190 protein-coding genes, 9 tRNA genes and 2 pseudogenes (2 of these 201 cut by a window edge) are annotated in these 230686 nt (G+C 50.6%); 80 read left to right on the top strand and 121 right to left on the bottom strand.

What is annotated here, in order from left to right; genetic code table 11:
- Together MNO13_RS04985 and cobO are read left to right on the top strand one after the other, a co-directional pair.
- Positions 1-305: the end of a class I fumarate hydratase gene (locus tag MNO13_RS04985; RefSeq protein WP_064544033.1), read on the top strand. Its footprint begins 1348 nt before the window's first position; the window shows 305 of its 1653 coding nt (coding positions 1349-1653); its start codon lies off the left edge, out of view; its stop codon occupies positions 303-305.
- 9 nt (positions 306-314) lie between these two features.
- Positions 315-917 (top strand): cob(I)yrinic acid a,c-diamide adenosyltransferase, encoded by a 603-nt coding sequence (gene cobO / locus MNO13_RS04980; RefSeq protein ID WP_121815040.1) that lies wholly within the window; start codon positions 315-317, stop codon positions 915-917.
- A gap of 37 nt (positions 918-954) precedes the next feature.
- Here the strand turns inward: cobO and MNO13_RS04975 are convergent, their stop codons facing one another.
- Together MNO13_RS04975 and MNO13_RS04970 are read right to left on the bottom strand one after the other, a co-directional pair.
- The gene (locus MNO13_RS04975; RefSeq protein WP_064544029.1) at positions 955-1860 is read right to left on the bottom strand and encodes a LysR family transcriptional regulator; all 906 of its coding nucleotides are present in this window, start codon (positions 1858-1860) and stop codon (positions 955-957) included.
- 551 nt (positions 1861-2411) lie between these two features.
- A complete protein-coding gene (locus tag MNO13_RS04970) occupies positions 2412-2858 on the bottom strand; it encodes a DUF3828 domain-containing protein (RefSeq protein ID WP_064544027.1) in 447 nt (148 codons plus the stop codon).
- A 236-nt stretch (positions 2859-3094) separates the two neighbouring features.
- Between MNO13_RS04970 and MNO13_RS04965 the strand changes: the two genes are divergently transcribed.
- Positions 3095-3955 (top strand): PA4780 family RIO1-like protein kinase, encoded by an 861-nt coding sequence (locus MNO13_RS04965; protein ID WP_064544026.1) that lies wholly within the window; start codon positions 3095-3097, stop codon positions 3953-3955.
- 360 nt (positions 3956-4315) lie between these two features.
- Here MNO13_RS04965 and MNO13_RS04960 read toward each other — a convergent pair whose 3' ends face one another.
- The 6 genes from MNO13_RS04960 to MNO13_RS04935 all read right to left on the bottom strand — a co-directional run bounded on the left by MNO13_RS04960 (position 4316) and on the right by MNO13_RS04935 (position 10910).
- Positions 4316-4564 (bottom strand): DUF4282 domain-containing protein, encoded by a 249-nt coding sequence (locus tag MNO13_RS04960; protein ID WP_064544024.1) that lies wholly within the window; start codon positions 4562-4564, stop codon positions 4316-4318.
- 178 nt (positions 4565-4742) lie between these two features.
- A complete protein-coding gene (locus tag MNO13_RS04955) occupies positions 4743-6473 on the bottom strand; it encodes an acetyl/propionyl/methylcrotonyl-CoA carboxylase subunit alpha (RefSeq protein WP_241939594.1) in 1731 nt (576 codons plus the stop codon).
- Complete coding sequence (locus tag MNO13_RS04950; RefSeq protein WP_241939593.1) at positions 6454-8061, bottom strand: 5-oxoprolinase subunit B/C family protein; 1608 nt, start codon at positions 8059-8061, stop codon at positions 6454-6456. The genes MNO13_RS04955 and MNO13_RS04950 overlap by 20 nt, the downstream gene beginning before the upstream one ends.
- Position 8062: 1 nt before the next feature.
- A complete protein-coding gene (locus MNO13_RS04945; protein WP_232887281.1) occupies positions 8063-8875 on the bottom strand; it encodes a putative hydro-lyase in 813 nt (270 codons plus the stop codon).
- A gap of 12 nt (positions 8876-8887) precedes the next feature.
- Positions 8888-9658 (bottom strand): LamB/YcsF family protein, encoded by a 771-nt coding sequence (locus MNO13_RS04940; protein WP_064544016.1) that lies wholly within the window; start codon positions 9656-9658, stop codon positions 8888-8890.
- A 10-nt stretch (positions 9659-9668) separates the two neighbouring features.
- The gene (locus MNO13_RS04935; protein WP_064544015.1) at positions 9669-10910 is read right to left on the bottom strand and encodes an NRAMP family divalent metal transporter; all 1242 of its coding nucleotides are present in this window, start codon (positions 10908-10910) and stop codon (positions 9669-9671) included.
- A 356-nt stretch (positions 10911-11266) separates the two neighbouring features.
- Between MNO13_RS04935 and MNO13_RS04930 the strand changes: the two genes are divergently transcribed.
- The 5 genes from MNO13_RS04930 (at position 11267) to alaE (ending at position 14068) form a co-directional block, all read left to right on the top strand.
- Positions 11267-11929, top strand: coding sequence for a GntR family transcriptional regulator (locus tag MNO13_RS04930; protein WP_064544012.1), 663 nt, complete (start codon positions 11267-11269; stop codon positions 11927-11929).
- Between the two features lie 79 nt (positions 11930-12008).
- A complete protein-coding gene (locus MNO13_RS04925) occupies positions 12009-12311 on the top strand; it encodes an ArsR/SmtB family transcription factor (RefSeq protein WP_064544010.1) in 303 nt (100 codons plus the stop codon).
- 8 nt (positions 12312-12319) lie between these two features.
- Positions 12320-12844, top strand: a complete 525-nt coding sequence (locus MNO13_RS04920; protein WP_064544008.1) for a rhodanese family protein — start codon at positions 12320-12322, stop codon at positions 12842-12844.
- Positions 12845-13053: 209 nt separating this feature from the next.
- Complete coding sequence (locus MNO13_RS04915; protein ID WP_064544059.1) at positions 13054-13233, top strand: hypothetical protein; 180 nt, start codon at positions 13054-13056, stop codon at positions 13231-13233.
- Between the two features lie 379 nt (positions 13234-13612).
- On the top strand, positions 13613-14068 hold the full coding sequence (alaE, locus tag MNO13_RS04910) for an L-alanine exporter AlaE (RefSeq protein WP_064544006.1): 456 nt from the start codon (positions 13613-13615) through the stop codon (positions 14066-14068).
- Positions 14069-14109: 41 nt separating this feature from the next.
- Here the strand turns inward: alaE and MNO13_RS04905 are convergent, their stop codons facing one another.
- Complete coding sequence (locus MNO13_RS04905; RefSeq protein ID WP_064544004.1) at positions 14110-14451, bottom strand: DUF2002 family protein; 342 nt, start codon at positions 14449-14451, stop codon at positions 14110-14112.
- Between the two features lie 160 nt (positions 14452-14611).
- Between MNO13_RS04905 and MNO13_RS04900 the strand changes: the two genes are divergently transcribed.
- The gene (locus MNO13_RS04900; RefSeq protein ID WP_034457412.1) at positions 14612-14938 is read left to right on the top strand and encodes an ElaB/YgaM/YqjD family protein; all 327 of its coding nucleotides are present in this window, start codon (positions 14612-14614) and stop codon (positions 14936-14938) included.
- Between the two features lie 408 nt (positions 14939-15346).
- Here MNO13_RS04900 and pdxR read toward each other — a convergent pair whose 3' ends face one another.
- The gene (pdxR, locus tag MNO13_RS04895) at positions 15347-16678 is read right to left on the bottom strand and encodes a MocR-like pyridoxine biosynthesis transcription factor PdxR (RefSeq protein WP_241940043.1); all 1332 of its coding nucleotides are present in this window, start codon (positions 16676-16678) and stop codon (positions 15347-15349) included.
- Positions 16679-16810: 132 nt separating this feature from the next.
- On the opposite strand from pdxR, the gene MNO13_RS04890 reads away from it, so the two are divergent.
- From MNO13_RS04890 to leuA, 15 genes are all read left to right on the top strand, one after another.
- Positions 16811-17242, top strand: coding sequence for a carboxymuconolactone decarboxylase family protein (locus MNO13_RS04890; RefSeq protein ID WP_121815031.1), 432 nt, complete (start codon positions 16811-16813; stop codon positions 17240-17242).
- 158 nt (positions 17243-17400) lie between these two features.
- Positions 17401-17637: a glutaredoxin-like protein NrdH gene (nrdH, locus tag MNO13_RS04885; RefSeq protein WP_241939592.1), complete on the top strand. Its 237-nt coding sequence runs from the start codon at positions 17401-17403 to the stop codon at positions 17635-17637.
- Complete coding sequence (gene nrdI, locus MNO13_RS04880; protein WP_237932603.1) at positions 17634-18044, top strand: class Ib ribonucleoside-diphosphate reductase assembly flavoprotein NrdI; 411 nt, start codon at positions 17634-17636, stop codon at positions 18042-18044. The genes nrdH and nrdI overlap by 4 nt, the downstream gene beginning before the upstream one ends.
- Positions 18017-20164: a class 1b ribonucleoside-diphosphate reductase subunit alpha gene (gene nrdE / locus MNO13_RS04875; protein WP_241939591.1), complete on the top strand. Its 2148-nt coding sequence runs from the start codon at positions 18017-18019 to the stop codon at positions 20162-20164. Before nrdI ends, nrdE begins: the two co-directional genes overlap by 28 nt.
- 9 nt (positions 20165-20173) lie before the next feature.
- Complete coding sequence (nrdF, locus tag MNO13_RS04870; RefSeq protein WP_241939590.1) at positions 20174-21136, top strand: class 1b ribonucleoside-diphosphate reductase subunit beta; 963 nt, start codon at positions 20174-20176, stop codon at positions 21134-21136.
- A gap of 342 nt (positions 21137-21478) precedes the next feature.
- The gene (gene proV / locus MNO13_RS04865; RefSeq protein WP_064543991.1) at positions 21479-22678 is read left to right on the top strand and encodes a glycine betaine/L-proline ABC transporter ATP-binding protein ProV; all 1200 of its coding nucleotides are present in this window, start codon (positions 21479-21481) and stop codon (positions 22676-22678) included.
- Positions 22675-23754, top strand: a complete 1080-nt coding sequence (proW, locus tag MNO13_RS04860) for a glycine betaine/L-proline ABC transporter permease ProW (protein ID WP_064543989.1) — start codon at positions 22675-22677, stop codon at positions 23752-23754. The genes proV and proW overlap by 4 nt, the downstream gene beginning before the upstream one ends.
- Before the next feature lie 54 nt (positions 23755-23808).
- Positions 23809-24801: a glycine betaine/L-proline ABC transporter substrate-binding protein ProX gene (gene proX, locus MNO13_RS04855; protein WP_064543987.1), complete on the top strand. Its 993-nt coding sequence runs from the start codon at positions 23809-23811 to the stop codon at positions 24799-24801.
- Between the two features lie 940 nt (positions 24802-25741).
- On the top strand, positions 25742-26917 hold the full coding sequence (locus MNO13_RS04850) for an MFS transporter (RefSeq protein ID WP_064543984.1): 1176 nt from the start codon (positions 25742-25744) through the stop codon (positions 26915-26917).
- Between the two features lie 124 nt (positions 26918-27041).
- Positions 27042-27782: an AzlC family ABC transporter permease gene (locus MNO13_RS04845; RefSeq protein ID WP_064543982.1), complete on the top strand. Its 741-nt coding sequence runs from the start codon at positions 27042-27044 to the stop codon at positions 27780-27782.
- On the top strand, positions 27779-28120 hold the full coding sequence (gene ygaH / locus MNO13_RS04840) for an L-valine transporter subunit YgaH (RefSeq protein ID WP_064543980.1): 342 nt from the start codon (positions 27779-27781) through the stop codon (positions 28118-28120). Before MNO13_RS04845 ends, ygaH begins: the two co-directional genes overlap by 4 nt.
- An 84-nt stretch (positions 28121-28204) precedes the next feature.
- Positions 28205-28735: a transcriptional repressor MprA gene (gene mprA, locus MNO13_RS04835; RefSeq protein ID WP_064543978.1), complete on the top strand. Its 531-nt coding sequence runs from the start codon at positions 28205-28207 to the stop codon at positions 28733-28735.
- A 134-nt stretch (positions 28736-28869) separates the two neighbouring features.
- A complete protein-coding gene (emrA, locus tag MNO13_RS04830; RefSeq protein ID WP_064543976.1) occupies positions 28870-30042 on the top strand; it encodes a multidrug efflux MFS transporter periplasmic adaptor subunit EmrA in 1173 nt (390 codons plus the stop codon).
- A 15-nt stretch (positions 30043-30057) separates the two neighbouring features.
- Positions 30058-31596 (top strand): multidrug efflux MFS transporter permease subunit EmrB, encoded by a 1539-nt coding sequence (emrB, locus tag MNO13_RS04825; protein WP_064543974.1) that lies wholly within the window; start codon positions 30058-30060, stop codon positions 31594-31596.
- 143 nt (positions 31597-31739) lie between these two features.
- Positions 31740-33410: a 2-isopropylmalate synthase gene (leuA, locus tag MNO13_RS04820; protein ID WP_241939589.1), complete on the top strand. Its 1671-nt coding sequence runs from the start codon at positions 31740-31742 to the stop codon at positions 33408-33410.
- On the opposite strand, the gene MNO13_RS04815 is transcribed toward leuA, so the two are convergent.
- From MNO13_RS04815 to mltB, 19 genes are all read right to left on the bottom strand, one after another.
- A complete protein-coding gene (locus MNO13_RS04815) occupies positions 33407-34162 on the bottom strand; it encodes an AraC family transcriptional regulator (protein ID WP_237931486.1) in 756 nt (251 codons plus the stop codon). The two genes, leuA and MNO13_RS04815, sit on opposite strands and share 4 nt — an antisense overlap.
- Positions 34163-34249: 87 nt before the next feature.
- A complete protein-coding gene (luxS, locus tag MNO13_RS04810) occupies positions 34250-34765 on the bottom strand; it encodes an S-ribosylhomocysteine lyase (RefSeq protein ID WP_064543968.1) in 516 nt (171 codons plus the stop codon).
- A gap of 154 nt (positions 34766-34919) precedes the next feature.
- On the bottom strand, positions 34920-36476 hold the full coding sequence (gene gshA / locus MNO13_RS04805) for a glutamate--cysteine ligase (RefSeq protein WP_064543966.1): 1557 nt from the start codon (positions 36474-36476) through the stop codon (positions 34920-34922).
- 79 nt (positions 36477-36555) lie between these two features.
- Complete coding sequence (locus tag MNO13_RS04800) at positions 36556-36984, bottom strand: YqaA family protein (RefSeq protein WP_241939588.1); 429 nt, start codon at positions 36982-36984, stop codon at positions 36556-36558.
- On the bottom strand, positions 36981-37547 hold the full coding sequence (gene yqaB, locus MNO13_RS04795) for a fructose-1-phosphate/6-phosphogluconate phosphatase (protein WP_064543962.1): 567 nt from the start codon (positions 37545-37547) through the stop codon (positions 36981-36983). The genes MNO13_RS04800 and yqaB overlap by 4 nt, the downstream gene beginning before the upstream one ends.
- A 162-nt stretch (positions 37548-37709) precedes the next feature.
- Positions 37710-37786 (bottom strand) — tRNA-Arg (locus MNO13_RS04790).
- A 195-nt stretch (positions 37787-37981) separates the two neighbouring features.
- A tRNA-Arg gene (locus MNO13_RS04785) sits at positions 37982-38058 on the bottom strand.
- A gap of 61 nt (positions 38059-38119) precedes the next feature.
- Positions 38120-38196: transfer RNA gene (locus MNO13_RS04780), tRNA-Arg, on the bottom strand.
- A 196-nt stretch (positions 38197-38392) separates the two neighbouring features.
- Positions 38393-38469 (bottom strand) — tRNA-Arg (locus MNO13_RS04775).
- Between the two features lie 4 nt (positions 38470-38473).
- Positions 38474-38566, bottom strand: a tRNA-Ser gene (locus MNO13_RS04770).
- 325 nt (positions 38567-38891) lie between these two features.
- Positions 38892-39077 (bottom strand): carbon storage regulator CsrA, encoded by a 186-nt coding sequence (gene csrA, locus MNO13_RS04765; RefSeq protein ID WP_013574027.1) that lies wholly within the window; start codon positions 39075-39077, stop codon positions 38892-38894.
- A 250-nt stretch (positions 39078-39327) separates the two neighbouring features.
- Positions 39328-41955 carry an alanine--tRNA ligase gene (alaS, locus tag MNO13_RS04760; RefSeq protein WP_121815025.1) on the bottom strand — a complete coding sequence of 876 codons (2628 nt, stop codon included), beginning with the start codon at positions 41953-41955 and terminating at the stop codon, positions 39328-39330.
- A gap of 160 nt (positions 41956-42115) precedes the next feature.
- Positions 42116-42622: a regulatory protein RecX gene (locus MNO13_RS04755; RefSeq protein ID WP_064543958.1), complete on the bottom strand. Its 507-nt coding sequence runs from the start codon at positions 42620-42622 to the stop codon at positions 42116-42118.
- A 77-nt stretch (positions 42623-42699) separates the two neighbouring features.
- Positions 42700-43764, bottom strand: coding sequence for a recombinase RecA (gene recA / locus MNO13_RS04750; protein ID WP_064543956.1), 1065 nt, complete (start codon positions 43762-43764; stop codon positions 42700-42702).
- Between the two features lie 83 nt (positions 43765-43847).
- On the bottom strand, positions 43848-44357 hold the full coding sequence (gene pncC, locus MNO13_RS04745; RefSeq protein WP_064543954.1) for a nicotinamide-nucleotide amidase: 510 nt from the start codon (positions 44355-44357) through the stop codon (positions 43848-43850).
- A gap of 128 nt (positions 44358-44485) precedes the next feature.
- Positions 44486-45364 carry a metal ABC transporter substrate-binding protein gene (locus MNO13_RS04740; protein ID WP_064543952.1) on the bottom strand — a complete coding sequence of 293 codons (879 nt, stop codon included), beginning with the start codon at positions 45362-45364 and terminating at the stop codon, positions 44486-44488.
- Positions 45361-46245, bottom strand: coding sequence for a metal ABC transporter permease (locus MNO13_RS04735; protein WP_121815024.1), 885 nt, complete (start codon positions 46243-46245; stop codon positions 45361-45363). Before MNO13_RS04735 ends, MNO13_RS04740 begins: the two co-directional genes overlap by 4 nt.
- The gene (locus tag MNO13_RS04730; RefSeq protein WP_133522885.1) at positions 46242-46937 is read right to left on the bottom strand and encodes a metal ABC transporter ATP-binding protein; all 696 of its coding nucleotides are present in this window, start codon (positions 46935-46937) and stop codon (positions 46242-46244) included. Before MNO13_RS04730 ends, MNO13_RS04735 begins: the two co-directional genes overlap by 4 nt.
- A 256-nt stretch (positions 46938-47193) precedes the next feature.
- Positions 47194-48267 carry a lytic murein transglycosylase B gene (gene mltB / locus MNO13_RS04725; RefSeq protein WP_064544056.1) on the bottom strand — a complete coding sequence of 358 codons (1074 nt, stop codon included), beginning with the start codon at positions 48265-48267 and terminating at the stop codon, positions 47194-47196.
- Positions 48268-48517: 250 nt separating this feature from the next.
- On the opposite strand from mltB, the gene srlA reads away from it, so the two are divergent.
- From srlA to mutS, 8 genes are all read left to right on the top strand, one after another.
- On the top strand, positions 48518-49066 hold the full coding sequence (gene srlA, locus MNO13_RS04720; protein WP_064543944.1) for a PTS glucitol/sorbitol transporter subunit IIC: 549 nt from the start codon (positions 48518-48520) through the stop codon (positions 49064-49066).
- A gap of 9 nt (positions 49067-49075) precedes the next feature.
- Positions 49076-50041 (top strand): PTS glucitol/sorbitol transporter subunit IIB, encoded by a 966-nt coding sequence (srlE, locus tag MNO13_RS04715; protein WP_064543941.1) that lies wholly within the window; start codon positions 49076-49078, stop codon positions 50039-50041.
- A gap of 8 nt (positions 50042-50049) precedes the next feature.
- Entirely contained in the window at positions 50050-50412 is a 363-nt protein-coding gene (gene srlB, locus MNO13_RS04710) for a PTS glucitol/sorbitol transporter subunit IIA (RefSeq protein WP_064543939.1), read from the top strand.
- A gap of 20 nt (positions 50413-50432) precedes the next feature.
- Positions 50433-51212, top strand: a complete 780-nt coding sequence (gene srlD, locus MNO13_RS04705) for a sorbitol-6-phosphate dehydrogenase (RefSeq protein ID WP_064543937.1) — start codon at positions 50433-50435, stop codon at positions 51210-51212.
- A 63-nt stretch (positions 51213-51275) separates the two neighbouring features.
- Entirely contained in the window at positions 51276-51635 is a 360-nt protein-coding gene (gene gutM / locus MNO13_RS04700; RefSeq protein ID WP_064543935.1) for a transcriptional regulator GutM, read from the top strand.
- A 68-nt stretch (positions 51636-51703) separates the two neighbouring features.
- Positions 51704-52477, top strand: a complete 774-nt coding sequence (srlR, locus tag MNO13_RS04695; RefSeq protein WP_064543934.1) for a glucitol operon DNA-binding transcriptional repressor SrlR — start codon at positions 51704-51706, stop codon at positions 52475-52477.
- Positions 52470-53435, top strand: coding sequence for an arabinose-5-phosphate isomerase GutQ (gene gutQ / locus MNO13_RS04690; RefSeq protein WP_133522882.1), 966 nt, complete (start codon positions 52470-52472; stop codon positions 53433-53435). Before srlR ends, gutQ begins: the two co-directional genes overlap by 8 nt.
- 147 nt (positions 53436-53582) lie before the next feature.
- Positions 53583-56144 carry a DNA mismatch repair protein MutS gene (mutS, locus tag MNO13_RS04685; protein WP_241939587.1) on the top strand — a complete coding sequence of 854 codons (2562 nt, stop codon included), beginning with the start codon at positions 53583-53585 and terminating at the stop codon, positions 56142-56144.
- Between the two features lie 156 nt (positions 56145-56300).
- Here the strand turns inward: mutS and rpoS are convergent, their stop codons facing one another.
- From rpoS to surE, 4 genes are all read right to left on the bottom strand, one after another.
- Positions 56301-57293 carry an RNA polymerase sigma factor RpoS gene (gene rpoS / locus MNO13_RS04680; RefSeq protein WP_064543919.1) on the bottom strand — a complete coding sequence of 331 codons (993 nt, stop codon included), beginning with the start codon at positions 57291-57293 and terminating at the stop codon, positions 56301-56303.
- Positions 57294-57473: 180 nt separating this feature from the next.
- A complete protein-coding gene (gene nlpD / locus MNO13_RS04675) occupies positions 57474-58604 on the bottom strand; it encodes a murein hydrolase activator NlpD (RefSeq protein ID WP_232886947.1) in 1131 nt (376 codons plus the stop codon).
- A gap of 202 nt (positions 58605-58806) precedes the next feature.
- Entirely contained in the window at positions 58807-59433 is a 627-nt protein-coding gene (locus MNO13_RS04670; protein WP_064543915.1) for a protein-L-isoaspartate(D-aspartate) O-methyltransferase, read from the bottom strand.
- Positions 59427-60188, bottom strand: coding sequence for a 5'/3'-nucleotidase SurE (surE, locus tag MNO13_RS04665; RefSeq protein WP_064543913.1), 762 nt, complete (start codon positions 60186-60188; stop codon positions 59427-59429). The genes MNO13_RS04670 and surE overlap by 7 nt, the downstream gene beginning before the upstream one ends.
- 763 nt (positions 60189-60951) lie before the next feature.
- Here surE and MNO13_RS04660 point away from each other — a divergent pair.
- Positions 60952-61845 carry a LysR family transcriptional regulator gene (locus MNO13_RS04660; RefSeq protein ID WP_121815019.1) on the top strand — a complete coding sequence of 298 codons (894 nt, stop codon included), beginning with the start codon at positions 60952-60954 and terminating at the stop codon, positions 61843-61845.
- 39 nt (positions 61846-61884) lie between these two features.
- Here MNO13_RS04660 and MNO13_RS04655 read toward each other — a convergent pair whose 3' ends face one another.
- The 12 genes from MNO13_RS04655 to cysD form a co-directional block, all read right to left on the bottom strand.
- The gene (locus tag MNO13_RS04655) at positions 61885-62919 is read right to left on the bottom strand and encodes a fimbrial protein (RefSeq protein WP_232886984.1); all 1035 of its coding nucleotides are present in this window, start codon (positions 62917-62919) and stop codon (positions 61885-61887) included.
- Between the two features lie 35 nt (positions 62920-62954).
- Positions 62955-65468: a fimbria/pilus outer membrane usher protein gene (locus MNO13_RS04650; RefSeq protein ID WP_121815017.1), complete on the bottom strand. Its 2514-nt coding sequence runs from the start codon at positions 65466-65468 to the stop codon at positions 62955-62957.
- A 41-nt stretch (positions 65469-65509) separates the two neighbouring features.
- Entirely contained in the window at positions 65510-66202 is a 693-nt protein-coding gene (locus tag MNO13_RS04645; RefSeq protein ID WP_232886948.1) for a fimbrial biogenesis chaperone, read from the bottom strand.
- 50 nt (positions 66203-66252) lie between these two features.
- On the bottom strand, positions 66253-66771 hold the full coding sequence (locus MNO13_RS04640) for a fimbrial protein (protein ID WP_241939586.1): 519 nt from the start codon (positions 66769-66771) through the stop codon (positions 66253-66255).
- A gap of 553 nt (positions 66772-67324) precedes the next feature.
- Positions 67325-68374: a tRNA pseudouridine(13) synthase TruD gene (gene truD, locus MNO13_RS04635; RefSeq protein WP_241940042.1), complete on the bottom strand. Its 1050-nt coding sequence runs from the start codon at positions 68372-68374 to the stop codon at positions 67325-67327.
- Positions 68371-68850, bottom strand: coding sequence for a 2-C-methyl-D-erythritol 2,4-cyclodiphosphate synthase (gene ispF, locus MNO13_RS04630; RefSeq protein WP_064543903.1), 480 nt, complete (start codon positions 68848-68850; stop codon positions 68371-68373). The genes truD and ispF overlap by 4 nt, the downstream gene beginning before the upstream one ends.
- Entirely contained in the window at positions 68850-69560 is a 711-nt protein-coding gene (ispD, locus tag MNO13_RS04625; protein ID WP_064543901.1) for a 2-C-methyl-D-erythritol 4-phosphate cytidylyltransferase, read from the bottom strand. Before ispD ends, ispF begins: the two co-directional genes overlap by 1 nt.
- A gap of 17 nt (positions 69561-69577) precedes the next feature.
- Complete coding sequence (gene ftsB, locus MNO13_RS04620; RefSeq protein WP_064543899.1) at positions 69578-69895, bottom strand: cell division protein FtsB; 318 nt, start codon at positions 69893-69895, stop codon at positions 69578-69580.
- A gap of 222 nt (positions 69896-70117) precedes the next feature.
- Positions 70118-70447: a DUF3561 family protein gene (locus MNO13_RS04615; protein WP_064543923.1), complete on the bottom strand. Its 330-nt coding sequence runs from the start codon at positions 70445-70447 to the stop codon at positions 70118-70120.
- Positions 70448-70498: 51 nt separating this feature from the next.
- Entirely contained in the window at positions 70499-71104 is a 606-nt protein-coding gene (gene cysC / locus MNO13_RS04610; protein ID WP_064543897.1) for an adenylyl-sulfate kinase, read from the bottom strand.
- On the bottom strand, positions 71104-72531 hold the full coding sequence (cysN, locus tag MNO13_RS04605; RefSeq protein WP_064543894.1) for a sulfate adenylyltransferase subunit CysN: 1428 nt from the start codon (positions 72529-72531) through the stop codon (positions 71104-71106). The genes cysC and cysN overlap by 1 nt, the downstream gene beginning before the upstream one ends.
- Before the next feature lie 11 nt (positions 72532-72542).
- Complete coding sequence (gene cysD, locus MNO13_RS04600; protein WP_241939585.1) at positions 72543-73451, bottom strand: sulfate adenylyltransferase subunit CysD; 909 nt, start codon at positions 73449-73451, stop codon at positions 72543-72545.
- Positions 73452-73719: 268 nt separating this feature from the next.
- Here cysD and MNO13_RS04595 point away from each other — a divergent pair, with 268 nt between their 5' ends.
- Positions 73720-74760 carry an aminopeptidase gene (locus MNO13_RS04595; RefSeq protein WP_064543891.1) on the top strand — a complete coding sequence of 347 codons (1041 nt, stop codon included), beginning with the start codon at positions 73720-73722 and terminating at the stop codon, positions 74758-74760.
- 70 nt (positions 74761-74830) lie between these two features.
- Here the strand turns inward: MNO13_RS04595 and cysH are convergent, their stop codons facing one another.
- From cysH to cysJ, 3 genes are all read right to left on the bottom strand, one after another.
- Entirely contained in the window at positions 74831-75562 is a 732-nt protein-coding gene (gene cysH, locus MNO13_RS04590; RefSeq protein WP_133523161.1) for a phosphoadenosine phosphosulfate reductase, read from the bottom strand.
- A 138-nt stretch (positions 75563-75700) separates the two neighbouring features.
- Positions 75701-77413, bottom strand: a complete 1713-nt coding sequence (cysI, locus tag MNO13_RS04585; protein ID WP_241939584.1) for an assimilatory sulfite reductase (NADPH) hemoprotein subunit — start codon at positions 77411-77413, stop codon at positions 75701-75703.
- Positions 77413-79218: an NADPH-dependent assimilatory sulfite reductase flavoprotein subunit gene (gene cysJ / locus MNO13_RS04580; protein WP_241939583.1), complete on the bottom strand. Its 1806-nt coding sequence runs from the start codon at positions 79216-79218 to the stop codon at positions 77413-77415. Before cysJ ends, cysI begins: the two co-directional genes overlap by 1 nt.
- Before the next feature lie 309 nt (positions 79219-79527).
- Here cysJ and queD point away from each other — a divergent pair, with 309 nt between their 5' ends.
- Positions 79528-79890 carry a 6-carboxytetrahydropterin synthase QueD gene (gene queD, locus MNO13_RS04575; protein WP_202914405.1) on the top strand — a complete coding sequence of 121 codons (363 nt, stop codon included), beginning with the start codon at positions 79528-79530 and terminating at the stop codon, positions 79888-79890.
- Between the two features lie 184 nt (positions 79891-80074).
- Here the strand turns inward: queD and queE are convergent, their stop codons facing one another.
- The 3 genes from queE to MNO13_RS04560 all read right to left on the bottom strand — a co-directional run bounded on the left by queE (position 80075) and on the right by MNO13_RS04560 (position 83112).
- The gene (gene queE / locus MNO13_RS04570; RefSeq protein ID WP_064543880.1) at positions 80075-80746 is read right to left on the bottom strand and encodes a 7-carboxy-7-deazaguanine synthase QueE; all 672 of its coding nucleotides are present in this window, start codon (positions 80744-80746) and stop codon (positions 80075-80077) included.
- 111 nt (positions 80747-80857) lie between these two features.
- The gene (locus tag MNO13_RS04565; protein WP_241939582.1) at positions 80858-81559 is read right to left on the bottom strand and encodes an N-acetylmannosamine-6-phosphate 2-epimerase; all 702 of its coding nucleotides are present in this window, start codon (positions 81557-81559) and stop codon (positions 80858-80860) included.
- On the bottom strand, positions 81556-83112 hold the full coding sequence (locus MNO13_RS04560; protein WP_064543876.1) for a maltose/glucose-specific PTS transporter subunit IIC: 1557 nt from the start codon (positions 83110-83112) through the stop codon (positions 81556-81558). The genes MNO13_RS04565 and MNO13_RS04560 overlap by 4 nt, the downstream gene beginning before the upstream one ends.
- A 177-nt stretch (positions 83113-83289) precedes the next feature.
- Here MNO13_RS04560 and MNO13_RS04555 point away from each other — a divergent pair, with 177 nt between their 5' ends.
- Both MNO13_RS04555 and MNO13_RS04550 read left to right on the top strand, forming a co-directional pair.
- On the top strand, positions 83290-84117 hold the full coding sequence (locus tag MNO13_RS04555) for a MurR/RpiR family transcriptional regulator (RefSeq protein ID WP_064543921.1): 828 nt from the start codon (positions 83290-83292) through the stop codon (positions 84115-84117).
- 97 nt (positions 84118-84214) lie between these two features.
- A pseudogene (locus MNO13_RS04550) lies at positions 84215-84427 on the top strand (M20/M25/M40 family metallo-hydrolase); the annotation flags it as partial.
- Positions 84428-84475: 48 nt separating this feature from the next.
- On the opposite strand, the gene adhP reads toward MNO13_RS04550, so the two are convergent.
- The 6 genes from adhP to rlmD all read right to left on the bottom strand — a co-directional run bounded on the left by adhP (position 84476) and on the right by rlmD (position 93419).
- A complete protein-coding gene (gene adhP / locus MNO13_RS04545) occupies positions 84476-85492 on the bottom strand; it encodes an alcohol dehydrogenase AdhP (RefSeq protein ID WP_064543872.1) in 1017 nt (338 codons plus the stop codon).
- Between the two features lie 170 nt (positions 85493-85662).
- A complete protein-coding gene (gene eno, locus MNO13_RS04540; RefSeq protein ID WP_064543870.1) occupies positions 85663-86967 on the bottom strand; it encodes a phosphopyruvate hydratase in 1305 nt (434 codons plus the stop codon).
- Between the two features lie 84 nt (positions 86968-87051).
- Positions 87052-88692 (bottom strand): glutamine hydrolyzing CTP synthase, encoded by a 1641-nt coding sequence (gene pyrG, locus MNO13_RS04535; RefSeq protein WP_064543868.1) that lies wholly within the window; start codon positions 88690-88692, stop codon positions 87052-87054.
- Between the two features lie 225 nt (positions 88693-88917).
- Positions 88918-89709, bottom strand: coding sequence for a nucleoside triphosphate pyrophosphohydrolase (mazG, locus tag MNO13_RS04530; protein WP_241939581.1), 792 nt, complete (start codon positions 89707-89709; stop codon positions 88918-88920).
- 114 nt (positions 89710-89823) lie between these two features.
- Positions 89824-92052, bottom strand: coding sequence for a GTP diphosphokinase (relA, locus tag MNO13_RS04525; RefSeq protein WP_064543865.1), 2229 nt, complete (start codon positions 92050-92052; stop codon positions 89824-89826).
- 53 nt (positions 92053-92105) lie between these two features.
- A complete protein-coding gene (gene rlmD, locus MNO13_RS04520) occupies positions 92106-93419 on the bottom strand; it encodes a 23S rRNA (uracil(1939)-C(5))-methyltransferase RlmD (RefSeq protein WP_121815008.1) in 1314 nt (437 codons plus the stop codon).
- 60 nt (positions 93420-93479) lie between these two features.
- Here rlmD and barA point away from each other — a divergent pair, with 60 nt between their 5' ends.
- Positions 93480-96239, top strand: a complete 2760-nt coding sequence (barA, locus tag MNO13_RS04515; RefSeq protein WP_064543863.1) for a two-component sensor histidine kinase BarA — start codon at positions 93480-93482, stop codon at positions 96237-96239.
- 51 nt (positions 96240-96290) lie between these two features.
- Here the strand turns inward: barA and MNO13_RS04510 are convergent, their stop codons facing one another.
- From MNO13_RS04510 to MNO13_RS04480, 7 genes are all read right to left on the bottom strand, one after another.
- Positions 96291-97436 carry a glycerate kinase gene (locus MNO13_RS04510; protein ID WP_064543862.1) on the bottom strand — a complete coding sequence of 382 codons (1146 nt, stop codon included), beginning with the start codon at positions 97434-97436 and terminating at the stop codon, positions 96291-96293.
- A 72-nt stretch (positions 97437-97508) separates the two neighbouring features.
- Positions 97509-98843 carry a glucarate dehydratase gene (gudD, locus tag MNO13_RS04505; RefSeq protein WP_064543861.1) on the bottom strand — a complete coding sequence of 445 codons (1335 nt, stop codon included), beginning with the start codon at positions 98841-98843 and terminating at the stop codon, positions 97509-97511.
- A 1-nt stretch (position 98844) separates the two neighbouring features.
- Positions 98845-100212, bottom strand: a complete 1368-nt coding sequence (locus tag MNO13_RS04500) for a glucarate dehydratase family protein (RefSeq protein ID WP_241939580.1) — start codon at positions 100210-100212, stop codon at positions 98845-98847.
- Positions 100209-101570: an MFS transporter gene (locus MNO13_RS04495; RefSeq protein WP_232886953.1), complete on the bottom strand. Its 1362-nt coding sequence runs from the start codon at positions 101568-101570 to the stop codon at positions 100209-100211. Before MNO13_RS04495 ends, MNO13_RS04500 begins: the two co-directional genes overlap by 4 nt.
- A 337-nt stretch (positions 101571-101907) precedes the next feature.
- Entirely contained in the window at positions 101908-102357 is a 450-nt protein-coding gene (locus MNO13_RS04490) for a flavodoxin (protein WP_064543857.1), read from the bottom strand.
- Positions 102358-102384: 27 nt separating this feature from the next.
- Positions 102385-103155 carry a tRNA pseudouridine(65) synthase TruC gene (truC, locus tag MNO13_RS04485; protein ID WP_241939579.1) on the bottom strand — a complete coding sequence of 257 codons (771 nt, stop codon included), beginning with the start codon at positions 103153-103155 and terminating at the stop codon, positions 102385-102387.
- Positions 103155-103484, bottom strand: coding sequence for a YqcC family protein (locus MNO13_RS04480; protein WP_121815004.1), 330 nt, complete (start codon positions 103482-103484; stop codon positions 103155-103157). The genes truC and MNO13_RS04480 overlap by 1 nt, the downstream gene beginning before the upstream one ends.
- A 113-nt stretch (positions 103485-103597) precedes the next feature.
- Between MNO13_RS04480 and MNO13_RS04475 the strand changes: the two are divergent.
- A pseudogene (locus tag MNO13_RS04475) lies at positions 103598-104834 on the top strand (IS3 family transposase).
- 626 nt (positions 104835-105460) lie between these two features.
- On the opposite strand, the gene syd reads toward MNO13_RS04475, so the two are convergent.
- Positions 105461-106009, bottom strand: a complete 549-nt coding sequence (gene syd, locus MNO13_RS04470) for a SecY-interacting protein (RefSeq protein ID WP_064543852.1) — start codon at positions 106007-106009, stop codon at positions 105461-105463.
- Between the two features lie 67 nt (positions 106010-106076).
- Between syd and queF the strand changes: the two genes are divergently transcribed.
- From queF to MNO13_RS04450, 4 genes are all read left to right on the top strand, one after another.
- The gene (queF, locus tag MNO13_RS04465) at positions 106077-106919 is read left to right on the top strand and encodes an NADPH-dependent 7-cyano-7-deazaguanine reductase QueF (protein WP_121815003.1); all 843 of its coding nucleotides are present in this window, start codon (positions 106077-106079) and stop codon (positions 106917-106919) included.
- A 115-nt stretch (positions 106920-107034) separates the two neighbouring features.
- Positions 107035-108399 (top strand): nucleotide 5'-monophosphate nucleosidase PpnN, encoded by a 1365-nt coding sequence (gene ppnN, locus MNO13_RS04460; protein ID WP_121815002.1) that lies wholly within the window; start codon positions 107035-107037, stop codon positions 108397-108399.
- A gap of 486 nt (positions 108400-108885) precedes the next feature.
- Positions 108886-110184, top strand: coding sequence for an HAAAP family serine/threonine permease (locus MNO13_RS04455; RefSeq protein WP_064543846.1), 1299 nt, complete (start codon positions 108886-108888; stop codon positions 110182-110184).
- Positions 110185-110253: 69 nt separating this feature from the next.
- Positions 110254-111618: an L-serine ammonia-lyase gene (locus MNO13_RS04450; protein WP_064543842.1), complete on the top strand. Its 1365-nt coding sequence runs from the start codon at positions 110254-110256 to the stop codon at positions 111616-111618.
- A 485-nt stretch (positions 111619-112103) separates the two neighbouring features.
- Here MNO13_RS04450 and kduI read toward each other — a convergent pair whose 3' ends face one another.
- The gene (gene kduI, locus MNO13_RS04445) at positions 112104-112940 is read right to left on the bottom strand and encodes a 5-dehydro-4-deoxy-D-glucuronate isomerase (RefSeq protein WP_232886954.1); all 837 of its coding nucleotides are present in this window, start codon (positions 112938-112940) and stop codon (positions 112104-112106) included.
- Positions 112941-113350: 410 nt separating this feature from the next.
- Between kduI and kdgT the strand changes: the two genes are divergently transcribed.
- Positions 113351-114343 (top strand): 2-keto-3-deoxygluconate transporter, encoded by a 993-nt coding sequence (gene kdgT, locus MNO13_RS04440; protein WP_064543839.1) that lies wholly within the window; start codon positions 113351-113353, stop codon positions 114341-114343.
- A 53-nt stretch (positions 114344-114396) separates the two neighbouring features.
- Here kdgT and MNO13_RS04435 read toward each other — a convergent pair whose 3' ends face one another.
- Positions 114397-115581 (bottom strand): aminotransferase-like domain-containing protein, encoded by a 1185-nt coding sequence (locus MNO13_RS04435; RefSeq protein ID WP_064543837.1) that lies wholly within the window; start codon positions 115579-115581, stop codon positions 114397-114399.
- A 220-nt stretch (positions 115582-115801) separates the two neighbouring features.
- Here MNO13_RS04435 and xni point away from each other — a divergent pair, with 220 nt between their 5' ends.
- A complete protein-coding gene (gene xni / locus MNO13_RS04430) occupies positions 115802-116572 on the top strand; it encodes a flap endonuclease Xni (RefSeq protein ID WP_064543844.1) in 771 nt (256 codons plus the stop codon).
- A 78-nt stretch (positions 116573-116650) separates the two neighbouring features.
- On the opposite strand, the gene rlmM is transcribed toward xni, so the two are convergent.
- The 4 genes from rlmM to MNO13_RS04410 form a co-directional block, all read right to left on the bottom strand.
- On the bottom strand, positions 116651-117751 hold the full coding sequence (gene rlmM / locus MNO13_RS04425; protein WP_064543835.1) for a 23S rRNA (cytidine(2498)-2'-O)-methyltransferase RlmM: 1101 nt from the start codon (positions 117749-117751) through the stop codon (positions 116651-116653).
- Positions 117744-118139, bottom strand: a complete 396-nt coding sequence (locus MNO13_RS04420; RefSeq protein ID WP_064543833.1) for a DUF423 domain-containing protein — start codon at positions 118137-118139, stop codon at positions 117744-117746. Before MNO13_RS04420 ends, rlmM begins: the two co-directional genes overlap by 8 nt.
- 49 nt (positions 118140-118188) lie before the next feature.
- Positions 118189-119106 (bottom strand): glycine cleavage system transcriptional regulator GcvA, encoded by a 918-nt coding sequence (gene gcvA / locus MNO13_RS04415; protein ID WP_064543831.1) that lies wholly within the window; start codon positions 119104-119106, stop codon positions 118189-118191.
- Positions 119107-119494: 388 nt separating this feature from the next.
- The gene (locus MNO13_RS04410) at positions 119495-119722 is read right to left on the bottom strand and encodes a YgdI/YgdR family lipoprotein (protein WP_064543829.1); all 228 of its coding nucleotides are present in this window, start codon (positions 119720-119722) and stop codon (positions 119495-119497) included.
- A 194-nt stretch (positions 119723-119916) separates the two neighbouring features.
- Between MNO13_RS04410 and csdA the strand changes: the two genes are divergently transcribed.
- Positions 119917-121122: a cysteine desulfurase CsdA gene (csdA, locus tag MNO13_RS04405; RefSeq protein ID WP_241939578.1), complete on the top strand. Its 1206-nt coding sequence runs from the start codon at positions 119917-119919 to the stop codon at positions 121120-121122.
- Positions 121123-121563: a cysteine desulfurase sulfur acceptor subunit CsdE gene (csdE, locus tag MNO13_RS04400; RefSeq protein WP_241939577.1), complete on the top strand. Its 441-nt coding sequence runs from the start codon at positions 121123-121125 to the stop codon at positions 121561-121563.
- On the opposite strand, the gene tcdA is transcribed toward csdE, so the two are convergent.
- Entirely contained in the window at positions 121554-122363 is an 810-nt protein-coding gene (gene tcdA, locus MNO13_RS04395; protein ID WP_064543823.1) for a tRNA cyclic N6-threonylcarbamoyladenosine(37) synthase TcdA, read from the bottom strand. The genes csdE and tcdA overlap by 10 nt on opposite strands.
- An 83-nt stretch (positions 122364-122446) precedes the next feature.
- Complete coding sequence (gene mltA, locus MNO13_RS04390) at positions 122447-123547, bottom strand: murein transglycosylase A (protein ID WP_064543821.1); 1101 nt, start codon at positions 123545-123547, stop codon at positions 122447-122449.
- Positions 123548-123755: 208 nt separating this feature from the next.
- On the opposite strand from mltA, the gene MNO13_RS04385 reads away from it, so the two are divergent.
- From MNO13_RS04385 to MNO13_RS04375, 3 genes are all read left to right on the top strand, one after another.
- Positions 123756-123832, top strand: a tRNA-Met gene (locus MNO13_RS04385).
- Positions 123833-123894: 62 nt separating this feature from the next.
- Positions 123895-123971: transfer RNA gene (locus MNO13_RS04380), tRNA-Met, on the top strand.
- Between the two features lie 62 nt (positions 123972-124033).
- A tRNA-Met gene (locus MNO13_RS04375) sits at positions 124034-124110 on the top strand.
- Positions 124111-124230: 120 nt separating this feature from the next.
- On the opposite strand, the gene amiC is transcribed toward MNO13_RS04375, so the two are convergent.
- Positions 124231-125487 carry an N-acetylmuramoyl-L-alanine amidase AmiC gene (amiC, locus tag MNO13_RS04370; protein ID WP_064543819.1) on the bottom strand — a complete coding sequence of 419 codons (1257 nt, stop codon included), beginning with the start codon at positions 125485-125487 and terminating at the stop codon, positions 124231-124233.
- 234 nt (positions 125488-125721) lie between these two features.
- On the opposite strand from amiC, the gene argA reads away from it, so the two are divergent.
- On the top strand, positions 125722-127053 hold the full coding sequence (gene argA, locus MNO13_RS04365; RefSeq protein WP_064543818.1) for an amino-acid N-acetyltransferase: 1332 nt from the start codon (positions 125722-125724) through the stop codon (positions 127051-127053).
- A gap of 155 nt (positions 127054-127208) precedes the next feature.
- On the opposite strand, the gene recD is transcribed toward argA, so the two are convergent.
- From recD to rppH, 12 genes are all read right to left on the bottom strand, one after another.
- Positions 127209-129044, bottom strand: a complete 1836-nt coding sequence (gene recD / locus MNO13_RS04360) for an exodeoxyribonuclease V subunit alpha (protein ID WP_241939576.1) — start codon at positions 129042-129044, stop codon at positions 127209-127211.
- Positions 129041-132601: an exodeoxyribonuclease V subunit beta gene (recB, locus tag MNO13_RS04355; RefSeq protein ID WP_241939575.1), complete on the bottom strand. Its 3561-nt coding sequence runs from the start codon at positions 132599-132601 to the stop codon at positions 129041-129043. Before recB ends, recD begins: the two co-directional genes overlap by 4 nt.
- 167 nt (positions 132602-132768) lie before the next feature.
- Positions 132769-135654 carry a pitrilysin gene (ptrA, locus tag MNO13_RS04350; protein ID WP_064543812.1) on the bottom strand — a complete coding sequence of 962 codons (2886 nt, stop codon included), beginning with the start codon at positions 135652-135654 and terminating at the stop codon, positions 132769-132771.
- A gap of 210 nt (positions 135655-135864) precedes the next feature.
- On the bottom strand, positions 135865-139239 hold the full coding sequence (gene recC, locus MNO13_RS04345; RefSeq protein WP_241939574.1) for an exodeoxyribonuclease V subunit gamma: 3375 nt from the start codon (positions 139237-139239) through the stop codon (positions 135865-135867).
- 7 nt (positions 139240-139246) lie between these two features.
- On the bottom strand, positions 139247-139588 hold the full coding sequence (locus tag MNO13_RS04340) for a prepilin-type N-terminal cleavage/methylation domain-containing protein (RefSeq protein ID WP_064543808.1): 342 nt from the start codon (positions 139586-139588) through the stop codon (positions 139247-139249).
- Positions 139570-140004, bottom strand: coding sequence for a YgdB family protein (locus MNO13_RS04335; RefSeq protein WP_133523170.1), 435 nt, complete (start codon positions 140002-140004; stop codon positions 139570-139572). The genes MNO13_RS04340 and MNO13_RS04335 overlap by 19 nt, the downstream gene beginning before the upstream one ends.
- On the bottom strand, positions 140001-140561 hold the full coding sequence (locus tag MNO13_RS04330) for a prepilin peptidase-dependent protein (RefSeq protein WP_064543805.1): 561 nt from the start codon (positions 140559-140561) through the stop codon (positions 140001-140003). Before MNO13_RS04330 ends, MNO13_RS04335 begins: the two co-directional genes overlap by 4 nt.
- On the bottom strand, positions 140552-141025 hold the full coding sequence (locus tag MNO13_RS04325) for a prepilin peptidase-dependent protein (protein ID WP_241939573.1): 474 nt from the start codon (positions 141023-141025) through the stop codon (positions 140552-140554). Before MNO13_RS04325 ends, MNO13_RS04330 begins: the two co-directional genes overlap by 10 nt.
- A gap of 184 nt (positions 141026-141209) precedes the next feature.
- Entirely contained in the window at positions 141210-142004 is a 795-nt protein-coding gene (gene thyA, locus MNO13_RS04320; RefSeq protein ID WP_064543801.1) for a thymidylate synthase, read from the bottom strand.
- Between the two features lie 6 nt (positions 142005-142010).
- Positions 142011-142886: a prolipoprotein diacylglyceryl transferase gene (gene lgt / locus MNO13_RS04315; protein ID WP_064543799.1), complete on the bottom strand. Its 876-nt coding sequence runs from the start codon at positions 142884-142886 to the stop codon at positions 142011-142013.
- A 172-nt stretch (positions 142887-143058) separates the two neighbouring features.
- Positions 143059-145305, bottom strand: coding sequence for a phosphoenolpyruvate--protein phosphotransferase (gene ptsP, locus MNO13_RS04310; protein WP_064543797.1), 2247 nt, complete (start codon positions 145303-145305; stop codon positions 143059-143061).
- Between the two features lie 12 nt (positions 145306-145317).
- Positions 145318-145848, bottom strand: coding sequence for an RNA pyrophosphohydrolase (gene rppH / locus MNO13_RS04305; RefSeq protein ID WP_034457550.1), 531 nt, complete (start codon positions 145846-145848; stop codon positions 145318-145320).
- Between the two features lie 686 nt (positions 145849-146534).
- Here rppH and mutH point away from each other — a divergent pair.
- From mutH to MNO13_RS04290, 3 genes are all read left to right on the top strand, one after another.
- On the top strand, positions 146535-147221 hold the full coding sequence (gene mutH, locus MNO13_RS04300; RefSeq protein ID WP_064543791.1) for a DNA mismatch repair endonuclease MutH: 687 nt from the start codon (positions 146535-146537) through the stop codon (positions 147219-147221).
- Positions 147222-147353: 132 nt separating this feature from the next.
- The gene (locus MNO13_RS04295) at positions 147354-147572 is read left to right on the top strand and encodes a YgdI/YgdR family lipoprotein (protein ID WP_064543789.1); all 219 of its coding nucleotides are present in this window, start codon (positions 147354-147356) and stop codon (positions 147570-147572) included.
- A 155-nt stretch (positions 147573-147727) separates the two neighbouring features.
- Positions 147728-148768, top strand: coding sequence for an NADP(H)-dependent aldo-keto reductase (locus MNO13_RS04290; protein WP_064543788.1), 1041 nt, complete (start codon positions 147728-147730; stop codon positions 148766-148768).
- Between the two features lie 772 nt (positions 148769-149540).
- On the opposite strand, the gene lplT is transcribed toward MNO13_RS04290, so the two are convergent.
- Both lplT and aas read right to left on the bottom strand, forming a co-directional pair.
- A complete protein-coding gene (gene lplT / locus MNO13_RS04285; RefSeq protein ID WP_064543772.1) occupies positions 149541-150737 on the bottom strand; it encodes a lysophospholipid transporter LplT in 1197 nt (398 codons plus the stop codon).
- Positions 150730-152889 carry a bifunctional acyl-ACP--phospholipid O-acyltransferase/long-chain-fatty-acid--ACP ligase gene (gene aas, locus MNO13_RS04280; protein ID WP_064543770.1) on the bottom strand — a complete coding sequence of 720 codons (2160 nt, stop codon included), beginning with the start codon at positions 152887-152889 and terminating at the stop codon, positions 150730-150732. Before aas ends, lplT begins: the two co-directional genes overlap by 8 nt.
- A 56-nt stretch (positions 152890-152945) precedes the next feature.
- On the opposite strand from aas, the gene MNO13_RS04275 reads away from it, so the two are divergent.
- On the top strand, positions 152946-153341 hold the full coding sequence (locus MNO13_RS04275) for a hypothetical protein (protein WP_064543768.1): 396 nt from the start codon (positions 152946-152948) through the stop codon (positions 153339-153341).
- 239 nt (positions 153342-153580) lie between these two features.
- Complete coding sequence (gene galR / locus MNO13_RS04270; protein WP_064543766.1) at positions 153581-154588, top strand: HTH-type transcriptional regulator GalR; 1008 nt, start codon at positions 153581-153583, stop codon at positions 154586-154588.
- Between the two features lie 5 nt (positions 154589-154593).
- On the opposite strand, the gene MNO13_RS04265 is transcribed toward galR, so the two are convergent.
- The 5 genes from MNO13_RS04265 to MNO13_RS04245 form a co-directional block, all read right to left on the bottom strand.
- Positions 154594-155016 (bottom strand): lysozyme inhibitor LprI family protein, encoded by a 423-nt coding sequence (locus MNO13_RS04265; protein ID WP_064543764.1) that lies wholly within the window; start codon positions 155014-155016, stop codon positions 154594-154596.
- Positions 155017-155179: 163 nt separating this feature from the next.
- Positions 155180-155629 (bottom strand): GNAT family N-acetyltransferase, encoded by a 450-nt coding sequence (locus MNO13_RS04260; RefSeq protein ID WP_241939572.1) that lies wholly within the window; start codon positions 155627-155629, stop codon positions 155180-155182.
- Positions 155626-156399 carry a GntR family transcriptional regulator gene (locus tag MNO13_RS04255; protein WP_064543761.1) on the bottom strand — a complete coding sequence of 258 codons (774 nt, stop codon included), beginning with the start codon at positions 156397-156399 and terminating at the stop codon, positions 155626-155628. Before MNO13_RS04255 ends, MNO13_RS04260 begins: the two co-directional genes overlap by 4 nt.
- A gap of 89 nt (positions 156400-156488) precedes the next feature.
- Positions 156489-157916 (bottom strand): glycoside hydrolase family 1 protein, encoded by a 1428-nt coding sequence (locus MNO13_RS04250; RefSeq protein ID WP_241939571.1) that lies wholly within the window; start codon positions 157914-157916, stop codon positions 156489-156491.
- 7 nt (positions 157917-157923) lie between these two features.
- Positions 157924-159261: a PTS sugar transporter subunit IIC gene (locus MNO13_RS04245; protein ID WP_064543759.1), complete on the bottom strand. Its 1338-nt coding sequence runs from the start codon at positions 159259-159261 to the stop codon at positions 157924-157926.
- Between the two features lie 414 nt (positions 159262-159675).
- Between MNO13_RS04245 and MNO13_RS04240 the strand changes: the two genes are divergently transcribed.
- The gene (locus tag MNO13_RS04240; protein WP_241939570.1) at positions 159676-160698 is read left to right on the top strand and encodes a LacI family DNA-binding transcriptional regulator; all 1023 of its coding nucleotides are present in this window, start codon (positions 159676-159678) and stop codon (positions 160696-160698) included.
- Here MNO13_RS04240 and lysA read toward each other — a convergent pair.
- Entirely contained in the window at positions 160684-161946 is a 1263-nt protein-coding gene (gene lysA / locus MNO13_RS04235) for a diaminopimelate decarboxylase (RefSeq protein WP_064543756.1), read from the bottom strand. The genes MNO13_RS04240 and lysA overlap by 15 nt on opposite strands.
- A 233-nt stretch (positions 161947-162179) precedes the next feature.
- On the opposite strand from lysA, the gene MNO13_RS04230 reads away from it, so the two are divergent.
- Positions 162180-163103: a LysR family transcriptional regulator gene (locus MNO13_RS04230; protein WP_064543786.1), complete on the top strand. Its 924-nt coding sequence runs from the start codon at positions 162180-162182 to the stop codon at positions 163101-163103.
- A gap of 1 nt (position 163104) precedes the next feature.
- Here the strand turns inward: MNO13_RS04230 and MNO13_RS04225 are convergent, their stop codons facing one another.
- Together MNO13_RS04225 and MNO13_RS04220 are read right to left on the bottom strand one after the other, a co-directional pair.
- Positions 163105-164271, bottom strand: coding sequence for an MFS transporter (locus tag MNO13_RS04225; RefSeq protein ID WP_064543754.1), 1167 nt, complete (start codon positions 164269-164271; stop codon positions 163105-163107).
- A gap of 204 nt (positions 164272-164475) precedes the next feature.
- Positions 164476-165174 (bottom strand): aspartate/glutamate racemase, encoded by a 699-nt coding sequence (locus MNO13_RS04220; protein ID WP_241939569.1) that lies wholly within the window; start codon positions 165172-165174, stop codon positions 164476-164478.
- A 166-nt stretch (positions 165175-165340) separates the two neighbouring features.
- Between MNO13_RS04220 and MNO13_RS04215 the strand changes: the two genes are divergently transcribed.
- Positions 165341-165664, top strand: a complete 324-nt coding sequence (locus tag MNO13_RS04215) for a cupin domain-containing protein (RefSeq protein WP_064543749.1) — start codon at positions 165341-165343, stop codon at positions 165662-165664.
- Between the two features lie 63 nt (positions 165665-165727).
- Here MNO13_RS04215 and wzz(fepE) read toward each other — a convergent pair whose 3' ends face one another.
- A complete protein-coding gene (gene wzz(fepE) / locus MNO13_RS04210; protein WP_133522173.1) occupies positions 165728-166843 on the bottom strand; it encodes an LPS O-antigen length regulator Wzz(fepE) in 1116 nt (371 codons plus the stop codon).
- A 699-nt stretch (positions 166844-167542) separates the two neighbouring features.
- On the opposite strand from wzz(fepE), the gene MNO13_RS04205 reads away from it, so the two are divergent.
- The 5 genes from MNO13_RS04205 (at position 167543) to MNO13_RS04185 (ending at position 173000) form a co-directional block, all read left to right on the top strand.
- Positions 167543-168433: a carbohydrate ABC transporter permease gene (locus tag MNO13_RS04205; RefSeq protein WP_064543746.1), complete on the top strand. Its 891-nt coding sequence runs from the start codon at positions 167543-167545 to the stop codon at positions 168431-168433.
- Positions 168426-169340, top strand: coding sequence for a carbohydrate ABC transporter permease (locus MNO13_RS04200; protein WP_232886965.1), 915 nt, complete (start codon positions 168426-168428; stop codon positions 169338-169340). Before MNO13_RS04205 ends, MNO13_RS04200 begins: the two co-directional genes overlap by 8 nt.
- A gap of 13 nt (positions 169341-169353) precedes the next feature.
- Complete coding sequence (locus tag MNO13_RS04195; RefSeq protein ID WP_064543742.1) at positions 169354-170481, top strand: ABC transporter ATP-binding protein; 1128 nt, start codon at positions 169354-169356, stop codon at positions 170479-170481.
- Between the two features lie 15 nt (positions 170482-170496).
- Complete coding sequence (locus MNO13_RS04190) at positions 170497-171786, top strand: ABC transporter substrate-binding protein (RefSeq protein ID WP_064543740.1); 1290 nt, start codon at positions 170497-170499, stop codon at positions 171784-171786.
- An 83-nt stretch (positions 171787-171869) separates the two neighbouring features.
- Positions 171870-173000, top strand: a complete 1131-nt coding sequence (locus MNO13_RS04185) for an oligogalacturonate lyase family protein (protein ID WP_133522174.1) — start codon at positions 171870-171872, stop codon at positions 172998-173000.
- A 142-nt stretch (positions 173001-173142) separates the two neighbouring features.
- On the opposite strand, the gene kduD is transcribed toward MNO13_RS04185, so the two are convergent.
- Positions 173143-173904, bottom strand: coding sequence for a 2-dehydro-3-deoxy-D-gluconate 5-dehydrogenase KduD (gene kduD / locus MNO13_RS04180; RefSeq protein ID WP_064543736.1), 762 nt, complete (start codon positions 173902-173904; stop codon positions 173143-173145).
- Positions 173905-174283: 379 nt separating this feature from the next.
- Between kduD and MNO13_RS04175 the strand changes: the two genes are divergently transcribed.
- Positions 174284-175459, top strand: coding sequence for an oligogalacturonate lyase family protein (locus MNO13_RS04175; protein ID WP_241939568.1), 1176 nt, complete (start codon positions 174284-174286; stop codon positions 175457-175459).
- Between the two features lie 37 nt (positions 175460-175496).
- On the opposite strand, the gene MNO13_RS04170 is transcribed toward MNO13_RS04175, so the two are convergent.
- From MNO13_RS04170 to MNO13_RS04155, 4 genes are all read right to left on the bottom strand, one after another.
- Entirely contained in the window at positions 175497-175994 is a 498-nt protein-coding gene (locus tag MNO13_RS04170; protein WP_241939567.1) for a hypothetical protein, read from the bottom strand.
- A gap of 60 nt (positions 175995-176054) precedes the next feature.
- Positions 176055-176738, bottom strand: a complete 684-nt coding sequence (locus tag MNO13_RS04165; protein WP_064543729.1) for a porin — start codon at positions 176736-176738, stop codon at positions 176055-176057.
- Between the two features lie 424 nt (positions 176739-177162).
- Entirely contained in the window at positions 177163-178344 is a 1182-nt protein-coding gene (locus MNO13_RS04160; RefSeq protein ID WP_064543728.1) for an acetyl-CoA C-acetyltransferase, read from the bottom strand.
- Between the two features lie 22 nt (positions 178345-178366).
- Entirely contained in the window at positions 178367-179404 is a 1038-nt protein-coding gene (locus tag MNO13_RS04155) for a sensor domain-containing diguanylate cyclase (RefSeq protein ID WP_064543725.1), read from the bottom strand.
- A gap of 237 nt (positions 179405-179641) precedes the next feature.
- Between MNO13_RS04155 and MNO13_RS04150 the strand changes: the two genes are divergently transcribed.
- Positions 179642-180478: a cycloisomerase gene (locus MNO13_RS04150; protein ID WP_121814977.1), complete on the top strand. Its 837-nt coding sequence runs from the start codon at positions 179642-179644 to the stop codon at positions 180476-180478.
- Between the two features lie 64 nt (positions 180479-180542).
- On the opposite strand, the gene MNO13_RS04145 is transcribed toward MNO13_RS04150, so the two are convergent.
- The 9 genes from MNO13_RS04145 to MNO13_RS04105 form a co-directional block, all read right to left on the bottom strand.
- On the bottom strand, positions 180543-180899 hold the full coding sequence (locus MNO13_RS04145; protein WP_241939566.1) for a hypothetical protein: 357 nt from the start codon (positions 180897-180899) through the stop codon (positions 180543-180545).
- A complete protein-coding gene (locus tag MNO13_RS04140; RefSeq protein WP_064543718.1) occupies positions 180883-181407 on the bottom strand; it encodes a chemotaxis protein CheW in 525 nt (174 codons plus the stop codon). The genes MNO13_RS04145 and MNO13_RS04140 overlap by 17 nt, the downstream gene beginning before the upstream one ends.
- Entirely contained in the window at positions 181404-183092 is a 1689-nt protein-coding gene (locus MNO13_RS04135; RefSeq protein WP_241939565.1) for a diguanylate cyclase, read from the bottom strand. The genes MNO13_RS04140 and MNO13_RS04135 overlap by 4 nt, the downstream gene beginning before the upstream one ends.
- A gap of 11 nt (positions 183093-183103) precedes the next feature.
- Entirely contained in the window at positions 183104-183466 is a 363-nt protein-coding gene (locus MNO13_RS04130; protein WP_121814974.1) for a response regulator, read from the bottom strand.
- An 11-nt stretch (positions 183467-183477) separates the two neighbouring features.
- Positions 183478-185622 (bottom strand): hybrid sensor histidine kinase/response regulator, encoded by a 2145-nt coding sequence (locus tag MNO13_RS04125; protein WP_121814973.1) that lies wholly within the window; start codon positions 185620-185622, stop codon positions 183478-183480.
- An 8-nt stretch (positions 185623-185630) separates the two neighbouring features.
- The gene (locus MNO13_RS04120; RefSeq protein ID WP_241939564.1) at positions 185631-187043 is read right to left on the bottom strand and encodes a CheR family methyltransferase; all 1413 of its coding nucleotides are present in this window, start codon (positions 187041-187043) and stop codon (positions 185631-185633) included.
- Positions 187040-188098, bottom strand: a complete 1059-nt coding sequence (locus MNO13_RS04115; RefSeq protein WP_121814971.1) for a chemotaxis protein CheB — start codon at positions 188096-188098, stop codon at positions 187040-187042. Before MNO13_RS04115 ends, MNO13_RS04120 begins: the two co-directional genes overlap by 4 nt.
- The gene (locus MNO13_RS04110; protein WP_121814970.1) at positions 188085-190184 is read right to left on the bottom strand and encodes a methyl-accepting chemotaxis protein; all 2100 of its coding nucleotides are present in this window, start codon (positions 190182-190184) and stop codon (positions 188085-188087) included. The genes MNO13_RS04115 and MNO13_RS04110 overlap by 14 nt, the downstream gene beginning before the upstream one ends.
- 181 nt (positions 190185-190365) lie before the next feature.
- Positions 190366-192501: an EAL domain-containing protein gene (locus tag MNO13_RS04105; protein WP_238392782.1), complete on the bottom strand. Its 2136-nt coding sequence runs from the start codon at positions 192499-192501 to the stop codon at positions 190366-190368.
- 1004 nt (positions 192502-193505) lie between these two features.
- On the opposite strand from MNO13_RS04105, the gene MNO13_RS04100 reads away from it, so the two are divergent.
- Genes MNO13_RS04100 through lapD form a run of 5 tightly spaced genes read left to right on the top strand, consistent with a single transcriptional unit; the run spans position 193506 to position 200087 of the window.
- Positions 193506-195701: a putative bifunctional diguanylate cyclase/phosphodiesterase gene (locus MNO13_RS04100; RefSeq protein WP_064543703.1), complete on the top strand. Its 2196-nt coding sequence runs from the start codon at positions 193506-193508 to the stop codon at positions 195699-195701.
- Positions 195691-196596, top strand: coding sequence for an amino acid ABC transporter substrate-binding protein (locus MNO13_RS04095; RefSeq protein WP_241939563.1), 906 nt, complete (start codon positions 195691-195693; stop codon positions 196594-196596). Before MNO13_RS04100 ends, MNO13_RS04095 begins: the two co-directional genes overlap by 11 nt.
- A gap of 1 nt (position 196597) precedes the next feature.
- Entirely contained in the window at positions 196598-197446 is an 849-nt protein-coding gene (locus tag MNO13_RS04090) for an amino acid ABC transporter substrate-binding protein (protein ID WP_064543700.1), read from the top strand.
- 16 nt (positions 197447-197462) lie between these two features.
- Positions 197463-198140 carry a cysteine protease LapG gene (gene lapG, locus MNO13_RS04085; protein WP_133522181.1) on the top strand — a complete coding sequence of 226 codons (678 nt, stop codon included), beginning with the start codon at positions 197463-197465 and terminating at the stop codon, positions 198138-198140.
- Between the two features lie 9 nt (positions 198141-198149).
- A complete protein-coding gene (gene lapD, locus MNO13_RS04080) occupies positions 198150-200087 on the top strand; it encodes a cyclic di-GMP receptor LapD (RefSeq protein WP_241939562.1) in 1938 nt (645 codons plus the stop codon).
- Between the two features lie 574 nt (positions 200088-200661).
- On the opposite strand, the gene MNO13_RS04075 is transcribed toward lapD, so the two are convergent.
- On the bottom strand, positions 200662-200880 hold the full coding sequence (locus MNO13_RS04075) for a hypothetical protein (RefSeq protein WP_064543693.1): 219 nt from the start codon (positions 200878-200880) through the stop codon (positions 200662-200664).
- A gap of 58 nt (positions 200881-200938) precedes the next feature.
- Entirely contained in the window at positions 200939-209395 is an 8457-nt protein-coding gene (locus MNO13_RS04070; protein ID WP_241939561.1) for a retention module-containing protein, read from the bottom strand.
- A 525-nt stretch (positions 209396-209920) separates the two neighbouring features.
- Here MNO13_RS04070 and MNO13_RS04065 point away from each other — a divergent pair.
- From MNO13_RS04065 to MNO13_RS04055, 3 genes are all read left to right on the top strand, one after another.
- Entirely contained in the window at positions 209921-211264 is a 1344-nt protein-coding gene (locus MNO13_RS04065; protein ID WP_064543689.1) for a TolC family outer membrane protein, read from the top strand.
- 282 nt (positions 211265-211546) lie between these two features.
- Positions 211547-213718, top strand: a complete 2172-nt coding sequence (locus MNO13_RS04060; protein WP_241939560.1) for a type I secretion system permease/ATPase — start codon at positions 211547-211549, stop codon at positions 213716-213718.
- Positions 213705-215078 carry an HlyD family type I secretion periplasmic adaptor subunit gene (locus tag MNO13_RS04055; protein ID WP_241939559.1) on the top strand — a complete coding sequence of 458 codons (1374 nt, stop codon included), beginning with the start codon at positions 213705-213707 and terminating at the stop codon, positions 215076-215078. The genes MNO13_RS04060 and MNO13_RS04055 overlap by 14 nt, the downstream gene beginning before the upstream one ends.
- A 74-nt stretch (positions 215079-215152) precedes the next feature.
- Here MNO13_RS04055 and MNO13_RS04050 read toward each other — a convergent pair whose 3' ends face one another.
- Positions 215153-215761: a helix-turn-helix domain-containing protein gene (locus MNO13_RS04050; RefSeq protein ID WP_064543683.1), complete on the bottom strand. Its 609-nt coding sequence runs from the start codon at positions 215759-215761 to the stop codon at positions 215153-215155.
- Between the two features lie 627 nt (positions 215762-216388).
- On the opposite strand from MNO13_RS04050, the gene MNO13_RS04045 reads away from it, so the two are divergent.
- The 4 genes from MNO13_RS04045 (at position 216389) to MNO13_RS04030 (ending at position 221511) form a co-directional block, all read left to right on the top strand.
- On the top strand, positions 216389-217174 hold the full coding sequence (locus MNO13_RS04045; RefSeq protein WP_121814961.1) for a winged helix-turn-helix domain-containing protein: 786 nt from the start codon (positions 216389-216391) through the stop codon (positions 217172-217174).
- On the top strand, positions 217171-217689 hold the full coding sequence (locus tag MNO13_RS04040) for a hypothetical protein (RefSeq protein WP_064543679.1): 519 nt from the start codon (positions 217171-217173) through the stop codon (positions 217687-217689). The genes MNO13_RS04045 and MNO13_RS04040 overlap by 4 nt, the downstream gene beginning before the upstream one ends.
- Before the next feature lie 148 nt (positions 217690-217837).
- Complete coding sequence (locus tag MNO13_RS04035; RefSeq protein ID WP_083963269.1) at positions 217838-219130, top strand: sensor domain-containing diguanylate cyclase; 1293 nt, start codon at positions 217838-217840, stop codon at positions 219128-219130.
- Between the two features lie 125 nt (positions 219131-219255).
- Positions 219256-221511: a sensor domain-containing phosphodiesterase gene (locus MNO13_RS04030; protein ID WP_121814959.1), complete on the top strand. Its 2256-nt coding sequence runs from the start codon at positions 219256-219258 to the stop codon at positions 221509-221511.
- A 4-nt stretch (positions 221512-221515) separates the two neighbouring features.
- On the opposite strand, the gene MNO13_RS04025 is transcribed toward MNO13_RS04030, so the two are convergent.
- The gene (locus MNO13_RS04025) at positions 221516-222412 is read right to left on the bottom strand and encodes a LysR family transcriptional regulator (RefSeq protein ID WP_121814958.1); all 897 of its coding nucleotides are present in this window, start codon (positions 222410-222412) and stop codon (positions 221516-221518) included.
- 106 nt (positions 222413-222518) lie between these two features.
- On the opposite strand from MNO13_RS04025, the gene MNO13_RS04020 reads away from it, so the two are divergent.
- A complete protein-coding gene (locus tag MNO13_RS04020; RefSeq protein WP_241939558.1) occupies positions 222519-223898 on the top strand; it encodes an MFS transporter in 1380 nt (459 codons plus the stop codon).
- A 2-nt stretch (positions 223899-223900) separates the two neighbouring features.
- Positions 223901-224266, top strand: a complete 366-nt coding sequence (locus MNO13_RS04015; RefSeq protein WP_133522188.1) for a DUF4440 domain-containing protein — start codon at positions 223901-223903, stop codon at positions 224264-224266.
- Positions 224267-224321: 55 nt separating this feature from the next.
- Here MNO13_RS04015 and MNO13_RS04010 read toward each other — a convergent pair.
- From MNO13_RS04010 to dsbC, 6 genes are all read right to left on the bottom strand, one after another.
- Positions 224322-224395: transfer RNA gene (locus MNO13_RS04010), tRNA-Gly, on the bottom strand.
- Positions 224396-224873: 478 nt separating this feature from the next.
- Positions 224874-225638 carry an amidase activator ActS gene (gene actS, locus MNO13_RS04005; RefSeq protein WP_064543669.1) on the bottom strand — a complete coding sequence of 255 codons (765 nt, stop codon included), beginning with the start codon at positions 225636-225638 and terminating at the stop codon, positions 224874-224876.
- Positions 225639-225768: 130 nt separating this feature from the next.
- Positions 225769-227283 carry a lysine--tRNA ligase gene (gene lysS, locus MNO13_RS04000; protein ID WP_064543668.1) on the bottom strand — a complete coding sequence of 505 codons (1515 nt, stop codon included), beginning with the start codon at positions 227281-227283 and terminating at the stop codon, positions 225769-225771.
- Between the two features lie 9 nt (positions 227284-227292).
- Positions 227293-228391 (bottom strand): peptide chain release factor 2 gene (gene prfB / locus MNO13_RS03995; protein ID WP_133522190.1). Its coding sequence is split into 2 segments (ribosomal slippage): positions 227293-228315 and positions 228317-228391, totalling 1098 coding nucleotides; the frame shifts between segments, so codons are not numbered across the junction.
- Positions 228392-228500: 109 nt separating this feature from the next.
- Complete coding sequence (gene recJ / locus MNO13_RS03990; protein WP_241939557.1) at positions 228501-230234, bottom strand: single-stranded-DNA-specific exonuclease RecJ; 1734 nt, start codon at positions 230232-230234, stop codon at positions 228501-228503.
- A 7-nt stretch (positions 230235-230241) separates the two neighbouring features.
- Positions 230242-230686: the 3' portion of a bifunctional protein-disulfide isomerase/oxidoreductase DsbC gene (gene dsbC / locus MNO13_RS03985; protein WP_241939556.1), read on the bottom strand. Its footprint extends 272 nt past the window's final position; only the last 445 of its 717 coding nucleotides appear in the window; its start codon lies off the right edge, out of view; its stop codon occupies positions 230242-230244.

The following is a 230686-nucleotide window of genomic DNA, read 5'->3' as shown; positions in this document are numbered from 1 at the left end:
TCCAGGCAGCAGGTGGCAGCCTGGTCATGCTTTCGAAAGGTAACCGCAGCCAGCAAGTGACCGATGCCTGCCTCAAACATGGTGGTTTTAACCTCGGGAGTATCGGTGGCGCGGCGGCATTACTGGCGCAGCAATATGTGAAAAGCCTGCGCTGCCTTGAGTACCCTGAACTGGGCATGGAAGCGGTGTGGATGATGGAAGTGAAAAACCTGCCGGCTTTTGTTCTGGTCGACGATAAAGGCAATAACTTCTTTGAACAGTTTGAGCAAAAGCAAAGTTGCGCATCTTGCCCTGCAAAGCATTAAGGAGCGTTTATGGAAACGCGAACCAATACTGAACGCCATCGTCAGCGCCAGCAAAAGATCAAAGAGCGGGTAGATAGCCGTGTGGCGGCGGCAACCGAAAGGAAAGGTATCCTGATTGTTTTTACCGGCAACGGAAAAGGAAAATCGACCGCAGCCTTTGGGACAGTGACGCGCGCTATCGGCCATGGCAAAACCGTCGGGGTCGCGCAATTCATTAAAGGCCAGTGGGATAATGGTGAATACAACACGCTGCATCAGCACAATGTTGAATTCCACATTATGGGCACCGGTTTTACCTGGGAAACCCAGAATAGAGAAGAAGATATCCAGGCTGCTCTCGCGGTCTGGCAGGAAAGTAAGCGCATGCTCGCCGATGCGCGTTACGACCTGGTGGTACTCGATGAACTCACCTATATGCTGGCTTATCACTACCTGGATATTCAGGAGGTTATTTCATCGATAGTGAATCGCCCCGCCCATCAAAGTGTGGTGGTGACCGGGCGCGGTTGTCACAGCCAGTTGCTGGATATTGCTGATACCGTCAGTGAAATCCGACCGGTAAAACATGCCTTTGATAGCGGGATTCAGGCTCAATCTGGTATTGACTGGTAAGGTATGCCGCCTGGTGAAAACCGGGCGGCATCATCAATCAGGCTGGCTCAGATATCAGTGATTTTTCCAGTAACCAGGCGCGAAGAATCTGCAAATGTCGGGACTCAGCTTTTTCTGCCCGCCATGTCAAAATGAAGCGGTTCCCGGTACGAATAGGAACATCACAAGGAATGACCATTTCACCGCTGTCCAGATCGCGCTGAATAGCAAAACGAGGTAATAATGCGGTTCCCAGATTTGAGCGTACCGCCGCAATCAACATCGAGAGCAAGTCAAAGCGCGGGCCTTTGTTCACCAGCGGGCTGTTAACATCCGACAGCGCAAACCACTCTTGCCAACCGGTGGTGCGGGTACTTTGATGCAACAAAGGAAATTCATTCAGCAAGTCATCGACAGCGAATTTTTGATCAGGTCGGGATAACAGGCTTCTGCTACAAACGGGCAAAATCTCCTCTTCAAATAAATATTCCATTCCAGACCATGGTGTACAAAAATCTTCGCGCATAATAGCGGCGTCATAATCATTGTTTAGAAAATCGCCGATATTAGCCAGTGAATGAATATTGACCGTAATATCGGGATTTAATTTATTGAACTCGCGTAAATTGGGAATCAACCAATGAGTGCTTAATGTCGGATTGACGGCTAACTCAATAGCCTGAACCGCAGGTTGCCAGGCCATTATCGAATGAGTATCACGCTCAAGTTTATTTAGCGTTTCTTTAACAATGTTCAGATAGTGCTTACCTGCCGCATTTAAATGAATACGTTTTTTTGCATGGTCAAATAATGCAGTATGCAGAAAATCCTCCAACGCGTTTACTTGTCTGAACACAGCGCTCTGTGTCAAAGCCAACTCTTCTGCTGCCCGAGTATAACTTTCGTGACGTGCCACCACTTCAAACGTCACCAGCAATTCGGTCTTCGGTATTTTTCCTCTCATCGTGCCTTCCATTTGCAGTGAACTAAAATAGTTTAGGGATGAAATTATCTTTCTCAACCCCATAAGGACTGACGCAAGATAATTCTCATCTCATTGCTGTTTTTTTCATCTTTTGCTTCAGCCTGGCCGTATAACCTTTATATCCGGTTAATATGTTAATAGCATGTTTATTATTCTTGAGAATAAAGGTGAAGTGAGTCATTATTTTACCAGACCCATATCGGTGACTCTGTGTTCATTTGTTTTATTTCTAAACGAAATAAAAACGCGCCACAGAGCTTCTATAAAGCTTTCCATTTTTAATAAAACCTTTTTCCAAAAAAATATCTGAGGATTATTGATAAACACAGGTGTATTAGTATAAAGGTTCTTTTGCTGGATTAATGAGCGCCATGTTAAAGAAGGCAAAAATCACGTTGAAAAGTGTGGAAAAAAAGACAAACCTATTCCCTGGTCGGATAAGCGCAGCACCGTCCGAAAAACAGGCTAAAATGGTGGATGACGCTATCGCTTATCCACCCTACAACACCACTTTAGTGACCTTTTTCCCGCTACTTCACGTTTTCATTTCTCAGTATGGTCTGGCCTGCAACAGACTGGATTTTCCAGGTTCCGGCTTCCTTTACCATGCAGTCAATAACGGTGTGTTGCTGTTTTTTGCCGTAGGAAACATAAATGTTGAAGCAAACGGGGTCATAGTCACTGGATACTACGGTGACGTTCGTCGGCCAGTCTTCGCCAAAATCCTGGGCGCGAATAAAAAAGTCGGCGTCGTAAAATTCAGCTTCGTTACCGATGGCTGAACGTAGTTTTTCCAGCGTGCTTTTAGTCACATATTTATCAATATCATGGCCATCGGTAAGAGGATTTTTATTCTGACTGATTTGTTGCAGGTACCATTGGTTGAATTCCTGTGCCAGTTTAATAGGCTGGTCGTAATCGCTGGCGGCGAGCGTTGAAGTGGAGACCAACAGCATGAAAGCGGTTAAAATTTTCATTCTGAGTACCTTTAATCAAACTTTGGTGTCGTTCGGGAAAGCATAGCTTCACCCGACATCGCTGGGGTAAACGGTGGATGTCGCTCGCGCTTATCCGCCCTACAATTGCAGACAAGCAAATGAATACAGACAGTTACGTTAACTTTCCGTTTCCGTGGCAAATATTGTCCACTTTTTCTGCTATCGCCGTCTGTGTTATTGATACGAAAAATGGCTGAAATAAGGTATAAAGCCGCATGAAAATCCCAAACAGACTCCAACCGCTGGTTGATGATGGCCTGATCGACGATGTACTTCAGCGCCTGAAAAGTGGCAAAGAAGCCGACGTCTACACCGTTTTATGCGGTGACAAGATCCAATGCGCCAAAGTGTACAAAGAAGCTATGCAGCGTAGCTTTAAGCAAGCTGTGCAGTATCAGGAAGGGCGCAAAGTCCGCAATTCTCGCAACACCCGTGCCATGCAGAAAGGCTCAAAGTTCGGACGCAAGCAACAAGAAGAAACCTGGCAAATGGCTGAGGTGGAAGCGTTGTTCCGCCTGGCAAACGCCGGGGTGCGCGTGCCGCAGCCATATATGTGTATTGATGGCGTGTTATTGATGGAACTGGTCACCGATGCTGAAGGTTTGGTGGCTCCACGTCTGAGCGATGTGGCGATGAGCGAAGAAAGTGCGCTGGCTGATTTCGAAACCATGATCCGCAATATCGTACGCATGTTGTGTGCGGGCCTGGTGCATGGCGATTTATCGGAGTTTAACGTACTGCAAGACGCGCAAGGGCCGGTGATTATCGACTTGCCACAAGCGGTGGACGCCGCAGCAAACAACCATGCTGAATCCATGTTTGAACGTGATGTGAATAACATCACCGAATATTACGGCCAGTTCGCCCCGCAATTACTGCAAACACGCTATGCGAAAGAGATCTGGGCGTTATATGAAGACGGAAAATTAACCCCAGAAACACCGCTAACGGGGCTATTCGTCGAAGAAGCTCATGATGTGGATATGGGTTCACTGATTGATGAAATTATTGCTGCGGAGGATGAGTTTTACGACCGTCAACGCGCAGCCAAAGAGCGCGACCAGCAATACGAATAATCACCTTATACCCTAAATAATTCGAGTTGCAGGTAGGCGGCAAGGGAGCTACAAATCTGTCTGGAACAGATTTGAACAGCGCTTGCGCTGGCCCGAAGGGTGAGCCTCATGGACTAGGCTCATAATCCCCTGGAGCTTACTTGAGTAAGTGACTGGGGTTTGTCAGTGCAGCCAACAACGCTGCAACTTGAAGTATGACGGGTATAGAAAATTAAAGGCCCGCATAGCGAAAGTTATGTGGGCTTTTTTTTCGCCAAAAGTAAAATGCCTGTAACCCAATATTTTATTGATTCCAATTTCAAAAAATTGAATATCACAGGCAGTAGTAAGCTCATTAATTAATAAGCCAACACAAGGGCATTACTTTGTTTCAGGCAAGTTTTCAGCAATGCGCTTCAGGTATTCGTTATTTTTGAAGGCGATCATGATCAATTCGAAACCGACGCGCACAGCTAAAATACCAAACACCAGTCCAAAGATACCAGCCAGTGCCTGCCCTAGAAAAATCGTTGTAGCAGCAGAGATAACGATTGAAATGATGCTTAACCAGTACAGTACAACCAGAAGTTTTGGAGTGATCAAAGTGTCAAAAAAGAAGATATTTTTCATGTTATTCCATTATGTGTTCTAAAAACTGTGGGTATATTTCAGTCCATCTGAAACGTGTCCAGTATATTCTTACGCTGGACTACCACCAACACATATCAATAACAAATACTCTGAAAAGCATGATACCTATAAATATTAGTAGGGTAATTCAGGCGGGCTGTTCACCCGCCGTAAGATTCTAACTAATATCACCGAGTGAGCGCCCAGCTTCGACTAAATCCCCCGTTGTCGCCTGCTGTTTCAGGGTTCCACTGCGATGTGCGACGACCTGAACTTCCATTTTCATCGCTTCCATTACCGCAATCACTTCCCCTTGCTGCACCGTTTTGCCCTCTTCTGCCAGCCAACTATGGAGCACACCGGAGATCGGTGCTTCAACTGCCGCGTCGTTTACCGGCTCGTTCACTGGCGGGTGCGCTTTACCTGGCTGAGACAATGCCGCACCGCTAAACAGGCTCGCAGGTAAGCCCAGTTGCACGCGACGGCCATCAAGTTCAATCCAGGTGCGGGTTAAAGTTTCATTGGCCTTGGGCGTCTGACGCGGTGCAAATTCAATGCGCCCGGCAAAATCAGTTTCAATCCAGCGAGTATGCACCTTGAAGCCTTCGGTGAAATCAGCGTCATCCATCACCGCACGGTGGAATGGCAACACTGATGCTACACCGTCGATTTCAAACTCACGCAGGGCGCGACGTGCACGGGCAATGGCCTGTTCACGGCTGCTGCCCGTGACAATGAGTTTTGCCATCAGCGAGTCATAATTGCCTGGGACGGTTGAACCCGCATTAACGCCAGTGTCGAGGCGAATACCAGGCCCGCCTGGTGCGCGGAATACCGTGATATTGCCAGGTGTCGGTAAATAGCCTTTGCCAGCATCTTCAGCGTTAATTCGGAATTCGAACGAGTGCCCACGCGGGGCTGGGGTTTCCAGAATACTGAGCGGTAAACCTTCCGCGATACGCAGTTGTTCCACGACAATATCAAGGCCAGTAGTTTCTTCGGTGACCGGGTGCTCTACCTGCAAACGGGTGTTCACTTCGAGGAACGAAAGCGTACCGTCGCGGCTTAATAAAAACTCCACGGTACCAGCGCCAACGTAGCCCGCATGGGCGCAAATATCGTGGGCGGCGCTGTGGATTTGCAAGCGCTGGGCATCGCTAATAAACGGTGCGGGCGCTTCTTCCACCAGTTTCTGGTTACGGCGCTGGAGCGAGCAATCACGCGTGCCAAGCACCACCACATTGCCGTGTTTATCCGCGATAACTTGAGCTTCAATATGGCGTGGACGGTCGAGATATTGTTCGACATAACATTCTGCACGGCCAAATGCCGTCAACGCTTCGCGTGTTGCGGAATGATAAAGTTCAGCCACTTCTTCCAGTTTCCAGGCCACTTTCAGGCCGCGCCCACCACCGCCAAAGGCAGCTTTAATCGCTACCGGCAAACCGTGCGTGGCAGCAAAATCGAGCACTTCTCCCGCGCCATTCACCGGATCTGTAGTGCCTTTGACCAGCGGAGCTCCCACTTCCATGGCGATTTTACGCGCCTGCACTTTATCGCCGAGTTTCTCGATGGTGTCCGGCTGCGGGCCAATCCAGATAAGCCCCGCCTCCTGTACGGCGCGAGCAAACTCGGCACGTTCAGACAAAAAACCGTAGCCAGGATGCACCATTGTTGCACCGCTGCGCTTTGCAACCTCCACCAGCGCTGCAATGTTTAGGTAGGTGTCTGCTGAACTAGTACCGGGTAGCGCCCAGGCTTCATCAGCCATTTGCACGTGTAGCGCGTTAGCATCCGGGTCAGCGTACACCGCCACCGCCTGCGCACCGTAATCACGGCAGGCATGAATGATGCGAACGGCAATCTCGCCACGGTTGGCGATCAGAACTTTATGCGGCGAGGTGGTCACGGGCATTACTCCCTGTTATTTCGATAAACGGTTGGATAATGTTAAAGCGAATGGCAGCGCCGGGCGGAATTTGCCCTGCCAAATCAAGATGATATTCTGCCACCGCAGCAATCACCGGATAGCCACCGGTCAAGGGGTGGTCGTGCAAAAACAGCACCGGTTGCCCGCTGGCAGGAACCTGAATCGAGCCGCTACAAGTGCCTTCACTCGGCAGCTCCTGGTGCTGGCGGCGCTCCAGTTGTTGCTCACCTGCGAGGCGCAAACCGATGCGGTTAGACTGTGGCGTGACCAGCCAGTCCTGCGCGGTTAAACGAGCGAGTGCATCGGCGGTGAACCAGTCGGTGCGCGGGCCTGCGACAATATCCAGCGTCACTGTTTCACCCACCGCAGGAAGGGCAGATTGTGGAAGTTCATCCAGCAAAACGGCGTTGCAGTGCCGATGTGCGCCAGTCTGTAAAATGTCACCAATGCTAATCACGGCTGGCCCTAACTGCGCCAGGCTGTCACGCGCGGCACTGCCAAGAATTTCTTCGACCACAAACCCGCTGCGCACCGCCAGATAACTGCGTAACCCGCGAACTGGCGTACCAACGTGAATTTCATCTCCGGCGGTTAAATTGAGTGGGCAATAACTTTCCACGCGATAACACTCGCCGTCCGCCGTTTTCAGGGTCAACGGGCATGGCGCACCGGTCAGAGTAATCACCACATCGCCATTTGCCCGGGCGCGGAAACCACCGTGCGTGATTTCGAGGCAAGGTGAATCACTCGGGTTGCCAACAATACGATTTGCGGTGTGCAGCGCTGTTTTATCCATCGCGCCGGATTCCGATAAACCCAGCGCCGCTTTGCCGCTGCGGCCATTGTCCTGCCACAAGGTTTGCAGGCCTGTCGCCAGCACGGTCAGCGTTGGTGCGTCACTCGCGGGGGCAATTTGTGGCGCAACAACGGCAGGCAGAGAAACCATTTTCTTACCTGCGGCGCCATCCACAAACTGCACCTGGCTACCCGGCAACAGCAGTGCGGGCTGCGCGCGCGTTAAGTCCCACATTTGCAGGTCAGTCTGGCCGATAAGCTGCCAACCGCCGGGGCTAGCTTGTGGATAGATACCGCTAAATTCCCCAGCCAGCGCCACGGAACCTGCGGGAATGCGGGTGCGAGGTGTGCTGCGACGCGGTGTTTGCCAGCCGTCAGTGTCAGACACCATATAGGCAAAACCTGGCGCAAAGCCGGTAAACGCCACGTTCCACAGTGATTCCTGATGGCGGCGGATGACTTCCTGCACCGCGATGCCCATCAGTTCCGCTACTGCGGGAAGATCTTCGCCGTTGTAGTGCACAGGGATAGTCACCTGTTGACCGTAGCTGGCTTCCTTGTGCTGCAAAGAACACTTCGAGATTTTGCCAGCAAGTTGCGCCATGCTGGTTTGCATCGGCTGATAGCGGATCAACAAGGTTCGAGCTGCCGGAATGATCTCCTCGATCCCCTTTTCCGGCGCGGCGCTGAGCGCATCGAACAACGCCAGTGTTTCATCAAGCGTATCCAGTTCGACCAGGAAGCTACTTAAGTTAACGGCTAAAAATCTCACTTCACGCTCCCTGCCAGGCGGCATCCGGTACATCAGTAATAAACATGTGTCCTGGCGCGTGACTGAGGGCAAATGGCACTCCCGATTTCATCACCGCAGCTTGCGGAGTCACGCCGCATGCCCAGAACACCGGGATTTCACCTGCTTCGATACGCACAGCATCACCAAAATCTGGACGTGAAATATCGCTAATACCCAACAGATGCGGCTCGCCGATGTGAACCGGCGCACCGTGCACTGCGGGAAAACGGCCGCTGATCATCACGGCGTCTGCCACCCTGTCTGCCGGGATCGGGCGCATGGAAACCACCAGTTCGCCCTGTAAACGCCCTGCGGGGCGGCAAAGGCGGTTAGTTTTGTACATCGGCACGTTGCAGTTATCGGTAATGTGGCGTACTTCAATACCCGCTTCACGCAGTGGCGTTTCAAAGGTAAAGCTGCAACCAATTAAGAAGGTGACCAGGTCAGGGTGCTTTTCCCAGACAGCGCGCGCGTCGGTGATTTCATCCGCCAGCTTACCCTGCTCCCAGACACGGTAACGCGGAATGTCGGTGCGCAAATCGGCACCTTCCGCCAGCACGGTCTGATGCCCGCCCGCTTCTATCACATCCAGCACCGGGCAGCTTTGTGGGTTGCGCTGGGCATAGAGCAGGAAATCAAACGCCCAGTCACGCGGCAGGCAAATCATGTTCGCCTGGGTCATGCCTGGCGCCATTCCGGCGGTAGGTTTATCAAAACCGTGACGAATCGCCTGGCGCGCTTCTCGTGCGGCGGCAATAGCCTGTTGGCTGGCTTTCATTAACTTATTCTGCATAGCTGCCGCTCCTTACGCCTGAGGAATAAACGAGCGGATAGCAATGCCCTGCGCTTCCAGCAAGGTGCGGATCTGGCTCGCCATAGCAATCGCGCCTGGGCTGTCGCCATGCACACATATAGAGTCGGCCTGAATCGGCGTGAATTTCCCTTCAATGGATTCAACACCACCTTCGGTAATCAGTTGCAGCATTCGTTGCGCCACAAGCTGTGCATCGTGCAATACCGATCCCGCTTCGCGGCGCGAAACCAGCGTGCCGTCGGCGTGGTAAGCACGGTCTGCAAACGCTTCGGCGATGGTTTTCAACCCTTTTTGCTGCGCCAGTTGCAGCACCGGAGAACCCGCCAGCCCAACCAGCGGCAACTGCGGGTCAACCGCCAGAATGCCGTCGATCACCGCCAGCGCCTGGCGTTCGTGATAAGCAATGGTGTTGTACAGCGCACCGTGCGGTTTGACGTAGCGCACTTGAGTGCCCGCAGCGCGTGCCAGCCCTTGCAGTGCGCCAATCTGGTAAATCACGTCGGCGGTGAGTTCGTCGCTGGCGATGTCCATGTTACGGCGGCCAAAGCCGACTAAATCCGGATAGGCAACATGCGCGCCGACCGTTACGCCCTGAGTTTTTGCCGCTTTCAGCGTTTCAAGGATGCCTGCCGGGGAACCGGCGTGGAAACCACAGGCGACGTTAGCGCTACTCACCACCTTGAGGATGGCGGCGTCGTCACCCATGCTCCACTGCCCGAAGCTTTCGCCTAAATCGCTATTGAGATCAATGGTCTTTAACATCTGCTTTTCCTCAAACAACTTTCAGGAAATCGAAAATAGCGCCAACGGAGAGTGCGCCCATGTACCAGGTCAGCACGCAGGTCACCAGACCCGTCCACAGCAACCAGCGCGGGTAGACATAACCCGACATTAAATCAGCACGTTTCCAGCCGACGTAGACAAAAATCGTTAGGCCGATTGGCAAGATAAGCCCGTTGAAACCGCCCGCAAACACCAGCAATGCAGCCGGAGCTGTCCCCAGCAACACGTACACCACTAATGAGACAGCAATAAATATAATGGTCGCGATATTGCGCTGGCGTTCAGTCATTTTCTTATTAAAAACAGTCATAAAGCTGACTGAAGTGTAAGCCGCGCCAATCACGCTGGTGAGTGCCGCTGCCCAGAAGATAAAACCAAAGATGCGCACACCAAAGCTACCCACAGCGTGCTGGAAGGCTTGAGAAGCCGGGTTCGCCACCTGGCTGGAAATGTCTAACGTTACGCCGCTGGCGACTACGCCCAATACGGCGAGGAACAACACGTAACGCATCAACCCGACCACCAGAATCCCTTTGGTCGCCGCCGAAGAAACCGCTTCAATATTCTCGACACCGGTCATGCCTTTATCTAACAGGCGATGCGCACCCGCATACGAGATATATCCGCCCACGGTGCCGCCGACGATGGTGGTGATCATGGCGAAGTTCATGGTGTCCGGAAACACGCTCTGGCGCAGCGCTTCGCCGACCGGCGGGGAAGAGACAAACGCGACATACAGCGTCAGGCCAATCATCACCAGGCCGAGGACAATAATCAGGCGGTCAATTGCGCTGCTGGCGCGCTGCGAGGAGAAGATGTAGATCGCCAGCAGTGCGCTGAGCAGCCCACCCCATTTTGGTGATATACCAAACATGGCATTCAGGCCCAGACCCGCACCGGCAATGTTACCGACGTTAAAGACCAGCCCACCGAATATCACCAGCACCGCCAGTAAGTAACCACTGCCAGGTAGCGCTTCATTAGCGACGTCAGAGGCGCGCATCCGCGTAACAGTCACCACGCGCCAGATATTCTGTTGCACCACAAAATCGATGACGATCGAGGCCAGAATACCAAAGGCAAATGCCGCGCCCATGGTGGCGGTAAAGGTCGCCGTTTGCGTGATAAAACCAGGGCCAATCGCCGAGGTCGCCATCAGGAATATTGCCGCCAGCAGCGAGGAACGACGCTTCTGGACAAAGGATTTATTTTCGAGTTCTTGCGCTGCCATCTGACTCTCTCCGTTATTAGAATTATGACCCTGTCTGTTAAGCAATAAACAGACCATCGTTGAGGTAAAAGCAGAGATTGTTAATCAACTATTAAATTATTGTTGAACAATAAGCTAGTGAGTGTTGATTAATTAGACAAACAGAATCGAAAACCGGATGATAAAAAACCGACGCCGATCACTTTTTCCCGATCGGCGGCGTAAAGAAAGTGAGGGATTGCACCAGTGGAGTGCATAGAAATGCAGTTATGCGCTTTTATAGTGCATGAAATTCAAATAATCCCGCAGTCTCAATGCCTTGCCGCTACCAGGCTAATATGTGAAGATTGCCGCTCACCAGGTTACCGCAGAACAACATGAAGAAAGATGCCGCCACTCAAATGCTGAGCGAGAAAATCGCCGAGACTATCCGCCAGAAGATTATCGTTGGCGAACTCGCGTCCGGCGCGCGCCTTTCGGAAGCAGCCCTCAGCGAACAACTGGATATTTCGCGCAATACGCTGCGTGAAGTGTTCCGCATGCTGACCCAGGAAGGGTTGCTGCGTTACGAGCCTAATCGCGGGGTTTGTGTGGCAGTGCCGGATATGGCGGCAATTCTCGATATTTACCGTATTCGTCGGCTGATTGAGTGCGACGCCCTCACCCATGCCTATCCGCTGCATCCAGCCGTTGCCAAAATGGAAGCCGCTGTGCAAGAAGCGCGGGAGTACCGCCAGACCAGCGAATGGCGGCAGGTGGGGACGGCAAATATGAAATTCCACACGGCGATTGTCGAATTGGCGGACAGCGAGCGCCTGACGCGCCTGTACCGCAATATCTCCGCAGAACTCCGGCTAGTATTCGGGCATCTTAACGATCCCGAAATTCTCTATGCCCCTTATATTGAGAAGAATGCCCACATCCTTGCGCTGCTGGTTGATGACCAAAATGAAAAAGCCGCCCGTACGCTCGCGGAGTACCTTGAGCTATCCGAGCGCACGGTACTGGCGGCCTGGGCCAGGCATCAACAATCATCCTGATCAATGGCTAACAATCACGTGCATTTTCCCATCCTTTAGTTTAGCATTTGCTTAATTAAGTAAGTGCTAAACTAAAACTATGAATCCCGAACTGCTAAAACTCCAGGCCAGCGCGAGCGATGCCGCAAAGCTACTCAAAGCAATGAGTAACGCCAATCGGCTGCTGATCCTCTGCATGTTGCTCGATTCCCCCGGCACCGGAGCAGGCGAGCTGGCTACGGCGACTGGGCTAAGTCCATCTGCCACTTCTCAGCATCTTGCCCGTATGCGCAATGAAGGGCTTATCGACAGTACCCGCGAGGCGCAGCGCATTCTTTATTTCATTAAAAGTGATGCCATTCGGGAGATCATTGGCACGCTTAAAGCCATTTATTGTCCGTGAGGAACAGCATGACTATCCAGACTATTTCCCCAAGCGATGCCAAAGCGCTGCTCACCAAAGGTGCGGCGTTGATTGATATCCGCGAGCGTGATGAATATGCGCGTGAGAATATTGCCGAGGCACATTTACTGTCGCTTTCTGCCATCGAAAATGGCGATAGACTTGGCCCGTTTGACCCTTTCGATACGGTAATTTTTTATTGCCAGTCCGGCATGCGCACCACGCAAAATGCCCAGAAACTGGTTGATGCCGTGGCCCCCGCAAAAGTGCTGCTGCTGGAAGGGGGATTAACGGCCTGGAAGAAAGATGGCCAGCAAATTCTCGAAGATAAATCACAGCCGTTGCCGTTAATGCGCCAGGTGCAAATTGCCGCCGGAAGCCTGGTTCTTGCGGGTGTGATTCTGGGGTTTGTTGTTCACCCAGGGTTCTATTTACTATCGGGGTTTGTCGGTGCGGGTTTGCTGTTTGCGGGTATCAGCGGTTTTTGCGGCATGGCGCGCTTGCTGGCAGTAATGCCCTGGAATAAGCACTGAGTGAGTTCGGCTTTTTGTCCCGTTATTTTGGGCTATGGTTAACGGTATATACCCGTTAGCATTCGAGTTGCAGCCAGGCGGCCAGGGAGCTTATCCCGATGAGCTTACTTAAGTAAGTGATTTGGGTAAGTGAGTGCAGCCAACACCCCTGCAGCTTGAAGGATGACGGGTATACGTAATTCATTTCTCTCAATTGAATGAGGTTAATTATGTTCAAGGCAGGCGATTTGGTGCAACCCAAGAAAGGTGGCCCGAAGTATGAAGTGCTGGATGTTCAGGGCGATACTTTGTTCTGTACCCCGAGGAATATTTTGAGCGGCGAAAAGGTCACGCTAAAAGCAGAAGACGTGGTTTTGTATAAAGAAGACGACGATTTTGGCGTTTGCTAATGCCGCTATGATCAGGCGGGCTACAGTTCACCCGCCTGAAACCACATAATTACCCCGCCCCACTCATCGTTATATAAACAACCCCACAACAAAAATTCAGGCTTTGAATAGCCCGAAAAACCGCTGCGACTGACGAAAAATTAACCCAATGATTTTTAAATGAAAATTAATAACGAAGCGACAAAATCATGAAACCCTGCCTTTTATGTGCCATTTAGCGGATTTTATTGACAAAACGCGATTAAATAAAAATTAATCACTAATTGTACGATTTCAACCAGCGATATAATCTAGTCAAATCAAAATAAGCCACGCATTAGCACTGCCATAATGTCGACCTGGTAGTGTATATATCTAATTTTCATTAGGAGCTGGAAGAATGTTTTCTCCTGAGTCACGCCTGCGTCATGCAGTCGCAGATACTTTTGCGATGGTAGTGTATTGCTCGGTTGTGAACATGATGATAGAGATTTTTCTCTCCGGCATGAGCTTTGAGCAGTCGCTCTCATCAAGGCTGGTCGCCATCCCGGTGAATATCCTGATTGCCTGGCCCTACGGTTTATATCGCGATGCTTTCATGCGTTTGACTAAACGTTATAGCAAAGCTAACTGGGCGAAAAATCTTGCTGATGTGCTGGCTTATGTGACTTTCCAGTCACCGGTTTACGTCGCCATTTTGTGGTCGGTCGGTGCTGACTGGACCCAGATAGCTGCAGCAGTCAGCTCTAACATTGTGGTGTCGATGTTTATGGGTGCCGCGTATGGCTACTTTTTGGATTATTGCCGTCGCTTATTCCGCATCAGCGGTTACCGGAATGCAAAAGCTGGGGCTTGAGGTTAGCGTTGCGCCGTGACGCGCAACAACACCGGTTTCGATTAATGCTCGCCAAACAAACCAGACAAATAACGTTCCAGCGCAATGCGTGAACTAAAACCGTGCGGAATGCCGTAATGCTGATGAGTTTCGCCAGCAAGGTAGAGTGGAAAATGCTGGTAGTGATCGCAAGTTTTAACGTCCGTGGCAGGGTCTGCCAGTGTCTGGCTTCGTTCTTTTAAGGTTGGGTGAATAATCAACGCAGTTCGCCCCATACGCGCTTCGCGATTCACATAAACGTAATTTTCACCACGGCGATATCCGTATGTTTTTGGTGTGACAACATCCATGGTAAAACCGGCTTTTTCAAGAACGCGGGCCACCTCATCGGGTCGTAAATACATAATTTTTCCTCATCATCTTCTATTGCAGCGCAACCTTACAATATCCAGCATTACTAGCGCTTTCAGATTAGTCCATAAAGACCGCGAAAGCGCGTGACCTGTCTCATGACTAAAAATTATGGTCTACACTGAGAAGTACATCGCAACAAGGGAGAAACTAATGTTTAACCGTGTAAATCGAAATGATGTAGACGAAGGTGTTGATGATATTAACCGTGACGTGAACCAGCTGGCCGACACGCTGGAAGAGGTTCTTAAATCGTTCGGTAGCGATGTTAAAGAAGAAGGGGAAGCCGCCCGCAAAAAAGCGGAATCTCTGCTCAAAGAGACACGAGCTCGCCTTCATGGTCGCACCCGTGTGAAACAAGCCGCCTGTGATGCGGTAGGTTGTGCCGATACTTATGTGCGCGACAAACCATGGCAAAGCGTGGGTATTAGCGCCGCCGTAGGTATTTTCATCGGGGCTTTATTAGCGTCCCGTCGTTAGCCACAAAAGTGTAGTGATAACAAATATGCGTCTGACCCCGGTTCTGCCGGGGTCTTTACTTTCTTGTGGGGTGGTAAGCCAGTTATGTCGGATGACGCTAACGCTTATCCGACCTACGGTTCGATTTTGACTTTGTAGGGTGGATAAGCGTTAGCGTCATCCACCATTTACGCCAGTTGTATCGGATGACCCTGCGCTTATCCGACCTATGGTTCGATTTTGACTTTGTAGGGTGGATAAGCGTTAGCGTCATCCACCATTTACGCCAGTTGTATCGGATGACCCTGCGCTTATCCGACCTATGGTTCGATTTTGACTTTGTAGGGTGGATAAGCGTTAGCGTCATCCACCATTTACGCCAGTTGTATCGGATGACGCTGCACTTATCCGACCTGGGAAGAGGTGCAGTCAGAAAATCGCGTCACGAAGTTGTTGCGCCACTTTGAGTGCCATCGCCATTGATGTGAGATTGGTAAAACTCATCAGAATTCCCCCTTCCCCTTTTGACACCATCCGCCAGTCACTTAATGCCTGCACCGCCAGCCCGGCTTCGCGAGCTTTCGCCACAAGCGCACGATCATCGCCGCCGACACGCATCACCAGTTGAATGCCTCCGGCCTGTGGAACCACATCAAAACCTTGCTGTTGCAGTGCCTGTTCCAGCCATACTCGCCGTTCGCTGTAGCACAGACGCATTTTTTTCAGATGACGCCAGAAATGGCCTTCGCGGAGAAAATCGGCAATGGTTTGCTGAATCAACAACGGCGCGGTGCAGGGTAAGTAATGAGTATGTTGTGAAAACGCCTCGACTTGCTGTTGCGGCACCACCAGCCAGGCGACGCGCAGCGCGGGAAATAGCGATTTGCTGAACGTCCCCGCGTAGATCACCCGTTGTGGGCCATCGAGGCTTTTTATCGGTGGCAGTGGTTTGCCATGGTAGCGGAATTCGCTGTCGTAATCGTCTTCAATCACCCAGCTTTGATTCGCTGCTGCCCAGTCCAGCAACTGATGGCGGCGTGCCAGTGACAACGCCACGCCAAGTGGGCTTTGGTGAGCGGGAGTAACCAGCGCAAAACGAGCTTCAGGGAAATGACCTAACCCGTAATCAATCTGCATCCCTTCGTTATCGACGGGGACGGGATGTAGCGCCATTCCTGCTTCAGCAAAAACCGGGCGCACATAGCGATAACCGGGGTCTTCCAGCCATATTCCGTCGCCAGGTTTTGCCAGGGTATGCACCACCAGACGCATGGCGGCCTGAAATCCGGCGGTGATAAATACCTGCTCCGGCTGGCAGTCAATACTGCGCGAAAATCGCAAATAATCGGCAATAGCCTGGCGCAGTGTCGATTCGCCGTTAGCCTCTGGCAGCATCAGGTCATAGCGGGTTTGCAGGCGCAGACGCCGCCCCATCATCCGCGCCCAGAGTGCGCGCGGGAATCCATCAAGGGCTGGTAACCCCATCTGAAACGGACGTGGCGCACCTTGCGGCTGGCTCGAGGTATTGGCAACGTTATTTGCCCCCGAAGTGGCTGAAGGGCTGACGAAGGTTCCCGCCTGGCCGCGCCTTTCCAGCCAACCTTGTGCCACCAGTTCGCCATAGGCGTTTTCCACTGTCGCCCGCGCCACGCCAAGTTCAAGTGCCATAGTACGGCTCGACGGCAAACGGCTTCCGGCCACCAGCTCACCATCACTGATTGCCTGTTTGAGTTGCCTGGCAATTTGTTGATAACGCGGGATGGCGTGGTGAGCGCTGACCACCAGTTGATTCGATTTTGCCATTATGGCCTGCTTTATTAGTTAGTTTATGGCTCTCTTTAGTAGTCCATCATAGTGCTAAATTGCTTTCACACCAACATGAGGAACAACACCATGACAGAATTACGCCAACCCTATTTTGACCTTTCCCCTGCTGTGTTTAAGCCGATGCTGCAAGCGCTGAAAGGTCTGGAGTCCAGCTCGCTGGGTTCAACACTGATTGAGCTGGTTTTCCTGCGTGTCTCGCAGATTAACGGTTGTGCTTATTGCCTGGAGATGCACTCAAAAGCCCTGCGCAAAGATGGCGTGGACCAGACCAAACTGGATGCGCTGGCGGGCTGGAAAGTGAGCCATCACTTCAGCGACAAAGAGCGTGCGGCGCTGGCCTGGGCTGAAGCGGTGACCATGATTACCGAAGGTGGTGCGGAAGATGCGGTGTACCAGCCGCTGCTGCAATTCTTTACTGCACAAGAGATTAGCGATCTGACTTTTGCCGCGAGCCTGATGAATGCGTTTAACCGCCTGGCGATCGGTATGCGTATGTAGTTTTTGAGTTTTCCCCTCACCCCGGCCCTCTCCCAAAGGAGAGGGTGAAAACCACGCCACTCCCTCCCTCTTATCGAAAATACTATATCTTGTATGGTTGATAATTTCCTCACCCACATCTAGTATTCATATTCTCAACACCAGAGAGAATAAGAATCATGCGCATTACCATATACACCCGAAATGACTGTGTCCAATGCCACGCCACCAAACGTGCTATCGAAAGCCGCGGGTTCTCTTTTGAGCTGATTAACCTCGATTTAAACCCAGAAGCGGCGGACGATTTACGCACGCTGGGTTATCGCCAGTTGCCAGTTGTTATCACCGAACAGGAAAGCTGGAGCGGGTTTAGGCCTGATATGATCAACCGCCTGCGCAGCCAGGCCCACGCATGAGCAACCTCGTCTACTTCTCCAGCACCTCGGAAAACACCCTGCGTTTTGTCGAACGCCTCGGGCTGCCCGCCGTGCGCATTCCGCTGGATTTCAAGCAGCGACTGGAAGTGACGGAACCGTACATTTTGATCGTGCCGAGCTATGGCGGCGGCGGGATTGCCGGAGCCGTTCCCGCTCAGGTGATCCGTTTTTTAAACAACCCGATTAATCGGTCGTTGTTGCGCGGTGTGATTGCCAGCGGCAACCGCAACTTCGGCGAAGGATTTTGCCGGGCAGGTGACGTGATCGCCCAAAAATGCCAGGTGCCGTATCTCTATCGTTTTGAGCTACTGGGCACCGGGCAAGACATTGAAAACGTGCGTAAGGGAGTCAAAGAATTTTGGCAACGACAGAAGCTATCAGCGTAATGGCAGCGGAAAGCGCGGATTATCACGCGCTCAATGCCATGTTGAATCTTTATGATTCCGAAGGGCGCATCCAGTTTGAGAAAGATAAACTGGCGGTCGAGCAATTCCATCAACAGCATGTGCTGCCCCGCTCGCGCCAGTTTTCTGGCCAGCAAGCGCGTCTGGACGGGCTGGTGGCGGAAGGCTATTACGACAACGCGGTGCTGCAACGTTATCAGCGCCGTTTTGTGGTGGAATTGTTTGAGAAAGCGCATCGCAGCGGTTTCCAGTTCCAGACCTTTTTGGGTGCCTGGAAGTATTACACCAGCTACACGCTGAAATCTTATGACGGCAAAGAGTATCTGGAACATTTCCCGGACCGCGTGTGTATGGTGGCGCTGACGCTGGCGCAAGGTGATGAAAAACTGGCAGTTCAGCTGATGGATGAAATGCTCAGTGGCCGCTTCCAGCCTGCAACACCGACGTTTTTGAACTGCGGGAAGATGCAGCGCGGCGAACTAGTTTCCTGCTTCCTGCTGCGTATCGAAGATAATATGGAGTCGATTGGCCGCGCGGTGAATTCGGCGTTGCAGCTTTCAAAACGCGGCGGCGGTGTGGCATTTCTGCTGTCGAATTTACGCGAAGTCGGCGCGCCGATTAAACGCATTGAAAACCAGTCGTCCGGGGTGATCCCGGTAATGAAGATGCTGGAAGATGCGTTTTCTTATGCCAACCAACTCGGTGCGCGCCAGGGCGCGGGCGCGGTTTATCTGCACGCCCATCATCCCGATATTTTGCGTTTCCTCGATACCAAACGCGAAAATGCTGATGAAAAGATCCGCATCAAATCGCTCTCACTTGGCGTGGTGATCCCGGATGTCACCTTCCAGTTAGCGAAAGACAACCAGCCGATGGCGCTGTTTTCGCCTTACGATGTCGAGCGTATTTACGGCAAGCCGTTTGGCGATATTGCGGTCAGCGATTTGTACCTTGAAATGCTGGCAGACGAACGCATCCGCAAGACCTTTATTAACGCGCGCGATTTCTTCCAGACACTGGCCGAAATCCAGTTTGAGTCCGGTTATCCGTACATCATGTTTGAAGATACGGTCAACCGCGCCAACCCGATTGCCGGGCGCATTAATATGAGCAACCTGTGTTCAGAAATTTTGCAGGTGAATAGCGCGTCGAGCTATGACGAAAACCTCGATTACCAGAATGTGGGCCACGATATTTCCTGCAATCTCGGTTCACTGAATATCGCGCATGCGATGGATTCCGCAGATTTTGCTCAGACTATAGAAACCGCCATTCGTGGGCTGACGGCGGTTTCCGATATGAGCCACATTCGCTCGGTGCCGTCGATTGAAGCGGGCAACTCCGCCTCCCATGCAATTGGCCTCGGGCAGATGAATCTGCACGGTTATCTGGCACGCGAAAGCATTGCTTATGGCTCTGCGGAAGGGTTGGATTTCACTAACATCTATTTTTACACCGTCACCTGGCATGCCATTCGCGCCTCGAATTTGCTGGCACGGGAACGCAAACAGCGTTTTGCAGGTTTTGAACAATCACGCTATGCGAGCGGTGAATATTTCCAGCAATATCTGCAAGAAAACTGGCAGCCGAAAACCCAAAAAGTTCGCGAGTTATTTGCCAACGCCGGTATCACCATCCCCACTCGCAGGCAGTGGCAGCAGTTGCGTGATGATGTGATGGAGTTCGGCCTGTATAACCAGAATTTGCAGGCCATTCCACCAACGGGTTCTATTTCGTATATCAACCACGCAACGTCGAGTATTCACCCGATTGTTTCGCGTATTGAGATCCGCAAAGAAGGCAAAACCGGGCGCGTTTATTATCCGGCCCCGTTTATGACCAATGAGAATCTCGAGTATTACCAGGATGCCTACGATATTGGCCCGGAAAAGATAATCGACACCTACGCGCAAGCCACACGCCACGTTGATCAAGGTTTGTCGCTGACGCTATTTTTCCGCGATACCGCCACCACCCGCGATATTAATAAAGCGCAGATTTATGCCTGGAAAAAAGGCATTAAAACGCTGTATTACATTCGCTTGCGTCAGATGGCACTGGAAGGCACCGAAGTCCAGGGCTGCGTGTCCTGCGCTTTATAAGGAGAGAAGATGACTCAGTTAAACCGCGCGCGCGCCATCAACTGGAATATTATCGAGGATGAGAAAGATCTCGAGGTATGGAACCGCCTGACCAGTAATTTTTGGCTGCCGGAAAAAGTCCCGCTGTCGAACGATATTCCGGCGTGGCAATCACTTAGCAACGATGAACAGCAGCTGACGATCCGCGTATTTACTGGGTTGACGTTGTTGGACACCATTCAGAATACCATTGGCGCACCCGTATTAATGGCTGACGCAATAACACCCCATGAAGAAGCGGTGTTGTCGAACGTGAGTTTTATGGAAGCGGTGCATGCTCGTTCTTATAGTTCGATTTTCTCGACACTTTGCCAGAGCAAAGATGTTGATGCCGCTTATGCGTGGAGTGAAGCCAATGAACCACTCCAGCGCAAAGCGCAAATTATCCTCGCGCATTATCATGCCGATGACCCGTTGAAGAAGAAAATCGCCAGCGTATTTTTGGAGTCGTTCTTATTTTATTCAGGCTTTTATTTGCCGATGTATTGGTCAAGCCGTGGCAAGTTGACCAACACCGCAGACCTGATTCGTCTGATCATTCGTGACGAGGCGGTGCATGGCTATTACATCGGTTATAAATTTCAGAAAAATCTTGTGCAGCAAAGCGCTGAACGACAGAGCGAATTGCAGAATTTCGCCTTCGAGTTGCTGATGGATCTTTACGATAATGAAGTGGCGTATACCGATGCGTTGTATGGCGATGTCGGCTGGCAGGAAGAGGTCAAAGCGTTCCTTTGCTATAACGCCAATAAAGCACTGATGAACCTCGGCTATAATGCGCTGTTCCCGCCTGAAATGGCCGCAGTGAACCCTGCGATTCTGGCAGCGCTTTCTCCCAACGCCGACGAAAACCATGACTTCTTCTCAGGCTCGGGTTCGTCGTATGTGATGGGGAAAGCGGTGGAGACTCAGGACGAAGATTGGGACTTCTAATTAAGAAAAATAGATTAATCCACAGCGGATAATCGAACACATAACCCACCAAATTTTGCGTTTATTTATGGCGGATAGAGTGATGCTTATCCGCCATGGATATTATTGTGAACCTCGTCTCATTCAGGCTAATTTCGCCTCCGGTTACAAAAAATATCATCTTTTTCATATTTGCCCTCAGCCCTTTACTCATGGGAAATGCCGACCACATGCGCCGTGCGGATATTGGATATATCGGAAATGGAGGGTTGTCTCAGATTCTAAGTATGTTAGGGTATATGCAGTGAATATTTCCATCAGGAATTGTGTATAAATATATAAATACAGGAATAACTTTATTGCATGGCAATTAAACTTGAAGTGAAGAATTTATATAAAGTATTTGGTGAGCATCCACAGCGCGCATTCAAATATATAGAAAAAGGTATTTCAAAAGCAGAATTACTGGAGAAAACAGGGCTGTCGCTTGGCGTAAAAGACGCCAGTCTGGCCATTGAAGAAGGCGAGATTTTTGTCATCATGGGGTTATCGGGTTCCGGTAAATCCACCATGGTTCGCCTTCTCAATCGCCTGATTGAACCAACCCGTGGACAGGTACTGATTGACGGCGTAGACATTGCCAAAATATCAGAAGCGGAACTCCGTGAAGTACGTAAAAATAAGATTTCCATGGTATTCCAGTCCTTTGCTTTGATGCCTCATATGACGGTGTTAAATAACGCTGGATTCGGCATGGAATTAGCCGGTATTGCGTTGAAAGAACGTCAGGAAAAAGCGCTTGATGCACTGCGTCAGGTTGGGCTGGAAAATTATGCCCACGCTTATCCCGATGAGCTTTCTGGCGGTATGCGTCAGCGTGTGGGTTTGGCTCGTGCTTTGGCGATTAATCCCGATATATTATTGATGGATGAAGCCTTCTCTGCCCTCGATCCTTTAATTCGTACTGAAATGCAGGACGAGTTAATTAAATTGCAGGCGAAACATCAGCGTACCATCGTATTTATTTCCCACGATCTGGATGAAGCGATGCGTATTGGCGACCGAATTGCCATTATGCAGGGTGGTGAAGTGGTGCAAGTCGGTACGCCGGATGAAATTCTCAATAATCCGGCGAATGATTATGTGCGCACCTTCTTCCGTGGCGTAGATATTAGCCAGGTATTTAGCGCTAAGGATATTGCCCGTCGTAGCCCGGCCGGCCTGTTGCGTAAAACTGCCGGTTTCGGCCCAAGATCCGCGCTGAAATTGCTGCAAGATGAAGACCGTGAATTTGGTTATGTCATTGAACGCGGGCAAAAATTCCTCGGTATTGTTTCCACTGATTCACTGAAAGCCGCGTTAGCTGCGGGCCAGGGTCTGGACAATGCTTACCTCGAATCTCCAGCGGCCGTTTCCGCAGAGACTTCACTGAGTGATCTACTCACCCATGTCGGCCAGGCACCGTGCGCGGTTCCGGTTGTTGGGGAAGAGAGTCAGTACGTGGGCATTATCTCGAAAGGGGTTCTGCTGCAGGCGTTAGATCGTGAGGGGGTAAGTCAATGAGTGCAGAAAATCCGTGGGATACCGGCAGTGCGGCTGCCGACGCAACAACCAATCAGGCCGCAGCGACCGCCGATGCGTGGGGAAGCCAGGCGGCCTCAACACCCGCAGCCAGTAGCAGTGCAGACTGGCTGAATTCAGCGCCTGCCCCGCAGCCTGAACATTTTAATATTTTAGATCCCTTTCATAAGACGCTGATCCCGCTCGATAGCTGGGTGACGCACGGCATCGATTGGGTGGTTACGCACTTCCGTCCGCTGTTCCAGGGCATTCGCGTGCCGGTGGATTATATACTGAGCGGCTTCCAGCATTTCTTGCTGGGGATGCCCGCCCCGGTTGCCATCGTTCTGTTTGCGCTGATTGCGTGGCAGATGTCGAGCCTCGGGATGGGGATCGCGACGCTGGTTTCACTGGTGGCGATTGGCGCGATTGGCGCGTGGTCGCAAGCAATGGTGACGCTGGCGCTGGTTCTGACCGCCCTGCTGTTCTGCATGATTATTGGTTTACCGCTCGGTATTTGGCTTGCCAGAAGCGAACGGGCCGCGAAGATTATCCGTCCGTTATTAGATGCCATGCAGACTACACCAGCGTTTGTTTACCTGGTGCCAATTGTGATGCTGTTCGGTATCGGTAACGTGCCGGGTGTGGTGGTGACGATTATCTTTGCCCTGCCACCGATTGTGCGCCTGACGATTCTGGGAATTAAGCAGGTTCCGGAAGATTTGATTGAAGCCTCTCGTTCGTTTGGCGCAAGCCCACGTCAGATGCTGTTCAAAGTTCAGTTACCGCTGGCGATGCCAACCATTATGGCGGGCGTCAACCAGACGCTGATGCTGGCACTTTCGATGGTGGTTATCGCGTCAATGATTGCCGTCGGCGGTCTTGGTCAGATGGTGCTGCGCGGTATTGGTCGCCTTGATATGGGTCTGGCGACCGTTGGCGGCGTCGGCATTGTAATTCTGGCCATTATTCTCGACCGTTTAACTCAGTCCATTGGCCGCGATTCACGCAGCCGTGGCAACCGCCGCTGGTTTAACACCGGCCCAATTGGTCTTTTGACCCGTCCCTTCATCAAATAAACATGATGGCGGCATGCGTGCCGCCTCACGCCCCATCACCGATAAGGAAGCATGATGCGACACACAACTATTTTAGCCGCAACACTCGCCACTCTGATGACCACCAGCGCTTTTGCCGCTGATTTGCCGGGAAAAGGCATTACGGTTCAACCTGCGCAAAGCACTATCTCAGAAGAATCATTCCAGACTTTGCTGGTGAGCCGCGCCCTGGAAAAATTGGGCTATACGGTGAATAAACCGAGTGAAGTGGATTACAACGTGGCCTACACCTCCATGGCCGCAGGCGATACCACATTTATCGCCACTAACTGGAAGCCGTTGCACGACGATATGTACGACGCTGCTGGCGGCGATAAGAAGTTTTATCGTGAAGGTACTTACGTTCAGGGTGCCGCTCAGGGTTATCTGATAGATAAGAAAACGGCCGAGCAATATAAGATAACCAATATCGAGCAGCTAAAAGATCCTAAGATTGCCAAACTGTTTGATACCAACGGCGACGGTAAAGCCGATTTAACTGGCTGCACACCTGGTTGGGGCTGCGAAGCGGTTATCAATCACCAGATTGGCGCTTTCGGCCTGACGAATACCGTGGAACATAACCAGGGTAACTATTCGGCGATGATTGCCGATACCATTACGCGTCACAAAGAAGGCAAGCCGGTTATCTACTACACCTGGACGCCATATTGGGTGAGTGATGTGATGGTTCCGGGCAAAGATGTGGTGTGGCTGCAAGTGCCGTTCTCTTCTATGCCAGGCAAACAGAAAGACGTGGATACCAAACTGCCGAATGGCGCGAACTATGGTTTCCCGGTAAATACCATGCACATTGTGGCGAACAAAGCCTGGGCTGAGAAAAACCCGCAGGCGGCGAAGCTGTTTAGTCTGATGAAGCTGCCACTGGCGGATATCAACGCCGAGAATGCAATGATGCACAACGGTAAAGCGTCAGAAGCGGATATTCAGGGTCACGTCGATGGCTGGATTAAAGCACACCAGGCCGAGTTTGATGGCTGGGTGAATGAGGCTTTGGCGACGAAGTAAGTTTTTGCCCTCACCCTAACCCTCTCCCACGGGTGTCTCTTATACACACTCACCCTGGCAATCTTGTCAGGGTGAGATCTGTAAGCCTCGCTGATTTTCCGTTCACCCGTATGTTCAGTTATCTCTTAATTCCCGAAAACGGTGAACGTATCAAGGTGTTAACGCCAACACCTTGATAATCCAGGCGCGCGGCAAATCAATCGCCGCTAAAGCGGTAAACACCGTTTTTCACCCAACATTCGGGCGTTCGCGATTCGTTTATTCGGCACATCCCTGTGCCGAACCACTTCGTGGCCAACGCAAGCGTTGTTCAAAAATGTTCCTGACATTCTTAGTCCGACGATCACTCTCTCACGTAGTTCCCGACCACGTGACCCCGACTGAAGGGTAAAAAACGGCGCGATTGAAGCCGGGAACAAGGTCAAAACCGCTCTGGCTTTTGACCTTGAATTTCGGGTCCGGCTTAAATCGCCTCCATTTTGACTCCAGGTGGCAGGGTCCAGCCGTCGGGAACGGCTGGAGGGCGCGATCGTCGGGAACGAATCGCAACCGACCCTGACACGGAGGCAAAATGGAGGTTTACCGCTTGCGGCGATTTATTTGCCGGGAGTCAGGGTTCTTAGGGTGACGACGGTGGTCACCCTAAGACGTTCACCGGTTCCGTGGCGACATAAATACACTTTCGCCTGGTGAACGGAACCGTCTCCGAATCGGCAGGAACCGTCCCTCAAAGAGGTGACTAAAAGCCAGCTCCCACGGGAGAGGGTATAGTCCGGCGCTCTCCCTCTCCTTCTCACACTGATGCCAGTTTTCCCCTTCTCCAGGGGGACAAGGTCGGGATGAGGGCGTCCCAATCAAAAACAAAGCGCACAATCCGACCCCTGCCTACCTTATTTTTAGCTATTATTCCCGCTCCATCATCACAAGCTGAAAAATAACAATGAAAACATCCACTCAAGGACTGAGCCCCGCTCTGATTGTCCTGATGTCTCTCGCCACGGGTTTGGCCGTTGCCAGTAACTATTATGCGCAACCCCTGCTCGACACTATCGCGACGGCATTTTCCCTTTCAATTAATCAGGCCGGGTTTATCGTTACCGCAGCGCAGCTAGGCTATGCCGTAGGGCTGCTGTTCCTGGTGCCGTTGGGCGATATGTTTGAACGCCGTGGGTTGATTGTGTTTATGACGCTGCTCGCCGCGGGTGGGATGGTGATTGTCGCCCTCAGCCAGACGCTGTGGATGATGATTCTTGGCACCGCACTCACTGGCTTGTTCTCGGTGGTCGCCCAGATTCTTGTGCCATTGGCAGCAACGCTTGCGGAGCCGGAAAAGCGCGGCAAAGTGGTCGGCACCATTATGAGCGGGCTGCTGCTGGGGATTTTGCTGGCACGTACTGTAGCCGGGTTACTGGCAGGCATTGGCGGCTGGCGCACCGTTTACTGGGTTGCAAGTGTATTAATGGTGGTGATGGCGCTGGCTTTGTGGCGTGGTTTACCAAAAGTGAAATCCGACACCCATCTGAATTATCCGCAATTGTTGTCGTCGGTATTCGGCTTGTTTATCAAAACTCCGCTGCTGCGGACCCGCGCTTTGCTCGGCTGCCTGACCTTTGCCAACTTCAGTATTCTCTGGACGTCGATGGCGTTTCTGCTGGCGTCACCGCCCTTTAATTTCTCGGAAAGCGTGATTGGTTTGTTTGGCCTCGCGGGTGCTGCGGGTGCTTTGGGTGCGCGTCCCGCTGGCGGGTTTGCGGACAAAGGCAAAGCCCATCTCACCACAACTATTGGGCTGGTGCTGTTGTTAGTGTCCTGGATTGCAACCGCGATGGGGCAGTATTCCGTTATCGCGTTGATCATCGGGATTCTGGTGCTGGATTTAACCGTTCAGGGCGTACATATCACTAACCAGACGGTTATCTACCGCATGATGCCGGATGCGCGAAATCGTCTGACCGCCGGTTATATGACCAGCTACTTTATTGGCGGGGCCGCAGGTTCGCTGATCTCCGCCAGTGCTTATCAACATGCCGGATGGAATGGCGTGTGCGTGGCCGGTGCGATTGTCGCCCTACTAAATTTAGTAGTGTGGTGGCGTGGTTATCACCGCCAACCGTGATGTCACTATTCCTTTACAACCGCCAGAAATAATTTGGGGTATTAAGGGTCGTACCAGTCTGTTAAGGTTATCCCCGTTTATTAATTCGAGTGACTTTAACGTAAGAAACTTATAAATATTTAATATGGATAGTCCTGCAACAGTTCCATTAGATAATAATCACAGCGATGCCACCTGGGTTGAAGGGCTGAAAGACAGTTTACCGATTGTCATCAGTTATATTCCGGTCGCGTTTGCGTTTGGGCTTAATGCCACGAAGCTGGGATTTACGCCACTCGAAAGCTTGTTTTTCTCCTGCATTATTTATGCCGGGGCCAGCCAGTTTGTGATAACTGCGTTACTGGCTGCGGGTAGTTCTCTGTGGGTCGCCGCCTTAACGGTGATGGCAATGGATGTGCGCCACGTGTTGTATGGCCCTTCCCTGCGTCAGCGCATCACCCGCCAGTTGAGTAAACCTAAAACCGCGATTTGGGCCTTCGGCCTGACCGACGAAGTTTTTGCCGCCGCCACCGCCAAACTGGTGCGTGATAACCGGCGCTGGAGCGAAAACTGGATGATCGGTATCGCCTTTAGTTCATGGTTTTCTTGGGTTTTAGGCACCGCGCTGGGAGCATGGTCTGGTAATGGTTTACTGGACCACCTGCCCGCTGTTGAAGCGGCTTTAGGGTTTATGTTGCCCGCCCTGTTCATGAGTTTCATGCTGGCGTCGTTCCAGCGTAAACAATCATGGACGGTTACCGCTTCGCTTGCTGGCGCATTGTTGGGCGTGACGCTGGTTTCTATTCCGGTGGCGATTCTTGCAGGGATTGTCTGTGGCTGTATGGCTGCATTAGTACAGGCGTTTTATCAAGGTGAACACGGATGAGTACACAAGTACTTTTGCTGGGTTTGCTGGTCGGCCTTGCCAACTATCTGTTTCGTTATTTGCCTCTGCGTATCCGGGCAAATACCACTCGTCCGGCCAAACGCGGCGCCACTGGCATACTGCTCGACAGTATCGGAATCGCATCGATTTGTGCGTTGCTGGTGGTTTCGAGTGTTCCGGAGATTATGCAGAACGCGCAACGTCTGGTCCCGACGCTTGTCGGTTTTATTATTCTCGGGCTGAGTTTTTATAAAACTCGCAGCATCATTGTCCCGACATTATTAAGTGCTCTGGGTTATGGATTAACCTGGAAACTCATGATGGTGATATCAGTCTGACCAATAAAAACGTATCAACAATACATTTACTTTATTTGTCACCATCGTTATTATATCGACCGAAACTAATGAGGTTATGCCAAAATGGATAGTTCGTTTACGCCCATTGAACAAATGCTAAAATTTCGCGCCAAACGCTATGAGGAATTCCCGTACCAGGAAGTCCTGCTGACGCGCCTTTGCATGCACATGCAAGGCAAGCTTTTGGAAAACCGCAATAAAATGCTGAAAGCTCAGGGGATTAACGAGACGCTGTTTATGGCGTTAATTACTCTTGAATCGCAGGAAAACCACAGCATCCAGCCTTCTGAATTGAGCTGTGCTTTGGGGTCTTCCCGTACTAACGCGACTCGTATTGCCGATGAACTGGAAAAGCGTGGCTGGATTGAACGCCGTGAAAGCGATAACGATCGCCGCTGCCTGCATCTGCATTTAACCGAAAAAGGTCAGGAGTTCCTGCGTCAGGTGTTACCACCGCAGCACCACTGCTTACATGAGCTGTGGTCCACGCTGAGTGGTTCGGAAAAAGAGCAGTTGGAACAGATCACCCGCAAACTGCTGACCCGCCTTGATGAAATGGACGAAAACCAGACTGTACTTGAAGCCGTGCGCTAAGTGCCGTCATCGCGTTAAATCGTAGTATCCCAAAAAAGATGAATACTGACAGGCCAGCAACTTACCTTGCTGGCCTGTTGGGTCTAACAGGTCGGCTCAGCCGATCACTATAATAAAAAAGTGTGGAGATAAGCATGAGCGCACATGCGGAGACTCAAACCTCGCAGCAGCCGGGTAACAAGAAAGGCAAACGTAAAGGTGCCTTACTTGTGTTGACCTTGCTGTTTGTCATTATTGCTGTGGCATATGGGATTTACTGGTTCTTAGTATTACGTCACTACGAAAACACGGATGATGCGTATGTGGCCGGTAATCAGGTGCAGATAATGTCCCAGGTTTCCGGAAGCGTAACTAAAGTTTGGGCAGATAATACCGACTTCGTTAAACAGGGCGATGTTCTGGTGACGCTGGACCAGGCTGACGCTGAGCAAGCCTTTGAACAAGCACAAACCGTGCTGGCTTCAAGCGTGCGCCAGACTCGTCAGTTAATGATTAACAGTAAGCAATATCAGGCCAATATTGAGCTGCAAAAGACTTCTCTGGCACAAGCTCAAAGCGACCTGAATCGCCGCGTGCCGCTGGGGAATGCAAACCTGATTGGCCGTGAAGAGTTGCAACACGCCCGAGATGCCGTCGCATCGGCTCAAGCGCAACTGGATGTTGCCATTCAACAATATAATGCCAATCAGGCCATGATCCTCGGAACCAAACTCGAAGAACAGCCAAGTGTTAAACAAGCGGCTGCGGAGTTACGTAACGCCTGGATGGCACTGCAACGGACTAAGATTGTCAGCCCAATGACCGGCTATGTTTCACGCCGTGTGGTGCAAGTTGGCGCACAGATTAGCCCGACCACACCGCTGATGGCTATCGTGCCAGCGAGTGGTTTGTGGGTTGATGCAAACTTCAAAGAAACGCAGCTTGCGCATATGCGTATTGGCCAACCGGCGACGGTCGTCAGTGATATTTACGGCGACAAAGTTGAGTACACCGGTAAAGTTGTTGGCCTGGATATGGGTACCGGCAGCGCGTTCTCTCTGCTTCCTGCACAAAACGCCACCGGTAACTGGATTAAAGTGGTTCAGCGTTTGCCGGTTCGTATTGAACTGGATGCCAAACAGCTTGAACAACATCCGCTGCGTATCGGTTTGTCGACGCTGGTGACGGTGGATACCAGTAACCGCGATGGCAGTATGCTGGCAAACACCACTCGTCACTCTCCGGTGTATGAAAGCAATGCGCGCGAGCTGAATCTTGCGCCTGCCAACGAGCTTATCAATAACATCATCCAGGCCAATGCGGGTTAACAAAGCGGAGGTTGTATGGCACAACAAAAACCGCTAGAAGGGGCACCGCTGGTCATCATGACCATCGCCTTGTCATTGGCGACCTTTATGCAGGTGCTGGACTCGACCATCGCCAACGTGGCCATTCCGACCATTGCCGGTAACCTTGGCTCGTCACTGAGCCAGGGAACCTGGGTTATCACTTCATTTGGGGTGGCAAACGCCATCTCAATTCCTATCACCGGGTGGCTTGCTAAGCGCTTTGGTGAAGTGAAGTTGTTTATGTGGTCGACGATTCTCTTCGTGTTGGCTTCATGGGCTTGCGGCGTGTCCAAAAGTCTGGAGATGCTGATCTTCTTCCGCGTTATCCAGGGGATCGTTGCCGGGCCGTTGATTCCGCTGTCGCAAAGTCTGCTGCTCAATAACTACCCGCCTGCTAAGCGAAGTATCGCGCTGGCGCTGTGGTCGATGACGGTCATCGTGGCACCGATTTGTGGGCCAATCCTCGGTGGTTTTATCAGTGATAACTACCACTGGGGTTGGATCTTCTTTATCAACGTGCCTATCGGCGCGCTGGTCGTTCTGCTGACGATGCAAACCTTGCGTGGGCGTGAAACCAAAACCGAGCAGCGCCGTATTGATGCCATCGGCCTTGCGCTGTTGGTGGTGGGCATTGGTAGCCTGCAAATCATGCTCGACCGCGGTAAAGAGCTGGATTGGTTTAACTCAACGGAAGTGGTCGTTCTGACAATCGTCGCGGTGGTGACGATAAGTTTCTTGATTGTCTGGGAGCTAACGGACGACAACCCGATAGTCGACTTGTCGTTGTTTAAGTCGCGAAACTTCACCATTGGTTGCTTGTGTATCAGTCTCGCCTACATGCTCTACTTCGGCGCAATTGTGTTACTGCCGCAGCTGTTGCAGGAGGTATATGGCTACACGGCAACCTGGGCGGGTCTGGCATCGGCACCGGTCGGGCTTCTTCCTGTATTGCTGTCGCCGATTATCGGGCGTTTTGCTCATAAGCTCGATATGCGGCGCCTGGTGACGTTCAGCTTTATTATGTACGCCGTCTGTTTCTACTGGCGTGCATATACCTTCGAGCCGGGAATGGATTTCGGCGCGTCGGCCTGGCCGCAGTTTATTCAGGGCTTTGCCGTGGCGTGCTTCTTTATGCCACTGACGACAATCACGCTTTCCGGGCTGCCGCCTGAACGTATGGCCGCAGCGTCGAGTCTGTCGAACTTTACCCGAACCCTTGCCGGTTCGATTGGTACGTCGATAACCACGACGCTGTGGACTAACCGCGAAGCGCTACATCACGCGCAGTTAACGGAGTCCGTTTCACCGTTTAACCCGAATGCGCAGGAGATGTATTCAAAACTGGAAAATCTGGGGATGTCGCCGCAACAAGCCTCTGGCTATATTGCGCAGCAGATTACCAATCAGGGGCTGATTATCTCAGCCAATGAGATTTTCTGGGTTTCTGCAGGAATATTTATTCTGTTACTGGGTCTAATCTGGTTTGCCAGACCACCGTTTGGTGCCGGCGGTGGCGGCGGTGGAGCGCACTAAGTCAGAAACACAAAAGGGGCCAATTGGCCCCTTTTCTCTGTCTGTCGTCTGGCGGTTTTGCAGCACAGGTTGTCAGTTTTGCGCCAGTAAGCCCAGCCTAAAGTCGTCAGGATAAAGACTGACCCACGCCGAGGAAAACCGACATGCTGTACGACCCATCGCAAAAATACCAGCCCCATCCCCCGATTCACCTACCTGACCGCCAATGGCCAAACAAACAGCTCACGCATGCCCCACGCTGGCTTTCCACCGACCTGCGCGACGGTAATCAGGCGCTGGCTGACCCCATGGACGGCCTGCGCAAACTGCGCTTCTGGGAACTGTTGCTCCAATGCGGTTTTAAGGAAATTGAAGTGGCTTTTCCGTCAGCATCAGAAACGGACTTCCAGTTTGTTCGCCAGCTAATTGAAGAACGGCGGATACCGCACGACGTCACAATCCAGGTGCTGACCCAGGCACGTACCGATTTGATTGAACGCACTTTTGCCGCTCTTGAGGGTGCCAGTCGCGCGACACTGCATCTCTATAACGCCACTGCCCCACTTTTCCGCCGCCTGGTATTCCGTCAGAGCAAAGAGGAGATCATCCAATTGGCCGTCAGTGCGACGCGCCAGATTCGGGCATTGTGCGAGGCAAACCCGCAAACACAGTGGAGTTATGAATACTCCCCGGAAACCTTCTGCTTCACCGAATCTGATTTCGCGCTGCAAATCTGCGAGGCGGTGGCGGATGTTTGGGAGCCCTGCTGCGAAAGGCCGATGATTATCAACTTACCTGCAACCGTCGAAGTGAATACCCCGAACGTCTATGCCGACCAAATTGAGTACTTCTGTCGCCATTTCTCGCGGCGTAACGCGGTGTGTATCAGCGTTCATCCTCACAATGACCGGGGAAGCGGTGTGGCCAGTGCTGAACTGGCGATACTTGCGGGAGCTGACCGTGTAGAGGGCTGTTTGTTCGGCAACGGCGAACGCACCGGTAACGTCTGTCTGGTAACAATGGCTATGAATCTATACAGCCAGGGGATCTCACCGCAGCTCGATTTCAGCGACATAAAGCATGTTGTCGAAGAGGTGGAGCAATGCAATCAGTTACCGGTACACCCTCGCCATCCCTATGGCGGAAAGTTGGCATTTACAGCCTTTTCAGGCTCGCATCAGGATGCTATCAAAAAGGGTTTCACGGCCCGGCAGCAATCCTCTTCTCCGCTTTGGGAGATGCCGTATCTTCCTGTAGACCCGAACGATATTGGCTGTAGTTACGAGGCGGTGATCCGCGTTAACAGCCAGTCTGGTAAAAGCGGCGCGGCGTGGATACTGGAACAAAACCACGGGCTGGTATTACCACGTGGGTTGCAACAGGACTTCAGCCGCCACGTTCAGGAACAGACCGACCGGGACGGTAACGAAATGACTCTTAACGCCCTCTGGCAGTTGTTCCGCAAGTTGTACGGGCCGCATCAACTCGCTGATCGGCAACTACTGGAATACCGCAGTGAAAGTCAGACAGAAGGAGGTCTTTCACTGCAGGCGCGCGTCCAGACACCAGAAGGAATATTGACGTTGCAGGGCAAAGGTAACGGGCTACTTTCTGCCACCGCTGATGCTCTAAAATCGCAGTTCAAGGTCGCTTTTTCTATCGAGGACTACCATGAGCATACACTTGGAAGACATAGCGAGAGCCGATCAGCTGCCTATATACGCTGTACTTTTGCCAATGGTGAAAGTCGCTGGGGAGTCGGTATCGACAATGATGTTGCGCGGGCTTCGCTACAGGCTTTGCTTAACGCCTTGCCGATAAAATCTTCGAACTAGAAGTATTCACTTGGGGATACGCCCAGAGTCCGTCGGAACATGGCGCTGAATGCACTGTGGCTTTCATAGCCAAGATCCAGCGCCACCCGCAGAACCGATTGCCCTTGAGCCAGGCGATTTAGTGCTTCCATTAGCCGTGCGCGTCGTACCCATTCGCTGAACGCCATACCAGTTTGCTCGCGAAAATGGCGCAGTAAGGTTCGTTCACTCATGTTGAGCTGGGCGGCAGCCACTGTGGTGGTCCATGATTTACCTGGTTCAGCCTGAACCTGACGGCATAGCGCCTGAATCGTGGGTGCCTGCGGTTCCGGCAGATTAAAAGGCATCACTGTCATCACGCGGATTTCATCGAGGATCAGCTCGTAGATTCTCTCCTCCCTGCTCCCGGCTTCGTACCGTCCTGGTAGATCCAGCGAGCTTATGATCAACTCACGCAGTAAATTAGAAACCTGCACAACCTGACAGACCGAGGGTAAATCCGCGCGAGCAAAAGGATCGATAAACAACGTTCTGGCCGCGACTTGTCCTGTGACCTGAAGCCGATGACGTGTTCCCGCCGGGAGCCATACACCACGACTGGGCGGCACAACCCAATACCCTTGTTCCGTTTCTATCCGCACCACGCCACTTAAAGTATGCAGCAGTTGTGCGCAGTCATGGCTATGCCAGGGCTCCGTCGCGCCATGTGGATAATCATGAGCAAAGGGAACAAGCGGACGCGTCGCGAAGTTGAACTGGAGAGTGGTAGACATAGCGTTATTTATGAGCGAAAAGATAAAGGTAGCATAGCGCAGGAATACAAAAAGGAGCCGATGAGCTCCTTTTTATGAGGCTTCTGACTAGATGTGCAGCTCTTTAAGTTTCTCTTTTGGCAGAGCCAACTCTTCGTTGCTGTTCACGCTCACACCATGCTCAAGAATATGGCGCGCGATGTCCTGTGCTTCTTGCAACGAGTGCATGTGGTAAGTCCCACACTGATAAACGTTCAGCTCTGGGATCTGGTTTTGCTCTTTCACTTTCAGAACATCTTCCATTGCCGCTTTCCACGCGTCAGCAACTCGAGACTCTTCTGGCACACCAATCAGGCTCATGTAGAAACCTGTGCGGCAACCCATAGGTGAAATATCGATGATCTCTACGCCGTTCCCATTCAGGTGATCACGCATAAATCCTGCAAACAGGTGTTCAAGTGTATGAATCCCTTTTTCTGGCATCACTTCCTTGTTCGGGATGCAGAAACGCAGATCAAATACAGTGATTGTATCGCCATGAGGCGTGTGCATTGTTTTGGCCACACGCACTGCTGGCGCGCCCATGCGGGTATGGTCGACTGTGAAGCTATCCAACAACGGCATCTGATCACCTCCGATAGTGATTTAATTTAAAAATAAAATGAACCATTCTTTCCTGGACGACTCTGAGTATATGAAAGACGCGCATTTATTATCATCATCCCTGATTCAGAGATGTATATTTTGGCCACATTGATTGTGGCCTTTTTCTTTTGTACTACGCGTGTTTTGCGAGCCACACGTCGAACGGTTCGGTATCTTTAGCTTCAATTTCCCGCTGACGTTGCCACGAAGCGTCATGCTCCTTCTGCAATACATCTTCGGTCAAAATCTCTAGCGGCTCCTGGATCAGCATCTGACGATATTGCTCAGCCAATGCCAGCCCCGTTCCGCCAATGCCATTATCAATCATAGACCGCAGAATTCGTGCTGAGTACGTTAATTCAGGATTATCGAAACAGGCGACCAGTTGGTCACACACGTCCTGGTATTCCGTATTGCCAGCGATACCATCCAGCGTTTCCGCGACACGCCGTAAATCAGCAAACAGGTCTTTGCCCACTTTTGGCAACGGATGCTGTGCAGTTTCACAACCCATACCCAACGTCAGGCCTGGTTTGCGCCCTTCCAGAATCACGCGATTCCAGTTTTTACGGGTGCAAAGCAATTCATCACTGCTCATTTCAGGCGCGTCAGCCAGCACACACCAAATCATAAACAGGTCGAGGAAGCGAACTTGCTGCTCATCAACCCCGATCGGAGAGAACGGGTTAATATCCAGTGAACGCACTTCGATATATTCAATCCCACCGCGCATCAGAGCGTCAGAAGGCGACTCACCCTCCGCTGTGACACGTTTAGGGCGAATCGGTGCGTAGAGTTCATTTTCGATTTGCAGCACGTTGGTGTTGATTTGAAGGCGTTTACCGTCCTTCTCAACTCCCATCTTCGCGTACTCTTCCGAAGGCGTTTTAATGGCACGTTTTAATCCGGCGACGTAAGTTTCCAGATCGTTAAACGTAATGCCAAGATTGCTCTGAGATTTGTTGGTGTAACCGAGGTCGCTCAAACGCAGTGACGTCGCGTATGGCAGGTAATTCATGCCACACTCGGTTTTTTCAAATGGCAGCGAGCTTTCTTTCCCTTGCAGGAAAGACGAGCAAATCGCCGGCGATGCACCGAATAAATACGGGATCACCCAACCGAAACGGTAGTAGTTGCGAATCAGGCGGAAGTATCCGGCGGAAATCGCTTCTTTGCCGCTCTGGGCATCTTCTACGCCCAACCGCGCCTGCCAAAATTCAAACGGCAACGAAAAGTTGTAGTGAACGCCGGAGATAGTCTGCATCAACGCACCGTAACGGTTTTTCAATCCTTCACGGTAGAGCGTTTTAAAACGCCCGTTGTTGGATGAACCATACTGCGCCAGTTCGATATTCTGACCGTCGTCGATATAGCACGGCATGCTCAGAGGCCACATGCGTTCCTCACCCAAATGACGGGCGACATGGCGATGAATATCACGCATGAAGGTCAGCATATGGTCGATGTCACCATCAACCGGAGTGATAAACTCCAGCAGCGCTTCCGCGAAATCGGTGGTGATCCATTTATGGGTAAACGCTGAACCTAGACTTTCCGGGTGGCCGGTTGTTGCCAACTGACCATCTGGCGTGACGCGCAGCGTTTCACGCTCAAGACCACGACGAAGACCTTTTACTGCCTGAGGATGCTGTTCCAGCCAGGCCAGCGCCTGTGATACGTTCGGGATCAAATTGACCTCCCGCCTGTAGAATTCATTTTTATTAAGCATAATTGTTTTAAATGGTGATGATAATTATCAGATCACCCAATTAGTGCCACCACGCCATGCCTTGTACCGTTGCAGCCGCGACAACGAGATAGCGAAGCGCTTTACCAAGGCATAAGAAAAAGATTACCGGTCCCCAGCTCATTCGTAATAAGCCAGCCAACAGGCACAGTAGATCGCCAATTAAAGGCATCCAGCTGAGTAATAACGTTGCCGGACCAAAACGCACCAACCAGGCAGTTGCCTTTCCTTGCCAGAGCGATTGTTCCCGCAACGGGAAAAAACGTCCAAGAATAACGTTAGTTAAGCCGCCAAGGCTATTACCCATTGTTGCTATTAAAATGAGTAACCAGGTTGGCCCAGAACCTGCAACTAATAACGCCACCAGAACAGCTTCTGAGCTTCCTGGTAACAATGTTGCGCTAAGAAAACTGCTGGTAAACAGTGAAACAAATGACAGTGTTTCACTCACAGCAAACGGACATCCACGCCATCCATACCAGCGGCACGTGCTGCTTCCAGGCCAAAATCTGCATCTTCAAACACCACACATTTATGCGCAGCAACACCCATTAATTTGGCGCACAGCAAAAAAGTGTCGGGAGCAGGTTTATGGTTTTTAACGTGATCTGCCGCGACAACAGCGGAGAAATACTGACGTAAGCCCAAATGATTAAGCAGCGCTTCGGCAATATCGCTTTCACTACCGGTACCTACAGCCATAGGACGACGCCCATGCCAGGATTTAACGACATCAATGAGAGGAAGCGGGCGCACAGTATCAAGAAGCATAGCCCTTACGGCCTGCGTCTTTTCCTGCGCCAGACGATGAGGATCAAGATCTGCACGATTGAGTTCGATAATCGCCTGCGCGATACGCCAGGTTGGGGAGCCATTCAACGCAACCATAGCTTGCTCATCAAACTGCATGCCATAGCCCGCTAGCGTCTCACGCCACGCCTTACGATGTGTTGGTTCGGTATCGAGGATGGTTCCGTCCATATCGAAAATCAGGCCGTCGTAACGTTCGTACATCTCATCCCTCACATCACTCAATATTGAGGCGTTACTTTAGCGTAAACCAATAATATTGTCGCTTATTTGTAATTGAGATAGTACAGAAGGTGACTAATGGGTTTGTGTGGTGTTACTGGGAGTTTGTTTTTGAAATTCAGAAGGTAAAACTTGGGGGGAATATGGTGCACCCAGGAAGATTCGAACTTCCGACCGCTCGGTTCGTAGCCGAGTACTCTATCCAGCTGAGCTATGGGTGCATCGGGTTACTACTTTACTACTGATTCAATGTCACTGAACTTGCCGTAACATCGAAGAAGATGGTGCACCCAGGAAGATTACTCGCCAGGGCTCGCCCTAAAGGGCCGTTGCTAAAGCAACGTTATCTTCCCTTGTGCTTGCTGAGAAATCAAATTTCTCTGAAGCGATACCATTGCTGATATTTAGGAAAAATATGGTGCACCCAGGAAGATTCGAACTTCCGACCGCTCGGTTCGTAGCCGAGTACTCTATCCAGCTGAGCTATGGGTGCATCGGGTTACTGCTTTACTACTGATTCAATGTTACTTAACTTGCCGTAACATCGAAGAAGATGGTGCACCCAGGAAGATTCGAACTTCCGACCGCTCGGTTCGTAGCCGAGTACTCTATCCAGCTGAGCTATGGGTGCACAGGATTACTTCTTTTACTGCTGACTTAATGCTGTTTGTTGTTCTAAACAACATCAACAAGATGGTGCATCCGGAGCGTTACTCGCGGTGCTTGCCCTGACGGGCCGTTGCTTTAGCAACGTTTTTCTCCCTGTTGTTCGCTAAGAAATTAACTTTCTTTGCAACACTACCGGTGCAAAATGGTAGTAGGAAGAATGGTGCACCCAGGAAGATTCGAACTTCCGACCGCTCGGTTCGTAGCCGAGTACTCTATCCAGCTGAGCTATGGGTGCAAAATGGCGGTGAGGCGGGGATTCGAACCCCGGATGCAGCTTTTGACCGCATACTCCCTTAGCAGGGGAGCGCCTTCAGCCTCTCGGCCACCTCACCACACGCCTCTTTCGAGGTGTACCGTTGAACTTGTTTCTGCTCATCGGCACTGCGTGGCGCACATATTACTTTCCCGCACTTATAAGTCAAACAATTTTTCCCAACTCAGTTTCAATTGCACACTTCGCGCACAATTAGGGTGAATTCACGGCAAAAAGAGTGTTTTATCAACTAACAAGATGGGGTTTATAGAGGTACGAAAGCATTCGGGATAAGTAAGAAATTGTGGGCATGACAGAAGAAACAGGAGGGATTGCGAGATAAAGCGAAGAAAATAGTGCTCTAAAGGAAGCGTCTCGCTAGCAGATAGCGAGACGCAGTAACTTTAGTAACTCGTTTGTTGCGATTTTTCAGCCTGGATACGTTGGTAGATCTCTTCGCGGTGTACAGAAACTTCCTTCGGGGCGTTAACACCAATACGAACCTGGTTACCTTTTACCCCAAGTACTGTCACGGTCACCTCATCCCCAATCATGAGGGTCTCACCAACTCGACGAGTTAGAATCAGCATTCTTTGCTCCTTGAAAGATTAAAAGAGTCGGGTCTCTCTGTATCCCGGCGTTCTCCATCATATACGACAAAAAGTAAGTAGTGACAAACACATAAAGTGTCACTCACCACGACATTACATTCTGTTATGAATAAGTCTAGCCGATATACGCAACTTTAACCTGACTTTATCATTATTGAGTATGTGCAAATTTAAGAAGACGCTATAACCTAAATGAGTTATAGCGTCTGTCTGCACTTTATTTTTTTACTTAGAGCTTAGCCGAGACCCAAGCTTCAACACCGGCCAGAGCACCCGGCAATGCGGCTGCATCTGTGCCACCAGCCTGAGCCATATCTGGACGACCGCCCCCTTTGCCACCAACTTGCTGAGCGATAACTCCAATCAGTTCTCCCGCCTTCACACGGTCAGTGACATCTTTAGAGACACCAGTAATCAGAGAAACCTTACCTTCTGATACCGTCGCCAGAACGATAATTGCCGAACCAAGCTGATTTTTCAGATCATCAACCATAGTACGCAGCATCTTCGGTTCAACGTTGGCAAGTTCACTCACGAGGAGTTTCACGCCTTTTACATCGACGGCTTTGCTGGAAAGGTTTGCACTCTCCTGCACTGCCTGCTGTTCTTTCAATTGCTGTAGTTCTTTTTCAAGCTGGCGGGTACGCTCCAGTACCGAACGCACTTTCTCGTTCAGATTCTGGCTATCGCCTTTGAGCAACTGAGCAATATCATTGAGCTGTTCGCTTTGTGCATGCAGATTAGCCAGCGCACCTTCGCCAGTAACAGCTTCAATACGGCGCACACCCGCAGCAGTACCAGACTCAGCCACGATACGGAACAAACCAATATCGCCAGTGCGGCTGGCGTGAATACCGCCACACAGTTCGGTCGAGAAATCACCCATGCTCAGCACACGCACGTGGTCATCATACTTCTCACCAAACAACGCCATTGCACCTTTAGCCTTAGCAGCTTCCAGATCCATGACGTTAGTTTCGATTGGCAGGTTACGACGAATTTGTCCGTTAACGATATCTTCTACTGCGCGAACTTCAGCCGGTTTCATTGCTTCGAAATGGGAGAAGTCGAAACGCAGGCCTTTATCGTTAACCAGTGAACCTTTTTGCGCGACATGCGTGCCAAGTACCTGGCGCAATGCAGCATGCAACAAGTGAGTTGCAGAGTGGTTCAGACGAATGCGTGAACGACGCACTTCATCAACTTCAGCTTTTACACTGTCGCCCACTTTCACCACACCAGAGACTAATTTGCCAAGATGACCGATAGCCTGGCCATACTTCTGCGTATCGTTAACGGCAAAGTCCACACCGTTACCTTTGATTGTGCCTTTATCACCAACCTGGCCACCAGACTCTGCATAGAATGGTGTTTCGTTGAGCACCACAACCGCTTCCTGGCCCGCAGTCACTTGTTCAACGGCTTTACCGTCAACAAACAACGCAGTGACTTTCGCGGTTAAATCCGTGTGATCATAACCTTTGAAAGCAGTGGCAGAATCTACGCGGATCATGCTGTTATAGTCAGCGCCAAAACCGCTGGACTCACGTGCGCGACGGCGTTGTTCTTCCATCGCCGCTTCAAAACCAGCTTCGTCAACTTTCAGATTACGTTCGCGGCAAACATCCGCAGTCAGGTCAACCGGGAAGCCATAGGTGTCGTACAGACGGAAAGCGGTTTCACCATCCAGCGTATCGCCCTTCAGTTTCGCCAGTTCTTCATCCAACAGCGTTAAGCCACGTTCCAGGGTACGGGCAAACTGCTCTTCTTCGGTTTTCAGAACTTGTTCAACCAATGCTTGCTGACGTTGCAGCTCTTCACCCGCTGCCCCCATCACTTCAACCAATGGGCCAACCAGTTTGTAGAAGAAGGTTTCTTTAGCGCCCAGCATGTTGCCGTGGCGGATTGCACGACGAACGATACGGCGCAGCACATAGCCACGGCCTTCATTGGATGGCGTAACACCATCAGCAACCAGGAACGCACAAGAACGAATATGGTCAGCGATAACACGCAGTGATTTGCTGTTCAGATCGGTTGCACCAGTAACTTCGGCAACAGACTTAATCAGCTGGCTGAACAAATCAATTTCGTAGTTGGAGTTAACGTGCTGAAGAACAGCGGCAATACGCTCCAGCCCCATACCCGTATCAACAGACGGCTTCGGCAATGGCAACATAGTGCCATCTTGCTGACGGTTGAACTGCATGAACACAAGGTTCCAGATTTCGATATAACGGTCGCCATCTTCTTCAGCGCTACCCGGAGGGCCGCCCCAAATGTGGTCGCCGTGGTCAAAGAAGATTTCGGTGCATGGGCCGCATGGGCCGGTGTCACCCATCTGCCAGAAGTTGTCAGATGCGTAAGCTGCACCTTTGTTATCGCCAATGCGAATAATACGTTCGCGCGGAACGCCAACTTCTTTTTCCCAGATTTCAAACGCTTCGTCGTCAGTCTCGTAAACCGTTACCCACAGACGATCTTTTGGCAGGTTAAACCACTGTTCGCCGGTCAATAATTCCCAGGCGAAGTTGATGGCATCATTTTTGAAGTAGTCACCAAAGCTGAAGTTACCCAGCATTTCAAAGAAAGTGTGGTGACGAGCGGTGTAACCGACGTTCTCCAGGTCATTGTGTTTACCACCAGCGCGGACACAACGTTGCGACGTTGTGGCACGGGAATAGTTACGTTTGTCGAGACCAAGGAATACATCCTTGAACTGGTTCATCCCGGCATTGGTAAACAGCAAAGTAGGGTCGTTATTCGGAACCAGGGAGCTGCTCGCTACAACCTGGTGGCCTTTACTATGGAAAAAATCGAGAAACGCCTGACGGATCTCAGCGGTGCTCTTGCTCATAATTATCCTGAAATCAAGCTAACGAGGAGTTGCAAACCTGACATAGCCAATTTTGATACTTTGGCCTTGACCTGTTTACCTGGAAAAAGTGGGAATAAGATAAGTTTTCTGATGAGGGAAGTAAAATCCCGTGTATGCCTAATCTGCAAAATTTCGGTATTTATCTTGAATAAACGGCCTGGATGTCTTCCATAAAGAAACCACGATACTGAAGATAGCGCTGCACTTTGGCCCGCTCTTTCCATTCCGTAGGAAGTTGCTCACCGAATTTTCGCTCGGCAATGTCTCGCGCCATCTCTTGCCAGTCTATTTCGCAATTTTCCATGGCGGCTTCGCTCAGTTCACGCGCGATACCTTTACCCTGCAATTCCTGACGGATACGTTGCGGGCCATAACCTTTGCGGCTGCGGCTTGCGATAAAACGCGAAGCGAACTGAGCATCGTCCAGCCAGCGGTGTTCATAACACCAGGCAATAACTTTTTCGATATCTTCAGGAGTAAACGGGTCTTCTTCCGCTCTTGGTTTTCCGGGAAACGTGGGTTGTGCAGCAAGTTTACGGCGGAGTTCTTGTTCGCTGTGATCGCGCATCGCCAGGATACGAGTGGCTTTGTCTAATAAGCGGGACCAGGCGCTGCGGCGAGTAGAAGGAGTAATAGGTTCAGGCATGACGGATAACCTGTATAGAAGAAAAGTGCAGTAAAGCAGATAAAGACAAGGGCTGCCGTGGCAGCCCTTACTAGTATTTAGAAGTCTTCTTTGGTTTCAGCAACGTCTTTGTCATGGTCATCAACAACAAAGTCTGGTGTGCCATCTTGATTATTCAGCAGCATATCACGCAGTTTCTTCTCGATTTCAACAGCCATTGGCTTGTTTTCTTTCAGGAAATTACTGGAGTTTGATTTACCCTGGCCAATCTTCTCACCGTTGTAGCTGTACCAGGCACCTGCTTTTTCAATCAGCTTGTGCTTCACGCCTAAATCAACCAGTTCGCCGTAGAAGTTAATGCCTTCGCCGTACATGATCTGGAATTCAGCTTGCTTAAATGGTGCAGCAATTTTGTTTTTGACCACTTTAACGCGGGTTTCACTACCCACTACGTTATCGCCATCTTTTACCGCGCCAATACGGCGGATATCCAGACGGACAGATGCGTAGAACTTCAGGGCGTTACCACCGGTTGTGGTTTCCGGGTTACCGAACATCACACCAATTTTCATACGGATCTGGTTGATGAAGATAAGCAATGTGTTGGACTGCTTAAGGTTACCCGCCAGTTTACGCATTGCCTGGCTCATCATACGTGCCGCAAGGCCCATATGAGAGTCACCGATTTCGCCTTCAATTTCAGCTTTCGGTGTCAGAGCAGCAACGGAGTCAACCACGAGGACGTCAACAGCACCGGAACGTGCTAATGCGTCACAGATTTCCAGAGCTTGTTCGCCGGTATCAGGCTGGGAACACAGCAGGTTGTCGATATCAACGCCCAATTTCTTAGCGTAAATCGGGTCCAGAGCGTGCTCGGCATCGATAAACGCACACGTTTTACCTTCACGTTGAGCGGCGGCGATAACTTGCAAAGTCAGCGTCGTTTTACCAGAAGATTCTGGTCCGTAGATTTCAACGATACGCCCCATTGGTAAGCCACCGGCTCCCAGAGCAATATCCAGTGAAAGTGAACCGGTAGAGATCGTTTCCACATCCATGGTACGGTCTTCACCCAGACGCATGATGGAGCCTTTACCAAATTGTTTTTCAATTTGGCCAAGTGCTGCCGCTAACGCCTTCTGTTTGTTTTCGTCGATAGCCATTTTTACTCCTGTCATGCAGGGTGATACACAAGTGCGCCACGCTGCTTACTATGCTGTTTTGTTGTGCCAATTATACTGTATGGTCATACAGTATCAAGCTTATTTTTGAGAAATTCTTCCCACAGGGTTTGCACTGCATATTCCGTGGCCTGGCGGCGAACGGCATCACGGTCACCTTCAAAAAGCTGATGGCGAGCGACAGTGCCTTCAAGCTTTGAGCTGAAGCCAAACCACACGGTGCCGACAGGTTTTTCCTCGCTGCCACCATTTGGTCCGGCGATACCACTGACAGCAATCGCGTAGTCCGCAGCGGCGGCATATAACGCCCCCTGAGCCATTTCACGCACCACGGCTTCACTGACTGCGCCGTGGGTTTCCAGCGTCCCGCTATCCACACCAATCATTTGATGTTTAGCTTCGTTACTGTAGGTAACAAAGCCACGTTCAAACCAGGCGGAACTGCCTGAAACATCAGTAATCACCTTGGCAATCCAGCCACCGGTGCAAGATTCCGCCGTCGTGATGGTGGCACCAAGCTGCCCAAGCGCTTCGCCCAACTGGTGGCTTAATTGGCGCAATGTTTTCTCTGTCATATTGGCTCCGATTGTAGACATATCGCAGGGTCACACGATAGCACTTAACCGCGCTTTCAGAGGATTACATTCAATAACGCGAGGCACTTCCAGAGAAAAGAACGGCCAGCGAATGCTGGCCGGATAAATCATTTCATACTGTTAGCGATGGCTTCCACATTATGCTTAAAAGCCATCTCATAAGTGCTGGCAGGACCGTCGGCATCAGACAATGCTTCAGGATAAAGTTCACCGCCCGGTTGTGCACCACTCGCGGCGGCAATTTGTTTTACCAGACGGGGGTCAGTCTGGTTCTCAATGAAGTATGTTTTGATGTGCTGGTTTTTGAGCTGTTTGATTAGCCCAGCGACATCACTGGCATTCGCTTCAGCTTCAGTCGAGAAGCCAACAGGCGCGAGGAAAGCCACCCCATACTCTGCGCCAAAATAGCCAAAGGCATCATGGCTGGTCAGCACTTTACGGTGCGATTTAGGAATCGATTCAAAGCGTGTTTTGGCCCAGCTATCCAGCAGTTTCAGGCGCGTAACGTACTCGCTGCCGCTTTCATTGATTGCCGCCGCATCTTGTGGGTCTGCCGCCATCAGCGCCTTCATAATATTCTGTGCGTAGACCGCGCCATTCTCAGCACTGTTCCAGGCATGCGGGTCAGTAATTTGTTTACCGTCTTCGACCATGCTGCGGCTGGAAATACCTTCAGAAGCAACAATGACTTTGCCTTTATAACCTGATGCGCTCACCAGACGGTCCATCCACCCTTCCATTCCCAGCCCGCTGACAATAACCACGTCAGCTTTGCTTAGCGCGACGCTGTCTTGCGGCGAGGGTTCAAAACTATGCGGATCACCGTTTGGCCCGACCAGGCTTTTTACCGTGACATGTTCACCGCCGACTTGTTTCGCCATATCAGCCAGCACCGTGAAACTGGCGACCACATTGAGGTTTTTCGCCAGCGCCGCCTGGCTGGAACAAGCCAGCACCAATGACATCATCATCCCAAAACGTTTCATTTAATCCCCTTGCTTGTTGTTATCCAGCCTCTACAAAGGCTCCGAGCCAGTCCGCTGCGCGAACCGAAAAGTATTGAGATAAAGAAGCCAACGCTTGCCGTCAGAACAATCGCCGGTCCAGCAGGCAGTGCGGCGGCAAAAGACCATGCCAGCCCAATCCATGCCGATAACAAACCGCAGACCACCGCAATAAACATCGCCCCAGGTAGCGTTTTCGCCCAGCAGCGCGCCGAAACCGCTGGCAGCATCATTAGCCCGACGGACATCAGCGTGCCGAGGATTTGAAATCCGGCGACCAGGTTAAGCACCAGCAGCGCAAGAAAAACACCATGAATAAGATGAGGTGCCTGGCGGTTATTGACCTGCAAGAAGCTGCGGTCAAAGGTTTCCATCACCAGCCCGCGATATAAACCCGCCAGGATAAGTAACGTTACGCTGGCAATCACGCCAACGAAGATTGTTGCCTGATTATCGACGGCCAGTATTGAGCCAAATAAAAGGTGCAGCAGGTCAACACTGGAGCCGCGAAGCGAAATGAGTGTGACGCCTAACGCCAGCGAGCCGAGGTAAAAACCTGCAAAACTAGCATCCTCTTTAAGTTGGGTTCGTGAGCTCACCAGGCCGGAAATTAATGCCACCAGCACCCCCGCAACAAAGCCGCCAATCCCCATGGCAACCAGCGACATACCTGCCAGCAAATAGCCCACCGCAACGCCCGGCAGGATGGCATGAGAAAGTGCATCCCCCACCAGGCTCATACGCCTTAGCAGCAAGAAAATCCCCAACGGAGCGGTGCTCAGTGATAAAGCCAGGCACGCAACGAGCGCGCGGCGCATAAAACCGTAATCAATAAACGGTTCCAAGAAGAAGTGATAAATCATGCGGATAACGCCAGATTATTACTGACTTGCGAATAACGAGGTAACACTTCAGCAGCGTCCCCCCAATGGAAATGATCTTGTGTAAGCAATAAAACCTGTGGGAAATGCCGGCTAACACGTTGGTTATCATGCAGCACAGCCAGTACCGTTTGGCCCGCCTGATTCATTTGGCAGATTAACGACATCAGGAAATCGCTGGTTTGCGAATCGACCCCGGTAAAAGGCTCATCGAGCAGCACCAGCGGCGCGTTTTGCACCAGTAAGCGAGCAAACAGCATTCTCTGAAACTGGCCGCCAGAAAGCATTTCGATAGGCTGATGGCGGTAAGCGCTCAAGCCAACTCGTTCGATGGCATCGGCTATCCGCAGGCGGTGTTGACGCTTCAATGCGGAAAACAGGCTGCGGGCAGGCCACGCCCCCATACACACCACATCGTAAACCGTGACAGGAAACTGTCTTTCCATTTCAGCCAGTTGCGGCAACCACGCAATGCGCGGAGCACACCCATCGGTAAACTGCAGTTGCCCCGATACCGGTGCCTGTAACTTCAATAATGTTTTAAGGAGGGTCGATTTCCCGGTGCCGTTGGCACCAATAATGGCGGTCATGCTGCCTTGCACAATATGGCCGGTAAGTGCAGGTGCCACCGCCCTTCCCTGATAACCCAATACCACTTGATTCAACGAGATCATGGCAGTGCAATCGCCCAGCGAATAGCCAGCCATAAACCGGCGAGCAGCATTAAGACTGCACAAAACCGGGCTGATGCCGCCACGGTGAAAAGTGTCCGTAAAGGATTCATTGCAGGAAAAAGCCTTCAATTTGATTTGTTATAACATAACATAAAATAAATTGATGACGATGTAAATTCCTGATCGACGATCGGGAAAAACCTTCATGGGAAGTGCTGGAGAAAGAACCCCGCCTCAGAACAAGGCGGGGTAAAGATTACTGAACGCGAGCCTGCGCAACAGCCAGGCCTAACTGCCATACCGCCATCGCGTAATGCGTGCTGTGGTTGTAACGGGTGATGGTGTAGAAGTTTGGCAGACCGTACCAGTACTGGTAACGATCGCCCATATCCAGGCGCAGTAAACTGGCTTCCTGGTGGTTACCCAGAGAAGCCGTTGGGCTCAGGCCGGATTGCGCCAGCGCGGAAACGGAATACTTGGTCTTAAAGCCGTTGGCTAACCCCGGTACCTGGCCGTTAGCAGGCACCGCCACCAAATCCCCTTTCACCCAGCCGTGGCCTTTGAAATAGTTTGCTACACTGCCAATCGCATCTTCGGGATCCCACAAATTCACATGACCGTCGCCGTTGAAATCAACCGCGTACTCTTTGAACGACGAAGGCATAAACTGGCCGTAACCCATCGCCCCGGCAAATGAACCTTTCAGTGCCAGCGGGTCATCACCTTCGTTACGCGCCATCAACAGGAAGGTTTCCAGTTCGCCAGAGAAGTATTGCGCACGGCGTGGATAAGCAAAGGATAAGGTCGCCAGCGCATCGATGATGCGTGTTTTACCCATCACGCGGCCCCAGCGAGTTTCCACGCCGATAATCCCAACAATAATTTCTGGTGGCACGCCGTAAACCTGGAAAGCGCGTTTCAGCGCACTATCGTATTGATTCCAGAAAGCCACACCATTTTGCACGTTATCTGGGGTGATAAATTTGCCGCGATAACGCAACCACGCCCCATTTGGGCCCGGAGGTGGTGCAGTAGTAGGTGCCTGCTGGTCCATTAAACGCAGCACGTAATCCAACCGTTTGGCCTGAGATAACACTTCATGCAATTGCTGGCGGTCAAAGCCATGCTCACTCACCATTTTATTGATGAATTTTTCGGCTTCAGGATTGTTGGCAAAATCCCCCGTCTGCATAAACACATCATGCTGCGGTTGCAGCAAGAACCCCCCTGAAGGTGCGCCAGCTTGCTGAGGCGAAGTTTCAGTTTTTGGTTTACTGCTACAGGCAGCAAGCAAAACGATAAGTGGAAGTAACGCGACGGAGTAACGCATGTGAGGGATATCCATATGACTGACGACGAATGTGTATTCCTTATGGTAAATCAAAATCAATAATCAGGGATCCCCCTTTCTAACTCCTTTCAGTTCACCATTAAACTTTCCATTTAAAATTAAATTACCTTTCAAATTAACAGATTTATGCTTCACAATGAGATCTAAATAACATACATGAAGGTTTCAAAGTGATTATTATGAGCTGCCACTGACCGCAGAGTGAGCATTTACCCTTCAGGAGATAACAATGATCGACATGATTACCCATGGAGCTGAATGGTTTATTGGCCTGTTTCAAAAAGGGGGAGAAGTTTTTACCGGCATGGTGACCGGTATTCTTCCGCTGCTAATAAGCCTGCTGGTGATAATGAACGCGTTAATTAATTTCATCGGCCAGCATCGCATCGAACGAATGGCGCAGCGCTGCGCCGGAAACCCGGTTTCCCGCTACCTGTTATTGCCTTGCATCGGTACGTTTGTGTTCTGCAACCCGATGACGCTAAGCCTGGGGCGCTTTATGCCGGAGAAATACAAACCGAGCTATTACGCCGCCGCTTCATACAGTTGCCACTCAATGAATGGCCTTTTCCCTCACATCAATCCAGGCGAGCTATTTGTGTACCTGGGGATCGCCAGCGGGCTGACCACACTTGGTTTGCCGCTGGGTCCACTCGCGGTGAGCTACCTGCTTGTCGGTCTGATCACTAACTTCTTCCGTGGCTGGATAACCGACCTCACGACCTCGATCTTCGAGAAGAAAATGGGTATCGAACTGGAACGCCAGGTGCGACTTTAAGGAAAAATCATGACGCAACTTATTCGTATTGAGAAAGGCCAGGGCGGCTGGGGCGGCCCGCTGATTCTGCCGGTCGAACCCGGAAAAAAAATCGTCTACATCACCGCAGGGACTCGCCCGGCGATTATCGACAAACTCAGTGAAATGACGGGCTGGCAAGCGGTAGACGGCTTTAAAGAAGGCGAGCCGCCGGAAGCAGAAATCGCTGTGGCGGTGATCGACTGTGGCGGAACATTGCGCTGCGGGTTGTACCCGAAACGCCGCATCCCGACCATTAATATCCATGCCACCGGCAAGTCCGGGCCAATGGCGCAGTACATCGTTGAAGATATTTACGTTTCCGGTGTGCGCGAAGAAAACATTAGCTGGCAAGCAGATGAAACGCAGTCCGTCGCGAAAACGCCGGTTCGTGAGTACGACACCAGTAAGAAAATAACGGAACAAAGCGATGGATTGCTGGCAAAAGTCGGCATGGGCATGGGCTCTGCCGTAGCGGTGCTGTTTCAGGCCGGGCGCGACACCATAGATACCGTGTTAAAAACCATCCTGCCGTTTATGGCGTTTGTCTCGGCGCTTATCGGCATCATCATGGCTTCAGGATTAGGCGACTGGATTGCTCACGGCCTGGCTCCGCTGGCCAACAATCCCGTCGGACTGATAACCCTGGCGCTGATTTGTTCATTCCCGCTGCTCTCACCTTTCCTCGGCCCTGGGGCGGTTATCGCACAGGTTATCGGGGTGCTGATTGGCGTACAAATTGGCCTCGGTCACATTCCACCACATCTGGCGCTCCCCGCGCTGTTTGCCATCAATGCGCAAGCAGCCTGTGACTTCATCCCGGTGGGCCTCTCTCTGGCTGAAGCCCGACAAGACACGGTGCGCGTCGGCGTGCCATCGGTATTAGTCGGCCGCTTTTTAACGGGCGCGCCAACCGTGCTCATCGCCTGGCTCGTGTCCGGCTTTATCTATCAATAGGGTGGATTATGCGAACTATTTATCAAACGACTATCACGTATATCGGCCAGTCCGCCCGCGAAGCGCTGGATGACAACATGCTGATCACTTTTAGCGAAGGCGCGCCAGCAGATATTCAGGACTTCTGTTTTATTCACTGCCACGGCGCATTGAGCGGCACGCTTGAACCCGGTATCGGTTTTGAACTGAACGGGCAGCATTACGATGTCACCGCAGTTGGCGACGTCGCTCAACAAAATTTACAGGAACTGGGGCATATCACCCTGCGTTTCGACGGTGAAGCGCAGGCGGAATACCCGGGTACCGTCCATGTTAACGGGCCACTACCTCACAACATTGAAACGGGCTGCCAGTTGAAGTTTTTAGTCTAAGCACATTAAAGGAGTAGAGCATGAACCAAGTTGCCGTTGTCATTGGGGGAGGACAAACCCTCGGAGCGTTTCTCGCCCATGGGCTTGCGAAGGAAGGTTATAAAATTGCCGTGGTAGATATCCAAAGCGAAAAAGCGGCCCGCGTCGCCCAGGAAATTAACGACCAGTACGGTGCTGGCATGGCCTGGGGATTTGGCGCTGATGCCACCAGCGAACAGAGCGTAACCGCGCTCGCCAACGGAGTAGACGAGATTTTCGGCCAGGTGAATTTGCTGGTCTATAGCGCCGGAATTGCCAAAGCGGCATTTATTGGTGATTTCGCGTTGGGCGATTTTGACCGTTCGTTGCAGGTCAATCTGGTGGGATATTTTCTGTGCGCCAAAGCGTTTTCAGCCTTGATGATCCGCGACGGCGTACATGGCCGCATCATCCAAATTAACTCTAAATCCGGGAAAGTGGGCAGCAAACATAATTCCGGCTACAGCGCGGCAAAGTTCGGCGGCGTAGGGCTGACACAATCACTGGCACTGGATTTAGCAGAGTACGGCATTACCGTGCATGCCTTGATGCTGGGCAACCTGTTGAAATCGCCAATGTTTCAATCATTACTCCCGCAATATGCCGAGAAACTGGGCATTGCGGCGGATGAAGTCGAGCAATATTACATCGACAAAGTCCCGCTCAAGCGTGGCTGCGACTATCAGGATGTGCTGAATACGCTGCTGTTTTATGCCAGTGATAAAGCATCGTACTGCACCGGGCAATCAATCAACATTACCGGCGGGCAGGTGATGTTTTAAACCCACGGGTGGATAGCCGTATGACTGCAAACGCGCTATTCACCTCCCTAACGAGAGAAATCTATGATTAACGCACTCATCGCAATCGCTGTAATCGCCTGGCTGAGCCAACTGGTTTTGGGTGGCTGGCAAATACGCCATTTCAATCGTGCATTCGACCAGTTATGCCAGAAAGGAGCCGTAGGTATCGGGCGTTCTGGCGGGCGTTTTAAGCCTCGGGTGGTCATTGCACTGGCATTCGATGAACAACAAAACATCTGTGACAGTTTGATGATGAAAGGCATCACTATTTTTGCCAGACCCTTACCGTTGTCACAACTACATGGGATAAATCGAAAGGAATTGCAACCTGATGTGATCTTCCCCCATGATCAAAACTGTCAGAATGCTCTATCATTAGCGATTAAAGTGAAACATGGATAATTTCGTTTCGAACGCTTATTGCTTGCGAAATTATCAAACTAAAATTTAGCGCAAGGTAATAAGAGCTTATGAAACCACGCCATCGGCAGGCCGCAATCCTGGAGTATCTGCAAAAACAAGGGAAAAGTTCCGTTGACGATCTCGCTCAATATTTTGCCACCACCGGTACCACGATCCGTAAAGATCTGGTGCTGCTGGAAAACGCAGGCACGGTTATCCGTACCTATGGCGGCGTAGTACTGAACAAGGACGAACCGGATCCCCCCATTGACCACAAGACCTTAATCAACACCCATAAAAAACAACAAATCGCGGATGTGGCAGTAACATTCATCCATGATGGTGATTCGATTATTCTTGATGCCGGCAGCACGGTGCTGCAAATGGTTCCGTTATTACAGCGCTTTAATAACATCACCGTCATGACCAACAGCCTGCATATTGTTAATGCGCTTTCAGAACTGGATAACGAGCAAACTATCCTGATGCCTGGCGGCACCTTCCGCAAAAAATCAGCCTCTTTCCATGGCCAACTGGCCGAAACCGCTTTTGAACAATTCAGCTTCGATAAACTTTTTATGGGCACCGATGGCATCGATCTGAATGCCGGTGTTACCACATTTAATGAGGTTTACACCGTCAGTAAAGCGATGTGCAACGCAGCGCGTCAGGTGATTTTAATGGCTGACTCCTCAAAATTTGGTCGCAAAAGCCCGAACATTGTTTGTGGGCTGGACAGTGTCCACACCATTATTACCGACAGCGGCATCAGCGAGGAGTTTTTGACGGCTTTGCAGGAAAAGGGAATCAACGTGATTATCACAGAGGAAAAACATGACTGAACGAATGATACTCATCGCGCGAGAAACACTGGAGTTAGAACTGTACGAAGCCAGCCGTTTATCTGACAGACTGGGCGAACAATTTGTTAACGCAGCTCGTGCGGTGCTTGCCTGCGAAGGTAAAGTGATTGTCTCAGGTATGGGTAAATCCGGGCATATTGGTAAAAAAATAGCCGCCACGCTTGCCAGCACCGGTACTCCCGCTTTCTTCGTTCATCCTGCTGAAGCTCTTCATGGCGATTTAGGGATGATCGAGAGCCGCGATATCATGCTGTTTATCTCCTATTCTGGCACCGCCAAAGAACTGGACTTAATCATCCCGCGCCTCCAGGAAAAAGCTGTCACCTTAATTGCTATAACAGGTAAATCAGACTCTCCACTCGCCAAAGCTGCACTTGCAATACTCGACATCTCCGTTGAACGCGAAGCCTGCCCTATGCGCCTCGCCCCAACGTCAAGCGCGGTTAATACACTAATGATGGGTGATGCACTTGCCATGGCGGTCATGCAGGAACGCGGTTTTAATGAAGAAGATTTCGCCCGCTCTCACCCTGCGGGGGCTTTAGGGGCACGCTTGTTAAACCGGGTACATCACCTGATGCGCACTGGAAAACAGCTCCCGGTCATCGCTGACATCGCAACGGTCATGGACGCCTTACTCGAACTGAGCCGCACCGGTCTTGGCCTGGTATGCGTGACCAACACACATCAACAGGTTGTGGGGGTATTCACCGATGGCGATCTACGCCGTTGGCTGGTGGGCGGCGGTCAACTTGAAGCTGTCATTTGCGATGCAATGACCACTCACTGCTCCGTACTACAGACTGAAACACGTGCAACTGAAGCTAAAGAAATGCTCATGAAAAAACGCATTAGCGCGGCACCCGTAGTCGATGAAAACGGTCAACTGGTCGGCGCGATTAACCTGCACGATTTCCACCAGGCTGGGATTTTATAAATACGAGTTTTCGATCCGCCTCGTAACCTTTTCGATAAGATGTTAACCCCCACCCCCATTGTGATACGCTTTGCCCCATTCTCGATCCTGGATATGACACTCAGGATCGTTTCTTCATTTTATCGTGAAGTTGGTTAATAAAATCAAATGACTACTACGGAAAACCTCGACAGCCACACCCCGATGATGCAGCAGTACCTGCGCCTGAAAGCGCAGCATCCTGAGATCCTGTTGTTCTATCGCATGGGTGACTTTTACGAGCTTTTTTATGACGATGCGAAACGTGCATCGCAACTGCTCGACATTTCCCTGACTAAGCGTGGAGCATCCGCTGGGGAACCGATTCCAATGGCTGGCGTGCCACATCACGCCATTGAAAACTATTTAGCGAAACTGGTGAATCTTGGCGAATCTGCAGCTATCTGTGAGCAGATTGGCGACCCCGCCACCAGCAAAGGGCCAGTTGAGCGCAAAGTTGTGCGCATCGTTACGCCAGGCACCATCAGCGATGAAGCGTTGCTGCAGGAACGTCAGGACAACCTGCTGGCGGCCATCTGGCAAGAGGGCAAAGGTTTTGGCTACGCCACACTCGACATTAGCTCGGGCCGTTTTCGTCTGTCTGAGCCAGAAGATATCGAAACCATGGCGGCAGAGCTGCAACGTACCAATCCTGCTGAGCTGCTGTATGCCGAAGATTTTGCCGAGACACGCTTAATTGAAGGCCGTCGCGGTCTGCGCCGTCGCCCGCTGTGGGAATTTGAGATTTCCACCGCTCGCCAGCAGTTGAATATGCAGTTTGGTACGCGAGACCTGACGGGCTTTGGTGTCGAAAATGCTCATCATGCGTTGTGTGCTGCCGGTTGCTTACTGCAATACGTTAAAGATACGCAGCGCACTTCTTTGCCGCATATTCGCTCTGTCACCATGGATCGCCAGCAAGACAGCATTATTATGGATGCGGCAACGCGCCGTAACCTGGAGATAACCCAGAACCTGGCTGGCGGCTTTGAAAATACGCTGGCTTCAGTGCTGGACTGCACCGTCACGGCGATGGGCAGCCGCATGCTGAAACGCTGGTTGCATATGCCGATCCGCAACGTCGATGTGCTGCAAAAACGCCAGCAAACCATTGCCGCGCTGCAAGACCGTACTGCGGAAATCCAACCGGTGTTGCGCCAGGTGGGCGATCTGGAACGTATTCTGGCGCGTCTGGCTTTACGCACCGCACGCCCGCGCGATTTAGCGCGTATGCGCCACGCATTCCAACAGTTACCAGAGCTGCGCGAAATGCTGGCGGATGTGCCAACAGATTACGTACAAACGCTGCGCGAAAATATGGGTGAATTCACCGAGCTTCGCGAGCTACTAGAGCACGCCGTAGTAGAAGCACCGCCGGTACTGGTGCGTGACGGCGGCGTTATTGCGCCAGGTTATAACGAAGAGTTAGACGAATGGCGCGCGCTGGCAGACGGTGCCACGGATTATCTCGATAAACTTGAGATCCGTGAACGTGAAAAACTTGGTCTGGATACGCTGAAAGTGGGCTTCAACGGCGTACATGGTTATTACATCCAGATCAGCCGCAGCCAGAGCCATCACGCACCTATTCACTATGTTCGCCGCCAGACGCTGAAAAACGCTGAACGCTATATCATTCCTGAGCTGAAAGAGTACGAAGACAAAGTGCTGACCTCAAAAGGGAAAGCGCTGGCGCTGGAAAAACAGCTCTACGATCAACTGTTCGATGCCCTGTTACCGCACCTCGAAGCGTTGCAGCAAAGTGCGACAGCACTCGCGGAACTGGACGTGCTGGTGAACCTCGCGGAACGTGCTTACAGCCTGAATTACACCTGCCCGCAATTGACAGATAAACCGGGTATTAAAGTCGTTGGCGGGCGTCATCCGGTGGTTGAGCAAGTGCTTAGCGAGCCGTTTATCGCCAACCCATTAAGCCTGGCGCCACAACGGCGGATGCTGATTATCACTGGCCCGAACATGGGCGGTAAAAGTACCTACATGCGCCAGTCTGCATTGATTGTGTTGCTGGCTTACATCGGTAGTTTTGTTCCGGCGCAGCAGGCGGAAATCGGCCCAATCGACCGTATTTTCACCCGTGTGGGTGCGGCAGATGACCTGGCTTCCGGGCGTTCGACCTTCATGGTGGAGATGACCGAAACGGCCAATATTCTGCATAACGCCACCGAACACAGCCTGGTATTGATGGATGAAATTGGTCGTGGGACTTCCACTTACGATGGTTTATCGCTCGCCTGGGCGTGTGCCGAAAGCCTGGCAAATCGCATCAAAGCGCTGACGCTATTCGCAACACACTATTTTGAGCTGACGACCCTGCCAGAAAAAATGGAAGGTGTGGCGAACGTGCATTTGGATGCCATCGAACACGGTGACACCATCGCATTTATGCACAGTGTGCAAGATGGTGCGGCGAGCAAAAGTTACGGCCTGGCCGTAGCGGCGTTGGCTGGTGTGCCAAAAGAGGTAATTAAGCGTGCCCGTCAGAAACTGCGCGAGCTTGAGACAATTTCTAACAATACGGCAGCCACGCAGGTTGATGGCACGCAGATGTCGTTGCTGTCTGTTGCCGAGGAAACCTCGCCTGCGGTAGAAGCGCTGGAAGCCTTAGACCCCGATTCGCTATCGCCACGCCAGGCGCTGGAGTGGATTTATCGTTTGAAGAGTCTGGTGTAGTTTCCACCATCGGGTCGCCCTCATCCCGCCCTTCTCCCCCAGGAGAAGGAGAAAACCATGTTCCCAGGGTGAGGGTATTCAGGAATGCAGTCATAAAAAAAGCGGTGACCAGGGTCACCGCTTTTTTATTTGAACAGTCGATTATTCGCGGAACATTTATTCGCGGAACAATGCTTCGATATTCAGCCCTTGAGTCTGCAAAATTTCACGCAGACGGCGTAGACCTTCAACCTGAATCTGACGAACACGTTCACGAGTCAGGCCGATTTCACGACCCACATCTTCCAGTGTTGCAGCTTCATAGCCTAAAAGACCAAAACGACGAGCCAATACTTCACGCTGCTTAGCGTTCAGTTCAAACAACCACTTCACGATGCTCTGTTTCATATCATCGTCTTGGGTGGTGTCTTCCGGGCCGTTGTCTTTCTCGTCAGCCAGAATATCCAGCAGCGCTTTTTCAGAATCGCCACCCAACGGGGTGTCTACTGAAGTAATGCGCTCGTTGAGACGCAGCATACGGCTAACATCATCAACCGGTTTATCCAGTTGCTCAGCAATCTCTTCCGCACTTGGCTCATGGTCGAGCTTATGGGAAAGTTCACGAGCGGTACGCAGATAAACGTTCAGTTCTTTCACGATATGAATCGGCAAACGAATCGTACGGGTTTGGTTCATGATTGCCCGTTCGATGGTCTGACGAATCCACCATGTTGCATACGTTGAAAAACGGAACCCACGTTCTGGGTCAAACTTCTCAACGGCACGAATCAGCCCCAGATTCCCCTCTTCAATCAAGTCCAGCAGAGCCAGACCACGATTGCTATAACGGCGGGCAATCTTAACCACCAAACGCAAGTTACTTTCAATCATGCGGCGGCGGGAAGCGACGTCACCACGCAGAGCGCGGCGGGCAAAATACACTTCTTCTTCGGCTGTCAATAATGGGGAATAACCAATCTCCCCAAGATAAAGCTGAGTTGCGTCAAGCACACGCTGAGTGGCGCCCTGTGACAATAACTCCTCTTCGGCTATGTCGTTATCACTGGGTTCCTCTTCTACGAGGGCTTTTTCGTCAAAGACCTCAACTCCATTCTCATCATATTCCGCGTCTTCATTTAACTCGTTAACTTTCAGCGTATTCTGACTCATAAGGTGGCTCCTACCCGTGATCCCTGGGTAAAGCACCTTGCACTTCGTCTTTTAAGCGCTATCTGCGTTGGCTGCCTTCATTCACCCCAGTCACTTACTTAAGTAAGCTCCCAGGGATTCACTCAGTTGCCGCCTTGATATCACTTAAACGACTTTGTGCATGTAAAGTGCTTTACCGGCTTATCGCTGCGGCAAGTAACGCAGCGGGTTGACGGATTTCCCCTTGTAACGAATTTCAAAATGTAAACGTGTTGAACTGGTTCCGGTGCTACCCATGGTAGCTATCTTCTGCCCCGCCTTGATTTCTTCTTGTTCCCGGACCAGCATTGTATCGTTATGGGCGTAGGCACTCAGGTAATCATCATTATGTTTGATGATGATTAGATTACCGTAACCACGCAGCGCGTTACCGGCATACACCACTCGCCCGGAAGCGGTAGCAATAACAGCCTGGCCTTTGCTGCCTGCGATATCGATCCCTTTATTGCCACCTTCGTTAGCAGAAAAGTTCTCAATAACCTTGCCTTCAGTCGGCCAGCGCCAGGTCGAAATTGGCGCGCTATCGGACGTGCTGCTGGCAGTCGGTACAGTAGTCGTAGAGCTAACCACAGGTGCCGTAACCGGTGCTGTGACAGTTGTCGCAGTCCCTGTATTATTCGGCAACATTTTGTTAGCACTTTGTTCACCTGAATCCTCAGAATACGTAATTACCGGTTTAGAAGCAACCACTACGGCGGTTTTTTGCGCAGCGGTAGGGGTGATGCCCTGCGCGCTGGCATCGGCCGCAGTCACAGCGTTTCCACCCGTAATTGGTGCACCGGATGCGTTACCAATCTGCAGGGTCTGACCCACGTTCAAGCCGTACGGCTCGGGGATATTGTTGCGTTGGGCTAAGTCACGGAAGTCGTTCCCGGTGATCCACGCAATATAGAAAAGAGTGTCGCCGCGTTTAACGGTGTAAGTGCTACCGCCGTTATAGCTCCCTTTCGGAATAGCGCCATATTTGCGGTTATAAACAATGCGGCCATTTTCAGTTTGTACTGGCTCGGAAGCGACCGGCTGCGTTTGCACCGGCTGAATCGCAGGCTGCTGAGCGACAGGCTGAATTTGTTGGCTCTGGGTTTGGGTAGACATTTTCGGTGGCTGAGTCACCAGCATGCCGCCAGAAGAACTGCTGCTGGTATTGCCGTTACCGCCCACCGAACTAATCGGTGCCTGAGTGTTATTGCTGGTACATCCTGCTAACCACAGGCTCACCAGCGACAAGGCCGCAATACGGCGTAAAGTAAAAGTTGGGCTTCCCGCGCTCATTTATCCCCCAAAAAAACAATCATATGCTAATGAAAATACGGCAGAACTGGTGCTAATACCCATCATCCTTCAAGCTGCAGGGGTGTTGGCTGCAGACGCTCACCTGCAACTCGAATGCTAATGGTTATACAGCCAGATGCTAAAATTTCGCTGCGCGTAACGTTACGCCAATACCTTTAGAAAAAAACAAGATAGTTCCAGGTTATGCCAATTCACCCTTAACTAAGGGGACAAAACGCACGGCTTCTACCGTATCAATGACAAATTCCCCACTCAGTCGACGAACGCGCTTCAGATACTGCCGATCTTCGCCTACCGGGAGGACTAAAATTCCACCTTCGTCCAGCTGCGACAACAGCGCGCTGGGGATTTCCGGTGGTGCAGCCGTAACAATAATAGCGTCAAATGGGCTGCGTGCATGCCAGCCCAGCCAGCCGTCACCGTGACGGGTGGAGATATTGTGCAGATCGAGTTGCTTTAAACGTCGCCTTGCGTGCCATTGCAGGCCCTTGATGCGCTCAACTGAACAAACATGATGCACCAGGTGAGCCAGAATCGCGGTTTGATAACCCGAACCGGTACCGATTTCCAGCACTCGCGATTCCGGAGTCAGCTCCAGCAACTCGGTCATTCTGGCAACCATATAAGGTTGTGAGATAGTTTGGCCGGAACCAATGGGCAAGGCGGTGTTTTCCCAGGCTTTGTGCTCAAACGCTTCATCGACAAATTTTTCCCGCGGTACCTGCGCAATCGCCTCCAGAACTTTTTCGTCCTTGATGCCTTGAGTACGCAGTTGTGCGAGAAGTGCTTCTACGCGTTTGCTTACCATTGCTCGTCCACTCCTGATTTACTCAACCAGTGGCTAACGACCTCACGTGCGCTATGAGCAGTAAGGTCAACATGCAATGGGGTGACCGAAACATAACCTTCATCGACAGCGGCAAAATCGGTATCTGGGCCTGCGTCAAATTTATCGCCCGGCGGTCCAATCCAGTACAGCGTATTGCCGCGCGGATCTTCTTGCGGAATAACTTTATCTGACGGATGGCGGCTACCGCAGCGCGTGACACGAATGCCCTTGATTTGATCAAGCGGCAAATCAGGCACATTGATATTTAAGATACGCCCGGTACGCAGCGGTTCACGCGATAAAGCACGCAAAATCGAGCAAGTGACAGCGGCTGCAGTTTCATAATGCTCATGGCCATTTAATGAAACAGCCAGCGCTGGAATGCCTAAGTGCCGCCCTTCCATCGCCGCCGCAACGGTGCCGGAATAGATGACGTCATCACCCAGATTCGGCCCGGCGTTAATTCCAGAAACCACGACATCAGGTGCCGGACGCATCAAGGCGTTGACACCAAGATAGACGCAGTCTGTCGGCGTGCCCATCTGTACCGAAATATCGCCGTTGGCGAGAGTGAAAGTACGCAATGAAGATTCGAGCGTCAGTGAGTTTGAAGCCCCACTGCGATTACGGTCAGGGGCAACAACCTGCACATCAGCAAATTCCCTTAGTCGGGCCGCCAGAACTTGAATCCCCGGCGCATTGACCCCGTCATCGTTACTCAAAAGTATTCTCATATTGGATTTACAAAGCTTCTTTTTATATGAAAAAGATAAAACCACACGTTGGTTCCCGGCATAACAACTCTGTGCGTTCTGTTAACCTTCAAAATCGCCCCAACCTGTTGTTTTATCCCATTCTGTTGATTTTAGTGCACCCGTAATGAAATTGTTGCTGATTTTGTAACATTCACCACAAAGTCCTGTCCAGGGGACACTATACAATTCAATGTTGACTAAATCACCCTTTCTGGCCCAAGGAATGTGCCGAAAACAACGCCTTAGTGGCCTTTACGGAGCACTGCTGAAGGTGATTTCCCCCGTAAAGTTCGAAGTGTAGCCAGCTTCAACCGGAGTAGACCCCACTTAAAATAGCCAAAATGTTATTTATTTTAATTTTAGAATCATTTTCGAAAGACAAATTCTTCGTATGAAGTTGCAAATACGTTATATCCCACACCACCCCGACAGGATATTATACTAATTTTAAATGGCATTTAGATTAATCAACCAATAGTTAATTGATTATGTAAGCACAACAAACATTAAAAACAAAAACCATTGTTAATCAAATAATTAAAGTAGTTAAAAGTATCAAAAAACATTCATGCTCTCACGGCTAACTGTAGCTATAAATTTTTAGTTAGCAGGTATCACGTGTATACTTTGGTTCTTATTGGGAATTTTTTTAATATTATCACTCTTAACAAACAGTGAATTATTTTATGCTTCTATTTAATGTCTCTGGAATTGCAAAAATTAAGATAATGAAGGCTAATACATGCACACCTTGAACATGGGAACCATCTCAATATTCCTGATGGTCATGGACACTCGTAGCGTAACTAATGCTGCGGCACTATTAGAAACTTCTATTCCATCAGTCAGTCGCGCCATCAATAAAATGCGTGAAACATTTAACAACCCTTTATTTATCAGGACCAAAAATGGGCTTGAACCCACATCTTTAGCCTTGACTATCGCATCAAACTTAACGCGGGCGGTAGAACATGTCGAACTCGCGATTAAAGTATCAAAACCTTATGCCAAAAAACTTAATGACCGTGCATCATTACGCCTGTCGTTATCTCCGGTATTAGAGTTTTATGTCACCTCGACATTGCAGAAGAATGGCCGGTGCTTAGAACAATTTGAATTAACCTGTGAAACACATGATGGCGATTTGCTCAGAGATATTAATCAATTACGATCACGCCGCATTGATTTAAGCCTGACACCACAAAGGCATTCAGACAGTTCAATTGTCAACGAGCCGTTATTTGATATTACACCAAGAGTGATTTGTAGAACTGGGCACCCGCGTATAAAACCGGGGTTCACGATGGAAGAACTCAGAAATGAAGAGTATCTTTCTTATAATCTGTGGCCGTCATTAATTGAAGATAATGTTTTATTGGGTGTGTATAAGCCACCGATTTACTCAAGTAATTCAATGTTGAACTTATTAGTGATGACGACAACATCTGATTATATTTTGCTGTGTGCCGAGCAATTTGCCGCAGGATTTGCCCAGTTTGCTGATGTTCAGATACTGCCACTACCCAATGAAAAACCGACCGGCACTATTTATGCTCATTATCATAAAAATCGCAGCAACGACATCAACATCACCACGTTAATTAATCAACTCAAACAAGATATTACCCATTCATAAAATAAAAAAGCCAGGGGGAATAACCACCTGGCTTTTTTATTACTTCAAATTAATATTTAACGAAGCGGTAGCACTAAATGGCCCACGCTGTGGACGTTTGCCAGTGGTATTGACTGGCCAGGCATAAAGCGTGGTGGAACCTTGCTGAGTCTGTGATGAAAATGTAACCGGTATTTTCGTGACGCGCGAAATAAAAGGCTGCAGATTTTGATCGCCAACCATCACACCAATATCGGGGTTATCAGTAGCCACCGCATTGGGTAAACTTGTTGCTGGCACCGCTTCCATAGTTAATTCCAACGCAACCCTATCGGCAATATTAGTACATTGGTAATTGACGATTATCTGCCTTTTAGTAAAACCGTCCGGCGCCTTGCCTTTAGTCAAAATATCTTTCGCCGCAATTTGTCCGAATGGAACTTCGATGGCTTTTCCGTCATTGATTCGGCAACTCTGCGGCACCGTAACATCACCGCTCACATAGACACTGGCAATCGGCATTCCCGAAAATGAGCTGCTATCTGTTGCGGCAAACAGATCAATAATTTTTACTTTTGGGATAGTAACGTGGCCAATAAAAGGCCGAATAAACATCAGGCTAATTTTCCCCTGCGCCCCAGTCCCAAATTGAATCCGGTTAGCGTTAGTTTGCGTCGTCGGGCAAAGAGTAGTCTGCGGATAATTGTTATCCATCGTGAAAGGCACATTATAAAATTGCTTGCGGTTACCGGCGATATACACCTGCGTAGCAACGCCAAGGTATCCGTCACCTTTATCATTCGGGATCACATACCAGTGTTTATTGGGATCTGGCGTCGCAATGGTTGAAGGGACCGGGCGTGATAAAGAGCTCACAGCGCGATAATGGACCTTCCTCACGGTTCGGGTATCCTGGCAAGCACAACGGCCATAATAGAGATTATTTGGCGAATTCCAGTTTTGCTGATACGCGGTCTTACTGATGACGTTTTGGTCCGGGTCAGTAATATTTTTAACGTAATTAAAATTGAATTCCTGTGTCGCGCCAATAGATTGACACGCAGCCGCCCAAACGTGTGGAGCAAGGGTCATCATCAGCAAGCCAATCAGCCCCAGAAAGACTCGTTTCATTAGGTACCTCCAGAACATTGCGCATCACCAGAAAGGATGTGCGTTTGATTTTTACCCGGCGATGCAAGGCGATATGGCGCGTGGCATTCGTTGACCCGCCCTTTCCCCCACACCACATGCAAATTGCCGCTATCCGCCAGGCCACTGAGGAACACCACGCCGTTATCGCCGACGATGCCGGTTTCATCCGTGCCTTCCAGCGTCACTGTTGCGCCAAATGGCACCACGCCCTTGCCGATGTGTATGGTCATTAAGGCGCGCTGACCCAAATGGGTTTTGTAACGCATCACCACCATTGCCCCTTTGGTGGGCACAACATCGCGGTGAATCGCGTCTATATCTGCATTGCCGGCCAGTTTGTGGGTATCAAGGTTGATGTCGTTGTAATGCCATGGCGTTAAGTAAGGGATGACGGCATAACCGCGTGAATCGGTGTAGACGTTCTGGCTGCTGGTTATTTCGAGATTTTCCACACCAGGTGCTTCAATCAGGCCGAAGGTTTCGCCGAGCGTGTGAGCAAGCGTGATCCCATGGCGATGCACTACCACTGCGCCATTCATGCCGTAGTTAATGCGCTGGGTGTCGTCGCCATAGCTGTAACCCAACGCCAGGTCGCTATAAGGTGCCAGCCACGCTAATTGCGCGTTACCACCATTTTGTTGCTGGCGGTTGCCGTAGGTTTGTTGCACTGAATACTGTAATTGATCGTTTTCCAGCAGCGTACCGTTCACGCCAACCTGATGCTGCGTGGTGCCGTGGGTATTAGTGGCGACGCTGTATTGCGCCCACGCTTTAGGCAGCAACTTTTCCAGTGGGATCTGGATATCAAAAGCAATCTGGCGATCGTTATCGCTATGGTAATCATCATGTACCCAGGACAGAGCAATACCGAAGTTTGCCCATTGCGTCGTGGCACGCACGCCCGCACTCAGCGATTGCTGTGCCTCGGTGGAACCCCAAAAATCATCCTTCGTCCCGGCAAGGTAAAAATTACTGTGGTCGCTTAATGACTGGCTGATATTAATCTGCATCCGACTGCGTTTGTTTCCCTGCCAGTCCTGCACCTGCCCTTCACGATCCGCCGCTTCCTCGAAGGTGTAATAACCTTTGGTTGAATAACGGTAACCCGCCAGAGTCACGGCGGTATTCGTCGCTTCAAACTCTTTGGAATACTGGAAGCGCCACGACTGGCCTTGTGCATCGGGCGAATCGGTGAAACGCGACTTAGCGTGGCTCATATCCACGGCAATAGAACCCAGAATACCTAAGCCAATCCCCGAGCCGAATATCGCAGAGAAATAGTTTGCCGCAGCAATCACCCCGCCGTAGAGCGTTACATAGTTGGATAAACCGTAGGTCAGCGTGCCCTGGCTAAACAGCGGATCGCTGGAGGCGCTATTACTGCGATAACGCCCCGTTGACCAAGTGTATTTCATGCTCCCTTCACGCTGCATATTGGGTATCGAAGCAAAAGACTGCACAAAGTGGCGCTCGCTGCCATCGGCTTCGGTGATCGTCACATCCAAATCGCCACCCGACGCGGTGGGATAAAGGTCAGTTATCTGGAAAGGGCCAGCCGGAACAAAGTTCTGATAAATGACATAGCCATTTTGGCGAATGGTGACTTTGGCATTGGAGTTAGCGATACCGTGGATAACCGGCGCAAAGCCGCGCAGGCTATCAGGGCGCATCCCTTCTTCCGTCGCCAGTTGCACGCCGGTGTATTGCACACTGTCAAAAATATCCCCCGGCGTATAGGTCTGGCCCATTGTCAGAGACACACCGCCCAACGCTGGGAAAAAGCGCTGCAAATAGCTGTTCATCGACGACCATTTCTCGCCTCCCTGGCCATAGCTGAAACTGCTGTAATTACGCAGACGCCACGCACCAAGGTTCACTCCCGATTGCAGATTCAGGTAGCCGTTATTGCTATTCTCACCATGCTTGCTTTTATTTTGCGAGGCCGACCAGGCATAGTTGGTAAATAACACCGCCTCACCGTCATCCCATTGTGCAGGGTCGATAAAGTCATGCGCTTTGCTATCAATATTTTCCTGGGGAATACTCAGTTTCAGCGTCTGGCTGGTAAAGGCAAACGTACTGCTGGCTTGTGGAATCATTTCTGCCAGCGAAGATATCGCTTTATCTAAAGGTGCCGCGGCTAACTGTTCTGTGGAATGGAGATTAACGCCCCACTTCTTCAGTTGAGCTGGCGTTAACACCGGAACCAGTTTTTTATCATCCCCGGTCACAAACTCAATATTCTCATCAGCGACTTTATCGCTATTCACCATAATGTGAACACGATAATTTCCCGGTAGTTGCGCCCCTTGTTCTTCAAACAGAGAAATATCAACAGTCGGTTTTTCCGGTGAGTCTAATTCCAGTAATGCCGGATTAAACCAGGCCTTCGCATTTGCCCCTTGGGGAATTACAGCCAGGAGTGCAGCGAATGGCACAACCCAGTGCAATGCCGAAAAATAAGCACGGTGAAATATGCGGAAATAACGCATGATTTTATATTTCCTGGCTGATAAAGGAAAAATTCAGTTTCTTAAAGCGTGGTGCTGCCGGGATCGCTGGCACCGCCATAATCATTGATTAACTTCCAGCTCAGCTGGTTTCCGGACATTCCCGCCAGCGATAAATTAACCGAACTGTGCGGTGCTACCCATTCGGCATTTTTAATCGGTTTTCCGCCCAGCGTTAACTGGTTAAAAATGGCGTACCAGGGAGAGTTATTGACCACTGTCAGCGTATTTCCACTGCGGCTAAACGTCAGCTTTTCCGCAAAATCTTTAGGTGGATTACCCAGCCCTTCTGGGCGATAGAACAGTTTCATGCGGGTTTTGATAGCAATTTGTAGTTTGTTTGTGATTTCGCTATCGGTTTCAGGAATAGAACGCACGTTGACCCAAAACAGCGACTCCCGGTCGCCAGGCAAAGGGTTTCCGGAGTAGATAATACGCAGCTGGTTTTCTTCACCACCGTCGATACGAAATAAAGGCGGCGTAATCACAAAAGGGGCTTTAACCTTTTCATCACCGGTATCAACCCATGACTGAATTAAATAAGCTCCTGCATCTTTGGTTGCTTCAACTTTTAATTCAGCTTCTTTATTTTCAGCATGATAAACAACACGCGTGGCACCGACGATAATTCCGGCGTGAGAGATTAATGGAAATAAAACAATGACTGCCAGCATGGCAAACCATGCCATAGCACGATATTTAACAAAAACTAACATAGCTGCCCCAACTGTATCAGTCAGGCATCCTTGCCCGTTAACGCATAAACTTAGTTATAAATGATGGTGAACTGCGAAGTGGCAACCACGCTGCCGGCTGTCACAGCCGAATTGGTCGCTACATAACTCGCCTGATATTTCAGTTTATTTTTACCCGCAGCTAATTTGAAATCGGTTGACGGTGCATACATGGCAATTTTCTGCCCGGTATCAGAATCAATTTCAATAGCGACACCGCTCGCAACACTGGTCGAATCAATAGCTAATAAAGTTTTATCAACTGAATCTGCGGTACCACTAAAACGGATGTTGGCATTAGTGTCAGGGCAATTATCCAGGTCAATGGTAAAAGGGACAGAAGATGATTTTGCAGCCACGGTAGCTAAACTGGTTTTTGCCACTTTACCCAGAGCAACAGGAATGATTTTCCCGGCACCATTAGTCACGTTACAAGCCGTTTCCGTAATTTCACCGGTAAAGTGAACGGAACCGTCTGCAGCATTTGCCACAGAAACCATCCCGCCCAGAGCCAGTGCGGCTACCACTAACTTTAATTTAAAACACTTCATACAAACCCCTCTTTTTTACATGACGAACATCCCTTTCCCGATAGTTAAATCGCATAAAGAGATGGTTATAAATATAAAAATGACTGCCAACTGAATGAATAAAAAACCACCCAGAGAATATGGACAGCGACTATAGGAGTCATAAAGTTAAATTGCAATCCAGCTGGGCAAGCCAGAGAGATCGTTTTCGGTCACATATCGTGGAAAATAAAACAAATAACAAACAACCATTAAGAACAATTAAATCAACTACATAAGATTATCATTGCATTCCATAAAACAAAATAAATGTCTATTTTTACGCATTATTGAACAAGCAAAGAATAAAACCATCGCAAAGTGAAAATAACAATTTCACTTTTAGTAAAAAGGTATCAAAGGCGAATTAATGGCAGTTTTAATGCGAGTATAGTTTTTAATACACATTACAGAGCAATAATCAGTGCCGAGATAATACTGCCATATAATGTTAGCAGGATAACGATGAGTGCGAAGAAAATAAAAAGGGGAATGAATATTCATTCCCCTGAGGTTGAGATGACAACAAAACCCGTTATTCAGCAATGTCGGCGTAGTGACTCGCCACGTTCATCAATTCGCGTACTACGCTTGTGGCAAAACTGCCAGCAGGCAGCCAGAAATTCAGCTCAACGGTGATGTCATCCCACCAGTTCCAGTTGAGATCTTTCGGCATCAGCAGCATGGCACGTCGCGCCGCTTCAACACGCTCGCGCACCAGCAGCGCCTGCAAATCAGTTTCTTCGGCTACACACTGTTGTTCAAACTCCAGAGCCGCATTTTGCGTGCCCCAGCCACCGTCGCCCGGTAACGGCGCAGTTATCAGCAGCTCACCGTCATCAACGCGGCTTTGCAATGCAGGCAGTTCTTCCGGCGTGGCAACAAACCAACTGCCGCGACCTGCCAGTTGCAGCGCATCACCGTCGATAACCTGGTTAAAATCAGGCTTCTTCAGGCGCTCGCTGACAATCTGGTTAAACATGGCGCTACGGGCTGCGGACAGATAAAAACTGCGCTTATTACGGTCACGTATTGGCGCGTTGCTTTGCGCCCAACGTAAAGCCTGATGCAGGTTATTGCCCGCAATGCCAAAACGCTGGCTGCCAAAGTAGTTAGGCACACCACGATGAAGAATGGCATTCAGGCGTTGTTCCAGCTCCGCACGGTCGCTAATGTCGCGCAGCACCAGAGTGAAACTGTTTCCCTTCAACGCCCCCAGACGCAATTTACGGCGGTGACGGGCATATTCCAGCACCTGGCAACCTTCAAGTTCAAACTCGCGCATGTCCGGCATTTCTTTGCCTGGCAGACGCACGCAAAACCATTGTTCAGTCACCGCATGTTTGTCTTTCTGACCGGCAAAACTGACTTCACGAGCGTGCACTTTCAAAAACTTAGCCAGTGCATCAGCCACGAAGCGGGTATTGCAGCCATTTTTCAGGATGCGTAACAGCAGATGTTCACCGTCGCCATCCGGGCCGAAACCTAAGTCTTCAATAACCACGAAGTCTTCTGGATTGGCTTTGATTAACCCTGTGCCTTGCGGTTTACCGTGCAGCCAGGTCAGATTCTGCATATCCATTATTTACGTGCCTTATGTAGCAAAGCGACCGCTTCGCAAGCAATGCCTTCACCCCGGCCAGTAAAACCGAGTTTTTCAGTGGTGGTCGCCTTGACGTTGACGTCATCCATATGACAGCCCAAATCTTCGGCAATAAATACGCGCATCTGCGGGATGTGCGGAGCCATTTTCGGCGCCTGGGCAATAATCGTCACATCGACGTTACCGAGCGTGTAGCCCTTCGCCTGGATACGGCGCCAGGCTTCACGCAGCAATTCGCGGCTGTCTGCGCCTTTAAACGCCGGATCGGTATCCGGGAATAATTTACCAATATCCCCCAGCGCAGCAGCCCCCAGCAGAGCATCGGTTAATGCGTGCAATGCGACATCGCCATCAGAGTGTGCGAGCAGCCCCTGTTCGAACGGTACGCGCACGCCACCGATGATAATTGGGCCAACGCCTCCAAAGGCGTGTACATCAAAACCATGTCCAATACGCATTATTCTTGCTCCGTTTGGGTTAACCGCGTGAGGTAAAACTCCGCCAGCGCCAGGTCTTCAGGACGAGTCACTTTTATATTATCGGCGCGGGCGCTAATTAATTCGGGATGGAAGCCACAATATTCAAGCGCTGAGGCTTCATCAGTAATTGAGGCGTGTTCATCGAGCGCACGTTGCAAGCAGCTGCGCAATAATTCCAGAGGGAAAAGCTGGGGCGTTAAGGCGTGCCACAGGTCTTCGCGATCCACCGTATGGGCAATCAGGTTTTTACCCGGCTCGCCGCGTTTCATGGTGTCGCGCACCGGTGCGGCCAGAATGCCGCCAATTTTGCTGGTTTCAGTAATCGCCAGTAAACGGGCCAAATCATCCTGATGTAAACAAGGACGCGCTGCGTCGTGCACCAAAACCCATTGCGCGTCTTGCACCACGTTTAACCCGGCAAGAACCGAATCAGCACGCTGCGCTCCGCCGTTTATGACGGTCACATGGGGATGGGTAGCAAGAGGCAAAGAGGTAAACCAGCGGTCGGTAGGGCTGATAGCGATCACGACATGTGCCACGCGTGGATGGGCCATCAGGCTTGCCACCGCATGTTCCAGAATAGTTTTATCGCCGATTTTTAGATATTGCTTAGGACATTCCGTTTGCATGCGGCTGCCGATACCTGCTGCCGGCACCACGGCAATTACGTCCGGGGAGGAGTCTGCCATGTAGATTCACTTACGCGTTATTGTCGATTGTTCTGCCCTGCAGAATTGCCCAGGCGCTTAGAGCTATCGGGTACCAGACGGAAGAAGGTTTCACCTGGTTTGGTCATGCTTAACTCGTTACGTGCGCGCTCTTCGATGGCTTCCTGCCCGCCATTAAGATCGTCGATTTCAGCAAACAGCTGATCGTTACGCGCTTTGAGTTTGGCATTCGTCGCCTGCTGTGCGGCTACGTCGTCACTCACGCGGGTGTAATCATGTACGCCGTTTTTTCCAAACCACAGCGAATACTGCAGCCAGACCAACAAGGCCAGCAATAGTAGCGTTAGTTTACCCATCCAGCCCCCTGAAAAACGGCACAATCATCGCACAAAATTTTATCTGGCTGCGCTCTGGGTACAAAGCGAGCCTTCGTATTTGCGGCAGAATTTATCACAGATTGCGCCGACATGCGCGTTTGCAGGTGAGTTAGCGGCCTTGCAGTCATAAAAAGTTTATACCCGTTAGCATTCGAATTGCAGCCAACACCCCTGCAGCTTGAAGGATGACGGGTATATGCGTTAACCCATCAGCCACAGGAAAAGCATGCCAAACATCAGCCCCACCGCCAGCACGGTTACAATGCAGCTAAAGATCAAGCGGCCATGCAACAGAGAATGCAAAGCAATCCCTACCACCACGGCAACAGGCAATAATGCGAGGAAGAAAGGCCAGGTATACAGAAAGAAAAACAGGGTATTAGGGCCATAAATCAAGAAGGGCAAACCCAATGCCAGCAACCACGACAAAAAGCCGATGAACGCCCCAGCCAATGACCAGGTCGTTTCTTCGGTACTGGGGCTAGCTTCAGCCGATGTAGATGTCATAGCCAGGTTGGTGCTATTGCGCATAACGAATCCGTAAACCATGCAAACCAGGCGCATGATGTGCCTGGAAATGTCTTAGGATTTGATAATAACGTCACGGCGCAACAGGTCTAATAATTGCGCAATCAAATTTGTTACCAATTGTTCGCCGTCTAAGTATATTTCCGGGTTCACTGGCGCTTCGTAAACCGAGTCAATTCCAGTGAAATTCCGTAACTCTCCGGCACGGGCTTTTTTGTACAAACCCTTTGGGTCACGCGCTTCACAGACAGAAAGTGGTGTATCAACAAACACTTCGATAAACCGCCCTTCACCGACACGGTCACGAACCATCTGGCGTTCTGCACGATGCGGAGAGATAAATGCCGTCAGCACCACCAGTCCCGCATCCACCATTAGGTTGGCAACTTCGCCGACACGACGGATATTTTCTTTACGATCTGCATCGCTAAAACCGAGGTCACTGCACAAACCGTGGCGCACATTGTCGCCATCCAGTAAGTAGGTGCTCACACCAAGCTGGTGCAACGCTTCTTCAAGCGCCCCCGCGATGGTGGATTTACCCGAGCCAGACAGCCCGGTAAACCACAGCACCGCACCGCGATGCTGATGAAGTTTTTCACGTTGCGCAACCGTCACCGGATGCGCATGCCAGACGACGTTTTCGTCGTGCTCAGCCATTATTTGCCTCCCAGCAAATCACGTGCGCCCCAGTGCGGGAAATGACGGCGCACCAGCGCGTTCAGTTCCAGCTCAAAAGCGCTGAAGGCTGACGGCTCCTGATACACATCTTGTTGCGGTTCACGCACCATTCCGGCACCGACTGTCACGTTGCTCAGTCGGTCGATGAAAATCAGCCCGCCCGTGACCGGGTTATCCTGGTATTTGTCCAGCACCAGAGGTTCGTCGAACGTTAAATCAACGAGGCCAATTCCATTGAGCGGCAGGCTTTCGACGACGCGCTGCGTCAGGCTGTTAATTTCAACCTGATAATGGATGTTGTCGACGCGAGCGCGGGTTTTCTTGCCTGCGACTTTAATGTCGTAGCTTTGGCCGGGGACCAGCGCTTGTTCTGCCATCCACACCACGTCGACTTTCGCGGTTTGCACCGCAGGCTGCGCATCGCTGGCATCAACCAGCAAATCACCGCGGCTGATGTCGATTTCATCTTTCAGCACTAAAGTGATGGCTTCGCCCGCAGCAGCTTGTTGCAAATCCCCATCAAAAGTCACAATTCGGGCAATGGAAGATTCAACACCCGACGGCAGAACCTTCACACGCTGCCCGACGTTCACCACGCCGGATGCCAGCGTTCCTGCATAACCACGGAAATCCAGATTCGGGCGATTCACATACTGAACCGGGAAACGCATCGGCTGTTGTTCAACCACACGCTTCACTTCGACGGTTTCCAGAAGTTCCAGCAGCGTTGGGCCGGAATACCACGGCATGCTGTTGCTTTGCGTCGCCACGTTATCGCCTTCCAGCGCCGATAACGGCACAAAGCGAATATCCAGATCTGCCGGAAGTTGCTCGGCAAAGGTCAGGTAATCTTGTTTGATCTGCTCGAAAGTCTCTTCGCTGTAATTCACCAGATCCATTTTGTTGACCGCCACCACCAAATGTTTGATCCCCAAAAGTGTGGAGATAAAACTGTGGCGGCGCGTTTGATCCAGCACGCTTTTACGCGCATCGATCAATAAGATCGCCAGATCGCAGGTTGATGCACCGGTCGCCATATTACGGGTGTACTGCTCATGCCCAGGGGTATCAGCAATAATAAATTTACGTTTTTCGGTCGAGAAATAACGGTAGGCCACATCAATGGTAATGCCCTGCTCGCGTTCGGCTTGTAAGCCGTCCACCAGCAAAGCCAGATCCAGTTTTTCACCCTGCGTACCGTGGCGTTTGCTGTCGGTATGCAGCGATGAAAGCTGATCTTCATAAATTTGGCGCGTGTCATGCAGCAGGCGGCCAATCAGGGTACTTTTGCCGTCATCGACGCTGCCGCAGGTCAAAAAGCGCAGCAGGCTTTTGTGTTGTTGCGCATGCAGGTAGGCTTCTACGCCGCCTTCATCAGCAATTTGTTGTGCAATAGTGGTGTTCATCTGGCGGCTCCTTAGAAATAACCCTGGCGTTTTTTAAGCTCCATGGAGCCTGCCTGGTCGCGGTCAATTGCCCGCCCTTGACGTTCACTGGTGGTCGAAACCAGCATCTCTTCGATGATTTCCGGCAGCGTCTGCGCCTCGGATTCAACGGCTCCGGTTAGCGGCCAGCAGCCCAGGGTACGGAAGCGCACCATTTTCTGCTCAATCACTTCACCTGGCTGCAAATCGATGCGGTCGTCATCCACCATCAGCAGCATGCCATCGCGCTCAAGAACCGGGCGCGGTGCTGCCAGATACAGCGGCACGATTTCGATATTTTCCAGGAAGATGTACTGCCAGATATCCAGTTCGGTCCAGTTGGAAAGCGGGAACACACGAATGCTTTCGCCTTTATTAATCTGGCCGTTGTAGTTGTGCCACAGTTCAGGGCGCTGGTTTTTTGGGTCCCAGCGATGGAAGCGGTCACGGAATGAATAGATACGTTCTTTAGCGCGTGATTTTTCTTCGTCACGACGAGCGCCACCAAAGGCGGCATCAAAACCGTATTTGCTCAGCGCCTGCTTCAGGCCCTCGGTTTTCATGATGTCAGTATGTTTGGCGCTGCCATGCACGAAGGGGTTGATGCCCATCGCCAACCCTTCCGGGTTTTTATGCACCAACAACTCAAAACCGTAATTCTTCGCGGTACGGTCACGGAAATCGTACATTTCGCGGAATTTCCAGCCGGTGTCGACATGCAGCAGCGGGAACGGAAGTGTGCCTGGATAAAAGGCTTTACGGGCCAAATGCAACATCACCGATGAGTCTTTACCGATGGAATACATCATTACCGGATTGGAAAATTCGGCGGCAACCTCACGGATGATATGGATGCTTTCTGCCTCCAGTTGCCGTAAGTGTGTGAGTCGTTTTTGGTCCATAACCTTCCCTTAACCGAGGTTTAGTACGGTGGGTCATGGCCCGCCGTTTTAAATTCATGCAGGGACTATACGGCTGAGGTTGATTTGTTATGAAATTACTAATTGGAATGACTAGTTCCACAAAAGAATAACGAGATGCAAAAGCAAATGACAAAATGTGCTTAACCCTCGAATTATCCTGGGTTTCGGAACGATAGAAATTGTGTAGTCTCCATCACAGTTTCATACTATGCAGGCAAAAAACTTTCCGGTTTAAAAGGGACTCACTATGTTTTCCGCATTGCGCCAAACGCTTACCAGCCTGGCGTTAGGAATTTGCTGTACCTTGCCTGCGTTTGCCAACGCAACCACGATGGGCAACATTGCCGACCAACAAACGCGCCACATCGCGACCGTTTTCCCAGGCCGAATGACAGGCAGCCCGGCGGAAATGATGGCCGCGGATTACCTTAATCAACAATTTAGCCAGCTTGGCTACCAAAGCGATATTCGCCGCTTCAACACCCGTTACCTTTACACCAGCAAAGACGGTCATCAGAACTGGCATAACGTCAGCGCAAGCTCGGTGATCGCCGCTCGTGAAGGTATTGAACCGCAGCAAATCATCATCATGGCGCATCTCGATACTTTTTCGCCGCTCAATGACAACGACGTGAATAACAACCTTGGCGGTTTAACGCTACAAGGCGTGGATGATAATGCTTCAGGCCTGGGCGTGATGCTGGAGCTTGCCACCCGCCTGAAAGATATACCAACACGCTACGGCATCCGTTTTATCGCCACCAGCGGTGAAGAACTTGGTTCGTTGGGCGCGGAAGATATCCTGAAACGCATGAGTGCCAGCGACAAGAAAAACACCCTGCTGGTGATTAATCTCGATAGTCTGATTGTCGGCGACAAGCTCTATTTCAACAGCGGTAAATCGACGCCGACCGCCGTCACTAAAATGACACGCGACCGCGCATTAGCTTTGGCACGGCAGTTAAATATTAAGGCCACGACCAATCCTGGGCTTAATGCCCATTATCCAAAAGGCACTGCCTGCTGTAACGATGCTGAAGTGTTTGATAAAGCTGGGATCCCGGTGCTTTCAGTGGAAGCCACCAACTGGTCGCTGGGTAAGAAAGATGGCTATCAGCAACGCGTAAAAAGCAAAGCGTTCCCCGATGGAACCAGTTGGCATAATGCCTTAATTGATAACCAGCAATATCTGGATAAGTGGCTACCGCAGCGCATTGAAAAACGCAGCCGTGACGTAGTGCGCGTGATGTTGCCATTGGTGAAGGAGCTGGCTAAGGCGAAGCATTAATTCTTTGTTTAACCAATAAAAAGCCCTTCTGCATAGCGCGAAGGGTTTTTTATATACAACAATCAGATAATTACTCGTGCAAACCACACTCGCGCTTAAGCCCAAAGAAACGCGTCTCTTCTTCAGCCATGCCTTCTTCCCACTTACGCGTGGTGTGGGTATCGCCCACGGAAAGGTAGCCTTGATCCCACAACGGGTGGTATTTCAGGCCATTGGCGGTGAGGTATTGGTAAACCTGGCGGTTGTCCCAGTCGATGATCGGCAGGATTTTAAACACTTCACGCTGAATCGCCAGCACCGGTAAATGGGCACGGCTGCCCGATTGTTCACGGCGCAAACCAGCAAACCAGGTTTGCCCGTTGAGTTCACGCAGCGCACGGTTCATCGGCTCAACTTTGTTGATATCATTGTATTTCTCAATGCCTTCAACGCCCTGTTCCCACAGTTTTCCGTAACGCGCTTCCTGCCACGCGGCACTTTCCTTCGCGCTAAAGACTTGCAGATTCAGCTTCAGCTTATCGGTGAGTTCATCAATGAACTGGTAGGTTTCCGGGAACAGATAACCGGTGTCGGTGAGGATCACCGGAATATCCGGGAACTGTTGGGTGACCAGGTGCAAGGACACCGCAGCCTGAATCCCAAAACTCGAGGAGAGTACAAACTCACCAGGCAAGTTTTCCAGCGACCAGCTGACACGCTGTTCGGCGCTAAGTTTTTCAAGCTGGCTGTTGACCTCCGCCAGCGCCATGATGCGCTCGACTTTAGGGAGTTCGTTCAGCGCTTTTAGATCGAGTACAGGCATAGATACCTCGCTAAATAGTATTCCCTCTCCCTGGGGAGAGGGTTAGGGTGAGGGCGACCCATGTCGAGTGCTTACGCACGTAGTAAGCCCAGACGCCCTCATCCGGCCTTCTCCCCCAGGAGAAGGAGAAGAATAGTGCTAGTCCCACAAGTCCCGGGCCGGGTCCAGTACCGGGCGAATAATCCCGGCGCGGATGGTGAAATCACCGAAGCCTTCGTCAGCTTCACGCTCTTTCGCCCAGCGCCCGACCAGCTCATCAATGGAGGCCAGAATTTCCAGCTCAGTGATGTTTTCACGGTACATGCGCGGGATACGTGTGCCGATGCGGTTACCGCCAATATGCAGGTTATAGCGGCCAGGCGCTTTGCCCACCAGGCCGATTTCCGCCAGCAGCGCGCGGCCACAGCCGTTCGGGCAGCCGGTAACACGCGTGACGATGTGTTCATCTGGCACCTGGTGTTTTTCCAGCACTTCTTCAACTTTAGTCACAAACTGCGGTAGGAAGCGTTCGGCTTCGGCCATCGCCAGCGGGCAAGTCGGGAAGGAAACGCAGGCCATTGAGTTTTCACGCTGTGGTTTCACCGCGTTCATCAGGCCGCTTTCTTTGGCGATCTTCTCGATAGCTGCTTTTTCACTGGCCGGTACACCAGCGACGATCAGGTTCTGGTTTGCCGTCAGGCGGAAGTCGCCTTTGTGGATCTTCGCGATCTCCATCAGGCCGGTTTTCAGCGGACGCTCCGGGTAGTCCAGGATACGGCCATTTTCGATAAACAGCGTCAGGTGCCATTTGTCGTCGATGCCTTTTACCCAGCCAATACGATCGCCACGTCCGGTAAATTCATACGCGCGAGTCGGCTCGAATTTGATGCCTGCGCGGCGTTCAACTTCGGCTTTAAACACCTCCACGCCAACACGCTCAAGGGTGTATTTGGTCTTGGCATTTTTACGATCGGTACGGTTGCCCCAGTCGCGTTGTGTGGTGACAACGGCTTCCGCCACCGCCAGCGTGTGCTCAAGCGGAATGTAACCGAACTCGCTCGCGGTGCGGGCATAGGTTGCTTTGTTGCCGTGTTCGATGGACAAACCGCCGCCCACCAGCAGGTTGAAGCCCACCAGCTTGCCGTCTTTGGCAATGGCGATGAAGTTCATGTCATTGGCATGAAGATCGACGTCATTCTGCGGCGGTACCACCACCGTGGTTTTAAACTTACGCGGCAGATACGTTTCACCGAGGATCGGCTCTTCGTCGGTGGTGGCGACTTTCTCTTGATCCCACCAGATCTCGGCATAAGCACGGGTGCGCGGCAGCAAATGTTCAGAAAGCTTTTTCGCCCATTCGTACGCTTCCTGGTGCAGTTCAGACTCCACCGGGTTTGAGGTACACAGCACGTTGCGGTTCACGTCGTTAGCGGTTGCCAGCGCATCCAGCCCAACTTCGTGCAGCATTTCGTGCGCCGGTTTCACGTTCTTTTTCAGAATGCCGTGGAACTGGAAAGTCTGGCGGTTAGTCAGACGAATGCTGCCGTAAATGGTTTTGTCTTCGGCAAATTTATCAATCGCTCGCCATTGCTCGGTGGTGATAATCCCACCCGGCAGACGGCAGCGCAGCATCATCGCATGGCGCGGCTCGAGCTTTTGTTCTGCACGTTCCGCACGAATATCGCGGTCATCTTGCTGATACATGCCGTGAAAGCGGATCAGCAAAAAGTTGTCGCCTCTGAAGCCACCGGTCAGCCCGTCCTGCAAATCTTCTTTGATAGTGCCGCGCAGGTAATTGCTTTCGCGTTTCAGGCGCTCGGCGTCAGACAGTTTGCCTTCGACCACTAATGGTCCTGGGTGTTTTTCGCTCATTAGTAGACATCTCGCTGATAACGGCGCTCAACGCGCAGCTCACTTAAAAATTCATCGGCCGTTTCGGTATCCATGCCACCGAACTCGGCTACCACTTCCAGTAAAACCTGCTCAACGTCTTTAGCCATGCGATTGGCATCGCCGCAGACGTAAATGTGGGCACCTTCTTTAATCCAGTTCCACAGTTCCGCGCCTTTTTCGCGCAGTTTATCTTGTACGTATATTTTGTGTTGCTGGTCGCGAGACCAGGCCAGATCGATATTCGTCAGTAGGCCATCTTTGACGTAACGCTGCCATTCAACCTGATACAGGAAATCATCGGTAAAGTGCGGGTTGCCGAAGAACAGCCAGTTTTTACCGGTTGCCCCATCACTTTCACGCTGCTGCATAAAGGCACGGAATGGTGCGATGCCGGTGCCAGGGCCAATCATAATCACCGGCGTTTCCGGGTTGGCAGGCAGGCGGAAGTTATCGTTATGTTCGATGAACACACGTACTTCGCCATCTTCCCCAAGGCGGTCAGCAAGGTAACCAGAAGCACCGCCAGTACGGGCGCGGCCTTCGATGTCATAACGCACCACGCCAACGGTAATGTGCACTTCGCTTTCCGCTTCAGCCTGCGAAGAAGCAATCGAGTACAGACGCGGCGTCAGCGGGCGCAGTAAATCAATCAGCTGCTCAGCAGTTAATTCCGCTGGCGCGTAACGCACCATGTCGACAATCGGCGTGTTGTGAGCAAAGTGCTGCAATTTGGTTTTATCACCCACCAGATCCAGCAACGCGGCGTTGCGGGTAACCTGCGCATACTTCTCAACGATGTTGGCGGTATTGATGGTCAGCTCGAAATGCCACTCCAGCGCTTCGCTCAGTGGCAAAGTTTTGCCATCGACAGTGACGCTTTCATCGCCTTTCAGCCACAGCAGTTCGACCAGCTCTTTCACCAATGCTTGATCGTTTTGGTACCAGACGCCCAACGCATCCCCCGGCTGGTAACGCAAACCGGAATCACCCAGATCAATCTCAAAGTGACGCACGTCTTTTTCAGAATCGCGACCGGTAATTTTCTGGTTAACCGCAAGCGTTGCGGTCAGCGGCGCTTCTTTGCTGTACGGGCTAGTGAAGATTTCGTTGGCAGCGCCCGTGGCGGTGACTGCCAATTGCGCCGGAGTTTCTGCCGGTACGCGGGATTTCAGAACGTCGACAATTTTTGCCCGCCACTGCGCGGCGGCTGGCTGGAATTCGACATCACAATCCACACGATCCAACAGGCGCTCACCGCCGAGTTCCGCGAGTTTGTTATCAAAATCTTTACCCGACTGGCAGAAGAATTCGTAAGAGGTGTCGCCAAGGCTAAAGACTGCAAACGCAGTGCCTGGCAGTTTTGGTGCCTTTTTCGAGAACAGGAATTTGTGCAACGCCACGGCTTCTTCCGGCGGTTCGCCCTCGCCTTGCGTTGAAGTGACAACAATCAGCAGTTTTTCCTGGGCAATTTGTTTGAATTTATAGTCGCCCGCGTTAACCAGGTTAACGTTTAGTTTAGCCGCCAGTAAATCGTCGCGCAGTTGTTCGCTGACGCGGCGCGCGTTACCGGTTTGCGATGCAGAAATCAGCGTAATGACCGGAACTTCAGCCGCAGCAGGTTGAGCTGCCGCAACAGTACCAGGTTGTTGATTAATCATTCCCCAGAAATAGCCGGATAACCAGGCCAGTTGAGTCTGCGAGAAATCTGTCGTCGCCGCCTGGAGGCGTGCCAGTTGCTCCGGGGTTAGCGGTAACAGTGCGGTCGGTGGGGCCTGAATTGTCATGCGTTGTGAGTTCCAGTAGCAAAAGATCCGTTTTTAATATCGAACGAATAAACGGGAATGGTGTAAGGGTAACCATCGCGATAATAACAATTAAAGAAGGGATAGAAATAACAAATAACCAAAACGACTAACCACTTTTACGGGTAATCCATAACGTTAAAAGTGATTAGTTAACTTAATGAAAAATAAAAGATAACAGAAAGAAAAATACTATCAGGGGGAGTTGGCACCCGCCTGGCAGGTATAGTTAATGCGTGAAATAGTCATTTCCTGTACTATGCCGCGGTTATTTTGTATGAAAGAGACTTAATTATGTCCACCACCCTGTTTAAAGATTTTACCTTCGAAGCCGCTCACCACCTGCCACATGTACCAGAAGGCCACAAATGCGGTCGCTTACATGGTCATTCATTTATGGTGCGCCTGGAAATCACTGGCGAGGTTGATCCGTATACCGGCTGGATTATGGATTTTTCTGAGCTGAAGGCGGCGTTTAAACCGACTTATGACAGGCTTGATCATTACTATCTGAATGATATTCCTGGGCTTGAGAATCCAACCAGCGAAGTGCTGGCAAAATGGATTTGGGACGAAATGAAGCCGCTTGTGCCGCTGCTAAGTTCAGTGATGGTGAAAGAAACCTGTACCGCCGGTTGCGTGTATAAGGGTTAAAAGAAAGGCACCGTAAAGGTGCCTTGAGACTGATGACAAACTTCTTCGTAGGTCAGATAAGCGCAGCGTCATCCGACACCACTGGTGTAAATGGTGGATGACGCTAACGCTTATCCGCCCTACAAAACACATTTATCACCCTTTGTCAGCAATCTGAAGGCACCGTAGAGGTGCCTTTTTGGTTTTAAGCGATATTCAAATACTTATGCGTCTGCATTGAAAGCCGCCAGTTGCGGGCGATACAAGTTTCGATACACAGACGCGTCGCATCTTCTTTCTGGCTGATAGGCTGAAGCGCAATCACCCGTTTTTTATCGTCAACCAGGGTCGCTAACAGTTCATCCAGCGCTTCGATATCCCGCATACGCCCCACCGGATGTTTAATTTCATCGGCACGTTCTAAAGCCTGAGACAGTACGTCGTAACCACCACGCATATTCACTTTCGGGGAAACGGTCACCCAGGTTCCGGCAGTGCAACGCACTTCATGCGTGCCGCTGGTTTCAATCTGGCAGCTATAACCGTGGTGCTCAAACAGCGAGGTTAATGGCGTGAGATCGTGAATGCATGGCTCGCCGCCGGTAATTACCACATGGCGCGCGGTGTAATCCTGGCGCTGGAAAATCGCCAGCAAATCTTCAGGGCTAGCGTTGCCCCATTTGTCGCTTTCTTTGGTTTTAGCAAGGATGCTGAACAAAGAGACTTCACGATCCGCGAGTTTATCCCAGGTGTGTTTGGTATCGCACCACGCGCAGCCCACCGGGCAGCCTTGCAGGCGAATAAAAATGGCGGGCACACCAGTAAAATAGCCCTCCCCTTGCAGGGTCTGGAACATCTCGTTAATCGGATACTGCATAGTCTTCTCAAATAATGGGCGTAAAGAGTGATTATCGCAGAAGTGACGGTTGAGATCATGCGTAACGGTGTGACAGGCCCAATCAGGGGGAGACTGGGCCTGTCACTGCCATCACAACCTGGAAGTTGCGATGGCATTTACGAAGCGGCGTGTGATTTGCTGCGGGCGAGTAATCGCCCCGCCGACTACCACCGCATGAGCCCCGAGAGCCAGGCAATGCGCAGCCATTTCCGGCGTTTCCACATTCCCTTCAGCAATAACCGGCACATCGACCGCCGCCAGAACATCGCGCAAGAACTGGCAGCCATTCGTTGCCAGAATTTGCCCTTTCGTTTCAGCGGTATAACCATGTAGCGTGGTGCCAACACAATCAAAACCCAGTGCGGCGGCATAACGAGCTTCTTCAACGGTGGCAATATCCGCCATCAACAGCAACTGCGGATAACGCTGGCGAATTGCCGCCACCAGGCCGCGCAAGTCCAGTTGGCCAGGGCGTTCATGCCCGGTGCCATCCAGCGCAATCATCGCCGGGTTTGCCGCCATTAACTCATCCACCTCTTTGAGAGTTGGCGTGATGTAAACATCGCTGCCCGGATAATCACGTTTGATGATAGCAATCACCGGTAAATCAACCGTTTCCATGATTGTTTGAACGTCTGGCAAACTGTTGGCGCGAATCGCACAAGCACCACCTTGTGCGGCTGCCAGCGCCATTTTCGACATAATAAACGAGCTGTGTAACGGTTCATTTTCCAACGCCTGGCAGGAAACAATCAGTTTTCCCTCAATCAGCGACAACATGGACGGTTTCATATGGCGAGAATCTCCTCTACTTCATTTTTAATAATCGTGACGTGCGGGCCGTAAATCACCTGTACGCCATTGCCGCGCTGGATAACGGCACGAGCGCCGGTCTCTTTTAATAGGGCCTCATCAACCAGTGAACCGTCATGTAACGTGACGCGCAGACGAGTGGCACAGCAATCAAGCTCGACAATATTCTCTTTGCCGCCCAACGCGATGATGACTTGCAACGGGCGCTCGCCTGCTGTGACCTGCACGCTTTCCGTTCCCGCATCTTCACGACCCGGCGTTTTGAAATTGAAGCGTGTAATCACGAAACGGAAGGTGAAGTAGTACAGGAAGAACCACGGAATACCGACGAGCGGGACGTACATCCAGTGGGTTTTAGCTTCGCCCTGCAACACACCAAACAGAATGAAATCAATAAAGCCGCCAGAGAATGTCTGGCCGATGGTGATGTGCAGCATGTGCGCCAGCATAAATGCCAGGCCATCGAACAACGCGTGGATCACGTACAACACCGGGGCGATAAACAGGAAAGAGAACTCGATAGGTTCGGTAATACCGGTTAAGAAAGAGGTCAACGCCGCAGAAAGTAACAGCCCCGCCACACGCTTGCGATTCTCAGGTTTGGCAGTGTGATACATCGCCAGGCACGCCCCCACCAGGCCAAACATCATGGTGATAAAGCGGCCAGACATGAAACGTGAAGTGCCGATGTAGAACTGCTGGGTGTTCGGGTCAGCCAACTGGGCAAAGAAGATGCGCTGTGTGCCTTCAACCAGTTGACCGTTAACCATCTCGGTACCGCCAAGCGCCGTCGTCCAGAATGGCAGGTAGAAGATATGGTGCAGACCGAATGGGCCGAGCATACGCAGCACGAAGCCGTAGATAAATGTCCCGAGGTAACCGGTGGCATCCACCAGGCCGCCCATGCCAAAAATGAGTTTCTGGAAATGCGGCCAGATGACGGTCATCGCCGCACCAACCAGGATAGCGACCAGCGAGCTGATTATCGGCACAAAACGTGAACCACCGAAGAAACCAAGGAATTGCGGTAGCGCGATTTTGTTATAGCGGTTATGCAGCAGTGAAGTGACGATACCGATGACCACGCCACCAAAAACGCCGGTTTCCAGCGTCTGGATACCTAATGCCATCCCCTGCCCGACCGCACCTGGATTGGTTGCCGCCAGTGTGCCGCTTAATGTCAGCAACGCATTGATGGTAGCGTTCATTACCAGATAAGCCAGTAATGCCGCCAGACCCGCTGTGCCTTTATCCCCTTTTGCCAGCCCTACAGACACGCCGACGGCAAATAACACCGCCAGGTTAGCAAACACGATTGAACCCGCACTCGCCATGATGGTGAAAATACCCTGCAACCAGGCGACATCCAGGAAGGGATAGGCCGCAACAGTATTGGGATTAGACAGCGCACCGCCAATCCCCAGCAACAGCCCGGCTGCCGGTAAAACAGCGATAGGTAACATGAACGACTTGCCAAAACGCTGGGCCTTTTCAAACCAGCCCCCAGAAGAGGTACCGCTAAAGATTGACATAAATTTTCTTCCTGCCAAATTACTGTGATGAAAATTATTACCACAATAAGACGTAGCAAGTGAAAATTTTCACCATCAATACGATCCACATCACAGTTAACCGAATCTGCTGGCACTGCGGGGCCGCTTTCCTCCACACTATGTCCAGTAATTAAGTAAGGCCGTGGGATGGGTCCGATGACAGAAAACGAAAATTTATTGCTGCACTTGCGTCAGGGTCTGCCAGGTTACAGCCCAACGTTACAAAAACTAGGCGAGTTCGTTCTTGGCGAGCCGCAGAAGGTGCTGTATCTGACCATCACCGAGCTGGCGCGTGAAAGTGAAACCAGCGAGGCCAGCGTCACTCGCCTGTGCCGCCATTTAGGCTGCAAGGGATATACCGAATTTAAGATGGCGCTGGCGCTGGATGTTCAGCAGCAGCAGCCTCCCGCTCCCGTGAGCGAAGACAGTATTGATGAGTTAATCGAAGAGTCTGTGCAGGCGCTGAGAGATACCGGGAAACTGCTCAATCGCGAGGTGCTGCAACAGGCGGGCATTGCCCTGCATCGTGCCACTTCGGTGCAAATTTATGGCGTTGCAGCCAGCGCAATTATGGGGGATTACCTGCATTACAAATTGCTGCGCTTAGGCAAACCTGCACAGTTGTTTAGCGATATGCACCGCGCAGCGATGAATGCAGCAACGCTTAGCGAGCGTGATCTGGTAGTGGTGATTTCGAGTTCCGGTTCCACCAAAGATTTAATGCATGTGGTGAAACTCGCCAAAAAGCGCCATGCCTGTGTGCTGCTGATTAGTAACACTTTGCGCAGCCCTCTCGCCGATCTTGCCGATCTGTTGCTGGTTGCCGCTAAACCAGAAGGCCCATTAAGCGCCGGTGCGTTAAACGCCAAAGTGGGAGCCATGTTGTTGGTGGAGGTACTGGTGGGAGAGCTGATTACTCACGATAACCAATACGCCGCCACGAGCCAGCAAACCGCCAGCGCCACGCTGCCATTACTTATCTGATATCGGGTAATAAGCGCGCGCCATCCGACAAACTGACGCAAATGGTGGATGGCGCTATCGCTTATCCACCCTACAAAACCGGTTTAGTGACCCACGGGTTGAGCAGGCCGGTGTCGCAGAAGGTATCGACGTGAAGTGGAAGTCCGTCGGTGGTGGCTCTGATGTTAACCATACGGCAGAGTTGGGTATCCCTTCTCTGGACGGTTTCGGGCCAATAGGTGCCGGTTTCCACAGTACGTCAGAGTATCTGGAACTGGATAGCATTGAGCCAAGAATCCGCCTGCTTAAGCGGGTGATTCAGTCGCTTTAAAAAACTAATGGCCGGGGTTTCCCGGCCACTTTTAGCTAATCACATAGCTTACTTTTTGGTTTTAAAATCAATCACCATGCGGCCTTTGATTTTACCGTCTTCCATTTCTTTGAAGATAGCATTGATATCTTCAAGTGGACGCATGGTCACTTTAGGAACCACTTTTCCTTCGGCAGCAAACTGGAAGGCTTCAGCTAAATCATGGCGCGTTCCAACCAAAGAACCGACGACTTCGATACCATCAAGTACCAGACGTGGAATGTTCAGGCTCATGGATTCTGATGGTAAACCGACCGCAACGATACGCGCACCCGCACGAACAGCATCTACCGCAGAGTTGAATGCCGCTTTCGCCACCGCAGTCACTACCGCAGCATGGGCACCGCCTACTTTTTCCTGGATGACTTTTGCCGCATCTTCATTGCGTGAGTTGATGACCAAATCCGCGCCACACTCTTTGGCGAATTCGAGCTGTGCATCATTGACGTCGATGGCAATGACTTTGGCATTAAAGACGTTTTTAGCGTATTGCAGCGCGAGGTTGCCAAGGCCGCCAAGGCCATAAATCGCAATCCACTGCCCCGGTTTGATATGCGAGACTTTCACCGCTTTGTAAGTGGTGACACCAGCACAAGTCACGCTGCTGGCCGCCGCAGATTCAAGTCCATCAGGGACTTTTACCGCGTAATCGGCAACGACAATGCACTCTTCAGCCATGCCACCATCGGCGGTATAACCCGCGTTGGTGACGCTGCGACACAGAGTTTCATTGCCAGTATTACAGTATTCACAGTTGCCGCAGCCGCGGAAGAACCAGGCAACGCTTGCGCGGTCGCCCACTTTCAGGGAAGTCACCCCTGGGCCAACTGTTTTCACTACGCCAATACCTTCATGCCCCAGCGTAATGCCTGTTACATCACCAAAATCTCCATTTTTCACATGTAAATCGGTATGGCATACGCCACAGCATTCCATTGTCAGCAATGCTTCGCCGTGTTTAAGGGCTCGAACAGGTTTGTCGATGATCCCTACAGAGTGATCTTTATTAACAACTGCTGCTTTCATGTCGGTCTCCTGACCTGTGAGTGAAAAGTCCCCGTAAGCCTGGTCGACAGGTGGGGGATCTGCAAACTCTACTAGTGAGATCGGCTATATGTTGTTCAGGAGCCAGCAAAAATAGAAATAAAAAAACCCGCCGAAGCGGGTTTTTTGTAAGAATTTAAAGCAGTAACGAATTACTGACCTTTAACTTCTTTCAGACCGTTGAACGGAGCTGGTGTGCCCGCAGCAGCCAGAGCTTCTTCAATACGAATCAGCTGGTTGTACTTAGCAACACGGTCAGAACGGCTCATAGAACCAGTTTTGATCTGGCCTGCAGCAGTACCAACAGCCAGGTCAGCGATGGTAGCGTCTTCAGTTTCGCCTGAACGGTGAGAGATAACTGCAGTGTAGCCAGCATCTTTCGCCATTTTGATCGCAGCCAGAGTTTCGGTCAGAGAACCGATCTGGTTGAATTTGATCAGAATGGAGTTAGCGATACCGTTGTCGATACCTCTTTTCAGGATTTTGGTGTTAGTTACGAACAGATCGTCACCAACCAACTGGATTTTGTCGCCCAGAACTTTAGTCTGGTGTGCGAAACCATCCCAATCAGACTCGTCCAGACCGTCTTCGATAGAAACGATTGGGTACTGTTTGGTCAGATCTTCCAGGAATGCAGTGAATTCTTCAGAGGTGAAAGCTTTGTTGCCTTCGCCAGCCAGAACGTATTTACCGTCTTTGTAGAATTCAGAAGCAGCACAGTCCATAGCCAGAGTAATGTCTTTACCCAGCTCGTAACCTGCAGCTTTAACCGCTTCAGCGATTACAGCCAGTGCTTCAGCGTTGGAACCCAGGTTTGGCGCATAGCCACCTTCGTCACCAACAGCAGTACCCATGCCTTTAGATTTCAGAACTTTAGCCAGGGTATGGAAAACTTCAGAACCCATACGGATGGCTTCTTTCAGGTTTTTCGCACCAACTGGTTGAATCATGAACTCTTGGATATCAACGTTGTTATCAGCGTGCTCGCCGCCGTTGATGATGTTCATCATAGGCAGTGGCATAGAGAATTTGCCTGGAGTGCCGTTCAGTTCAGCGATGTGTGCATACAGCGGCAGGCCTTTAGAGGCAGCAGCAGCTTTAGCAGCAGCAAGAGAAACAGCCAGGATTGCGTTAGCACCGAAGTTAGATTTGTTTTCGGTACCGTCCAGGTCGATCATGATTTTATCGATGTTAGCCTGGTCTTTCGCATCTTTACCAGTTACAGCCGCAGCGATCGGGCCATTAACTGCAGCAACGGCTTTCAGAACGCCTTTGCCCAGGAAGCGAGATTTGTCGCCATCGCGCAGTTCCAGCGCTTCGCGGGAACCAGTTGAAGCACCTGATGGTGCAGCAGCCATACCTACGAAACCGCCTTCCAGATGAACTTCAGCTTCAACAGTCGGGTTACCACGGGAGTCGATGATTTCACGACCGATGACTTTAACGATTTTGGACATTAGATTTTCCTCAGTACAAGTTAAACTAAAACTCCAGACAAACAACGCGCGAAACATTCGCGCGTTGTCGTTCTAACTTTCTGCTTACTTTTCCTGGCGCTTCTGGTACTCACCTGCAGCTTTCACAAAGCCTGCAAACAGTGGGTGGCCATCACGCGGAGTCGAAGTAAATTCCGGGTGGAACTGGCAAGCAACAAACCACGGATGATTTGGTACTTCGATGATTTCTACCAGTTGATCATCACCGGAACGGCCCGCAACGCGCAGACCTGCTGTTTCAATTTGTTTCAACAACATGTTGTTGACTTCATAACGATGGCGATGACGCTCAGTAATTGTCGGTTCACCGTACATCTGGCGCACCAGACTACCATCGGTCAACTGACACTGCTGGCCGCCAAGACGCATGGTGCCGCCCAAGTCGCTCTTTTCAGTACGAACTTCAACGTTACCTTCTTCGTCTCGCCACTCGGTGATTAAGGCGACCACCGGGTATTTACAGTCTGGCACAAATTCAGTTGAGTTGGCGTTAGCCATACCTGCAACGTTTCGTGCGAACTCGATCAGCGCCACTTGCATACCTAAGCAAATACCCAGATACGGAATGTTCTGTTCACGAGCATAGCGCGCGGTGGCGATTTTGCCTTCCACACCACGGTAACCGAAACCGCCAGGGATAAGGATAGCATCCAATCCCTTCAGCATTTCTTCAGCACCGCGAGTTTCAACATCCTGCGAGTCAATCAGCTTGATGTTAACGGTCAGACGATTTTTCAAACCACCGTGTTTCAGCGCTTCAATCACAGATTTGTAGGCATCTGGCAGTTCAATGTACTTGCCGACCATACCAATCGTAACTTCGCTTGTCGGATTCGCTTCTTCGTAAATAACTTGTTCCCATTCGGACAAGTTAGCTTCAGGAACGTTCAAGCTGAATCGTTTACAAATATAATCGTCCAGCCCCTGTGATTTCAACAGGCCTGGAATTTTATAGATAGAATCGACATCTTTCAGAGAAATAACCGCTTTCTCCGGGACGTTACAGAACAATGCAATTTTCGCACGTTCATTTGCCGGAACCACGCGGTCAGAGCGGCAGATCAGCACATCTGGCTGAATACCGATGGAAAGCAGTTCTTTTACGGAGTGTTGAGTCGGTTTAGTTTTCACTTCACCGGCAGCGGCCATGTATGGCACCAGAGTCAGGTGCATATACAGCGTGTGCTCACGACCCACTTCGACAGCCATCTGGCGAATCGCTTCGAGGAACGGCAGGGATTCGATATCACCTACAGTACCGCCGATTTCAACCAGAACAACATCGTAGCCTTCGCCACCTTCAAGGATGCGTTCTTTGATAGCGTTCGTGATGTGTGGAATAACCTGGACAGTCGCGCCCAGATAGTCGCCACGGCGTTCTTTACGCAGAACATCTGAGTAAATACGGCCAGTGGTGAAGTTGTTACGACGCGTCATTTTGTTGCGAATGAAACGCTCGTAGTGACCTAAATCCAGGTCGGTTTCAGCGCCGTCTTCTGTAACGAACACTTCCCCATGTTGAATAGGGCTCATGGTACCCGGATCGACGTTGATGTACGGATCGAGTTTCATGATGGATACGTTGAGGCCACGGGCTTCGAGAATAGCTGCGAGGGAGGCTGCGGCAATGCCTTTACCCAGAGAGGAAACGACCCCGCCGGTCACAAAAATATAGTTCGTTGTCATGCTGAACCTGAGAAGTTAGGTTTAAAGACGATGGGAGTACCAGGACGGGAAAGTAGTATACCCGAACAGTATCGGCGCCACAAACTTTCATTCTGTCTGCAAAGCCCTGACCTCGCACTTTGTCAGGGCACTGAAAATAGCCCGTCTGGAATAAATGTTTTTGACGTAAATCAATCGCTTGTTAAATTGAAATTGCCATTAAATGTGTTTGACCACAAAAACGCGTTAAATTTCAGTTTCCTGGCGTTTAACTTCTTGCCAGACTTCTTCCATGATTTCCAGGTCAACACCGGTCATTGTCAGGCCCCTGGCGGCGATAATCTGTTCCACCTGGCGGAAACGGCGCTCGAATTTCAGATTGGCTTTTTGCAAAGCAGTCTCCGCTTTGGTGCCTAAATGACGCGCAAGATTAACGGTCGCGAACAATAAATCACCGACTTCTTCTTCCAGTTTCGCTTCGTCAACGACAACCTGTTTTGCCTCAAACATCACTTCGTCGATCTCTTCATAGACTTTGTCTAACACAGGGCCAAGAGTGGTCCAGTCGAAGCCAACGGTTGAGCATCGCTTTTGGATTTTGTGCGCACGCATCAAAGCAGGTAAGGAATGAGGAATATCATCGAGCGCAGAATGTTGCGCCTTTTCAGCACGCTCATCTCTTTTGATTTGTTCCCAGCGAGCCAGCACTTCGGTGCTGTTTTCAGCAGTAGCATCAGCAAAGATATGTGGGTGGCGACGTTCAAGTTTGTCACTGATGGCTTCGCAGATTTCATCGAAATTAAAGCGCCCTTCTTCCTGAGCCATTTGCGCGTAAAACACCACCTGGAACAGTAAATCGCCCAGTTCACCGCGTAAATCATCAAAATCTTCGCGGTTGATGGCGTCGAGCACTTCGTAGGTTTCTTCCAGGGTATAGGGTGCGATAGTGGCGAAGGTTTGTTCTTTATCCCACGGACAACCCGTTTCCGGATCGCGCAGGCGCTTCATGATATTCAGCAGGCGGGTAATTTGAGTCATTAGGAATCCTTACAAATAAAAACAACCCTCACCCTGGCCCTCTCCCTGATAGAGAGGGAACGATCTTTTCTCCCTCGCCCCAAAGGGGCGAGGGTCGGGGTGAGGGGCAATAAATCAGCCGTGCAAACGCTTCGCGTCGATGATATCCGGCACCTGGTTCAATTTACCCAGTACACGGCCTAATACCTGCAGGTTGTAGATTTCGATATTCATGTCGATGGTCGCCAGTTGCTGTTTGGTATCGCTACGGCTTGCAACACCCAAAACGTTGACCTTTTCGTTCGCCAGAATGGTGGTGATGTCTCGCAACAGGCCGCTACGGTCATTAGCCGTCACACGCACCACCAGCGAATAACCACTGGAATAGCTTTCCCCCCAAACCGCATCAACAATACGTTCTGGCGCATGGGATTGCAGTTCCGCCAACTGGTCGCAGTCTGCACGGTGAATAGAGATCCCACGCCCCTGCGTAATGAAGCCGACGATTTCGTCGCCAGGAATCGGCTGGCAGCAACGTGCAATGTGGTGCATCAGATTGCCAACACCTTCCACCACCACACGGCCATTATCTTTGCTGCGCGATTGTGGTGTATGCGTTTTTTGCTTCAGTTGGCGAAGAGCTTGCTCATCCTGTTCAGCTGCAGTCGGCTTATTAAACTGCGATTGCAGGTAGTTACTCATCTGGTTAAGACGAATATCCCCACCACCAATGGCCGCCAGTAACTCTTCAACTTCATTGAAGTTATAACGTGGCAGCAACGATTTTTCGGCTTCTTTCAGGCTGATACCCAGATGCTCAATTTCATCATCAAGGATTTGGCGCCCGGCCAGTATGTTTTTGTCACGATCCTGTTTACGGAACCAGTTGTGGATTTTCGCGCGGCCCCGGCTGGTGGTGATGTAACCCAAGTTAGGGTTCAGCCAGTCACGGCTTGGGTTCGGCTGTTTCTGAGTGATAACTTCAATCTGATCGCCCATTTGCAGCTGATAGGTAAACGGCACAATGCGGCCACCTATTTTCGCACCGATGCAGCGATGCCCAACATCGCTGTGAATGTGGTAGGCAAAGTCCAGTGGCGTGGAACCGGCAGGCAAGTCCACTACGTCACCTTTCGGGGTAAACACATACACGCGGTCATCAAACACCTGACTGCGCACTTCATCCAGCAACTCGCCGGAGTCGGCCATTTCTTCTTGCCAGGCAATCAGTTTACGCAACCACGCAATGCGGTCTTCGTGGCCCGAACTGCCGCTTTTGGCATTACCCTCTTTGTACTTCCAGTGGGCAGCAACCCCCAGTTCCGAATCTTCATGCATCTGCTTGGTTCGGATCTGGATTTCAATAGTTTTGCCATTTGGCCCCAACACCACGGTGTGAATCGACTGATAACCGTTGGGTTTCGGGTTGGCGACGTAATCGTCAAACTCGTCGGGCATATGGCGATAATGGGTGTGCACGATGCCGAGTGCCGCGTAGCAATCCTGTAAACGCTCCGCCACCACGCGCACCGCACGCACATCAAACAGCTCGTCAAAGGCGAGGGATTTTTTCTGCATCTTGCGCCAGATGCTGTAGATGTGTTTCGGGCGGCCATACACTTCAGCCTTCACGCCCTCTTCTTTCATCGATTTACGCAACGCACTAACAAACTCGTCGATGTAATGCTCACGGTCGATACGACGCTCGTGCAGCAATTTCGCGATACGTTTGTATTCATCGGGATGCAAATAGCGGAAGCAGTAGTCTTCCAGCTCCCATTTGAGCTGGCCAATGCCCAGGCGGTTGGCAAGCGGCGCATAGATATTGGTGCACTCTTTTGCCGCCAGAACGCGTTCGTCTTCCGGCGCATCTTTCACTTCACGCAGGTGAGCGATGCGTTCTGCGAGTTTAATCACCACGCAGCGGAAATCGTCCACCATCGCCAGCAACATGCGACGCACGTTATCAACCTGTTCAGCAGAAACTGAATCGGTATGTGCGGCTTTTAGCTGGCGGATAGCGGCCATGTCGCGCACGCCGTGAATCAGCGTGACAACCTGGCTATCGATGCTTTCGCGCATCACCTCTTCGGTGACCACGCCCGCGTCGGCAAGAGGGAACAGCAAGGCGGCTCGCAGCGTATCGTTGTCCATGCTCAGCATCGACAGGATTTCGACCATTTCAACGCCGCGCCACAACAGCAACTCCGCGTCAGGATGGCCTTTGGTTTGTTGCTCGCAATACCGCCAGGTTTCGGCTAAGCGTTCACATGACTGCTGGTTGGTGATCCCGAGACTAGCAATCCATCTATCGGGCGCAAATTCGCCAGCTTTATTGAGATGTGCACTTCTTACCGCAACCATTGTCCGTCCTCTTCGGTGGGGCTTGAATCATTCACACGACTTGATCCAAATACTTAATTTCGCTCAAACAGCGCCATCGACTCCAGATGCCCGGTATGCGGGAACATGTCCAGCATTGCCAATTGGCGCAGTTGATAACCCGCTGCCAGCAATGCCTCGCTATCACGGGCAAGTGTTGTCGGATTACATGAAACATAGACCACTCGCTTAGGAGCAAGTGCGATCACGTGTTGCATGACGCCTGGTGCACCCGCTCGTGCGGGGTCGAGCAATATTTTGTCAAAACCCTGGGCAGCCCAGGGTTGACGAGTCACATCATCTTCCAGGTTTTCATGGAAGAATGTGACATTTTTCAGCGAATTATATCGAGCATTATATTCGCCTTTCGCCACTAGCGCAGCAACGCCTTCCACTCCAACGACACTTTCAGCGCGGGTTGCGAGCGGGAGCGTAAAGTTTCCCATTCCGCAGAACAGGTCCAGCACGCGGTCAGTTGGCTGAATATCCAGCCATTCAATAGCACGCGCAACCATTTGCTGGTTCACACCATCGTTCACCTGAATGAAATCGCGCGGACTGAACGTTAAGCGTAGCCCGTCTGAATGATAACAAGGCTCGTCCTCACCCAGCGCCGTGAGTGTCTCACTGTCCGGCGCTAAAAACAGCGCGACGCCAGTAGAATGCGAAAAGCGTTCCAGTTTTTGCCTGTCGTCGTCATTTAGTGCATCTAAATGACGCAACACCATCAGCGGGCCATTATCTGCAAGTACCAGTTCAACATGGCCTAAACGACGCACCGCTTTTAATGTTGATAAACATTGGTGCAAAGGTTCCAGCAATGCCTCAAGTTGGGGTTCCAAAACAGGGCAATGGTGAATATTCACCAGTTCACTGTCTTGCGACTTGCGAAATCCCATCTGTAAGGTTTGTGTTTTAGGCAGGTAATTCAACCCCAAGCGCGCACGGCGACGATAACCCCATGGCGAACCAGAAATTATTTCGTTGACCACCGCAGGGGTTTCACGCGTCCCCATCATGCGGGCAAGCGCACGGGATTTTGCTTGCTGCTGTAATTCGATGCTGGCATGTTGCTGCTGGCACCCTCCGCAAACGCCAAAGTGCGGACAACGCGGCGCAACACGTTGCGGGCTATCATTTAAACGTCGCTTAACTTTAGCCTGTGCAAAGTTACGTTTGTCATCAGTAACCGTGACTTCGACCTGTTCGCCAGGCAGTGCACCCTGGATAAAAAGCGCTTTACCGTTATGGCGGGCAACGCCCTGACCAAACGGATCAAGGTCGTTAACCGTCACGCTTATGATTTGACGAGTCGTAACCCGTCGCTTTGCAGAGTAGAATTGCGCCATGAGCCTGTATGCTCTCTCAAAATATTAACTATTGCTTCAATTGTCCCATATCGGAACCCCATGACCAACTACAGCCTGCGCGCACGCATGATGATCCTGATTCTGGCACCGACATTAATGATCGGTTTATTGCTCAGTATCTTTTTTGTCGTCCATCGCTACAACGACTTGCAGCGTCAGCTCGAAGACTCGGGTGCCAACATTATCGAGCCGCTGGCAGTTGCCAGCGAATATGGCATGAGTTTCCATAGCCGCGAATCGATACGCCAGTTGGTCAGTGTGTTGCACCGCCGCCACTCCGATATTGTGCGGGCAATTTCAGTATTCGATGAAAACAACAAGCTGTTTGTCACCTCGAATTATCAGTTAAATGCTTCGGTACTGAAGCTACCAAACCATGAAAAACCGCCGCACAGCCTGAGCATTTCACGCCACGGTGATTCAATAATTCTGCGCACACCCATTATTTCTGAAAGTTATTCACCAGACGAATCTGAAGTGACCGACGCTAAGCCTGCGGGCAATTCGCTCGGCTATGTCGCGATTGAGCTCGACCTGAAATCGGTGCGTTTGCAGCAATACCGGGAAATTTTTATCTCGACGTTGATGATGTTGTTCTGCGTTGGCATTGCCATGCTGTTCGCTTATCGCCTGATGCGCGATGTCACAGGGCCAATCCGTAACATGGTGAATACCGTCGACCGGATACGCCGCGGTCAACTCGATAGCCGCGTCGAAGGTTTCATGCTCGGCGAATTGGATATGCTGAAAAACGGTATCAATTCGATGGCGATGTCGTTGACCGCCTATCACGAAGAGATGCAGCACAATATTGACCAGGCCACTTCTGACCTGCGCGAAACACTTGAGCAGATGGAAATCCAGAACGTTGAACTGGATCTCGCCAAGAAACGCGCGCAGGAAGCCGCACGTATTAAGTCTGAATTCCTCGCCAATATGTCGCACGAACTGCGCACGCCGCTCAATGGGGTGATTGGCTTTACTCGTTTGACGCTGAAAACAGATTTGAATGCCACCCAGCGCGACCATCTGTATACCATCGAACGTTCAGCCAATAACCTGCTCACCATCATCAATGACGTGCTGGACTTCTCCAAACTGGAAGCGGGTAAACTGATTCTGGAAAGCATTCCATTCCCGCTGCGTAATACGCTCGATGAAGTCGTGACATTGCTGGCGCATTCGGCCCATGACAAAGGTCTGGAGCTGACGCTGAACATTAAAAACGATGTGCCGGATAACGTGATTGGCGACCCACTGCGCTTGCAGCAAGTAGTGACCAACCTGGTGGGGAATGCGATTAAGTTTACCGAGAACGGCAATATTGATTTGGTGGTCGAGAAGCGCTCGCAAGGAAACAATAAAGTCCAGGTTGAGATGCGCATTCATGATACCGGTATTGGTATTCCTGAACAGGAACAGTCGCGTCTGTTCCAGGCATTTCGTCAGGCTGATGCCAGTATTTCACGGCGTCATGGTGGCACCGGGCTGGGGCTGGTTATCACTCAGAAATTGGTCAGTGAAATGGGGGGGGATATCTCGTTCCATAGCCAGCCAAATCAAGGTTCTACTTTCTGGTTTTATATCAATCTGGACCTGAACTCTAACGCGGTGCTGGACGGTTATTCGACCGAGAATCTGGCGGGCAAACGCATTGCGTATATCGAACAAAATGCTTCTGCGGCACAAAGCACGCTCAACATTTTAGCCAATACGCCGCTTGAGGTGGTGTATAGCCCAACGTTTACCGCCCTCGCCGAAGCGCACTACGACATTATGCTGCTCGGTATGCCGGTCACCTTCCGTGACACGCTATCCATTAAAAATCCAAAACTGGCGAAAGCCGTCACCATGACAGACTGCCTGATTCTGGCTCTGCCAAGCCATTGCCAGATTGATGCTGAATCGCTTAAAAAAGAAGGCGTTGCTGCTTGCTTACTGAAACCGGTCACCGCACCGCGTCTGCTGCCGCTGTTGGCTGAGCACATCTTCAATGCGCACCCGGCACTGGCTGATAATATTGAGAACAAAAAATTACCGCTGACGGTTATGGCCGTTGATGACAACCCAGCCAACCTAAAACTGATCGGCGCATTGCTCGATGATCATGTGCAAAACGTTGAGCTGTGTGGCAGCGGTTTACAAGCCATTGAGCGGGCAAAACAGATGCAGATAGACATCATTCTGATGGATATTCAGATGCCTGAGATGGATGGTATTCGCGCCTGCGAAGTCATTCGTCAATTGCCACACCACCAGCAAACGCCGGTTATCGCGGTAACGGCACACGCCATGGCAGGGCAAAAAGAGAAGCTGCTAAGCGCGGGTATGAACGACTATCTTGCCAAGCCAATCGAAGAGAAAAAGTTGTATAGCCTGCTGTTACGTTATCAGCCGGGGGCGATTGCCGCACCTGTGCTGGTGGCGAATGTCGATTCTGCTGCGCAAACTAGTAGCCCAAACCAGACTCTTGATTGGCGACTTGCATTGCAACAAGCCGCCAACAAGCCAGATCTGGCGCGCGATCTCCTCCAGATGCTGCTGGCATTCTTACCTGAAGTCCGCAATACCGTTGAAGAACAACTGGTCGGGGAAAACCCGCAGGAGTTGGTTGATATCATTCATAAACTTCACGGAAGTTGTAGCTACAGCGGTGTGCCACGGTTGAAAAACCTCTGCCTGACGCTGGAACATGAACTGCGCAGTGGCGTGAAGCCAGAAGATCTGGAGCCTGAACTCTTTGAGCTACTCGATGAGATGAATAATGTCTCGAAAGAAGCCCAACGGATGTTCGGTTAGGCGCCGTGTGGGTGATTGATGTCGAATATCGCTAATCCGACCAGGGCGGATTCAGAAGGTTTTGTGTTTACCTATCGCAATGGTTGCCGCGATATTTCGTGCAGCCATTCGCAGATTATCTCCGGCTTCGTTCAATGCTTCATCCAGCGTACAAATGCGATACAACACGCTGAAAACTGCATCCAGGCCATGGCCGTACACCACGGCTACATCTGGCGTTAAACTTCCGGCAATCCCAATAACCGGGATATTATAGCGCTTCGCTACTTTTGCCACGCCGATCGGCACTTTGCCATGAATTGACTGGCTATCAATACGGCCTTCTCCGGTAATCACCAGATCTGCATCACGCACCAGTTCATCTAGTTTCAACGCTCTAGTGACTATCTCAATACCTTGTTGCAATTGCGCACCGCAGAAAGCAAAAAGTGCCGCGCCCATACCTCCCGCCGCACCGCCGCCGGAAAGCGTCATGACGTCAATATCGAGATCACGGGAAATGATTTTTGCGTAGTGCTCCAGCGCCTGGTCGAGCTTAGTGACCATTTCAGGAGTGGCGCCTTTTTGTGGGCCAAATACCGCCGACGCCCCTTCCTTGCCGGTCAACAGGTTAGTGACATCACACGCAACTTCGATACGACACGCTTTCAGCCGTTTATCCAGCCCGGAAATATCAATAGAAGCCAGGCGCGCAACTTCCCGGCCTCCCAGTCCCAATGGCTCGCCGTCGCTGTCGAGCAAACGCGCGCCCAGCGCCTGTACCATGCCGATACCACCGTCGTTGGTAGCGCTGCCGCCAATCCCAATCAGGATACTTTGCACGCCGCTGTCGAGCGCATAACGAATCAACTCACCCGTTCCCCACGACGTGGTATTCATCGGGTTACGCAGTTCAGGTGCAACTTGCTCCAGACCACTCGCCGCTGCCATTTCGATAAAGGCTTGCTGCCGGTCGCCTGAAATTCCATAAAAAGAGTGGATAGGGTCACCCAGTGGCCCAGTGACATCCACTTCAATGATTTCACCGTTTGTTGCGGCCACCATCGCCTCAACAGTCCCTTCCCCCCCATCAGCGATGGGTAACTTCACATAGCAGGCTTCAGGGAAGATTTCCCGAAACCCTGCTTCAATCTGTGTCGCTACTTCCAGAGCACTGAGGCTCTCCTTGTATGAATCTGGTGCGATTACAATTTTCATGTGCCTTCCGTCGGATGTCGCTACGCTAATCCAACCTACAAAATCTCTTTTGTAAGAAGGATTAGCTATAGTCTAACGCACCATGCAAGGTCGTTTATTATTGAAAGTCCATTGTGGGATCAAGTACTGCATAGCCATTGCGTCATCGCGCGCGCCCAGACCATGTTGCTGATAAAGCTCGTGCGCTTTCATCACTTGATCCATATCCAACTCCACGCCCAGGCCTGGGGTAGTTGGCACCTGCACCATACCGCCTTTAATTTCGAAAGGCTGTTTTGTCAGGCGCTGATTGCCTTCCTGCCAAATCCAGTGCGTGTCGATCGCGGTGACTTTACCAGGTGCTGCGGCGGCGACATGGGTGAACATTGCCAGCGAAATGTCGAAGTGGTTGTTGGAATGCGAGCCCCAGGTCAGGCCAAATTCGTGGCACATCTGCGCGACACGTACCGAACCTTGCATGGTCCAGAAATGCGGGTCAGCCAGCGGAATATCGACTGATTGCAACGAAAGCGTGTGGCCCATCTGACGCCAATCGGTGGCAATCATATTGGTTGCGGTCGGCAGACCAGTCGCACGGCGGAATTCAGCCATAATTTCACGGCCTGAATAACCTTGTTCCGCGCCACACGGATCTTCTGCATACGCCAGCACACCCCGCAGTTGCTTGCCAATGCTAATCGCTTCGTCAAGCGACCAGGCACCGTTCGGGTCCAGCGTCACACGCGCTTGTGGGAAACGTTTTGCCAGCGCGGTCACCGCTTCGGCTTCTTCGCTACCGGCTAATACGCCACCTTTAAGTTTGAAGTCATTGAAACCATATTTTTCATAGGCCGCTTCTGCCAGGCGCACCACTGAATCGGGCGTCATCGCTTCATCGTGGCGAATGCGATACCAGTCGCATTTCTCATCAGGCTGGCTTTGATAGGACAGTGGTGTTTGTTTGCGATTGCCGACAAAGAACAAATAGCCGAGCATTTCGACTTCGCTACGCTGTTGCCCATCGCCGAGTAAAGATGCCACATTCACGCCCAAATGCTGCCCAAGCAAATCCAACATGGCCGATTCAATACCCGTCACCACGTGAATGGTGGTGCGTAAATCAAAGGTCTGTAACCCACGGCCACCAGAATCACGGTCGGCAAATTCTGCACGCACCAGGTTGAGGATATTCTTGTATTCGCCCAGAGTTTTGCCAATCACCAACGCGGCGGCTTCTTCAAGGGTCTGACGGATTTTCTCGCCACCCGGAATTTCACCCACGCCGGTATGGCCTGAGTTATCTTTGATAATCACAATATTACGGGTGAAGAATGGCGAGTGCGCACCGCTGAGGTTCATCAGCATACTGTCGTGACCCGCAACAGGAATAACCTGCATTGCGGTGACTTTCGGGGTAGAGGTTGTCATGTTATTTATTCCTTTTCATCAAGATGGATGAGTTGCGGCCAAATGCCGGGCGTTTACGATCAAACTTCCAGCCAGGCACCAGATATTGCATTGCCGTCGCGTCATTGCGCGAGCCACCCGGAAGGGATTTATACACTTCGTGGGCTTTCTGCACCTGTTCCCAGTCTAGTTCCACACCTAATCCAGGAGCGTCCGGAACAGCAATTTTGCCGTTAACGATTTGCAGTGGGTTTTTCGTCAGGCGTTGCTCACCTTCCTGCCAAATCCAGTGCGTGTCGATGGCGGTCGGTTTGCCAGGCGCCGCTGCGCCAACGTGGGTAAACATCGCCAGTGAGATGTCGAAATGATTATTGGAATGGCAACCCCACGTCAGGCCCCATTCATCGCACATCTGCGCCACACGAACAGCACCGCTGAGCGTCCAGAAATGTGGGTCGGCTAACGGGATATCGACGGCATTGAGCATGATTGCGTGGCTCATTTCACGCCAGTTGGTGGCAATCATATTGGTCGCCACCGGTAAACCTGTGGCACGGCGGAATTCAGCCATGATCTCGCGTCCGGAATAACCTTGCTCCGCACCACAGGGATCTTCAGCGTAGGTCAGCACATCGCTCATGCCTTTGCACAACGCGATGGCTTCATCGAGTAGCCATGCGCCGTTCGGATCAACGGTAATTCGTGCATCCGGGAAACGCTTTTTCAGTGCACTTGCGGCATCCAGTTCTTGCTCGCCAGGCAGTACACCGCCTTTGAGTTTGAAATCTTTGAATCCATAACGGTCATGCGCAGCTTCTGCAAGCCGCACAATCGACTCGCTACCCAACGCTTCCTGATGGCGTAACTCGTACCAGTCGTGACGGGCATGTTGCCCTTCCAGATACGGTAAATCAGTTTTGTTGCGATCGCCGATATAGAACAGGTAACCCAGCACAGTGACTTCATCGCGCTGTTTGCCAGGCCCTAATAGCTCACAAACCGGGACATTCAACGCCTTGCCGAGTAAGTCGAGCAGTGCGGCTTCCAGCGCCGCCACTGCATTTACTCGTAATTCAAACGTCCATGCACCTTTACCGAAGGTATCGAAATCCGCTGCCTGGTTACCCTGGTGGACGTTTTGCACCACGCGATTCATTCGCGCAACTTCTTGCCCGACGACCTGCGGTATCGCATCCACCAGTGTCTGATAAATCACTTCGCCGCCTGGCGCTTCACCCACACCGGTATGCCCGGCGTTATCAGTGAGCACCACAATATTACGGGTGAAAAAGGCGCCGTGCGCACCGCCAATATTCAGCAGCATGCTGTCATTCCCCGCCACCGGAATGACTTTCATATCAGTAATAATCGGGCTTGCCTGAGTATTCATGATGATTGCCCTACCGTGACAGGTTTCAGTTCAACACGTTTGATATCGCCAACAATGACCAGGTAGCTCAGTACCGCGATAACTGCGTGAACCCCAACGTAGATCAGCGCGCCGTTAAATGAACCGGTTGTGCCGACAATGTAACCGATAGCAATTGGCGTCACGATGCCGGAGACATTACCGAACATGTTAAACAGGCCGCCGCTCAAGCCACTGATCTCTTTTGGTGCGGTATCGGCCATAACAGCCCAGCCCAGTGCCCCAATACCCTTGCCGAAGAACGCCATTGCCATAAAGCCGACAACCATCATTTCTGATTCGACATAGTTACAGAACACCATGCTGACGGAGAGCAACATCCCCAGTACGATTGGCGTTTTACGCGCAATATTTAACGAACCGGTGCGGCGCATCAGCCAGTCTGAAATCACACCACCGAGCACACCGCCGACAAACCCACACACCGCTGGAACAGAAGCCACAAAACCGGCTTTCAGTATCGACATCCCTTTTTCCTGTACCAGGTAAACCGGGAACCAGGTAATGAAGAAGTAAGTTAAGGCGTTGATACAATACTGGCCGATATAGATCCCAATCATCATGCGTGATCCGATCAACTGTTTGATCTGCGCCCACTTCTGCGCCATTGGGATATGTTCTTTGGCTTTCTTCTGATCCATGTTGATCAGCGCGCCGCCGGCTTCGATGTATTCCAGTTCTTTTTGATTTACGCCTGGATGGTTATTCGGCTCATGAATCACTTTTAGCCACACGAAGCTGATGATGATGCCCAGCCCGCCCATAAAGAAGAACACATGTGACCAGCCCACTTCGTGGGTCAGCCAACCCATGATTGGCGCGAAGATAACGGTGGCAAAATACTGTGCGGAGTTAAAAATGGACACCGCGGTGCCGCGTTCTTGTGCCGGGAACCACGCTGCGACGATTCGGCTGTTGCCAGGGAAAGAAGGTGCTTCGGCCAGCCCCACCAGGAAGCGCAAGGTAAACAGCGCGATGATGATGCCAAAGCCATTGAAGATGTCGACGAAACCTTGCAGCAAGGTAAACATCGACCAAATAAAGATCGACCAGAAGTAAACGCGTTTTGAACCGAATTTATCCAGCAACCAGCCGCCGGGGATTTGCCCGATGACGTATGCCCATGAAAATGCAGAGAACACATAACCCATGCCAATCGGGTCAAGGCCAATATCTTTTGCCATTTCGGAACCGGCAATCGATAGCGTGGCGCGGTCGCCATAGTTAAACGAGGTGACGATGAAGAGCATTACTACTATCCAATAACGAGCGTTGGTTCTTTTTTCAGCAACGCTCGCTGCCTGGCTAATTGTATTCATGTGGCACTCCTGAAACATAGCTTTTAGCTACAGTCCATTCTGCACTTGTAGGGTTATCAGAATGAGGTATTGGCCTGTCCACAGTATTTTTGTGAATCTGTATCTGTGGTTTTTATATTTGACCGAGAGAAAGTATATGAAGGGAGTTACAACGCCTCATCGTGCAAAGACACAAGTTTACCGCTCGCTAAATGAGCACTTTATGGCGTCTGTCCAACACGTTGCGGGATGGTTCACGATTTTTGAAACAACACTATAACCAGGAGGGGTAAATCACGTTCAGGGTTCACTGCAAAGTGGTGGATGTCGCTGGCGCTAATCCACCCAGGATATTGGCTTAATCTAACAACGCAGCCCACTGCTCAACCCATGGGTTGGAGACAGCTTCTGGCTCAGGATGATCATTGGCATCAATGGCTAACACGGTGCCAATGCGTTTTGCGCCCTGCTCTTGTAGCAAGGTATCGAATTGTTTACCGCCACCACAAAAATGTTCGTAGTTGCTGTCACCTAACGCTATCAAACCGTAACGCAATTCAGGCTGGTATCCGACTTCATCTTTAATTGCCTGAAACAGAGGGACGATGCTGTCTGGCAAATCGCCCTGACCGGTGGTTGAAGTGACAACCAGCACATATTGGTCGCGATATTTCTGCCAGTCTGCCAGCTCAGGATCTTCGAATACTGTGGCTTTATGACCTTTCTTTTTTAGAATCGCTTCGGCTTCTTCCGCCACCAACAGCGAGTTTCCGTACATTGTTCCGACAAAAATCCCCACTTCGGCCATCAGTTAACTCCTTGCGTTACGGCTGTATTATTCATCCTGGCCGTTGCTCGCCACAAACTCAACCCTTTCTATATCACTGAGCAATCCGCGCCAGCCAAACTGTGACATCATCTGCATCCAGGTATCATCAAGATTTGCCCTTAAGCATAAAGGTTCACCGGTAATCGGGTGAGTCAACGAAAGCTGACTTGCGTGCAACATTAAACGTTCACAGCCAAAATGCTCGGCAGCACCACGGTTCTGGCGCAAATCACCATGTTTGGAATCACCAATAATGGGATGGCGTAAATGCGATAAATGGCGGCGTAACTGGTGTTTTCGACCGGTTTTAGGTTCCAGTTCTACCAGGCTATAGCGTGCCGTTGGGTAGCGGCCAACCGGGACTTGCATTTCAACCGTTGCCAGACCGCGATAATGCGTAACTGCTGGTTGCGGGTCTTTATCCTGAGTCGCTTTTTTATCGGCGATTTTGTCCAGCTCTTCCACCAGCGGGTAATCCAGCACCGCTTCATCTTCCAGCCAGCCGCGAGTGACCGCGTGGTAGCGCTTTTGAATTTGGTGATTTTCAAACTGCTGAGACAACAAATGCGCGACTTCGCTGGAAAGGGCCATCAATAAGACGCCGGAAGTGGGCCTGTCGAGACGGTGAACGGTAAAGACGTGCTTACCGATTTGGTCGCGCACGGTTTGCATCACAAACACGGTTTCATGGCGGTCCAGCCAACTACGGTGGACTAACCAACCCGAGGGTTTGTTCACCGCCACCAGCCATTCATCCTGATAAATAATTTCCAGCATCAGGATTTGTCGCTCGCAAACAGCGCATCGAGTTCTTGCAGGGCTTTTAATAGCGGCTCACGGCCAGCGTGTGCCGCATCGAGCGCCATTTCGTAATAGGGTGCTACGGCGAAATCAGCGGGCAAAGGGTGTTGCGCCTCAATCAGGGCGTGCATACGCGGGATCAAAACCCATTGCAGCCATTCGGTCGGTTGCAGAGTATCCAGGCAAAATGGTTGCGTGCTTTCAAAGGCTTCGGCACTCGGGGCGCAGCCCTGCCAAAGTTGATGGTCACGCAAAACCTGTTCGATGATCTGTAGATGCTGGCGAACCAGCGCGTGGCGTTCCATGAAAACCTCAGGCATCAGTTAAAAAGAAGCCGGCAAGCATACCACTTCTTACTTTCATGTGACCCGTCCTAAATAGCGTTGACACATTTAACTCGCAGGCAGAGGAAAATGTGATGAACCAATATGTTAAACGCACACAACGCGATTACCCTCTATCCTTTAAACTGGCCGTTGTCGAACAGGTCGAAAAAGGGGAAATGACTTACCGTCAGGCGCAAGACCGCTACGGTATTCAGGGTAGCCACACCGTCATGACGTGGTTGCGCAGATACGGTCAACTCGACTGGCACTCCTCCTCTCTCGCAAGAAAGTGCGGAGCTACTATGCCCAAAATACCTCTTACTCCCGAACAACGGATCAAAGAACTCGAGCAGCAACTGGCTGAATCAGAAGTAAAAGCCCAGTTTTTTGAAGCTGTCGTGAAGGTAATGAATACCGAGTTCGGAGCCACACTGACAAAAAAGCAGTTGGCCACCTTATCACGCAAGCACAAACGCCGGGACTCACAGTAATGCGTGCTTGCCGGTTCATGGGGATCAGCCGACAGGCGTGGTATCAATCCCTGCAACGTGAGCGCGGAAGAGAAAGACAGGCGCAGCATATCGTTGAACAGGTGACGACCATCCGGCTACACCAGCCCCGGCTGGGGACACGTAAACTGCATTATTTATTGCGACAGCAACCAGAGCCGGCACTCCATGTCGGTCGGGATCGTTTGTTCCAGATACTGCGTGGCGCACGATTACTGGTAATACCGAAACGGGCGTATCACAAAACGACTCAAAGCCATCATCGCTTTTATCGTCATCCTAACTTATTGAAGGCGGGAGAAAATCAGGTTGTTGCCAGCCGCCCGGAGCAGGTGTGGGTCGCGGATATCACGTACCTTCCCCTGCGTAAGGGAACGGCGTACCTCAGTCTGATAACAGACGTCTGGTCGAGAAAAATCGTGGGATATCATGTGCATGAAAGTCGGCATACCCATCATGTGGCTAAGGCGTTCAGAATGGCGCTGGTCAGCAGGCGTACAGCACATCCACTGGTGCATCACTCAGATCGGGGTGTGCAGTACTGTTCAACAGAATATCAGGCACTACACCAACGCCATGGGGTCATCTGCTCGATGACAGACGGGTATGACTGTTATCAGAATGCGCTGGCGGAACGGGTAAACGGGATATTAAAAATGGAATATCTGCTCGGGAAGCCAGAAGATATCGGACAGGCAAGAAAGATGGTCAGGGAGTCGGTGGAAATCTACAACACGCGGCGGCCACATCTGTCGCTAAAATACAAAACGCCCGATGAAGTTCATCGGGCGTTGTAAGGCCGAAAAGTGTCAACCTATAGCAGGACTAGTCAATGATTTCTTAGTGCGGGTGAAAAAAGCATAAAAAAAGGGAGCACTGTATAAACAGTGCTCCCGGTTCGTTTCGCAGCTAATCCGGCTACTTTTGTTGCTCCCTGCTCGTCCGTGACAACTATGTCCTGTGGTCTCCTGACCTACAATCCATCGTACTCGCGTCCTGCTACCATCATCCTGAGGTGTTCCGGCATCGTCCTGATGCAATATCCTTTAGTCTTCCAGACCCACCGAACGTCCTGGCTCGGCTCTCATTCTCCATCCTAGAGGTGTCCCTTACTCTTCCTGAGTGCTCCTTGCTTCATCATGAAGCCTTCCGTGCAACACCATCCTGGTGTGTTCCCCTTCTTCAATGAAGTGACATCATCCTGACATCTCCTTCATTTCCCGACATCCTGTCGACGGACATAGAATCCTCTATTTCGTTCAATCTCGCAAGGCACTCACAACCAATGCTTACGTTTCCTTTCATTCAAAAGCGACAAGAAATCAACGCAACCAATTAATAAATAACAACTATTACATTAATTATTAATAAAACTCCGAATGAAAAGTTAGAGATCTCTTACAGCTTGTGTAAGAGATCTCTCACAAACTCAGCAGCGATCAACGCTTAAATGACCTGCGGTTGAAGCTCCTGAAGGAACAAACTCAATGACGGTGCGAGTGTTGTCCGCTGTTTAGTGCCGATTTTTTCCAGCACGACTTCACCCGTGAGATTGCAAAGTGAAACCACTTCCATTTCGTCAGGCGTGGTAGCAAGGAACAGAGTCGGAGAGAGCTTCAGGCGCTTTTGTGTCACCAGATGGCCAATCAGATTTTCCTGAACGCGCTGAAAATCCTCTTCGCTCCAGGCCTGCAAAAGCGTTAATGCCTGATGACCAGACAAAGCGGGCATGTCGCCAGCATACTGAGTGGTATAAAACTGATGCGCACCAGCTTGCAGAGCTATATCCATCGCCCGTTCGACTGCGCTGAGATCGTTTGCAGGAGTAAAAGGCTGTGGTTGCCAGCGCACATCATTACCGGTTGTCGTCACGATACATGGTGAAGGTACACCATAGAGTTCTTCACTCGCGGGCCATCCCCCAGCCTGTTCACGCCATGCGTGACAAAAGCGATTCGTAAAATCTTCCAGCGCCTGACGTACGTCGTTATCCACCAATTTCTCACTCTCTCAAGGTGCGGTACAATAAAGACCAATTGTACCTGCATTCTATCGGTGACACATGTCTTATGAAAAACACCAGGCGCTGAGCGGCCTGACGCTAGGTAAGCCAACCGCTTACCAGGATCAATACCAACCGTCGTTATTACAAGCCGTACCACGTAGCCTGAATCGTGATCCACTCGGCCTACAGGCGGATAACCTACCGTTTAGTGGCGGCGATATCTGGACACTGTATGAACTGTCCTGGCTAAACAGCAACGGTTTGCCGCAGGTCGCCGTTGGGCATGTACAGCTTGATGCCAACAGCGTGAACCTGGTCGAGTCCAAAAGCTTCAAACTCTATTTGAACAGCTTTAACCAGACGCAATTTGCCGATTGGGAAGCCGTCGAAGAAGCCTTAAGACGCGATTTAAGTGCCTGTGCACAAGGCGACGTCAGCGTGGTGCTATTCCGCCTGCATGAGCTTGAAGGCCAGGAGATCGCCGCGTTCACTGGCGAGTGTATTGATGAGCAAAATATCACGATTGAGAATTACGAATTTAACGCCGATTACCTGAGCGGTGCGGCGGGCGATGAGATTGTCGAAGAAACGCTGGTCAGTCATCTGCTGAAATCCAACTGCCTGATTACCCATCAGCCGGATTGGGGCTCTGTTCAAATTCGCTACCGTGGCCCACGTATCGACCGCGAAAAGCTGCTGCGTTATCTCATTTCGTTCCGCCAGCATAACGAATTCCACGAGCAGTGCGTTGAGCGCATATTCAACGACATCCAGCATTTCTGCGCGCCGCAAAGCCTGAGCGTGTATGCACGTTACACTCGTCGCGGCGGTCTGGACATCAACCCGTGGCGTACAAATACCGATTTCCATCCGGCATTTGGCCGTCTGGTTCGTCAATAAGTGCGAAACACCTCGCAGCCTGCGGAGGGAATGTTGTTTTCAGGTTGTTAAATTCAACGCGCCAGGGCTATTGTAATCATTGGGAGCAGCACTTTACGCTTCGTAAGGAGTTAACTTGATTACACATATTAGCCCGCTAGGCTCAATGGATATGTTGTCGCAACTGGAAGTCGATATGCTTAAACGCACGGCCAGTAGCGACCTTTATCAACTGTTTCGCAATTGTTCACTTGCCGTACTTAACTCAGGAAGCCAGACGGATAGCAGTAAAGAGCTGTTGTCGCGTTACGAAAACTTCGATATCAACATTTTGCGCCGTGAGCGTGGTGTCAAACTCGAACTCATAAATCCGCCTGATGACGCTTTTGTCGATGGGCGAATCATCCGGGCTTTGCAAGCTAACCTGTTTGCCGTGTTGCGCGATATTTTGTTCGTCAACGGCCAGCTTTCTAGCGCTGGTCGCTTCCAGAATCTCGACCTGGAAGACCCTGCCAATATCACCAATATGGTGTTCTCGATTTTACGCAATGCCCGCGCACTACATGTTGGCGAAGCGCCAAACCTTGTCGTTTGCTGGGGCGGCCACTCCATTAACGAAAACGAATATCTCTATGCGCGTCGCGTCGGTACTCAATTAGGCCTGCGTGAACTTAACATCTGTACCGGTTGTGGCCCAGGTGCGATGGAAGCGCCCATGAAAGGTGCAGCGGTGGGTCATGCGCAGCAACGTTACAGAGAAAGCCGTTTTATCGGTATGACGGAACCGTCAATTATTGCTGCTGAGCCACCAAACCCGCTGGTGAACGAGCTGATCATCATGCCGGATATCGAAAAACGCCTTGAAGCGTTTGTTCGTATCGCGCATGGCATCATCATCTTCCCGGGCGGCGTGGGTACTGCAGAAGAGTTGCTTTATCTGCTCGGTATTTTGATGAACCCGCACAATCACGATCAAGTGCTGCCATTAATTTTAACCGGACCAAAAGAGAGTGCTGATTACTTCCGCGTACTGGACGAATTTATCGTCAATACCGTGGGTGAGCAGGCGCGTCGTCATTATCAAATCATTATCGACGACCCGGCTGAAGTGGCACGTCAGATGAAAAAAGCGATGCCAAGAGTGAAAGAGAATCGCCGTGAAACGGGCGATGCTTACAGCTTTAACTGGTCGATTCGTATTGTGCCAGATCTACAACTCCCGTTTGAGCCAACCCATGAAAACATGGCTAACCTCAAGTTGTACCCGGATCAACCGGCAGAACAACTGGCCGCCTCTTTGCGCCGGGCGTTTTCTGGCATTGTTGCGGGTAACGTTAAAGAAGGTGGGATCCGCGCAATTGAACAGTACGGGCCGTATAAAATCCACGGCGACGTACAAATGATGAAGCGCATGGACGATCTGCTGAAAGGCTTTGTTGCCCAGCACCGCATGAAATTACCAGGCAGTGCCTACATTCCTTGCTACGAAATCTGTACCTGAATCCCCAGGGCGGAGCAACTCCGCCCTTTTTTTTTCCTGAATTTCTCCCACTTTTTCTGACAAATTACCGTCAATTCCTCCAACCATAGTGTTACCGGTATCAGCATATTCATCTACACAAAAGGTGATGATTTTGTGCGCACTCGTTCCAGAAACCGTGTTTATACAGACAATTACGCTACACGATAAAAATGAAACGACGGTTTATTATCTAAAATAAAACACTTTTAAGGGTATAAATATCAATCAAAATCTCAAATGCAGACATAAAAACTGCAAAAAACCACACAAATAGTGGATTCTTACAATTGCGATCTTGATCACTGATGAATTGACGTCATGAATGTATCTTTCCGCCCTCTGATTATCACTGGCAAAAATTACTATAAAAGCGCCGTGAAACAGCATTTAGTTTCAGTGGTCAATGGCAATACATCGCGGTTGACTCAGATTTCGAATCAATATGTTCCTTTGGAGAAGTAGTAGATGGAAACCACTCAAACCGGCAGTATTGCCGCAGCCGAGAGCAAAAGCTCATGGCGCAAGTCCGATACCATGTGGATGCTGGGCCTGTATGGCACAGCGATTGGCGCAGGCGTATTATTCCTGCCAATTAACGCCGGCGTTGGCGGCCTGATTCCGCTGTTCATCATGGCGATTCTGGCATTCCCGATGACCTTCTTCGCCCACCGCGGGCTGACTCGCTTCGTGCTGTCAGGCAAAAACCCTGGTGAAGACATTACTGAAGTTGTTGAAGAACACTTCGGTGTGGGGGCAGGTAAAGTCATCACTCTGCTTTATTTCTTTGCTATCTACCCGATTCTGCTGGTCTACAGCGTAGCAATCACCAATACCGTCGATAGCTTCATCACTCACCAGTTGGGTATGGTTTCACCGCCACGTGCGCTGTTATCTCTGCTGCTAATCGTTGGCCTGATGACCATCGTTCGTTTCGGCGAGCAGATGATTGTTAAAGCGATGAGCATTCTGGTGTTCCCGTTTGTTGCCGCACTGATGGTTCTGGCGTTGTATCTGATTCCTAACTGGAGCAGTGCCGCATTTGAAACTATGTCTTTCAGCGCCTCACCGGCAACAGGCAGCGGCCTGTGGATGACTTTGTGGCTGGCAATCCCAGTGATGGTGTTCTCCTTCAACCACTCACCTATCATTTCTGCTTTTGCGGTAGCAAAACGTAATGAATACGGCGAAGACGCTGAGAAGAAATGTTCTCGCATCCTGTCATACGCACACATCATGATGGTGATTACCGTGATGTTCTTCGTATTCAGCTGCGTACTGAGCCTGTCTCCAGCAAACCTGGCTGAAGCAAAAGCACAGAACATCTCAATTCTGTCTTACCTGGCTAACCACTTTAACGCGCCAGTTATTGCCTGGATGGCACCGATTATCGCGATTGTGGCCATTACCAAATCCTTCCTCGGCCACTACTTAGGTGCGCGTGAAGGCTTCAACGGGATGATTATCAAATCCCTGCGTGGTAAAGGTAAGAGCATTGAAGTGAGTAAACTGAACCGCATTACCGCGATCTTTATGCTGGTGACAACATGGATTGTTGCCACTCTGAACCCAAGCATTCTGGGTATGATTGAAACCCTCGGCGGCCCAATCATCGCGATGATTCTGTTCCTGATGCCGATGTACGCGATTCAGAAAGTCCCAGCCATGCGCAAATACAGTGGTCATATCAGCAATGTATTTGTGGTAATTATGGGTCTGGTCGCTATTTCTGCTATCTCTTACTCTTTATACTCTCTGTTCATCTAACCGCTCTAAACCGCCTGCTCATGCGGGCGGTTTTTTCGCTTCTAAAGTTACTCAGGCAACGGACGCAACATGATTAGCGTATTCGATATTTTCAAAATCGGTATTGGCCCATCCAGTTCCCATACCGTCGGCCCGATGAAAGCCGGTTTTCAATTTGCTGACGATTTGAAAACGCAAGGGATTTTGCACAACGTCACGCGTGTCGTCGTAGATGTCTACGGTTCACTTTCCCTCACCGGTAAAGGTCACCATACCGATATCGCCATTATTATGGGCCTGGCAGGTAATCTGCCGGACACTGTCGATATCGATGCTATCCCTGATTTCATTCAGGATGTGAATACACACGGTCGTCTGCTGTTAGCCAACGGTCAGCATGAAGTGGAATTCCCGGTCGATAGCTGCATGAACTTCCACGAAGACAACCTTTCACTGCATGAAAACGGGATGCGCATTACTGCGCTCGCAGGCGAAAGCGTTATCTACAGCCAAACGTATTACTCTATCGGCGGCGGTTTTATCGTTGATGAAGCGCATTTTGGCGTGGAAGACACTCAACAAGTTGCCGTCCCATATCCGTATAAAAGCGCGGTTGATTTACAGCGTCATTGCAAAGATACCGGGCTTTCGCTGTCTGGTTTGATGATGCTTAACGAACGTGCAATGCGCCCACAGTCTGAAATCGACGCGCACTTTGCCAATGTCTGGGATGTGATGCGCAGCGGTATTGAACGTGGTATCACCACCGAAGGCGTGCTACCGGGGAAGATGCGCGTACCTCGTCGTGCTGCGGCATTGCGCAGAATGTTGGTCAGCAGCGATAAGAACAACTCCGATCCAATGGCAGTTGTCGACTGGATTAACATGTTTGCACTGGCGGTGAACGAAGAAAACGCCGCAGGTGGGCGTGTTGTCACCGCACCGACTAACGGCGCTTGCGGTATCGTTCCTGCGGTTCTGGCCTATTACGACAAATTTATCCGTGAAGTGAACACTAACTCTTGTGCACGATACTTCCTTGCCGCAGGTGTAATTGGTTCGTTGTATAAGATGAATGCTTCGATTTCAGGAGCCGAAGTGGGCTGCCAGGGCGAAGTTGGCGTGGCCTGTTCAATGGCGGCGGCGGGTCTTGCTGAGTTACTGGGCGGTAGCCCTACTCAGGTTTGTATTGCGGCTGAAATTGGTATGGAACACAACCTCGGTCTGACTTGCGACCCGGTTGCCGGACAAGTTCAGGTACCATGCATCGAGCGTAATGCGATTGCTGCGGTGAAAGCAGTGAATGCGGCTCGTATGGCACTGCGCCGTACCAGTGAACCACGAGTCTGTCTCGATAAAGTCATTGAAACGATGTACGAAACTGGCAAGGACATGAACGCCAAATACCGTGAAACATCACGCGGTGGCCTGGCGATGAAAGTTTCCTGCGATTAGGGATCATTGCCCTCACCCCGCCCCTCTCCCACGGGAGAGGGAGAAAACCGCACAATCCCCTCTCCTTTAGGATCTGTCTCTTATATACAACTCGCCCTGGCAATTTTGTCAGGGTAAGATCTGCAAGCCTCGCTGATTTTCCGTTCACCCGTGCGTTCAGTTATCTCTTTAATTCTAGAAAACGGTGAACGTATCAAGGGGTTAACGCCAACCCCTTGATAATCCAGGCGCCCGGAAAATCAATCGCCGGGAGTCCGGGTCCTTAGGGTGGCGACGGTGGTCACCCTAAGACGTTCACCGGTTCCGTGGCGACATAAATACACTTTCGCCTGGTGAACGGAACCTTCTCCGGCTCGGCAGGAAGCAGCCCTCAAAGATGTGGCTAAGAGACAGCCTTTAGGATAGGGAGAAATCCGGACAATCCCCTCTCCTTTGGGAGAGGGTTAGGGTGAGGGGAAACAAACAACTCCTCACCCAAAAATCGACTAGCGCAAATCGCCTACCTTCACGTGATCCATATCATCGAACACCTGATTCTCCCCCACCATACCCCAGATAAATGTGTACGCACGCGTACCCACACCTGAGTGAATTGACCAGCTCGGGGAAATCACAGCTTGCTCATTCTGCATCACGATGTGACGAGTTTCTTGCGGCTGGCCCATCATGTGGAAGACACAGCTATCTTGTTCCAGACCGAAGTAGAAATAAACTTCCATACGGCGCTCATGCGTGTGGCAAGGCATGGTGTTCCACAGGTTGCCTGGTTCCAGCTCAGTCAAACCCATGCTCAACTGGCAGGTTTCCAGCACATCTGGAACGAAGTATTTGTTAATAGTACGACGGTTGCTGGTAACGCTGTCGCCCAAAGTCACCGGAGCAACATCGGCTGGAGTCACACGCTTAGTTGGGTAAGCGGTATGAGCAGGAGCACAGTTGTAATAGAAACGTGCAGGGTTTGCCGGATCAATGCTGGCAAACACCACTTCTTTAGCGCCTTTACCCACATATAAACCATCGCGGGTACCGATTTCATAGCAAGTCCCATCGACAGTAATGGTGCCCTGGCCGCCAATGTTGATAACCCCCAGCTCGCGACGCTCAAGGAAGTAGCTTACGCCCAACTGCTTACCGACTTCACCGCCAACACTCACAGTGCGAGTGACGGGCATGACACCACCAACAATGATGCGGTCGATGTGGCTGTAAGTCATGGTGTACTCATCAGCGGTAAAGATGGTTTCAATCAGAAACTCTTTACGTAAGCCCGCAGTATCCAGGGTTTTTGCATGATCACTATGAATGCTTTGACGAATGTCCATTACTTTTCCTTACTGGGATTAATGAGCGCAATAAAAGAAACACTCATTACTATTAATAAAAATTTAGCAATTAAAATATTGTTGATCACAAAGAATCCACATTTAACCGCACCACTTAGACAGTTTATCACCTGTATAGAAAAATAATGTGATCCAAATTGAAATATTGTTTCAATTTGATTGAATCATCATTCCAATGGATGGATAGTTTGTCTGGAGAGATCATCACCGAGGCATTGATGCTACGGTAAATCACTCGATAAGGTTAATGAAACAGCCATTCAGAGCAAACAACATCACTGACCTGACACTCTATACAACCAAGGAATACAAACGGCTCTCACCGTTAATTATTACGAAATTTTTTCATTAACACTTTGTATATAATGAAAAAATAATAAGGAATTACCATGAAAATTAAAGCCACCATTGAACGCATTCCTGGTGGGATGATGCTAGTCCCGTTGTTACTTGGGGCAATGCTGAATACTTTCGCTCCGGACACTGGAGCATATTTTGGTTCATTTACTAAAGGGATGATCACTGGCACCGTTCCCATTCTGGCGGTTTGGTTCTTCTGTATTGGAGCCTCTATAGATCTACGAGCAACCGGCACGGTACTGCGTAAGTCCGGTACGCTGGTTCTGACTAAAATTGCCGTGGCCTGGGTTGTGGCAATGGTTGCCGCCTCGTTTATTCCTGAAGGTGGCATTCAGACGGGGATGTTTGCAGGTTTGTCTGTTCTGGCCCTCGTTTCTGCGATGGACATGACCAACGGCGGCCTGTATGCGAGCCTGATGAACCAGTATGGTACTAAAGAAGAATCGGGTGCTTTTGTTCTGATGTCGCTGGAATCTGGCCCACTGATGACCATGGTTATTCTGGGTGCAGCCGGTCTGGGCTCTTTTGAACCGCACCACTTCATCGGCGCTGTTCTGCCATTCCTGATTGGTTTTGCATTAGGTAACCTTGACCACGATTTCCGTACCTTCTTCAGCAAAGCAACGCCGGTACTGATTCCATTCTTCGGCTTTGCATTAGGTAACACCATCAACCTGAATGTGATTATGCACACTGGCCTGCTGGGTATCTTGCTGGGTGTAGCTGTTATCGTCATCACCGGTATTCCGTTGATTCTGGCAGATAAATTCATTGGTGGTGGCAACGGTACCGCAGGGATTGCAGCTTCATCCGCCGCAGGTGCGGCAGTCGCAAACCCGGTTATCATTGCACAAATCAACCCAGCGTTTGAGCCAGTGGCCGCCTCTGCAACGGCATTGGTTGCAGCCAGCGTGATTGTGACCGCGATTCTGGTGCCAATTATTACCGCACTATATTCAAAACGTATGGGTGGTACTGCCAAAAATAATAATGACGATGAGCCAGTCGAGTTATCTCATTAATATTGTTCTTTAATTGCATAATAAAATGGAGCCTTTCGGCTCCATTTTTTATTTTATAGCGCGGACTTCAGTCGCTGAACAGCATCATAAAGCTGTTCTTCTGTGGCCGTAGCGTAAGAGAAACGCAGCGTTTTTTTGTCTGCATGATCGCTAAAGAAGAACTCACCAGGCACATACACCACGCCTTTTTCCAGTGTCTGCTGTAACCAACGCGTGGTATCAAATTCATAGCGGAAAGCGGCCCACAGGAACATCCCGCCCTGCGGCTGGTTAAAGGTAATGTGCTCGCTCAGTTCCTGATGTAAGAACTTCGATAAACTCAAGCACTTCTTCTTATACGCTTCGCGAATCAGCTCAATCTGCGGGTTCAGACGATCCAGCGTGAGGTACGCCGATACCAGTGATTGCGTAAATGAGTTGGCGTGCAAATCGGTAGCTTGCTTAATGATAGCCACTTTTTGCTTCATCCACTCTGGCAGCACAATCCAGCCAACACGCAGCCCTGGCGCCAGGATTTTAGAAAACGTCGAGGTATAAACCACGTTTTCCTGGCTACCACGTTCAGTGGCGACTTGCAGCAAGGTTTTCTCACGGGTATCGGTAAAGCTAATCGCACCGTACGGGTCATCTTCAACGATGACGAAATGATGCTCTTCGGCCAGTTTGACCAGTTGCTCACGACGGCTGGCACTCAACGTTGTGCCGCTTGGGTTACCGAACGTTGGCACCAGATAGACGCCTTTGATACGCGTGGTTTTCAGCAATTCCTCAAGCTCATCGACTTTCATACCGTGCTCGTCGCTACCAACTGATTTCACATCGGCTTCATTCAGGCTGAGAATTTGCAGTGTTGCCAGATAAGTCGGGCGTTCAACAACAAAAACATCGCCAGGGTTCACTAACGCACGCATCAACAAATCCAGTGCTTGCTGTGAACCAGAGGTAATCAGCAGCTGCTCCGGGTTGGTGGTAATTCCCCGTTCCTGGCACAACCCGACTAATTGCTGACGCAATTCGACAGTACCTTCAGTCAAACCGTACTGAAACGCGTCGTTAAAGTTCTCAGCGACCACTTTTTGTGTCGCAATGCCCAGACCTTCTTTATCGAATAACTCACTGGAAGGAATGCCACCAGCAAGGGAAATAACGCCTGGCATTTTGCTGTGCTTTAACAATTCTCTGATTGCTGACGGTTGTAGGGCCTGAATACGTTGTGCAAGGTGTGAACTATGACTCATGTTGTTATCTCTGATTTTTTATTCATTAAAAATATCCCCATCATCCTTCAAGCCGCAGGGGTGTTGGCTGCAACTCGAATGCTAATGGGTATTACATAGCAACCTAATTTGTTAGCAATGTATTTATTGCGAGCGGCTTTCCTGAATCAACCTTTCGTATTCGCGGTCACCCCACAGAAATGTTAGTGTGTGCAAAGCGAATGTTGAAAGCGAAATATCCATGATGATTCATTTACTTATCGTTGATGCCCTGAATTTAATACGCCGGATTCATGCGGTTCAAGGCTCACCCTGCGTTGATACTTGCCTGCACGCTCTGGATGCGCTGATAACACACAGTCAGCCCACCCACGCTGTCGCCGTGTTTGATGACGAAGACCGCCGCGAAGGCTGGCGACATCAGGTCTTGCCAGACTATAAAGCTGGCCGTGCGCCAATGCCAGATACCTTACATCAAGAAATGCCAATATTACGTGCAGCCTTCGCCAAAAGAGGCGTGGCGTGTTGGCATTCTCAAGGAAATGAAGCAGATGATCTGGCAGCAACCCTCGCTGTAAAAGTAGCAGCAAGTGGGCATCGCGCCACCATTGTCTCGACTGATAAAGGTTTTTGCCAGTTACTCGCGCCAACCATTCAAATCCGCGACTATTTCCAAAAACGCTGGCTCGACGCGCCGTTTATTGCGCAGGAATATGGCGTGCAGCCTGAACAGCTCGCTGATTTCTGGGGACTTGCGGGGATAAGCAGCAGCAAAATTTCCGGCGTTCCGGGGATCGGGCCGAAAAGTGCCACACAACTGATCACTCAATTTTCTACGCTGGAAGCACTGTACGAACGGCTGGATGAAGTCCCGGAGAAGTGGCGTAAGAAGTTAGAACAACATCGGGAAAGTGCTTTTATCAGCCGCCAGGTGGCAAAGTTGCAGACGGACTTGGTGCTTGATGGGAATTTGCAGCAGTTACGTTTACCAGGTGGGACGCCCTCACCCTAGCCCCCAACCACAGGAAGAGGGAACCGTCTGGTTTTCCCCCTCTCCCTGAGGGAGAGGGCCGGGGTGAGGGTGATTAAATTAACGCTCGTCGCGACGGCCGCCCACTGCAGCCCACATACGGCGCACGTGTACAGTCACCTCTTCACGGTCATGGTACAACTGGCGTGCCTGAATCTCGGCGCTGATACCATGTTCTGCCAGTTTTTCATGAATCAACGCCAGGTTTTGCGACACTTCTTCATAGCGCTTCTTCATTGGCAACTTGAGGTTGAAAATGGTTTCGCGACACCAGCCATTCACTAACCACGTCGCCATCAGACTCGCCACTTTCGCCGGTTTCTCAACCATGTCGCAAACCATCCAGGAAATGTTGTTGCGGGTTGGCTTATATTTAAAACCATCTTCCTGCAACCAGGTCACTTGCCCGGTGTCCATCAGGCTTTGCGCCATTGGGCCGTTATCGACGGAACAAACCCACATGTTGCGTTGCGTTAATTGGTAAGTCCAACCGCCAGGACAGGCTCCAAGGTCAACGGCGTGCATCCCGTTTGCCAGACGCTCGTCCCACTCATCAGCAGGAATGAAAGTATGGAAAGCTTCTTCCAGTTTCAGCGTTGAACGGCTTGGTGCCTCGGAAGGCAATTTCAGACGCTGGATGCCCATATAGAAAGGCGAGTTGTTCGTGGTATACGAATAGCCGGTGTAGCAGCAACCCGGTGCAATAAAGAACACATGCACTACCGGGCGTTTTGGCGTTTCGTAATTGGTCAGAATACCGGCTTCGCGCAGGCTGGTACGCAATGGCACCGTCAGCTTACGGCAGAACTTCATCAGTTCTTTGCTTTCGTTGGTATCGGCCACTTCCACGCGTAGATCGCCGCCTTTCTCGACCATACCCGTCAACATGCCGGTGATCGGTGTAATGCGATCGTCGGTTGGAAGATCTTTAAGCAGTTCACTGGCAACGAACATTTGACGGGCAAAGATCAAATCCCTGAACGGCAATTCACGCGCCAGTTTGTCAGCATCATCTTGCTGATAACATTCGTAAACCACATAACCGCTGTTTTCTTTTACACGTGCAAAACCGTACACGCCACGCTGGTTGGCTTTATCGGTAATCTCTGCCGCACACTCTTTCTCAAAACCTTGTCGGCAGTACAAAATAACTTTATTCATGGCTTGCGCCCCTACGTTTCAGGCGCATTGCACCAATCAACATCAAGATCCAACCGGCGAGAAAACTCATCCCACCGACGGGAGTAACAAACGCCCACAGGCGTAAGTGAGACAGCGCCAGGCAATAAAGACTGCCGCTGAATAGAACAGTACCGAGCGCCATAAATACGCTGCTCCAGTAAAACCAAATGCTGATCCGGCGCTGCATGGCAACGGCCAGACCAAAAATCGCTAATGTATGAAATGCTTGATATTCGAGACCGGTTTGAATCCACCCCATCTCGACAACACCAAGCGTTTTGCTTAATACATGTGCCCCAAAGGCGCCGAGGGCGACAAAGATAAAACCGCTAATCGCAGTAAAAATCAGCATGAATCGGCTGGTCATGGTGTAACCCTAAAGTAAGGCGTAGTGGCATGCCTACGCACTGGTTTGCTTATTGATCGTAGCGAAAACGGAATTTTTCTTGTTCGCTCGCGGTTTTCGCCAGAATCCACTGCCTGAAGGCCGCTATTTTACCCAGTTCTGCCTGGCTGTCATGACAAACAAGATAAAAGGCATTTTTACTCACCAGAACATCATTGAATGGGCAAACCAAACGACCCGCTTCAATTTCCGATTGCGCCATCACATTATTTGCCAAAGCAATGCCTTGCCCGTGAATCGCAGCCTGCAGCACCATCGCGCTGTGGCTAAATATCGGACCTTGCTGCACATTGATATGGCTTACCCCCAATTGGCGGGTGTAGGTCTGCCAGTCACGACGAGACGCATCATGCAGCAAAGTATGATGGGCTAAATCTTCTGGGGTTTTGATCGGCTTGTCGCCCGTTAACAGCATGGGTGAACAAACCGGTAGCAGATACTCTGCGTACAGTTTTTCCACACGCAAGCCCGGCCAGTTGCCGCGTCCGTAAAAAATCGCGACGTCGACATCATCTGAAAGTTTATCTTCCTGACGGTCAACCGCCTGTATACGAACGTCGATTCCCGGATAAGCTGTATTAAAGCTAGTGAGGCGTGGCACTAACCAATGAATGGCAAAACTTGGCAACAGACTGACCGTTAACGCCCCCTTGGCGCTACGAGCCTGCAGCTTACGAGTGGCCTCGGTTAACTGTGAGAATATCTCTTTGATGTCCAGATAGTAACTCTGCCCTTCTTCCGTCAGCAGCAACGAGCGGTTGCGACGACGAAACAATTTTAGGCCCAGAAAATCCTCCAGGGACTTTATCTGGTGGCTCACGGCGGCCTGAGTCACGAATAATTCTTCGGCCGCTTTAGTAAAACTCAGGTGACGAGCTGCAGCATCAAAGACACGTAAGGCATTTAAAGGTGGCAAACGCTTGGACATAGTTGATTGGCTTAAATGTTAAAGTCTATTAACAAACAGGTGAAGTTAATTAACCTATTAGTTTTTTTTATCTGAGCCATTATAAATTGTCCGTTGAGGATGCACCAGCAAATACCTATAGTGGCGTCACTTCCTGAGCCGGAACGAAAAGTTATCTGGAATGCGTGTTTCGGAGGGCTTTTGGCTTACGGTTGTGATGTTGTGTTGTTGTGTTTGCAATTGGTCTGGCATTCCAGACCCCGGTAGCTTCGCTACCCCTTTTTCACTTCCTGTACATTTACCCTGTCTGTCCATAGTGATTAATGTAGCACCGCTAATTGCGGTGCTTTTTTTTGCCTGTAGTTTGAGTAATCTGTAGTTTGAACAACCTGAAGTTTGAGCAAAAAGATTACTGTTCCAACTCAACCATCTCTTTGACGTCAGTACGGTTAATCTGCTGTTTGTTCCCATTAGCATCTTTGTACTGAATCATCCCTGTCTCGTCATCGGTGTGAGGTTTGCCATCAGCGACGATGCTTCGACCATCATTGGTGTGCATCACGTAGTTCGGGCTTGAACATGCTGAAAGAGCAAGAACCATTAGACCTGCTGATACTGCTGCGGCTGCCTTGTTCATATTCTTCTCCTTAGTAGCGATTAATGCTGATTAACTCTTAAAAATAACCAGGGTGAAAGATTCACCTAACATTATTCAGCATAACCCTCTTTCACGAGCTTGCCTGGCTAAGCAGACTATTCCGAAGGTCATTGATCCCTTGTGCGATTAAGACAAATGCGCCACGATCGTCTCATAGTGATACGAGGAAAATCATGAAAACATTCAATCCCGCCAGTTTTCGCAGCCAGTTTCCGGCGCTGGCTGATGCTGGTGTCTATCTCGATAGTGCCGCAACCACCCTTAAACCTCGCGCCGTCATTGAAGCGACTCAGCAGTTTTATAGCCTGAGCGCCGGTAATGTTCATCGTAGCCAATTTGCCGAAGCACAACGCCTTACTGAGCGTTATGAAGCCGCTCGTGCTAGCGTCGCTGCGCTGCTCAACGCACCTTCGGGCAAAGACATCGTCTGGACACGTGGCACTACCGAAGCGATTAACATGGTCGCTCAATGCTACGCACGCCCTCGCCTGCAAACTGGCGACGAAATTATTGTTAGCGAAGCCGAGCACCACGCCAACTTTGTGCCGTGGTTAATGGTTGCAGAACAAACTGGCGCGAAGATTATCAAGCTACCGCTTGGCAAAGATTACCTCGCCGATTTAAGCAAATTGCCCGCGTTACTTAACGCACGAACCAAAATCCTCGCGTTGGGGCAAATGTCTAACGTCACCGGCGGCTGCCCGGATCTGGCCAAAGCGATTACGCTTGCCCATGAAGCAGGCGCTGCTGTCATGGTTGACGGCGCACAAGGTGTGGTGCATTGCCCACCGGATGTACAAGCGTTAGATATCGATTTTTACGCTTTCTCCGCCCACAAACTGTATGGCCCAACCGGCATCGGTGCGCTCTATGGAAAAACTGCGCTGCTCGAAGAGATGTCTCCGTGGCTAGGCGGCGGGAAAATGATTACGCATGTCTCATTTGAAGGCTTTAAAACGCAGCCTGTGCCATATCGTTTTGAAGCGGGTACGCCAAACGTTGCGGGAGTTATTGGCCTGAGTGCAGCACTTGAGTGGCTCGAAAGCGTTGATTTAACCGAAGCTGAAACATATAGCCGTGGGCTGGCGACGCTTGCCGAAGCAGAACTGGCAAAGCGACCGGGTTTTCGCAGCTTCCGCTGCCAGGACTCGAGCCTGTTAGCATTTGATTTTGAAGGTGTTCACCACAACGACATGGTTACACTGTTGGCTGAATCGGGCATTTCACTGCGTGCTGGCCAGCATTGTGCTCAGCCTTTGCTTGCCGCATTGGGTGTTGCTGGCACCTTGCGTGCTTCTTTTGCCCCCTACAATACTCAGGCTGATGTCGATGCGCTGGTCAAAGCCATCGACAACGCGCTGGAAATTTTGGTGGATTAAATGACAAGTGGATTTTTAGCCGGTCACCCTTTTGGCACATCGATCACCGCTGACAGTTTACGAGTCACTTTTGCTCCGTTGCAGCAGTGGGAAGATAAATATCGCCAGCTGATACTGCTCGGGAAACAACTTCCGGCACTTCCCGCAGACCTCAAACGCGATGAGATAGAAATTGCAGGCTGTGAAAACCGAGTCTGGTTGGGTCACAGCCTGCAGGCAAATGGCACGCTGCATTTCTATGGGGATAGTGAGGGGCGAATTGTTCGCGGTTTGTTGGCGGTGTTACTCACAGCAATCGAGGGGAAAACGGCTGAACAGTTGCTGAATGACGATCCGCTCGCCCTGTTCGATGATTTAGGGCTGCGCAATCAGCTAAGCGCCTCGCGCAGCAGCGGGCTTGCGGCATTAGCGCAAGCCGTTCGTACCGCGGTTCAGCCCTGATTCCGCGCCGCTTTTGCCATCATTTTCTTTAAAACATGGGACACCGCCACAAAACCAAAGCTGGCGGTGACCATCGTTGCCGCACCAAAACCGGATGCACAGTCCATACGTTTCGGGCCATCGGCGGTACTTTTCATTGCACACACTGAACCATCAGCCTGCGGATAAACCAGCGCTTCGGTGGAAAACACGCAATCAATACCGAGCTTTCCTTTACTGTTCTTCACCACGCCAAAATCACTTTTTAGTCTTTCGCGCAGTTTTGCTGCCAGCGGATCCTGAATAGTCTTCGCCAGATCGACCACTTGAATCTGCGTAGGATCGATTTGCCCGCCTGCTCCACCGGTTGTAACCAGCGGGATCTTATTGCGTCGACAGTAAGCGATCAGAGCCGCTTTAGGGCGCACGCTATCAATAGCGTCAATAACGTAGCTAAAACCTTGATTAAGCAGCTGCGCGGTATTTTCCGCAGTAATAAAGTCATCCACTACCGTGACGCGGCATTCCGGGTTAATTTCACGAATACGCGCCGCCATCACTTCGGTCTTGGCCTGCCCGACGTTATCGCGCAATGCGTGAATCTGGCGGTTGGTGTTGGTCACGCAAACATCATCCATATCGATAAGCGTAATCGCACCGATACCGGTACGTGCCAGTGCTTCTGCCGCCCAGGAGCCGACGCCACCAATGCCAATCACGCAAACATGCGCATCCGCAAACAGTTGTAGGGCATTGCGGCCATACAAACGAGCAGTACCACCAAAGCGTTGCAGCCAGGCATCAGTCAACACTACAGACATTACGTTATCCTCGGAAAAATCTTTGCGGGTGTTCTTGCGGGTAAAGACGACGGGCTGATTATACAGCCCGTCAGGGGGAAAATTTAACCGGTAAATACGCTGTTGGTAGTACCTGGTGCGTTTTTCAGTACCCAAACGCGACCATAATGGTTGTACCAACCTGCTCGGTGACCGGCATCCGCGCCAATCCCCTGGTAGATATCAAAGTGCTGGCCTTTAATCGCACCACCAACATCCAGTGCTACCATCACGCGTAATTCATATTGCCCGCTGAATTTACCGTTGTTATCCAGTAACGGGACTTCTGCCAGAATCGTGGTGCCTGCTGGAATGATCGAGCGGTCCGATGCGACAGAGGCACGGCCAATTAACGGTACGGCACTCGCCCCTTTCACTGGCGCGAAGCTTGCAGGTTTAAAGAAGACAAAAGATGGGTTCTGCTCAAGCAGTTCCTGTACTTCGGCCTGGCTATGAGTTTCACCCCAGTGACGAATGGCTTGCATCGACATATCTTCTTTCTTTACTTCACCGCGGTCGATAAGCACCTTACCGATACTGCGATAAGCGTGGCCATTCTTGCCTGAGTAACCAAAGAAGGTTAATGGCTGGCCATCGCCAAAATCGATATAGCCACTGCCCTGCACATCCATAATGAAGTTATCCATTAAGGAGTTGCTGTAAGCAATAATGTAGCTGTCGCTCAGGGCACCACTGTAGATTTCGGCACGGGAAGGTAAACGTCCGCGTTTTGGTGGCATGCGGTAAATCGGATACTGGAACTCACCCTGACGGGTGTAACGCGCCTGCACGACTGGTGTGTAATAGCCGGTGAATTGCACGTTGCCGTAGTTGTCAGCACCTTCCATCTGCCAGGCGTCAATCCCGTACTGGCTCAACTTACTGGTATCGCCACCGGCCTGCAGCCACTGCTGAACCGCGCCGTAAACATCGCTCTTGCTATTATAGAGGCGAGGAGAGGCAGAACGAATCTGGTTAACTTGCTCAGCAAAGTCGCCACCGTTAATGGGCGCCCCTACCGCATCCGGGCGATTGACCAGGGAAAATGGCTGGGTGAACTTCCCGTCCTTATATTGCTGACCTTTATCTGTCGGTTTCGAGGAACAGCCAGCCAGAATGGCAACCATTACCCCAGTTACAATGTACTTCGTCCAACGTCCTATCATTACTTCCTCGCCCTGTTTATGCCGCATTACGCCACGGGAAGATAGCAAACACACCGCAAGATTTAAACGAGTTGCGCCTCGCACAGCCCAGATGTGTTCGTTATTTGTACTTAAATTAAATTATTATCAGTTAGATGAGACAAATCGGGTATTTTTTAAAAAAAGGGTTGCATCAAAAGCCGAGCAGAGTATAGTGCGCTTCCACGGACGCGGGGTGGAGCAGCCTGGTAGCTCGTCGGGCTCATAACCCGAAGGTCGTCAGTTCAAATCTGGCCCCCGCAACCAATTAAAAAGTCGCTGAGTTTAGCGCGGTGGTGAAAATCATTAGCAGTAAATAGTTATACGGACGCGGGGTGGAGCAGCCTGGTAGCTCGTCGGGCTCATAACCCGAAGGTCGTCAGTTCAAATCTGGCCCCCGCAACCAACTAAGACGCTGAAGTTTAGCGCAATGATGAAAATCATTTGGGTACTAAAGAAGTTTACGGACGCGGGGTGGAGCAGCCTGGTAGCTCGTCGGGCTCATAACCCGAAGGTCGTCAGTTCAAATCTGGCCCCCGCAACCAACATTTAAACACCTTAACGGGTGTTTTTTTGTATCTGAAATCCGGGTTATTTGATGTCCACCCTACGAAATGCAGTTGTAGGTCGGATAAGCGCAAGCGTCATCCGACAATAAATTGGCTCTAGCCACGCCGTGCTAATCGCGAACTATCCGCAAAGTACGCCCTAATCCCTGCCAGAATTGACTCCGCAACTTCCTGCTGGAAAGTTGCAGTACGCAGTTTGCGCTCTTCCTCAACGTTACTCAGAAATGCGGTTTCCACCAGAATCGATGGAATATCCGGTGCTTTCAGCACGGCAAAGCCAGCCTGATCAACACTGTTTTTATGCAGCTTGTTCACTCGACCCAATCGGGTTAGAACTTCTTTGCCGAATTTAAGGCTATCGTTGATGGTCAACGACTGCACCATATCGAACATCGTGTGGTCGAGATACCTGTCACCACTCTTACTCACCCCACCGATCAAGTCGGCAGCGTTCTGTGTTTGAGCAAGGAATTTTGCCGCAGTACTGGTGGCACCTTTGGTTGAAAGTGCAAAGACCGAGGAGCCGCGTGCCGCGCCTGAAGTAAACGCATCCGCATGAATAGAAACAAATAAATCAGCACGTTGCTTCTGCGCTTTCGCCACCCTGACTTTTAACGGGATAAACACATCCTCGTTACGCGTCATATAGGCTTTCATGTTCGCTTCTTTATCAATAAGCGCTTTCAGGCGACGAGCGATTTGCAGCACAATGTCTTTTTCGCGCGTCTTATTTGGCCCGATGGCACCGGGATCTTCCCCGCCGTGCCCAGGATCGAGCATGATCACAATTGGCCTGTCGCGCCCGGCTTTACCCGGCTTCGGCCCTTGTTCAGGTGACGGTGGCGCATCTTTGTCCAGTTTGCCGTTGTTGTAATCTTCCAGCAGGGCTAACAGCGGATCTTGCTCGCTGTTCATATTGGCCGGATAGAGATCCATCACCAGGCGTTCTTTAAATTCTGCTACCGGTGCCAGGGCGAAAAGATGCGGCGTGACGTTCTGCTTGAGCTCAAAAACCATGCGCACAGTTTGCGGATCAAACTGCCCGACACGCGCTGATTTGATAAAAGGATCGTCGCCACGAATTTGGCCGCCAATACCTTTCAATACTGAATTTAAATTCACACCTTCAATGTCCACCACCACCCGATCGGGGTTGCTCAGTGCGAACTGCTTATACTTAAGCTCTTTGTTCGATTCCAGTGTGACACGAGTGTAAGACGATGCCGGCCAGACACGCACCGCCACGACCAGGCTCGAGGCTGCAAAGCCAACCTGGCTGACACTCAGTAGCCACATAGCGCCTGCGCCCTGCAATAAGCGGCGACGACTAATTAAAGAACGGGAATCAGACATAGCTCTCCTGAGCGGTGTTTTTCCGTGAACCAAATAACGACATTTATTTTTTGAGCCGAAAACTTTAGCGAAACATCCCCATACTGTCACTCATAAAAGGGTAAACATTCGCAATCAAGCCCCTGACAAGCCAGATGCAGAAATTTCTGCTTTGCGGTAAATCCTGCTTGCACCTGAAGCAATAAAAGAATAAAAATACAGAAATTACGAATAATCATGCAGCGAGGGCTTGCCGTGGTGAAGGAACGTAGAACCGAACTGGTACAGGGATTCCGCCATTCTGTTCCCTATATAAATGCCCATCGGGGAAAAACGTTTGTCATTATGCTTGGCGGCGAAGCCATTGAACACGAGAACTTTTCCAGTATCGTCAATGATATTGGGCTGTTACACAGCCTGGGAATTCGTCTGGTGGTGGTGTATGGCGCGCGCCCGCAAATAGATGCCAATCTGGCTTCGCATAATCATGAACCTATCTATCACAAACATACGCGTGTCACTGATGCAAAAACCCTTGAGCTGGTAAAACAGGCAGCAGGATTATTGCAACTGGATATCACAGCACGTTTGTCCATGAGCCTTGGCAACACACCGTTGCAAGGGGCGCATATCAACGTCGTCAGCGGCAACTTTATTATCGCGCAACCGTTGGGCGTGGATGATGGCGTGGATTATTGCCACAGTGGCCGTGTTCGTCGTATCGACGAAGAAGCCATCCACCGTCAGCTTGATAACGGCGCAATCGTACTAATGGGCCCGGTCGCGGTTTCCGTCACGGGCGAAAGCTTCAACCTCACTTCAGAAGAGATTGCCACGCAACTTGCAGTCAAACTGAAAGCCGAAAAAATGATTGGCTTCTGCTCTTCTCAGGGCGTTATCGATGACAACGGCAATATCGTTTCAGAACTGTTCCCTAACGATGCACAAAAACGCATTGAAGAGCTTGAAGTAGCCGGGGACTATCACTCTGGCACCGTGCGTTTTCTGCGTGGTGCAGTGAAAGCCTGTCGCAGCGGCGTGCGTCGCAGTCATTTAATCAGCTATCAAGAAGATGGTGCGCTGTTGCAGGAACTGTTCTCCCGCGATGGTATTGGTACGCAGATTGTGATGGAGAGTGCGGAGCAAATTCGTCGTGCCACCATCAACGATATCGGCGGTATTCTGGAGCTGATTCGTCCGCTGGAACAGCAAGGGATTCTGGTGCGCCGCTCGCGTGAGCAGCTGGAAATGGAGATCGACAAGTTCACCATTATTCAGCGCGACAACCTGACCATCGCTTGTGCTGCACTCTATCCGTTCCAGGAAGAGGGCATTGGTGAAATGGCCTGCGTTGCAGTTCATCCTGATTATCGCAGTTCATCACGCGGTGAAGTTTTGTTGCAGCGTATTGCTACGCAAGCCCGTCAAATGGGGCTGAGCAAACTGTTCGTGCTGACAACCCGGAGCATTCACTGGTTCCAGGAACGGGGCTTTATGCCGGTTGATGTTGAACTGCTGCCAGAAAGCAAAAAAGAGATGTACAACTACCAGCGCCGCTCGAAAGTGTTGATGGCTGATTTAGCTTAGGTTGATGACAAACCTTATTCTTTCGCAAAGCGAACATATATCACCAAATAAAAAACAAGGAAAATCAATTTATTGATTTTCGGCTAATAACCACAAAGAAGGAAAAACCACGTTTTTTCCTTCTTTGTCAGCACCCTAAGCTAGCCCTGAAAAGGCTAGCTAAAACTGTCCATCAATCCACTACGACGTTCCGTCTTCGTTACAATCGCTTTTTCTAACACCCGATCATCGGCGTACAAAGACAATTGATTGCGAGCACGAGTGATTGCGGTGTAGACCAGCTCACGCGTCACCACTGCGGTGTATTGATTTGGCAAAACCAGTGCGGCGTGCTCGAATTCCGACCCTTGAGATTTATGCACCGTCATGGCGAATGCGGTTTCATGGCCAGGCAGACGGCTCGGCTGCACAGATTTGATGTTGCCATCCGGCATCGGGAACCAGACGCGCAGCCCCTCCCCCATGTCCAGAGCAATACCAATATCGCCGTTGAATAACCCCAACGAACTGTCGTTACGGGAAATCATAATTGGCCTGCCGTTATACCAGCGCGATACCGTCGGGTTTGGCCGCTCAATCAATCGTTTTTGAATCAGTGCCAGTTCGATACGGTTATTCAGGCCACTAACGCCAAACGGCCCCTCCCGCAACGCACACAGCAACTGATAACGGCCAAAGGCGTCAAGAATCACCGCGGGATCTGCATGGCTACGCATCAACTCAAGATAGGGCCGATAACCTTCCACCGTGTCGGCAATCATCCGCGCATAATCTTCAGTCTCACGGAGCGGCTGTTTCGAAATATCACCAAAACCTTTTGAGAAGACCTCTCTGGCCTGCTTCACATCGCTGGCGTTAACGGCAAACGCCAGTTGCCCAATGCCGGACTTGCTATCAAAGCGGTAGCTTTTTTGCAGCAAACAAAGCCCATCACGCAATACGCTCGCCTGGCTGCCCTCACCCGCAGGCAGTGAATAGCCCGTCAGGTGGCTTAACTCAGTGGCTCTCTCCGGTGAATATCCGTGCGTGACGAAGTGGCATATATCTCCAAGCACCGCACCCGCTTCTACTGAAGCCAGTTGGTCACGGTCGCCGAGGAAAATCACGCGCGCATGGGCAGGCATTGCGTTGATCAATTTCGCCATCATCGGCAAGTCGACCATCGAAGCTTCATCAACCACCAGCACATCAAGATGCAGAGGATTCCCGGCATGGTAACGCAAGCGTTGGCTGTTGGGTTGCGCTCCCAGTAAGCGGTGCAACGTACATGCGTCGTTCGGTAATACCGCTTTCTGCGCGTCATCCAGTGGCAAGCGGCGCAAGGCCGAACCCAGCGATTCCGTCAGCCGCGCCGCAGCTTTCCCGGTGGGTGCCGCAAGTTGGATACGCAAAGGTTTGTCATCCGAAAGCTGCACCAGGGCGGCGAGCAATTTGGCAACTGTAGTGGTTTTGCCGGTTCCCGGCCCACCAGAAATCACAGAAATGCGCCGCGTCAGGGCGACAGCTGCCGCCACCTTTTGCCAGTCGATATCAGCCATCGGTTCAAACAGTTGATTCAGAACGTGGATGACCTGTGTTCCGTCGAGAGTAATAGCACGATTTTCCTCACCAAAAAATCGTGCTACCGACAGTTCGTTTTGCCACATCCGATTGAGGTACAGCCGCTCACCAATCAGCTTCAGCGGCGTAGCACCTTCATGCTCACTCACTGCTTCAGAAGCAAGCAGCGCCTCGCGCCAGCCGGACTTTAGTGCAGCCAGGGAAAACAGTTGCTCTGCAAAATCGGGTTGTCGCCCGGCAAAACAGAACTCGGGCGTTAAACGAGAAAGAGGAATGCAGACATGACCTTCACCGGCATCATGGCTGACTAACGCGGCGGCCAGCATCACGGCGGGTTGCTCGTCACCGGCAATTATCATGGCAAACTGCGCATCGAGTGCGCGCAACAGCTTTTGCTCGACAGCCTGCTGTAACAGCTCAGACATTTTCATGGCGTCACCTCGTCCGTTTGTGCCGCGACATCCGTTTTCATTGCAAAGAGTGCGTCCATTTTCACAATCAATTGTTCATCAGGGCGCGTGGCAAAAATCCCCTGCGACGAGCCGTGGCTTTCAACACCGCGCAAGAAAAGATAAATGACTCCCCCGAAATGAGTCTGGTAGTCATAATCAGCAATGCGGTGGCGCAAATAACGGTGCAGCGCCAGGGTATACAACTGATATTGCAGATCATAGCGATGAGATTGCATTGCCGAAGCCATAGCTTCCTGAGTGTAAGCACTGCTGTCTTCGCCTAACCAGTTCGATTTATAATCCAGCAGGTAATAGCGCCCTTGCCAGCGGAACACCAGGTCGATAAACCCTTTCAGCATGCCACGCACTTGCCTGAAGTTTAACGGTGGGCAACCTGACGATAACGGATCATATTCACGCACCAGGGTATCCAGTTGCGTAGCCTGTAAATCACTCTCAATCGGCAGATAAAATTCCAGTTCGACCTGTTTCTCTCGTGGCGCTAATTGGTTGAGAGACACGCCCGTTTCATTCAACGGAGCCTGTAAAATTGTGCTTAACCAGTCGGTTAACACCGGCTGCCACTTCTCGCTAAAACCTTGTTCGTCTAACTGCTTAGCCATCCACGGTTCATCAAGTGGCTGAGTAAAATCAATGCCTTCGAATAAGCTATGCAGGAATGTGCCAGGTCCGGCCCCGCGAGGGAAGGTGTGTGGAGTGAGTAATGACTCACTTTGTACCGGCGCAGCCCCTGCAGCATCGACATCCAGGCGTGGCAATAAATCCTGTGCCAGGCTACTGCCATGCTGTTGCAAACCGGAATAACTGGTCACACGCCAGTTATCCGCCACCTGTCTTTTCATCATTCGGGCGCTAAGTTGCGGAAGTTCAGCACTCACGGGTTGCCATGGCGTGAAATCCTCAGACCCTGGTTCTTCAATGCTAATCGACTCGCTCGCCAGTTCCTGCAAACAAGCCTGAAGACCCGCAGCATCTTTCGCTTCACCTTTTTGCAGAAGATAACCTAATGCCCCAAGATGCAGGTCACTGGCTCCTTTTTTGGCGCGATTCCCTTTAAACAACGGGGCAACACCGAGACTGCAATGCCAGATAGAGCGAGTCATAGCCACATACAACAGACGTAAATCTTCTGCCAGGCGCTCTTCTTCAGCGAGACTCAGGCTTTCAGCATCGTCGCTTAAATCCAGCAACGGCGCGAATGTAGAACGGTCGTGATACAAACCGCTGTTCTGCGCACGATAGTTGGCGATAAACGGTAACCAGACCAGCGGGTATTCCAGCCCTTTCGATTTGTGAATGGTGACGACTTGTACCAAATGGCGGTCGCTTTCAAGACGTAATTGCTGGCTGAAGGCGTTGCTATCAGGTTCGGCAACTTGCTGCGCCAACCAACGGACCAGAGCATGTTCGCTGTCAGTCTGTGAGGCTTCTTCTTGTAGCAATTCGCTGATATGCAGAATATCGGTCAGACGGCGCTCGCCACCTGGCGTTGCCAGTAAGTTTTCGGCAATTTGGCGGCGGGCGATGAGCGCACGTAACATGGGCATGACGCCCCGACGCAACCAAATATGTCGATACTCTGAAAACTCCTCGACCAGTTGATCCCAGGCGTTTTCATCTTCGTTAAGCGCTTCAATCATTCGGGCATCAAGGCCAAACATGCTGGTCGCAACTGCACTGCGCAGTGCGGTTTCCATTTCTGGAGCCAGCACCGCCTGCAAAATCCACAAAATTTCACGCGCTTCCGGTGTTGCGAATACCGAGTCGCGGTTTGAAAGATAGACGGACGGAATGTTCAGGCTCGCCAGGGCTTCGCGCACAATAGACGCCTCGCCACGGCTTCGAACCAGAATAGTAATATCCGATGACCGTACCGGTCGAGATTCTTCCCCCTTCCACAGCAACGCTTCGCCGCGCTGCCCGGCGCTTAACCAATCCCGTATCTGCTGCGCGCACTGCATCGCCATGGTTTGTTGGTAATCACTCACTCCGCAGCCATCGCCCGATTGCGCCCAGAACGACATCGCCGCCTGATTTTTACCTTTGAGGGTAAAACGCAGACCGCTATTTTTGGCTGCGGCTTTCACCGCTAAGAAAGGAATTTGCTGGAATAAGAAGGGATTATCCAATTGCTGAAACAGGGTATTCACACTGCTTATCATCCCTGGAGATGAGCGCCAGTTGGTGTCGAGCGTGTAGTGGGCACTTACCTCATGACGCGCTTTCATATAGGTAAAAATGTCCGCGCCACGGAATGCATATATCGCCTGTTTTGGGTCGCCAATAAGCAATAGCGCGGTGTCCGGCTGATTGATATACAAACGCCTGAAGATGCGATATTGCTGCGGGTCAGTATCCTGGAATTCATCAATCATCGCCGCCGGGAAGCGCCCGCGAATAGCAGCAGCTAGCGCATCGCCACCGGGTTTATGCAATGCCTCATCAAGGCGAGTCAGCATATCGTCGAATCCCAGCTCCCCTCGACGGCGTTTTTCCTGCTGAACCGTATAACGGATTTCCGCCATCGCGCGGGCAATGACTAAATCACGCAGCGTCAGCGGTTCGCCTAATAACGAGTTAATTGCTCTGAAAACCGGATGCTGTGGCGGCTGACCTTCTTTTGTTTTCTCATCCAACATCGATTGAGAGAATCGTTCGAGTTGCTCGGGCAATTTATAGGTCGTGGTTTCTGTTTGCGCCCAGGTGCCAACAATATTCAACCAGTTAGGTAAGTTTTTACTGCTGTAGCTACGGCGATCAATTTTCGCTTCACTGAGAATCTGCACGATGTCGTCAGCACTTGCACGCCATTGTGCTTTTACATCCTCAATCGCAGTGATGATCTTTTGGTGACGCGCCAGCAGCGTTTCATCATCGGCAGGCGGTTGCTTCAGTACCGGCTGCTCACCTTGCAACCAGCTATTTATATCCCGGAGCAACTCTTCAGGCCCCGCCCATTCCTCAGCCATCACCTGCGCTACCGGCTTTGGCAGTGGATAACAATGGCGACGCCAGAAATCAGCACATGCATGGCGGCGCAACAGCGATTCATCTTCAATAAGCTGTTGCTCGAACAACATGCCTGATTCAAAGGCATTCAGGCTGAGCATCCTTTGGCAAAAACCATGGATGGTAAAGATGGCGGCTTCGTCCATTTGCTGTTCAGCAAGACGCAAAATTTGCGCAGCCTGGTGAAGATCGGGGATCTCCGTCAGCAAGCTTTGGAACAGGGGATTTTCAGTGCGGTTGCGCACGCAGGCGATACGTAATTCATGAATATTGGCACGAATACGGCCACGGAGTTCTTCGGTCGCAGCCTGAGTAAACGTTACGACCAATAATTCTTCGACGGAGAGTGGACGAGGATGGGCATTTTGCCCACCCAGGCCAAGTAACAGGCGCAAATACAGCGCTGCAATGGTGAATGTTTTTCCGGTACCGGCAGAGGCTTCAATCAGCCTCTCCCCCGTCAAAGGTAAACTCAGGGGATTAAGAGGCTGCGTGGTTCCGGTCATTATTTACCCTTTGTCTTTCAAATTGCAGGTGTGTTGGCTGCTATACCCGTTAGCATTCGATCTGCTGGTAGGCGGCAAGGGAGCAAATCCCCGGGAGCTTACTTAAGTAAGCGACTGGGGTTTGTGAGTGCAGCCAACACCCTGCAGCTTGAAGGATGACGGGTATATCACTTAGATTCTACGAGCGGCAACGACTGTTGCAACCCGCTGACCTCCTTCCAGGTTTTCCATCCTTCCGGAGCGGCGTACTCTGCCTTGCCATTGTTGCTGCCAGAAATTTGCGACAAAATTGCCATTCCTTGCGGCTCAATCACGGCCTGGTGGAAGAAATCAGCCAGTTTCTGCGGAGTCAGCTTTTTAATTTCGGCGACTACTTTATCACGCGAATCAAAGTCCAGGTTTCCGCGATCGAAATCTTTGCTCAGTTGCGAAGCTTCCTGAGACAAGGTTTGCGGTGCCTGCATAATTTCACTGATCATGCCCTGCTGAATTTGCGCAAAATCCTCAGGACTCATGCTACGCAGCTTTTGCTCGGCTGTTGGGTAAAACGCCTTAAAACGTTGGTACAGATATGCAGGTTGTTTGTCGTTACTTTGCAGCAAGAAACCAACCCCCCATTGACGCCCAACCGACATCGGGAAGGCGAACACTGCGTAACCCAACTGCTCCTGAGTGCGTAACTGGTTGTAGAACCACGGCTGAATAATTTGCCCTAACATTGAGCTGTAAGCGGTACTTACGGTTTCATCATAACCTTTCGGCACGTAAATCGCCGCCAGCGCTGAATCCGTGCTGCTACCCGCCTTTTCGAACATCGCTAAATGTTGTTTATCCACCAGCACGTCCTTATTGCGGCACCATTCATTTCCTTTGGTGGCAAGCTGGCTTTGTACGTTATGCGCCAGCTCTTTTGCCTGCTCAGGAGACATGTTACCCAGCACTAAAAACTCAGGTTTCGCATTGGTTTTTAAGGCGTCACGGTAATCAAGCACATCTTTCAAGGTCAGCTCTGGCAACAGCGCACGGCGAACTTCACGTTGGAAATAAGGCACCTGCGACACCATTTGCACCGGCATAATAGCCTGATCGTAAGCTTTGCCTTTGTCTGCCGAATCCATCATTTGGGTATACCACGACTTCGCCTGATCCAGTTGTTCCTGGGTCGGTGTATAGGAGAAGTAACCCTTTAACAGCGCTTCAAAAAGCTGCGGTAAACGTTGGGTGTAGCCATTGGCATTCACCATCAAACCACTGTTAGCGTTGGTTGAGAAACCAATGCCCCCCACCGCAGCCTGGTTGCTTAACTGATCCAGGGCAATTCCCGCCAGATAGTCATTCAGGGCAAATAGCACCTGATTTTTCGCGCTGTCCATGGCCTGTGGATTACGCAGCACCATCGTCACATTAGCTTTAGGCTCGCTGGCAAAATAGTGGCTTGGCATATACAGCACGCGTAAACCAGGCTCTTTCACCAACAGCTCTGGGTGAGCGTAGGTTTTTTCTGGTTTAACCAACGTAAAATCGTCCGGTATGTACGGGTTCAACTGAGGCAATTCCAGCTTAATTGCCGCGGTTTTTTGCTGCCAGTCGCTGAATACTTGTGGGGTAATTTTATCGACCTGATAAGGCGCTTCAACAAAATAAGCGGTTTTGTTATGTGGCTCTTTCGGGCTGATATACCAGATGCGCGCATTCTGTGGCGTCATCATATCCAGCCGAGCCTTGATGGCTGCCGGGTCGTATTGATCGGCAATATTTACGGCATCCAGCGTATGTTCAACCGGAACGCGCAGCATGGTGTCAGCTAACCATTCCACGTAATCCATATCGCGGCTAATTGACGGATAACGGAAGTCGAGATCCAACACATGGGAAAGCTCATCGAAATAGCTTTTATCGACACCATTTTCACGCAATTGATTTAAATAGCTGAAAATAGCCGCCACAACTTCATCACGTTGGGCAAGACCTTTATCCGTCAATGACACGGAAATGGCGAACACGCCGCTATTGCCGTTAACTATAGGATCGGAGTCGGCACGAATACTGTCTGCAAGACCTTGCTTTTGCAGCCAATCAGAGAGGGTGTTGTTGCTACGGACGCCAATCAAATAGCCAATCAATTCATCGGTTTTGCTGCGGAATTTATCGCTATTGTTGTCGATTCGGAATTCAACTCGTACCACTTTGCGCGGCAATGCCGGCACGTAGTGAATCACTATGCCTTTTTGTGCGTCTGTCACGACGGGCACGTCAATGCTCGGCCGTTCGATATTTTTATTCGGCACCCGTCCATAGGTTTCCACAGCAATCTTTGCCAATTCAGGCAATGGCTTATTGCTGTAAATAACCGCTTTCATCAGGTTTGCGGAATAATATTTATCACGGAAAGCCACCAGCGCATCCAGCAACTTGCTGCCAGGTTTGTCGCGCAGAGTTTCCAGATTACCACCGGAAAAACGTGAGCCAGGGTGGGCAGGGTTAATGGTTTCGGCACTGACTTGCGCCATGCGCATACCGTCACGAGCACGGGCTAAAGTCAGCTCGGCATTGACCGCATTGCGTTCACGTTCAGCATATTCTGGGGCGAGGTTTGGCTCAGCGATAGCATCAGACAAACGATCGACCGCCCCTTCTAGCGCATCGTTTTCCACTTCAAGGTAAAACGCGGTGCGGTAAGTTGCGGTGCTGGCGTTATGGCTGCCACCATGCTTTTTGAGAAACTCTGACAGGCTATCCGGCTCGGGATACTTTTTAGAGCCCATCAGCGTCATATGTTCAAGATAGTGAGCCAGGCCAAGATGGTCGTCGGGATCTTCTAAGGATCCAACCGGAACCACTAACGCAGACAATGATTTAACGGCTTGCGGATCGGATACCAGCAGAACCGTCATACCGTTATCAAGACGTACAGCCTGATATTGACGAGTGTCTTTCTCACTTTTACGGATAGTTTCCTGGATGGGTTGCCAACCCGTGTCTGCCTGACTTAATGGTGCCCAAAGAGCGACTAACAAGAAAAGCGGTTTTAACCAGGTGCTACATCTAGGCATTCACGAACCTCATAATCACGAAACTTCCTATACCCGTCATACTTCACATGCTATGTATGCCTGTGATCTACAGTACAAAAGGTATAACTCACTCATCATTAACAATTTTCAAACAAATTTGTTATTTTAATTGATGCTTTTTTCGCCAATCCTGAGCAAGTTGCGCATCATAGATGAACCCACGAAATTGTGCAATTTTTATACTGGACTTTATGCTTTGTTAAAACGATACAGCGGCAGCAAGTAACGCTCAGCCTCGGTAATGATGGCTTCGTAGTAGTCAGGTTCCAGCGTTCGATACAAGCGTTGTAGCCACATATCGGCCCCTTCACCTTCGACTCTCTGATTCCCTTCCCAGGCGGCCAATAGCTTACTTTTGGCTTTCTGTTGCGTTTGCTCGTCCCATAAAATGGCATCATTCGCCGGTTCGTAACAGGCTTTTATCCACGCCCCCCCACTAATTGGGAGGAGGAGTAGCGGTTGCGTTAACCCTTTCCGATAACCATCAATAAGTTGCTGGAGATAGTTTTTTGCCTGCTCAACATCAAGTGAGGGGAACTTCCACTCGGTCGAATCCCGCCCGAACAAACGGCTTTCACCACTCCCTCCCATCGCACACCAAACCACATGCTCAATCCACAATTGCAAACCATGTGCTGGGTTGAGGATTGATGGCCGCCAGCGCAGCAGGCCGTCTTCCTGCACATCCGACAGCCAGCCTTCCAGGCTTGTTCCATCGATGAGCAGCGACACTTCCTGGCTGTTGCCATTTTGCCGCTCGGCTCTCACTTTTTGCGCCAGTTCTTCCATTTCTGTTAACTGGCTTTCCCATAAAATTTCGCCAAAAGCGCCATATGGCAAGAGGCCAGCAGCCCGGTAGCGGCGGAATAATTGCTGAGTGTCATCTTCCTGAACCAGCGTATTCAGTAATTCCTGGTTCATCTGGAAGCGTTCAAGGCTATCTAATGTGAAAGGTTCCGCATCAGGGAGGTCAGTTTCTTCAAGACGGAAATTGATACCCAAACGCATCTGGAAAAAGGCACGCACCGGATGTCGCCAGAAACGTTGTAGTTGATCCAGAGTGATGACGTCATGAACAACTTCTTGTAATGACTGAATAAACGGAACCTGTGCTTCCCCTTGCTCGCTGGCGGCAGGCAACCATTCCCTGGCATAGCTTTGTGCCGATAGACCAGGGATAAAATTCCCCGCCTCAAATGGGGTACGGTTATGCTGCTGAACCAGATGTTTTTTCACACGCTCACTGCTGTCATCGCAGGTTCGTTCAGTGTCTTGCGGCAAGCAATGGCTTTGGGCGATGTAATCCAGGAGTTCATCAACTAATACAGAAGGATAGCGCTGACTGTTGTCCTGAATAGAGCGCCCGATATAACTGATATAGAAGCGCAATTGTGCTGAGTTAAGTGCCTCGAGGAACAAGTACCGATCGTCATCCCTGCGGCTACGGTCGCCGCGCTGAGGCTTCTGACTCATTAAATCAAAGCCAAGTGGTGCCAACGCGCGTGGGTACACCCCGTCATTCATGCCAAGCAAGCACACCACTTTGAACGGGATAGAACGCATCGGCATCAAGGTGCAGAAGTTAATCGGCCCAGCCAGAAAACGTTGGCTAATACGCTCTTGATCTAGCCGCTGCGCCAGCTCCTCTCTTAATAAAATTAAGGAGATGCTTTCCTGATAATGCGACTCAAGACCATATTTGATGATGTCTTGCCACTGCTGTTCAATCAGCGCCAGAGCACCTTCTGTTTCGGTATCAGGCAGGAAGAAGCTCGCCAACATGTCACGGCAAACGGTCGTCCATTCTGCCAATGGACGCGCCACAGATAACTCGCGCCGCCAAATGTTCAGCTGCATTAACAGCTCAGCCAGTTGCCCTACGAGTTCAGCGATTAAGCCACTCGATTCATCATAAGGAAGGATCGACTGCCACTCACCCGCCTGGCTATCCATTGCATAACCCAGCAACATGCGCGTTAAACCAAAGCGCCAGGTATGTTGCCCGGTAGCCGGAAGATCTAATTCACGAACGTTGTCGTCATCAATACCCCAACGGATACCTGATTCATTCACCCACAGGCGTAAATAACGCAGCCCTTCTTCATTAATGGAGAAACGGGCAGCCAGTGCGGGAACTTCAAGCAGAGCAAGAACATCCTGTGCGGCAAAGCGGCTGTCAGGTAGTGAAAGTAAGGATATAAATGCTTGTAGCGCCGGGTGAGCTTGTCTTGCCCGCCGGTCAGAAATCGCAAATGGCAAACGACGTTCGCCTGTGGCATTACCGAATACGGCCTGGATAAACGGGCTGTAGCTGTCGATATCAGCCACCATCACGATGATATCGCGCGGTGTCAACGTTGGATCAGCATCCAGCATCTTCAACAATTGATCATGCAACACTTCTACTTCGCGTTGCGGGCTATGGCACTCGTGGAAGGTGACGGAATGGTCTTCTTGAGCAAGGACACGTTTCTTATGACTGTGTTCAAACTCTTCGACGGTAAGTCCTGTGACCGCATTGTTTTGTAACTCAAGCAAATCGAACTGCAAATTACGCAGCAGGTTATTAGGTTTGATATCGACAAAAACGTCTATTTCTTCGAAATGCTGCAGCTCGGCCAACAAGTATGTGTAGTCTCGCCCTAATTTCCCCCACGAGGCCAGTAATGGGTTGCCAATATCTTGCTCACCGTCGTCGTTGAACAGTGCAGAAGCCGTATTGCTGTCTTTAAAAAGTGGCAGCGTAATGTCTTCCTGAGTGTGTTTGCGACGGCGACGGCTGATAAGCCTGGCAAGATAAGACGGGTCTTTAATATCGCCCCAGTAATAGCGGCAAGGGTTGGTAAACAGCAAGTGCACATCAATGTGTTTACCCAGGGCTTGCAGCGCCTGAAGGTAAACAGGTGGTAACGCTGAAATCCCACAAATAAAGACCCGGGATGGCAAACCTGGCGGGCATTCGCTGGCAGATTCAAGAGCCTTAATAAAACGTTGATACAGATTGGCACGGTGCCATTCTTGTTGCCCAAGTTCTTGCGTATGGCGCACCAAAGCCGCCCATAACGGAGCCTGCCACAATTGAGCTTCGCCCACATTGTCGACAAGTTCTCCCTTTTCCCACTGGCTTAGCCAATCTGGGCGATAAACTAAATACTGGTCATAAAGGTCAGCAATTCTTGAAGCTAGCTGAGAGAGTTTTCGACCGTTGTCATCTTCTTCAAGATACTGTTTAAGCAGGGCAAACTCGCTCTGTTCCAGCATTGTCGGGATGAGCGTCATTAACTTCCAGCTCATGCTTTGTTTGTTGAATGCACTTTGCTCAGGGATATTTGGCAGCACGCGCACAAACATATCCCATATAAAGCTCGCCGGAAGCGGGAAGCTGATGTTTGCCGCGATACCGAATTTTTGCGCCAGCGTCATTTGTAGCCATTGCGCCATACCAGTACTTTGTACCAATACCACTTCGGGCTCGAAGGGATCTGGCAAGGGTCGCTGTTCCACAATAAATTCCATAATTGCTTCAAGCACATCCAGCTGGTTGGAATGGTAAACACGCAACATAGAATCGCTACTCCTGACTTTTCTCTTTCTTCAGGCAATGTAACTGTGACAACTGCCCAGTTCGCCCTGCCGGACTCTTAATCGTAACGTCGATGCTGACACATCCAGCCGTGGATGTCTGCTGCCGACTGACTTTCCATTCATCAGTTGGTAAGGGCGATTCTGGTTCACTCATTTCCACCGCAAGCCGCCAAAGTTGTCGGAATTGCCACTGAGACTGAAAACCCTGCTGCAACACCCGGTGATAACCAAGTAAAGCCAACATCACCACAGAAAACAATGCCATAGCACAAAGCACTTCCACCAGGCTAAAGCCTCGCTGTAATGATTTCATTGGGGAAGCTGGCATCGTGTCACCTCATCAAACGGGCAGAAATCCAGCCAGCCATGCGGCACTGCTGACCAGCGTGAGTTGACCAGTATTCCCCATTCCCAAAGAATCAGTGGCGTTTTTTGCCCAGAGACAATACCGAATGCCGCCATAACAGCTTCATTTTTTTCTTGCATTCGCACACAGGCTTTCCAGCCGTTTTCGGTCTGTTGCTGGCAATGCCAGGATTGCTGTGGTTGCCACGATAACTGACTCCCCCAGGATTGAGCCGAGACAGCACTGGCATATTGTTTAAGAAAACCGACCTCACTGGCGACCAGAAATTTTTGGTGGCTTAACTGCTGCTGTAATCCGCTCAGTATTAGCATCCCCAAAGCGAACAGTAACAGGACAAACCCGAGGGTGACGTTACCCCGTTCGAACCGCTTGTTCACTGGTTATACCCCACGACTATATGACGCAGAGACACTGGATTTCGACCACTTTTGGAGGCTGCAGCGAGATCGATAATCAACAGAGATGACATGGCCTGGCGTGCCAAACGGGTAACAGTAAATTTCTGTATCACCATCGTGGCTGGATCGGATAATTTTTCCCAGCCAGAACCTTCGCAACGAGTCGCTCCGCGTAAAGCTTCCAGGTCAGTACCATTGAGCCGAAAACCTGTCTGTTCTGTTTGTGCATGACTAGCAGGTTCCCAACGTCCGTTGCTGTTGCTATCCCATTGCAACAAAACGCATTCTCCCCCTTTGCTCAGCACCAGCCCCTGCCCCGTACAATTTCCGTGGCAATAACCCGCCCGCTGTAGCTGTTTCCCCAAACTAAACGCCAGTTGCCACAGCGATTCTTGCACTGTTTCTTTTTGATATTGTTGTAATACCGCGCGTTGGAGCACCGGAAATAAACGGCCAGCCCCCAGCAAGACAATGCTACTTAAAGCCATCGCGATGAGCGTTTCAAGTAAGGTAAATCCCTGCTGGTTTAGCTGCATTTGTTACTCCCTGTCACGTCACACACCCGGATCCGCCCCTGAGCTGAGAGCACCACGCGCCATTTTCCTGTCGCGCTTTGCAACGTAACGTGGCCCGGCCAGGCGGTACTTCTGATGCCATAAAATCCAAGCCCTGCTGTTACTTCGGTAATATCGACATCAGCAAAAGGTTGAACCAACCGCCACCGCCATGCAGACAGGCATTGGGTTGCTTCAATGAGCTTGCTGGACAGGCACCACGTTTTCCCGTGACGATTCACCGTGAGTAAATGGTCACGATTATGCCAGGAGGCATCACTGCGCAGCTGTTCGAATAAATGACGAATTTGTTGGATGGTTATCCACATGCGCTGCTGTTGTTGCCATTGTTGCCAGCCGTACATTCCGCCCGCGCTAAGCATCACGACAATGGCCATCACCACCATCATTTCTATCAGGCTAAATCCGTACTGTTTTGTTTTCATGGCGGCAGTGTGCCAGCCATAAAATTCCTGGCTACTGGCAAACGTTTGATTCTCGAGGCTTCTCGAAGGAAAGATTGGTGGTTGCTTTAGGTTGCAGAAGTGCTGGAAGGAGGCTCGCAATACCATTGCACAGGCAAAAAAAACCGGCGCACAAATGGCACCGGTTATGGCAGGCTATGACTCGTTAGATAGCGACAGGAGCTTTGATCGCTGGGTGCGGATCGTAGCCTTCAATGTCGAAATCTTCGAAACGGTAGTCAAACAAAGATTCAGGTTTACGTTTGATTACCAGTTTTGGCAGTGCTCGCGGCTCACGTGTTAATTGCAGGCGAGTTTGCTCAAGGTGGTTGCTGTACAGGTGCGTATCACCGCCCGTCCAGACAAAATCCCCCACTTCAAGGCCACATTGCTGCGCCATCATATGCACCAGCAAAGCATAACTGGCGATATTAAACGGCAGACCCAGGAAAATGTCGCACGAGCGCTGGTAGAGCTGGCAAGAAAGTTTGCCGTCAGCCACGTAGAACTGGAAGAACGCATGGCACGGAGCTAACGCCATTTTATCCAGTTCACCCACATTCCACGCCGAAACAATAATGCGGCGCGAATCTGGGTCGTTTTTAAGCTGGTTAATCACGGTGGTTAACTGGTCGATATGGCGGCCATCAGGGGTTGCCCATGAGCGCCATTGCTTGCCATACACAGGGCCAAGATCGCCATTTTCATCTGCCCATTCGTCCCAGATGGAGACGTTGTTTTCGTGCAAATAGGCAACGTTGGTATCGCCTTTCAGGAACCACAGCAGTTCATGAATGATGGAGCGTAAATGGCAGCGTTTAGTGGTAACCAGAGGGAAACCATCTTGCAAATTGAAGCGCATTTGATGACCGAAAACCGACAACGTACCCGTGCCGGTACGGTCATCTTTTGGTGTGCCGTTTTCCAGCACATGTTTCATCAAATCAAGATATTGTTGCATGTTTCCTCACGAAAGCTGTTGCTGTGGACGGCGACGATACGCCCAAACCATCATAATCACACCGGCCACAATCATCGGAATCGAGAGGATTTGCCCCATGCTGATGTACTGAACCCACGCACCGGTAAACTGCGCATCTGGCTGGCGGAAGAATTCAACGATAATACGGAATGCACCGTAGCCAATCAGGAACAAGCCGGAAACGGCTCCCATCGGGCGTGGCTTGCGGATATACAGGTTCAAGATAATGAACAGTACGATACCTTCCAGAACCATTTCGTAAAGCTGGGAAGGATGGCGTGGCAAGACACCGTAGGTGTTAAACAACGACTGCCATTCCGGGTGTGTCGCCAGCAGGCCAATATCTTCACTGCGAGAACCCGGGAATAACATGGCCCACTTGAAGCTCGGATCGACGCGGCCCCAGAGTTCGCCGTTGATGAAGTTGCCAAGGCGACCCGCACCCAGGCCAAATGGAATCAGCGGTGCGATAAAATCAGCAACCTGGAAGAATGAACGCTTGGTGCGGCGCGCAAACCAAATCATTACGCAGATAACACCGACCAACCCGCCATGGAAGGACATGCCGCCATCCCAGACTTTAAACAGGTACAGTGGATCGGCAAGAAAAGTAGGCAGGTTGTAGAAGAACACATAACCAAGGCGCCCACCGAGGAATACCCCCAGGAAGCCAGCATACAGCAGGTTTTCGACTTCATCTTTCGTCCAACCGCTGCCTGGTTTATTGGCACGGCGGCCAGCAAGCCACATGGCGAACACGAAGCCGACCAGGTACATCACGCCATACCAGTGCAAAGAGACTGGCCCAATGGAAAAAATCACTGGGTCAAATTCAGGGAAATGCAGATAGCCACTATTCATCTGTCACCACAAACCATTGTTACCCCACCGAAAGCCGACGATGGGTTGCAAGTACGCATCTGTGCGGATGCGCTCCGAAAGCAGCGGATCATAGCACAAAGGGCACCAGGGTTAAGTCGCGGAAGTTGTAAAAGATATGTAATACCAGAAGTGAAAGGAAACGACAGGCGCCTTAGCGCCCGCCGCGAATCAAACCGCCCATACCACGACGCTCCATGAAAGACGCGACCTGGTGGCGCACTTCTGTCGCTAGCTGAGCCTCAAGACTACGCTGTGACAGCAATTGCACCTCTTCCAGACTAATGTGGCGCAGCAAATATTTAACACGAGCCACTGAACGGCCGTTCATCGACAAATGGCGATAACCCATGCCAACCAACAGCGCAACACACATTGGGTCGCCGGCCATTTCACCGCACAGACAGAGATCGATGCCGTGACGTTCAGCTTCTTTGGCAATGTGATTCAATGCGCGCAGCATAGCCGGATGCAGGCTGTCATACAGACTTGCGACGCGGGTATTGTTACGGTCAACGGCCAGTAAATATTGCGTCAGGTCATTAGTACCGACAGAGATGAAGTCAACCCGGCTGGCAAGATGGCCCAGCATGAACACCATTGATGGGACTTCCACCATGATGCCAATACGCAGTTTTGGTAATTCATAACCCAGTACTTCTTCTACTTCGCGCCCAGCGCGGTCTATCAGACGACGCGCTTCGTCTATTTCATCGATGCTGGTAATCATCGGCAACAGAATACTCAGGTTGCCAGTGGCAGCATTGGCACGCAGCATAGCTCGCACTTGCACCAGGAAAATTTCGGGCTGGTCAAGCGTGATGCGTATCCCACGCCAGCCAAGACACGGGTTCTCCTCACTGATTGGCATGTATGGCAATTGTTTATCCGCCCCCACATCAAGCGTTCGCAGCGTGACGGGCTTATCGTTAAACATTTGCAACATCCCCTGATACTGGGCGACTTGCTCTTCTTCCGATGGAAAACCACTTTGCAACATGAACGGGATTTCGGTGCGATACAGACCAATGCCATCAATGCGGCTGCCAAGCAGTTGTTCATGTTCAGGGCTCAGACCTGCATTCAACATCACCTGGACACGCTCACCGCTTTTCAGCGCTGCCGGGCTATCAACGTCATCCTCTACCAGGCGGGTAAGTTCGTTCTCTTCGGTAATGAGGCGCTGGTATTCCTGCAACAGCACCGTTTCCGGGTCAACCAACAATTCACCACGGTAGCCATCGACAATTAAAGTACGGCGATGCAATACCGAAGGCTGAATATCCGCCCCCATAACTGTTGGGATGCCCAACGCACGTACCATGATGGCGGCATGGGAGTTCGCCGCACCGTCGCGCACCACCACACCAACCAGGCGGTTTTGCGGCAACTCGGCGAGCGTGGTTGCGGATAACTCATCAGCCACTAAGACAAAGCGTTCAGGCCACGTGTTCGCACTCTGAATGGTGTCATCGAGATGGAACAACAATCGTTGGCCGAGGGTACGCAGGTCGCCTGCACGTTCTTTTAAGTAGCCGTCAGTCAGGCTTGCGAATTGCTCCGCAAACTTTTCGATAACTTTTTTAACTGCCCATTCCGCAACCGAGCCTTTGTCCACTTCTTCGAATAATTCTCGACGAAGCCGGGCATCGGTTAACAGGTGCGAATAGAGATCAAAGATAGCTGCCGTTTCTTTCTGAGCCCCAGCTGCAAAGCGTTTGCTGTAGCGGCGAAACTCGTTAGACGCCTCTTCCAGTGCGGCAGTAAGGCGCTCTCGCTCAAGCGTAGTATCCAGTGTCGACGCTTCAGAAACTTGCTCCATTAACGGGAGCGTCGAATCCATCCAGCCCTCAGCAATCGCCACGCCCGGCGATGCAGGCAATGCCCGAATACGTGTCTGGCGGTACTGGCCGAATAAGGCGGCTAACTGTGATTGAGAGAGGATGGCGGCCATTTGTGTGGCGAGTGTGACGAGGAAGGACTCCTCGCTTTCATCATATTGCCGGTGCTCACGTTGTTGCACCACCAGCACACCCAATAACTGGCGTCGTTGGATGATTGGCACCCCAAGGAAGGCTCGAAAACGTTCCTCTTTTACTGCGGGAACATATTTAAAGCTCGGGTGTTTTTGCGCATCAGCAAGGTTTATCGGCTCAGCAAGGCGCCCGACCAACCCGACAATGCCTTCATCAAATGCGAGTGTTATGGTGCGACCACGCGGCTTTTTAAGGCCGCGCGTCGCCATCAGGTAAAAGCAACGCCGGTCATGATCTGCGAGATAAACCGAGCATACCTCGGTGTCCATCGCAAGGCAGATATCTGTAACCAGAATATCCAGCGCCTCATTGAGGCGCGGAGCGCTGGCAACCTTCTCGACTATTTCTCGCAAACGGGTGAGCATTTTTCGCGTGACTTAACCTCTTTTACGTCGCCAGGCAGGCGCGTTATTACGTGGTGGCGCAACTTCCTGCAGCGGCATTACGACGCTGGCAAACTCTTTCATCACCCGACGATAAACATCGCGTTTAAAGGAGACAACCTGACGAACCGGATACCAATAGCTAACCCAACGCCAGCCATCAAACTCTGGGGTACTACTGGTTTGCATATTGATATCGTTATCGCTGCTGATCAACTGCAAGAGAAACCATTTTTGTTTCTGGCCGATACAAACCGGCTTTGTGTCCCAACGCACCAAACGTTTAGGTAACTTGTAACGTAACCAGTTTCGGGTCGAGGCGAGTATTCGGACATCTTTTCGCTGTAACCCCACTTCCTCGAAAAGCTCCCGGTACATTGCCTGTTCCGGGGATTCGCCAGGATTGATGCCACCTTGCGGAAACTGCCAGGAATGTTGACCAAAACGCCTGGCCCACATCACTTGACCCTGCCGATTACAGATTACGATACCAACATTCGGGCGGTAGCCATCATCATCGATCACCGGACTACCTCAAAACAAACTTAGATTAGGGCGATTGTTTCATACAAGCGCTAGACGGTAAACCACTGTGTAACGGTTGCAAGAAGGAATAACAATTGAATAACTCACAAAATATGACCGAGTTATAAACATTAGCCAGTTTGGAGCATGGGGTTTATTCACTTTTTCTGTGGATATAACTGTGAAGAACTACCTGATACTCTCGGGACAACTTAGGATAAGTCTAAATTCATCGTGATTTTCATAAATAAAAAAAACATAAATTTCAGTTAGATAACCAATGATAAATCAACTTACACCCAGGAAGTGTGATGATCATCACATGCCAGAATCTCACACTGATGAAAGATCGACCAATGACGTTTTTATCCACAGATTGTGCCAACAAGTTAGTCACAAACTGGTGAAAAAATGGGTTTTACCCCCCAGTCAAGGCTGTAAATCGAACCAGTAGTGAGCTTTTTTACCAGTTATCCCATTTTTCTGTGGATAACCCAGTGTAAGATCCTGTTCATTGCCAGTGACCAGAATGGGAAAAGGTTTTTACAGAATCCAAAACATCTCCTTTTTGACGATAAAAATGATTCAAAATCAGTACATTGCCATTCTTACCCCCGACACGCTAAACTATTTCCATCTTGTGGGTAAACCACGTTCATTTTTTAACCGATCGGCAATCAGGCACAATGGAAGCACTTCGTCCTTTACTTAACCCTCCAGAAAACGAACAGATTTTACTGGCTCAAGCCCAGAAACTCGCGGGATATACGCTGGGTGAATTGGCGACGTTAGCCGATTTGCCGATCCCTAAAGATCTGAAACGTGACAAAGGTTGGATCGGAGTTCTACTTGAATTGTGGCTGGGTGCCAGTGCTGGGAGCAAACCCGAGCAAGATTTCGCAGCACTAGGTATCGAATTAAAAACGATCCCGGTTGATAGACTCGGTCGCCCACTGGAAACCACTTTTGTTTGTGTTGCCCCACTCACCGGCAATACTGGCGTGGTTTGGGAAACCAGCCATGTGCGCCACAAGCTAAAACGCGTGCTGTGGATCCCTGTTGAAGGAGAGCGGCAAATTCCGCTGGCGGAAAGGCATATCGGCTCACCATTATTGTGGGCACCTTCAGCAGAGGAAGAGCGGCAGCTACGTTTGGATTGGGAAGAGTTGATGGATTTAATTGTGCTGGGCCAGGTCGAACGTATCACTGCCCGCCATGGTGAAGTGCTGCAGTTGCGTCCGAAAGCTGCCAACAGTAAAGCGTTAACTGATGCGGTGGGTGCCGACGGCGCACCAATTCTGACGTTACCACGCGGTTTTTATCTAAAAAAGAACTTTACAGCGGCTCTGCTAGCTAATCATTTCTCGTTGTAGATTTATTTGGCTTGCCCCCCAGATTCTCGCTTCCCTTCTGTTTCTTTTAAGAATTTACTGCTTATCATCTCTGGCTAGTCGAGTTATTACTAGACTGTATAGGTCATACCAAACCACACGAGGCGAATAACGATGAAAAAATGGGCAGTTCTTATTTCCGCTGTCGGTCTGGCATTTGCGGTTTCCGGTTGTAGCAGTGATTACGTGATGGCGACCAAAGATGGCCGTATGATCCTGACTGACGGTAAACCCAAAGTCGATGACGACACAGGCTTAGTCAGCTATCGCGATCAGCAAGGCAACGAGATGCAAATTAATCGCGATGATGTTTCACAAATCATTGAACGCTAGAAAATACAGCCTTTAAAGGTCAGCGCCTCGCTGGCCTGTAACACTTTTTCTTCACTTACCCTCTTCCGCTTTTGCTCCCCCTCTGCCATGTTTATAGTCCATTTTTTGTCGGGCGCTCGCCTGACCGATAAGACATAAGAATAAGGAAAGCGGCTATGCAATATCACCGTATCCCCCACAGCTCCCTTGAAATAAGTACGCTAGGGTTGGGAACCATGACGTTTGGTGAGCAAAACAGCGAAGCCGACGCACATGCACAGCTTGATTACGCAGTACACCAGGGCGTTAACCTGATTGATGTCGCAGAAATGTACCCTGTCCCGCCACGCCCGGAGACACAAGGGTTAACAGAGACCTATGTCGGTAACTGGCTAAAGCAGCGCGCGAATCGCGAGAAGCTGATCATTGCCACCAAGGTCAGCGGCCCGAGCCGCAATAATGATGTTGGCATTCGCCCAAACCAAATGCTGGATCGCAGGAACATTCGTGATGCGCTGGATGCCAGCCTGAAGCGTCTGCAAACCGACTATATCGATCTCTATCAAGTTCACTGGCCGCAACGCGCCACCAACTGCTTTGGCAAGCTGGGTTATACGTGGACCGATAACGCAGTGCCGGTCACATTGCTTGAAACCCTGGAAGCACTGACTGAGTTCCAGCGTGCCGGGAAAATCCGCTACATCGGTGTATCCAACGAAACGCCGTGGGGCGTTATGCGTTACCTGCAACTGGCTGAAAAACATGATTTACCGCGCATTGTCACCATCCAAAACCCGTACAGTCTGGTAAACCGCAGCTTTGAAGTGGGGCTGGCGGAGATCACTCAGCGTGAAGGTGTTGAGCTGCTGGCCTATTCCTGCCTGGGGTTCGGCACACTGACCGGGAAATATCTCAACGGAGCCAAACCTGCAGGTGCGCGCCACACACTGTTTAGTCGTTTCACACGCTACAGCGGTGAACAAACTCAGCATGCAGTTGCGGCTTATGTCGATGTCGCTAAACGACACAATCTGGATCCCGCCCAAATGGCTTTGGCTTTTGTTCGCCGCCAACCATTTGTTGCCAGCACACTGTTGGGCGCAACTACGCTTGAGCAGTTGAAAACCAACCTTGAAAGCCTGCATCTGGATTTAAGTGAAGATGTTCTTGAAGAGTTAGAAGCGGTGAACCGGATTTATACTTACCCGGCACCGTAATCTGAAATTCCCCTCTCAGTCCGCAGTCTCTTATACACAACTCACCCTGGCAATCTTGTCAGGGTGAGATCTGTAAGCCTCGCTGATTTTCCGTTCACCCGTGCATTCAGTTATCTCTTTAATCCCCAAAACGGTGAACGTATCAAGGGGTTAACGCCAACCCCTTGATAATCCAGGCGCCCGGCAAATCAATCGCCGCTAACGCGGTAAACACCGTTTTTCACCCAACATTCGGGGTCGTTCGCGACTCGGTTATTCGGCACATCCCTGTGCCGAACCACTTCGTGGCCAACGCAAGCGTTGTTCAAAAATGTTCCTGACATTTTTAGTCAGGCGATCGCTCTCTCACGTGGCTCCCGGCCACGTGACCCCGACTGAAGGGTAAAAAACGGCGCGATTGAAGCCGGGGACAAGGTCAAAATCGCTCTGGCTTATGACTTTGACTTTGACTTTCGGGTCCGGCTTAAATCGCCTCCATTTTGACTCCAGGTGGCAGGGTCCAGCCGTCGGGAACGACTGGAGGGCGCGATCGTCTGGAACGAATCGCAACCGACCCTGACACGGAGGCAAAATGGAGGTTTACCGCTTGCGGCGATTTATTTGCCGGGAGTCCGGGTTCTTAGGGTGGCGACGGTGGCCACCCTAAGACGTTCACCGGTTCCGTGGCGACATAAATACACTTTCGCCTGGTGAACGGAACCTGCGCCGGCTCGGCAGGAAGCTGCCCTCAAAGATGTGACTAAGAGACAGCTCAGTCCGAGAGGGGAGAAAACTATTTCTGCCGAATCTGCCAAACCCACAACCCAGTAATGGCCAGCGCAAACACCGCCCCGAAGCCAATACCGATGCCGACAATCGATGCACCGGTTTTGACCGCCAGAGAGTAAAGCCCCAACATCAGTAGCATCGCGGTATTTTCACCGAGATTTTGCACCGCAATGGCATTCCCTGCTCCTACCGAATGTTTACCCCGTTCCTGAAGTAATGCATTGAGCGGGACCACGAAGAACCCGCCCAAAATACCAATCAGCACTAATAGCATGTAGGACGGTAGCAACGCGTGTTGCATGGCAAAGAACAACACGCCAACGCCAATCAAAATCCCTGCAGGCATGCACCGCGCCACGGTTTTAAGCGTCACCAGTTTAGCCGCAGCCCCGGCTCCCACCACAATGCCCACTGCGACCATCGCGTTCAGGTAAGTTGGCGTCGCGTTATCGGTAATGCCCAGCGCTACCGGTACCCATAACACCAACAAGAAACGCAATGTCACACCAGCGCCCCAGAACAAGCTGGTTCCCACTAATGAGAAACGAGTTTCACCGTTCTGCCACAACGTGCGGCAAGCATTGAAGAAACTTCGGGTCATGGGAGTAAAGCGCCATGACTGACCAGGACGCGCCGGTGCAAGTTTCGGAATAAACATATTAGCGACGACCGCCCCGGCATACACCAGCACGCAAACGCCCAGTGCCGCAACAATATGCCAATCAGCCAGTACACCGCCCGCCATAGAACCTAGCAGAATCGCAGCAATGGTCGATGACTCCATCAAGCCATTTGCCTTCACCAGGCGGTCACCGGTCGTGAGTTCACCAAGAATCCCGTATTTAGCCGGTGAATATGTCGCAGCACCTATTCCCACCAGTGTGTAACCGACAAAGGGATTAAGTCCAAAACAGATAACCGCCGCGCCGATGAGCTTGAGGCAGTTGGCAAACATCATCACTCGCCCTTTGGCAAAGCTATCCGCCACCTGGCCGACAAACGGAGCAAACAAAATGTAAGCACCGACAAACACCATCTGCAAAACCGGTTGGCTCCAGTCGGGATAGAACTGCTGTTTGAGTACCGCCAGCGTGGCAAATAGCAAAGCATTGTCACCAAACGCCGATAAAAACTGCGCGCCTGTTACTGCCATCATACCTCTGGACCAAATAGAGGTATCGTTCACGGCGCTATCACGCATTCTCTGTCTCCGGTTGGTCTACCAGCACTTTCAGGCTGACAAAATCAGGTTTGCCGCTGCCGAGTAAAGGTAACTGTTTGAGGAAGCGAATATCACGGGGAACCGCTAGCTCAGGCACGCCGTTCGCGCGCGCATGTTGCAGCAATTTTTCACGGCTGAGTTCATTATCCGTGGTGAACATCACCAGAGCTTCACCTTTTGCTGCGTCAGTTTTGATAACCGTTGCGTGCATTTTCTCAGGCGAAACACCCAGTGCCAATTGCTCGACCATTTCCAGCGAAACCATTTCACCGGCAATTTTGGCAAAGCGTTTAGCGCGCCCCTGAATCACACAAAAGCCGTGCTCATCAAACCGGACAATATCACCCGTGTCGTACCAACCCGGCTCCATTTCCCCCTGCGCATTTTCAGCACACGGCGCTTCCAGCACACCTGGATTTTCGACACGCAGATAGCCCTTCATGATGTTTGGCCCTTTCAATTGCAGCCGCCCACCCTCTTCAATACCAGGCACCGCCATCAGACGGGCATCCATCGCGGGCAGAATACGCCCAACGGTGCCAACTTTTGCCGCCATCGGGACGTTAATTGAAACCACTGGCGCACATTCGGTCACGCCATAACCTTCCAGAATGCGCAGGCCAAATTTATCCTGCCAGAGCTGTTTAGTGCTTTCCTGGAGTTTTTCCGCTCCCGCCACCACGTAACGCAGACGGTAGAAGTCATAAGGATTAGCGAAACGGGCATAGTTGCCGAGGAAGGTGGATGTGCCAAACAATACGGTGCAGTTACGGTCATAAACCAGTTCCGGCACAATACGGTAATGCAGCGGGCTTGGATAGAGGAAGACTTCGGCACCGGTGAGCAACGGCGTGAATAAGCCGACGGTCAGGCCAAACGAGTGGAATAACGGTAGTGCTGACATAAAACGGTCGTTGGCGGTGAAATCCGCGATAGTGCGAATTTGCTCAACGTTCGCCAGTAAACTTTTATGGCTATGCACCACACCTTTTGGATTGCCCTCAGAACCAGAGGTAAACAACACCATCGCGGCGTCTTCGGGTTGCTGTTTAACCTGTGCCAAACGCGGCATTAATAAATGGCTAAAAATCCAAAGTTTATCGGCAAGCGTGACATCAGCTTTTAAATCTTCCAGAAACACCCAGCGCACCTGCGTGAGTTGCTCCGGCAAATGCCATAACTTGCCTTTGTCGAGGAACTGACGGGAGGTGAAAATGGTTTTGAGTTGCGCCGCGGTAATGGCACTGGTCAACCCTTTCACACCTGCGGTGTAGTTCATCATCGCCGGAATTCGCCCGCGAGAAGAAGCACCAAAAATCACCGCGGCACTAATCGCCGCATTCGGCAACATCAGGCCAATAGTTTCTCCTTGTGCGGTGTATTTATCCAAAATACGCCCGACAAACAGCGTTTTAGTTAACAGGCTACGGTAGGTATCCGGTTTGAAATTGATATCTTCAATACAGTTTTTGCGCTCACCGTAACGACGCTGCGCGGCAAGTAGCGCTTCGTACAATGTTTCACGAGGACGTATCGCCATCCGCGCTTCCATCATAATTTGATGCAGCATTTCACCCGCCATTTTACGGCGGTCACGGGCGCGCGGCGCATCCGGCATCGCAATCGAAGTCGGTGGCAGAATATGCAGGTTGATACGAGGGAATACGCGGCGTTTTACCAGACCTTTCAGGCGGCTAAAGAAGCTCAGCTCAGCGCCATCAATACGAATCGGGATAACCGTCGCATTCGATTTAGCGGCAACAAACCCCGCCCCTTCATAGATTTTCATCAACGAACCGGTCACCGAAATACGCCCTTCCGGGAAGATAACCACCGGTCGGCCCTGTTCCACCAGGCGAACCAGATGCTTAATCGACATCGGTTTGGTTGGGTCGAGCGGTACAAAATCAATCAGTGATTTCAGCCAACGCATGTACCACTGCTGGCTGATAGAAGAATAGACGGCGAATACCGGACGTCCGGGTAAAAACAACGCTAACAAAATTCCATCAATGAAGGATACGTGGTTAGGGACGATCAGAACGCGCGATTGGGAGAGAACTTGAGGATCACCATAAAGACGCACTCTGAACAGAATACGAAATAACGTACGGAAAAAACCAAATAGCATAGCAACTCCCTTTGTCATGAATAAACCGCAGGCACTTAAGTGTAGTGGCAGATTACATGACTAACTTCAAAGGAGCGATAGTTTCGAGGAACACGAACTCTGAAAATAAAGCAAAAAAAAACCTGCGCATCTGCGCAGGTTGGTGCAAAAGAATGGTACTCAACAACGTACCTGGAATTCTCACCAATCAATACCTCTGGGATTTGAATTGTGGCGCACTCCTGGCAGGCTCACCAGCGAGAAAGAGCAAGGGAATTAGCGGAAAGTGCAACCAGGTGTTTAAAACATTGAGTCTTGTTACAGGCAGGCAAATTTTGGGCAAAAAAAACCTGCGCATCCGCGCAGGTTGGTGTAATTCATGTGATCAGCAATTAGAAGCTGACATCACCTATCAATACCTCTGGGACTTCAAATGTAGCAGTGGCGAGTCAGTCTTCGCCATGTCGAAATAGCAACAGCGCGATGCAAACTGTAAGCAAAGATTTAGTCTGAAATCATTAAAAATCCAGAACATGACAATCACTCCCGTTGCGCTTAAATTTCAGCGGCAAATAAGTGTAACGATTACACTAAAAATGGCCGTTTTTTGCATGAGTTTGCGACGATGAATACAGTTGCGCGCTTGAAGTAGCACGACTTTTCCGTAACACTTAAAATTGTGTAAACGCTTACCCACTCAGGAACACTTTCGATGGCGACAATAAAGGATGTAGCAAAACTGGCAGGCGTTTCTGTCGCCACGGTATCTCGTGTCATTAATGATTCACCAAAAGCCAGCGAGGCGTCACGTCTGGCGGTGACCAGTGCGATGGAAGAACTGAATTACCACCCTAACGCAAATGCGCGAGCGCTGGCTCAGCAAACTACTGAAACTATTGGTTTGATAGTGGGTGATGTATCCGATCCCTTCTTCGGCGCGATGGTCAAAGCCGTCGAACAAGTCGCCTATCGTACCGGCAACTTTTTATTGATTGGTAACGGTTACCACAACGAACAAAAAGAACGCCAGGCAATTGAGCAACTCATCCGCCATCGTTGTGCCGCCCTGGTGGTTCATGCAAAAAAAATCCCTGATAGCGAACTGATTTCATTAATGAAGCAGATGCCGGGCATGGTAGTTATCAACCGCATTATTCCCGGTTTCGAGCAGCGCTGTGTGGCGCTGGATGACCGCTACGGCGCCTGGCTTGCCACACGCCATCTGATTCAACAAGGCCATACCAAAATTGGCTACCTCTGTTCCAACCACCAGATTTCAGATGCAGAGGACCGCTTGCAAGGTTATTACGACGCACTAACCGAACACGGTTTACCGGTTAACGAGCGGTTAGTGACTTACGGTGAACCTGATGAAAGCGGCGGCGAGTTGGCAATGACAGAGTTGTTAGGTCGTGGAAGACATTTCAGCGCCGTTGCGTGTTACAACGACTCCATGGCCGCAGGAGCGATGGGCGTGTTGAACGACAACGGGATTGATGTACCAAAAGAGATTTCACTGATTGGCTTCGATGATGTGTTGATCTCACGCTACGTTCGCCCGCGCCTGACGACCGTGCGTTACCCAATCATCACCATGGCGGCGCAGGCCGCAGAACTGGCCCTGGCGCTGGCTGAAAAACGTGAGTTACCTGAAATCACGCATATGTTCAGCCCAACACTGGTACGCCGCCATTCGGTGATTACTTATTCAGGAGAGTAATGATATTAATCATCACTCAACTGTTTGATTCTCGAAAGGTTCATTTCGATGATTGTTTGGTAAGCGGCAAGACCGCCGCCATTACCTGAACCGTAGGACGTCAACACGCGATGGCTTTCGGCAGTGCGAAACTCACGATACGCACGCTCTGCATTGTCGAATGCCTTAACAGGCTGCAGTGACTTGCTCCCTTCGCTCATATTCTCAAGCTCGACCAGATCCGCCCGCGTCTTTTTCTCAATTGCGACCAGTTCGGCCTCAGATTGCTTCACCACGGCCGGATAACATTCACGCTGCTCGGCAGTCGATTCTTTCGCTTCGCATTGTTTGTAAAGCGCCTGGGCAGACTCAGCGGCAACCGCTGGCAGCGAAGTCATCGCAACTAACACCGTTCCCGCTACCATTGACTGAATTGAGTTAAGCTTCATTTCCGCTCCTTGTTGTTGATATAAGGCCACCAAACCTCGGCCCTCACAGATGTGAGAATAATGTTACTGATTTTCAGTAGTGCAGGCGAGGTTTCGGTCGTATTACGATGGTGATGGGCAACAATTCAGACAATTGGTGAGTGAGCACTCAGGGAAGAGAGATTTAAAGAGTAAACCGATAAAGGTGCACAGACTTGTTCGGGTAGTCCAGTCCGTCGCCGATATACTGCCAGCCAAAACGCTCGTAGTAATCTTTACAGGCCGAATAGAGATACAACTGGGGGTAGCCGAGCGTACGGGCATATTCAATAACGTGCTGTTGCAATTGTGCGCCTAACCCGCGGCCACGCTGTTTTTCCTCAATGTATAACGCCGCGAGCCACGGATAGAGATCCTGGCGGCTAATTAAATCGCAGCGCCACAACCCTACCGTTCCTACTAACTTGTCCCCCTCTACAGCGACAAATGTCAGCGGCATTTCCCCTTCTCGCTGGCTGGTTGCCACAATTGAGGCGAAAAAGTCACAGCTATCAGAGGTGCCAAACGCTTGCCACAGCCAGTCCGTCACTTGCGGCCCATATTGTGGTACGGCGTAGAGTGGCAGAATCTTCACATCAACTTCCCCTGGAAAATGGGAACCGACTCGAATAAGTAGCCATCAAAATCTGGTGCATCGGAGTCAGACTGTTCAAGCAGACTGTTTTTGACGTTTTCTAAATGCTGCCACATCGCCTGCCACGAACCCATCACATCACGGCGGCGCAGCGCTGCCAGAATGGTTTGCAGGTCACCCAGCCATTTCAGGCGGTAGCTACGGGTGTCGATATGCGCACGTAATTGCTGCCACATCGGGCTGCTATCAAGATGACGCCAGATACTTTCTACCGTCGCCAACAACATCTGGTTTTGCGACGCCCCTGCCAGAACCAGGTGAAACATCTTGCAGTTGTCCTGGCTCAGGTCATTCATCGCAATGGCACGTTGTTCTTGTTCAAGGATACGTTTGAGGTTATCGATATCCGCTTTGGTGGCCATTTTTGCGGCAAAGGCCGCAATATTACTTTCGAGCAACTGGCGTGCTTGCAGCATTTCAAAGGGACCAATATCGCTACTGAAAAAAGCTTCTTCTTCCGCTTCATTTTCTGCCGGAACGCGTGTCACATACACACCCGATCCCTGGCGAATATCGACCGTGCCCTGCAATTCCAGCATCAGTAATGCTTCACGAACAATGGTGCGACTGACACCGTACGTTTCGGCAATGTTACGTTCAGGCGGCAAACGCGAACCGACCGGATACAATCCCTGCATGATTTGCGCGCGCAGATCCTCACCAATTTCCTGGTATTGTTTTTTTTCTGGCGAAAGCACTACCTTGTCCACGATATCACCCGTATTTGTCGATTCTCAGCGGCATAACGTACTGCCGCTGATTAATGCCTGCTAGCTTATCAAATTAAGCTGCTGAATGATTATTTCCATTCATCATCAATATTGAGCTGTAAAGTGCGCGACTCACTTAAAGAGCGATACCAATGGGCTGACTTTTTCGCCCTCCGCGCACGATTATTTTGCAGATCAATTTCAATCAAACCATAGCGGTTTTTGAAAGCGTTCATTGGCGAAACGTTATCGGTAAAGGCCCACAGCATGTAACCCTGGCAGTTTGCGCCATCTTCGCGGGCGCGCAGCGCCTGGTACAAATGTTCGCTGATAAAGCTGATGCGATAATCATCCGCTATCACGCCATCGGCATTGCGGAATTGCGCTTCATTTTCCGTGCCCATGCCGCTTTCCGCCACAAACCACGGGATATTGCGATACTCGGTTTTAATGCGCATCGCCATGTCATAAACAATGCGTGGATAAATTTCCCAGCCGCGCGACTTATTCATGCGCCGCCCTGGCAATTCAAACGGCTCGTAGTAATAAGCGGGATGGAATGGCGTTTCTGGATTCCAGGCGCGCGACGGCGCTTTGACACGATGCGGGTAATACAGGTTGATGCCCAGCTCGTCGACAGTATTCTCGCGAATAATCGCTAATTCCTGTTCGTTGAAATCCCATTGCACGTCATGTTTTTCCAGCAGTTCGAACAACTGCTGAGGATATTCACCATGCACTAACGGGTCTAAAAATACCCGGTTGTAGAACAGGTCGTAAATCTGCGCGGCTTGCCGATCATGGGCAGCACTCGAACGCGCATAAGTGACTTCCGGGTTAAGAATGCAGCCCACGGTTCCGCTGTAACCTTTCTCACGGAACAGTTTCACCACTTTCGCCGTAGCGAGGTTTTTATGGTGATTCCACTGCATCCACTTATGGGTATTTTGCTCGTATGGCCAGCGTAACGCATCCAGATAGACGCGGGTTTGCACTACAATCGGCTCGTTAAACGTAAACCAGCGATTCACCTTGTGAGCGTAACGGGCAAAGACTTTTTCCGCATACAACACATACAACTCGACCACTTTTTTCGACGCCCAACCGCCATAGTTTTCGAACAGCGTGGCGGGCAGTTCATAATGTTCGAGGCAGATCATCGGTTCAATGCCGGTGCGGCGCATTTCGTCGATCAGATTGTCGTAATACTGCGCATATTCCTCGTCGACGATGCCCTTTTCATAATCGGTGAAAAAACGCGACCAGTTAATTGAGGTGCGGTAATGCGTCAGCCCCGCCAGTTTCATCAATGCCACATCTTCACGATAGCGATTGATAAAATCAGTGGCGACTGCCGGGCCATAGCCCTCGTGCCACACATGGCGGTCGTTTTTGTACCAGGCATCCAGCCAGGAATCCTGCCCTTCTTTTTTGCCGCTCCAGCCTTCGGTTTGCCAGGCTGATGCCGCAGCGCCGAGGATAAAATCTTTTGGGATAGTGACTTTTACGTTGCTCATGCCTTCCTCACGCGTTTTTGGCAAGTTGTTGCTGTTCGGCCTGCAACTGCGCCTGCTCAGCACGGCGAGAGGCAATTTTCACAAACGGCAGATAAATCAGCACGGAAACCAGAATACAGCCCAATTGTGTCACCACCGCACCCATCGAACCGGCGGTAGAGAGCCAAGCGTTAATCAACGGCGGTGTGGTCCACGGCACCATCACTACCGCTTTACCAGCAAAACCCATTGCGGTGGCGAAGTAGCCAATCGTGCCGGTTACCAGTGGGGTAATAATGAAGGGAATAGCCAAAATTGGGTTTAGCATAATCGGCATACCAAAAATCACCGGCTCGTTGATATTAAAAATGCCGGGGCCGAAAGAGAGCTTAGCTATCTCTTTCATTTCTTTGCGTTTAGTGGCGATCATTACCGCAATCAGCAAGCCGATGGTTAAACCCGAACCGCCAATACTCATGTACACATCCCAGAACGGCATGGTGATGATATTGGGGATCTCTTTACCTTGCTCAAAAGCACTCATGTTGACGGTAATCGCGCCAAGCAGCAGCGGTTCACGGATAGGTTTGATCATCTGGTTACCGTGAATACCGATAACCCAGAACAGCTGAGCGACAAACATCAGCAGCAAAATACCCGGCAGGCTCTGCACCACTTTTTCCAGCGGTTGCTGCACCACCTGATACACCGCGTCATACAGATACATGCCGGTGGTCTGATGGAAGATGAAACCGAAAGTCGCGATGGCGGTAACGGTGATGATTGAAGGAATTAATGCAGAGAAAGAGGCAGAGACATTTGGCGGAACGGTATCAGGCATTTTGATTTTCAGCCCTTCGCGTTTTTCCAGCCAGCAGTAAACTTCAACCGACAAAATGGCAATAAACATGCCGAGGAACAGGCTGCGGGTATCAGAAAACTGGCGTGCCAGAATATCTTTCACCATGTGCATTTGCCCATCGACCATCATTTCGATGGTCGTTGGCGTCACGCAAATAAAGCAAATCACCGCCAGCAAGCCGGGGAACAAACTTTTAATACCGTTGATGCGCCCCAATTCGATACCAATCAGGAACACCGCACCGATGTTCAAAAAGTTAAGCGTGGCGTAGTTAATCGCCGCGGTGATTGGTTTCAGCTGTGCCAGAAACGACAATGCAGAAAAACTGGCCAGGCCGTTTTTCGGGTCCAGCACCATGTTAGAAATCAGTACCGAGAACGCCCCGACAATAATCACTGGCATCAGGGTGATGAACGAGGCTTTGATCGCCATAATATAACGGTAACTGTTGAATTTCGTGGCGAAACTCCCCAGCGAGTCGATTAACTTTTCCTGTAATGCCATTGGGTATACCTCTGTGTTGTCGTTTTTTATTATGTAGGGTGATGTTTAACGAACGTTTTGGTATGCCAAAAATAGGATCAACCGCCTAACAATTCCGTGATAAATGTCCCACATCGTTATATTGGAATTCCAATAAAACCAATTTGGCATACCAAATAAATTCATACCCTAAATAATTCAAGATGCAGGAAGGCGGCAAAAGAAGGAATCCCGATGAGCTTACTAAAGTAAGTGATTCGGGTGACTGAAAGCAGCCAACGCGCCTGCAACTTGAAGTATGACGGGTACAAAAGCGTGATCCGCTCCGCCAAATGGCATAGCGAAGCCGCAAGCACGATGTTTCATCAGCCCAGCGTGATAAACTAGCGAAATTATGCGACCACGCGGCTAAGCGTCTTACTCAGGAATGAATTGATGGTAACAATGCTGGATGTCGCGCTACGCGCAGGCGTTTCCAAAGCAACGGTATCACGCGTGCTCAACGGGATTGGGCAAGTCAAAGAGACCACCCGCGAACAGGTGTTTAGCGCTATGGAAGAGTTAGGTTATCGCCCTAATTTTCTGGCGCGATCGCTCGCCAATCGCAGCAGTAATAGTGTGGGTCTGGTGGTATCGACGTTTGATGGCTTCTACTTTGGCCGACTATTACAACAAGCCTCGCGCCAGACTGAAGTGTGGGGAAAGCAACTGATTGTCACCGATGGGCACGACACACCGCAGAAAGAACTCGAAGCCGTGCAAATGCTGGTAGACCGGCACTGTGACGCCATTGTGCTGTACACCCGTTTTATGAGTGAACGTACATTATTGTCGCTAATGAATAGCATCAAAGTGCCGCTGGTGGTGATTAACCGCGATGTGAGCCAGGCGCGCGATCGCTGCGTTTTCTTCGAACAACAAGATGCCGCATTTAAAGCGACAGACTATTTAATTCAGCAGGGCCATCGCGATATTGCCTGTATCACCGTACCGATTTCCACGCCAACCGGCCAGGCGCGCCTGATGGGCTATCGGCAAGCACTGCAAAAACATAGCATTGCTTTTAGCGAAGATCGGGTGAAATACGGCGATTCCAGCATGGAGCTTGGCCACAAGCTGTGCCAGGAGTTACTGGAAAGCCGCGTCTCGTTTACTGCACTGTTTGCCTGCAACGACGATATGGCGCTGGGTGCGTCGAAAGCGCTGCATCAGGCTGGAGTGCGCATTCCGCAAGATATTTCGTTGTTTGGTTTTGATGATGCGCCGAGCGCGCAGTGGCTGGAGCCTGCGTTATCCAGCGTTTATTTGCCTATCGATAACATGATCATCACGGCTATCAATCAGGCAATAAAACTGGCAAACGGCGAGTCGCTCGAGGCGATCCCACCGTTTGTTGGCAAGCTGGTGTTACGGGAATCCGTGGGGCCTGGTCCGTTTTACAGTTTAGATAAGCTCTAAAGCCAACAACTCCTGCACCGTCTGGCGGCGGCGAATCAGCCGCGCTTTGCCGTTATCAAATAATACTTCCGGCAGCAGCGGGCGGCTATTGTAGTTGGACGACATCGATGCGCCATACGCGCCGGTATCGTGCAGCACCAGATAGTCGCCGACTTGCACCGGTGGCAGCGCGCGGGTTTCCACTTTGCCACCTTCTTGCTGGGTAAACACATCGCCGGATTCACACAATGGACCGGCGACCACGGTTTCGACCAGTGGCAACGTCGCCAGCTCACGTCCATCCCCCGCTAACGCAGAAATATGATGATAGCTACCGTACATTGACGGGCGCATCAAATCGTTAAAACCGGCATCAATCAGCACGAAGTGGCGCGAGCCCATGTTTTTCACTGAACGCACTTGTGCCACCAGCACGCCCGATTCCGCCACCAGGAAACGCCCAGGTTCGATCTCCAGTTTCACCGGATGCCCCAGACGTTGAGCGATTTTTTCACGAGCCGCATTCCACAAACCGTAATAATGATTGGTGTCGATGGTTTCTTCGCCTTCGCGATAGGGAATCGACAAACCGCCGCCTGCGGAAATAGCTTCCAGATCCTGACCAAAATCAATCACCTGTTGCACCATCGCGCCACAAACACGTTCCAGATGCCCGTAATCAACGCCTGAACCAATATGCATATGAATGCCGACCAGTTGCAGTTTGTAGCGTTGAATCACCTCCAGCGCCTGCGGTAAATCCGCATGCCAGATACCGTGTTTGCTGTTTTCACCGCCAGTATTGGTTTTCTGGCTGTGACCGTGACCAAAGCCTGGATTGACGCGCAGCCAGACACGATGCCCCGGCGACACTTCGCCAAGCTGCTGCAACATATCAACGGAACCGGCGTTAACCGGGATTTGCTGTTCGGCGACTAACGCCAGAGTTGGCTGGTCAATCATATCGGCAGTAAAAACGATGTCGTCTTTGTTCTCCAGCGGCTGATATCCCGCCGCTAACGCCCGTTCAATTTCGCCCTGCGAAACCGAATCGACCTTCACGCCTTGTTCGCGCATCAGGCGCAAAATATGAATGTTGGAACAGGCTTTTTGGGCAAAACGAATCACATCAAACTGGCGCAGTTGCGCGATTTGCTGGCGAATAATTTCTGCATCGTATACCCAGACCGGGCAACCAAATTCAGCAGGCAATGCCAGCAAGTTTTGCGCATTCAACGCAGTTTCAGGGTTATTCAGTGGGCGTGGCATGGTGACTCCGGCAACAATTCATTTTTTTGTATTACGCCATAGAGTGAAGAGAAGAAAAAATATCGTTTTCTGCCAAGTCTATTCATTTATGATATGGATATATCTCCCCTCACCCTGGCCCTCTCCCTGAGGGAGAGGGAAGAAAACCAGACCAATCTCCTTGAGTCCCTCTCCTGGGGGCGAGGGCCAGGGTGAGGGCGCTCATTGCTGACCCAAAACACAAAGGCCAAAACATGCCCTCAATCACCTTACGCCACATCGAAATTTTCCATGCGGTAATGACTGCCGGTAACCTCACCGAAGCAGCAGCATTGCTGCATACTTCGCAACCCACCGTCAGCCGTGAACTGGCAAGACTTGAGAAGTTGATTGGCCTGCAATTATTCGAACGTAGCCGTGGGCGCTTGCACCCTACCGTTCAGGGCTTGCGCTTGTTTGAAGAAGTGCAGCGCTCCTGGTACGGGCTGGACAGAATACTGAGTGCCGCAGAAAGCCTGCGCGAATTTCGCCAGGGCGAGCTATCTATCGCCTGCCTGCCGGTGTTTTCACAATCTTTCTTGCCGGTATTGGTGCAACCGTTTTTGGCACGCTATCCGGAACTAAGTCTGAATATTGTGCCGCAAGAATCGCCGTTGCTGGAAGAATGGCTATCGGCACAACGCCATGATTTGGGCCTGACCGAAAACACCGTGACGCCTGCCGGAACTGACCGCCAGACTTTGCTGACGCTTAACGAAGTTTGTGTTCTGCCTGCCGGGCATCGCCTCGCCGATAAAAAAGTGCTGACACCGCAAGATTTTGCCGGAGAAAACTACATCAGCTTGTCGCGTACCGACAGTTATCGGCAGCTTCTGGATTCACTGTTTCAGGAACACGACGTTAAGCGACGAATGGTGATGGAAACGCACAGTGCAGCGTCGGTGTGTGCGATGGTACGGGCGGGAGTTGGGGTTTCCGTGGTCAATCCGTTGACCGCTCTGGATTATGCTTCCAGTGGCGTTGTGGCGCGGCGCTTTAGCGTGGCGGTGCCGTTTACCGTGAGCCTGATTCGCCCACTGCACCGCCCTGCTTCTGCGCTGGTCACGGCATTCAGCGAACATTTGCAAAACAGCATGCAAATCTACACCGAGCCACTTAGCGCGTTGTTGGATGCCTGAATTAGTGTTCTGTTACTGGCAGTTGATGACCAGTGCCATTGCTGAAGTTAATCAGGCAGATGACCAACCCAATAGCAGCAAGTCCTGCCGCCGCAACCGGTACGGCGGTCAGGCCGTAACCATGAGCAATCACGGCTCCGCCAACCCACGCACCTAGCGCATTGCCAACGTTAAAAGCTGCAATGTTCAACGTCGACACCAGGTTGGGTGCATCTTTGCCGTGTAGCACCACATTGATTTGCAGCGCAGGAACGGTGGCGAATGCCGCCATTGCCCAGAGAAACAGCGTGATTTCTGCAAGCCACATACCGTGGCTGGTCCAGCGGAACAGCAACGAGAAAATCGCAATCAGGCTGAAGCTTAAGATCAAACTAAATGAAACGCGCCAGTCGGCCAGTCGGCCGCCAAGAATATTGCCAACCGTTAACCCCGCACCAATCAGGAACAACGTCCAGCTCACGCCCTGATTTGTAATGCCCGTGACCTGCAACAGCATCGGCGCAATATAGCTAAATAAGGCAAACATCGCGGCGGCAAAAAAGACCGTCATTGACAGCGAAAGCCAAAGTTTACCGTTCGCCAGGGCGCTCACTTCGCGCTTCAGATCGGCAGGCGTTTCCTCTTTTTGCGATGGCAAACTAACTATCAGCGCGATAAACGCCACCACACCGATAATCGCCACGCCCCAGAATGTCGAACGCCAGCCGTACAGTTGCCCAAACCAGGTGCCGATTGGCACGCCAAGCACATTCGCTAATGTCAGACCCGTGAACATCAAAGCCACCGCCGACGCTTTGCGATTTGGCGCGACCAGGCTTGCTGCCACCACGGCACCAATGCCAAAAAATGCACCGTGGCACAGCGCGGTAATAATGCGCGCCAGCATCAGGAATTGATAATTCAGCGCCAGTGCGCACAGGATGTTGCCGACGATAAAAATTACCATCAGTAGCACGAGAGAAAGTTTGCGCGGCAAACGTGCCGTCAGTAACGCCATGATCGGTGCGCCAATCGCGACCCCGAGCGCGTAGCCGCTAATCAGCCAGCCTGCAGTGGGAATCGAGATCGTCAGGTCTCCGGCCACTTCGGGCAGCAGGCCCATAATCACGAACTCCGTCGTGCCGATGGCAAAGGCACTCATCGCCAGCGCCAGCAAGGAAACAGGCATGGGAAAACTCCAGGTTGCAGAAATAACAAAAGGCGGAAGAACGTGGTTCAACCGCCAGAACGCGAGGATGTCAGAGGTGCAGCTTGTTTGAAAAAACGTGCGCTGCTTAACAAATTAATAACACAAAAAACGCCGGGTATGACCCGGCGTGCGCTGAGGATACTCGATTTTTCATTTATCTTTTTGAAATTAAAAAAGAAAAAATCACACCTCAGCAAGCATAAATTTCACTGCATCTTCAGCATGAATGGCGGCAGTATCAAACACTGGTAATGGGCAATCTTGCTGGTTAAGCAGCAAGCCGATTTCGGTGCAGCCAAAAATCACCCCTTCTGCACCTTGCTCCTGCAACTCTTCAATCACTTGCTGATAATAATGTTTCGACTCGGCAGTGATTTTTCCAAGACACAGTTCTTCAAAGATGACCTGATTAATGCGCTGGCGCTGCTCTTCATGGGGAATTAACGATTCAATGCCAAACTCAGCATTCAGGCGGCCTCGGTAAAAATCCTGTTCCATGGTGTAACGCGTCCCCAGCAAAGCAACACGCTGAACATTTTGCGCAGTAATGGCGCGCCCCGTCGCATCCGCGATGTGCAAGAACGGCAGCGAGCAACGTGATTCAATGTGGTGTGCCACTTTGTGCATGGTGTTGGTACACAGCACGATGCCTTCGGCCCCGGCTTTTTGCAGGCCAAGCGCTGCTTGCGCCAGCATATCACCGGCTAAATCCCATTCACCGCTGACCTGACAGGCTTCAATCTCATGAAAATCAACACTGTGCAGCACAATTTTTGCCGAATGCAGCCCACCTAAACGCGTCTTAATACCTTCATTAATCAATCGATAATAAGGAATTGTCGATTCCCAACTCATGCCACCCAGCAAGCCAATTGTTTTCATTTTTTCGTCACCTGTTCTTTGTCATGACATTGGTTATAACAGAGAGATTATCAGGCAGGAAAGCGTGATCGGCCTTACAAAACTCCGGTGCCAACTATCGCAAAGGGAATTTTCAGGTTACGATTATTTAAATGAAACAACGTTTCACGTAACCAAGGATCGAAAGATGTTCACTTTTATTAAAGATACTCAACTGGAAGATTTAGGTGCTGGCGTGAGCCGCCGTATCCTGGCGCACGACGGCAAAATGATGGCAGTACAGGTTAACTTTGAAAAAGGTGCCATCGGCCCGATGCACAATCACCCACATGAGCAGTTAACTTATGTGCTGTCTGGCGAATTTGAATTCACCATCGGTGAAGAAACTCACCGTGTGACCGCGGGCGACACACTCTATAAAGAACCTCACGTGATGCACGGCTGCGTATGCCTGGCTGCTGGCACACTTTTGGATACTTTCACCCCAATCCGTGAAGATTTTCTGAAGTAAGTGCCAAAAAAAACGGCTGCTTCCAGGTTTTGGAAGCAGCCGTTTATGCAGCAATATCAGCGATTATATTTCTTCAATTCTCATACGAGACGACATCGCACCACGAACCAGCACAGAACCCGCCGCCACAATCAAGCCAACCAGCGCCGCCAACACAATAATCAGTGATTTACTGGCGCCATCTTTTTTTACCGGTAGCGAAGGCTGCATCTGGTATTTGAAAGGTGTGAAATCAACTGAGCCAAGATTTATCGCCTGCAATGCGCTCAGAACATGCTCACGATTTTGTATTGAGACATTCAACTGAGCTACGTCTTTAATCGACTGTTCGATTTTTAGCTTTTCGGCTAAGCCATTTGCCCCAAGCGAAATGGAGTAATCAGGGTCGTCTTTCACTGCCTGGCTATTGCTGTATACCGGATTTTTCAGGCCCGCAGCATTCGCCACCTGTAACGAGTAACCCAAACGCTCAACGTTCACATTATGTTGGTTTTCAAGGTTGACCCGATCCAATGCCAGACGGTCTTTTTCATATGCTATTTTTAATTCAACGGCATTTTTTACATCAGCGATGATGTCTTTATTCACTTGTTCGGCAATAAACTGAATGTAATTTTGCAGCACCTGCTGAGCATCATCAGCATCAGGCGCAGTAAAACCCAGGGTCCAGGAGGTGTAAGGCATATTGGTGGATTTTTTAGGGTCACTATTGTCCATCGCGGTAAAATTTTGCGAGACCCTGACGATGGCTTTGTACAATTCAGGGTTATCGACATCCCCATTCTTCACCAGCGCCTGCACATACGGAGATTGGCTGAGGAATTGTGCGCGAAGCTGCTGAGAATCAAACTTCTTCAAAAACGAATTATACAAGTTGACGGAACTCAGATTGGTTTCGACCCCAAGCACGGTGAGATTTACCATCGCGCGGTGTAACTCACTAACCTCTTCAGTTTCAGGTGGGGTAACAATCGCCTGGCTGGTCCATTTTTGTGGTAGCAGGAAGCTGGCTGCCAGCCCGCACAAAGCAAATAATAGTGTAATGATGGCTATTTGTTTTTTGGCGGCAAACAGAGTGGATAACAAGTCGAGTAAGTCAATCTCTTCATGGCGCGGTGCCACAAGCGGGTAAGGAGAGACGTTTTCCAGGCGATTGGCTTTCATTTCAATAGAAGACATAACTGGCCGGTTTTTAATTTATGAAGAAAAAGGACGCGCAGTACCTTTCCTGAGTTGGGAAATTAAAACGGTTACGCGACGTTAAGAAAAAACGGAACAGGTCAGGTTTTAGGCGAGGATAAAGGCTACATATCTTTCCTGGTGCATGTCATGCATCGATAGTAAAAAACGCGTTTTCAACGCTATTTCTACCCTCTGTTAATGCGCCAATAACAAAGCCACAACCTTGTAATGAAACGTAAATTTTCCTTATCAGTGGGTATTATCACCAAGAATACTCTTAAAAACAACTCTCAACTCTTGTAGTTTTAAAATCAATAAAAACTCTGTCCATTTTTACACAAGTCTCTAAAACCTCGCCTGTTTCACATAATCAAAACAGCGTTTCGACATCGATCACATTTCTCTGATGAATTGAATGACGTGGTTACAAATCGTAATAAGATAAATTAAAACACTGTTTTACAAACCAAGAACCACGGTTCGCATGTTTATGAAATCTGTTATCCATTACAGAAAAGCGATAAGCACAACGGTGTTTTAATCTTTTATTTATCAATCAATTATCAGGGAATGAATATGACGATGATGCCCAACCCTTTTCGACCCATCAGATTTCTCACCAGGGTGAGGCAATGAGTTTCAAGAATATTTTTGTATCAAACAATTTTTAAACCATTGACCACCAGGTAGGTATGTATGAATGAAAACAGAATGCTGGGATTGGCATGGATTTCGCCCTACATAATAGGGTTGTTAGTCTTTACTGCCTTCCCGTTTGTTTCATCTTTCTTCCTCAGTTTTACTGAGTACGACTTGATGAACCCACCGGTGTTCACCGGTATTGAAAATTATCGCTACATGTTGACCGAAGATTCACTCTTCTGGAAATCCATGGGCGTCACTTTTGCGTACGTGTTTTTAACTATCCCGTTAAAACTCGCATTCGCGCTGGGCATCGCCTTTGTTCTGAACTTTAAACTACGCGGCATCGGTTTCTTCCGTACGGCGTATTACATCCCCTCTATTCTGGGTAGCTCCGTTGCGATTGCCGTTTTATGGCGTGCGCTGTTTGCCATCGATGGCCTGCTGAATAGCTTTATTGGTGTGTTCGGTCTGGACCCAGTGAACTGGCTGGGTGAGCCTTCTTTGGCGCTGATGTCCGTTACGCTGCTGCGTGTCTGGCAGTTCGGTTCGGCGATGGTCATCTTCCTGGCTGCGCTGCAAAACGTTCCGCAATCACAGTATGAAGCGGCAATGATCGACGGCGCGTCCAAATGGCAGATGTTCACCAAAGTGACGGTTCCTTTGATTACGCCAGTCATCTTCTTCAACTTCATCATGCAGACCACGCAGGCGTTCCAGGAGTTTACCGCGCCATACATCATTACCGGCGGCGGCCCGACTCACTACACCTACTTGTTCTCACTGTATATCTACGACACCGCGTTCAAATACTTCGATATGGGTTATGGCGCAGCGCTGGCGTGGGTTCTGTTCCTGGTCGTGGCGGTCTTTGCCTCCATCGCCTTTAAGTCATCGAAATACTGGGTGTTCTACTCCGCAGATAAGGGAGGCAAAAATGGCTGATATTCCAACAAACCAGCTCGGTTCACCAAGCCAGACGGAATTGGCAGAGCAAGAAGTCGCCCGTACATTACGTCGCGAAAAAATCAGCCGTAGCATTCGCTATGCGGTGCTGATTATTGTCGGCCTGTTGATGCTCTACCCACTGGTGTGGATGTTCTCTGCCGCGTTTAAACCGAACCATGAGATCTTCACCACGCTGGGCCTGTGGCCGTCAAACCCAACCAGCGACGGTTTCGTCAACGGCTGGAAAACCGGTACTGAGTACACCTTTGGTCACTACATGCTGAACACCATGCAGTATGTGATTCCCAAAGTTCTGCTGACCATTATCTCTTCAACGATTGTCGCTTACGGCTTCGCCCGTTTCGAAATCCCGTTCAAGAAATTCTGGTTCGCCACGTTGATTACCACCATGTTGCTGCCAAGCACTGTGCTGTTAATCCCGCAATACCTGATGTTCCGTGAAATGGGCATGTTGAATAGCTATTTACCCCTGTGGCTACCAATGGCATTTGCCACCCAAGGGTTCTTTGTCTTCATGTTGATCCAGTTCCTGCGTGGCGTACCACGCGATATGGAAGAAGCCGCGCAAATTGATGGCTGTAACTCCTTCCAGGTGCTCTGGTATGTGGTAGTGCCGATTCTGAAACCGGCCATTATCTCCGTCGCCCTGTTCCAGTTCATGTGGTCAATGAACGACTTTATCGGGCCGCTGATTTATGTGTACAGCGTCGACAAATACCCAATTGCACTGGCGCTCAAAATGTCTATCGACGTGACAGAAGGCGCTCCATGGAACGAAATTCTGGCAATGGCGAGCATCTCCATTCTGCCATCGATAATCATCTTCTTCCTGGCCCAACGCTACTTCGTACAAGGCGTGACCAGCAGCGGAATTAAAGGTTAAGTGAGGGAATATCATGGCTGAAGTTATTTTCAACAAATTGCAAAAAGTTTACTCCAACGGCTTCCAGGCGGTTCATGGTATCGACCTGAAAATTGAAGACGGTGAATTCATGGTTATCGTCGGCCCGTCTGGCTGCGCGAAATCAACCACCCTGCGCATGCTGGCGGGTCTGGAAACCATCAGCGGTGGCGAAGTACGCATTGGCGACCGCGTCGTCAACAACCTGGCACCAAAATCGCGCGGTATTGCGATGGTGTTCCAGAACTACGCGTTGTACCCGCACATGACGGTACGTGAAAATCTGGCGTTCGGCCTGAAGCTGAGCAAGCTGCCAAAAGACCAGATTGAGTCGCAAGTGAATGAAGCGGCCAAAATCCTTGAGCTGGATGAGCTGATGGACCGCCTGCCGCGCCAGTTATCTGGTGGCCAGGCACAGCGCGTGGCAGTAGGCCGTGCGATTGTGAAAAAACCGGATGTGTTCTTGTTCGACGAACCGTTATCAAACCTTGATGCCAAGCTGCGTGCGTCGATGCGTATTCGTATCTCCGACCTGCATAAGCAACTCAAGAAAAGCGGCAAGCCAGCCACCACCGTTTACGTGACCCACGATCAGACTGAAGCGATGACCATGGGCGACCGTATCTGCGTGATGAAACTGGGCCACATCATGCAGGTGGATACACCAGACAATCTTTATCACTACCCGAAAAACATGTTCGTGGCTGGCTTTATCGGTGCGCCAGAAATGAACATTCGCCCAAGCAAGTTGATCGAAAAAGACGGACGTCTGCAAATTAGCGTCGGTCAAGACACGCTGGCACTGAACGAGCGCCAGCAAAAGCGTTGCGCTGAATACAAAGATCAGGACATTTTCTTCGGTATCCGTCCTGAATTTATTTCAATCTCTGATGAACCGTTCGCCCAAAGCCATTCCAGCGGTGAAATGGTGCGTGTGGAGAACATGGGTCATGAATTCTTCATCTACCTGAAAGTCGCTGATTTCGAAATGACCTGCCGCATCCCTTCCGATGAAGCTAAGCCAATGATTGAAAAGGGCCTTCACCGTAAGGTGTATTTCAAATTTGACATGGAAAAATGTCATATTTTCGACGCAAAAACAGAACAGAACATCTCACTCTGACAGGAGTCTATGATAATGAAAAAAGTGCTGTTAAGTACCCTGATTGCCTCAACCCTTGGCATGGCTGCTGGTTCTGCGTTCGCGGCAGATCAAGTGGATTTACGCATGTCCTGGTGGGGCGGCAACGGACGCCATCAGGTGACTCTGAAGGCAGTTGAAGAGTTCCAGAAACAACATCCAAACATTAAGGTGAAGTCTGAATACACTGGTTGGGACGGCCACTTGTCCCGTCTGACCACACAAATCGCGGGCGGTACTGAGCCGGACGTGATGCAGACTAACTGGAACTGGCTGCCAATTTTCTCTAAAACCGGCACTGGCTTCTACGATCTTAATACCGTGAAAGGCGATCTGGATTTAACCCAGTTTGATCCCAAAGAACTGCAATCCACCACGGTTGACGGCAAGCTAAACGGTATTCCGATTTCCGTTACCGCGCGCGTGTTCTATTTCAACGACGAAACGTGGAAGAAAGCAGGCATCGCTTACCCAAAAACCTGGGAAGAGCTGATGGCAGCGGGTAAAACCTTCGAGAGCAAACTGGGCAAGCAATACTTCCCGGTGGTGTTAGAGCACCAGGATACGCTGGCTCTGCTGCGCTCTTACATGGTGCAGAAATACAATATTCCTGAAATCGACACCACCAAAAAGCAGTTTGGTTATTCCAAAGAGCAGTGGGTTGAGTTCTTCGGCATGTACAAGAAACTCATCGACAGCCACGTGATGCCTGACACTAAGTACTATGCGTCATTTGGTAAGAGCAACATGTACGAAATGAAGCCGTGGATTGAAGGCGAGTGGGCGGGGACGTACATGTGGAACTCCACCATTAACAAATATTCCGACAACCTTAAGCCACCAGCGAAGCTTGAACTGGGTTCTTACCCAATGCTGCCAGGGGCGACAGATGCCGGTCTGTTCTTCAAACCTGCGCAAATGTTCTCTATCAGTAAAACGACCAAGCATCCGAAAGAAGCGGCGATGCTGATTAACTTCTTGCTCAACGAGAAGGCGGGCGTGGAGGCTTTGGGTCTGGAGCGCGGTGTGCCATTGAGCAAAGCGGCTGTAACCCAGCTGACTACTGATGGCGTAATCAAAGATAACGACCCATCAGTTGCAGGTCTGAAACTGGCGCAGTCACTGCCAAACAAACTGGCAACCTCGCCGTACTTTGACGATCCGCAGATTGTTTCCCTGTTCGGAACCTCTTTGCAGTACATCGACTACGGCCAGAAAACCGTAGAAGAAACTGCAGCTGAGTTCGAGCGCCAGGGTAACCGCATCCTGAAACGTGCGATGCGTTAATTAAGTAGGCTAGTTTTGCTATCTATGCCCTGCCCCGCTTGCGTGGCAGGGCATTTTTTTAACGATTAAACAGGAGTGTCGTTATGGCTAAAGGTAAGAAAATCCAACTTTCCTTCCGCGCCCGACGCGACAAGGAAACCGGTGCAGAAGTCTTGCGTTTAACCCCGCCACATGTCATTTGCCATCGTAATTATTTCTATCAAAAATGTTTCAGTAATGATGGTCAGCGGTTGATATTCGGCGGCGCATTTGAAGGGCACTGGAATTACTACTCGCTGGATCTGGACAAACAAATGGCGACCCAGTTAACCGAAGGTGAAGGTGACAACACTTTCGGCGGCTTTCTGTCAGCTGACTGCCAATCGTTGTGGTATGTGAAAAACACCCGCGAACTGCGCCGCGTTGACCTGGAGACTCTCGAAGAGCATGTAGTTTACCAAGTTGATGACCAGTGGGTGGCTTACGGTACCTGGGTTGCTAATTCGGATTGCAGCCTGTTGGTTGGTATTGAGATCAAAAAAAGCGACTGGTCGCCGCTAACTGACTGGCAAAAATTCCGTGATTTCTATTTCACCAACCCGGAATGCCGCCTGATCCGCATCGATTTACACACCGGCGAGCAACAAGTCATCTTGCAAGAAAAACGCTGGTTAGGTCATCCGATTTACCGGCCATTTGACGATCAAACCGTAGCGTTTTGTCACGAAGGGCCGCGAGATGCCATCGATGCTCGCATGTGGTTGATTAATCAAGATGGCACTAATCTGCGCAAAGTGCGCCAGCATCAGCAAGGCGAAAGTTTTACCCATGAATTTTGGGTGCCTGATGGCTCTGCGCTCTATTACGTCGCTCACAAAGAAGGTGATGCACACCGCTATTTGTGGAGTGCCAACCCGTTAACTCTCGAAAATCGCCTGCTGCGAACCATTCCCCCTTGCTCACACTTGATGAGTAACCACGACGGCACGCTGGTCGTCGGTGATGGTGCACCACATAAAACCGGCAATATCGATCTTAACGATCCATTTATTTGGGTGTTTGATTTGCAGAAAGGGACGCAGAAAGCAGTTTGCCAGCACAATACATCGTGGAAAGTTCTTGATGGAGATCGGCAGGTGACACATCCACATCCGTCATTTAGCCCGGATAACCAGTGGGTGCTTTACACTTCCGACGAAGAAGGCATGCCTGCATTGTATTTAGCCAGGGTATAGATATAAAAAAACCTCCTGATTTCAGGAGGTTTCTATTTCGTTTCATTTTGTCGGGGGCGCTACGCTTGCCCGACCTACCGAAAGGAATGGATTTCGTAGGGTGGATAAGCGCCAGCGTCATCCACCTTTACTTCAATCCGAATTAACGCGCTAACCAGCCGCCATCAACCGCAACGGTGTAACCGTTGATGTAATCAGAAGCAGTAGATGCCAGGAACACGATTGGACCTTTCAGATCTTCTGGCAGGCCCCAACGGCCAGCAGGGATACGCTCAAGAATGGCAGCGCTACGTTCTTCATCAGCACGCAATTGCTGGGTGTTGTTGGTTGCCATGTAACCTGGGGCAATCGCGTTTACGTTGATACCGTGTTGTGCCCACTCGTTCGCCAGCAGACGGGTCACGCCCATTACTGCGCTTTTTGACGCGGTGTAAGACGGTACGCGGATGCCGCCCTGGTAAGAAAGCATAGAAGCGATGTTAATGATTTTGCCGCCTTTGCCTTGCGCAATGAACTGACGAGCCACAGCCTGAGACATGAAGAACACGCTCTTAATGTTCAGGTTCATGACATCATCCCAGTCTTTTTCGCTGAAGTTGATCGCATCTTCACGACGAATCAGACCCGCGTTGTTTACCAGAATGTCGATTTGGCCGTACTCAGCAACCGCACGCTCCAGCAGAGCGGGAATGCCATCAATCTGGCGCAGGTCAGCGGTCAGGCTCAGGAAGCGGCGACCCAGAGCAGTAACACGCTCAATGGTTTCAGCCGGTTCAACGATGTTGATGCCCACGATGTCACAACCAGCTTCAGCAAGACCGATAGCCATACCCTGGCCCAGACCTGTATCACAACCAGTAACAACTGCAACTTTACCTTGTAGGGAGAACGAATCCAGAATCATGTAGGTTTCCTTTATTTATACGGGCCTGCTGTTAGCGCAAGCATTTCGGGGAAAATATTGTTCGCGCTAACTGCGCAATTCATAAATTACATACGGTGCAAACACTGTTCCGTAATCTTTGATGGGTGAATAGTAATCCTGTTGAAACTGCTTTTCAATTATAAATGAAACGTTGTTTCAGATTTTAGGATGTTCTTTTCATATTTGATAAAGCGATCACGCTTAGCGGCTTACCCCGCCGTTCTGATGCCCTTCTTTGCAACATTTCATACAACAGATATTACTTTTAGTGAATGCAATCACACACTTTGAAACATTGTTTTGATAAATTAGCACCCATTGTTCGTTAATCAATTCCGATAGGTAAAAGGAGAGCATCATGGCTAAAGGTATGCGGGTTAAGCTGGTTTACGAAGTGAGTCAGGACCCAGACACAGGCGTCGAAGTCACCCGCTTAACGCCACCAGAAGTCACGTGTCATCGTAATTACTTCTATCAAAAATGCTTTACCAATGATGGCAACAAGCTACTGTTTGCCGGGGAATTTGACGGTCACTGGAACTACTACCTGCTGAATATCGCCGCAGGCGAAGCGGTGCAATTAACCGAAGGCGCTGGCGACAACACTTTTGGCGGCTTCCTCTCACCTGATGACAACTCTCTTTACTATGTGAAGAACGAGCGCACGCTGTTGGAAGTGAATCTTGAGACGCTGGTTGAGCGTGAAGTTTACCGCGTACCTGATGATTGGGTTGGTTACGGCACCTGGGTGGCTAACAGCGATTGCAGCAAACTGGTGGGAATCGAAATCTCCAAAGACGACTGGGTTCCATTGAACGACTGGAAAATCTTCCACGACTTTTTCCACAAAGGTCCAAACTGCCGCCTGTTGCGTGTTGATCTACAAACCGGTGAAAGTGCAGTGATCCACCAGGAAAAAAACTGGCTCGGCCATCCGATTTATCGCCCATTCGACGACAACACTGTCGCCTTCTGCCATGAAGGTCCGCATGACCTGGTAGATGCGCGTATGTGGATGGTCAACGAAGATGGTAGCAACGTGCGTAAAGTGAAAGAGCATGCCGAAGGTGAAAGCTGCACGCATGAATTCTGGGTGCCAAACGGCTCTTCTCTGATGTACGTTTCTTATCTTAAAGGCCAGCAAGGCCGCACCATTTATAGCTACAACCCGGACACGGGTGTTAACGCTGAAGTGATGCAGATGCCTGCATGCTCACATCTGATGAGTAACTTTGATGGTTCGCTGTTAGTCGGCGATGGTTCCGGTACGCCTGTCGATGTGAAAGACACCAGCGGTTATACCATCGATAACGACCCGTATTTATATGCCTTCGATGTTGCGAAAAAAGCGTATTTCCGCGTCGCTCGTCATGATACATCCTGGGCAACATTTGCCAATAGCCGCCAGGTCACGCATCCACATCCTTCATTCACTCCGGATGACAGCGCCATTCTTTTCAGCTCCGATAAAGACGGTAAACCTGCGCTATATATTGCGAAGATGCCTGCTAACCCGGAATTAATTTCTGCCTGATAAAAGAGTATGTCCTGTGTAGGCCCTTGCCTTCTCTTTATGAGAGGGCTTTTTTTTGCTGACAAAGGGTTTTTGTAGGGTGGATAAGCGTTAGCGTCATCCACCATTTACGCCAGTTGTGTCGGATGACGCTGCGCTTATCCAACCTACGAAGACGTTTGTCATCAGTCTCTGCCTTCTCTTTATGAGAGGCTTTTTTTTGCTGACAAAGGGTTTTTGTAGGGTGGATAAGCGTTAGCGTCATCCACCATTTACGCCAGTTGTGTCGGATGACGCTGCGCTTATCCAACCTACGAAGAAGTTTGTCATCAGTCTCTGCCCTCTCTTTATGAGAGAGTTTTTTTTGCTGACAAAGGGTTTTTGTAGGGTGGATAAGCGTTAGCGTCATCCACCATTTACGCCAGTTGTGTCGGATGACGCTGCGCTTATCCAACCTAGGAAGAAGTTTGTCATCAGTCTCTGCCCTCTCTTTATGAGAGAGCTTTTTTTTGCTGACATTTATTTCCCTTCTTCCCCAGGTGAAGGAAAAAAACAAAATATAAAAAAGCCCCCGCTATTATGCAGAGGCCTGGAGAGGGAATTAAAAATGAAACGATTAGAATGAATAGGCCACACCAACACGATAACGCGTCTGGCGTTCATCTGCGGTTTTACTGCCGCTCACATTACCCAACTCAGCATACGGCGCCCAGTTTTTATCCCATTTATAAGCCACTTTCACGTTATATTCTTGAGAGTCCTTCTTATTATTAGAACGGATCTCATATTGGCTTTTCGCGTAAACATAGTTCAGCTCAGTACGCCAGTCGCCTAATACAAAGCCTGCCCATAAATCGCCACGGTTCACTTTATCATCATCTTTCTTAGCATCATTTGGGTAGCGCGTATATTCATAACGGTAACGTGCTGCCACGTAAAAACCATTATCAAAGCTATATTGTGCATGTAAATTCGGCTTCCAAATGGTACGGTTATCCGTACTTTCGACCGTTAATGCCGGTGTAATAGCGATATTATTTGATGCTTTCCAGCGCCAGCTAATTTGGTCTTCATGACCATTACCAATCAAATCTGCAAATGGTTCATCTTTATTGGTGCCGCCAGATTTCCATTTTGCTTCAACGCTGAAACCTAAACCATTTTCAAAACGGTGAGAAACGGCAACACGGTCTGCGTTAGTACCAGCATCAATATATTCATGACGTAAATCTACAGTGACTGCCTGTGCTGCAACACTAACACCACAAAGAACAACCACACCCAGAGCTTTCTTCAACATGTTCGCATTCCCTTCATTGAAATATCGTTTCATTTTCATGAAACTGAAGTTTATTTTTAAACGAACATTATTTTAGTGATCGGGATCGTAAAAATTTATGTCAAAATACACACATGGCAATATGTGTGACAGGTATCAAAAAAATAAACGATCGCGTCCGAAACTTAGCGGAAAACATAAAGAAAAATAATAACTAGTTATAAAATTTCGCGACAGAAATCACATTGGAATGCTCGCAAACATAAATAATCAAACATTTCAATAAACTTTCAATTTATTTACTTAAGGATATTCCAGGGCATAAAAATATGAATGAAATTAGGATGAGTTTAATAACTCAAGAAGGAGAGAAAGCAGATGAGTTGTACAAATGGAAAATGCAGGGTGGATTCGCGTTAGCGGCATCCACCCGGTGTAACTGAAATTAATCGCGCTCGATGGCCAGTGCTACGCCCTGCCCGCCACCAATACATAATGTCGCCAGCCCTTTCTTGGCATCGCGTTTAATCATTTCATGCACCAGTGAAACCAGGATTCGGCAGCCGGAGGCACCAATCGGATGCCCCAACGCCAGCGCGCCGCCGTTGACATTGACCTTGCGCTCATCCCACTCCAGCATTTTGCCAACCGAAAGCGCCTGTGCCGCAAAGGCTTCATTGGCTTCGATAAGATCCAGCTCATCAAGCGACCAGCCCGCGCGCTCAAGGCAGCGCTGGGTGGCGGTCACGGGTGCAATCCCCATATACGCAGGATCCACACCCACGCTGGCAAAAGCGCGGATGCGCGCCAGCACGGGCAGATTCAGTTCTTCGGCTTTACTTGCACTCATCATTAACACCGCGGCGGCACCATCATTAATCGACGATGCATTACCCGCGGTCACGCTGCCCTGGCTATCAAACGTTGGGCGCAGCTGCGCCAGAGCTTCCGCGCTGGCATCGGTTTGCGGCTGTTCGTCAGTATCGACAATCACCGATTTACCGGCATTCAGCTCAACCGTCACCGGCACAATTTCATCTTTAAAACGCCCGGAATCGATAGCCACCCGCGCTTTGTGCTGCGACGCCAGAGCGTACGCATCCTGGCTTTCACGGCTGATGCCATATTCGCGGGCGAGGTTTTCAGCGGTGACGCCCATATGGTAATCGTTAAATGCATCCCACAACCCGTCATGAACCAGGCTGTCGATCAGTTGGCTGTTGCCTAAACCTGCGCCATTGCGGCTGTCCGCCAGCACATGCGGCGCCCGGCTCATATTCTCCTGACCGCCCGCAATCACCACATCGGCTTCACCGCATTGAATTGCCTGAGTCGCCAGGTGCAAGGCTTTTAAGCCGGAGCCACACACGTCGTTAATGGTGATTGCCGAAACAGACCACGGCAAACCGCTATTGATCGCCGTTTGTCGGGCAGGGTTTTGCCCGGCCCCAGCGGTCAACACCTGGCCAAGAATCACTTCGTCAACTTCTTGTTCGCTCACACCACTGCGCTCGAGCAAGGCTTTGACAACCGCACTGCCCAACTCGGAGGCTGTGCGTGGGGAAAGTGCACCCTGAAAACAACCGATGGCCGTGCGAGCGGCTCCAACGATAACGACGTCTTTCATCATTAACTCCGCAATATTAGAATTATTTAGGGGGGTTTAATGTAGTAATGGCCAGATCCCGCCGCCGTTCTTTCTCGAGATACATCGCGGTATCCGCTTCTCGCAAGGCCTGATCATGATCGGTTAGCGCCGGATTAACCGCGATAACCCCAATACTTGGGCCAGCATAATTAATCACACTGGAATGTAGCTGATACTTGCCCATCAGCAAGTTTGCCAGGCGAATTTTGAAGGCGTCTGCCGCAAATTGCGCCTCGTCAAACTCACCAGGCCCAACGCCTGCGACCACGAATTCATCGCCACCGACCCGGCCTAGTACTTCGTGAGCGCGAACCCCCTCTTTCAGACGTTGCCCCACAGCCCGCAGGAAATCATCGCCAGCATCGTGACCATAAACATCATTGATCTGTTTGAAATCATCGAGATCGGTAAAGGCTAACAGCACGTAACGCGCTTCATCACGCGCCCTGGAAAAGAGTTTAGGTAACTCTTCAAAAACAGCGCGACGGTTGGGCAATCCCGTCAGCTCATCAGTATAGCTGGCGGTGGTCAGCGCGACATTGGCCTGCTGTAACTGCTGTAACAGCCGCTCATTCTGGATCTGTTGAGCAATCAACTGCGCGAAGAGTTGCAGAACTTGTTCACTGCGCTCATTCAACACCCGGTGTTCGGAGCTGGCCGCACAAAGCGTGCCATAAAGTGAGCCATCCGCAAGGGTAACTGGCGTGCTGACATAAGTAGTGATACCCAACACTTTCGCGGCCTGGGAATCGCCCCAGACACTGGCGACATCGCTGGTGTAGCGCTTTCCTTCGTCCAGCGCACGCTTGCAAAGCGTATCGCCCCACGGCACAGAAAGCCCTTCGGGAATCTGCATTTGCCGGGTGTTACGGGAAAAAAGGATATGTTGGAAGCTGCCATCCGGTTCAATGCGAGTCAGGTAAGTTGACTCCATATTGGTCACCAGTTCGAGCATTTCAAGCAGCTGTCGGACAAGACCTTCGAGGGTATATTCAGATTCTAACGCCGTGGAAATTCGCTCGATAAGATTGTCAGACATAAAGCATGATTACCTGTATTAAAAATAGTGCGCAGACGAAAGCCGGGTTCAGGCTCGTTTTTAACATATTTTTAATATGAGTGCTTCTGGCGGAGTTGAGAATTGAGTACGGAGGCGAATTTTACCTATTGGCGGGGGCGCAACACTTGCCCGCCCTACTGATAGCTCTGCTTTGTCATACCACTGAAATAAAAGATAATTAGCATGCTGAAAACTAATAATTCTGTAAGGATACTTATGAAAATTAATTACACTTCAGCATGTTTACTTTGCCTGTTCGCCTCATTTTCCTCTCTTGCTGAACAGGCAATACCAGAGACGTCTCAGGCCACCACCATTAAGCGTTATTCTGTTAAGGAAGCTCGTCAGGCTGTTGCGGTAGATGGCCAGGCATTTTATGCGATAAACAATCAGACCATCGTAAAAATGGATAAAAACACCGGCCGCGAATTAGCACGCTGGCAAGGTGAAAAAGAGGGGCCTTTAAGCCATCTTGATAGCGGTGTGGTATTCGATGGGAAGCTCTATGCAGCCCATACAAACTACCCGCAGTGGCCGATGACCAGTTCTGTTGAAATCTGGGATACCGCAACATTGGCGCATGTTAGCAGTTACAGTTTCGGTATTGACCGTGGCTCGCTAACCTGGATTGATCGCGATGCGAACGGGGTTTGGTGGGGGACTTTTGCTAATTACAATCGTGTCTTTGGAAAAAGCTCTTCGGTATACGGCAATAAATATAATACCCAACTTGTGCGCTTCGACGATAAGTGGCAAGTACAGGAAAGCTGGGTGTTCCCCGATGCTTTAATTGATCTGTTTGATGACATGAGCAATTCTGGCGGCTCATGGGGAAAGGATGGCAAACTCTATATAACAGGGCATGACAACCCGGCTATATATGTTCTGGAAATTCCAAAAATGGGATCAGTGCTCAATTGGGTCAATACCATTAAGGCTGATATTTCCGGGCAAGGCATTGCTTATGATCGCAGTGTAGAAAACAAAATAATTTACGGCATTGTCCGTCGCGATAATTCAGAATCTGAAATTACGGTAAACCAGCTTGAATAAATCAGAGTGTGAGCCTTAAAGGCTGGCGGGGGCGCTGCGCTTGCGCGCCCTACGTGACGGTGTCTCACCAACTCAACAACGGGCTAAAACTTTCATCTTTCACTAACGCCCGCAGCGCCGGGAGCTGGCAACAGTGCTGCATAAGCGCGGGCAGTGGGAAAATATCACTCGCTGGTAGCGTCACATTTTCCAGCTCGCCCCAGAAATACCAGCCCTCTGCCACACCGCTGGCGGGCACCCACAAATGCAGATGCAAACCCTGCTCTGGCTCATCAGGTAAACCTAGCCATTGGCTAAAACGTGGGACGTCATCGGCTTCATAATCCACCAGCGCACAACGCTGCACCTGGCCTGCCGGAATATAAAAATGCACATCCCCAAGCGTGATACGCACGCACGCAAGGTTAAGCGAGTGCGTCATAACCGCTGGTTTCCAGGTAACGCTCAAAAATTAAATCCAAATCTAATAAAGCGAAATACTCTTTCCCAACAGGCACAATCCCCACTACCACTTTCTGCATGGCGGCAGATAAATGCTCAGCCGCCGGATGAATCTGGCTCTGCGCGACGTCCAGCACATCGACTAATTTGTCGACCAGAATCCCGCTTTGCATTTTCTGGCCACGCCCCATCAGGATAGTGCGCTTAGCGACGTTCTCCGCCGCAGGCGTTTCAATCAGCGAGTTAAGGGTAATCACTGACTCCACGCGCCCACGGTGATTGATTACCCCTTCAAGCGAGGGCGGGCAACCTGGCACCCAGGAAATCGGGCGGTCGGCCAGAATCTCTTTGATTTGCGCGCCGTAAAAAGCAAAGTTTTTATCGGCGACTTTAAATAACACCAGGCTGCACTGCGGCTCGTCGACATTGGTAATTTCGCGCTTTTCGGTCTGATACTGGCTGAGGATTTGCTCTAATGGCTCGCTCATGCGACCTCCCTATCTTCAGCCAGGCAATAGCGATTACGGCCACGCTGTTTGGCGCTATACAACGCCTGGTCGGCACGGTCGCGGATGGTGTCGATTTCGTCACCCGGCAGCCACGAGGCAATGCCAGCACTGAACGTGTTGCTAAAACGCGTCTGGTTGACCGAGAAGTGAATCTTTTCAAACCCCTGGCGCAGCCGTTCCACCACCGCCGCTGCCTGCTCTTTGGTGGTCCCCGGCATAATGATCGCGAACTCTTCACCACCGTAACGGCCAACAATATCGGTGCTGCGCAGGCGATGAGAAAACAGCTGTGAGATCCCGAGGATCACCTGGTCGCCCGCCACATGGCCGTAAGTATCATTGATGCTTTTGAAGTGATCTAAATCGACCATCACCAGGCTGAAAGGCACGCCGCTATATTTGGATTCAGTGATCGCACTTTCCAGATAATGGGTGGTGGTCGAGTGGTTATACAAACCGGTCAAGCTGTCTTGCGACATACGGGCACGCAGGGTGCGCATTCTTTCCGCGCGAATCGACACCGCGTTAATCAGCTCCTGCGGGTCGGCCTGCTTGATAATGAAATCTTCCGCACCGGTGCTCATCGCGCCAAACTGGGTGGTTTTATTGGTTTCGCTGGAAAGATACGCGATAGGCAAACCGATGTGCTGCGGGATCTGGCGGATCAGTTTGGTCAGCTCTTCGCCGCTGTATTCCGGCATATGGAAATCCATCAGCACAATGTCGATCGGATGGGTATTCAGGACATTCAGCAAATGTGGAATTCGCGAAAGCACGTGTACTTCCATGCCCGCCATGCGCAGCATTTCTGCGTTGTACTGCGCCACTTCCGGCTCATCGTCAATCAACAACACCTGATACGGTTTTTTCAGCGAAGGCTGCGTTAAGCGATGCAGCTCCTGCACTAAATCGGTGGTGGCGGCGGGTTTCACGTAGTAACCATCGCAGCCCGCTTTTATCGCATTAATCCGCGCGTGGAAATGGCTGTGACAGGAAAGATAGAGCACCGGGAACGGCGTGCCGACTTTCTTTTTCAGATCCGACATTGCCAGCGGGCCGCCGTAGGCGTGCTCGGGGAAACTGACATCCATAATCACCACCGATGGCGGCTGTGAAATCACCGCCTTGGTAAAATCGGCGGTGTTGGTAAAGACATAACAAATGAAGCCAAAACAACGCAACTGAGTCGCCAGCAATTCGGCCTGCTCGCTTTCATCATCACACAGGTAAACGGGCTTGATGGTGCGGTTAATCGCCACTTCTTCCTGGCTGGAGGCAGCAATCGGGAATTTAACCAACGCATCTCCACCGCGACGCGCGCTTTCCGCCTGCTCTTCCGTCAACGCATACAACTGCCTGATAACCTGCGCTAATTTACCAAACAGCGCCTCATCAAGCGGATAATTCACCAATAAATACTCACCTTCAGACGCCTGGCTGGAGATTTTACTGAAGCCAAACGAAGCGCTGGTGCCATGAATACTGTGCAACAGCAGATGCAGTTGCTTGCTGTCCGTTTCATTCGGCTGGGCGCTTAATTTAGCCAACAGCTCTTCGGCCTGGCCCAGCATCTTCGGGATGCGTTCCAAAAAGCGCTGGCGTAGGCGAGCAATTTTATCCTGCGCGGTATTCATCGTGGTTTGCGTCAATTCTTGTTTCATCATGATTGAGTAATCTATTCAGCCGCCGCAACTGGCATCAGTAATTCATTCACCACCGCCACCAGTCTTTCCGCCATATTCTCGTCTTTCTTCACCCAACAATCGGGGATAACGGTAATGTCGGTCATCTCGCTGGCGCTGAGTAACACAAACGGTTTGTTCCAGCCGTTGGCACGCAGCATCTCTAACAGATCCAACCCGGTAATTTCCGGCATATGGAAATCACTGATCACCAGCTCAATCGAACTGTCAGAATCCAGGTTGGCTAATGCGCTCAAAGCGCTTTCGGCAATCAGCACATCGTAGCCGTTCATTTCCAGAAATAACGCCGCCAGTTCAGCCGCGAATAAGTCGTCATCCACAAGTAATACACGCATCTTTTTCTCTCTTAACACAGCAGCATTTTCAGTGTTTCTATCAGGCTATCTTGTTCAAAATCACCCTTGGCGATATACGCATCCGCACCGACCTGGATCCCGCGGCGGCGGTCTTCTTCTTTGGCTCGTGATGTCACGATAATAATCGGGATATGCTGGTAGTTTTCTTCGGCGCGCAGCGCCCTGGTGAGCGAGAAACCGTCCATCACCGGCATTTCGACATCCGTCAGTACCGCGTCAAACTGCGTCAGCCGCGCTTTTTGCAAACCAGCTAAACCATCTTCAGCCAGCGTCACCTGATAGCCGTGGGCTTCAAGCACGTTTTTCTCGATTTCACGGGTGTTCATAGAATCGTCGACGATCAGCACATGCCAGGCATTCGCCCGCACTTGCGGTTTTGTCGCCGTGGCTCGCGATTGCCCGCGCTTCTGCGCCATCTCCATCAGCACCGGAACCTGCAAAATACTCACCAGTTGGTTATCGGGCGACAACACCATGCCGGAGACTAAAGCCTGCGAGCGCATGTGCTTCGGCAGCGGCTTAATCATCATGTTGCGCTCGTCGAGCAGGTTATCCACCAGCATCGCCATCTTGCCGAACTGGTTTTGAATGATGATCAGCAGCAAGCTGGTTGCCATGGGCGCGGGCGCAGTCTGGCTTGCAGGACGGTCCTGGATGCGCAGCAACTCGGCGGCGGAAATCACCGGGATAAATTCGTTATGCAGAATGATCGCCGGGCGGCCAGCAATGTCGCGGATTTCATCACGCGAGTATTTCACCACTTCCACCACATATTGCGCGGCGAGGCCAAAGAGATGGTTCTGCTGCTCGAATTGCAAAATGCGCATCATCGCCAGCGAAATAGGCAAGCGGATAATAAAGGTGGTGCCAACCCCGGCGCGGCTGTGTACCTGCAAAGTACCTTGCAGATCCGCGACAATGGTTTTACGCACAATATCCAGCCCGACACCACGGCCAGATAATTCAGTGACAATCTTACTGGTTGAAAAGCCAGGGTGGAAAATCAGCTCGTTACATTCCTGCTCGGAAAGCTGATCGACCACCGCCGCCTCCACCAGCCCCCGCGCCACCGCTTTGGCGCGAATACCGGGATAATCCAGACCACGGCCGTCATCTTCCACGCGCAGCAAGATGCCACGCCCGTCTTGTTGGGTGGTCAGCGTGATGGTGCCACGCGCCGATTTACCTGCTGCCAGCCGTTCCGCTGCCTCGCCAATGCCATGATCGATAGCGTTACGCAGCAGGTGCGTTAACGGTTCAGACAGACGGTCAATTAACTGCCGGTCGATCTCAACTTCGCCGCCCAAAATACGGCAATCCACCTGCTTATTGAGCGCGGTCGCCAGTTCGCGTACCTGCGTCGAAACCGGTTCGAACAACATCGATACCGGCAACATACGGATGGTGGTCGCCACGTCGTACAGTTCGAACATCTGCAAATGCTGAACCTGGAAATCTTCTTTAAATTGGCGGCTAAATTGCACGATCTGCTGGCGAAGCTGTGCTGCGTCCATTTGCGCCAGCCGCGGCCCAAGGTTCGCCAGGCTTTGCACTTGCTGCTCCAGGCGGTCATGGCTGGCGACCACTTCGCCCAAAATGTTTATCAGGTCATCGAGTTTCTCGAGCCTGACACGCACCGAACTGGCCTGTTTCAGCCCGTTATCCACCGCCTCAAGATTTAGCGCACTGAACGGTTTTTCCAGTGGCGGCGGCGTGCTCTGCTCCGCGCTGCTATCCATTTCGCCACGGCTGGCGCGCGCCAGTCGCTCGCATAAGGCTTCATCGGCTGGCGGTAACTGATTGTTGCCGTCGGTGGCCGAAAGCTGGGCCAGTTGATCCGAAATGTAATCACAGGCTTGCAGGATCAAGGTGCCAAGCTGTTGGTCCGGCGCGAGCTTTTTATCGCGTAGCTCGCTTAAGATCTCTTCAAGCTGATGGGTGACGTCAGCGATGCTTTGCAGCTTCAGCATCCGCGCGCCCCCTTTCAGGGTATGGGCGGCACGAAACATCTCGCCGATTTGCGCGTCGCTACTTTCGCCGGACGAGAGCAAAAACGCGCCCTCTTTTACGGTGTGTAAATGGCCATTGGCTTCATCAATAAAGCGCAGCACAAATTTTTTAAGATCGATAGCCATACGCTTCTCTATTGCCCATCCTGACCGGTGAACTGCGCCAACTGATGTTCACAAAGAAAACGAAACGAATTACTCGGAAATGACAGCGGCAGCCGCAGTGCGCAGGCGTTGCTGGTGTTATTCAATTCCGCATTGAGCAATTGCAGAGTGATGCGGTAAGTGCGCAGCGCCGGGCGATACAGCTCGCTTTGGCGATACATTTCCGCCAGGTAATAATGCGCGGGCCAGTAGCCAGGCTGTTGATAAACCACCTGTTTAAACCAGGCAATCGCCTGCTGGGTGTGGTGCTGCCACATCATTGCCAGCCCCAGCAGCATTTTCGCTTCTGCCGACCATTCATCCAGTTCCAGAACGTGTTGCGCGCTTTGCGCAGTCTGCTCGAACTCGCATTTTTCCAGCGCAATCGCCCCTTTGATAACCAACGCTTCCTGATGATGAATATCGCAATCCAGCACCTGGCTTATCCACTCTTCGGCCTGGGAAAAGCGTTTTTCCGCCACACACTCCAGCGCCTTTTTAATCCAGATTTCACACTGTTGCGTGGCACGAACGGGATCCGCAACACAAGGTGCAGCGGCAGGCATAACGACGGGTTTCACGCTGGCGCTGGCGACCTGAGCACGGGAAATTTTCGGCTGGCAGAAGTAAAACAGGCCGTGTTCCTGCTTTAATTTCAGGATGCCAAAGTTATTGGCCAGCGTTTCCGCATTGCCGAAGAACAGCGCGCCATCGGGTTGTAACATGGTGAGCAAATTGAATTGCAGCAGACGCCGCGTTTCGTCATCAAAATAGATCGAGACATTGCGCAGCAAAATAATGTCGAACTTCGGCTGTAGCTGCTCTTTGACAATGTTCGAACGGTGGAACGTCACCTTGCTACGAATCAGATCGTGTAACTGGAACTGGTTGCCGTTGCGGGTGAAATAATTTTGCTGCAAAAGCGGATCAACACCGCGAAACGAATAACTGGAATAGTTTGCCGCGCGCGCTTTGTCGAGAATTTTGGTGTCGATGTCGCAACCGTGAATTTCCACACGGGCGGCAAAATGGTCGGGGTATTTCTGGTGCAGTTTAATCGCCAGCGAGTAAGCTTCTTCACCGGATGAACAACCCGCGCTTAAGATGCGCACCGGGCCGCCGCGCTGCTCGAGCATTCTCGGCACCAGCGTGTCGCAGACCATATCCAGCACTTCCGGCTCACGGAAAAAGTAGGTTTCGTTGATGGTCAGCAGGCTAAGAAGCTTGTCGAACTCGCTGGTCGAGACGCAGAGTTTTTCATAGTACTTTTCGCTGCTCTCTTTCCCGCGCTCGCCCATACGCTGCAACAAAGCGGTGTTGAGCAACCCTTCCATGCCGTTAAAAAAATGCAGACCGACTCTGTCTTTGATCAGCGCTTTGAAGTCCGCAATATTGGGGATCATGGCAATTTGCCCTCGAATTTCCCTTGATGAGCCATCGCCAGCAACGCTCCCGCCAGCTTTTCCAGCGGCAAAATTTTGTGGATGACGTTTTTATCGATGGCGAATTTATTCATGCCGAACACTACGGAAGTGACTTCATCTTGCGCGAGGGTTTTACCGCCCTTGTGAAAAATGGCTTCAATGCCGCGACAACCGTCGCTGCCCATACCGGTCATGATCAGCCCTACGGATTTTTCGCCATACACTTCCGCTACCGACTCCAACAGCAAGTTGCAGCTTGGGTGGTAAACATCACTCGTCTTGCGCGGAATGGTGGCTAAACGATGGTGTTTTTTAACCACCAGATGGTGCTCAGGCGGCAAGATATACACCCGCCCCGCGGTCAAAATGTCATTCTCCCCGGCAAGACGCACTTCCAGTTCGGTGACGCTATCCAGCCACTGCACCATGCTTTTCGCAAAGCCGTCAGCGATATGCTGGGCGATGATAATCGGGCAGGGAAACACCGCCGGTAGCGCCTGCAACAATTTGCTCAAAGCCTGCGGCCCGCCGGTTGAGCAGGCAATCGCCAGCACAAACGGCCATTGATGATGCGGGGCTTCGGTTACGCTGGCGGGTTTTGTTGGCGGCTCGGCATGATGGCGCAGCCCCTGGATATGGCGAATCACCTTTACGCCCACCAGCATTTCAACCTGGCGATGCAGAGCCTGGGTCGCTTGCAGCGATTCCCCCTGGTTGTCGACCACCGCCAGCGCGCCACGGGTAATGTATTCCGTGTCCCACTGCGCGTCGGCGTAGTAACGCATCACCATGATGGGAATCGCACAGGTCGCCATAATGGTTTCGACGGTTTCGACGTTTTCGCTATCGGGCGCACCTAAAGTCAGCACCAGCAGATTGGGCGCCATCTTTTGCACCAGGCTCGCCGCCTGTTCGCGTTGCACCGCCTGCCCGACCACGACAATGTTCTTATTCATCTCAAGCTGGCGGATCAGCGAGTCTCGCGACTCGCTGCCATGATCGACGATCAGCACGCGGATTTTAGGTAGGGTCATCAGGGTTATCCGTCAATTTGAAGGACCCGGTGGCCTGGTTCAGCTCTTTGGAGAGCTGAGTCATATCCTGGCTAATTGAAAGAATGTCTTTGATGGATTGCGAGGTGTAATTACTGGCGACCACGATTTCACGCAGCGCCATCACCACCTGATTACTCGCCGTTTTCTGCTGCTGAGTGGACAGAGAAATCTGCATCGCCGCCGTCGAAGTTTGTTCTGCGGTCGCCACAATGTCATGCAAACGGTCGGCGCTCACTTTGCAGGCTTTGGTGCCCGCTTTAATGCTGTTGCTGCCTTTTTCGGCGTTGAGCACCAGGCGGTTAATCGAGTTTTGAATCTCGCTGATTTTGTTCTCAATTTCAAAAGTCGATTCGGTGACTGAATCGGCCAGGCGGCGAATTTCTGCCGCCACCACTGAGAAACGCTTGCCAGATTCACCGGCACTTGATGCTTCCAGTGCCGCATTAAAAGCAATCAGTTTGGTTTGATCCGCCACGTTGTTGATGATCACCATCACGCGGCTGATTTCTTTGGACTTGTTCCCGAGCATCATGATTTCACGCATGCTTTGCTGGTTGTCGCTGTCGATGTCGGCCATGCGGGTCAGCAACTCACCCATCGAGTCGGAGCCTTTGTTGCAGTCTTCCAGCGTGACGTTGGCAATATCGACCACCGCACGCGAATGCTCGGCAATCTGCGTTGAGGAGGCGGACAACTCTTCCATCGTCGAAGTAATTTCCGCCACCGACGAAGAGGTTTCGACACTGGTTGAGGCTTGCCCGTCTACCGCTTCGGTAATGTTTAACGCCGCTTCATGAACGTGATGCGCATGGGAAACCACTTCGCCCACCAGCGCATGCAGCGAGGCGCGCATCTTCTCATTGGCACTGAGCAAATCACCGATTTCATCGTTGTGATCAACATGCACATCAACGCTCAGATCGCCCTGCGCAATAGACTGCGACACTTTCAGCACGTTGTTTAAACGGCGGGAAATCAGGATACGGCTGGTTCCGGCAATCAGCAGCAAAATCACCGGCATCAGCAGCACGCTAAACAGCAACAGGCTGTTACGCACCAGATTGCTGCTTTTGGCAACGTCATCCACGTAACTAGTGGTGGCGATGATCCAGTTGATCCCTTCAATATGCTCAAACACCGAGACTCGCTTGCGCGGTGCCGCGCCGTAGCCGCTAACGGTTTCGTAATAAATGGTGCCGTTTTTGCGCGCCAGAATATCGGCATAGCGTTTGTAGCCGTGGGCGTCAGTAATATTCTCGACGTTCTGGTTGGCTAATGTTGGGTGAGCCACCATGTGGCCTGGGTTAAATCCGGCATCCAGCACGTAGGCGTAACCACCTTCGCCAATATGCACCGCCAGCAGCTCTTTAATCACCGGTTGCAGCGCCAGTTTGACGTCAAAACCAATCGCCACCGCCCCGACAACCTGGCCGTATTTATCGGCAATCGGTTCGTAATGGCTGATGAATTGTTTGCCGTATAACACCACCACGCCGGTAAAAGGTTTATTTCTGGCTAATTCGGCCAGCGCCGGGTTGTCGTGGCTGAGGACGGTGGAGGTGGCAATTCGTCCCTCTTTGCCCTGTAACGAGGTAGAGACGCGCACAAATTGATCGCCTTCGCGGACAAAGGTCGAGGCAAATACACTGGTTAATTCAGTGAAATGAGCATTAATGCTTTTGTCATTTAATAGCGCTTTTAATGGCTCGGCATCCATTGAGTGCAGCGGTACCGAAGACATATTTTGATAGTTGTTGATATAAACGTTGCTGTAGCGTTCAGCGTCGCGCGTCACGCGTTTATATTCAGTGAGAATATTGTTATGGAATATCCGGGTATTGGAACGCAGCACTTCCAGCGCATTGCTTTCCAGCTGCTTCGATAAATAATTCGACAGCAGAAATGACGCGCCAACCAGCAACACGCCAATACACGCCACCAGCATCAACCCCAGCTTCATGGCGACACCCACGTGTAACTTATGCAGCCATGCTGTCAGACCACTTTCCCTGGTAGCGGAATATTCAGCCTCTTCCTGACGCTTGAATTTAAATAAGTGACTCATGGGTTTCCATTTTTATTGTGGTGTAAGAAGGTTCTGCTGTTCGTTTCATTGCTGTTCATTGGTGGATGACGCTGCGCTTATCCACCCTACAACTAATCAAAACTGATGGATGACGCTTCGCTTATCCACCCTACAACTAATCAAAACTGGTGGATGACGCTGCGCCCCCGACACCATCGGATCACACAAGCGTAAGCAAAGGCACTGGCTTACCGATGTGATAACCCTGCAACCAGTCGACATTCATTCTTTCCAGGCAAAGCTGAATACTTTCGTTCTCAACATATTCGGCCACCACCTGCATATTTTTCATTCTTGCAACATGGCAAAACGACTCAACAATGTAGTGGCTGACTTCGCTCTCGGTAATTTCACGGATAAACGAGCCGTCGATTTTTAAAATATCGGCGCTGACATCACGTAACCGCGCATGGCTGGAAAAACCGGTACCAAAGTCATCAATTGCTACCCGACAACCGAGGCTTTTGAGCGAACGCACGGTGTTCTGCGATTGTTCGGTATCGGACAGTGCGTCTGCTTCGGTTATCTCAAAGATGATGCGCTGCGGATCCACACCAAACTCGGCCAGCAGCAACTGCACGCTGTGAACAAAACTGGCGCGACACACCGTGACCGGTGCGAGATTGATCGAGAAGCTGCGATCCGGCTGCTGCTGCATGGTTTTTAGCGTGTTGCGGATCACCCAAAGATCGATATCCGGCGCGAGGCCCGCTTCGGTCGCTACTGGCAAAAAGCGGTCCGGCGGAATAAAGCGCCCTTCTTCGTCCAGCATACGCAGCAAGATCTCGTGGTAGCGCTCTTCGCCACGGGTGCTGACAATCGGCTGCGCCATTAACACGAAGGCGTCGTTATCCAGCGTTTTTTGGAGCACCGTACGAATATCAGTGCGCCCGACGATGTAACTTTCCAGAATGCGGCTGGACTGCGCTTCAAGGTTTTCAGGTTTGCCATTGACCAGCGACAGCCCGGAAACAATCCCCAGCTTTCCGGTCAGGCTGTAAACGTCATTACAGAACTGAGTTGCCCGGCAATAGCCGAGGCCGCTGCGGAAACCAAGCTGCTGATTGTTATGTGAATAACGAAAGGTGTTGGCGGATTGATACAGCAGGCTGAGCCTTCCCCAGCTCGGGTCGTCAAGCTTGAGCAGCAGGCCATAACCCGCGTGGTAGTAAATTTTCTCATCGCCTCGCAGATTGCTACGCAGGTGATCGGCGAGCTTTTTTTGGTATCTGGCGCGAAAGTGCAAACCGTAACGGCGCGAGAAAAGTTCCATTTCGGGAACCTGAATCAGGCCAACCGTGGAGTGTGGCGACTGTTTAATATCCGCCTTTAAGGCACGCAGATTCGGCATGTTGGTCATCGGGTCGGTTAACCCCATTTCCAGCAGCTGATCAAAGCGTAACTTATTGAATCTGGACAATACGCCCATGATGACGATGGTCAGCGTAAAGACAAAAATAGCCGTCGACACCAGCACCTGGTGCAACATGAAGTCGTCGTTGAGGGCAATGTAGTTTTCGTTATTCTTAGCCAAAATGATAAGCATCACCGTCCAGATTGGCGCGGTGAAGAGATAGCCGATGCGCACTGAGCTCCACAGCATCAGCGGGAAAATCAGGATCAGGCTGTAAAAGGTAAAAAAGACGTTGTCTTTGAAAGGGATGTTGAGAAAAATCATCAAGACAAGCAGCGATACCGCCCAGAGCGTAAAACGGATGTACCCGACGCTTTCTGAAAACTGTGCGCCGATAGACTTCAGGCATATCGCGGCATATTTCGGGCGGCAGATAATCCTTAACACGGTATAAAACAGCGGAATACCAGTTACGCAGCCGTTCATCACCCCCTGGATTCTGACCAGCGTTTCCGCGTTAAACACATGCTCAAACGCCATCGCAGCGCAGGGATGATAAGTGGTAAACAGGCAGACCACTTCGCTAAACACGGTATTGAGCAAGGCGTTGCACAAGCACAGCCAGATGAGCCGTTGACTGGTGAGAATGATGCGCCCAAAACTGGATGGGCTACGCCAGCCGGTGCTTTTGGCATAGAAGAAATAGCTAATCAAGGCGGCGGCCAGATAGCCAAGCAGCTCATAAAATTCAGTCAGAGGGCGCAATAACAGGGTTAATACGCTGAGCAAAGCCAGGCCTGCTACGGCGCGGTAGCCAAACAATACCAGTACGGCGGAGATGGCCGCTAATTCGAGGTCATAGACCACCAGAACCTGGTCATCAACGATGAGATGGCTGCTGAGCAGTTGCGCCAGTGCGTAAAGCAGGCAGGGAAGAATCAACGGTAAACCCCACCGTTTATTAGTATGCGCTGTGCTATCGCTCGCTATAGAGTCCAAGAATTTAACCCGTGTTGTATGCTTTAGAGTGCTATTTATGTGATTTGGAGAATGGACAGAATATTGCAGAATACATAATCAAAAAAAAACAAATACGCTGTTAAATTAGCAAGTAATTAACAACTATAATTTTTAACTATTCTTTTTAATAATACCGAAGATGATGAATCTTAAAAATCATCGGCACACTGAAAACGTTTTGGATTGTATTCATTTTTTGTTCAGAAAAGAACAGTCATTTATAGGTAAAAATGGACATTAATTAGTACGGTGATAATTAATTAAGCACAACACAAAAATAACCTAACATATTGATAGTTAGTAATATATTTATTTTAACGGTAATATAAAACTGTCTTATATTGTGGATTGCAGAACAAAAACAAACAGCGACAAACGTCTTTATTTAACGCCATTGTTAAAGAGAATCAATCAACAGAACAATTAATGTTTGAAGGGTATTCTTAATGATTGACTTGACTATCAGGGTTATCTATAGTCCTGCCGCGTGTTTTGTCTTTATTTATTTTTTCAGCAGTGATGTTACACAACCGTTATTTATTGTTGATACAACACACAACTCTATTAATAAAAAACTCACATAATAATCGGCTAATAAACGGTGGATGACGCTGCGCTTATCCACCCTACAAAATCTTAACCGTAGGTCGGATAAGCGAAGCGTCACCCGACAAAACCATAACCGTAGGTCGGATAAGCGCAGCGTCACCCGACAAAACCATAACCGTAGGTCGGATAAGCACAGCGTCACCCGACAAAACCATAACCGTAGGTCGGATAAGCGCAGCGTCATCCGACAAAACCATAACCGTAGGTCGGATAAGCGCAGCGTCACCCGACAAAACCATAACCGTAGGTCGGATAAGCGCAGCGTCATCCGACAGCCCCGACAAACCCAAGTATCATTCTCAGGAAGCTGGTAATCAGTGGCTAAAAGTTTTATCTCGCTCAAAGGCGTAAAAGGTTGGCACCATTCCATTGCCGGGAAAATTACCCAGTTTTTGCTGGCGGGTATCCTTATTGCCTTTGGGGCGGGAGCCTGTGCAGGCTGGGGGCTGATTGACAGCTTCTCTTACCAGCAATGGGTACACCAGGCTGAAGCGAATGCCCAGATAATGACCTACATCGTGCGTAACGTGTATACCAATGTCGCGGTGGGGACCAGCTCTACGGGGCAAATAACCCGCATTGTTTCTGAACACAAATTGGGTGACCCCGACTCGGTAATCCAAACCGGCTACAACCCTGTCGATGTGCTGGCTCTGGCATCAGTGCAAACCCGTAACCCGACCTGGCTGTTCCTTTACACGCCTGAAAAAGGCTTCCAGGGCATCAGCAACAACTCAGAATCGCAAGACGCCAGTATCCGCTTCAAGGGACACCGCGCCACTGATGTACTGGTTAACTACTATATTGGTTTTGCCACCATCAACGGCAAAGAGTGCTTTATCAGTGCCGTCCCTATTCTTGCGCCTTCAGGCGAAATCCTTGGCAGTTTGATCAGCAGCATTGGCAACAAAAGCCAGCTGTACGCGGCTTATGACGCGATGCTCAAAAAAACGCTGGTGATTCTGGCGCTGATTCTGCTCGGCACGCTGGCCCTGGTGACGCTGTTTATGCGCCGTCTGTTCCGCCCGGTACCGCTGTTGATTAACTCTTTGACGCGCATTGCTCATGAGCAAACCGACCACATAACCCCTTACTTAGATCAGGATGACGAAATCGGCCGGTTAGCAGCAGCGATTGAAAAACTCCGTATTGCGATGGTGGAGCGTGATTACCTGCAACGCATGCAGGATATGTCGCAAAAAATGGAGTACATGGCGCACCATGATTCACTGACCGGTTTCCCGAACCGCGCTTCCTTTAGCCAGGCGCTGGATAAATGTATCCGTGAAATGAATCAGAACGGGCAGCTATTCAACCTGTTGCTGATTGATCTGGATAACTTCAAACCGGTGAACGATACCTTCGGCCACTCGGCGGGTGATGAAGTGCTGATCGGCGTGGCACAGCGTCTTTCTTTGCTGTTAGGCCCAATGGATTTTGCCGCACGCTTAGGCGGTGACGAATTTGCGATTTTGCAGAGCGTGAAAGCAGACAATTGCCAGGAAGCGGGCGCGCTATCGCAAAAAATTGTCCGCGCGTTGAGTATTCCATTCACCTACGGCACCAACACATTCGCCATTAGCTGCAGCGTCGGCATTGTTACCGCCCCCGATCAGGGTAACAGCGCGACCACGCTGATGATTAACGCCGACCTCGCCTTGTATGCCTCAAAGCATAGTGGCCGTGGCTGCTACCACTTCTTTGAAGATGGCATGATGATGAAGCACACCAATAGCGTGTTTGTGAATCAGGAAATCATCAACGGCATTGATAACAATGAGTTTGTCCTGCACTACCAGCCGATTATCGATCTGGAAAATGAAACCGTTTGTGGCTACGAATCACTGATCCGCTGGAATCACCCGACCAAGGGGATGATTTACCCGGACTACTTTATTAATATCGCCGAAGAGTCCGGTTTAATTATCCGTCTTGGCGAATGGATTATTCGCCAGTCCTGTATGGCGGCGGCTAAGTGGCCAGAATCCACCAAAGTGGCGGTTAACATTTCGGCGTATCAATTACATGGCCCAGGCTTAATCGATATTATTATTGATGCCCTGAAACAGAGCGGCCTGGCGGCTAATCGCCTGGAAATTGAAGTCACTGAATCAGAAAAACTCGACCAGTCGATTGCCCTGCCGGTATTTAAGAAAATCCGTGAGATGGGTATTTCCATTGCAATGGATGATTTAGGCACCGGATATGCGGCGCTGGATTACCTGCTTATTTATCCGTTTACGCGTATTAAAATTGCCCGCACGCTGATTATGAAACTCGAGAAAGAGAGTGCCAGCCAATATCTGGTGGTGATGCTGATTCAGTTTGCGCAAAAATATGGCATGAGCGTGACGGCAGAAGGGGTGGAAACCGAGCAACAACGGACTATTTTGCGGCGTATTTCTTGCCAGAATGTGCAGGGCTACTATTACAGCCGGCCGTTACCAGAAAAAGATCTGCAACCGACTTTTGGTAACCGAGTCATCGATGGGGAAATTTGCAATGCAGTCTAAGTCTTTGCTTTGCCATTTCTTTATCGGGCTGCTGCTGCTCAGCAGCCCGTTGTGCCGGGCGCACAACCTGCATAGCAAGAAAACGCTCGAGAAAATAACCGAAACCAACACCATCTCGCTCGGCTACCAGGATGACGCCTTCCCCTTTTCCTATGTTGAAAACAAACAGCCAGCAGGCTATTCCATCGAGATTTGTAATAAAGTCGTTGAGGCGATTAAAACTAAACTGAAATTAAAAGATCTGAAAGTTCGCTGGATAAAAAGCAGCACCGCCTCACAGTTTGTGTTAATCAAAAACCATGCCACCGATATTATGTGTATTCCGGCTTTTTACTCTGAGGCGCGCCACCAGAAAGCTGAGTTTTCCATCCCTTACTTCTTCTCCAGCACCCGCTTTATTACACGTAAAAATAACCACACCGACACCATCGAAGATTTAGCCGGCCATAGCATTCTGGTCAAAAGTGGCACTATCTATGTTGAGCAATTGCATAATATAAACAGAACCAACGATCTCAACTTAAATATTGAACTGGATAACAATAACCGCGCCGCCTTTGAAGAAGTGCAAAGCGGTGAATTACCGGCGCTGGTTTCCAGTTCAGCGATCCTGAAAGGCATGCTGGCACTTTCCCCGGAGCCGGACTCATTAGAAATATCTGATGAAACGTTAAGCCCACCGATCCCCGCAGGTTTATTACTGCCGCTCGATGACAATGAATTCAAAAGTTTCCTCGATGAAACGTTGCTGTCATTGATTACCAGTAAGGATTTTACCGCACTCTATCAGCGCTGGTTCCTGTCACCGATCCCGCCGAAAGCCATAAATCTTAATATTCCGATGTCGGCCGATCTCAAAGCACTGACCACAACAACAGCTAAGTATGTGTACTAATATGAAAAAGACATTTTCCAGCAGGCTTAAATTGTTGTTCCGAACGGTTTCGTGGTTGCCATTAATGTGTGTTCCCCATTATCTGGCAGCCGCCCCCACTTCCGTCACTCTTGAACATATCAAAGCAAGCCACATCATTAATATCGGCTATCGCCAGCTGGAGCCTTTTTCGTTTCGGGATAATAGCGGCGAAGTATCCGGCTACACCATTTCACTGTGTAATAAAGTCGCTGATGAAATAAAACATTCGCTGGGGCTGAAAAAGCTCGACATTCATTATATTCCCACATTGTTTACCGAGCGTGTTTCAGCACTTAACTCCAGTAAAATAGATTTTGATTGCAGTGTGAATACCGATGCACCTGAAAGACAAAAGAGTGTGTCGTTTTCCATTGATTATTACACGGCCAATATGCGTATTGTTTCGCTACGCCAAAACAATATTCAGACGCTTAATGACTTAAAAGGCCATACCGTTAGCGTGCCACGGGGCTCTAAAGATCTGTTAGAGTTGAATCGGGTAAATCGTGAGAAACATCTTAGTCTGTCGATTATTACCTCAGATACGGTGGCCGATGCTTTCGATATGGTGGCGCAGAAGCGCACGGCAGCAGTCGTGCTGGATGATATCCTGGCTTATCCATTCATCAACCAAAGCGAGAAGCCTGAAGCATTCACGGTTTCGCATGAGATTGTCGGTGAAAAGATGAAATACGCCATCATGATGCGCAAAGAAGATCCGCTGTTTGTGGCGTTTGTCGACAAAACGCTGGAGCACATTTTCGATTCACCACTGAATACTCAGTTGACCAATAAGTGGTTGACGCAAAAAGTGGTGTTAAAAAATTAAGCCTGGGAAATGGTGGATGTCGCTTACGCTAATCCACCCTACGAAAATATTCATCGCGGTGTTGTTGATATTTGCGGGCAGCACGTTACGTGCCGCCTGGGATTTCACCACCATTCAACAGCGCGCGGATAACCTCTATGGCCCCGCCAGCCCTGAGGGTGGAAAACGTATTGATGCCTGGCAGCAATTGCTTATGCAGCAACGCAATAAAAGTGAGTCTGAACAATTAACCGCGGTGAATCTCTTTTTTAACCAAAAGCTGCATTACCGCGAAGATAGCGATATCTGGAATAATATTGATTATTGGGCCACGCCGATAGAATCGCTGCGTAAAGGGGAAGCAGATTGCGAAGATTATGCAATCGCTAAATATTTCACATTACGCCAGTTAGGTGTTTCAGGCGAAAAACTACGGATTACTTACGTTAAAGCCATCCGTCTTAATCGCGCGCATATGGTATTAACCTGGTATGAAACACCTAATGCGATCCCTGTGGTTTTAGACAGTTTGACGAATAATATTTTACCCGCAACACAACGTGCAGATTTATTACCGGTTTACTCTTTTAATGATAGCGGACTGTGGTTACCTGGCAGTCAAAATAATAAACGTGTCGGGGATAGTAAGCACCTTTCTCGCTGGCAAGATGTATTGAAAAAAATGCGCGAAGAAGGATTCCCGATTGATGAATAGGATAAGCCTGTGTCACTTTTCAAACAGCTTCTGATAGCTATCTTTGTTTTTATGCTGATTATTTTCAGCGGCAGTTTTGTGGTTAATCTCGAAAGTTCGCGGGATCAATATACTAATCAGCTGCTGTCTCATGCTCAGGATGCCGCCACCGCATTAGGCCTGTCGCTGACCCCGCATGTTGACGATCCGGCGATGATTGAGCTGATGGTCAGTTCGATTTTTGATAGCGGCTACTACAATACGATTCGCATTGTTGACCAGAGCAACGGCAAAACCATTCTGGAGCGCAGCACGTCTACGTCTATCCCGGATGTGCCGCACTGGTTTGTCGGCCTGGTCGATGTGAAACCACAAGCGGGTGAAGCGACGATTATGCGCGGCTGGCAACAGGCGGCGCGCGTCGAAGTGGTCAGCAATCCGGTGTTTGCCATCAAACGTTTATGGGACAGCACGCTGGCGAATTTGCTGTGGATGCTGGCGTGTTGCGCCGTGTGTATTCTGGCAGGTGCCATGCTGTTGCGCCGCCAGTTACGCCCACTCAATTATATGGTGGAGCAATCACAAGCGATTACCCGCCGCGAATATCTGACGCAGCTCGATTTGCCGAAAACCCCAGAGCTGCGCCGTGTCGTCGAAGCGATGAACCTGATGGTCACCAAGCTTAAATCGCTGTTTGAGGATCAAGCTGAACACAGCGAACGTCTGCACAATGAAGCCTATCTCGACAGCCAAACCGGTGTTGCCAACCGCCGCGCCTTCGACCTGCAAATGCAGTCGCGTTTGAGCGATGAAGAGACCGCGCCGGGCTATTTGCTGCTACTGCGTATTCAGGATCTCAGTGGCCTGAACCAGCGTTTTGGCGGCCCGCATACTGATAATTTGCTGAAGCATGTCGCCGATATGATGAGCGTGGTGAAAAGCCAGCACGCCAAGGCGGATAGTATTCTGGCGCGTATCCGTGGCGGCGAATTCGCGCTGCTGTGCCCGGGCGTGACGCACACCGAGATGCTGAATTTGCAGCATGCCCTCACCCAGCAGCTTTCGGCATTTTATGCCACCGGCATGTCGGACATTAACCCGGTGGCGCATACCGGAATGGTGCCTTTTAATTCCGGCGATACGCCGCAGTCGCTGTTCGTGCAGGCTGACCGCGTATTAATCGAAGCCGAAACGCGCACCACACATCAGACAAACGATGTGCCCGCCATCGACAATGCCGCGACAGAAGATCAGCATTTGTGGTTTACCCGTCTTGATAATGCGCTGAGCCAACGGCAGTTCCAGTTATTCTTCCAGCCGGTAGTGGACTGTAAAAATCCGAAGAAAGTGATTCATTACAAAGTGTTGTCGCGCATGGTGGATGAAGACGGCAATAGCATTACTGCCGGGCGTTTCCTGCCGTGGGTGCATCGCTTTGGCTGGAGCCATCGTCTTGATCAGGTGATGCTGGCGCTGACGTTGAAGCAGCTGAAAAGTTACCCGGGTTCGCTGGCGCTGAGTTTGTCGGGGCATTCGCTGGCCAATGAAGCCACGATTAAGCAGTTGCTGAACCCGTTGAAGGTCAATTCCGCATTAGCCAACCGGTTAATTCTGGAACTCGACGAAAACCAGTTGCCGGAGCCTGCGCAGATGGAAGTGTTTGTGAAGTCGCTGAATCAGTTTGGTTGTGGGCTGGGTTTGCAACACTTCGGTAGCCGCTTCGATATGATTGGCCATTTCTCGCAGTGGGGGCTGGCGTATCTGAAAATCGATTCCAGCTATATTCGCCATATTGATATTGAGAGCGATAAGCGCTTGTTTATTGATGTGTTGCACAGTGCCACCAACAATATCGATTTGCCGTTAATTGCCGAGCGTGTAGAAACCGCAGGCGAGTTGCGCGTGTTGCAAGAGGTGGGGATTTACGGCGCGATGGGCCAGTTGTTGGGGGAGCCTGCGCCGTTTTAATTTGGGTAAATGCCCTCACCCCGGCCCTCTCCCACAGGAGAGGGAGAAGACCGTCTTATCTACTGGCTAGCAGGCTGTCTCTTAGTCACATCTCGCTCTGGCAATCTTGTCAGGGCGAGATCTGTTAGCCTCGCAGGTTTTCCGTTCACCCGTGCGTTCAGTTATCTCTTTAATTCCTGCAAACGGTGAACGTATCAAGGTGTTAACGCCAACCCCTTGATAATCCAGGAGCCCGGCAAATCAATCGCCGCTAAAGCGGTAAACACCGTTTTTCACCCAACATTCGGGGTCGTTCGCGATTCGTTCCAGACGATCGCTCTCTCACGTGGTTCCCGACCACGTGACCCCAACTGAAGGGTGAAAAACGGTGCGACTGAAGCCGGGAACAAGGTCAAAACCGGCCTGGTTTTTGACTTTGACCTTGAATTTCTGGTCCGGCTTAAATCGCCTGGTGAACGGAACCTTCTCCGAATTGGCAGGAACTGTTCTTCAAAGTTGTGACTAAGAGACAGCGCCCGCACCGTTCAATCCCCTCTCCCTCAGGGAGAGGGTTAGGGTGAGGGTGGTTTAATCACTAGAAAATCCCGTTATCGTCGCTATTCAATAAATCTTCCAGCCCACCTAATCCCTGGCGCGCCTGCGCACGGTTCATCAACTTCACCTGCGCCATCTCTGGCAAATCGGTAATGGTGATCACCCCTTTCTGAATCAACAGAAAAATCAGGTCATCCAGAACACGTACCATTTCCAGGTCGCTTTTTTGCAGTAGTTCACGATGCTGAACGTCATTCATTTTTAATACCTTAAATTGCCGGTGATTTCACCGCCCGGTGAAGGGCGGTGACTATCAATTAGTGAGTAATATGCTCAGGTTTTGCGATGAGGTGACCCAGCGAGTAGTGCGATGAGCCATGTGAATCCTGCCCCATATCCCCCACGCTATGCACCGGATGCGTTGGGTTTGCCGCATCGCCTTTGCCACCATGAGGTTCAGCGCCGCCTTTAATCAGCTGCGCAATGTCGCTCACTTCGTGCAGTTCATGAGCCAGCGAGCTGAGATCGTGTTTACTGTCGTGGCGGTCATCTTTTCCGGTAAAGACTTTAGGATCTTGCCCGCCTTGCAGGCCTTTACCGTCTGGATGCAGCGCAAAGGTAAGCGGTTCGTGGCTGTCATCAAACAGGTTGCTTAAACCATGATCATGCGCCGCCGCGTGATGGGCTTTGTCTGCAACGTCCGTTCGCTGGTCGTCAGAGTGGCGCGGTGGCTCTACCGTGACATCCACCGTCTGGTAGATTGGGGTTTGGTTGCCGCTGGCATCGTGCGCCGTCACTATGACCGTCACGTTGTTATGCCCGGCCGCAAACTCCGAGGTATGCACCGGAAGGTCATACTTCATTTCACCGTTTTCTAAGTAAATGTTGGTGTGGTGCGGCTTGCCGTTGATCATTGCCGTCACCTGGTCGCCATCCTGCACTTCACCGGTGATGTGGCCGGTAATATGGGTGAAGGTGTGACGGGCTTCGCGATCGCCATCAATGTGGTTATCACCGGTGACTTTATCGAGGGCGATCACCGCGTCGGCGTGGGTGTCGAGCTCAATATGGTGAGTATCAGTCGAGGTCGCCACGTTACCAGGCTTATCTTGCCCGGTGAGCGTGACATCAATCTTGTTATCCCCCTCTTTTAAGAGATGGTTATCCACCGGAATTTCAAAGGTTTTCAGGCCATCATGCAGGGTATACACGCCTGGCAGTTGTGTGCCATTAAGCGTTAACGTCACGGTGTCGCCGTTCTGCGCATCGCCCGTGATTGTGCCTGTGACCAGGGTGGTAGGGTTGCTATGCTCCGCAGCATTCACCTTGTCGTCACCGGCAAGTGTGTCGATATGGATGCTGTTGGCCGCTTGCTGGTCGATGGTGATGTCGTTGGTTTTGACGACCGTTAAGGTATTGCCGACGTCATCTTCGCCAGTCACTCGGTAGGTAATCGTCTGATCGGCGAGCAGCTCAGAGGTAGCCACATCCAGTTTGAAGATGAACCCACCATGCCCGTCACTGTGCAGCGCTGCTGGCAGTTCGTGGCCATTAACGGTAAGAATAACTTTGTCATTCTCTTTCACATCGCCAGTGACTTTGCCGCTAATTTCCGTGGTGGCTTTGCCACTTTCGACAAGGTTAAGGATGTTATCTTGCGTGACGTTATCGAAGGTCAGCGTCACCACGGCGTGGTCGTCAATGCTGACCGCTTTGCTTGCACTCTGGCTAAAGTCATTACCGGCGTCGTCTTTGCCGGATACCGTCACCGTGATATCCGGGTGGTTTTGTAACTCCACTTTTAAATCGTCAGTTTTGACATCCAGCGAGTAGCCCAACTGCCCGTTCATATTCGGCAGTTCGATCACTTTAGTGTCATACGGGATGCCATTAAGTATCACCGTCACTTTGTCATCCACTGCGGCATCCCCACCGACAGTGCCGCTGATCCCGGTAAATTCTGCGCCCAGATCTTTGGCGCTGAGGATATTGTCACCAGAAACGGTATTAATGGTGAGGGTCGCGGCAGCAGCGAGGTCGGTTGAATAATGCTGTGTGGCGTGACCGACAGTGATGTTGTGAGCATCATCATGGCCGGTCACTTGCGCTGTGATGGTGTCGCCTCTCTTCAAATCATCAGTTAAGACATCAAGCGAATATTTCAGGTTGTCATCAATCTCAACGTCTTTATATTCCACGCCATTCACGTTCAGCGTGACATGCTCATGTGGCTTCACATCGCCGGAAACATGGCCGCTGATGGTGGTTTTTGGCTGCTGGGTTTCAGCCAGGTTGAGGATGTTATCGTCAGTGACCTTGTCGATAAAGATATTGGCTGAAACGTCCGTATCCACGGTGATGGTTTTATCGTCGCTCACCGTCAAAGTGTTGCCCTGGTCATCATGCGCGGTGACGCTAACGGAGACATGCGGGTCCTGGCGCAGATCGGCAATGCTGACTTTCTGGTTGAATCTCAACTCCCCGTTACTGTCGGTATGCACCTGGGTGGTCACCTGGTGACCGTTAATCATCAGCGTCACATTGCTGCCGTCATGGATGCCATCACCTTTGACGGTACCGGTGACGGTAGTCACCCCATTTTGGGCTTCGACAATGTTGATAATGTCGTCGCCCGCAATGGTGTCGAGGTGGATTTCGGCCGTCACATCGGTATCAACCTGCACAGTTTTATGTGCATCCACTTTCATCGTCTTACCGTCTTCATTGTGCGCGTTGACGCTAACCGAAATATCCGGGTGATCCATCAAATATTGGGTATCGACTGCAATCTCATAGCCCAATTCACCAGGCAAATTAGGGCGTTCTTTAATCTCAACCTCAATATTTTGCGTGCCAATATGCAGCATGACGTGATCGCCAGGCTGCACATCGCCACTGACGGTGCCACGGATCACCGTTTTACCTGCCTCAGATTCGATTTGGTTGACAACATCGTTACCGGCAATCGGGCTGATGGTGATTTCCGCATGAGGTTTGTCGTGATGCTCCGGCGTGTTATCCGGCGGAGTGGTATTGCCATTATTGTTAACGAAAGCAGGAAGATGCGCCTGGATATGATCAACTGCCGTCGTCGTGTTGCCGAACTTATCGGTGCTGGTGACTTCGATCTGGATATCTGGATGAGCGTAGACAATGAATGGAGAAACCGCATAGTTAAACCCTAAACCACCGCCCTTGAGTTTGATCACTTCGGTGTCAAAGGTCTTATCACCAATGGTTATCAGAACATGGTCATGCTCCTGCACATCCAGGCCTGTGACACGCCCCGTCACGTAATAATGGTCAGGTCCGTTTTCGTTATCACCATCGGCTCTATCGTCCGTAATGTGGACATCGGCACGCGTATCAACCACCACATCGTGGTCGGCTTCAGCCAGCACGGTGTTACCCACCTCATCGTAGCCGGTGACCGAGGCATGTATTGTCGGGTTCTCTTTAGAAATCAGATCATCGGTGCTGACTTCAATGCTGTAACCGAGGCCCTTAGTCCCGAGATCGATAACATCGCCGTAGTAGTGCACCCCGTTAACATCAAGAGTGACCTGATCCCCCAGATGAACGTCACCGGTCACCTGGCCGGTGATGGTGGTGTGCGGCTGGTGCGCTTCGGCATTATTAATCACATCGTCGTCAGTCACCTTGTCAATGGTGATGGTGGCAACTGCCTGGTCGTCGTGTTTGACGTCGTGATCGGCATGTACCGTGATGGTGTTTCCGGCGTTGTCCACGGTGCTGACGAAGGCTTCGATATGCCCGTCGGCCACCAAACCGGAGGTTTTCACCTCAACGGAATAACCGAGGCCGCCATTGAGATACTTCTGCGGTTCAACTTTGACGATGTATTCATGGCCATTGACGAAAACATGTACCACATCGCCTTGATGGACTTCGCCACCCACGCTGCCGTAAACGGTAGTGGTCGGGTATTTTTGATCCAGTTGGTTAAGAGTATCGTCGCCAGAAACCGTGTTGATGGTCAGCGAAGCATCGGCATGATCGTCGATATTTATTGGCCGATATGCGGTGGCAGTAGCGACGTTGTGTGCATCATCTTCCACCGTGATGCTGGCGTGAATATTCGGGTCCTGATGAAGATCGGTAGTTTCTACCAGGATGTGGTAAACCATGTCGCCATTAGCATCCTGCTCAACTTTTCCTGGGTAATCATGGCCGTTGATCTTCAATACCACTTCGTCGCCCGGCTTCATTTCACCGCTCAGCGTGCCGCTCACCAGCGTGTAGTGATGGTTGAGCTCTTCACCATTTAAGGTGTCATCTCCCGAAACCTTATCAATGGTGATCACCGCTTCAACTTTGGTATCAACCTCCACTGTCCTGTCCGCCTGCGCGGTAGCCACGTTATTGGCGTTATCAGTGGCGGTGACAGAAGCGGTAAAGTGCGGATCAACCATCAGGTCGTGGGTGCTGACCTCTTTGGTCCACACCAGATTGCCATTGCCGTCTTTGGTCACTTTCGCCGTCAGCTCATTGCCGTTAATCACCAGGTGGACATAATCCCCTTCTTTAACATCGCCGCCGACGGTGCCGGATACCGTGGTGAATTCGTGAGTTGATTCATCAGCGTTGATCTTATCGTCGCCGGCTACCGGATCGATGTTAATCGTCGCTTCCGCTTGCAGATCAATATCGACCTGGTAGGTCACGTCGATGTGATTTTCGTTACCGGCAGCATCGTGCGCCACCACATGAACCGTTGGGTAAGGGTCGGCCAGCAGATCTTTGGTGACCACATCCAGGCTGTAGCCCAACGCCCCGTTTTGATGGGGCAGCTGGATGACCGTGGTTTCATAGCTGATGTTATTGACGGTGATGAAGACTTTATCGCCAACATTAATTTCGCCGGTAATGGTGCCCGTGATGTGTGTGTGCTGCTGTTTTGATTCGAGGTGGTTAATAACGTTATCGCCGGTCACCAGATCAATGGTCGCATTGCCTACGGCGTGGTTATCAATATGGACGGTGTGAGTGGTGGTTTTGGTGACTTCGTTATCCAAAATGTCGTGGGAGGTGATCGTGGCTTTAAAGGTCACATCGGTATCAATCTTGCCGTAATTATCACTGAACGAGCCGCTATCAACTTCAATACGGAAGCCAATTTTACCGTTATCCAGAGCAATGACTTTGCCTGGATAGGGAATGCCATGAACCTCGATAACAATCTTATCACCGACTGCGGCATCGCCATCCACCCAACCCGTGATCATCACTTTGGGCTGCGCCAGTTCGTCGTGATTAAGCACGTTATCAACCGTCACTTTATCAATATGAATGCTGGCTGCCGCTTTAGTGTCGACCGCAATATCGTGCGTGTGCGTGGTGGTGACATAATTGTCGAGCGCATCGTGGCTGGTGACAGACACTTCCACATTGACGAGCCCATCATGAAGCGTGCCCGCAGGCAGCGAAACTTCGTAATACAGATGGCCGCCAGCGTCGGTTTTCACCTCACCTGAATATTCCACACCTGCTACCCGCACCACGACCGGATCGCCATCTTTGGCATCCACGCCGGTGACATCGCCGCGAATGATGACAGGCTGTTGAGATTCCGCTTTGCTAACCCAGTCTTCGCCCGCCACGGTATCGATGGTGAAATCGTTTACCGCAAAGTTATCAATATGCAGTGTGTGCGTGGTGGTAACGACAATTTCGTTATGCGCAAGATCATGGGAAGTAATTGTCGCTTTGAACGTAAGGTTTTCATCGATCTTACCGTTATTATCAGCGAACTGCGCCGACGGTACGGCAATATGGTAGCTCAGGTCATTTTCGAGGTAGCCGGTGAATTTCATACCGTTAACTTCAATGACCACTTCATCTCCCGGCTTCGCATCGCCACCGCCAACGCCACTGATGATGTGCTCTTTCTCATCCAGTTCAGCGTGGTTGAGGATATTGTCTGCGGTGACATCGTCAATGGTCAGCGTGGCGTTGGCGTGGTTATCAATATAAACCGTGTGATCGGTGGTCTGAATGGTCACGTTGCCCGCGGCATCGTGGGAGGTCACTTTGGCGTGCACATTGACGCTGTCGTCCACTTCACCTTTGTTATTGCTGAAAATTCGCGAATCAACCGGAATGCGGTAACCCAATGTACCATTGCCGATATCAAACACTTCCCCGGTAAAATGATTGCCATTAATGTCAATATCAACGCGATCGTTAACCGCCGCGTCACCATCCACCACACCGTGCACCCACCACTTCGGTGCGCTCAGTTCATTGTGGTTGAGGATGTTATCGTCAGTCAGATCCTCAATGGTGATGGTGGCATTGGCGTGGTTGTCGATCTGAACTTTATATTCCGTGGTTTCCACCACTTCGTTACCCGCCGCATCGTGTGCTTTGACGCTGGCAATCACTTTGACAAAGCCGTCCACTTCACCTTTGTTATCGCTGAATACGCGCGGGTTGACCGGGATGTTATAGCCCAGTTGATCATTGCCGATGGCAATCACTTCGCCACGGAAATGCGTGCCGTTAATCACCAGATCAACCACATCCCCTTCACGGGCATCACCGCCGACCACGCCATGAATAAACTGGGTTTTCGCTGCCAGCTCATCGTGATTGAGGATGTTATCTTTAGTGACCGCGTCAATGGTGATGGTGGCGTTAGCGTGGTTATCAATATAAACCGTGTGTTCGGTGGTCTGAATGGTCACGTTACCCACATCATCGTGGGATTTAATGGTGGCATGGACTTTAACTTTGCTGTCGATTTCCCCCTGATTACGGCTAAACGCCGCAGAGTCGACTTGAATGTTATAGCCTAATTCCCCATTACCGAAATCCACCACGGTACCGGTGAAATGGTTGCCGCGAATATCAAGGTCGACCACATCTCCCACTCGCGCATCGCCGCCGACATTGCCGTGAACAAACTGTTTCGCCGCATTCAGTTCATCGTGATTAAGCACGTTGTCTTTAGTGACATCATCAATGGTGATCGTGGCGTTAGCGTGGTTGTCGATTTGAACTTTATGTTGTGTTTTTTCAATCACTTCGTTATCAACGGCATCGTGCGAAATAACGCTAACGCTGACTTTCACAAAGCCGTCCACTTCACCCTTGTTATTGCTAAAGTCGTGTGGCTCGACCGCTATCTGGTAACCGAGTTGATTCGGGCTGATGTAGATGACTTTTCCGCTGTAATGCTTACCGTTAATTTCCAGATCAATGGCATCACCTTCGCGGGCATCGCCCCCGACGGTGCCGTGAACCCACTGCTTTGCGGCGTCCAGTTCACTGTGATTAAGAACGTTGTCTTTGGTGACGCTATCAATGGTGACGGTGGCTTCAGCCTGGGTGTCGAGCACCAGGTTCTTGTGTTCGATTGCCGTGGCTTCGTTACCCGCCGCATCATGGCTGGTTACCTGAACCTGAATGTCGTTATTGCCTTCTTGTAGCAGATTGCTCGGTACCGGGATTTCATAGCGCAACTGGCCGTTATCGTTGACCACCACGCCGTGGAAATCACGGTCACCGACGGTCACCGTTACCGGGTCGCCTGCTTGCGCATCACCGCCCACAACACCGGTCACCATCGTCGGCATACGCGATTCGTTGCGGTTGACGATGTCATCGTTGGCAATGGTTTCGATAGTAATCGAATTATGAATATCGAAATCGAGATCAACATGGTGATCGCTCGACGCCTGAGTGGTGTTTCCGGCATCATCGGTTGAGGTGACGGTGGCGTGAATATTTGGGTCAGTCAGCAAGTCTGGGGTTAATACGTCGATGCGATAACCCAGTGCGCCATTCCCGAGGTCGATAACCACGTCGCTATATTCGTGGCCATTCACCAACAGGGTAATTTTATCGCCGAGTTTGGCATCCCCGCCGACGGTGCCGTGAACGGAGGTTTTCGCTTCATGGGATTCAGCGATATTAATCACGTTATCAGCGGTAACATCATCAATGGTGATGGTGTCGTGCAGGTCGACGGTATCAATCAGCGCATCGGTAGTGCTTTGCGCGGTGCGACCGGAGATATCCGTAGCCGTGGCGATAACGTTAATTTCGCCTTCCGCAAGAGCGGTTAAATCGGGGTCCGCCGTCCAGTGCCCGTCTTTAACATCCACCTCAAACGTCAATGTGTTTTTTTGGCTATCAGTGAAAGTCAGCGTGACATGTTTCTGGTTACTGGTGCCGCTAATGTGGGCGTGGTTTATTTCATTTTTGTTAACGTAACCGTCGTTGCCCGCGAATTCGTCGATGTGAACCTGCGGAGGTAGAACCGGAGGTGAGCCAGCGTTTAAGCCGCCTTCAGGTAAGTTATGTTCCCAGGTCGGCGCGCCCAGCCCCTGAGTATTAAAACCGGCTGTTGGATCAACAACCTGCGCGGTTAAATCTAATTGCACCAGAGTATGGCCGCCACCACCGCCTTCAATTTGCACGGGCGCTTGGTTACCCGCGGCGGTCGCTTCTAATGATTGTGTTGGGTCAGCACCGTCGGCAATAGCTTTTTGCAGGGCGGCGACATCTTGCGTGTCATGTGCGGCGCTGCTTACCGCATTCAGGCCATGCTCTGTCCAGTGGCTATTACGCCCAAGATCCAGCGTTTTACCATCCGGTAAAGCGACGCTAACCGCCCCGCTGGCACCCGTGACAATTTCCTCACCACTGTAGATTCTGTCACCTTCTTTCAAGAGACGCTGTGAGCCATCGGCTTCGATGACATAAACCTGACCAATGACTGCTTTGATTACACCGAGTAAATTGCTCACCGTACCCTCTCGAATTATTTTGGATTTTATTAGTATTGTTTTTCGATAATTTAAATAATTAATAACATTATTCTTTCATTCACTAAATATCGCCAAATATAGCCATAAATGCCCATTAATGGACATTGCTCATTTGGCGCTAATTTATAAATGTAGAAAAAAACACAGTTATTAGAATTCTATTATCGTGCGCTTGACTGAGTTCTAAATATAATCAAAAATGACACAAAGTGAAACATCACATTACAGAACATTAAATTTCATTTCGAATGAAAGTCTGTTTAATGCCTGACAGATAAACACCGCGTGTTAATTGATATGATGTTTCGTGTTAAAAACAGAAATGGAATTCCCCAAAATAATTCGAGTTGCATGAAGGCGGCAAGCGAGGGAATCCCGATGAGCTTACTAAGGTAAGTGATTCGGGTGAGTGAACGCAGCCAACGCATATGCAGCTCGAAGAATGAAGGGGATATAAAGCGTGATATAGGGATATCGTTAACGCATGTAATAAGGCTTCATAAAATGAAGAAGTTTTTTGTTTTTATCCTGGGTTGTTTATCTGTACATTCTGTTAATGCAGAAAGCTTACCGAATACCGTCAAGCAAGCGTTATCCACTCATCCAGAAGTGAACGCTTCGGTAAATAGCCGCTATTCGGCGGAACAAGATTTACGTGCGGCACGCGGCGGTTATCTCCCTTCTTTAAATTTAAATGCCGAAGCGGGTCAAAAGAACCTCGATGACGCGACGACACGTGCCGGTGGTGATAATAACGGGATGAATCTTTCCCCGAATGATGCCACCGTCAGTCTTGACCAGAATGTCTTCGACGGCTTTGCCACCACCAGTGAAGTGGGCCGCCAGAAAGCCACCGTTGATTCGCGCGCCTTTAGCGTGATGAATATTAGCGAAACCACGGCATTAGAAGTGGTTCAGGCTTATCTCGATGTGTTGCAACGCGAAGAATATGTTCATTTGGCGCAAGACGATTTAGCCAACCATGAACGTATCTACGACCAGATTCGTTTGCGCACCGATCAAGGCGTGGGGCGTTCTGGCGACTTAATGCAGGCAGAGGCTCGTCTGGCACAGGCTCAAAACAATTTACTGACTGAGCAGACCAACCTTGAAGATGCCAAAACATCGTTTACCAGCGTGACTGGCAGAGAGCCAGAAAACCTGAGCTTGCCTGAGAATATTGCGGCTGAGCTGCCGAAATCCCTGAAGGACGCTAAACAGGTGATGGAAGCCAACAACCCGCTGTTGAAATCGGCTAACGCCGATATTGAAGCCGCCCATCAGCAATATGAAGCTTCAAAATCAACGTTTTATCCGCGTGTTGATGTTTCCCTTGCCCATAGCGTGAGTAACGATACCGATACCACGCGTGCCCATGCCGAAGAGTGGCAAGCGATGGTGAAACTGCATTACAACCTGTACCAGGGCGGTAGCGATAAAGCCACGATGGATTCCCGAGCTTATTTGCAAAAACAAGCACAGGACGTGAGAAATAACACGCTGCGCCAAATGAATCAGGAAATTGGCCTGGCATGGACGGCATTAAAAAATGCCCGCGACCAATTACCGGCAGCGGCAGAATATGCCGACCGCAGTGTAAAAGTACGTACCGCTTATCAGGATCAATTCAGCCTCGGCGAACGAACACTGCTGGATTTATTAGACAGTGAAAACGAAGTGTTCTCATCTAAACGCCGCCTGGTTGAATTACGTTATCTGGAAATATCGTCCGGCTACCGAATTTCCGCGCGCATGGGTGAATTATTAAAAGACCTGAAAGTTAGCCCAACGCCAGCAGCTCAGCCAATTGATTCGGCGAGTAATAATACGTTGCCAGAACTTAATTAATTTCGCGTTCAATGGTGGATGACGCTGCGCTTATCCACCCTACAAAAATGTTTCGCGTAGGTCGGATAAGCGTAGCGTCATCCACCCGACAAAAATGTTTCACGTAGGTCGGATAAGCGCAGCGTCATCCACCCGACAAAAATGTTTCACGTAGGTCGGATAAGCGCAGCGTCATCCACCCGACAAAAATGTTTCACGTAGGTCGGATAAGCGCAGCGTCATCCGACAAAAATTATTTCGTTCATCCGACAAAACTCATCAATGAATTTACAAGTTGAACCCATGAATACAATGACAGAGGCTCCTCCACTGGAGGAGTCGCATTATCATGATCCGCGCAGCCGCCATGACGATCCCCTACTCGATTGCCTGCTGGTGCTTTGCACTTTGCATGGTAAATCGGCAAGCCGTTCAACTTTAAGCAGTGGCTTGCCGCTGGAGAACGACCGCCTGACGCTGACCATTTTGCCGCGTGCTGCGGCACGTGCCGGGTTAAAAGCGCGCATCATTAAACGCGCGCTTAATAAAATCCCGGTCATGTCGTTACCGGCGATTCTGATGCTGCGCGAGGGTGGAGCTGCGGTATTGCTCGGCTGGAACGCCGACGGTTCCGCGCGTGTGATGCCAAGCGAAAGCGAAGGTGGTGAAATTCGCGTTGATGCGTCAATCCTTGAAGAAAGCTACACCGGACAGGTGATTTTTGCCCATCCGCGCCATGAGTTTGATTTGCAGTCTGAATCCTTCTTGCCGCGCACCAAATCCTGGTTCAAAGATACGCTGATGCTATCGCGTTATCTGTATATGGATGCGGTGCTCGCCAGTTTGCTGATCAACCTGATCGCGTTGGGCACGCCGCTGTTCACCATGAACGTGTATGACCGCGTGGTGCCGAACCATGCCACGGTGACGTTATGGGTGTTGGCGGTCGGTATTTGCCTGGCGTTCGTGTTTGATTTGATCTTAAAAATGCTGCGCGGTATTTGTCTCGATATTGCCGGGAAAAAGAGTGACCTGATTATCTCTGCCACGCTTTTTGAGCGCATTACCGGCATGGAGATGAAAGCCCGCCCGGCGCGAGTCGGCAGCTTTGCACAGAATATTCATGAATTTCAGTCGCTGCGCGATTTCCTCTCTTCGCTGACGCTGACCACGCTTATCGACTTGCCGTTTACGCTGGTGCTGTTGCTGGTGATCGCGATTATCGGCGGCTCGCTGGCGTGGATCCCGCTGCTCACCTTCCCTATCGCGCTGCTGATCAGTTGGGCGTTGCAGAAACCGGTGAATGCCGCCGTTGCCAAAACCATGAGCCTGGCCAGCGAACGCCAGGCATTGCTGATTGAAACACTCAGCGGCCTTGATGCGATTAAAGTGAACAACGCCCAGAGCGAGCGCCAGTACCAGTGGGAACAGACGCTTGGCAGCTTAAGCCGCCTGGAATTGCGCGTCAAAACGCTGTCGAGTTTTGCCAGTAACCTGACCGGTTGGTTCCAGCAAATGTCCGGCGTGCTGATGATTATTGTTGGCGTGTATATGATTATTGGCGGCAAGTTGAGTATGGGTGGCCTGATTGCCTGCTACATGCTGAATGGCCGCGCGCTGATGCCAATGGGGCAACTCACCGGTTTAATTGCCCGTTATCAGCAGGCGCGACTGACCATCAACAGCACAGAAAAAATGATGTCGATGCCGCAAGAACGCCGCGAGCATGAGCATCCGCTGAAACGCGAAAACTTCCGTGGCAGCATTGAGTTTAAAGACGTCGATTTCAGTTATCCCGAGCAGAAAAACCCGTCGCTGCACAAGATAAACCTGACCATTCAACCGGGCGAACGCGTCGGTATTATTGGCCGTAGCGGTTCCGGCAAAAGCTCCATCAGCAAGCTCATCATCAACCTTTACCAGCCTTCCAGCGGCAATATTTTGATTGATGATGTCGACGCCCGCCAACTGGACGTTAACGACCTGCGCCATAGCATTGGTTACGTTCCTCAAGATATTCAGCTATTTAATGGCACGCTACGCGATAACCTGGTCACTGGTGCGCGTTATGTCGATGACGAAACTATGCTGCGCGCCGCTGAGATTGCGGGCGTGAGCGAGTTCGCACGCATTCACCCTGATGGCTACAACCTGCAAGTGGGTGAACGCGGGATGCAGTTATCCGGCGGGCAACGCCAGGCGGTGGCGCTGGCACGAGCATTGTTACTCGAGCCGCCAGTTTTGTTGCTCGATGAGCCGACCAGTTCAATGGACAACACCAGTGAAGACAAGATTAAACAGGCGCTGGTGCCGTTTGTTGCCGATAAAACCTTGTTACTGGTGACTCACCGGGCGTCGATGCTGACGCTGGTTGATCGCCTGATAATTGTAGATAAAGGACGCATTATTGCCGATGGCCCGAAAGCCATTGTGATGGATGCGCTGAAGAAGGGGCAAATCAATGCGTCTCGCTGAGTTAATTTCCCGTTATCGTGAGCCGCTGCGCCGCTATTTTCAGGGGCGCGATGAAAATCAGGCTGACAATATTAATGAGGTAAGTCATGCACTTATTGATGATTCCCCGCGTGTTATCCGCCTGACGCTATGGACGATTCTGGCATTAGTGGTGCTGGCATTCATTTGGGCGGGTTTCGCCAGGCTGGACGAAGTGACGCGTGGCGAAGGCAAGGCCATCCCTTCTTCTCGTCTGCAAAAAATCCAAAACTTAGAAGGCGGTATTGTTACGGAACTGTTTGTTCATGAAGGGCAAATCGTTGAAGCCGGAACACCGCTGCTGCACCTGGATGATACGCGATTTGCGTCAAACGTCGGCGAAACCGAAGCGGACAAGCTCGGCTTACAGGCGAAGATTGACCGTCTGACCGCAGAAGCGGAAGACAAAGACTTTGTGATTTCAGATGACATCGTCAAGCTCGCCCCACAAGTGGCGCATGGCGAAGTTGATTTGTTTAACAGCCGTCACCGTCAGTTCCAGAATGAGATTGAAGGCCTGCAAGAGCAACTGGTGCAAAAACAACAGGAACTGCGCGACCTCAAGTCGAAACAGGATCAGTACAAACACAGTCTCGGTTTGCTGCAACAAGAGATCAAAATGTCTGAGCCGTTGCTGGCGTCTGGCGCGATTTCTAAAGTCGAGATCCTGCGTTTACGCCGCACCGAAGTAGAAACTAAAGGGATGCTGGACTCTATCACGCTTTCCCTGCCGAAGTCTGCGTCGGAAGCGAAAGAGATTGAGAACAAGATTGGTGAAAGCCGTAACCGCTTCCAGAGCGATGCGTTATCGCAACTCAATGAAGCGCGCACCAACTTGAGTAAAGCCGAAGCAACGGGCAAAGCACTGGAAGACCGCGTGAACCGCACCATGGTGGTTTCACCGGTGCGCGGTATTGTGCAGCAGGTGATGGTGAATACCATTGGCGGGGTTATCCAGCCAGGCAGTGATTTGGTTGAGATTGTTCCGCTTGATGACAAGTTGCTGATTGAAGTGAAAATTCAGCCGCGCGATATCGCGTTCCTGCACCCAGGACAGCATGCGGTGGTGAAATTCACCGCTTACGATTACACCACGTATGGCGGCCTGAACGGTGAGCTGGTGCAAATTAGCCCGGATACCGTCACTGATAAGCAAGGCCACAGTTACTACGTTGCACGCCTGCGAACCGATAAGAATTACCTTGGGAGCAAAGAGCACCCGATGTTGATTATTCCGGGGATGGTGGCGACGGTTGATATTCTGACGGGTAAGAAGTCGATTCTGAGTTATCTGCTGAAGCCGATTATTCGGGCAAAGGCTGAGGCATTACGGGAAAGATAATAAAAAAACCGCAACGGGTAACGTTGCGGTTTTTTACCAGAATCGTAGGTCGGGAAGGTGTTGCGCCCCCGACATTACGAATTAAAATTACAAGACGCCAACTTCCCACGATTCAAAGACAATTTCTCCTCGTTCACTAACTCCTGCAAAACCTTATGAATCGCGCTGCGCGAGATATGGTTGCGGCTCAGGATAAAGGTATATACCGAGGTTTTTTCGCGGATCTCAGGTTCAAGAGACCAAATATGCTTCACATGTTCCGTCACAATTTCGCGGATAGTTTTATGAGAACGCATATTTTCACGCTGGAAGTAGCGCTGAAGATGGCTGGTTAAAATATCAAACGCGTGAATCCATAAGCTCTTTTTCGTCAGCAGCTCATTGGCATTCGCGGTGCTCATGACCCACATTTCACAGTCAGAATCACATCGTAAATAATGCGACGCCACTTCACTACGCATCTGCGCCAGACCAAGTATTGCTGGAGCTGCGAGGCTTATCGTGACGAGATCATTTTCGACTCGGTATACGGAGACTGTTCCTTTCTCCAGGAAAAATAAATTGCCGTCCTTTCTTAGCTCAATGCGCTGACGTTTTTTTCGCAACGAAAAATACGCATTTTCCGATCTTTTTAATTCATCGCCAATGAGCATGACCGATTCATCTACGTTAAGGCTGGACATCAATTTCTCTTACTTAGATTGTGGATATAGATTATCTCCATTCACTGAGTGAAGGAGACTGCCCTTAAGCAATTTGATAACTCATTACTCTTCACTTATATCAATATAGGATATAAGGGCAAACCTGCACTTAATAAGCCAACGTTTTTAAGGCCGCTGCCAGGCGACTTTAAATGATCAAACTTATAGTTTACCTGGTAAAATAATACGCAATAACTCACCCATTGTTATAAACAGAGGTATTTAGCGGTGAGTAAAGGCGAGTAAAACACTCAGGTATTATATTCTAGCGGCACAATCGAGTGCATTGACCGTGAAGAACATCTTCCAGGTGTCAACTTTTATGCCGTTATGTGTCTGAGTATATTTATCTGCGGGTTTAACGTAATGTTTTTCATCTTTGCTGCGGGATCTTTCTCTTTGCAATTAAAAAAGAAAACCTAAAAATATGTAACATATTGATTTAAAGCTAGTTTTAATGTTCGTTATGTGTGTGTTATTTGTTAGTAGTATTGTGAATAGCTGAAATAAAGCGCAACGCGGTGCAGGTCAGATGAAACATAAGGTTATTCCCTGCACCAATATGCTTATAATGACACGTGTAAATACCAGCCTGAGTTAACGAGCATGCCCGAAGCAGATAATCTGTTTTATCTCATTGAAAATAAAATACTATTCATCCCTGCAAAGCAGTCTCTGGTGCATATGGATAGCCACGAACAGATAAAACTCAAGCCAACTGCTGCGTTATGCCTTTTGTTGCTGCTCAGAAACCATGGTGCCATTGTCACGCAGAATGAGTTGCTCGCGTTCGCATGGGGAGAAAGCCACAGGCAGGTGAGTTTTAACGCGTTTTATCAAAGCATTCTTTCTTTGCGAAAAACTTTTGCGCAAATGAATGTTGAGAAACAAATAATCACCACGGTTCCACGTAAGGGTCTTATCATCCAGCGAGAAATAAGCGTGGAAGAACAGCAGGACCCAGTGCCAGAAGCACAACCGGAACCATCACCCTCAGAAACCATTACTGAATCGCTACCTTATAAAGCGACAAATGATAAGCGTTCTATTTTAAATCTGACGGAATGGTGGATGATTATCGCCACCGTGATAATCATCGGCATCATTATCTATCCCCGCGTATTCAACGAACAATATTTTTCCGGCTATGTTTCGCCAATGAAATATGATGGACAATGCCATTACTTTTTCAATGGAGATTCCAGTAATCATCTCCGCCATAAGGAATTCATCCAGCAACATCCTGATATGTGCCAGGACGATAACTACCTCTATATCACTGCGTATCCAGAAACAAAAAATATTTCAGTCATTCTATGCACCACCAGTATGGAGTTATCACGCGGTAATTCCTGCCAATCCGTCTATTATCCTCGGTACGATAGTCAATGAAGATATTCACCGCGATCTCCTCACTCCGAACCCAGACGCGCGTCATTTTTTTAGTCTGCGTCGCGATTGTAACCGGCCTGGCGGTGTATCTTTATCAACCGCCCAATGACGCACGACACAATCTCGTCTGCCGTGCGACGTTACAGATAAACAGAGATAAGGCTTCTTTCCGTGGGATTATCGATTTTAAATCCGGCGACGGCAAAGGCATTGCCCACATTAACGGCATCATTAATGTAAGTGCCCAGGAGGAGTATACCGTCCAGCGAACCATCCTCTTTACCCATGCGGATTATGGGCTCAGCCCTGTCTGGGTATCTCGCCAGATAATCGTATCAAACCGCGAAACCGCGCCTTCAGGGGTACTCCAGCAATTCCTCCCTGACTTTTATCTCAAAAGTGCTGGCGTGACAGATATCGATATCTTTACCCTGAACAAAGATGCCGATCTCATCACCCGCGAAGGTATTCCCTATTTATACTGCCAGAAGTACATGTTGCCTGAGGACGAGTAAGATTTGCCCAGGATAATATTGCACCCTGGTGCCAAGGTGATATTTATCCTACCTAAGTACAAGGCTATTACATAACGCTATTACGCTGCGGGGTAATTCAGTCTATAATAAATAAGCATGCCTCCTGAGAGTAAATTTTAAGTTAAATATGTTATTTAATTATGATATTTCATTAGTTTTACTCGCTATAATTATTTCGGGCATAGCTTTTTATGTCTCTTTTTGGCTATGTAAAGCAGGCGCGCGTAAAAAACATTATTGCTGGCCTTTATTTAGTGGCCCAACAATGGGCTGCGGGATATGGGTTTTGCACTATATGGTGATACAGGCACATCATCATAGCCACGTTATTAATTATAACATTCAAAAAACACTGGCCTCATTGCTGATCGCTATAGTCGGTTGCTCGCTGGGGTTTGTGTGTTTTTTATTCAAAAGACTGCGTGGGCAACACTATCTTCTGCCTGCTTTAATCTTTTCTGCGACAGCCGCTTCTATGCACTATTTGGGGATGGCCGCTATCATCAATGCAGGCGATTGGTACGTCAGCAATACTAAAATCATCCTGTCGTTGATTGCGATTTTTATCACATCGTTAGTCATGTTGCGCCTGACCCATCTCATGTTGGTCATTACCAACAAAAATGATATTTATGCCAACTTCTATCGACTAAGTGCCACTCTTACGTTGTGTTGTGGTGTCGCCATCATGCACTTTTTAGGGTCATGTGACATCAACATGGGCTCTATTCCGATGTCATCAATGCCTAAAGATGACTATGTCGAAAATACCATCGCCATGACATTGATCGTACTTGTCGCGCTGGTATTTCTGCTGGCAATATTTATTTGGTTTGTTAATTTTAAAGAACATTTAAGTAATGAACTACTCAAGCGCGAGTTAATTAAAAAGAACTTGCAGCTTAAACAAATGACACAGCATGATTCATTAACGCAATTGCCCAATCGGCTGTATCTGCAAAAACATCTGAATACCCTTTTCACCAACCAGACAGACCTGTTGTTTATTATGTTTATCGACCTGGATGGGTTTAAACGCGTCAACGACGTCTGGGGTCATGCGGTGGGGGATGAACTGCTGGTGAAAATTTCGCAAACCCTCAAAGAAAATATCAGTCGCGAAGGCTTTGTCGCCAGAATTGGCGGTGACGAATTTATTGTCGTCGTTTGTCAAAAAGATAAACAAGTGGTTATTCAACTGGCGAAGAAGTTGCTTGCGCGGATTGCTGATACCTATGAGCTTTCAGCCACTAGCGTAGATTTTATCTCTGCCAGCATTGGCATCTCCATTTACCCGGAGCATGGCAATGATGTCGCCACTTTGCTTAAAAAAGCGGATGTCGCGATGTATTACATCAAAAATCGAGGAAAAAATAGCATCACATTTTATGATGAAATAGAGATGACATTGCCGAGTTAATCGGCACTTAAAAACGAAGAGCAGTAAAGAATTAGCACAACCGAGTAGCAAAATACTCATTCTTAAGCAATGGATGCTTGTGAATCACTCCAAAACCTGGATTTAGTGAAGAAAAGCTAACATTGATGATGAAACTTTCTACAGCATATAACAGATATAAAGATAAATGGTGGGCGTTGCCCCTGGTGCTACCGTTTATGCTCTACCCCATCACCCAGTATTTGAGCACCTATGGCACGGTGGATGGCTTTGAAATCCCGTTCTTTTATCTGAACATGGCTCTCACCACCATCCTGACGGTGATTTATGGTTTTAAGGCACTGCCCGGGATCATTCTGTGTATCTTTTACCGCGTTTACCCGGACCGTGGTTTAGAGCCCGCGTTAATGTCGATACTGCACTATTTTACCTCAGTAGCGATCTGCTGCGCGGGGTACTATTACTTTACTGGCAAAAGAGGCCGCGCAAGTTTTGGGCGATATAACCTGACGTGGCAACGCATTTTTTGGCTGGTAGTGGTTAACGCTACGCTATTTCTTAATTATTTTCATGCCGAGCTCTATTTAGGGTTATTCGGGATGAATCCGTCCATGATGTATGTCAGCCCTTTCACGACCCGAACATTAATCAACTATCAGGGAATGTTAGTGGGGAATATCATTGGTTTGCCGATGCTATATCTGGTCATTCGGTCGATTAGAACCCCTGCCTACACATTGAAATATCTGAAAAAAATTCGTCATCAGGTGGCCAACGATTTGCGGTTGCCGGAACTGACATGCTTAGTCGGTTCATTGGCGGTACTCACGATACTGATGATTGCCCCACTCAGCCATTCATTGCCGCTGATGAATTCTATTTATACGCTGACATTATTACTGCCGCTGATGATATGGGGTACGTTGCGTCTGGGCCATGCGGCTATCTCGATTGTGTGGTGGGTGCTGCTGATTGTGTTATGCAGCCATATTCAAAGATTCATCCCACATGATGCGTACTACACATTACATCTTGCGGTTGCCACGTCCTGTTTCTCTGCCTTTTCAATAACCATTACCCTGATGGCAATCAATATTTCTCGTCAGCGAGTCTTGAATTTAAAGACTCAGCGCTTGATGTATATTGACCCAGTTGTGCATTTACCCAATTTGCTGGCACTGGAAGCGGATTTAAAACAAAACACGGTCTCAGTCTTATGCCAATTGTATATGCCTGACCTTGAGTTGTTAGGGCGAAATTATGGTTTGCTCATGCAGGTGCAATATAAACAACAGTTAGCACGCTACTTAGAACCCGTTCTGGATAAGGATGAGCTTATTTATATGAGTTCAGGCCATGATTTAGTGATGCGAATTTGCCCTCTACATGCTGAGAAACGCATTGCGGAAATCTATAGCAAAGCCAAAGATTTTCGTTTTATCCGCGATGGCGTAAAACTGTATCCGCAAATCGGTTGTAGCTACTGCATAATTAATTACCCCGTGGGACACCTGTATTTATTAATCGGTGAACTACGAACACTGGCCGAAATTTCACTTACCACTAATCTGCCTGTCGACCTGAGAAAGCAAAGTAGCCGCCAGGTGCAAAACCAGGTGAAAACCAAAGTCGACATGATGAACCAGTTGCAGCGGGCGCTGGAGTTGGACCGTTTTGTATTAATGGTGCAACCGATTGAAAGTAAAAAGGGAGATTGCTATCACGAAGTCCTGTTGAGGATGCGTGGCAATAACGACGAACTCATTTTCCCCAATACCTTCCTGCCACTGGCGAATGAGTTTGGCATGTCATCGAGTATTGATTTATGGGTTTTACATAACACCATGAAATTTATGGATGAGACTCGTCACTCACGGCCAAACCATCGCTACGCCATTAACCTGACACCGGCATCAATTTGCCGCACTGATATGGCAAACCATATTGAGAGGTTGATGATTAAGCATGGTATTTCACCTGCGCAACTGGTGCTGGAAGTCACCGAGGCCGATGAGTTAACCAATAATTTGCAGGCAGAGAAAACACTGGATGCTTTACAACGCCTGGGTTGTAAAATTGCGATTGACGATTTCGGAACCGGTTATGCCAGCTACGCTCGGTTAAAAACCATGCGCGCGGATATTCTCAAAATAGACGGGAGCTTTATCCACAATATTAATTCCAGTGAAATGGACTACAAAATTGTGCAGTCAATTTGCGAGCTAGCCCGCATTAAGAACATGACTCTGGTGGCCGAATTTGTTGAAACAGAAGACATTCGCACAACGCTTTATCGCATGGGCATTGATTATGTCCAGGGCTACTTAATTGGCAAACCTGCGCCAATAGAAAGCTTGCCCGCAACGGCGATACCCGGCTTACCAGATACCGCAGTGGGATAACGAATTATTTTCCCGCGTCGACCCACTCACGCAAAAAATCGATAAACACACGCACTTTCTCGGGGACGTGGCGGGTATTGGGGTAAAGGGCATAGATACTCTGGCGCGGAAACTGGTGGTCCGGCAACAAGGCCATCAGTTCACCGAGCTTAAGAGACGAGCGCACCAACCATTCTGGTAACAGCGCAACTCCCGAGCCTTGCGTGGCGAAGGCAAGCAGCGCGCCTGCGCTGTCTGCGACAATCGCAGGAGGGTTCTCGACCTTAAATAAAACCGCCTGCTGCTCCGGGGTCACCACCTGCCAACTCAGCGGTGAGCTAAGCCTGCTGTGGGCAAGCCAGGACGCATGTGCTAACTGTGCCAAATTTGCTATCGGGTGTTCGGCGAGATAAACAGGTGAGGCAACAGGATAAATAGCAAAACTGTCGATGGGAGCCGCCCGGAGGCTTGAATCCGCAAGCTGCCCCAGGCGAATGGCGACGTCAAAACGTTCGGCAATTAAATCAGCGTGATAAGAAGAGGATACGTGTTGAATACGCAACTGTGGATGCAGGCGAGAGAAAGCAGCAAGTGCAGGAACCACTACCTTAGCACCGTATTCCGGCGTGCTGGTGATCCGCAGTACACCGCTTAACCCGCCATGATCCTGCTGGACGTTATCAAGCAGGTTTTCCGCCTCCTCCAACAAACGCTGACAACGCAGGAAAAAGCGCTCTCCGACGTCGGTCAATGACAGCCGGCGGGTGCTGCGAGCCAGCAAAGACACACCGAGCTCAGCTTCTAACTGTTTGATATTAAAACTCACTGCTGCCTTGGTTTGCCCAAGCGCCGTGGCTGCAGCAGTAAAACTCCCCGCCTCTACCACCGCCACAAATATCGTTAGCCTTTGCAGATTAAGCATCTCGAACTCTGTCACTGTCAAAATAATTTTGACAGTGTAATCCTCTGGCGGTGATTTATCCTCCCTTTGTGCGTCGCTACACTCCTCCCCTCTAATCGGAGGTGGTATGCCCTATCGCACTAAAGTCGCCGTTGTCTACCTGCTCGGTTTTTTCGTCGATTTAATCAATATGTTTATCGCAAACGTCGCGTATCCCGCCATCGGCCACGGGTTGGGGGCATCGGTCAGCGAGCTGACCTGGGTGAGCAACGCCTATATTCTCGGGCTGACGCTGGTGATTCCTCTCAGTGCCTGGCTGGCAGAAAAAGTGGGCGGGCATCGGGTGTTTCTGCTTTCGCTTGGAATATTTCTGGTTGCGACGCTGGGCGCGGGCTGTGCACAAAGTATAGGGCAGCTAATCGGCTGGCGGCTGTTACAGGGCATGGGTGGTGGCCTGCTCATCCCCGTGGGGCAGACTCTCGCCTACCAGCTTTACCGCCCCCACGAAAGAGCAGGTCTGTCGGCGGCAATTATGCTCGTTGGCCTGCTTGCTCCGGCGATTTCTCCCGCACTCGGTGGGCTGATTGTCGATACGCTTTCCTGGCGCTGGGTCTTTTTTGCCAACCTGCCGTTGGCGCTGCTTGCTCTACTGCTTGCCGCACTCTGGCTGCGCAGAGAATCCAGCACACAGACGCGGACGCCGCTTGATGCCATCGGCCTGCTCAGCGGTTGTAGCGCCCTGCTGCTAATTCTGCTCGGGTTAACCCGGCTTGCCGAGAGCGACGACGGGCTGGCTTCCGGTTTGGTTATGCTTGCCGGTGGCCTGGTGATGCTGGCAGGTTATGTGCGCCACAGCCTGCGGCATTCCCATCCATTGCTTAATCTGCGGTTGGTACTGAACCCACTTTTGCGTAACGCCATGATGATTTACCAGGCCATTCCTGGCATCTTTATTGGCGTAAATCTGGTCGCAATGCTGTATTTGCAGAACCAGCTTGGCATGAATGCCACGCATGTCGGCAGCCTGATGATCCCCTGGTCGCTGGCGTCGTTTATGGCGATAACGTTTACCGGAAAACAGTTCAACCGCTTTGGCCCGCGCCCTCTGCTGATTACCGGCTGCATTATGCAAGGATTAGGGATTCTGGTGCTGTCCCAAGTGGGGAGCGCACAACAGTATCCATTGCTGCTGTTGGCGTTTGCGATGATGGGATTTGGTGGGAGCCTATGCAGCAGCACTGCGCAAAGCTGCGCCTTCCTGCAAGTGAACGATGCGCAGCTTGCCCAAGCCAGCGCCTTGTGGAATATCAATCGCCAGCTCAGCTTCTGCCTGGGTATAGCACTATTAAGCTTGCTGCTTAATAAGTTGCAGGAAAATATGCCTGCAACGTTAGCCTGGCATTGGTGCTTTTACCTGGCAGCCGCCAGTGCGCTGATCCCTGCGGTGCTCTGTCTGCGTATCCCCAACCGCGCCATCGTGCGCCAACTTAACGCTCAAAAGGAATAAAGATGAACCCGTATATCAGAGAAGTCATTGATGCCCACGTCGCAATCGAAAACTGGCTGGGCAAAGGTGAAGGTGACGTGGAAGCGCTGCTGGCACGCTTCGCCCCGTCGTTTTCCATGATCACCACTAGCGGTGTAAAGCTGGATTTTGCGATGCTGAGTGCCTTTTTCCGCGGGCAAAGTGCGGCGAAACCGGGGCTAAAAATTGTCGTCGAAGAAATTAAGATCGTTGAAGACTGGCTGACTGGGGCGCTGGTTAGTTACAGCGAAAGGCAAACCCTGCCAGGGCAAGAGCCCACGCTGCGCTACTCTACCGTCGTCTTTACCGATATGAAGTGGAAATTGTTGCATGAGACTGCGGTTGTTTAGGTAATACATAGTGAAAGAACTGGAGGTTTTCGAACGGTGACGCAAGGGGAGATTCTGGAGCGGGTGAAGGGAATCGAACCCTCGTATGCAGCTTGGGAAGCTGCCGTTCTACCATTGAACTACACCCGCTTTGAAGTGCGTAGGCATTATAGACGCTCAGCTTGTACTGGCAAGCGCATTTTCAGTTTATGTGATGGATTATTAAGCGATTGTTTTTATTTGCGGCACCAGGAACAGCAATGCTCAAGGCTTACCTCCCCTGCTTTTTATTGAATAATGAATGCCCTCTCCTGCGTTATACGGGAATGGCTGAAATTTTTAGCAGCAGAAACGCCATTGCCGTCAGGAAGAACAAACAAGAAACAACACCAAGGATTAAAGAGTAGTTTTTCATATAAATCAGTCCTGTATTGGTGAAAGGGAGCAAAGTCCACCGCTTAATTTTTAATCAGGCTGAATATAATAAATAGCGCTAACTTGTTTAATTTTGACAAAACCGGAATCGGCTATGAAACCCTCTGAAAAATATTGGATTAATTCCAGCCGAAGAAATTATTGGTGATGACGCATGGTGACATTGCGTTGAATAATCAACGCAATGTCACCATTAGCAGGATGGTTTACTGCCTGGCGGCGGCAGATAGCGCTGCGGATCAATTGCGGTCGCGCGATAGCGAATCTGGAAGTGTAAATTTACCGAGTCTGAACCACTACTACCCATGGTGGCTATTTTCTGCCCGGCGGTGACTTTTTGGCTAGTGTTGACCAACGTTGTTTCGTTGTGAGCATAAGCAGTGATGTACTCTTCGTTATGTTTAATCATCACTAAGTTGCCGTAGCCACGAAGTTGGTTGCCCACGTAGACCACCGTTCCGGCGGCTGATGCGTAAATCGGTTGCCCACGCTTCCCGGCAATATCGATACCTTTATTACCGCCATCGCTATTAGAGAACGGCACCGTCACCTTGCCGCTGGTGGGCCAGCGCCAGCATTTTGAGCCAACAGGAGGTGGTGCAACTTTCGCAACACTGCTTGTCGAAGTGGAGCTTGGCTTAGAGGTTTTCGCAACGACGGTTTTTTTCGAGGAAGAAGAACCAGAGCTGCTTTTAATGCGGATTTTTTGCCCAACTTCCAGCGTATAAGGGGCTGAAATACCGTTGAGACGCGCCAGTTCGCCGACACTTGAGCCGGTCATGCGCGAGATTCGATAGAGTGTGTCACCGCGTTTGACGGTGTAAACAGGGCCGTTGTAGCTTCCTGCGGATGCTTTAGTGGTGCCCGCTTTATCTGATGAGCAAGCGACGAGAAACAGGCTGATTAGCAGGACGATGGCATTCGGTGCCCACTTTCTGACTGTGCTTTCCTTGCGCAAACTAATCCTCTTAAAATCATAGCAAAACAAAAAAGTGCCTGAGAGTGGCGTATTTTTATCCCCTCACCCCGGCCCTCTCCCCCAAGGGGCGAGGGAGACGACCATAGTCTGGTCATCTCCCTTGAACGACTTACTTAACCGGACGCAGAGCCGGGAACAGGATAACGTCGCGGATGGTGTGGCTGTTGGTGAACAGCATAACCATACGGTCGATACCAATGCCCAGACCTGCTGTTGGTGGCAAGCCGTGCTCCAGAGCCGTCACGTAGTCTTCGTCGAAGAACATCGCTTCGTCGTCGCCTGCGTCTTTTGCAGAAACCTGGTCTGCAAAGCGCTGAGCCTGGTCTTCTGCATCATTGAGCTCAGAGAAGCCATTACCGATTTCACGGCCGCCGATGAAGAACTCGAAGCGGTCGGTGATTTCTGGGTTCTCGTCGTTACGACGCGCCAGCGGAGAAACTTCTGCCGGGTATTCAGTGATAAAGGTCGGCTGAATCAGATGGCTTTCTGCCACTTCTTCAAAGATCTCAGTCACTACGCGGCCCAGACCCCAGCTCTTCTCGACTTTAATGCCAATGGAAGCGGCGATTTCCAGTGCTTTAGCCATATCGTCCAGATCCGCAATATCGGTTTCCGGACGGTATTTTTTGATAGCTTCGCGCATAGTCAGTTTTGCGAACGGCTGGTCGAAGTCAAACAGCTCTTCGCCATACTTCACCTGTGCAGTACCCAGCACTTCATGCGCCAGTGTACGGAACAGAGATTCAGTCAGTTCGATCAAATCTTTGTAATCCGCGTACGCCATATAGAGTTCCATCATGGTGAACTCTGGGTTATGACGCGGGGAAATACCTTCGTTACGGAAGTTACGGTTGATTTCGAATACGCGCTCGAAGCCACCGACAACCAGACGTTTCAGGTACAGCTCCGGTGCAATACGCAGGTACATGTCGATGTCCAGCGCATTGTGATGAGTGATGAACGGACGCGCGGACGCGCCACCAGGGATAACCTGCATCATTGGCGTTTCAACTTCCATAAAGCCACGGTTAACCATGAAGTTACGGACGCCAGCCATGATCTGAGAACGAATTTTAAAGGTCTTGCGGGATTCATCGTTGGAGATCAAATCCAAATAACGCTGACGATAACGCGCTTCTTGATCCTGCAAACCGTGGAACTTATCTGGCAGCGGACGCAATGCTTTGGTCAGCAAACGCAGCTCAGTACAGTGAATTGAGAGCTCACCGGTTTTGGTTTTGAACAGTTTGCCACGAGCGCCGAGGATGTCACCGAGGTCCCATTTTTTGAACTGCTCGTTGTAAACGCCTTCTGGCAGATCGTCACGCGCAACGTAAAGCTGGATGCGGCCACCGACGTCCTGCAAAGTGACGAAGGAAGCTTTACCCATGATACGGCGAGTCATCATACGGCCAGCAACGGACACTTCGATGCCCAGGTCTTCCAGCTCTTCGTTTTCTTTAGCGCCGAATTCTGCGTGCAATTGGTCTGAGGTATGATTGCGACGGAAGTCATTTGGGAAAGCAATGCCCTGCTCACGCAGGCCAGCCAGCTTCTCGCGACGGGCTTTCAGTTCATTATTTAAATCGACCGCTTCGGTACCCTGTACTTGTTGTTCAGACATGTTGGTTCCTCATAACCCTGCTTTCAAACTTGCTTCGATAAATTTGTCCAGATCGCCATCCAGTACCGCTTGCGTGTTACGGGTTTCTACACCGGTACGCAAGTCTTTGATACGGGAGTCGTCCAGTACGTAAGAACGAATCTGGCTGCCCCAGCCGATATCCGATTTGTTATCTTCCAGCGACTGCTTCTCAGCATTCTTTTTCTGCATTTCCAGCTCGTATAACTTCGCCTTCATCTGCTTCATTGCCTGATCTTTGTTCTTATGCTGCGAACGGTCGTTCTGGCACTGGGTTACGGTGTTGGTCGGAAGGTGGGTAATACGCACCGCAGATTCTGTACGGTTAACGTGCTGACCACCGGCTCCCGATGCACGGTAAACGTCGATACGCAGATCCGCTGGATTGATTTCGATATCAATATCGTCATCCACTTCTGGATACACGAAAGCGGAACTAAAGGAGGTATGGCGACGGCCACCGGAATCGAACGGGCTTTTACGCACCAGGCGATGCACGCCAGTTTCGGTACGCAACCAGCCAAAGGCATATTCACCCTGAATGCGAATGGTCACCGATTTAATACCGGCAACTTCACCTTCGGATTCTTCAATGATTTCAGTTTTGAAGCCACGCGCTTCTGCCCAACGCAGATACATTCGCATCAACATGCTGGCCCAGTCTTGCGCTTCGGTGCCACCAGAACCTGCCTGAATGTCGATATAGCAATCAGCACTGTCGTACTCGCCAGAGAACATACGACGGAATTCTAGCTGTGCCAGTTTGGCTTCGAGCTGGTCTATTTCAACAATGGTTTCATTGAAGGTATCTTCGTCGTCGGCTTCGATAGCCAATTCCAGCAGGCCGTTAACATCTTCCAGACCCTGAGTCATTTGATCTAAGGTATCGACAATGGCTTCCAGCGCAGAACGCTCTTTACCTAACGCTTGTGCACGTTCAGGTTCGTTCCACACATCAGGCTGTTCCAGCTCTGCGTTTACTTCTTCCAGGCGCTCTTTCTTGGCATCGTAGTCAAAGATACCCCCTAAGAACGTCGCTGCGCTCTGTGAGGTCCTGGATGCGGTTTTTTACCGGGTTAATTTCAAACATGGTCTGTATTATCTTATGTTGATGACAGAAGACGAAAATGCGGTCGTAGACCGGAAAGTTTACCGGATTTACGGTGCTTTTTATAGTCGCTTATAGCCAGGTCAGCAGGCTAGATTGGCCAAATATGGTCGATTAATAACTGGACACTGCGATTTCCGCGAAACTCGTTTACGTCGAGCTTAAAGGCCAGCTCAACTTCGCGCACGCCGTTATCCGGCCAGCACGCGGTATCAACGTTAAAGGCGATGCCGTCGATTAATGGCCCACCACCGACCGGTTCAACCATCACTTTAAGATGGCGCTCGCCCACCAGCCGTTGCTGTAATAGACGGAATTTACCGTCAAACAAAGGTTCCGGGAACATCTGCCCCCACGGCCCGGCATCGCGTAGCATCTCGGCGGTTTCGAGCGTCATTTCTTGCGCGCTGATTGCTCCGTCTGACCAAACCACGCCTTGCAACAACGCAGGATCAAGCCATTCCCCAACCAAATCGCCAAAGCGTTGACGGAATTCTTCGAAGTTCGCTTCTTCAAGAGATAACCCAGCCGCCATCGCGTGACCGCCAAATTTCAGCATCATGCCAGGATACAAGGTATCAAGCCGCTCAAGGGCATCGCGCATATGCAGACCTTGCACCGAACGGCCTGAGCCTTTCAAAGTGCCGTCGCCTGCGGGCGCAAACGCGATAACCGGGCGGTTAAACCGTTCCTTAATGCGCGAGGCGAGAATACCGACAACACCCTGATGCCATTCGGGATGGTACATCGCCAGGCCATACGGTAACTCATCATGGCTGTGTTCAAGCTGTTGGCAGAGCGTCAGCGCTTCAACCTGCATGCCCTGCTCAATCTCTTTACGCGTCTGGTTTAACGCGTCCAGTTCATTAGCCAGCATGCGGGCTTCGCCAATGTTTTCACTAAGCAATAACGCCACACCGACGGACATATCGTCCAGACGACCAGCGGCATTCAGGCGTGGCCCAAGGGCAAAGCCCAAATCACTAGCCGCCAGCTTTTGCGGCTCGCGGTTGGCGACTTCCAGCAGAGCTTTAATACCTGGGCGGCATTTGCCAGCACGAATACGGCTCAGCCCCTGCCAGGTCAGAATACGGTTATTGGTATCAAGCGGCACAACGTCTGCCACAGTACCTAGCGCTACCAGATCCAGCAGTTCTGCTATGTTGGGAATCACCAGGCCTTGTTGTTCAAACCAGCCGCAATCGCGTAAATGCGCACGCAGCGCCAGCATCAGATAAAAGGCAACGCCCACACCGGCGAGGGATTTTGACGGAAACTCGCAATCAACCAGATTCGGGTTGATGATGGCTTCAGCCGCAGGAAGCTCCGGCCCAGGCAAATGGTGGTCGGTGACCACCACCGGAATACCCAGAGTATGAGCACGCTCAACACCACTATGCGAAGAGATGCCGTTATCGACGGTCAGAATCAGTTGTGCGCCACGCGCATGCGCCTGATCCACCACTTCTGGACTCAAGCCGTAACCATCTTCAAAGCGGTTGGGAACCAGGTAACTAACATTTTGGCAGCCAAGGCTACGCAGCCCCAGCACGCTCAAAGCGGTGCTGGTTGCGCCATCGGCATCAAAGTCACCGACGACGATAATGCGCAAGCCTTCACGGAAAGCGTCGTGCAGTATCTGAACGGCTTTATCCATGCCATTAAGTTGCTGCCACGGCAGCATCCCTTTCACGCTACGTTCCAGGTCTTGCTCGCCGCTTACGCCTCTACTGGCATAAAGGCGCTTTAGAAGTGGATGCAGTTGCTGGGGTAACACCACTGACTCATCGACCGTACGACGGCGAAGTTGTGTTTGCTGTTTCACCCGTTAACTACCCGCCTATATTGGTAAGTTGTTGATGCGCATCCAACATTTGTTTCATCTCTTTCGGCCCCTGATAACCAGGGATTACAGTACCGCTGCTCAGTACAATCGCAGGGGTTCCCTGGATACCGAACTGTACGCCGAGGTTGTAATGATTGGCGATATTCATGTCACAAGTTGCCCCAGCGACGGCATCACCTTTCATGGCAGTATCGAACGCTTTGTTGCGGTCTTTTGCACACCAGATGGCTTTCATGTCGTTTTCAGTCTGGCTTTGCAGACCCTGGCGCGGGAAGGCCAGGTAACGCACGGTGATCCCCAGTGCGTTATAGTCTTTCATTTCTTCGTGCAGCTTGTGGCAATAGCCACAGGTGATATCGGTAAATACCGTGATGACGTGTTTCTCTTGCGGCGCTTTGTAAACGATCATCTCTTTTTCGAGCGCGTTCAGT

Origin of the sequence: Buttiauxella ferragutiae (assembly GCF_022637515.1) — a bacterium.
In the GTDB taxonomy this organism is placed as follows: Bacteria; Pseudomonadota; Gammaproteobacteria; order Enterobacterales; family Enterobacteriaceae; genus Buttiauxella; species Buttiauxella ferragutiae.
This window is presented reverse-complemented; position numbering and strand designations above follow the sequence as displayed.

What these genes read in the sequence shown, in the direction of transcription:
- csdE (WP_241939577.1), top strand. Translation starts at nt 121,123, where the DNA reads ATGACAAGTGGATTTTTAGCCGGTCACCCTTTTGGCACATCGATCACC.
- cysC (WP_064543897.1), bottom strand. Translation starts at nt 71,104, where the DNA reads ATGGCTGAGCACGACGAAAACGTCGTCTGGCATGCGCATCCGGTGACG.
- ispF (WP_064543903.1), bottom strand. Translation starts at nt 68,850, where the DNA reads ATGCGTATTGGACATGGTTTTGATGTACACGCCTTTGGAGGCGTTGGC.
- MNO13_RS04090 (WP_064543700.1), top strand. Translation starts at nt 196,598, where the DNA reads ATGAAAAAGACATTTTCCAGCAGGCTTAAATTGTTGTTCCGAACGGTT.
- MNO13_RS04410 (WP_064543829.1), bottom strand. Translation starts at nt 119,722, where the DNA reads ATGAACAAGGCAGCCGCAGCAGTATCAGCAGGTCTAATGGTTCTTGCT.
- MNO13_RS04265 (WP_064543764.1), bottom strand. Translation starts at nt 155,016, where the DNA reads ATGAAGCTTAACTCAATTCAGTCAATGGTAGCGGGAACGGTGTTAGTT.
- MNO13_RS04655 (WP_232886984.1), bottom strand. Translation starts at nt 62,919, where the DNA reads ATGATGACCCTTGCTCCACACGTTTGGGCGGCTGCGTGTCAATCTATT.
- kdgT (WP_064543839.1), top strand. Translation starts at nt 113,351, where the DNA reads ATGAAAATTAAAGCCACCATTGAACGCATTCCTGGTGGGATGATGCTA.
- csrA (WP_013574027.1), bottom strand. Translation starts at nt 39,077, where the DNA reads ATGCTGATTCTAACTCGTCGAGTTGGTGAGACCCTCATGATTGGGGAT.
- MNO13_RS04490 (WP_064543857.1), bottom strand. Translation starts at nt 102,357, where the DNA reads ATGGCCGAAGTGGGGATTTTTGTCGGAACAATGTACGGAAACTCGCTG.
- MNO13_RS04225 (WP_064543754.1), bottom strand. Translation starts at nt 164,271, where the DNA reads ATGCCTGTTTCCTTGCTGGCGCTGGCGATGAGTGCCTTTGCCATCGGC.
- gutQ (WP_133522882.1), top strand. Translation starts at nt 52,470, where the DNA reads ATGACTGAACGAATGATACTCATCGCGCGAGAAACACTGGAGTTAGAA.
- alaS (WP_121815025.1), bottom strand. Translation starts at nt 41,955, where the DNA reads ATGAGCAAGAGCACCGCTGAGATCCGTCAGGCGTTTCTCGATTTTTTC.
- MNO13_RS04135 (WP_241939565.1), bottom strand. Translation starts at nt 183,092, where the DNA reads ATGATGAAACAAGAATTGACGCAAACCACGATGAATACCGCGCAGGAT.
- MNO13_RS04190 (WP_064543740.1), top strand. Translation starts at nt 170,497, where the DNA reads ATGAAAAAAGTGCTGTTAAGTACCCTGATTGCCTCAACCCTTGGCATG.
- MNO13_RS04940 (WP_064544016.1), bottom strand. Translation starts at nt 9,658, where the DNA reads ATGTTAAAGACCATTGATCTCAATAGCGATTTAGGCGAAAGCTTCGGG.
- MNO13_RS04555 (WP_064543921.1), top strand. Translation starts at nt 83,290, where the DNA reads ATGACAGAAAACGAAAATTTATTGCTGCACTTGCGTCAGGGTCTGCCA.
- MNO13_RS04250 (WP_241939571.1), bottom strand. Translation starts at nt 157,916, where the DNA reads ATGAGCAACGTAAAAGTCACTATCCCAAAAGATTTTATCCTCGGCGCT.
- adhP (WP_064543872.1), bottom strand. Translation starts at nt 85,492, where the DNA reads ATGAAAGCAGCAGTTGTTAATAAAGATCACTCTGTAGGGATCATCGAC.
- lplT (WP_064543772.1), bottom strand. Translation starts at nt 150,737, where the DNA reads ATGCGTGATAGCGCCGTGAACGATACCTCTATTTGGTCCAGAGGTATG.
- relA (WP_064543865.1), bottom strand. Translation starts at nt 92,052, where the DNA reads ATGGTTGCGGTAAGAAGTGCACATCTCAATAAAGCTGGCGAATTTGCG.
- leuA (WP_241939589.1), top strand. Translation starts at nt 31,740, where the DNA reads ATGCTGTACGACCCATCGCAAAAATACCAGCCCCATCCCCCGATTCAC.
- MNO13_RS04025 (WP_121814958.1), bottom strand. Translation starts at nt 222,412, where the DNA reads ATGCTTAATCTGCAAAGGCTAACGATATTTGTGGCGGTGGTAGAGGCG.
- amiC (WP_064543819.1), bottom strand. Translation starts at nt 125,487, where the DNA reads ATGTCTGATTCCCGTTCTTTAATTAGTCGTCGCCGCTTATTGCAGGGC.
- recC (WP_241939574.1), bottom strand. Translation starts at nt 139,239, where the DNA reads ATGTTGCGTGTTTACCATTCCAACCAGCTGGATGTGCTTGAAGCAATT.
- MNO13_RS04815 (WP_237931486.1), bottom strand. Translation starts at nt 34,162, where the DNA reads ATGTCTACCACTCTCCAGTTCAACTTCGCGACGCGTCCGCTTGTTCCC.
- MNO13_RS04920 (WP_064544008.1), top strand. Translation starts at nt 12,320, where the DNA reads ATGACTATCCAGACTATTTCCCCAAGCGATGCCAAAGCGCTGCTCACC.
- MNO13_RS04330 (WP_064543805.1), bottom strand. Translation starts at nt 140,561, where the DNA reads ATGCAGCTAAACCAGCAGGGATTTACCTTACTTGAAACGCTCATCGCG.
- MNO13_RS04230 (WP_064543786.1), top strand. Translation starts at nt 162,180, where the DNA reads ATGCCCTCAATCACCTTACGCCACATCGAAATTTTCCATGCGGTAATG.
- mutH (WP_064543791.1), top strand. Translation starts at nt 146,535, where the DNA reads ATGGAAGCACTTCGTCCTTTACTTAACCCTCCAGAAAACGAACAGATT.
- srlR (WP_064543934.1), top strand. Translation starts at nt 51,704, where the DNA reads ATGAAACCACGCCATCGGCAGGCCGCAATCCTGGAGTATCTGCAAAAA.
- cysJ (WP_241939583.1), bottom strand. Translation starts at nt 79,218, where the DNA reads ATGACAATTCAGGCCCCACCGACCGCACTGTTACCGCTAACCCCGGAG.
- MNO13_RS04040 (WP_064543679.1), top strand. Translation starts at nt 217,171, where the DNA reads ATGAAGATATTCACCGCGATCTCCTCACTCCGAACCCAGACGCGCGTC.
- MNO13_RS04660 (WP_121815019.1), top strand. Translation starts at nt 60,952, where the DNA reads ATGCACACCTTGAACATGGGAACCATCTCAATATTCCTGATGGTCATG.
- MNO13_RS04205 (WP_064543746.1), top strand. Translation starts at nt 167,543, where the DNA reads ATGAATGAAAACAGAATGCTGGGATTGGCATGGATTTCGCCCTACATA.
- MNO13_RS04295 (WP_064543789.1), top strand. Translation starts at nt 147,354, where the DNA reads ATGAAAAAATGGGCAGTTCTTATTTCCGCTGTCGGTCTGGCATTTGCG.
- MNO13_RS04740 (WP_064543952.1), bottom strand. Translation starts at nt 45,364, where the DNA reads ATGAAACGTTTTGGGATGATGATGTCATTGGTGCTGGCTTGTTCCAGC.
- recD (WP_241939576.1), bottom strand. Translation starts at nt 129,044, where the DNA reads ATGAAAATGTCTGAGCTGTTACAGCAGGCTGTCGAGCAAAAGCTGTTG.
- MNO13_RS04120 (WP_241939564.1), bottom strand. Translation starts at nt 187,043, where the DNA reads ATGATCCCCAATATTGCGGACTTCAAAGCGCTGATCAAAGACAGAGTC.
- ispD (WP_064543901.1), bottom strand. Translation starts at nt 69,560, where the DNA reads ATGGCAGACTCCTCCCCGGACGTAATTGCCGTGGTGCCGGCAGCAGGT.
- yqaB (WP_064543962.1), bottom strand. Translation starts at nt 37,547, where the DNA reads ATGTACGAACGTTACGACGGCCTGATTTTCGATATGGACGGAACCATC.
- MNO13_RS04730 (WP_133522885.1), bottom strand. Translation starts at nt 46,937, where the DNA reads ATGATCTCGTTGAATCAAGTGGTATTGGGTTATCAGGGAAGGGCGGTG.
- ptsP (WP_064543797.1), bottom strand. Translation starts at nt 145,305, where the DNA reads ATGCTCACCCGTTTGCGAGAAATAGTCGAGAAGGTTGCCAGCGCTCCG.
- MNO13_RS04900 (WP_034457412.1), top strand. Translation starts at nt 14,612, where the DNA reads ATGTTTAACCGTGTAAATCGAAATGATGTAGACGAAGGTGTTGATGAT.
- MNO13_RS04615 (WP_064543923.1), bottom strand. Translation starts at nt 70,447, where the DNA reads ATGCGCAATAGCACCAACCTGGCTATGACATCTACATCGGCTGAAGCT.
- MNO13_RS04845 (WP_064543982.1), top strand. Translation starts at nt 27,042, where the DNA reads ATGGATAGTCCTGCAACAGTTCCATTAGATAATAATCACAGCGATGCC.
- MNO13_RS04650 (WP_121815017.1), bottom strand. Translation starts at nt 65,468, where the DNA reads ATGCGTTATTTCCGCATATTTCACCGTGCTTATTTTTCGGCATTGCAC.
- MNO13_RS04130 (WP_121814974.1), bottom strand. Translation starts at nt 183,466, where the DNA reads ATGCGTGTATTACTTGTGGATGACGACTTATTCGCGGCTGAACTGGCG.
- MNO13_RS04095 (WP_241939563.1), top strand. Translation starts at nt 195,691, where the DNA reads ATGCAGTCTAAGTCTTTGCTTTGCCATTTCTTTATCGGGCTGCTGCTG.
- lysS (WP_064543668.1), bottom strand. Translation starts at nt 227,283, where the DNA reads ATGTCTGAACAACAAGTACAGGGTACCGAAGCGGTCGATTTAAATAAT.
- proX (WP_064543987.1), top strand. Translation starts at nt 23,809, where the DNA reads ATGCGACACACAACTATTTTAGCCGCAACACTCGCCACTCTGATGACC.
- lgt (WP_064543799.1), bottom strand. Translation starts at nt 142,886, where the DNA reads ATGAATAGTGGCTATCTGCATTTCCCTGAATTTGACCCAGTGATTTTT.
- srlB (WP_064543939.1), top strand. Translation starts at nt 50,050, where the DNA reads ATGCGAACTATTTATCAAACGACTATCACGTATATCGGCCAGTCCGCC.
- thyA (WP_064543801.1), bottom strand. Translation starts at nt 142,004, where the DNA reads ATGCAACAATATCTTGATTTGATGAAACATGTGCTGGAAAACGGCACA.
- MNO13_RS04975 (WP_064544029.1), bottom strand. Translation starts at nt 1,860, where the DNA reads ATGAGAGGAAAAATACCGAAGACCGAATTGCTGGTGACGTTTGAAGTG.
- lapG (WP_133522181.1), top strand. Translation starts at nt 197,463, where the DNA reads ATGTCGCTTACGCTAATCCACCCTACGAAAATATTCATCGCGGTGTTG.
- MNO13_RS04755 (WP_064543958.1), bottom strand. Translation starts at nt 42,622, where the DNA reads ATGCCTGAACCTATTACTCCTTCTACTCGCCGCAGCGCCTGGTCCCGC.
- MNO13_RS04110 (WP_121814970.1), bottom strand. Translation starts at nt 190,184, where the DNA reads ATGAGTCACTTATTTAAATTCAAGCGTCAGGAAGAGGCTGAATATTCC.
- gudD (WP_064543861.1), bottom strand. Translation starts at nt 98,843, where the DNA reads ATGACAACCTCTACCCCGAAAGTCACCGCAATGCAGGTTATTCCTGTT.
- MNO13_RS04055 (WP_241939559.1), top strand. Translation starts at nt 213,705, where the DNA reads ATGCGTCTCGCTGAGTTAATTTCCCGTTATCGTGAGCCGCTGCGCCGC.
- MNO13_RS04215 (WP_064543749.1), top strand. Translation starts at nt 165,341, where the DNA reads ATGTTCACTTTTATTAAAGATACTCAACTGGAAGATTTAGGTGCTGGC.
- surE (WP_064543913.1), bottom strand. Translation starts at nt 60,188, where the DNA reads ATGAGAATACTTTTGAGTAACGATGACGGGGTCAATGCGCCGGGGATT.
- eno (WP_064543870.1), bottom strand. Translation starts at nt 86,967, where the DNA reads ATGTCCAAAATCGTTAAAGTCATCGGTCGTGAAATCATCGACTCCCGT.
- MNO13_RS04125 (WP_121814973.1), bottom strand. Translation starts at nt 185,622, where the DNA reads ATGGCTATCGATCTTAAAAAATTTGTGCTGCGCTTTATTGATGAAGCC.
- MNO13_RS04565 (WP_241939582.1), bottom strand. Translation starts at nt 81,559, where the DNA reads ATGAAACCGTCCATGTTGTCGCTGATTGAGGGAAAACTGATTGTTTCC.
- MNO13_RS04925 (WP_064544010.1), top strand. Translation starts at nt 12,009, where the DNA reads ATGAATCCCGAACTGCTAAAACTCCAGGCCAGCGCGAGCGATGCCGCA.
- srlD (WP_064543937.1), top strand. Translation starts at nt 50,433, where the DNA reads ATGAACCAAGTTGCCGTTGTCATTGGGGGAGGACAAACCCTCGGAGCG.
- MNO13_RS04115 (WP_121814971.1), bottom strand. Translation starts at nt 188,098, where the DNA reads ATGACCCTACCTAAAATCCGCGTGCTGATCGTCGATCATGGCAGCGAG.
- MNO13_RS04325 (WP_241939573.1), bottom strand. Translation starts at nt 141,025, where the DNA reads ATGAAAACAAAACAGTACGGATTTAGCCTGATAGAAATGATGGTGGTG.
- MNO13_RS04935 (WP_064544015.1), bottom strand. Translation starts at nt 10,910, where the DNA reads ATGGCAGCGCAAGAACTCGAAAATAAATCCTTTGTCCAGAAGCGTCGT.
- MNO13_RS04850 (WP_064543984.1), top strand. Translation starts at nt 25,742, where the DNA reads ATGAAAACATCCACTCAAGGACTGAGCCCCGCTCTGATTGTCCTGATG.
- MNO13_RS04930 (WP_064544012.1), top strand. Translation starts at nt 11,267, where the DNA reads ATGAAGAAAGATGCCGCCACTCAAATGCTGAGCGAGAAAATCGCCGAG.
- rlmM (WP_064543835.1), bottom strand. Translation starts at nt 117,751, where the DNA reads ATGAATAAAGTTATTTTGTACTGCCGACAAGGTTTTGAGAAAGAGTGT.
- MNO13_RS04970 (WP_064544027.1), bottom strand. Translation starts at nt 2,858, where the DNA reads ATGAAAATTTTAACCGCTTTCATGCTGTTGGTCTCCACTTCAACGCTC.
- MNO13_RS04340 (WP_064543808.1), bottom strand. Translation starts at nt 139,588, where the DNA reads ATGCCAGCTTCCCCAATGAAATCATTACAGCGAGGCTTTAGCCTGGTG.
- MNO13_RS04220 (WP_241939569.1), bottom strand. Translation starts at nt 165,174, where the DNA reads ATGAAAACAATTGGCTTGCTGGGTGGCATGAGTTGGGAATCGACAATT.
- MNO13_RS04905 (WP_064544004.1), bottom strand. Translation starts at nt 14,451, where the DNA reads ATGTATTTACGACCCGATGAGGTGGCCCGCGTTCTTGAAAAAGCCGGT.
- nrdI (WP_237932603.1), top strand. Translation starts at nt 17,634, where the DNA reads ATGAGCAACCTCGTCTACTTCTCCAGCACCTCGGAAAACACCCTGCGT.
- cysD (WP_241939585.1), bottom strand. Translation starts at nt 73,451, where the DNA reads ATGGACCAAAAACGACTCACACACTTACGGCAACTGGAGGCAGAAAGC.
- srlA (WP_064543944.1), top strand. Translation starts at nt 48,518, where the DNA reads ATGATCGACATGATTACCCATGGAGCTGAATGGTTTATTGGCCTGTTT.
- MNO13_RS04030 (WP_121814959.1), top strand. Translation starts at nt 219,256, where the DNA reads ATGATGAAACTTTCTACAGCATATAACAGATATAAAGATAAATGGTGG.
- MNO13_RS04890 (WP_121815031.1), top strand. Translation starts at nt 16,811, where the DNA reads ATGACAGAATTACGCCAACCCTATTTTGACCTTTCCCCTGCTGTGTTT.
- MNO13_RS04050 (WP_064543683.1), bottom strand. Translation starts at nt 215,761, where the DNA reads ATGTCCAGCCTTAACGTAGATGAATCGGTCATGCTCATTGGCGATGAA.
- mltB (WP_064544056.1), bottom strand. Translation starts at nt 48,267, where the DNA reads ATGCGTTACTCCGTCGCGTTACTTCCACTTATCGTTTTGCTTGCTGCC.
- csdA (WP_241939578.1), top strand. Translation starts at nt 119,917, where the DNA reads ATGAAAACATTCAATCCCGCCAGTTTTCGCAGCCAGTTTCCGGCGCTG.
- MNO13_RS04290 (WP_064543788.1), top strand. Translation starts at nt 147,728, where the DNA reads ATGCAATATCACCGTATCCCCCACAGCTCCCTTGAAATAAGTACGCTA.
- MNO13_RS04275 (WP_064543768.1), top strand. Translation starts at nt 152,946, where the DNA reads ATGACTAACTTCAAAGGAGCGATAGTTTCGAGGAACACGAACTCTGAA.
- pncC (WP_064543954.1), bottom strand. Translation starts at nt 44,357, where the DNA reads ATGACAGAGAAAACATTGCGCCAATTAAGCCACCAGTTGGGCGAAGCG.
- cysI (WP_241939584.1), bottom strand. Translation starts at nt 77,413, where the DNA reads ATGAGCGAAAAACACCCAGGACCATTAGTGGTCGAAGGCAAACTGTCT.
- MNO13_RS04150 (WP_121814977.1), top strand. Translation starts at nt 179,642, where the DNA reads ATGAAAATTAATTACACTTCAGCATGTTTACTTTGCCTGTTCGCCTCA.
- mazG (WP_241939581.1), bottom strand. Translation starts at nt 89,709, where the DNA reads ATGACTCAAATTACCCGCCTGCTGAATATCATGAAGCGCCTGCGCGAT.
- luxS (WP_064543968.1), bottom strand. Translation starts at nt 34,765, where the DNA reads ATGCCGTTGTTGGATAGCTTCACAGTCGACCATACCCGCATGGGCGCG.
- nlpD (WP_232886947.1), bottom strand. Translation starts at nt 58,604, where the DNA reads ATGAGCGCGGGAAGCCCAACTTTTACTTTACGCCGTATTGCGGCCTTG.
- MNO13_RS04175 (WP_241939568.1), top strand. Translation starts at nt 174,284, where the DNA reads ATGGCTAAAGGTATGCGGGTTAAGCTGGTTTACGAAGTGAGTCAGGAC.
- recA (WP_064543956.1), bottom strand. Translation starts at nt 43,764, where the DNA reads ATGGCTATCGACGAAAACAAACAGAAGGCGTTAGCGGCAGCACTTGGC.
- ptrA (WP_064543812.1), bottom strand. Translation starts at nt 135,654, where the DNA reads ATGCCTAGATGTAGCACCTGGTTAAAACCGCTTTTCTTGTTAGTCGCT.
- pyrG (WP_064543868.1), bottom strand. Translation starts at nt 88,692, where the DNA reads ATGACAACGAACTATATTTTTGTGACCGGCGGGGTCGTTTCCTCTCTG.
- MNO13_RS04915 (WP_064544059.1), top strand. Translation starts at nt 13,054, where the DNA reads ATGTTCAAGGCAGGCGATTTGGTGCAACCCAAGAAAGGTGGCCCGAAG.
- proW (WP_064543989.1), top strand. Translation starts at nt 22,675, where the DNA reads ATGAGTGCAGAAAATCCGTGGGATACCGGCAGTGCGGCTGCCGACGCA.
- MNO13_RS04640 (WP_241939586.1), bottom strand. Translation starts at nt 66,771, where the DNA reads ATGAAGTGTTTTAAATTAAAGTTAGTGGTAGCCGCACTGGCTCTGGGC.
- emrA (WP_064543976.1), top strand. Translation starts at nt 28,870, where the DNA reads ATGAGCGCACATGCGGAGACTCAAACCTCGCAGCAGCCGGGTAACAAG.
- MNO13_RS04065 (WP_064543689.1), top strand. Translation starts at nt 209,921, where the DNA reads ATGAAGAAGTTTTTTGTTTTTATCCTGGGTTGTTTATCTGTACATTCT.
- mprA (WP_064543978.1), top strand. Translation starts at nt 28,205, where the DNA reads ATGGATAGTTCGTTTACGCCCATTGAACAAATGCTAAAATTTCGCGCC.
- aas (WP_064543770.1), bottom strand. Translation starts at nt 152,889, where the DNA reads ATGCTATTTGGTTTTTTCCGTACGTTATTTCGTATTCTGTTCAGAGTG.
- srlE (WP_064543941.1), top strand. Translation starts at nt 49,076, where the DNA reads ATGACGCAACTTATTCGTATTGAGAAAGGCCAGGGCGGCTGGGGCGGC.
- MNO13_RS04200 (WP_232886965.1), top strand. Translation starts at nt 168,426, where the DNA reads ATGGCTGATATTCCAACAAACCAGCTCGGTTCACCAAGCCAGACGGAA.
- gcvA (WP_064543831.1), bottom strand. Translation starts at nt 119,106, where the DNA reads ATGTCCAAGCGTTTGCCACCTTTAAATGCCTTACGTGTCTTTGATGCT.
- MNO13_RS04965 (WP_064544026.1), top strand. Translation starts at nt 3,095, where the DNA reads ATGAAAATCCCAAACAGACTCCAACCGCTGGTTGATGATGGCCTGATC.
- MNO13_RS04670 (WP_064543915.1), bottom strand. Translation starts at nt 59,433, where the DNA reads ATGGTAAGCAAACGCGTAGAAGCACTTCTCGCACAACTGCGTACTCAA.
- ygaH (WP_064543980.1), top strand. Translation starts at nt 27,779, where the DNA reads ATGAGTACACAAGTACTTTTGCTGGGTTTGCTGGTCGGCCTTGCCAAC.
- MNO13_RS04645 (WP_232886948.1), bottom strand. Translation starts at nt 66,202, where the DNA reads ATGTTAGTTTTTGTTAAATATCGTGCTATGGCATGGTTTGCCATGCTG.
- MNO13_RS04020 (WP_241939558.1), top strand. Translation starts at nt 222,519, where the DNA reads ATGCCCTATCGCACTAAAGTCGCCGTTGTCTACCTGCTCGGTTTTTTC.
- emrB (WP_064543974.1), top strand. Translation starts at nt 30,058, where the DNA reads ATGGCACAACAAAAACCGCTAGAAGGGGCACCGCTGGTCATCATGACC.
- proV (WP_064543991.1), top strand. Translation starts at nt 21,479, where the DNA reads ATGGCAATTAAACTTGAAGTGAAGAATTTATATAAAGTATTTGGTGAG.
- ftsB (WP_064543899.1), bottom strand. Translation starts at nt 69,895, where the DNA reads ATGGGTAAACTAACGCTACTATTGCTGGCCTTGTTGGTCTGGCTGCAG.
- MNO13_RS04455 (WP_064543846.1), top strand. Translation starts at nt 108,886, where the DNA reads ATGGAAACCACTCAAACCGGCAGTATTGCCGCAGCCGAGAGCAAAAGC.
- mltA (WP_064543821.1), bottom strand. Translation starts at nt 123,547, where the DNA reads ATGATAGGACGTTGGACGAAGTACATTGTAACTGGGGTAATGGTTGCC.
- MNO13_RS04015 (WP_133522188.1), top strand. Translation starts at nt 223,901, where the DNA reads ATGAACCCGTATATCAGAGAAGTCATTGATGCCCACGTCGCAATCGAA.
- MNO13_RS04145 (WP_241939566.1), bottom strand. Translation starts at nt 180,899, where the DNA reads ATGACGCACTCGCTTAACCTTGCGTGCGTGCGTATCACGCTTGGGGAT.
- MNO13_RS04500 (WP_241939580.1), bottom strand. Translation starts at nt 100,212, where the DNA reads ATGAATACTCAGGCAAGCCCGATTATTACTGATATGAAAGTCATTCCG.
- MNO13_RS04945 (WP_232887281.1), bottom strand. Translation starts at nt 8,875, where the DNA reads ATGCAGAATAAGTTAATGAAAGCCAGCCAACAGGCTATTGCCGCCGCA.
- MNO13_RS04735 (WP_121815024.1), bottom strand. Translation starts at nt 46,245, where the DNA reads ATGATTTATCACTTCTTCTTGGAACCGTTTATTGATTACGGTTTTATG.
- MNO13_RS04045 (WP_121814961.1), top strand. Translation starts at nt 216,389, where the DNA reads ATGCCCGAAGCAGATAATCTGTTTTATCTCATTGAAAATAAAATACTA.
- rpoS (WP_064543919.1), bottom strand. Translation starts at nt 57,293, where the DNA reads ATGAGTCAGAATACGCTGAAAGTTAACGAGTTAAATGAAGACGCGGAA.
- MNO13_RS04420 (WP_064543833.1), bottom strand. Translation starts at nt 118,139, where the DNA reads ATGACCAGCCGATTCATGCTGATTTTTACTGCGATTAGCGGTTTTATC.
- MNO13_RS04185 (WP_133522174.1), top strand. Translation starts at nt 171,870, where the DNA reads ATGGCTAAAGGTAAGAAAATCCAACTTTCCTTCCGCGCCCGACGCGAC.
- nrdH (WP_241939592.1), top strand. Translation starts at nt 17,401, where the DNA reads ATGCGCATTACCATATACACCCGAAATGACTGTGTCCAATGCCACGCC.
- cobO (WP_121815040.1), top strand. Translation starts at nt 315, where the DNA reads ATGGAAACGCGAACCAATACTGAACGCCATCGTCAGCGCCAGCAAAAG.
- MNO13_RS04595 (WP_064543891.1), top strand. Translation starts at nt 73,720, where the DNA reads ATGTTTTCCGCATTGCGCCAAACGCTTACCAGCCTGGCGTTAGGAATT.
- MNO13_RS04560 (WP_064543876.1), bottom strand. Translation starts at nt 83,112, where the DNA reads ATGTCAATCTTTAGCGGTACCTCTTCTGGGGGCTGGTTTGAAAAGGCC.
- queE (WP_064543880.1), bottom strand. Translation starts at nt 80,746, where the DNA reads ATGCAGTATCCGATTAACGAGATGTTCCAGACCCTGCAAGGGGAGGGC.
- MNO13_RS04035 (WP_083963269.1), top strand. Translation starts at nt 217,838, where the DNA reads ATGTTATTTAATTATGATATTTCATTAGTTTTACTCGCTATAATTATT.
- galR (WP_064543766.1), top strand. Translation starts at nt 153,581, where the DNA reads ATGGCGACAATAAAGGATGTAGCAAAACTGGCAGGCGTTTCTGTCGCC.
- kduI (WP_232886954.1), bottom strand. Translation starts at nt 112,940, where the DNA reads ATGGACATTCGTCAAAGCATTCATAGTGATCATGCAAAAACCCTGGAT.
- rlmD (WP_121815008.1), bottom strand. Translation starts at nt 93,419, where the DNA reads ATGGCGCAATTCTACTCTGCAAAGCGACGGGTTACGACTCGTCAAATC.
- MNO13_RS04480 (WP_121815004.1), bottom strand. Translation starts at nt 103,484, where the DNA reads ATGGAACGCCACGCGCTGGTTCGCCAGCATCTACAGATCATCGAACAG.
- MNO13_RS04075 (WP_064543693.1), bottom strand. Translation starts at nt 200,880, where the DNA reads ATGAATGACGTTCAGCATCGTGAACTACTGCAAAAAAGCGACCTGGAA.
- nrdF (WP_241939590.1), top strand. Translation starts at nt 20,174, where the DNA reads ATGACTCAGTTAAACCGCGCGCGCGCCATCAACTGGAATATTATCGAG.
- cysH (WP_133523161.1), bottom strand. Translation starts at nt 75,562, where the DNA reads ATGCCTGTACTCGATCTAAAAGCGCTGAACGAACTCCCTAAAGTCGAG.
- tcdA (WP_064543823.1), bottom strand. Translation starts at nt 122,363, where the DNA reads ATGTCTGTAGTGTTGACTGATGCCTGGCTGCAACGCTTTGGTGGTACT.
- MNO13_RS04195 (WP_064543742.1), top strand. Translation starts at nt 169,354, where the DNA reads ATGGCTGAAGTTATTTTCAACAAATTGCAAAAAGTTTACTCCAACGGC.
- MNO13_RS04960 (WP_064544024.1), bottom strand. Translation starts at nt 4,564, where the DNA reads ATGAAAAATATCTTCTTTTTTGACACTTTGATCACTCCAAAACTTCTG.
- MNO13_RS04160 (WP_064543728.1), bottom strand. Translation starts at nt 178,344, where the DNA reads ATGAAAGACGTCGTTATCGTTGGAGCCGCTCGCACGGCCATCGGTTGT.
- MNO13_RS04435 (WP_064543837.1), bottom strand. Translation starts at nt 115,581, where the DNA reads ATGAGTCATAGTTCACACCTTGCACAACGTATTCAGGCCCTACAACCG.
- MNO13_RS04240 (WP_241939570.1), top strand. Translation starts at nt 159,676, where the DNA reads ATGGTAACAATGCTGGATGTCGCGCTACGCGCAGGCGTTTCCAAAGCA.
- xni (WP_064543844.1), top strand. Translation starts at nt 115,802, where the DNA reads ATGATGATTCATTTACTTATCGTTGATGCCCTGAATTTAATACGCCGG.
- MNO13_RS04450 (WP_064543842.1), top strand. Translation starts at nt 110,254, where the DNA reads ATGATTAGCGTATTCGATATTTTCAAAATCGGTATTGGCCCATCCAGT.
- truC (WP_241939579.1), bottom strand. Translation starts at nt 103,155, where the DNA reads ATGCTGGAAATTATTTATCAGGATGAATGGCTGGTGGCGGTGAACAAA.
- alaE (WP_064544006.1), top strand. Translation starts at nt 13,613, where the DNA reads ATGTTTTCTCCTGAGTCACGCCTGCGTCATGCAGTCGCAGATACTTTT.
- cysN (WP_064543894.1), bottom strand. Translation starts at nt 72,531, where the DNA reads ATGAACACCACTATTGCACAACAAATTGCTGATGAAGGCGGCGTAGAA.
- MNO13_RS04140 (WP_064543718.1), bottom strand. Translation starts at nt 181,407, where the DNA reads ATGAGCGAGCCATTAGAGCAAATCCTCAGCCAGTATCAGACCGAAAAG.
- queF (WP_121815003.1), top strand. Translation starts at nt 106,077, where the DNA reads ATGTCTTATGAAAAACACCAGGCGCTGAGCGGCCTGACGCTAGGTAAG.
- kduD (WP_064543736.1), bottom strand. Translation starts at nt 173,904, where the DNA reads ATGATTCTGGATTCGTTCTCCCTACAAGGTAAAGTTGCAGTTGTTACT.
- MNO13_RS04165 (WP_064543729.1), bottom strand. Translation starts at nt 176,738, where the DNA reads ATGTTGAAGAAAGCTCTGGGTGTGGTTGTTCTTTGTGGTGTTAGTGTT.
- MNO13_RS04155 (WP_064543725.1), bottom strand. Translation starts at nt 179,404, where the DNA reads ATGTCTGACAATCTTATCGAGCGAATTTCCACGGCGTTAGAATCTGAA.
- MNO13_RS04060 (WP_241939560.1), top strand. Translation starts at nt 211,547, where the DNA reads ATGAATACAATGACAGAGGCTCCTCCACTGGAGGAGTCGCATTATCAT.
- MNO13_RS04510 (WP_064543862.1), bottom strand. Translation starts at nt 97,436, where the DNA reads ATGAAAATTGTAATCGCACCAGATTCATACAAGGAGAGCCTCAGTGCT.
- MNO13_RS04245 (WP_064543759.1), bottom strand. Translation starts at nt 159,261, where the DNA reads ATGGCATTACAGGAAAAGTTAATCGACTCGCTGGGGAGTTTCGCCACG.
- mutS (WP_241939587.1), top strand. Translation starts at nt 53,583, where the DNA reads ATGACTACTACGGAAAACCTCGACAGCCACACCCCGATGATGCAGCAG.
- recB (WP_241939575.1), bottom strand. Translation starts at nt 132,601, where the DNA reads ATGACCGGAACCACGCAGCCTCTTAATCCCCTGAGTTTACCTTTGACG.
- gutM (WP_064543935.1), top strand. Translation starts at nt 51,276, where the DNA reads ATGATTAACGCACTCATCGCAATCGCTGTAATCGCCTGGCTGAGCCAA.
- lysA (WP_064543756.1), bottom strand. Translation starts at nt 161,946, where the DNA reads ATGCCACGCCCACTGAATAACCCTGAAACTGCGTTGAATGCGCAAAAC.
- MNO13_RS04495 (WP_232886953.1), bottom strand. Translation starts at nt 101,570, where the DNA reads ATGAATACAATTAGCCAGGCAGCGAGCGTTGCTGAAAAAAGAACCAAC.
- barA (WP_064543863.1), top strand. Translation starts at nt 93,480, where the DNA reads ATGACCAACTACAGCCTGCGCGCACGCATGATGATCCTGATTCTGGCA.